This is a genomic window from Streptomyces sp. Je 1-4 4N24 (assembly GCF_026239515.1).
GTDB classification, from domain to species: Bacteria; Actinomycetota; Actinomycetes; order Streptomycetales; family Streptomycetaceae; genus Streptomyces; species Streptomyces nigrescens.
Genome location: NZ_CP110836.1, coordinates 8558038 through 8784328, shown reverse-complemented (window position 1 = coordinate 8784328; position 226291 = coordinate 8558038). Strand labels below are relative to the sequence as shown.

At 69.8% G+C, this 226291-nt stretch carries 201 protein-coding genes, 1 tRNA gene, 7 pseudogenes and 1 riboswitch (2 of these 210 running past the window's edge); of the genes and pseudogenes, 94 read left to right on the top strand and 115 right to left on the bottom strand.

Features of this window, described 5'->3' with window-relative positions:
• From SLV14N_RS38120 to SLV14N_RS38085, 8 genes are all read right to left on the bottom strand, one after another.
• Positions 1-240, bottom strand: the 5' end (the start) of a protein-coding gene (locus SLV14N_RS38120) for an amidohydrolase family protein (RefSeq protein ID WP_263272923.1). 1023 nt of this gene lie to the left of the window's left edge; the window shows 240 of its 1263 coding nt (coding positions 1-240); the start codon lies at positions 238-240; its stop codon lies off the left edge, out of view.
• Positions 237-764, bottom strand: coding sequence for a nuclear transport factor 2 family protein (locus SLV14N_RS38115; protein WP_208687413.1), 528 nt, complete (start codon positions 762-764; stop codon positions 237-239). The genes SLV14N_RS38120 and SLV14N_RS38115 overlap by 4 nt, the downstream gene beginning before the upstream one ends.
• Before the next feature lie 75 nt (positions 765-839).
• Positions 840-1517, bottom strand: a complete 678-nt coding sequence (locus SLV14N_RS38110; RefSeq protein ID WP_208687412.1) for an O-methyltransferase — start codon at positions 1515-1517, stop codon at positions 840-842.
• The gene (locus SLV14N_RS38105) at positions 1514-2455 is read right to left on the bottom strand and encodes a TauD/TfdA family dioxygenase (RefSeq protein WP_263272921.1); all 942 of its coding nucleotides are present in this window, start codon (positions 2453-2455) and stop codon (positions 1514-1516) included. Before SLV14N_RS38105 ends, SLV14N_RS38110 begins: the two co-directional genes overlap by 4 nt.
• Positions 2452-4023, bottom strand: coding sequence for an AMP-binding protein (locus tag SLV14N_RS38100; protein WP_263272920.1), 1572 nt, complete (start codon positions 4021-4023; stop codon positions 2452-2454). The genes SLV14N_RS38105 and SLV14N_RS38100 overlap by 4 nt, the downstream gene beginning before the upstream one ends.
• On the bottom strand, positions 4010-4660 hold the full coding sequence (locus SLV14N_RS38095; RefSeq protein ID WP_208687409.1) for a thermostable hemolysin: 651 nt from the start codon (positions 4658-4660) through the stop codon (positions 4010-4012). The genes SLV14N_RS38100 and SLV14N_RS38095 overlap by 14 nt, the downstream gene beginning before the upstream one ends.
• A gap of 29 nt (positions 4661-4689) precedes the next feature.
• Positions 4690-5694 carry a methyltransferase gene (locus tag SLV14N_RS38090; RefSeq protein ID WP_208687408.1) on the bottom strand — a complete coding sequence of 335 codons (1005 nt, stop codon included), beginning with the start codon at positions 5692-5694 and terminating at the stop codon, positions 4690-4692.
• A gap of 946 nt (positions 5695-6640) precedes the next feature.
• Positions 6641-7252: a flavodoxin family protein gene (locus tag SLV14N_RS38085; protein ID WP_109886716.1), complete on the bottom strand. Its 612-nt coding sequence runs from the start codon at positions 7250-7252 to the stop codon at positions 6641-6643.
• Positions 7253-7753: 501 nt separating this feature from the next.
• On the opposite strand from SLV14N_RS38085, the gene SLV14N_RS38080 reads away from it, so the two are divergent.
• Positions 7754-8059: a hypothetical protein gene (locus tag SLV14N_RS38080; protein ID WP_164764507.1), complete on the top strand. Its 306-nt coding sequence runs from the start codon at positions 7754-7756 to the stop codon at positions 8057-8059.
• Positions 8060-8266: 207 nt separating this feature from the next.
• The gene (locus SLV14N_RS38075; RefSeq protein ID WP_263272918.1) at positions 8267-8578 is read left to right on the top strand and encodes a DUF4326 domain-containing protein; all 312 of its coding nucleotides are present in this window, start codon (positions 8267-8269) and stop codon (positions 8576-8578) included.
• 55 nt (positions 8579-8633) lie between these two features.
• On the opposite strand, the gene SLV14N_RS38070 is transcribed toward SLV14N_RS38075, so the two are convergent.
• Positions 8634-9032 (bottom strand): DUF3662 domain-containing protein, encoded by a 399-nt coding sequence (locus SLV14N_RS38070; RefSeq protein WP_208687405.1) that lies wholly within the window; start codon positions 9030-9032, stop codon positions 8634-8636.
• A gap of 183 nt (positions 9033-9215) precedes the next feature.
• Here SLV14N_RS38070 and SLV14N_RS38065 point away from each other — a divergent pair, with 183 nt between their 5' ends.
• Positions 9216-9782, top strand: a complete 567-nt coding sequence (locus tag SLV14N_RS38065) for a GNAT family N-acetyltransferase (RefSeq protein ID WP_263273419.1) — start codon at positions 9216-9218, stop codon at positions 9780-9782.
• Positions 9783-9947: 165 nt separating this feature from the next.
• Positions 9948-10379, top strand: a complete 432-nt coding sequence (locus SLV14N_RS38060; RefSeq protein ID WP_208687403.1) for an HIT family protein — start codon at positions 9948-9950, stop codon at positions 10377-10379.
• A 39-nt stretch (positions 10380-10418) separates the two neighbouring features.
• Here the strand turns inward: SLV14N_RS38060 and SLV14N_RS38055 are convergent, their stop codons facing one another.
• From SLV14N_RS38055 to SLV14N_RS38015, 10 genes and pseudogenes are all read right to left on the bottom strand, one after another.
• Positions 10419-10838, bottom strand: a complete 420-nt coding sequence (locus tag SLV14N_RS38055) for a hypothetical protein (protein ID WP_127148998.1) — start codon at positions 10836-10838, stop codon at positions 10419-10421.
• Positions 10835-12460, bottom strand: coding sequence for a hypothetical protein (locus tag SLV14N_RS38050; protein ID WP_263272916.1), 1626 nt, complete (start codon positions 12458-12460; stop codon positions 10835-10837). The genes SLV14N_RS38055 and SLV14N_RS38050 overlap by 4 nt, the downstream gene beginning before the upstream one ends.
• Positions 12461-12475: 15 nt before the next feature.
• Positions 12476-13738, bottom strand: a complete 1263-nt coding sequence (locus tag SLV14N_RS38045) for an OmpA family protein (RefSeq protein ID WP_263272915.1) — start codon at positions 13736-13738, stop codon at positions 12476-12478.
• Positions 13735-14637: a hypothetical protein gene (locus SLV14N_RS38040; RefSeq protein ID WP_263272913.1), complete on the bottom strand. Its 903-nt coding sequence runs from the start codon at positions 14635-14637 to the stop codon at positions 13735-13737. The genes SLV14N_RS38045 and SLV14N_RS38040 overlap by 4 nt, the downstream gene beginning before the upstream one ends.
• A gap of 35 nt (positions 14638-14672) precedes the next feature.
• Complete coding sequence (locus SLV14N_RS38035; RefSeq protein WP_263272911.1) at positions 14673-16979, bottom strand: hypothetical protein; 2307 nt, start codon at positions 16977-16979, stop codon at positions 14673-14675.
• A complete protein-coding gene (locus SLV14N_RS38030) occupies positions 16976-17590 on the bottom strand; it encodes a toll/interleukin-1 receptor domain-containing protein (protein ID WP_208687397.1) in 615 nt (204 codons plus the stop codon). Before SLV14N_RS38030 ends, SLV14N_RS38035 begins: the two co-directional genes overlap by 4 nt.
• Positions 17591-17822: 232 nt before the next feature.
• Positions 17823-18737, bottom strand: coding sequence for a DNA-binding protein (locus tag SLV14N_RS38025; RefSeq protein ID WP_263272910.1), 915 nt, complete (start codon positions 18735-18737; stop codon positions 17823-17825).
• Positions 18738-18959: 222 nt separating this feature from the next.
• Positions 18960-19121 (bottom strand): annotated as a pseudogene (locus tag SLV14N_RS39025) (helix-turn-helix domain-containing protein); the annotation flags it as partial.
• 276 nt (positions 19122-19397) lie between these two features.
• Positions 19398-21647, bottom strand: coding sequence for a DUF4132 domain-containing protein (locus SLV14N_RS38020; RefSeq protein WP_263272908.1), 2250 nt, complete (start codon positions 21645-21647; stop codon positions 19398-19400).
• Positions 21648-21753: 106 nt separating this feature from the next.
• The gene (locus tag SLV14N_RS38015; RefSeq protein WP_263272906.1) at positions 21754-22380 is read right to left on the bottom strand and encodes a hypothetical protein; all 627 of its coding nucleotides are present in this window, start codon (positions 22378-22380) and stop codon (positions 21754-21756) included.
• A 230-nt stretch (positions 22381-22610) separates the two neighbouring features.
• Here SLV14N_RS38015 and SLV14N_RS38010 point away from each other — a divergent pair.
• The 3 genes from SLV14N_RS38010 (at position 22611) to fabV (ending at position 26482) form a co-directional block, all read left to right on the top strand.
• A tRNA-Gln gene (locus tag SLV14N_RS38010) sits at positions 22611-22682 on the top strand.
• 2 nt (positions 22683-22684) lie between these two features.
• Positions 22685-25003 (top strand): hypothetical protein, encoded by a 2319-nt coding sequence (locus tag SLV14N_RS38005; protein WP_263272904.1) that lies wholly within the window; start codon positions 22685-22687, stop codon positions 25001-25003.
• A gap of 270 nt (positions 25004-25273) precedes the next feature.
• Complete coding sequence (gene fabV, locus SLV14N_RS38000; RefSeq protein WP_263272903.1) at positions 25274-26482, top strand: enoyl-[acyl-carrier-protein] reductase FabV; 1209 nt, start codon at positions 25274-25276, stop codon at positions 26480-26482.
• A 522-nt stretch (positions 26483-27004) separates the two neighbouring features.
• Here fabV and SLV14N_RS37995 read toward each other — a convergent pair.
• The 3 genes from SLV14N_RS37995 to SLV14N_RS37985 all read right to left on the bottom strand — a co-directional run bounded on the left by SLV14N_RS37995 (position 27005) and on the right by SLV14N_RS37985 (position 31123).
• Positions 27005-27475 carry an ATP-binding protein gene (locus SLV14N_RS37995; protein ID WP_263272901.1) on the bottom strand — a complete coding sequence of 157 codons (471 nt, stop codon included), beginning with the start codon at positions 27473-27475 and terminating at the stop codon, positions 27005-27007.
• 862 nt (positions 27476-28337) lie between these two features.
• Complete coding sequence (locus SLV14N_RS37990; protein ID WP_263272899.1) at positions 28338-29333, bottom strand: cytosine permease; 996 nt, start codon at positions 29331-29333, stop codon at positions 28338-28340.
• Positions 29330-31123, bottom strand: a complete 1794-nt coding sequence (locus tag SLV14N_RS37985) for a coagulation factor 5/8 type domain-containing protein (protein WP_263272897.1) — start codon at positions 31121-31123, stop codon at positions 29330-29332. Before SLV14N_RS37985 ends, SLV14N_RS37990 begins: the two co-directional genes overlap by 4 nt.
• 624 nt (positions 31124-31747) lie before the next feature.
• Between SLV14N_RS37985 and SLV14N_RS37980 the strand changes: the two genes are divergently transcribed.
• Positions 31748-32536 carry a GNAT family N-acetyltransferase gene (locus tag SLV14N_RS37980; RefSeq protein WP_263272895.1) on the top strand — a complete coding sequence of 263 codons (789 nt, stop codon included), beginning with the start codon at positions 31748-31750 and terminating at the stop codon, positions 32534-32536.
• 238 nt (positions 32537-32774) lie between these two features.
• Here the strand turns inward: SLV14N_RS37980 and SLV14N_RS37975 are convergent, their stop codons facing one another.
• Together SLV14N_RS37975 and SLV14N_RS37970 are read right to left on the bottom strand one after the other, a co-directional pair.
• Positions 32775-34610, bottom strand: a complete 1836-nt coding sequence (locus SLV14N_RS37975) for a glycoside hydrolase family 15 protein (RefSeq protein ID WP_208687388.1) — start codon at positions 34608-34610, stop codon at positions 32775-32777.
• 95 nt (positions 34611-34705) lie between these two features.
• Positions 34706-35716, bottom strand: coding sequence for a helix-turn-helix transcriptional regulator (locus SLV14N_RS37970; protein WP_263272893.1), 1011 nt, complete (start codon positions 35714-35716; stop codon positions 34706-34708).
• A 303-nt stretch (positions 35717-36019) separates the two neighbouring features.
• Here SLV14N_RS37970 and SLV14N_RS37965 point away from each other — a divergent pair, with 303 nt between their 5' ends.
• The 4 genes from SLV14N_RS37965 (at position 36020) to SLV14N_RS37950 (ending at position 39546) form a co-directional block, all read left to right on the top strand.
• Positions 36020-37195, top strand: a complete 1176-nt coding sequence (locus SLV14N_RS37965) for an alpha/beta hydrolase (protein WP_263273418.1) — start codon at positions 36020-36022, stop codon at positions 37193-37195.
• 249 nt (positions 37196-37444) lie between these two features.
• Positions 37445-38425 (top strand): serine protease, encoded by a 981-nt coding sequence (locus SLV14N_RS37960; RefSeq protein WP_263272891.1) that lies wholly within the window; start codon positions 37445-37447, stop codon positions 38423-38425.
• Positions 38426-38559: 134 nt separating this feature from the next.
• Positions 38560-39039, top strand: coding sequence for a potassium channel family protein (locus tag SLV14N_RS37955; protein ID WP_265875052.1), 480 nt, complete (start codon positions 38560-38562; stop codon positions 39037-39039).
• Positions 39040-39201: 162 nt separating this feature from the next.
• Entirely contained in the window at positions 39202-39546 is a 345-nt protein-coding gene (locus SLV14N_RS37950) for an MmcQ/YjbR family DNA-binding protein (RefSeq protein ID WP_208687385.1), read from the top strand.
• Between the two features lie 120 nt (positions 39547-39666).
• Here SLV14N_RS37950 and SLV14N_RS37945 read toward each other — a convergent pair whose 3' ends face one another.
• Positions 39667-39825 carry a hypothetical protein gene (locus SLV14N_RS37945; RefSeq protein WP_208687384.1) on the bottom strand — a complete coding sequence of 53 codons (159 nt, stop codon included), beginning with the start codon at positions 39823-39825 and terminating at the stop codon, positions 39667-39669.
• 826 nt (positions 39826-40651) lie between these two features.
• Here SLV14N_RS37945 and SLV14N_RS37940 point away from each other — a divergent pair.
• The 4 genes from SLV14N_RS37940 to SLV14N_RS37925 all read left to right on the top strand — a co-directional run bounded on the left by SLV14N_RS37940 (position 40652) and on the right by SLV14N_RS37925 (position 46432).
• Positions 40652-41047: a nitroreductase family deazaflavin-dependent oxidoreductase gene (locus SLV14N_RS37940; RefSeq protein ID WP_263272887.1), complete on the top strand. Its 396-nt coding sequence runs from the start codon at positions 40652-40654 to the stop codon at positions 41045-41047.
• Positions 41048-41152: 105 nt separating this feature from the next.
• The gene (locus SLV14N_RS37935) at positions 41153-43942 is read left to right on the top strand and encodes a LuxR C-terminal-related transcriptional regulator (RefSeq protein ID WP_336298247.1); all 2790 of its coding nucleotides are present in this window, start codon (positions 41153-41155) and stop codon (positions 43940-43942) included.
• 593 nt (positions 43943-44535) lie between these two features.
• Positions 44536-45177 carry a dioxygenase gene (locus tag SLV14N_RS37930; protein ID WP_265875051.1) on the top strand — a complete coding sequence of 214 codons (642 nt, stop codon included), beginning with the start codon at positions 44536-44538 and terminating at the stop codon, positions 45175-45177.
• 58 nt (positions 45178-45235) lie between these two features.
• The gene (locus SLV14N_RS37925; protein WP_208687380.1) at positions 45236-46432 is read left to right on the top strand and encodes a hypothetical protein; all 1197 of its coding nucleotides are present in this window, start codon (positions 45236-45238) and stop codon (positions 46430-46432) included.
• A 242-nt stretch (positions 46433-46674) separates the two neighbouring features.
• Here the strand turns inward: SLV14N_RS37925 and SLV14N_RS37920 are convergent.
• Positions 46675-47490: pseudogene (locus SLV14N_RS37920) on the bottom strand (pyridoxal-phosphate dependent enzyme); the annotation flags it as partial.
• 13 nt (positions 47491-47503) lie between these two features.
• Here SLV14N_RS37920 and SLV14N_RS37915 point away from each other — a divergent pair.
• Positions 47504-47794 (top strand): LysR substrate-binding domain-containing protein, encoded by a 291-nt coding sequence (locus SLV14N_RS37915; protein WP_263272884.1) that lies wholly within the window; start codon positions 47504-47506, stop codon positions 47792-47794.
• A gap of 133 nt (positions 47795-47927) precedes the next feature.
• On the opposite strand, the gene hemC is transcribed toward SLV14N_RS37915, so the two are convergent.
• Positions 47928-48869 carry a hydroxymethylbilane synthase gene (gene hemC / locus SLV14N_RS37910; RefSeq protein WP_208687379.1) on the bottom strand — a complete coding sequence of 314 codons (942 nt, stop codon included), beginning with the start codon at positions 48867-48869 and terminating at the stop codon, positions 47928-47930.
• An 84-nt stretch (positions 48870-48953) separates the two neighbouring features.
• Here hemC and SLV14N_RS37905 point away from each other — a divergent pair, with 84 nt between their 5' ends.
• Complete coding sequence (locus SLV14N_RS37905; protein ID WP_263272883.1) at positions 48954-49622, top strand: maleylpyruvate isomerase N-terminal domain-containing protein; 669 nt, start codon at positions 48954-48956, stop codon at positions 49620-49622.
• 212 nt (positions 49623-49834) lie between these two features.
• Here SLV14N_RS37905 and SLV14N_RS37900 read toward each other — a convergent pair whose 3' ends face one another.
• On the bottom strand, positions 49835-50533 hold the full coding sequence (locus tag SLV14N_RS37900; RefSeq protein ID WP_208687378.1) for a class F sortase: 699 nt from the start codon (positions 50531-50533) through the stop codon (positions 49835-49837).
• Positions 50534-50658: 125 nt separating this feature from the next.
• Positions 50659-51018 carry a hypothetical protein gene (locus SLV14N_RS37895; RefSeq protein ID WP_208687377.1) on the bottom strand — a complete coding sequence of 120 codons (360 nt, stop codon included), beginning with the start codon at positions 51016-51018 and terminating at the stop codon, positions 50659-50661.
• A gap of 15 nt (positions 51019-51033) precedes the next feature.
• Here SLV14N_RS37895 and SLV14N_RS37890 point away from each other — a divergent pair, with 15 nt between their 5' ends.
• Positions 51034-51423 carry a hypothetical protein gene (locus tag SLV14N_RS37890; protein ID WP_265875050.1) on the top strand — a complete coding sequence of 130 codons (390 nt, stop codon included), beginning with the start codon at positions 51034-51036 and terminating at the stop codon, positions 51421-51423.
• Between the two features lie 1109 nt (positions 51424-52532).
• Here the strand turns inward: SLV14N_RS37890 and SLV14N_RS37885 are convergent.
• Positions 52533-53258, bottom strand: a complete 726-nt coding sequence (locus SLV14N_RS37885; RefSeq protein ID WP_259670676.1) for a Mut7-C ubiquitin/RNAse domain-containing protein — start codon at positions 53256-53258, stop codon at positions 52533-52535.
• A gap of 429 nt (positions 53259-53687) precedes the next feature.
• On the opposite strand from SLV14N_RS37885, the gene SLV14N_RS37880 reads away from it, so the two are divergent.
• Positions 53688-54977, top strand: coding sequence for an ATP-binding protein (locus SLV14N_RS37880; protein ID WP_159491716.1), 1290 nt, complete (start codon positions 53688-53690; stop codon positions 54975-54977).
• A gap of 263 nt (positions 54978-55240) precedes the next feature.
• Positions 55241-56434 carry a cytochrome P450 gene (locus SLV14N_RS37875; RefSeq protein ID WP_263272881.1) on the top strand — a complete coding sequence of 398 codons (1194 nt, stop codon included), beginning with the start codon at positions 55241-55243 and terminating at the stop codon, positions 56432-56434.
• A gap of 282 nt (positions 56435-56716) precedes the next feature.
• Here the strand turns inward: SLV14N_RS37875 and SLV14N_RS37870 are convergent, their stop codons facing one another.
• Positions 56717-57478, bottom strand: a complete 762-nt coding sequence (locus SLV14N_RS37870; protein ID WP_263272880.1) for a chitinase — start codon at positions 57476-57478, stop codon at positions 56717-56719.
• Between the two features lie 458 nt (positions 57479-57936).
• On the opposite strand from SLV14N_RS37870, the gene SLV14N_RS37865 reads away from it, so the two are divergent.
• The 3 genes from SLV14N_RS37865 to SLV14N_RS37855 all read left to right on the top strand — a co-directional run bounded on the left by SLV14N_RS37865 (position 57937) and on the right by SLV14N_RS37855 (position 59462).
• A complete protein-coding gene (locus SLV14N_RS37865) occupies positions 57937-58635 on the top strand; it encodes an aspartate/glutamate racemase family protein (RefSeq protein ID WP_208687372.1) in 699 nt (232 codons plus the stop codon).
• A gap of 130 nt (positions 58636-58765) precedes the next feature.
• A complete protein-coding gene (locus tag SLV14N_RS37860; protein ID WP_263272879.1) occupies positions 58766-59068 on the top strand; it encodes a hypothetical protein in 303 nt (100 codons plus the stop codon).
• Between the two features lie 154 nt (positions 59069-59222).
• A complete protein-coding gene (locus SLV14N_RS37855) occupies positions 59223-59462 on the top strand; it encodes a DUF6191 domain-containing protein (RefSeq protein ID WP_263273416.1) in 240 nt (79 codons plus the stop codon).
• Between the two features lie 312 nt (positions 59463-59774).
• Here SLV14N_RS37855 and SLV14N_RS37850 read toward each other — a convergent pair whose 3' ends face one another.
• Entirely contained in the window at positions 59775-60005 is a 231-nt protein-coding gene (locus SLV14N_RS37850) for a DUF6296 family protein (RefSeq protein ID WP_093636193.1), read from the bottom strand.
• Between the two features lie 375 nt (positions 60006-60380).
• Here SLV14N_RS37850 and SLV14N_RS37845 point away from each other — a divergent pair, with 375 nt between their 5' ends.
• The 3 genes from SLV14N_RS37845 to SLV14N_RS37835 all read left to right on the top strand — a co-directional run bounded on the left by SLV14N_RS37845 (position 60381) and on the right by SLV14N_RS37835 (position 63039).
• Positions 60381-61697: a serine hydrolase domain-containing protein gene (locus tag SLV14N_RS37845; RefSeq protein WP_317633729.1), complete on the top strand. Its 1317-nt coding sequence runs from the start codon at positions 60381-60383 to the stop codon at positions 61695-61697.
• Positions 61698-62218: 521 nt separating this feature from the next.
• Positions 62219-62599, top strand: a complete 381-nt coding sequence (locus SLV14N_RS37840; protein WP_221174725.1) for a VOC family protein — start codon at positions 62219-62221, stop codon at positions 62597-62599.
• Between the two features lie 275 nt (positions 62600-62874).
• Positions 62875-63039: a hypothetical protein gene (locus SLV14N_RS37835; RefSeq protein ID WP_259670675.1), complete on the top strand. Its 165-nt coding sequence runs from the start codon at positions 62875-62877 to the stop codon at positions 63037-63039.
• 156 nt (positions 63040-63195) lie between these two features.
• Here the strand turns inward: SLV14N_RS37835 and SLV14N_RS37830 are convergent, their stop codons facing one another.
• A complete protein-coding gene (locus SLV14N_RS37830; RefSeq protein WP_259670674.1) occupies positions 63196-64617 on the bottom strand; it encodes a S9 family peptidase in 1422 nt (473 codons plus the stop codon).
• Between the two features lie 345 nt (positions 64618-64962).
• Here SLV14N_RS37830 and SLV14N_RS37825 point away from each other — a divergent pair, with 345 nt between their 5' ends.
• From SLV14N_RS37825 to SLV14N_RS37805, 5 genes are all read left to right on the top strand, one after another.
• Positions 64963-66165: an IS110 family transposase gene (locus SLV14N_RS37825; RefSeq protein ID WP_208680617.1), complete on the top strand. Its 1203-nt coding sequence runs from the start codon at positions 64963-64965 to the stop codon at positions 66163-66165.
• 72 nt (positions 66166-66237) lie between these two features.
• On the top strand, positions 66238-66774 hold the full coding sequence (locus tag SLV14N_RS37820; RefSeq protein WP_208687368.1) for a methylated-DNA--[protein]-cysteine S-methyltransferase: 537 nt from the start codon (positions 66238-66240) through the stop codon (positions 66772-66774).
• Positions 66775-66803: 29 nt separating this feature from the next.
• Complete coding sequence (locus SLV14N_RS37815; RefSeq protein ID WP_221174724.1) at positions 66804-67367, top strand: hypothetical protein; 564 nt, start codon at positions 66804-66806, stop codon at positions 67365-67367.
• A gap of 175 nt (positions 67368-67542) precedes the next feature.
• The gene (locus SLV14N_RS37810; RefSeq protein WP_259670673.1) at positions 67543-68238 is read left to right on the top strand and encodes an alpha-ketoglutarate-dependent dioxygenase AlkB; all 696 of its coding nucleotides are present in this window, start codon (positions 67543-67545) and stop codon (positions 68236-68238) included.
• 28 nt (positions 68239-68266) lie between these two features.
• The gene (locus tag SLV14N_RS37805) at positions 68267-68500 is read left to right on the top strand and encodes a DUF2277 domain-containing protein (protein WP_208687367.1); all 234 of its coding nucleotides are present in this window, start codon (positions 68267-68269) and stop codon (positions 68498-68500) included.
• A gap of 227 nt (positions 68501-68727) precedes the next feature.
• Here the strand turns inward: SLV14N_RS37805 and SLV14N_RS37800 are convergent, their stop codons facing one another.
• Positions 68728-69582, bottom strand: a complete 855-nt coding sequence (locus SLV14N_RS37800) for an endonuclease/exonuclease/phosphatase family protein (protein ID WP_263272878.1) — start codon at positions 69580-69582, stop codon at positions 68728-68730.
• A 449-nt stretch (positions 69583-70031) separates the two neighbouring features.
• Entirely contained in the window at positions 70032-70652 is a 621-nt protein-coding gene (locus SLV14N_RS37795) for a flavin reductase family protein (protein WP_263272877.1), read from the bottom strand.
• Positions 70653-71122: 470 nt separating this feature from the next.
• Between SLV14N_RS37795 and SLV14N_RS37790 the strand changes: the two genes are divergently transcribed.
• Positions 71123-71431, top strand: coding sequence for a hypothetical protein (locus SLV14N_RS37790; RefSeq protein WP_208687364.1), 309 nt, complete (start codon positions 71123-71125; stop codon positions 71429-71431).
• Between the two features lie 277 nt (positions 71432-71708).
• On the opposite strand, the pseudogene SLV14N_RS37785 reads toward SLV14N_RS37790, so the two are convergent.
• Together SLV14N_RS37785 and SLV14N_RS37780 are read right to left on the bottom strand one after the other, a co-directional pair.
• Positions 71709-71996, bottom strand: a pseudogene (locus SLV14N_RS37785) (IS701 family transposase); the annotation flags it as partial.
• A gap of 59 nt (positions 71997-72055) precedes the next feature.
• Positions 72056-72763 carry an NUDIX domain-containing protein gene (locus SLV14N_RS37780; protein ID WP_263272876.1) on the bottom strand — a complete coding sequence of 236 codons (708 nt, stop codon included), beginning with the start codon at positions 72761-72763 and terminating at the stop codon, positions 72056-72058.
• 276 nt (positions 72764-73039) lie between these two features.
• Between SLV14N_RS37780 and SLV14N_RS37775 the strand changes: the two genes are divergently transcribed.
• Positions 73040-73339: a hypothetical protein gene (locus SLV14N_RS37775; RefSeq protein WP_265875049.1), complete on the top strand. Its 300-nt coding sequence runs from the start codon at positions 73040-73042 to the stop codon at positions 73337-73339.
• Between the two features lie 129 nt (positions 73340-73468).
• Here the strand turns inward: SLV14N_RS37775 and SLV14N_RS37770 are convergent, their stop codons facing one another.
• On the bottom strand, positions 73469-74233 hold the full coding sequence (locus tag SLV14N_RS37770; RefSeq protein WP_263272874.1) for an NAD(P)-binding domain-containing protein: 765 nt from the start codon (positions 74231-74233) through the stop codon (positions 73469-73471).
• 425 nt (positions 74234-74658) lie between these two features.
• Positions 74659-75777, bottom strand: coding sequence for a serine hydrolase (locus SLV14N_RS37765; protein ID WP_263272873.1), 1119 nt, complete (start codon positions 75775-75777; stop codon positions 74659-74661).
• A 186-nt stretch (positions 75778-75963) separates the two neighbouring features.
• Between SLV14N_RS37765 and SLV14N_RS37760 the strand changes: the two genes are divergently transcribed.
• A complete protein-coding gene (locus SLV14N_RS37760) occupies positions 75964-76623 on the top strand; it encodes a TetR/AcrR family transcriptional regulator (protein ID WP_208687361.1) in 660 nt (219 codons plus the stop codon).
• A 222-nt stretch (positions 76624-76845) separates the two neighbouring features.
• Here SLV14N_RS37760 and SLV14N_RS37755 read toward each other — a convergent pair whose 3' ends face one another.
• Complete coding sequence (locus SLV14N_RS37755; protein ID WP_208687360.1) at positions 76846-77916, bottom strand: NAD(+)/NADH kinase; 1071 nt, start codon at positions 77914-77916, stop codon at positions 76846-76848.
• A 1117-nt stretch (positions 77917-79033) separates the two neighbouring features.
• On the opposite strand from SLV14N_RS37755, the gene rph reads away from it, so the two are divergent.
• Complete coding sequence (rph, locus tag SLV14N_RS37750; protein ID WP_263272872.1) at positions 79034-81658, top strand: rifamycin-inactivating phosphotransferase; 2625 nt, start codon at positions 79034-79036, stop codon at positions 81656-81658.
• A 219-nt stretch (positions 81659-81877) separates the two neighbouring features.
• Here rph and SLV14N_RS37745 read toward each other — a convergent pair whose 3' ends face one another.
• Positions 81878-82870 carry a phospholipase gene (locus tag SLV14N_RS37745; RefSeq protein ID WP_263272871.1) on the bottom strand — a complete coding sequence of 331 codons (993 nt, stop codon included), beginning with the start codon at positions 82868-82870 and terminating at the stop codon, positions 81878-81880.
• Positions 82871-83144: 274 nt separating this feature from the next.
• On the opposite strand from SLV14N_RS37745, the gene SLV14N_RS37740 reads away from it, so the two are divergent.
• On the top strand, positions 83145-83591 hold the full coding sequence (locus SLV14N_RS37740; protein ID WP_263272870.1) for a TIGR03618 family F420-dependent PPOX class oxidoreductase: 447 nt from the start codon (positions 83145-83147) through the stop codon (positions 83589-83591).
• Between the two features lie 349 nt (positions 83592-83940).
• Positions 83941-84882 (top strand): hypothetical protein, encoded by a 942-nt coding sequence (locus SLV14N_RS37735; protein WP_263272869.1) that lies wholly within the window; start codon positions 83941-83943, stop codon positions 84880-84882.
• Positions 84883-85084: 202 nt separating this feature from the next.
• Here SLV14N_RS37735 and SLV14N_RS37730 read toward each other — a convergent pair whose 3' ends face one another.
• A complete protein-coding gene (locus tag SLV14N_RS37730; protein WP_263272868.1) occupies positions 85085-85774 on the bottom strand; it encodes a nitroreductase in 690 nt (229 codons plus the stop codon).
• 100 nt (positions 85775-85874) lie between these two features.
• On the opposite strand from SLV14N_RS37730, the gene SLV14N_RS37725 reads away from it, so the two are divergent.
• Entirely contained in the window at positions 85875-86468 is a 594-nt protein-coding gene (locus tag SLV14N_RS37725) for a TetR/AcrR family transcriptional regulator (protein ID WP_263272867.1), read from the top strand.
• Positions 86469-86623: 155 nt separating this feature from the next.
• Here the strand turns inward: SLV14N_RS37725 and SLV14N_RS37720 are convergent, their stop codons facing one another.
• The 4 genes from SLV14N_RS37720 to SLV14N_RS37705 form a co-directional block, all read right to left on the bottom strand.
• Positions 86624-87358 (bottom strand): trypsin-like serine protease, encoded by a 735-nt coding sequence (locus tag SLV14N_RS37720; RefSeq protein ID WP_263272866.1) that lies wholly within the window; start codon positions 87356-87358, stop codon positions 86624-86626.
• 242 nt (positions 87359-87600) lie between these two features.
• Positions 87601-88347: a VCBS repeat-containing protein gene (locus SLV14N_RS37715; RefSeq protein ID WP_263272865.1), complete on the bottom strand. Its 747-nt coding sequence runs from the start codon at positions 88345-88347 to the stop codon at positions 87601-87603.
• Between the two features lie 252 nt (positions 88348-88599).
• Entirely contained in the window at positions 88600-89022 is a 423-nt protein-coding gene (locus SLV14N_RS37710) for a DUF1214 domain-containing protein (RefSeq protein WP_263273412.1), read from the bottom strand.
• A gap of 283 nt (positions 89023-89305) precedes the next feature.
• Complete coding sequence (locus tag SLV14N_RS37705; RefSeq protein WP_208687350.1) at positions 89306-89782, bottom strand: ArsI/CadI family heavy metal resistance metalloenzyme; 477 nt, start codon at positions 89780-89782, stop codon at positions 89306-89308.
• A gap of 79 nt (positions 89783-89861) precedes the next feature.
• Between SLV14N_RS37705 and SLV14N_RS37700 the strand changes: the two genes are divergently transcribed.
• The 3 genes from SLV14N_RS37700 to SLV14N_RS37690 are packed head-to-tail and all read left to right on the top strand — an operon-like array spanning position 89862 to position 91793.
• Positions 89862-90263 (top strand): helix-turn-helix transcriptional regulator, encoded by a 402-nt coding sequence (locus SLV14N_RS37700; RefSeq protein ID WP_208687349.1) that lies wholly within the window; start codon positions 89862-89864, stop codon positions 90261-90263.
• Positions 90260-91381: an ACR3 family arsenite efflux transporter gene (arsB, locus tag SLV14N_RS37695; protein WP_208687348.1), complete on the top strand. Its 1122-nt coding sequence runs from the start codon at positions 90260-90262 to the stop codon at positions 91379-91381. Before SLV14N_RS37700 ends, arsB begins: the two co-directional genes overlap by 4 nt.
• Positions 91374-91793, top strand: coding sequence for an arsenate reductase ArsC (locus tag SLV14N_RS37690; protein ID WP_263272864.1), 420 nt, complete (start codon positions 91374-91376; stop codon positions 91791-91793). The genes arsB and SLV14N_RS37690 overlap by 8 nt, the downstream gene beginning before the upstream one ends.
• A gap of 43 nt (positions 91794-91836) precedes the next feature.
• On the opposite strand, the gene SLV14N_RS37685 is transcribed toward SLV14N_RS37690, so the two are convergent.
• The 4 genes from SLV14N_RS37685 to SLV14N_RS37670 all read right to left on the bottom strand — a co-directional run bounded on the left by SLV14N_RS37685 (position 91837) and on the right by SLV14N_RS37670 (position 95738).
• Positions 91837-92295, bottom strand: coding sequence for a MaoC family dehydratase (locus tag SLV14N_RS37685; protein WP_208687346.1), 459 nt, complete (start codon positions 92293-92295; stop codon positions 91837-91839).
• Between the two features lie 87 nt (positions 92296-92382).
• On the bottom strand, positions 92383-93927 hold the full coding sequence (locus SLV14N_RS37680; RefSeq protein ID WP_263272863.1) for a long-chain fatty acid--CoA ligase: 1545 nt from the start codon (positions 93925-93927) through the stop codon (positions 92383-92385).
• 19 nt (positions 93928-93946) lie between these two features.
• Positions 93947-94825 (bottom strand): amidohydrolase family protein, encoded by an 879-nt coding sequence (locus SLV14N_RS37675; RefSeq protein ID WP_263272862.1) that lies wholly within the window; start codon positions 94823-94825, stop codon positions 93947-93949.
• Position 94826: 1 nt separating this feature from the next.
• The gene (locus SLV14N_RS37670) at positions 94827-95738 is read right to left on the bottom strand and encodes an SDR family NAD(P)-dependent oxidoreductase (RefSeq protein WP_263272861.1); all 912 of its coding nucleotides are present in this window, start codon (positions 95736-95738) and stop codon (positions 94827-94829) included.
• A 205-nt stretch (positions 95739-95943) separates the two neighbouring features.
• Between SLV14N_RS37670 and SLV14N_RS37665 the strand changes: the two genes are divergently transcribed.
• Entirely contained in the window at positions 95944-96357 is a 414-nt protein-coding gene (locus tag SLV14N_RS37665; RefSeq protein WP_259670667.1) for a MarR family winged helix-turn-helix transcriptional regulator, read from the top strand.
• A 117-nt stretch (positions 96358-96474) separates the two neighbouring features.
• Here SLV14N_RS37665 and SLV14N_RS37660 read toward each other — a convergent pair whose 3' ends face one another.
• Entirely contained in the window at positions 96475-97323 is an 849-nt protein-coding gene (locus tag SLV14N_RS37660; RefSeq protein WP_263272860.1) for a LysR family transcriptional regulator, read from the bottom strand.
• A gap of 104 nt (positions 97324-97427) precedes the next feature.
• On the opposite strand from SLV14N_RS37660, the gene SLV14N_RS37655 reads away from it, so the two are divergent.
• On the top strand, positions 97428-98153 hold the full coding sequence (locus SLV14N_RS37655) for an SDR family oxidoreductase (protein ID WP_263272858.1): 726 nt from the start codon (positions 97428-97430) through the stop codon (positions 98151-98153).
• Between the two features lie 152 nt (positions 98154-98305).
• Here SLV14N_RS37655 and SLV14N_RS37650 read toward each other — a convergent pair whose 3' ends face one another.
• The 3 genes from SLV14N_RS37650 to SLV14N_RS37640 all read right to left on the bottom strand — a co-directional run bounded on the left by SLV14N_RS37650 (position 98306) and on the right by SLV14N_RS37640 (position 101136).
• Complete coding sequence (locus SLV14N_RS37650; RefSeq protein ID WP_263272856.1) at positions 98306-99079, bottom strand: hypothetical protein; 774 nt, start codon at positions 99077-99079, stop codon at positions 98306-98308.
• Positions 99080-99499: 420 nt separating this feature from the next.
• A complete protein-coding gene (locus tag SLV14N_RS37645; RefSeq protein WP_208687340.1) occupies positions 99500-100399 on the bottom strand; it encodes a TauD/TfdA family dioxygenase in 900 nt (299 codons plus the stop codon).
• On the bottom strand, positions 100396-101136 hold the full coding sequence (locus SLV14N_RS37640) for an alpha/beta fold hydrolase (protein WP_263272854.1): 741 nt from the start codon (positions 101134-101136) through the stop codon (positions 100396-100398). Before SLV14N_RS37640 ends, SLV14N_RS37645 begins: the two co-directional genes overlap by 4 nt.
• A gap of 169 nt (positions 101137-101305) precedes the next feature.
• On the opposite strand from SLV14N_RS37640, the gene SLV14N_RS37635 reads away from it, so the two are divergent.
• Positions 101306-101950, top strand: coding sequence for a TetR/AcrR family transcriptional regulator (locus SLV14N_RS37635; RefSeq protein WP_263272852.1), 645 nt, complete (start codon positions 101306-101308; stop codon positions 101948-101950).
• Between the two features lie 76 nt (positions 101951-102026).
• On the opposite strand, the gene SLV14N_RS37630 is transcribed toward SLV14N_RS37635, so the two are convergent.
• From SLV14N_RS37630 to katG, 3 genes are all read right to left on the bottom strand, one after another.
• Positions 102027-103544 (bottom strand): FG-GAP-like repeat-containing protein, encoded by a 1518-nt coding sequence (locus SLV14N_RS37630; protein ID WP_263272850.1) that lies wholly within the window; start codon positions 103542-103544, stop codon positions 102027-102029.
• Positions 103545-103673: 129 nt separating this feature from the next.
• Positions 103674-104150, bottom strand: a complete 477-nt coding sequence (locus tag SLV14N_RS37625) for a polyketide cyclase (RefSeq protein ID WP_221174723.1) — start codon at positions 104148-104150, stop codon at positions 103674-103676.
• Between the two features lie 224 nt (positions 104151-104374).
• On the bottom strand, positions 104375-106564 hold the full coding sequence (gene katG, locus SLV14N_RS37620) for a catalase/peroxidase HPI (protein ID WP_263272848.1): 2190 nt from the start codon (positions 106562-106564) through the stop codon (positions 104375-104377).
• A gap of 368 nt (positions 106565-106932) precedes the next feature.
• Between katG and SLV14N_RS39020 the strand changes: the two are divergent.
• A pseudogene (locus SLV14N_RS39020) lies at positions 106933-107427 on the top strand (ATP-binding cassette domain-containing protein); the annotation flags it as partial.
• Here the strand turns inward: SLV14N_RS39020 and SLV14N_RS37610 are convergent.
• Positions 107371-107529, bottom strand: coding sequence for a hypothetical protein (locus SLV14N_RS37610; protein WP_263272844.1), 159 nt, complete (start codon positions 107527-107529; stop codon positions 107371-107373). The pseudogene SLV14N_RS39020 and the gene SLV14N_RS37610 sit on opposite strands and share 57 nt — an antisense overlap.
• Positions 107530-107697: 168 nt before the next feature.
• The gene (locus SLV14N_RS37605) at positions 107698-108054 is read right to left on the bottom strand and encodes a hypothetical protein (RefSeq protein WP_263272842.1); all 357 of its coding nucleotides are present in this window, start codon (positions 108052-108054) and stop codon (positions 107698-107700) included.
• Between the two features lie 253 nt (positions 108055-108307).
• On the opposite strand from SLV14N_RS37605, the gene SLV14N_RS37600 reads away from it, so the two are divergent.
• Both SLV14N_RS37600 and SLV14N_RS37595 read left to right on the top strand, forming a co-directional pair.
• Entirely contained in the window at positions 108308-108667 is a 360-nt protein-coding gene (locus SLV14N_RS37600) for a hypothetical protein (RefSeq protein WP_265875048.1), read from the top strand.
• Positions 108668-108828: 161 nt separating this feature from the next.
• Positions 108829-110244, top strand: coding sequence for a DEAD/DEAH box helicase (locus SLV14N_RS37595; protein WP_208687334.1), 1416 nt, complete (start codon positions 108829-108831; stop codon positions 110242-110244).
• A gap of 42 nt (positions 110245-110286) precedes the next feature.
• Here the strand turns inward: SLV14N_RS37595 and SLV14N_RS37590 are convergent, their stop codons facing one another.
• Positions 110287-110511 (bottom strand): MbtH family protein, encoded by a 225-nt coding sequence (locus SLV14N_RS37590; RefSeq protein WP_208687333.1) that lies wholly within the window; start codon positions 110509-110511, stop codon positions 110287-110289.
• Between the two features lie 450 nt (positions 110512-110961).
• On the opposite strand from SLV14N_RS37590, the gene SLV14N_RS37585 reads away from it, so the two are divergent.
• The 4 genes from SLV14N_RS37585 to SLV14N_RS37570 are packed head-to-tail and all read left to right on the top strand — an operon-like array spanning position 110962 to position 125695.
• A complete protein-coding gene (locus tag SLV14N_RS37585; protein ID WP_263272837.1) occupies positions 110962-122283 on the top strand; it encodes an amino acid adenylation domain-containing protein in 11322 nt (3773 codons plus the stop codon).
• Positions 122280-124139, top strand: coding sequence for a class I adenylate-forming enzyme family protein (locus SLV14N_RS37580; protein WP_263272835.1), 1860 nt, complete (start codon positions 122280-122282; stop codon positions 124137-124139). Before SLV14N_RS37585 ends, SLV14N_RS37580 begins: the two co-directional genes overlap by 4 nt.
• Positions 124136-124906 (top strand): hypothetical protein, encoded by a 771-nt coding sequence (locus tag SLV14N_RS37575; protein WP_259670665.1) that lies wholly within the window; start codon positions 124136-124138, stop codon positions 124904-124906. The genes SLV14N_RS37580 and SLV14N_RS37575 overlap by 4 nt, the downstream gene beginning before the upstream one ends.
• 27 nt (positions 124907-124933) lie before the next feature.
• Positions 124934-125695, top strand: coding sequence for a GNAT family N-acetyltransferase (locus SLV14N_RS37570; RefSeq protein WP_263272832.1), 762 nt, complete (start codon positions 124934-124936; stop codon positions 125693-125695).
• Here the strand turns inward: SLV14N_RS37570 and SLV14N_RS37565 are convergent.
• Together SLV14N_RS37565 and SLV14N_RS37560 are read right to left on the bottom strand one after the other, a co-directional pair.
• Complete coding sequence (locus SLV14N_RS37565; RefSeq protein WP_263272830.1) at positions 125652-127505, bottom strand: ABC transporter ATP-binding protein; 1854 nt, start codon at positions 127503-127505, stop codon at positions 125652-125654. The two genes, SLV14N_RS37570 and SLV14N_RS37565, sit on opposite strands and share 44 nt — an antisense overlap.
• A gap of 150 nt (positions 127506-127655) precedes the next feature.
• Positions 127656-129266: an alpha/beta hydrolase gene (locus SLV14N_RS37560; protein ID WP_263272828.1), complete on the bottom strand. Its 1611-nt coding sequence runs from the start codon at positions 129264-129266 to the stop codon at positions 127656-127658.
• 460 nt (positions 129267-129726) lie between these two features.
• Here SLV14N_RS37560 and SLV14N_RS37555 point away from each other — a divergent pair, with 460 nt between their 5' ends.
• Positions 129727-130128: an alpha/beta fold hydrolase gene (locus SLV14N_RS37555; RefSeq protein ID WP_208687329.1), complete on the top strand. Its 402-nt coding sequence runs from the start codon at positions 129727-129729 to the stop codon at positions 130126-130128.
• Between the two features lie 91 nt (positions 130129-130219).
• On the opposite strand, the gene SLV14N_RS37550 is transcribed toward SLV14N_RS37555, so the two are convergent.
• Positions 130220-130477, bottom strand: coding sequence for a hypothetical protein (locus SLV14N_RS37550; protein ID WP_208687328.1), 258 nt, complete (start codon positions 130475-130477; stop codon positions 130220-130222).
• A 105-nt stretch (positions 130478-130582) separates the two neighbouring features.
• Between SLV14N_RS37550 and SLV14N_RS37545 the strand changes: the two genes are divergently transcribed.
• A complete protein-coding gene (locus SLV14N_RS37545; RefSeq protein WP_208687327.1) occupies positions 130583-131332 on the top strand; it encodes an SOS response-associated peptidase in 750 nt (249 codons plus the stop codon).
• A gap of 62 nt (positions 131333-131394) precedes the next feature.
• On the opposite strand, the gene SLV14N_RS37540 is transcribed toward SLV14N_RS37545, so the two are convergent.
• From SLV14N_RS37540 to SLV14N_RS37525, 4 genes are all read right to left on the bottom strand, one after another.
• On the bottom strand, positions 131395-133245 hold the full coding sequence (locus tag SLV14N_RS37540; protein WP_263272824.1) for a beta-galactosidase family protein: 1851 nt from the start codon (positions 133243-133245) through the stop codon (positions 131395-131397).
• Between the two features lie 172 nt (positions 133246-133417).
• A complete protein-coding gene (locus tag SLV14N_RS37535; protein WP_263272822.1) occupies positions 133418-135361 on the bottom strand; it encodes a YhgE/Pip family protein in 1944 nt (647 codons plus the stop codon).
• Entirely contained in the window at positions 135358-136050 is a 693-nt protein-coding gene (locus tag SLV14N_RS37530) for an ATP-binding cassette domain-containing protein (RefSeq protein ID WP_263272820.1), read from the bottom strand. Before SLV14N_RS37530 ends, SLV14N_RS37535 begins: the two co-directional genes overlap by 4 nt.
• 185 nt (positions 136051-136235) lie before the next feature.
• Entirely contained in the window at positions 136236-137048 is an 813-nt protein-coding gene (locus tag SLV14N_RS37525; protein ID WP_263272818.1) for a trans-aconitate 2-methyltransferase, read from the bottom strand.
• A gap of 372 nt (positions 137049-137420) precedes the next feature.
• On the opposite strand from SLV14N_RS37525, the gene SLV14N_RS37520 reads away from it, so the two are divergent.
• Complete coding sequence (locus tag SLV14N_RS37520; RefSeq protein WP_263273410.1) at positions 137421-137810, top strand: hypothetical protein; 390 nt, start codon at positions 137421-137423, stop codon at positions 137808-137810.
• Between the two features lie 173 nt (positions 137811-137983).
• Here the strand turns inward: SLV14N_RS37520 and SLV14N_RS37515 are convergent, their stop codons facing one another.
• From SLV14N_RS37515 to SLV14N_RS37505, 3 genes are all read right to left on the bottom strand, one after another.
• Entirely contained in the window at positions 137984-138382 is a 399-nt protein-coding gene (locus SLV14N_RS37515) for a hypothetical protein (RefSeq protein ID WP_263273408.1), read from the bottom strand.
• Between the two features lie 476 nt (positions 138383-138858).
• Positions 138859-142233: a pyruvate carboxylase gene (locus tag SLV14N_RS37510; RefSeq protein ID WP_208687324.1), complete on the bottom strand. Its 3375-nt coding sequence runs from the start codon at positions 142231-142233 to the stop codon at positions 138859-138861.
• A 248-nt stretch (positions 142234-142481) separates the two neighbouring features.
• On the bottom strand, positions 142482-144902 hold the full coding sequence (locus SLV14N_RS37505; protein ID WP_263272815.1) for a SpoIIE family protein phosphatase: 2421 nt from the start codon (positions 144900-144902) through the stop codon (positions 142482-142484).
• Positions 144903-145152: 250 nt separating this feature from the next.
• On the opposite strand from SLV14N_RS37505, the gene SLV14N_RS37500 reads away from it, so the two are divergent.
• Positions 145153-145794, top strand: coding sequence for a protein-L-isoaspartate(D-aspartate) O-methyltransferase (locus SLV14N_RS37500; protein ID WP_263272813.1), 642 nt, complete (start codon positions 145153-145155; stop codon positions 145792-145794).
• A 241-nt stretch (positions 145795-146035) separates the two neighbouring features.
• Positions 146036-146599, top strand: a complete 564-nt coding sequence (locus tag SLV14N_RS37495; RefSeq protein ID WP_208687321.1) for a DM13 domain-containing protein — start codon at positions 146036-146038, stop codon at positions 146597-146599.
• A 300-nt stretch (positions 146600-146899) separates the two neighbouring features.
• On the opposite strand, the gene SLV14N_RS37490 is transcribed toward SLV14N_RS37495, so the two are convergent.
• From SLV14N_RS37490 to SLV14N_RS37450, 9 genes are all read right to left on the bottom strand, one after another.
• The gene (locus SLV14N_RS37490) at positions 146900-147130 is read right to left on the bottom strand and encodes a hypothetical protein (RefSeq protein WP_208687320.1); all 231 of its coding nucleotides are present in this window, start codon (positions 147128-147130) and stop codon (positions 146900-146902) included.
• Between the two features lie 193 nt (positions 147131-147323).
• Positions 147324-147803: a hypothetical protein gene (locus tag SLV14N_RS37485; protein WP_263272810.1), complete on the bottom strand. Its 480-nt coding sequence runs from the start codon at positions 147801-147803 to the stop codon at positions 147324-147326.
• 183 nt (positions 147804-147986) lie between these two features.
• The gene (locus SLV14N_RS37480) at positions 147987-148445 is read right to left on the bottom strand and encodes an SRPBCC family protein (protein WP_208687318.1); all 459 of its coding nucleotides are present in this window, start codon (positions 148443-148445) and stop codon (positions 147987-147989) included.
• A gap of 279 nt (positions 148446-148724) precedes the next feature.
• On the bottom strand, positions 148725-149132 hold the full coding sequence (locus SLV14N_RS37475; protein ID WP_263272808.1) for a hypothetical protein: 408 nt from the start codon (positions 149130-149132) through the stop codon (positions 148725-148727).
• Between the two features lie 23 nt (positions 149133-149155).
• Entirely contained in the window at positions 149156-149539 is a 384-nt protein-coding gene (locus SLV14N_RS37470; protein ID WP_208687316.1) for a hypothetical protein, read from the bottom strand.
• A gap of 35 nt (positions 149540-149574) precedes the next feature.
• Positions 149575-150270 (bottom strand): hypothetical protein, encoded by a 696-nt coding sequence (locus tag SLV14N_RS37465; protein WP_208687315.1) that lies wholly within the window; start codon positions 150268-150270, stop codon positions 149575-149577.
• Between the two features lie 23 nt (positions 150271-150293).
• A complete protein-coding gene (locus SLV14N_RS37460) occupies positions 150294-150608 on the bottom strand; it encodes a hypothetical protein (RefSeq protein WP_208687314.1) in 315 nt (104 codons plus the stop codon).
• Positions 150609-150997: 389 nt separating this feature from the next.
• On the bottom strand, positions 150998-151534 hold the full coding sequence (locus tag SLV14N_RS37455) for a hypothetical protein (RefSeq protein ID WP_208687313.1): 537 nt from the start codon (positions 151532-151534) through the stop codon (positions 150998-151000).
• A gap of 157 nt (positions 151535-151691) precedes the next feature.
• Positions 151692-151862: a hypothetical protein gene (locus SLV14N_RS37450; protein ID WP_208687312.1), complete on the bottom strand. Its 171-nt coding sequence runs from the start codon at positions 151860-151862 to the stop codon at positions 151692-151694.
• 691 nt (positions 151863-152553) lie between these two features.
• Between SLV14N_RS37450 and SLV14N_RS37445 the strand changes: the two genes are divergently transcribed.
• Entirely contained in the window at positions 152554-152835 is a 282-nt protein-coding gene (locus SLV14N_RS37445; protein WP_259670660.1) for a hypothetical protein, read from the top strand.
• Positions 152836-152923: 88 nt separating this feature from the next.
• On the opposite strand, the gene SLV14N_RS37440 is transcribed toward SLV14N_RS37445, so the two are convergent.
• Complete coding sequence (locus SLV14N_RS37440) at positions 152924-153850, bottom strand: MurR/RpiR family transcriptional regulator (RefSeq protein ID WP_259670659.1); 927 nt, start codon at positions 153848-153850, stop codon at positions 152924-152926.
• A 125-nt stretch (positions 153851-153975) separates the two neighbouring features.
• Between SLV14N_RS37440 and SLV14N_RS37435 the strand changes: the two genes are divergently transcribed.
• The 7 genes from SLV14N_RS37435 (at position 153976) to SLV14N_RS37405 (ending at position 161237) form a co-directional block, all read left to right on the top strand.
• A complete protein-coding gene (locus SLV14N_RS37435) occupies positions 153976-155133 on the top strand; it encodes a C45 family peptidase (protein ID WP_208687311.1) in 1158 nt (385 codons plus the stop codon).
• Positions 155130-156815, top strand: coding sequence for an ABC transporter substrate-binding protein (locus tag SLV14N_RS37430; RefSeq protein ID WP_263272804.1), 1686 nt, complete (start codon positions 155130-155132; stop codon positions 156813-156815). The genes SLV14N_RS37435 and SLV14N_RS37430 overlap by 4 nt, the downstream gene beginning before the upstream one ends.
• A 6-nt stretch (positions 156816-156821) precedes the next feature.
• A complete protein-coding gene (locus SLV14N_RS37425) occupies positions 156822-157772 on the top strand; it encodes an ABC transporter permease (protein WP_208687309.1) in 951 nt (316 codons plus the stop codon).
• On the top strand, positions 157769-158638 hold the full coding sequence (locus SLV14N_RS37420; protein WP_208687308.1) for an ABC transporter permease: 870 nt from the start codon (positions 157769-157771) through the stop codon (positions 158636-158638). The genes SLV14N_RS37425 and SLV14N_RS37420 overlap by 4 nt, the downstream gene beginning before the upstream one ends.
• A gap of 5 nt (positions 158639-158643) precedes the next feature.
• Positions 158644-159705, top strand: a complete 1062-nt coding sequence (locus tag SLV14N_RS37415) for an ABC transporter ATP-binding protein (RefSeq protein ID WP_263272802.1) — start codon at positions 158644-158646, stop codon at positions 159703-159705.
• On the top strand, positions 159702-160580 hold the full coding sequence (locus SLV14N_RS37410) for an ABC transporter ATP-binding protein (protein ID WP_263272800.1): 879 nt from the start codon (positions 159702-159704) through the stop codon (positions 160578-160580). Before SLV14N_RS37415 ends, SLV14N_RS37410 begins: the two co-directional genes overlap by 4 nt.
• Positions 160581-160814: 234 nt before the next feature.
• Complete coding sequence (locus SLV14N_RS37405; RefSeq protein WP_263272798.1) at positions 160815-161237, top strand: RidA family protein; 423 nt, start codon at positions 160815-160817, stop codon at positions 161235-161237.
• Positions 161238-161373: 136 nt separating this feature from the next.
• Here SLV14N_RS37405 and SLV14N_RS37400 read toward each other — a convergent pair whose 3' ends face one another.
• Positions 161374-162549 carry a macrolide family glycosyltransferase gene (locus SLV14N_RS37400; RefSeq protein ID WP_263272796.1) on the bottom strand — a complete coding sequence of 392 codons (1176 nt, stop codon included), beginning with the start codon at positions 162547-162549 and terminating at the stop codon, positions 161374-161376.
• Positions 162550-162967: 418 nt separating this feature from the next.
• Between SLV14N_RS37400 and helR the strand changes: the two genes are divergently transcribed.
• On the top strand, positions 162968-165121 hold the full coding sequence (gene helR / locus SLV14N_RS37395; protein WP_263272794.1) for an RNA polymerase recycling motor ATPase HelR: 2154 nt from the start codon (positions 162968-162970) through the stop codon (positions 165119-165121).
• Between the two features lie 244 nt (positions 165122-165365).
• Here the strand turns inward: helR and SLV14N_RS37390 are convergent, their stop codons facing one another.
• The 6 genes from SLV14N_RS37390 to SLV14N_RS37365 all read right to left on the bottom strand — a co-directional run bounded on the left by SLV14N_RS37390 (position 165366) and on the right by SLV14N_RS37365 (position 172365).
• Positions 165366-166106 (bottom strand): hypothetical protein, encoded by a 741-nt coding sequence (locus tag SLV14N_RS37390; protein ID WP_263272793.1) that lies wholly within the window; start codon positions 166104-166106, stop codon positions 165366-165368.
• A gap of 201 nt (positions 166107-166307) precedes the next feature.
• Entirely contained in the window at positions 166308-167186 is an 879-nt protein-coding gene (locus SLV14N_RS37385) for a GNAT family N-acetyltransferase (RefSeq protein ID WP_263272791.1), read from the bottom strand.
• 359 nt (positions 167187-167545) lie between these two features.
• The gene (lpdA, locus tag SLV14N_RS37380) at positions 167546-169045 is read right to left on the bottom strand and encodes a dihydrolipoyl dehydrogenase (RefSeq protein ID WP_263272790.1); all 1500 of its coding nucleotides are present in this window, start codon (positions 169043-169045) and stop codon (positions 167546-167548) included.
• Positions 169046-169053: 8 nt separating this feature from the next.
• Positions 169054-170307: a serine hydroxymethyltransferase gene (locus SLV14N_RS37375; protein WP_263272789.1), complete on the bottom strand. Its 1254-nt coding sequence runs from the start codon at positions 170305-170307 to the stop codon at positions 169054-169056.
• Positions 170308-170403: 96 nt separating this feature from the next.
• Positions 170404-171786, bottom strand: a complete 1383-nt coding sequence (locus SLV14N_RS37370; RefSeq protein WP_263272787.1) for an L-serine ammonia-lyase — start codon at positions 171784-171786, stop codon at positions 170404-170406.
• A 240-nt stretch (positions 171787-172026) separates the two neighbouring features.
• Positions 172027-172365: a hypothetical protein gene (locus SLV14N_RS37365; protein ID WP_265875047.1), complete on the bottom strand. Its 339-nt coding sequence runs from the start codon at positions 172363-172365 to the stop codon at positions 172027-172029.
• 146 nt (positions 172366-172511) lie between these two features.
• A riboswitch (glycine riboswitch) is annotated at positions 172512-172606 on the bottom strand.
• A 319-nt stretch (positions 172607-172925) separates the two neighbouring features.
• Here SLV14N_RS37365 and SLV14N_RS37360 point away from each other — a divergent pair.
• Positions 172926-173649, top strand: a pseudogene (locus SLV14N_RS37360) (DUF4185 domain-containing protein); the annotation flags it as partial.
• On the opposite strand, the gene SLV14N_RS37355 reads toward SLV14N_RS37360, so the two are convergent.
• Positions 173600-174262: an alpha/beta hydrolase gene (locus SLV14N_RS37355; protein ID WP_263272784.1), complete on the bottom strand. Its 663-nt coding sequence runs from the start codon at positions 174260-174262 to the stop codon at positions 173600-173602. The pseudogene SLV14N_RS37360 and the gene SLV14N_RS37355 overlap by 50 nt on opposite strands.
• Positions 174263-174530: 268 nt before the next feature.
• Between SLV14N_RS37355 and SLV14N_RS37350 the strand changes: the two genes are divergently transcribed.
• Entirely contained in the window at positions 174531-174980 is a 450-nt protein-coding gene (locus tag SLV14N_RS37350) for an SRPBCC family protein (RefSeq protein WP_208687297.1), read from the top strand.
• Positions 174981-175208: 228 nt separating this feature from the next.
• On the opposite strand, the gene SLV14N_RS37345 is transcribed toward SLV14N_RS37350, so the two are convergent.
• Positions 175209-175892 (bottom strand): pyridoxamine 5'-phosphate oxidase family protein, encoded by a 684-nt coding sequence (locus SLV14N_RS37345; RefSeq protein ID WP_263272783.1) that lies wholly within the window; start codon positions 175890-175892, stop codon positions 175209-175211.
• Positions 175893-176306: 414 nt separating this feature from the next.
• Here SLV14N_RS37345 and SLV14N_RS37340 point away from each other — a divergent pair, with 414 nt between their 5' ends.
• The 6 genes and pseudogenes from SLV14N_RS37340 (at position 176307) to SLV14N_RS37315 (ending at position 183396) form a co-directional block, all read left to right on the top strand.
• Positions 176307-178880, top strand: a complete 2574-nt coding sequence (locus SLV14N_RS37340) for a SpoIIE family protein phosphatase (RefSeq protein ID WP_263272781.1) — start codon at positions 176307-176309, stop codon at positions 178878-178880.
• 8 nt (positions 178881-178888) lie between these two features.
• Positions 178889-180046: pseudogene (locus SLV14N_RS37335) on the top strand (cellulase family glycosylhydrolase); the annotation flags it as partial.
• 177 nt (positions 180047-180223) lie between these two features.
• On the top strand, positions 180224-180721 hold the full coding sequence (locus SLV14N_RS37330; RefSeq protein ID WP_263272780.1) for a DUF2975 domain-containing protein: 498 nt from the start codon (positions 180224-180226) through the stop codon (positions 180719-180721).
• Positions 180721-180945 carry a helix-turn-helix transcriptional regulator gene (locus SLV14N_RS37325; RefSeq protein ID WP_093648025.1) on the top strand — a complete coding sequence of 75 codons (225 nt, stop codon included), beginning with the start codon at positions 180721-180723 and terminating at the stop codon, positions 180943-180945. Before SLV14N_RS37330 ends, SLV14N_RS37325 begins: the two co-directional genes overlap by 1 nt.
• A gap of 83 nt (positions 180946-181028) precedes the next feature.
• The gene (locus tag SLV14N_RS37320) at positions 181029-181877 is read left to right on the top strand and encodes a YwqG family protein (protein WP_263272779.1); all 849 of its coding nucleotides are present in this window, start codon (positions 181029-181031) and stop codon (positions 181875-181877) included.
• Positions 181878-182037: 160 nt separating this feature from the next.
• Positions 182038-183396 carry an erythromycin esterase family protein gene (locus SLV14N_RS37315; protein ID WP_263272777.1) on the top strand — a complete coding sequence of 453 codons (1359 nt, stop codon included), beginning with the start codon at positions 182038-182040 and terminating at the stop codon, positions 183394-183396.
• Between the two features lie 47 nt (positions 183397-183443).
• On the opposite strand, the gene SLV14N_RS37310 is transcribed toward SLV14N_RS37315, so the two are convergent.
• Positions 183444-183911 (bottom strand): hypothetical protein, encoded by a 468-nt coding sequence (locus SLV14N_RS37310; RefSeq protein ID WP_263272775.1) that lies wholly within the window; start codon positions 183909-183911, stop codon positions 183444-183446.
• Positions 183912-184304: 393 nt separating this feature from the next.
• On the opposite strand from SLV14N_RS37310, the gene SLV14N_RS37305 reads away from it, so the two are divergent.
• The 5 genes from SLV14N_RS37305 to SLV14N_RS37285 all read left to right on the top strand — a co-directional run bounded on the left by SLV14N_RS37305 (position 184305) and on the right by SLV14N_RS37285 (position 191016).
• Positions 184305-185660 carry a diacylglycerol kinase family protein gene (locus tag SLV14N_RS37305; protein ID WP_263272773.1) on the top strand — a complete coding sequence of 452 codons (1356 nt, stop codon included), beginning with the start codon at positions 184305-184307 and terminating at the stop codon, positions 185658-185660.
• A 280-nt stretch (positions 185661-185940) separates the two neighbouring features.
• Complete coding sequence (locus SLV14N_RS37300; protein WP_208687291.1) at positions 185941-187143, top strand: hypothetical protein; 1203 nt, start codon at positions 185941-185943, stop codon at positions 187141-187143.
• 187 nt (positions 187144-187330) lie between these two features.
• Positions 187331-189034, top strand: a complete 1704-nt coding sequence (locus tag SLV14N_RS37295; RefSeq protein WP_263272770.1) for a sensor histidine kinase — start codon at positions 187331-187333, stop codon at positions 189032-189034.
• Positions 189027-189710 carry a response regulator transcription factor gene (locus SLV14N_RS37290; RefSeq protein WP_269470893.1) on the top strand — a complete coding sequence of 228 codons (684 nt, stop codon included), beginning with the start codon at positions 189027-189029 and terminating at the stop codon, positions 189708-189710. Before SLV14N_RS37295 ends, SLV14N_RS37290 begins: the two co-directional genes overlap by 8 nt.
• Positions 189711-190020: 310 nt before the next feature.
• Positions 190021-191016, top strand: coding sequence for a serine hydrolase (locus tag SLV14N_RS37285; RefSeq protein WP_259670655.1), 996 nt, complete (start codon positions 190021-190023; stop codon positions 191014-191016).
• Between the two features lie 67 nt (positions 191017-191083).
• Here SLV14N_RS37285 and SLV14N_RS37280 read toward each other — a convergent pair whose 3' ends face one another.
• The 5 genes from SLV14N_RS37280 to SLV14N_RS37260 all read right to left on the bottom strand — a co-directional run bounded on the left by SLV14N_RS37280 (position 191084) and on the right by SLV14N_RS37260 (position 195796).
• The gene (locus SLV14N_RS37280) at positions 191084-191323 is read right to left on the bottom strand and encodes a hypothetical protein (RefSeq protein ID WP_208687289.1); all 240 of its coding nucleotides are present in this window, start codon (positions 191321-191323) and stop codon (positions 191084-191086) included.
• A 572-nt stretch (positions 191324-191895) separates the two neighbouring features.
• Positions 191896-192774 carry a hypothetical protein gene (locus SLV14N_RS37275; protein WP_263272768.1) on the bottom strand — a complete coding sequence of 293 codons (879 nt, stop codon included), beginning with the start codon at positions 192772-192774 and terminating at the stop codon, positions 191896-191898.
• Positions 192775-192843: 69 nt separating this feature from the next.
• Complete coding sequence (locus tag SLV14N_RS37270) at positions 192844-193293, bottom strand: hypothetical protein (RefSeq protein ID WP_208687287.1); 450 nt, start codon at positions 193291-193293, stop codon at positions 192844-192846.
• Between the two features lie 201 nt (positions 193294-193494).
• Complete coding sequence (locus tag SLV14N_RS37265) at positions 193495-194220, bottom strand: nucleotidyltransferase domain-containing protein (protein ID WP_263272766.1); 726 nt, start codon at positions 194218-194220, stop codon at positions 193495-193497.
• A 64-nt stretch (positions 194221-194284) separates the two neighbouring features.
• Positions 194285-195796 carry a hypothetical protein gene (locus tag SLV14N_RS37260; protein ID WP_263272764.1) on the bottom strand — a complete coding sequence of 504 codons (1512 nt, stop codon included), beginning with the start codon at positions 195794-195796 and terminating at the stop codon, positions 194285-194287.
• A 263-nt stretch (positions 195797-196059) separates the two neighbouring features.
• On the opposite strand from SLV14N_RS37260, the gene SLV14N_RS37255 reads away from it, so the two are divergent.
• Positions 196060-197142, top strand: a complete 1083-nt coding sequence (locus SLV14N_RS37255) for an NUDIX domain-containing protein (RefSeq protein ID WP_263272763.1) — start codon at positions 196060-196062, stop codon at positions 197140-197142.
• Positions 197143-197150: 8 nt separating this feature from the next.
• Here the strand turns inward: SLV14N_RS37255 and SLV14N_RS37250 are convergent, their stop codons facing one another.
• The 8 genes from SLV14N_RS37250 to SLV14N_RS37215 all read right to left on the bottom strand — a co-directional run bounded on the left by SLV14N_RS37250 (position 197151) and on the right by SLV14N_RS37215 (position 204394).
• On the bottom strand, positions 197151-198554 hold the full coding sequence (locus SLV14N_RS37250; protein WP_263272761.1) for an MFS transporter: 1404 nt from the start codon (positions 198552-198554) through the stop codon (positions 197151-197153).
• Entirely contained in the window at positions 198551-198985 is a 435-nt protein-coding gene (locus SLV14N_RS37245; RefSeq protein ID WP_208687283.1) for a MarR family winged helix-turn-helix transcriptional regulator, read from the bottom strand. The genes SLV14N_RS37250 and SLV14N_RS37245 overlap by 4 nt, the downstream gene beginning before the upstream one ends.
• Before the next feature lie 83 nt (positions 198986-199068).
• Positions 199069-199608, bottom strand: a complete 540-nt coding sequence (locus SLV14N_RS37240) for a VanZ family protein (protein WP_263272759.1) — start codon at positions 199606-199608, stop codon at positions 199069-199071.
• Between the two features lie 170 nt (positions 199609-199778).
• Positions 199779-200669 (bottom strand): phytanoyl-CoA dioxygenase family protein, encoded by an 891-nt coding sequence (locus tag SLV14N_RS37235; RefSeq protein WP_208687281.1) that lies wholly within the window; start codon positions 200667-200669, stop codon positions 199779-199781.
• Positions 200670-200679: 10 nt separating this feature from the next.
• The gene (locus tag SLV14N_RS37230; RefSeq protein WP_263272758.1) at positions 200680-201519 is read right to left on the bottom strand and encodes a bifunctional 2-polyprenyl-6-hydroxyphenol methylase/3-demethylubiquinol 3-O-methyltransferase UbiG; all 840 of its coding nucleotides are present in this window, start codon (positions 201517-201519) and stop codon (positions 200680-200682) included.
• The gene (locus SLV14N_RS37225) at positions 201516-202259 is read right to left on the bottom strand and encodes a class I SAM-dependent methyltransferase (RefSeq protein ID WP_208687280.1); all 744 of its coding nucleotides are present in this window, start codon (positions 202257-202259) and stop codon (positions 201516-201518) included. Before SLV14N_RS37225 ends, SLV14N_RS37230 begins: the two co-directional genes overlap by 4 nt.
• A 20-nt stretch (positions 202260-202279) precedes the next feature.
• Positions 202280-203452, bottom strand: coding sequence for a YcaO-like family protein (locus SLV14N_RS37220; protein WP_263272757.1), 1173 nt, complete (start codon positions 203450-203452; stop codon positions 202280-202282).
• Positions 203453-203476: 24 nt separating this feature from the next.
• Complete coding sequence (locus SLV14N_RS37215) at positions 203477-204394, bottom strand: HEXXH motif-containing putative peptide modification protein (protein ID WP_263272756.1); 918 nt, start codon at positions 204392-204394, stop codon at positions 203477-203479.
• Positions 204395-204981: 587 nt separating this feature from the next.
• Here SLV14N_RS37215 and SLV14N_RS37210 point away from each other — a divergent pair.
• Genes SLV14N_RS37210 through SLV14N_RS37200 form a run of 3 tightly spaced genes read left to right on the top strand, consistent with a single transcriptional unit; the run spans position 204982 to position 207636 of the window.
• Complete coding sequence (locus SLV14N_RS37210; RefSeq protein ID WP_263272754.1) at positions 204982-206124, top strand: glycosyltransferase family 4 protein; 1143 nt, start codon at positions 204982-204984, stop codon at positions 206122-206124.
• Positions 206124-207068, top strand: coding sequence for an NAD-dependent epimerase/dehydratase family protein (locus SLV14N_RS37205; protein WP_221174719.1), 945 nt, complete (start codon positions 206124-206126; stop codon positions 207066-207068). Before SLV14N_RS37210 ends, SLV14N_RS37205 begins: the two co-directional genes overlap by 1 nt.
• Positions 207061-207636, top strand: a complete 576-nt coding sequence (locus tag SLV14N_RS37200) for a sulfotransferase family protein (RefSeq protein WP_263272752.1) — start codon at positions 207061-207063, stop codon at positions 207634-207636. Before SLV14N_RS37205 ends, SLV14N_RS37200 begins: the two co-directional genes overlap by 8 nt.
• A 151-nt stretch (positions 207637-207787) precedes the next feature.
• On the opposite strand, the gene SLV14N_RS37195 is transcribed toward SLV14N_RS37200, so the two are convergent.
• The gene (locus SLV14N_RS37195) at positions 207788-208093 is read right to left on the bottom strand and encodes a hypothetical protein (RefSeq protein WP_208687275.1); all 306 of its coding nucleotides are present in this window, start codon (positions 208091-208093) and stop codon (positions 207788-207790) included.
• A gap of 442 nt (positions 208094-208535) precedes the next feature.
• Between SLV14N_RS37195 and SLV14N_RS37190 the strand changes: the two genes are divergently transcribed.
• The gene (locus SLV14N_RS37190) at positions 208536-208916 is read left to right on the top strand and encodes a VOC family protein (RefSeq protein WP_263272751.1); all 381 of its coding nucleotides are present in this window, start codon (positions 208536-208538) and stop codon (positions 208914-208916) included.
• 249 nt (positions 208917-209165) lie between these two features.
• Here the strand turns inward: SLV14N_RS37190 and SLV14N_RS37185 are convergent, their stop codons facing one another.
• Together SLV14N_RS37185 and SLV14N_RS37180 are read right to left on the bottom strand one after the other, a co-directional pair.
• Positions 209166-209990: a sulfotransferase domain-containing protein gene (locus SLV14N_RS37185; protein ID WP_263272749.1), complete on the bottom strand. Its 825-nt coding sequence runs from the start codon at positions 209988-209990 to the stop codon at positions 209166-209168.
• A gap of 141 nt (positions 209991-210131) precedes the next feature.
• Positions 210132-210458 carry a plasmid stabilization protein gene (locus SLV14N_RS37180; protein ID WP_208687271.1) on the bottom strand — a complete coding sequence of 109 codons (327 nt, stop codon included), beginning with the start codon at positions 210456-210458 and terminating at the stop codon, positions 210132-210134.
• Positions 210459-210902: 444 nt separating this feature from the next.
• On the opposite strand from SLV14N_RS37180, the gene SLV14N_RS37175 reads away from it, so the two are divergent.
• Positions 210903-211817: an SDR family oxidoreductase gene (locus SLV14N_RS37175; RefSeq protein WP_208687269.1), complete on the top strand. Its 915-nt coding sequence runs from the start codon at positions 210903-210905 to the stop codon at positions 211815-211817.
• Positions 211818-211981: 164 nt separating this feature from the next.
• On the opposite strand, the gene SLV14N_RS37170 is transcribed toward SLV14N_RS37175, so the two are convergent.
• Positions 211982-212173: a hypothetical protein gene (locus SLV14N_RS37170; protein ID WP_208687267.1), complete on the bottom strand. Its 192-nt coding sequence runs from the start codon at positions 212171-212173 to the stop codon at positions 211982-211984.
• A gap of 172 nt (positions 212174-212345) precedes the next feature.
• Between SLV14N_RS37170 and SLV14N_RS37165 the strand changes: the two genes are divergently transcribed.
• Positions 212346-213479 (top strand): glutathione-independent formaldehyde dehydrogenase, encoded by a 1134-nt coding sequence (locus SLV14N_RS37165; protein ID WP_263272746.1) that lies wholly within the window; start codon positions 212346-212348, stop codon positions 213477-213479.
• 206 nt (positions 213480-213685) lie between these two features.
• Here the strand turns inward: SLV14N_RS37165 and SLV14N_RS37160 are convergent, their stop codons facing one another.
• The 3 genes from SLV14N_RS37160 to SLV14N_RS37150 all read right to left on the bottom strand — a co-directional run bounded on the left by SLV14N_RS37160 (position 213686) and on the right by SLV14N_RS37150 (position 215981).
• Complete coding sequence (locus SLV14N_RS37160; RefSeq protein WP_263272744.1) at positions 213686-214054, bottom strand: low affinity iron permease family protein; 369 nt, start codon at positions 214052-214054, stop codon at positions 213686-213688.
• A gap of 289 nt (positions 214055-214343) precedes the next feature.
• Positions 214344-215201: a calcium-binding protein gene (locus SLV14N_RS37155; RefSeq protein WP_263272742.1), complete on the bottom strand. Its 858-nt coding sequence runs from the start codon at positions 215199-215201 to the stop codon at positions 214344-214346.
• A 174-nt stretch (positions 215202-215375) separates the two neighbouring features.
• Positions 215376-215981 carry a TetR/AcrR family transcriptional regulator gene (locus SLV14N_RS37150; protein WP_263272741.1) on the bottom strand — a complete coding sequence of 202 codons (606 nt, stop codon included), beginning with the start codon at positions 215979-215981 and terminating at the stop codon, positions 215376-215378.
• Positions 215982-216012: 31 nt separating this feature from the next.
• Here SLV14N_RS37150 and SLV14N_RS38880 point away from each other — a divergent pair.
• The 4 genes and pseudogenes from SLV14N_RS38880 to SLV14N_RS37135 all read left to right on the top strand — a co-directional run.
• A pseudogene (locus SLV14N_RS38880) lies at positions 216013-216671 on the top strand (fumarylacetoacetate hydrolase family protein); the annotation flags it as partial.
• Between the two features lie 3 nt (positions 216672-216674).
• Complete coding sequence (locus SLV14N_RS37145; protein WP_263272738.1) at positions 216675-216980, top strand: hypothetical protein; 306 nt, start codon at positions 216675-216677, stop codon at positions 216978-216980.
• A gap of 181 nt (positions 216981-217161) precedes the next feature.
• A complete protein-coding gene (locus SLV14N_RS37140) occupies positions 217162-217755 on the top strand; it encodes a DUF2867 domain-containing protein (RefSeq protein ID WP_263272737.1) in 594 nt (197 codons plus the stop codon).
• Positions 217756-217962: 207 nt separating this feature from the next.
• Positions 217963-218241 (top strand): antibiotic biosynthesis monooxygenase, encoded by a 279-nt coding sequence (locus SLV14N_RS37135; protein ID WP_109887009.1) that lies wholly within the window; start codon positions 217963-217965, stop codon positions 218239-218241.
• Positions 218242-218304: 63 nt separating this feature from the next.
• Here SLV14N_RS37135 and SLV14N_RS37130 read toward each other — a convergent pair whose 3' ends face one another.
• Positions 218305-220344 (bottom strand): M36 family metallopeptidase, encoded by a 2040-nt coding sequence (locus tag SLV14N_RS37130; protein WP_208687254.1) that lies wholly within the window; start codon positions 220342-220344, stop codon positions 218305-218307.
• Between the two features lie 20 nt (positions 220345-220364).
• Complete coding sequence (locus SLV14N_RS37125) at positions 220365-221789, bottom strand: M28 family metallopeptidase (RefSeq protein WP_263272735.1); 1425 nt, start codon at positions 221787-221789, stop codon at positions 220365-220367.
• Here SLV14N_RS37125 and SLV14N_RS37120 point away from each other — a divergent pair, their 5' ends adjacent.
• The 3 genes from SLV14N_RS37120 to SLV14N_RS37110 all read left to right on the top strand — a co-directional run bounded on the left by SLV14N_RS37120 (position 221790) and on the right by SLV14N_RS37110 (position 223570).
• Positions 221790-222179, top strand: a complete 390-nt coding sequence (locus SLV14N_RS37120) for a hypothetical protein (protein WP_259670649.1) — start codon at positions 221790-221792, stop codon at positions 222177-222179.
• Positions 222180-222766: 587 nt separating this feature from the next.
• Positions 222767-222937, top strand: coding sequence for a hypothetical protein (locus SLV14N_RS37115; protein ID WP_208687251.1), 171 nt, complete (start codon positions 222767-222769; stop codon positions 222935-222937).
• A gap of 102 nt (positions 222938-223039) precedes the next feature.
• Positions 223040-223570 (top strand): hypothetical protein, encoded by a 531-nt coding sequence (locus SLV14N_RS37110; RefSeq protein ID WP_263272732.1) that lies wholly within the window; start codon positions 223040-223042, stop codon positions 223568-223570.
• A gap of 142 nt (positions 223571-223712) precedes the next feature.
• Here SLV14N_RS37110 and SLV14N_RS37105 read toward each other — a convergent pair whose 3' ends face one another.
• Positions 223713-224150, bottom strand: coding sequence for an SRPBCC family protein (locus SLV14N_RS37105; protein ID WP_263272730.1), 438 nt, complete (start codon positions 224148-224150; stop codon positions 223713-223715).
• Between the two features lie 70 nt (positions 224151-224220).
• Complete coding sequence (locus SLV14N_RS37100) at positions 224221-224997, bottom strand: SDR family oxidoreductase (RefSeq protein ID WP_263272729.1); 777 nt, start codon at positions 224995-224997, stop codon at positions 224221-224223.
• Between the two features lie 302 nt (positions 224998-225299).
• On the opposite strand from SLV14N_RS37100, the gene SLV14N_RS37095 reads away from it, so the two are divergent.
• Positions 225300-225932 (top strand): TetR family transcriptional regulator, encoded by a 633-nt coding sequence (locus SLV14N_RS37095; RefSeq protein WP_265875046.1) that lies wholly within the window; start codon positions 225300-225302, stop codon positions 225930-225932.
• Positions 225933-225970: 38 nt separating this feature from the next.
• On the opposite strand, the gene SLV14N_RS37090 is transcribed toward SLV14N_RS37095, so the two are convergent.
• Positions 225971-226291, bottom strand: partial view of a hypothetical protein gene (locus SLV14N_RS37090; protein ID WP_208687241.1) — the 3' portion only. The gene runs 135 nt beyond the window's last position; the window shows 321 of its 456 coding nt (coding positions 136-456); the start codon falls outside the window, past its right edge; the stop codon is at positions 225971-225973.

The window sequence follows — 226291 nt, the reverse complement described above, 5'->3', positions numbered from 1 at the left end:
GTCGGCGCCGCTGCCGCGGAGCGCCGCCTGCCACATGTGCCGGTGGGTGTCGACGAAACCGGGGAGCACGAGGCACCCCCGGGCGTCGATCCGCTCGTCCGCCGCCGTGGCGTCGATGTCCGGGCGTACCTCGGTGATCCGGCCGTCCGCCACCAGGATGTCGGCGGACGGCAGTTCACCGATGGCCGCGTCCATGCTGAGGACCCGGCCGCCGGTGACGAGCAGGCGTGCGGTGGTCATGCGGTGCCCCACCCCGGGGGCGGTGTCAGGCGGCCCATCTGCAGGTTCCAGTACTCGGTGTTGCGCCGGCAGCGGCCGTCGGGGGCGAAGGTCAGGATGTTGGTCTCCAGCAGGGTGACCCAGTGCTCCCCGTCGGGGTTGAGGGCGGGGGCCCGCATCGTGACCCAGAGTTCGACGGCCGCCCGGTTGCCGGTGATGACGGGAGTGCCGTGACGGCCGGTCATCTCACTCTGGCCGGAGGTGATCTCGCGCCAGTAGCGGCCGATGGCCTCGCGGCCGCGGAAGGTCTGCGCGGCCACGCCGGGCACCGCCTCGTACAGGGCGTCGGGGGTGAACAGCCGGACCGCGGCGGTGTCGTTCTTGGTCCGCCAGGCCTCGAGATAGGCGTCGGTCCAGCTCGCCACCTGGGCGGCGGTGAGTTTGGGGGACTGTCCGGCGGCGTGTGCGGCCGGAGCCACTGCCGCCAGGGGCAGCGCGGCGACGCCGGCGCGGAGCAGGGTGCGGCGGTGGGTACGGGAATTCACGGGTGTTCGGTGCCTTTCCGTGCGTACGGGGTGACGCGGATCGCGACGGCTTCGCGAAGCCGGGTGGAACCGGTGTCAGGCCTCTTGCTGGAGGCGGACGGAGAATTCGATGCCGTCGCCCAGCGGAAGCTGCTGGGAGAGATAGCCGTTGCCTGCGGCGCGGACATGGTCGGTGAACTCGGGTGGCAGCATCGGCAGGTTGTCGGAGACGACCAGGCCACCGGTGCGCAGTGCGGGTTCGAGCAGCTTGAGGACCGGGAGGTAGAGCTCCTTCCAGCCGTCCAGCAGCAGCAGATCGACCGGCCCGGGAAGCGTGGCGAGCTGTTCCCGGGCGTCGCCGGTCCTGATCTCGGCGTAGCCGGCGAGCCCGGCGCGCTCCAGATGGCTGCGTGCCCGGTCGGCCTTGCCGGGATGCAGCTCCGAGCCGATGATGCGGCCGGCGCCGTTGTCGCGCAGGGCCGCCGCCGCATAGATCGTCGAGGCGCCGAAGGAGGTGCCGAACTCCACGACGAGTGCCGGGCGCAGGCTCCGTATCAGCTGGTACAGGAAGGTACCGACCTGCGGGTGCACGGGCAGCGCGGCCTGCGCGCACAGCTCGGCCGCCTCCTGGGCGGTGGGCGGCTGCGGCCAGTCGGCCGCGGTGGCGTAGGCGCGCTTCATGACGTCCGGGTCGTTGCGCTCGGCGGTCCGGGCGATCTCGTCCAGGACGGCGCCGACACGCTCGTCGTCGAGTCCGGTGGTGGCGGTGGTCATCCCTGGGCCCTCCCGTCCCGCACGGCGGCCAGCAGCGCGGGGTCGAGGTAGCTCTGTGCGTTGTAGATGGTCCGGTCGGTGTCGAGTATCTCGCGCCGGCCGTGCATCACCCGGGTGTTGTCGATCAGGGCCACGTCGCCGTCCTGCCAGACCAGCTCCTCGGTCAGCTCCTCGGTGAGGCGGCGGAATTCGGTGAGGAGCTCCTGGGGGATCTCCGTACCGTCGGCGAAGGTGATGCGCGGGGCCTCGTAGTTGTACGAGGGGCCGAAGACGCTGTTGGCCCAGGAGAGCCGGCTGCCGAAGAGCGTGGGGTGGACGGCTCCGACGCGGTAGGCGTAGTGGAGGGAGCCGTCGTCGTTGAGTTGGAGGGTGGTGGACACACTGCCGCCCACCAGGTCCTTCATATCGGCGAAGGTGATGTCGTCGAGCTTTTTGCGGCCTTCCGTCTGGTGGCAGACGAACGCCTTCCACTTGGGCTCCTCCACCCGGCGGCTGTACATGATGTCCTTGACGCCGAAGACCGCGCGGGCGGTGTCACTCGCCGCGTCCCAGACGCGGTAGCCGTCACAGACGGTGGTCTGGGAGCCCCTGGCGGCGGCCTTCTCACACAGGAACCACGTCAGGTCGGGGCCGAAGGGGCTGTTGCCGTTCTCCAGATGGAGGCCGACGGCGACGGTGCCCGCGTCCACCTTCTGGGCGACCTCACCGCCGTGGAAGGAGCGCGCCGGGTCGAGGGTGATCCGGCTGGAGTGCGCCTTCACGAAGGAGGTGAACTCCTCCAGGTCGGTGCGGAAGCCCCGGAACAGCAGAAAGCCGGCGTCGGCGAGCAGCCCGGCGACCCATGCGGGGTCCAGAGCACCGAGCGACCTGTCCTCGGCGGGCAGGACGAGCCGGCCGGTGGCGGCCCCGTAGGGCCGGACGTCAGCGATCGTGGTCATGCGTCTGCTCCTTGGTGGTCGTACAGCGTTCCGTTGGACAGGGCAGCGCGGATGGCTGCCCGCATGGGCCTTCCGGTGACGGTGAAGAACCGGCGGTAGAGGCGCTCGTCGGCGACGGTGAGGTGCGGTACGGCGACCCGCTCCACCTCGGAGAGGTGCGCTTCGCCGAACTCCCGGACGGCCGCTTCGGCCGCCGCGAGGTCGGTGGACTCCTTGACGAGGAAGAGTCCGTGGAGGGCGGTGAGTCCGTCACCTATCACGGCGACGGCGCGGACGAACGGGAGTTGGGCGTACTGTGCCTCGACCCACTCGGGGGCCACATTGCGGCCGGCCGCGGTGATGATGACGTTCTTCTTGCGTCCGGTGATGCTGATGAAGCCGTCCTCGTCGATCCGGGCCAGATCGCCCGTCCGCAGCCAGCCGTCGGTGTCGAGGACCAGGCTGGAGGGGTCGTCGCGGGTGTAGCCGGCGAACAACGAGGTGCTGCTGACCAGGAGTTCACCGTCGTCCGCGGTCCGGACGCGGACATGCGGCAGCGGCCGGCCCACAGTGCCCAGGCGGCGCGCGTCCGGGGTGTTCCAGCTGACCACGGAGCTGTTCTCGGACAGTCCGTAGCCCTCGTGCACCGGGAGCCCGTGGTCTTCCAGCCGCCGCAGCAGCTCGGGGTGCACGGGCGCCCCGCCGCAGCAGATGAGCGGCGCCTCGGGAGTGCCGAACAGGGCCGGTGCGACCGCTCGTCCGCTCGCCACGGCCTCGTCCGCGGCGGCGGCGAAGGCGTCGACGAGCGCAGGGGTGGCGACCATTGCGGTCGGACGGGCGGACGTCACATACGGCATGGCATCGGCGGGGGCCGCCGCAGTGGTGCCGACCAGGGCCTTGCCGGGCGGCATCAGGACCAGCGTCCCGCCGTCGAGCAGGACCATGTAGAGGCCGGTGACCTGCTCGATGAGCAGGCTGAACGGGACGACGGAGAGATAGCGGGCGAAGGCCCCGCCGGGCATCACCGCCCGCAGTGAGCCCAGCAGTTCGTTCAGGGCCGCCGCCCTGATCCGTACCCCCTTGGGACGCGAGGTCGTCCCGGAGGTGTGGATGATCTTGCACTCCCAGTCCGCTCCCCCGGCGCGGGCCGGCGGCAGCACCATGGGCGCGGACGGTACGGGCTCGTCCGTGGACAGCGGCAGTACCGTGCAGTCCGGGCGCAGGACCCGGTCCCTGCCCCACTGGGTCAGCCGCTCCTGCCCGGCCGCGTCCACCACGCACAGATCGGTCTCCGCCAGCAGGCCGGCGGCCTGCTCGGCGGAGAAGGCCAGCGGGACCGGTACTTCGGTGGCGCGCGCGGCGATCAGTGCGAGGTCGGCGACCACGAATTCGGGGGTGTTACCGCAGACCACGCCGATGCGCAGCGGCCGGCCGTCGCCCGGTCCGATCCGCTCGACGAGGTCAGCGGCCCGGCGCGTCACCTCCTGGTAGCTGAGGGTCCGGGCCGGCGCGCCGTCCTCCCCCAGCACCTCGATCAGCGGACGCGCCGACTCACCGAACCTGACCAGGCTCTGCTCAATGCCCAGCATGACCGGCCACCTCCATGGCGCTGATGCTCAGTTGGAGATCGGTGACGGAGTAACGCCCGGTGGCGTCGGAGAACAGCCGGTCCAGGGCGTTCAGTGGGATGACGCCGACCTGCGGCTCCTGCTCGTAGTAGGTGCCCCAGCACGCCGCCTCGTCGGGAGACAGCCGGCGCGGGTCGGCGGGACCGAACGGCACGAAGGAGATGCCGGTCCGGTCCAGGGTGGTGATCAGGCTGCGGGTGACGGTGCACAGGATGTACTCCATGCCCAGGCACCAGGCGATGATCGGGGTGGCTCTGATCAGTTCGCGGCCGACCGAGGCGCGGCGGGTGGCCAGTGCCCCCACTTCCACCACCCGCCTGCGGTCGACCGAGGCCCCGAGTCGGGACAGCGCGGCGTCCTCGACACCGGTCTCGAGGTACCGCTCGGAGAACAACTCCTGGTCTCTGCCGAAGGTGAGCCCCGCGCAGGCCAGTGGCGCGCAGGGCTTCTCCGCCGCGCCGCAGGCCGGCCGGGCGACGATGAACGAGTCGGGCCGGGGCGCCACATCGGCGCCGTATGCCTGGGCGTACACCTCACGAGCGAGGTCCGCGGCGTCCAGCCATGAGCTGGTCGACCGGTGTGCCAGATCGATCTGCACGGTGCTCCCCCCTTCCCCGGCTGCCGGCTTTACTTGGTGCCGACGACCAGAGACACGGATGAGGGCAGCGCGATGCGCTCGACGGTCTTCAGCCCCGCGTCGCTGAGCCATCCGGAGATCTCCGGCAGGCTGTAGGTGCGGTCGCCGGAGCAGGCGTACATGGCCAGCGAGAACGCCGCGTTGTGCTCGTCGAGCTGCTCACCGCGGACGTCTTCGAGCACCACGATCCGGCCGCCGGGGCGCAGCGCCTTGGCGGCCCGCGCGATCAGGTCCCGGTTCTCCTCGTCGGTGTGGTTGTGCACGATCTCGAAGAGGAAGACCACGTCGTATCCGGTGCCGAGGTCACCGCTGAGGAAGCTGCCGCGCTGCAGGGTGATCCGGTCGGACAGCCCCGCCTTCTCGATCGCGGCGCCGGTGTCGGCGAGCGCCTCGGGCAGGTCGAGGATGGTGGCGGAGAGCTCGGGGTGCCGCTCGCACATGGCCATGGAGTGCAGTCCGTGCGAGCCGCCCAGGTCGAGGAGGCGCCGCGCCCCTTCGGGCAGCGGGACGGCCTCGACGATGGGCTGCACCGTCAGCCGCGACTTGACCCGCATGTACGCGGAGAAGTCCCGTCCGGCCTCGGGGTTGCCGGCCCAGCGCTCCCACAGGGACTGGGCGGGCTTGCCGTCCCGGACGGCCTGCGGCAGATCCCACATCACGTTGGTGAGTTCGTACGCCCACAGCAGCGCCGGGGTGAAGTCGTACTCGGCGTTCTGGCCCAGCCAGCGTTCGGCGAGCGGGCCGTTGCGGTAGCGCCCGTCCTCCAGGGTCAGCCAGCCGAGGACGGCGACGACGTCGGCCACCGCGCGGGTGCCGTCCGTGCTCGCGCCGATCGCGGCGGCCAGCTCGTCGAGGGTCTTGGGGCCTTCCTCCTCCAGGATCCGGAAGATACCGAGCTTGGCGGCGGAGGTGAGCGCCGCGTAGCGGATCGTGGAGCCGATCACCTCATCGATCGGATTGCCCGACAGTTCGGCGTCGGTGGTGGTCTTGAACATGGCTGATCTCCTCGGGATGGCAGGGAACGGCCGCACAGACGGTGCGCGGCCAGGACATGCCGTGCGCGCGGCATCCGCGGGCACGGTGAAGGTGGTGGGACTGCCGAACGGGGACGAGCTTCAGCCGGCCGGGACCGGTGGGAGCCGGTGCGCCCAGGGGCGTGCCGGCTCCGGCTGCGCCGCAAGGGCGAGCAGGAGGTGTGCCACGCCATGGCGGCCGTGGTACCTCACTCCGGGGGACGGGCCCCCGGAGTGGTGGTGCTTCGGACCTCGTCCGACGCCCGGCGCGGGGACGGCACCGGAGATCCCGGCCGCCCGGACAACGCGGCACCGTGCGGCGTCGTCGGGTGCTCCCTCCCCGGCCTCGTGCACGAGGCCGGCGCGGAGCCGGGCACCGGCGGCCTCGACCGGTGTGCGGTCCAGCGGGAACCGGGCGGTCGAGGACCGGACGAGGAAGGCTTCGCGGAGCCCGTACGGCGGCGTCACGGCGTCCCGGGACATTGCGGAGGCCGAGAGCGCCGGGCAGAAACGGCCCGGGTCCGGTCCCGGGAGGGCAGCGAGGGCCGCCGCTCCCGCCCGCAGCGCGCGGCTGACGGCCGGTTCGCTCGCCGGGCCGGTCCTCGGGTCACCGCTGTCGGGGCCGCCGCACGGAGAGCGGCCCCGGGCGGGCTCGATCCCGACGACCCCGCGGTGGAGGGCTGCGATACGGATGGAGCGGGCCGTGTCGCCCGGACAGGCGCCGGGAGCGTGCCCGGCCAGGGTGCCCGCGCCCCCACGACGCGGGCCGCCTCGGCCCCGGCCACAGCCGTCCCGATGAGTGCGTGACGGCTGATCATCTCGCGGCGTACCACCCCGGACAGCGTGTCCGCATGGCAAACCGCCGACTCCTGACGGCTGTTCATCGGGTCCCCCCCGTCGCAGCTGCCTCAGTGCGGCTCATCGACGGTCAGGCGGACACCTCGTCGAACCCGACGGCCGCGCGGCCTGCCCGGTGGATGTGGGCGGTCTCGGCGATCCGACGGCCGAGTGCCTCGGCGGTGCGCAGGTCGCTGGCGCAGGGGGTGACGTCCGCACCCTCATCGTTGTTCGACTGGGACATGGCGCCCAGCCAGCTGCCGAGCCGGTTGAGGTCCTCGGGGCTGCCGGAGGAGGTGTTCCAGCCGCCGTACTCGGCGAGGCCGACCCAGACCATGCCGTGCTGGGCGGCGAACAGCGCGATGTCGATCAGCGCGTTGAGCTTGTCCCCCGCCATGTTGCCGCTGTTGGTGAAGCCACCGGCGATCTTGTTCTTCCAGCGCATGTTGTCGCCCCAGACCTGACTGGTGGCCTCGACGAACGTGCGGAAGACGGCGCTGCTGCCGCCCATGTAGGTCGGTGTGCCGAAGATCAGGGCGTCGGACTCCTGCAGCACCTCCCACAGTTCGTCGTTCAGCTCGGCGAGGGAGACCAGTCGCACCTGGGTGTCGGGGACCTTCTCCGCGCCGGCCGCAACGGCCGCCGCCTGCTTTGCGGTGTGGCCGTATCCACTGTGATACGCCACCGCAACCTTGATCTGCATACTTCTCCCCCACCCGGGAACGATACGATGTTTTAGCTTTCACTAAAGCTGTCCAGAAAGCTTTAGGTGCTGGTTACGCTATCCATCCCCGGACTTCCAAGGCAAGCGTCTCCGGCCAACACCCTGAAAAGAAGAGGTAAATCCGCAGGTAGGGGCAGCTTGCGCGACCACTTCCGCACCTCCCGACACCTGCGCATCACACCGGACACCCCGTCATCACGACTGCCACAGCGCCGACTTCGAGGCGACAGGCGAAATCGGACGCTGCGGCACACTTCACTATCAGACACACAGGGCTGGCCCCAGGGGGCTGACTACACGTCAAATACCTTTTCGGCCATGCGACTTCACGACCGTCGGCGACCGGAAGCACACCCGCCCGAGCCATGACCCATAGTGTGACGCACGTCACACGCTGGGGTGTCATACGTCGAGGGGGCGTCATCCGTGTGCAGGGTGTCGGGCCCGCAAGGGGCCCTGGCTACGGGGAAAGGACACGACATGCGTAACAGGCGAATTCTCAGCACCGCGGTCGCCGCCGCCGCGCTCACGGTCATCGGGCTGGGCGGCGCCGCCCAGGCCCACGCCGCCACCGGGACCGAGGCCGCCGCGCCGGCCGCCTCCTCCACGCAGCACCAGGTCAAGCCGATGGACGGCCCTCCCGGGACCGTGTGGACCGGCAAGAAGTTCTGGACCCTCAGCGGCTGCCAGGAGGCCGGCACCGACCTGGTCAGCAGCGGCAAGTGGGCAGACCCCTTCTGTGACGGCTCGGGCCTCAAGTACGACCTGTGGGCCCGGCCGCTGTAAACCCGGTACGGCTTCCGGCACTTCACCGGTAGTCGCCCGCAGTAACCCCGAGTAGGGCGGTCCGTCCCCGCGCACATCCGCGGTCACGCGGGGACGGCCGTCCGGCCGGTCACAAGGAGCAAGGAGCAAGGAGCAAGAAGGCAGCGTGAGGCATGCTCGACCCGCCCCGATGCTGCCGGATGCGGCGGACCGCGCGAGGATGGCGGTATGAAGCGCACCACCGTCGTCAATCTCAAGGGCCACCGGGACGACCCGGACTACGCCGACGTCGTGTACGTGGGGCGCGCGATGAACCGGGGCGGCTGGCACCTCAAGGCGTCGCCGTTGGCCAGCCCCTTCCGTCCGGGCCGGGACGGAACACGCGCGGAGGTCCTGGCGAAGTACCGCGCCTACCTGCTGGAACGCCCCGACCTGCTCGCGCTCCTGCCGGAACTTCGGGGACGCCGGCTCGGCTGCTGGTGTCTTCCGGAGCCCTGCCATGCCCAGGTGATCGCCGAGCTCGCCGACGCGGCGGAGTAGCGGAGTAAGAGCCCGGCGCCGGCCGGCGGGCCCCGGCGACCGGCGGGCCTCCTGGTCAGGTCCCTCGCGGACCGGCGGCATCGGCGGGAATGTGGGCGAGCGCCGCGCTCGAAATGCGGTACCTGCCGTTCGGTACGTCGCCGGTGGTGACATGGACGGTGAGCGGACCCGCTCCTTCGTACCCCCGGTCGACGGCGTGCCGGGCCAGCACATCGGTCAGCTGCCGGCCCACCTCTCCGCCGCGGGCCGCCAGTTCATCGTGCACCTGTGGCGCGAGCTCGACGGTGTAGTCATTGGGGACGAGGACTCGGCTCTGGCTGCACACGACCGCATGGTCGTCACACTCCTGCCGTAGCGCATCGAACAGCTCCACCGGATCGGTGCGGAAAATCTTCGCCAGCAGTGCGCTCTCGCAGTCCTCCACCACGCGTTCCCAACGCCTCAGCATTCCCATGGATTGTCGCCTGCCCCAGGGCGACTGCCACATGCAGGCACATGCAGGCACGATGGGCGTCCGGGAGCACGGCGGATGCGGCGCCGGACGACCCGTCGGTCCGGCGCGGACAACCCGTCGGTCCGGCGCGGGAAACCCATGGACTCCGTCGTACGGGGCCGTCACAATGGGCGCGTGCCGATCATGAAATTCCCGGAAGCCGATACCCCGCCCGCACTCCAGAAGCAGGTGTCGGAGCTCCGGGACGAGGCGTGGCCGCCGGACTCCGCGTCGGCGCCCGGCACCTTCGCCCACGACCCGGCGCTGCGGCCGGTGTCGATGCTGCTGGTCGAGGGTGCCACGGTGCTCGCCGCGCTGGACATCCTCACCAAGGACCTCGTCCACACCGGACAGCGGTACCGGGCCGCGGGGCTGAGCACGGTCGTGACCCGTGGCACCGCCCGCGGACAGGGCCACGGCCGCCGTCTGGTGACGGCCGCCCGTGAGGCAATGGCCGCCATGGACCTGGATATCGGCCTGTTCACCTGCGACCGGCCGCTGCAGCCGTTCTACGAGAGCGCAGGCTGGCAGCATCTCCCCGGCGCGGTGCTCATCGGCGGTACGCCCCAGGCACCGTTCCCCAGCGACCGGCCCGGATTCGACAAGGTCACCATGGCCGGCTTCTTCTCGTCCCGGGCCCGGAGCCATCGTTCCTCGTTCCCGCACTCCCACATCGAGCTCTACCCGGGCGAGATCGACAAACTCTGGTGACGACCGCTGCCCGGGGAGGACGGCCGGTGGCGTTCAAACGGCCGGAATGGGGCCAAGTGCCGTATGAGCGGAGCGAATGGCCGATTATGGATGCAGCGGAGGTGCCCGTCGGCCCGGCCCGGTGACACCAGTCCGACCCGTCCGGCCGGCCCCTGCGGAGGATCGATGGTCAGTTATGGGGAGTTCCGCGAGGTGGCCGGCGAGGCGCCGGACACCGGTCAGCAGCGTCCGCGAACTCCCCGGCGGCCCGGCTGTCCCTTCTGCCTCATCGTGTGGGGCCGGGCGCCGGCCACAGTGCTGCGCGCATGGCCGGAGACCATCGCCATCCGGCCTCGCCATGGCGGTGTCACCGCCGGGCATGTGCTGGTCATCCCCCGGGTGCATGTCGCCGATGTCGCCGAGGACCCGGTGGTGTCCGCGGCCACCATGCTGCGGGCCGCCGAACTCGCGGCGGAGGCCGGGGACTGCAATGTGATCACCTCACGCGGTCCCGCGGCCACCCAGACCGTCCGCCATCTCCATCTCCACCTCGTCCCGCGCGCCGAGGGCGACGGCCTGCTGCTGCCGTGGAGCGCCGTCCGGCCCACGGGGACGTGAGCGGCGCGGGGTCCCGTGCACGGACGGGACCGCCGGCGGTCAGGCAAGGAAGAGGACCGTCATGGTGTCGATGGCGACCAGGACGCCGTAGGAGAGCAGCATCGTCCGGGACAGCGCCACAGCCCGCCAGGGTACGGGTCCGCCGTGCTGCTCGGCGTCCATGCTGAAGGGCGGCACCCCCGGGCTCCCGCGTTCGGCGACCTTCTCGTAGAGACTGCGGAATCTCCGTTCCTGGCGGAGGTAGTAGCTGTCGAGCAGCCAGAACCCCGCTGCCAGTCCCAGGGCGACCGCGGCCGTCTTCCAGCTCGGCCCTCGGGTGGCCACCGCGATGAAGGCGCCGCTGACGGTCATGGCCCAACTCTTGACCAGGAACGAGGTGTTGGCGTGGCGGGCGATCACGGCCTGCAGGAATTCCAGATGTTTCACCTCGTCCGGACAGAGGCCCGGCTGTGCGGTCATGAGGCCGGGCCTCCTTCCTCGGGTGGCCGACTGTCCGTGCCGGCGTCCCGGGGCTCCCCTGCGGGTGCTGCCGGGGGCTCACCGGGAGCCCGGCCCCCGCCGGGCGGCTGCTCCGGGGCGGCGGCCTGGTCGGGTGCCGTGGACTCCTGAGGGGCCTGGTCCTCCTCGGGTGCCCGGACCTCCTCTGATACCGGGACGTCCTCCGGTGCCGAGCCCGCTCCGGGGGCCCGGTCCTCGTCGGGGCTCGTCGTCCCGGCTTGCTCCTCCACGGGCTGTCCGGGCGATGCACGGAACTGTGTGTTGAGGTCGCCGGCGAGGTCGTTGAGGCGGTCCTCGAGCTGACCGGGGCCATAGCGTTCGAGCACCGTGTAGACGTGGTCGAGGAGTTCGAGGCGGGCCCGGGGTGGTGTGGGGTGGTCGGGCGCCCGGTCTCCGGTGGGCGGGCGGGCACCGTTGCGTGCGGAGGCGGGGTGGGGCCAGGCGGGTGCGGTCAGCGGAAGGTCATAGCTGCCGGCCACGCCGGTGCGGGCGCGCTCCTCGACGATACGGATGCATGCCTCGTCGAGCGTACGGTGGGCGTCGCTCGCCGCTGTCTCCACGGTGGACCGCAGCCGCCACCAGGTCTCGGCGTGCGCCACCAGGCTGCGCCGCGCCGCCCCCAGCAGCTTCCTGCCCTGCTGCTCCGCGTCGACGACGGCTCGCCGGACCTCCTGGTCGCTGTCGGCGCAGGGGTTGTGGGCGAGCACCTTGACCACGATCGCGGCGGTGCTGAGCACCAGGGTGAGGATGACGACGGCGCTCTGGTCCGGCGCCAGATCCACATGCTCGCGCACCGCGCCGGCCGCGCGCATCCGCGCCCAGACACCGACCATGGTGAGGATGGCCAGGGTGAAGAGCACCGGCCCGGCCGCATTGGGCCAGGGGAGTTCGCCGGCCTTCCGCCGTTCCGTACGCGGGCTCCTGGGCCAGAGCGCTTCGCGCAGGGCCGCGACTGGACCGCGCCGCGTCCGCTCCAGCGTGCGGGCCGTCCGGGTACGCCGCCGGAAGACGGACTCGGCAAGGAGACTGCCCGCGGCCAGCAGACAGACGGCGACGCCGAAGCCGGGCAAGTAGGCGAGGTAGTAGCCGGGTTCGGTCTCTCCCAGTCCGAAGAACCGCTGCATCAGGGTGCCGATGAACATCGTGTCGAAGGACACGCAGGCCACCAGGGTGGGCCACAGCAGACGCCGCCAGAGCACCGGCCGGCGGCGCAGGCTCTCCGGTCCGTCCTCGGCATGGCGGGTGCGCAGTTCGCCGACGCGCTCCTGGGCCTGCTGGGACGACCGGGCGACCACGAACCGCTCGGCCGCTTCGATGGTCGTCCGGGCCTCCTGGAAGGTCCGGGCGACCTCGGTGGCCGCGGTGCCGAGTCCCGGCTGCGCCGCGGTCAGTGCGGTGTTGGCGTCGGTGAAGGCGCGCATGAGGGCGGCCTGTTCCCGGCTGTCGGTCTGGTCCACGGGCCTGGCGGACGGCCGCTTCCTGACGTCCAGTTCGACGAAGGCGGGGTCACTGCCGGGGCAGTCGACCGCCGACTGATAGCGGGCGGCAGGCCCCGCCCGGTTCTTTCCGTTGGTGGTGTTCATCGCTGCCCGCCGCCCTCACTTCCTGGTGATTTCGATGTCGACGCGCCGGTCGCACTGCAGCTTGTCCTCGGCGGTCATCCGGCCCCCCGCGGTGTGCTCCGGCTTCGCGCAGCCCGTGGGCAGGCCGCGGCCGTGTGCCGTCACCCGCTGCACCCCGAGTCCGGTCAGGACGTCCTTCACCGCGTCCGCACGCGCCTGCGACAGCTGGTGGTTGTTGTCCGGCCGGCCGCGCGGGTCGACATAGCCGAGGACGGTGACCCTGCTGCCGGGGGTGGTACGGGCACTGACCGCGACATCGTTGAGCAGGGGCAGGGCCTGGGGGCGGACGGCGGACGAGTTGGTGTCGAAGAGCGCCGCACCGGGGAGTTCGTAGGTCTCCGGGCGGTCCTGCGCATAGTGGACGGCCGGGTCCTGGGGCGGCTTCTTCCGCGGCTTGCTCCGCTCCGCCGTGCCGATGGCGGTCGGGGCGAGGGTGCAGGAGGTATCGGGAGCGGCCGTTTTCCCGGCGCCGCACAGCCCGCGCCACAGGTTGCTCAGCCAGGTCCGCTGGGCCGCCGTGGGTGCGGGCTGGCCGGTGGCCGGCTGGCCCAGCCCGGCGAGTGTGAGATGCACTCCGGTCAGTGACGGTGTCTCGTCCCGGGCGGCGCAGACCCGGGTGATGGCCTTGATCTCGCTCTTGTCCCGGAAGGCTGCCGCGCGCAGATCGGCGCAGCCCGTGGTGGAGAGCCCGTCGGTCAGGACGAGCAGGCTGCGGCGGCCGGCTGCCCCCTCCAGGGAGGACGTTCCGGCCGTGAGGGCCGCAAGGACATTGCTGCCGCCGCTGCGGGGAACGGCTCGCCCCGCCTTGTCCACCAGGTCGGTCAGACAGCTGACGGCTTGCTGCTTCCGCTTCTTCTGATTGATCTCGTTGTGGTTGTCCTTGACCCAGTCGGCCGAGCGGTCCTTGGCGATCCAGGTGATCTGCGCCGAGTCGCCGCTGAAGCTGCCGACCGAGACCGTGTCCTTGCGCTCGACCACCGAGGTGAGCAGAGCGCCGATGCTGTGGGCGTAGTCACGCGCGCCGGCCGGGCCGCTCACGGAGGTGGAGCCGTCGACGAGGACGACCGTACGGCCCGCAGTCTCGACGGGGTCCCTCATCCAGGCGCAGGCGTCCAGGCGTGGGGCCTCGCCGCATGCGCCGAGGAGGCCCGCCATCAGGGCCGCTCCCAGGGCGCCGGCGATCGTGGGCACTGCCCTACGGCGGATTGCCCGGGTCGCTGCTATGTCTGCGGTGTTCACGGTGCCAGCTCCTCGACATCGCCCACGGTGTCCACCCAGGAGAAGGGGCTCAGCCCCATCTGGCGGCAGAATTCGCTCAATGCCTTGTCGTAGGCGTTGGCGTACTCGAACAGGCCCACCTGCTCGTGGTGCTTGGTCGCCGCCGTGAGGACGTCGGCGAGTGCCTCGGCCCCGTTGCGGCGGGTGTTCTTGAGCGCCTGCATGACCTTGAAGAAGTCCTCGTCGGCGAGTGCCGCGGCGAAGGGCACCAGGAGCCGCCGCTCGGCCGCGCCGAGGGTGCCCAGCAGCTCCAGTTCGCTCATCACCTGCAGCCAGCGCTCGGTGAGTTCCTGCACCTGGTCCGCCTTGAGTTTGCCGAGGCGGTGCTCCTTCTCCATCCGCACTTCGGCGAGGTGGAAGGGCAGCACATGCTCGCGCAGCGCCGGGTCGATCCGCATCCGCACCGAGGGGCGGCAGCGGATGAGGCCCTTCTCATCGTGGTAGCACCAGCCGCCGCGCAGCTCCTTGTTGACGGCCTTCTCCGCGGCCACCGGATCGCCGGGATCGCAGGCGCGGGCGACGGACCAGGCGCGGCGCAGCAGCTTGCCGCGGGCCGCCTCCTCGTGGAGCGCCGCGCGCTCCCGCAGGACGTCCAGAGTCATCTCCCGGCTGCTCCAGCGGAAGTGCGGGACGAGTTCAAAGGCGAACACATCGCCCTCGGCGGCCACCGACAGCGTCTCCTCAACGGGCGGCAGCTCCACGCCCACCTCGGCCTGTGCCGCCTGCCCGAGCGGCGAGGTGTCCTCGCCGTCCGGCTCGTCGACGGTCTCCGGGGCGCCGTCGGGCTCCGTACCGCCCTTGCCCGTGACCCGCCGCCACCAGCTGCGTAGCCTGGTGCGGAGTCCGTTGCGCTCTGCCATGGTCTCTCTCCTCTTCGTATGCGTACGGGGTGTCGTCAGGACGCGGAGCCGGAGGCGGCGCCCGCTTTGGGGGGCTGGTCCCGGAGCTGGCGAATGGTGCGTGAGTCCGGGTGCCGGCCGGCCCACATGGCGAGGTAGAACCCGGCGCGGAGGGACAGCGGCCGGGCGCAGATGCGCGGGACGAGGACCTCCAGGAAGGCGGCCAGCTCCTTGTCCGCGTCGCCTGCGAGCAGCCAGCGCCGCAGCAGGTCCCAGGCGCGGGTCGAGCTGTCCTGCCCCATCAGGGCGTGGCGCCACAGGCGGACCAGGGCTTCGGCACGGTCCTGGTCGGTCATGGCGGTATCGGCGAGGACGGGCCGGTCGCGGCGGTCCGGGCCGGCGCCGTAGCGGCTGAGGATCAGCAGGGTGCGGATGGCGTGTTTGGTCAGATGGTCGTTGTCGGAGGTGATCCAGCGGTCCAGGGCGTCGGCGGTCGGGCCCGGTGCGCCGGCGAGGTAGAGCCAGGACATCGAGAAGGCCACCGAGCTGCTGAAGGCCAGCTCCGGCCGGGTGCCCAGCTCGCGCAGCGCCCAGAGGGTGTCCGGGACGTCCTGGGCGCCGACGAGGGTGCCGTACGCCCGGGCCGCGCTGTCCTGGAACTCCCACCGGGGGCTGCTCAGCCAGCTTCTGATCTGGGCCCGCACCCGGCCCACCATCCGGGGGTCGTGGGCGGCCATCTCCAGGGCGAGCGCGGCGGACTGCCGATAGGCGGCGGACTTGCGGGCCCAGTGCCGGATCAGGTCCCGGTAGACGCTGTCGAAGTCATGGCTGAGCAGAATCCCGGCGATATGCGCGGCCCGTACCCGGATCCGCTCCAGCGGCCCGGCGACCAGCGCCGTCAGCCATTCACGCAAGGGATCGCGCAGACTGTCGTAGTCGTGCCAGACGACCTCGATGACGGCGTGCATCAGCTCTTCGTCCACCAGCCGGGCGCACCGGGGGTTGTCGTCGGTGCGGCCGCCGGACATGGCGTCCCCGGAGGCGCGCATCTCCTGGGGGATCAGCTGGTCCAGTTCCCGCTCGAAGACATGGTTGGTGGGCGCCGGTTCACGGGTTTCGTAGCGCGGCAGCACGGTCGCGCTGAGGACTTCGCCCGCTTCGAAGACATCGGAGAGCGGGTGGCCGTGGAAGAACGCGTAGGCGATACGGAACGCCTGGCGGTGCGGATCCAGCACCGGGCCGTGCGAGGTCTCGGCGGGGACCTGGAGCAGTTGTTTGGCCAGTCGGCGCAGCCGGTCGCGCCACTGGCCGATGATGTCGCTGAGGCTGGTGTCCTCGGAGTGGATGCTCTGTGCCAGGAGCTCGGCGAACTCCACGACGCTGCGTACGGACGGCGCCCCGTCGAGGGTGCGCTGCACCAGCTGGGACTCCAGCATCCGGGCGGTGAACGCCGTGGTGTGCCCGGTGCTGCAGTCCTGGTGTCGGCATGCTCCGGGGTGGCCCGCGAGCAGTCTGCGCAGATGTACCGCCAGGACCTTGTCGAGGGCCGGACGCCGGTGCTCGAAGGCGTGCGGACGCAGCCGGTCGGGTTCCACCCTGCCCAGCTCGCCGATGATGACGAGGAAGGCGCGGTGTTTGCGGGCGAGATGGCCAAGTGTCTCCAGCGTCGACAGCTTCAGCGGCTGATCGCCCAGGTCCACCACGAAGCCACCGGGGGTGAGCAGGTCGTCGGCGCGTTGGCACAGCGCCTGCAGGATGCCCTGGGCCTCGCTGTGCAGGATCCTGATGCCGTCGTCGGGGCAGCAGCCGGCGAGCAGTGTCAGTGCCGTGGACTGACGGCCGCTGCCCGGCTGCCCGGCGAGCACCAGGATGTGCTGGGCCGCGAGCCGGGCGGCCATCTGTATCTGCTGGTCGACGTCCTGATGGGAGTCCAGCTGTTGGGCGACGGTCAGCGAGGAGACGCTCAGCACCTGGATCTCGACGCCGGTGTCGCCGCCGAGGGTCAGCTGCTCGGCGTAGAAGGCGGAGCCGCTGCCGTTGGCGACCGCACTGCGCTTGAGCTTGTTCAGGGCGTTCTGCTGCCGGGCCTGCTGGTAGCGGGTGAAGTCGCCGCCCTCGCCGGTTTCCCGGCGGGGGGCTGAGCGGGCGGTGTCCTGGGCCGACGGCCGGCTGTCGCCGGCCAGGGCCGCTGCGGGGCCGTCAGGGGCGCCCGCACCGGTGGCCTCGGTGCCGTCGGACGGTGCGGCCGGGCCCGGCTCCGGGGCTTCGGCCGCGTGCTGTGCCGGCTCCGCCGCGGCGGCTGCGGGCTCCTCGGCCGGCACCTCCGCGGCTCCCTCCGGCCCGGCCGGTTCGGTCTCGCTCACTGTCGGCCTCCGCTCTGTGCGTTGCGGTCCTCGTTCACGGTGGCGTTGCCGCTCCCGCCGTTGACCACGGCGCAACCGCTGTAGGTGGAGTGCGAGCCGGCCTGCGGGGCGCGGCTCGCGGGAGGTGCCGGCTGCGGATCCGTCCTGCGCACCGGTACGTGGCCGCGCAGTGCCTCCGTGATGACGGGGAGGTCGAGATGGGCGTACGGCACCCGCAGCTGCATGAACTGCCGCTCCGTCAGCTCGGCGATGTCGGCGGGCAGTTGCTCCTTGGTCGGGAGCTGCGCCGAGTCGATCAGCACGGGGATGACGGTCTTGCGCCACATGAGCGCACGGTGGATCTCGTCGTGGACGTAGTCCCCCGGTACGTCGATCCGCCGCCGGCCGTCGGTGTCGCACAGCGAGAGCCAGTTCGGGCCGATGAGCACGAGAAGGACCCCGCAGCTTTCGAGGTGACGCCACAGCTCGGGCGGAAAGTGCGCGCCGGGCGCAGTGGTGCGGCGGTCCCGGAAGACGTTCTCCGGGCCGAATACATCCTTCAATTTCTCGTCGAGCAGGACAGCCGCCACGGCGCCATCGCCGGTCCGGTAGTTGATGAATACTCCGGCCATGATTGTTCTGCCTTTCCTCATGAGGACAGCGGTGGATTGCGGCAGCCGGGTTCTGTCGGGGTTACTCGGGCTGTCGCGGGCACAGGGGGATGAAGCCGAGATTCACAGGGGTTTCAGACGTGGTCAACGCGTTGCCCTCGGCCTTTTGGCCGGGCAACGGAACACCACGGGTTCGGCGGGAGTGCGGTTCTTCGGGCGGCCTTCTGCGCGGTGCGGGACGGTGGTCGAGAAGTCAGGCCGGAGTTCCCGGACCGGTCCGGTGGGTGTGCAGACCGATCGCGAGGTGCGGAAGGGTCCGACGGACGGTCGGATTCTTTGGCCAACGATTGAGTGCACGGCTCAGGCGCAGAAGATCGGCGCGGATGGTGGCCGAGTCGATGAGGGCAACATGAGAAGCGACCAATTCCGCGATCGCACAGGCCTGTTCGATTTCCCCGACGTTCGCCAGTGCAAGCGCCAGCCGGGCGCCATATCGGGCTCTGGCGCGGCGGGATTCCGGCGGAATGGCCTCCAGACCGTCGCCGAGCAAAGTAACGGCCTCCGCCGGGGAACCGAGGTCGTGCATGCACCAGCCGGCGACGAAGGCCGTCAGATCCGGCAGATGGATACTGCCGAGGACCGGGTCCGCACCGTCCGGCGGCACCGCTCCGGCGGTCAGCTCCGCGCCGCGGTCGAGCGCCCGGCGGCAGGCGTCGCGGTCCCCCACCAGCGCGTGCCCCTGCGCCTCGCGCTGTGCGGCGAGTCCGCGGATGCGTACGCTGCGGGCCTGCTGTGCGGCCCGCCGTGCCAGCTGAACGGTGGCCACCGAATCGCCGGTGTACAGGGCCAGTTCCGCCCGTCGGATCAGGGCGTAGGCGGCCAGTTCGTCGTCACCGCCGTCCGCGGCGAGCTGGACCGCCTGTTCGGTCCACCACAGCGACGCCGCGTCGCTGCCCGCCTCCTGCGCCATCCAGCCGGTGTACTCGGCGAACCGGGAGGCGAGCCGGAGCACGACATCGCGGTGGGCGGGCTGCGCCTGATGGGCCATGCCCCGCAGCGCGCTGGTGGCCGCGATGCAGAGCTGGGCGACCACCGACGGCCCGAAGAGCTGCCCCAGCCGGCGGAACTCGTCGAAGACATTGCGGAAGTACGGCAATGCCGAATTCATCTCCCCGCTTTCGAGGAGAGGCGGCGCGAGAGACCAACTCACAATGGTGGAGGGCAGACCCCCGCCACCGGGCGAGGCGGGGTCGAATGCCACGAAGTCGCTCTCACCGCCGGCTTGCATACGTAAGGTCCAGGGCGTACCGACATCCGCCTCGGTCATCGGCGTCACAGCGGTACTGCGCTCGGGTGCGGAAATCAGGCTGCTGAGTTGTCCGCCGGCATGGAGAGCGCTGTCACATAACTGTGCAAGATCATGGCTGGGTGCCTTCACACCACGCTCGATCTTGCTCAAGTGTCCTTTGGAAAAGCAGATCAGGCTCGCCAGTTCTCCCAGCGACAGCCCCGCTTCAATCCTTCGCCGGCGTAACTCCGCCCCGAACCGCACAGGAATCCGCTGCACCCCGCTCGCCCCCCTCGTCGTTCGCGACCGGTGAAGGGAGTGTGCCACGCATCACACCAACTCTCACATCCCCTTCACGAATTGCTTGCTATCGGTTTCATCACGCTCCGCTTCTGAGTGGGAAATCCCCTTCCCCGCAGGAAGGACGCCTTGCGCACCGGCCACATCGAGGCTGCCGCCCGTTCCGCAACGCCGAGACCTCTGCGCGGTGGGCCGCCCTCGCCACCCCGGACAGGGCGACGGACCGGCTCGCCCACTCCGCTACCGGCCCGGAACGGAACCCTTCTCCAGGAGGTGGTTCACCGTGTGGACGACTCGCTCCAACAGCGCTTCGTCGTACGGCAGGAAGGGCAGCGGGACGGCGCGCCGACCGGTGGGCAGATCGATGTCGACCGGATCGCCCTCCCGGGTCACCCGGCCGGTGGCCAGGTGGATGTCGTAACCGTCCAGGTGAAGGTGCCGGTCGCCCAACTCGATACGGCCGGAGGCTATGTGCTCGGCGAGAACACGGCGCAGTGCCGCCCGGCGGAGTCGTGCGGTCCGGCCGAGCGGCTGGTCGTAGAGACGGTTCAGCACATGCCGGGTGTCGCGGTCATGGGCGTGCTTGGCGCACCAGGCGAAGCTGCCGGTGCTGGTAAGGAGGTCGACGGAGCGCAGGATCTCCGACAGCCGGACGGCATCGACACCGGCCAGGGGCTGGGGGCCTCCGTCAGCGCGCTGGAGGAAGACATCCTGTGCCTCCGCCCAGCCCGAAGCGCCGGGGTAGAGGTTCCCGGCGACACCGAAGCGGGCCTTCATATCCCCTACGGACAGGGTGAGTTCCTCGTCCTCGATATTCCAGCCCTGGCGTACGGCAAGGCCGAGGACGGCTTCGATGCGGACGAGGTGGCCACGGAACATCGTGGTGGAGTGACCGGTCTCCTCGGGCAGATAGTGCTCCCGGTAAACCTGCCGGAAGGGCTGGCGCACTTGGCGTGCGGAGATCCGGTCGCGCCAGGTCCGCCGTTCGGCAGGAGAGGCCCGGGCGGGGTGCCAGAGCCGGACCGCCGCGGAGGGCGCGGGCTCGGGGAGGTCCAGGGGCCCGGTCGCGGGCAGCACCGCCCGCCATGCACCCGGCGCGCACTCGATCTCCCAGACCAGGCCACGGGCGGTCCCGCGGGCCACGGGGTGCCCGGCGAGCGCAGCCCGCCAGCGGTCGTAGCGATAGACGGTCCCCTCGGCGTAACCGCCCTCCAGCGCCCTTGTCAGGGTGCGTACTTGGGCCCGGGTCTTGCCCAACAGGTCACGGGCGAAAGCGGTTTCTTCCAGGTGCTCACGCCGGACCGACACCGGCAGCGACTTCACGGTGCGTCCGTCGGCACCTTCCCAGGTCAGCGTGGCTTCATCGGTGACGGTGAGCACGGCGGTACAGCTGCCGCAGGGGATGCGCCGGACGCCGTCGGGGCCGTATCCGAGGTCGGGGAGGCGGAGCGCGACCTCCGTCCGCCGGCCGAGTTGACGCTCGGCTCGGCGCAGGAGGCGGTCGAGTTTCTTGCTGACGCCGGCATGCCGGACGACCCTGCGGGCTTCGCGCAGGGCGGCGATGGCCTCGGGCGTCGGGTAGGCCTCGACGGCCTGCGCGAGGGCGATACAGGCGCCATGCGAGGGAAGGGTCTTGGCGCTCGTGGGCGCCACGGCGACCTGCGGCAGCAGGGTGGCGAAGGCCTCCTCCGCCCACGGTTCGTCACGTCGTAGGGCCAGCCGGGCGGCGCGACGGAGGGTGTCCGTGTCGGCCGGGGTGAAGGCCTTGTCGGCGGCGTAGGGGATCTGCCCGGCATGAAGAGCGGCGAGATGGTCGGCCGCGGTGCGCAGGGCGTGCCGGGCGAGCTCGGCGTGCAGCGCCTCGGACGGCTCCGCGTCCCGCTCCGGCAGTGGCGGCCATTCACCCGCCAGGGGCCCGTACCGCTGGTCCTCGGCGAGCATCGCCCGCTCCCGGGAGCCGGTTGCGAGCATCACCTCCAGCTCCGCGAGGCGCAGCGGACTGTCGGTGTACAGCACACGCAGACGCGCGGTGAGTTCCTCCTCCACCGCCGGGCCGGCCGGCACGGCCACGGCGAGCGCGGCGTCGGCGACCCGGTCGGCCTTCGGCCCGGCCGTCCGGACCAGGAGTGCGGCATGCTCCGCCAGTGCTTCCTGGTCCCATGGCTCCGTACAGCGCAGCAACGCCCCGGCCGCATGGCGCACATCGGTGGGCCGCGGTGACGCGGCCAGCGCGGCATAGAGGTCAGTGAGAGAGGCGGCAGTGAAGGACGGCTGCACCTTGGCCCAGGTCACTTCGCGGGCGACGCGGCGGGCGTGGTCCGGGGCGCTCTCGTCGGCGAGGGTGCGATAGGCCGCGGGCAGCAGCGCGCCCAGTTCCCCCGGCGTCAGTCGTGCGCAGGCGGACCAGATGCCGCCGGACCAGTCGGCATCGGGCTGCGGCCCGGCCATCGCGGCCCGCAACTGCGCGGCGTGCGGTGACAGTTCGTCCATGACCACAGACCGTAGCCGCAGGGTCTGACAATCCGGCCCGGCCACCGCCGCACCCGACCGCGCAGGCCCCGGGCGGGCCGGCCTGCTTGCCGGCTGATGAGGCGGGCTAGCTGATGAGGTCCTGTGGGCGCAGGTAGCCGGCGGGCCGCTCGTGCTCGCCGAACCAGCGGTGTGCGGCGCGGGAGCGGGCCGCGTCGATCAGCTCGTTGCCGTAGTGGCGGATGGCGAAGGCAGGGATGCCGATGCGGTAGCGCCGGTCGGGTACGCCCGCCACGTCGGCCTGTTCCTGGACGAACAGCGGAGCCAGCGCCGGGTCCTGCGGTTCCTTGACGCCTCCGGTGGGGCACAGCTCAAGACTCACCAGCCGGTGGCCCGAGCTGTCCGGTCGTTGGTGGCACCAGAACAGGCCCACGGCGTCCAGCGTGTCCCACGGGATGACCGCATGCGTCGTCTTGTTGCGCCGCCACCACACACCGGTCGCATCGAACGCCAGGTAGGCGTCGCGGTCCCCCCACCCGACCCACGCCATGAACACCCCGACCGCGCCGAGCGCCAGGAACCAGATCACCGCGAACACCCAGGCGCCGACGCCGTATCCGTGGACGGCACAGGCGACGGGCATCGAGATGGCGAGGGCGAGACCGGCAACGGCACCAGGCAGGGTCCGGCGCATCCGCTGCTTGCCGAAGCGGAACATGGCGGCGTCAGGGGCAGGTGTACGTCCGGGGAGCATGCACAGGAGTCTACGAAGTGGCGGCGCCCCGCTGGACGGCGGGCCGCAAGCGCCCGGATCAGGCCGGAAGTCCGTATGCGGCCGGAAGTCCGTATGTAGCCGGAAGTCCGAGGCAGGCCGGAGGTCCGTATGCGGCCGGGAGTCCGTCTGCGGCCGGGAGTCCGGCTCCGCGCCAACCGTCGAAAACTCGTTTGGACGGCCGCGGGAATCCGTCTAATCTCTCGGATCATCGACGTGTAGCTCAGCAGTAGAGCGCCGGGCTCTGGACCCGGAGGGCGCGGGGGCGGCACCCGCCACGTCGGCTATGAATGACGACGCTGAGCAGCAGCCCCTCACCCGGATCCCGCCCTATGCGCGGGACCAGTTGGCGAAGGCATTCGTCACGGCGCTGACCCACGAGGACGCCGGAACCCGCGAGCGCGCTAAGGACCGGGCCCGCCGCTGGCGCGGAATACTGGACGGCCTGGCCGACGGCTCGTTGACCGTTGGTTCGCGCACTCCGGTGGCCGGCCTTCCGGCCTGGGTGACCCCCGAGGTCGTCCGGGGCGGCTTCGCGACCGGTGAGGCGAGCGCCGGTGGGCCGCTCCAGCCGTACGAGAAGGAGGCGGCGCGCCGGGCCGGTGTGCCGGCCGACCGCCGGGCGCTCTTCGTGCATGCGCTGACCGAGGCCGGGCAGGCAGATCTGTGTGCGCTGCTGGACGACGGGCGCTATGAGGTGTCGGTACCCGAGGAGGCCGCGCTGCTCACCGTCGCCTGGCTGGTGCGCTCCGGGCAGGTGACCGAGGCGGTGGAACTCGTCGAGGTGCTGGAACCGTTCGCCGGCCGGCTGCGGTTCACCCCCCGGCCGTCGGCCGCGCCTGCGCCGGACGCCTCCGCGGTGCACCGCCGGACGGTCGCCGACGCCGGCCGGGCCCTGGTGCGACGGCGGCCCCACGCGGCGGTCGAGACCCAGCGGGAAGCGCTCACGGTCTGGCAGCCGTTCGCCGACGAACTGCTGGTCCACTGGCTGGAGACCGCCGAGGGCGAGCGGGTCCTCGCGCGCACGCCGGACGAGGGCTGGTACGAGCGGGGGGCCGCCCTCCTGCACCGCTACCGGCTGCTGGCGGCGGCCCATACGCGCTGCGGAAAGCACCGCGACCCCAAGGAGAACCTGGGCATCCTGCGCGGCGCGCTGGAGGAGACCGTCGCCGGGCGTCCGCTCGATGCCCGTCGGATCGGTCTGCTGCGGCACGCCGTCGCGTCCATGGTGCGGCGTCGCGGGGTGCCCGGATCCGCGCGGCACTTGACACTGCGCGGCCGCCAGGCGGCACAGGGGGCGCTCCCCTCGCACCACGCGCTGGCACAGCTGGTGCTCCGCCGGCTCGGCGAACTCCCCCAGGACATGGGTGCGGCCGATGTGGAACCGCTGCTGGTCGCGGTGACCGAGCGGGAACACCAGGAGACCGGACTGCCCGTGGGAGCCCCGGTTCCGGCGTCGGTCCGCGGGGTCGTCGAAGCGACGCTGAGCGCTCCGCTCGGCACCCTCGTGGAGCGGGGCGTGGTGCCGTCGGCCGAGGTCCTGGCCGAGCTGGTACCACAGCTGGTCGCCGCCACTACCGCACAGGCCTGGCCCGACGGGGCGCTGCGGACCCTGATGGCCGCGAACTACCGGGCGTTCCGAAACCGCCGTTCGCTGCTGCTGCTCCATCTGGAGCGGCAGGTGCGGGTCGAGGATCTGCCCTGGGTACGGGCGGTGTCCGGGCAGCGGGGCGACGAGGCCGGGCAGGAGGGCGCGCATGCCGCGCTGCGGCAGCTGGGCGAACTGGCCGTGCAGGGATTCCCCGGCACGCTGCTGCCCAACCCGCTGGTCCGCGAACTCGGTGTGCTGGCCCGCCAGGCCGACCTCGGTGCGCCGATGGTCGAGGAGCTGGCGGCGGACATCTTCATGGACACCTTCAGCCCGAAGTTCCTCACGGCCGCGAGAATCGCGGGCGAGCTGCTGCGCGGCACGCTGTACGAGCGCTACTACGGAATCGACTACGCGCATATCCGCAACCTGGCGATCGCCGAGGCGGGAGAGGCACTGACCCGTGCCTACCGGCCGCGTACCTCCCCGCAGTTCGCCCGGCTGTGCACCGCGCGGGCCGGGGCGTCCGGGCGGGGCTCGGTGGCGGCGAACGGCAAGGTGATCGAGCAGGCGCAGATCCTCACCACGCACAATCTGGCGACGCTGGTACGCCAGGTGGGCATCGCCCCGGAGCCCGGCTGGGAGGATCTGGCCGGCCGCTGCTTCCGTACGGTCTGCCGGCTGGTGGCCCGGGTGCACCACAACCCTCGGCCCCTGGCCACCATCAAGGACGCGGCGTACGCATGGCGGCAGCTGATCTTCTTTCTCGCGCTGTGCACGCCCGCCGAGCAGACACGGCTGCTCGCCGGCCTGGACGAGGAGACGGCCCGTCACCCGGCGCATGTCGCCGCCCGGCTCGCGCCCGCCCTGGCGGGGCTGCAGCTGGTCGCGGCCGGCGGAAGCTTCGCCGACGACGGGACGGCGCTCGGTGGCCGGGCCCGCCGTTTCCTCGGCTGGAGCACCGAGAAACACTGGCTGCGCCGTCTGCCGACGACGAGGGAGCAGGCGGCGGGCTGAGGGGCCGTCTTGCCGGGACCAGGGCGTGCGGGCGCGGGGACCGCAGTGAGGGCCTGTCCGGTGGGCCGGCATGGGCCCACCGGACACCTCGCAGACGCATCGGCACGCCCCCTCACTGCCCGAACCGAGGGAAAACCTCCAAAACGGCCCTCTCATTACTGTGTCCGCCCAGCTGATCATGCGATCGTGCTTGGTCGCAGACTTGCAAGGCGCGGTGTGTGCTCCGGCCCGGCCGCCTCTTCCTCCGCGACGACCCGAAGGACGTGCCTCATGAGCGAACGAGTCATCACCCCGCGCAGCCGTGGCTTCCTCTTCCTCGACTCCCATCCGGCGGGCTGCGAGCGCCTGGTGCAGGAGATGTGGCAGGCCGTCCCCTCCCCCGCCGAGGTCCCGAGCAGCGCTCCGGTGGCACTCATCGTCGGCTCCTCGGCGGGCTACGGGCTGGCCGCGACGATCGCCGGCCTCGCGCGGGTAGGCATCCGCGGTATCGGCGTCTGTTTCGAGAAGGCCCCCACCGAGCGGCGCACCGCCACCGCCGGCTGGTACCGCACCGCCGCCACCGCTGAACTCGCCCGCCGGCACGGTCACGAGATGGTCTTCCTCAACGGCGACGCATTCTCCGACGCGATGAAGGACCAGGTCGCGGAGGTGCTCCGGGAGCGCTTCGGCCGCCTGGACCATCTGGTCTACTCGGTCGCCGCCCCGCGCCGCACCGACCCGGACACCGGTGCCACCTACACCTCCGCCCTCAAGCCCATCGGCGAGGCGTACCGCACCAAGACCCTCGTCTTCGACAGCGAGGGGGCTCCGGAGGTCAAGGAGGTGGAGACGGCGCCGGCCACGGAGGACGACATCGAGCAGACCGTCGCGGTGATGGGCGGCGCGGACTGGGAGCGGTGGATCGACCAACTCGCCGACCGTGAGCTGCTCGCCGACGGATTCACCACTGCCGCCCTGTCCTACATCGGCTCCCCTCTGACGGACGGGATCTACCGGCAGGGCACCATCGGCGCCGCCAAGTCTCACCTCGAAGGGACCGCCCGTACGCTCAACGAGCGCCTGGACAAGCTGGTCGGCGGCCGTGCGGTCACCTCCGTCAACGGGGCCGCGGTCACCCAGTCCTCCACCGCCATCCCCGGCATCGCGCTCTACGTGGGCCTGCTGCGCGGCGTCCTGGGCGACGCCATGGTGCCGCCGATCGCCCAGCTGGCCGGCCTGTGGGACCAACTCACCGGTGCCCGGCCCCTCGATGTCGACGACGACGGCCGGGTCCGTCTCGACTCCTGGGAACTCAACAGCGCGGTGCAGGCCGCCGTGACCGAGCGGTGGGAGACGGCCACCACCGAGACCATCACCCGCCTCGCCGACCTCGACTGGTTCCATGCCGAGGTCCAGCGGCTCTATGGCTTCGCGGTACCGGGAATCGATTACACGGCCCCGACCGCCACCCAGGTTCCTTGGCCGGACGCCCTCTCCTGAGCGCGGGAAGAATGCCGCCGGGCGCCCGAAAGCTGCGAAAAGAAGGCCATCGAGTGGCCCTCGCCGGACGCGATCAGATTTCCGTCTCCGCCGGTTCGCCGAGTAACTCGGTGAGCCGGGCGGATTGTTGACGGTGCCACAGATTCGGCTGACTGCGATACGGCACCATCGAATGCAGATTCCACCGGCAAGGAATTCCGGCAACAACTGGGCACGGTCGCCACCCCCTCCGGTTTCGTCTCCCATGGCGCCCTCGCCGATGAGGATCCGGTGAGGATCCGTGAGGATCCGGCCCGATGGATGGCGGGAGTTGCCACTGCCCAATGCGTTCGGTCACACCGCCGTTACGCAACAGGGGCGCCCCGACCCCCGGCTCCCACAAGAAGGCTTATAGCCGGGCTGTGACTGTACTCAGCACCGGCGTCGCGGATTCTGCGCATCCCTCGGCGATATTCACGTCCACGGGGTCACCCCATGGGGGTGACGGGAATCACGGAGAAATGCGGGGCGGACGGTTCGCTCTCAGGCCGTGACTCTTGCGTCAGGGCCCGGCTCGCCGGTGCGCGAGGCACCCTGGCGGGAGATGACCGCCGTCACAGTTTTACCGGCCGGCTTCCTGAGGACCTCTACGGATGCCGCGAGGCGGCAGACCATCGACCATCCGAAGCCGCCCCCCTCTCCGGTCACATCGGGCGTGCGGGGGCGCGGCAGAACAGGGCTGGAGTCGCCCACGGCGACCACGACCGAATGCGGGCCGGACGTCAGCCGCAACGTGCAGAACTCGCCGCCCGCATGACGTACGGCGTTGGTGACCAGTTCGGAGACGACCAGGATCACCGCGTCCTTGGCGTCCTTGTCCAGGGAGGGCTCCAGACGCTCCAGAAACGTGGCCGCAAGGTGCCGGGCAGGCCCGACGGCTTCGGAATAGCAGTCCAGTTGAAGCTCCAGCACCGGCGACGCCGTGACCATGCGCGGAGCCTCGGCGGTGCACATGATAAAGCTCACCTCGTATCGCGTCGACTTACCTTCAGATCGGAAAGCGTGCCCTCTTCCCGAGGTGTCAACCACACATTTCCGAGTTCGGAAGAAAATGTTTGCCCTTCGCAACATCGGAATGATCGAACCCCGGCCCGCCCCAGCGGATACGGGCAAGCGGTGCGCCGCCGAACACCTCACCGGACCAGAAGCCGGGCGGCGCCGATGACCGCTACGGGCCCTCGGGACCGCCCTGCGATTCCGGCACCGAAAATGATCAGTGCGGCAGCGTCGGAAGAAGGGGAACCACAGTTGTCATCCTCCGGACAATCGGGTGCCCGATTCCGCCGCGGGCACTCGGAAATCACCCACCGGTTTGCTTCACGATCCGTCGGGTAAAAGCGCCTGCATGCCTTTCGTTGCACGGGCAGGCCGAATGGCGGCAGCAGCCGGGACCCGCCGAGGGGCGCCGGACATGGTCACAGGCCCTCAATCGCCGCGGTGGCCCCTCCCTCGTCACTGCTCACCGCGTCCCGCCTGACCTACGACGCCCTGCGGATCGCCGGCGCCGGGTACTTGGCTGGCTGGGCCTTTCGGCGCTGTGGCGGTGCAGGCAACAAAAGGTGCATGGTGAATGGAAATACCTCAAAGGTGCCGCCGCCATGGCCACTTCCGATGAGGAGTCCACCGGATCATTCGCCTCCGGAAGAGGCTCCGCCTTCCGGGCCGGGCTCGGCACCAACCTGCTCAACCCCAAGGCAGGCCGATCACACCTGACACGTCACCCAACAACCCCGCAGAAGCGGCGCAGGCGCCCCGGACACCGTCACGAGGTGAGCGCTGCGCCCATACTCCTCACCGGCCACACCGTGCGCCCGGCTCACCCGCCCCCGCCCGGCGCAGCCACGACCGGCTCCGCCGCCTCGGTCCTGGCGGTGCGCACAAAAAGCCGCAAAGGCACATAAGCCGCCATATAGGCCAGGAATGCAATGTAGTAGGCGAAATCATCCCCATGCAGCGCGGCCGCGACCGGGCCGACGAACAGGGTGGTGTTCATGAAGGGCACGGCCGCGGCGAAGGCGGCGACGAAGGCGACACAAGCGGGCCACCAGGGCTGGGGGCGGCCGAACTCGGCCTCGATGCCGATCGGCGCACCCCGCCGGGCCTTGGCACGCAGCCGCGCGTCGCCGCCCAGCAGCCCGTGCACCCCGGCGGCGGTCTGGTCGGTGAACAGCTCGGCTCCCCACAGCCCCAGCGCCTGGACCCAGGCGAAGGAGAGCACCATGCCGAGCAGGGAGTACCAGAACATCCGGGGCCGGGACGTCGTACGCGGCAGGTAGCGGCTGAAGTCCGAGGCGTACGGCGCCCACGAGATGGCCAGGCTGAGGGCGATGGTGCTGGTCAGGACGAAGGCGCCGAGACGCTCGCCGCCGCGCGCGGAGCCCGATACGGGGAGCGGCACACCGGACAGCAGCTGCACGCTGGGCACCACGAACGCGGCGCCCAGCACGAAGGTCATCACCCGCTGGAGCTGATGGAGGGCCTCGTATCCGAAGACGCCGACGACCCCTTGGAGCAGCAGAACCACCAGTGCCCCCAGCCAGAACGGCCAGCCGAGCAGCTGGGCCAGCGCCGCACCGCCGAAGAGGCCGATGAGCGCATGCCAGGCGACGGAGGAGAGCCACTGCATGATGCCGGGCAGGGCCACCCCGCGCCCGAAAGCGAGCCGCGAGAGCGGCAGCTGACCGGTGCCGGTCCGACTGCCCCACGTGCCCAGGTAGGCGGCGGGGACCGCGCCGACGACCGTGCCGAGCACCATGGCGGTGACGGCGGAGGCCGAGCCGATCGCACGGGTCCCGGTGACCCGGAGGGTCACGGATAGGAAACCACCGTGGACGGCACCGTCGAGGTGCCCGAGGTAGGAGCGCCGATGCTGTTGATCACGTGCTCGTACTGCCCCTTGCCTCCCAGGGAGACCACCAGCAGATGGTGGAGCTTCACGCCCGGTTTGACGGGCGCCTGGAAGCCGTGTTCCTGACGGATGGTGGGATCCACGTTGTAGTAGCAGTAGCTGCCCAGGCCCCACCCTTCATGGGTGGTCACGCCATCAGCGATCTTGTACGCGGCGTACCCCTTGATGTCGCCGTTCTGTATCGCGGCCTGATTGGGCGCGTCGTAGGCCTTCTCGTTCTGGAAGAAGACCGTACGTCCCCGTTCGCCGCGCCACTCCACGTCGTACTTGTTGAAGTGTTCGACGAAGAGCCCGGTCGCCAGGACGTCGTCCCCGTTGACCCGGACCCCGTAGTCGGCCCGGTTCGTCTCCCAGCCCACACCGTCCCCGTGGTCGGCCCGCCAGACCCAGGTGTGGTCGATGAGGGTGTGGTTGCTGTTGATCACCATGCTGGTGGTCGCCTTGCCGGGGCCCGCCCCGCCGATCCGTATGAAGACGTCCTGAACCGTGGTCGGATTGGCGGCGTGGTCAGCGGACGCACCCTCGGGGCCGACCTCCAGCAGTGTGGCGGAGTTGACCAGGCCGGCATCGATCAGGAATCCGGCGAGTCGCACACCGTCGACATCGGCGACCTTCATGGCCGTCGCACCGTTCTCCGGAACGAGGGTCGGGTACCCCAGCCCCAGCACCACGGTGTTCGGGCGCCGCACCTCGACCGGCCGGTCGAGGTGGTAAATCCCGGGTGTGAGCAGCAGGTTGAGGCCCTGGGCCAGCGCCGCGTTGAGGGTTGCCGCGTCGACACCGGGCTTGGCGACATAGAACTGGCCGAGCGGAAGGGACTCGCCCCTTGGCGTGCCACTCCCCCAGGTCGTGCCGCGGGCATTCGTGCGCTTCTCCGGGAGGAAGACCTTGTAGTCCGCCCCGTCGAGATAGAGGAAGGGCTTTTCGCGGGAGACCGGGGTGGTGTCGAGAGTGGTGTACGGCGGGTCGGGGAAGCTCTGCGCGGGGGCTCCCTCGACGCCCGAGAACACCATGTTCCACACGGCGTTGTTCCAGCCACCCACCGAGCTGTCACGGGTGTACCACTGCTGCTGTGAGTAGGGGGCCACGCTGCCGTCGATACGGCTGTCGGCGATATAGCCGCCGCTGGCCCAGCCGTAGCCGTCCGGCGCCAGGTTCAGTCCGCCCTTGATGTGCATCCGCCGGAACGGCGCCGCCTGTGCCACCGCCCACCGGTTGGTGCCGTTGACCGGGTGGAGCGTGAGGTTCTCCGCCGAGCGCCAGAAGTTCTGTGTCGCGTTGCCGTTGAACCAGCCGGCGTCGACGGTGACATCGCCGTGGAACGTCGTGTCACCGGGCGACAGTCCGAGGCCCGCGATCGAGGTGTAGAAGCCGATCTGGGCGTTCAGGCCACGGTACGTGCCCGGTTTGAAGAGGAGCGCGAATCTCCCCTCGCCGAACTGGGCGGACTCCTGCCGCTTGAAGATCTCGTCGAGAGTGCCCTGGATGTTGGGCGTGGCGGGATCGAACACCAGCACATTCGGGCCGAGGTCGCCGCCGCCCGGCAGCGCGCCGGCGGCAGGCGCAGCGGACGCCCGGCCAGAGAGGACCGGCAGGCCCGCGGCCGGAACGGCAGCTGCCATCGCGGCCAGCACGCTGCGGCGGGAGGGCCTCGGCGCGCGGGGCGCCGAACCGGCAGTGGGGGGTGTGGGCATAGCAGCTCTCCTGATTCAGGAAGTGAACGATTGAAGTTCATGGGAGCGCTCTCTTGCCCGATGCATGTTCACCATGTGTGAACGATGCGTCAAGAGTTCTGTCAGGAATCGGGGGACTTGGACTGTCTGAACGTCAAGTGACAAGGTATTTGGACCATCCCCCCGAGAAGGCCCAGGGCTTCGCCCGTTGAACTCAGCCGGCAGCCAGGAGCAGGTGACAGCGGCGGTCCGGCAGTACGCCCCGCCGCACCTCTGCTCAGGTTCAACTGATCGTCGCACGAAGCCGTCTGGCACGAGGACGCGGCCCGCGATTCAGCCCATCACAGGCAAGGTGCGCACGTTCATCCTTCACCCGCTCGACGGCAAGGGCGGAGGACGGCGACCGCCCGTCTCGTGCCGCCACCTGTCCGAGCACGACGAATCCGGATCGCTGATCTCTGGCGAGAAAAGAAGAGCGTCCGGAAGGCTGAGACGGATCGAGCAGTGCCCCGAGCTGCGGGCCCAGAAAGACGCTCGACTGGGAAAACCCGGCCGTGCCTCTCAAGCTCCAGATGATCGCTCACGTCGGCGGGGAACGGGGGAAACTCAGTGGTACGGCTTCCCTCTCCATGCTGGAGTGCGCGGATGAATCACGAGGAAGTACTCGCCCTGTTCGACCGCCAGCTGAGGCGCGACGTGCAGGCCGACAGCCCCGGAACCCGTGTCGAGCGTGACGGCAACGTCGTGCGGCAGGTCGGCGCGGATCACGACTGGAACGGCGTCCTCTGGTCGGACCTCGACCGGACCACCGCGGATGTGGCGATCAGAGCACAGGCGCGGTATTTCGCCACGCTTGGGCGCGAGTTCGAATGGAAGGCATACGCCCACGACCGTCCCGGTGACCTCGGGAGGCGGCTGAAGTCGGCCGGGTTCACGCCCGAGCCGCAGGAGGCAGTAATGGTCGCGCCGGTCCGGGGCCTGCCCACAGACGCCGCATTGCCCCAAGGTGTCCACCTGCGTGCGGTGACCGACCCCGCCGGGGTGGACCTCGTGGCGGACGTCCACGAGCAAGCCTTCGGCACCAGCAGCGCACGCCTGCGGCAGCGGCTGCTCGCCCAGCTCGCCCAGAACTCCGAAACCATCAGCATGGTCGTCGCGATGGCCGGCGACCTGCCCGTGTGCGCAGCGCGGATGGAACTGAACCCAGGCACCGACTTCGCCGGCCTTTGGGGCGGCGGCACCGTGGCTGCCTGGCGAGGCCGGGGTATCTACCGTGCTCTGGTCGCCCACCGCGCCCGGACCGCCGCCGACCTCGGCTACCGCTACCTTCAGGTCGACGCCACCGACCAGAGCCGCCCCATCCTGCAACGACTCGGGTTCACCGTTCTGAGCACCACGACTCCATACGTCTACGATCCCCACCGCGAGGCGTAACCCGAAGATGACGGCTGGGGCGCACCGACGTGCGAAGGGCAGTGCGCCTCAGCCTTTCCCCGCCATCGGGACGGGTTCTCAGCCGACGGTAAGGCCGCGCGCATCGCCACGCCATGTGAGGACTCCGTACGGGGTGCCCGGCGTGACGCGAAGACCTCCGCACTCTCCGCTTTTGCCCACCGGGCCTGCCGGGCCTCGGAATTCTCGCTCGCGCAGCAGAGTGGCTCTTCCGCGGGCCTCAGCCCAAGGCACGGTCGAGGTTGAATGCGGCGCTGATGAGTGCCAGGTGGGTGAAGGCTTGGGGGAAGTTGCCGATCTGCTCGCCGGTGCGGCCGATTTCTTCGGCGTACAGGCCGAGGTGATTTCCGTAGGTGAGCATCTTCTCGAAGGCGAGCCGCGCCTCGTCCACACGGCCGGCACGGGACAGCGCCTCGACATACCAGAACGAGCAGATCGAGAAGGTGCCTTCCTCACCGCGCAGTCCGTCCGGGCTGCCGCCGGGGTCATAGCGGTAGACCAGGGAGTCGGACACCAGCTCCTCGCCCAATGCGTCCAGAGTGGACAGCCATTTCGGGTCCGTCGGGGAGATGAACTTGGCCAGCGGCATCATCAGAACGGCGGCATCGAGAACGTCGTCGCCCTCGTGCTGAACGAACGCCATTCGCTTGCTGGACCAGCCACGCTCCATGATTCGCCGGTAGATGGCGTCCCGGGCCCTTCCCCAGCGGAGCATGTCCGCCGGCAGCCCCCGGTGAGCGGCGATCCGCATCGCCCGTTCCAGCGCCACCCAGCACATCAGCTGTGAGTACAGGAAGTTCTGGGTTTTGCCGCGGGTCTCCCAAATACCTTCGTCCGGCTGGTCCCAGTTGTCACAGACCCAGTCCACGAGCTTGCCGACGGTGTCCCAGTGCTCGCTGGACAGCGGCTCTCCCCATTTGTCGTAGAGGTAGAGGGAGTCGATGAGTGCACCGTAGATATCCAGTTGGAGCTGGTTGACGGCGTTGTTGCCGATCCGGACGGGGCTTGAGCCCAGGTGGCCCTCCAGGTGGAGGAGTTCTTCCTCCGGCAGTTCGCTGCGGCCGTCGATGCCGTACATGATCTGCAGTGGGCCGTCGGCGCAGTCCGTGAGGCAGATGTTCTGGGACAGGAAGTGCACAAAGGCCTTGGCCTCATCGGTGAAGCCCAGTCTGAGCAGCGCATAGATGCAGAACGCGGAGTCTCTCACCCAGGCATAGCGATAGTCCCAATTCCGCTCGCCGCCGATCTGTTCGGGCAGGCTGGTCGTGGGAGCGGCCACGATGGCGCCGGTCGGCGCGTAGGTGAGGAGCTTGAGGGTCAGCGCGGAGCGGTGGACCATTTCCCGCCAGCGCCCGCGATAGCGGGAGTGCGAAAGCCAGCTGCGCCAATAGCGCACCGTGGCGCCGAACAGATCCTCCGCCTCCGACAGCGGACAGGCCCGCGGCTCCACCCCGTCACCGATCCGGTCGAGGGCGAACACCGCGGCACTGCCCTCGTCCAGCGTGAACGAGCACCGGGCATCCGGACCGTCGATCTCGACCGGAACGCTGGACGTCAGCGCCAGCGAAAGCGCCGGGGAGTCGAACACGGTCTGGCCCTGCCGGGAGCTCACGGTGTGCACGCTTCTCCCGTAATCGAAGCGCGGAGCCACCCGGGCGATGAACGGCAGTGATCCGCGCACACAGAGCACCCGCCGGATCAGCCGATGACGGTCCGCCTCGCGGGAGTCGTCGACGATCGGCATGAAGTCCTGGACCTCGCCGACACCGTTGTCCGCGAAGAACCGCGTGATCAGGATGTTGGTGTCGGGAAAGTAGAACTGCTTCGTCCGGGCGGGCACATCCGCGGCCAGTTCAAAGGCCCCGCCGCGATCGGCGTCCAGCAGGGCCCCGAAGACACTGGGCGCATCGAATCGTGTGCAGCAATACCAGTCGATGGTGCCGTTCGTACCCACGAGCGCAGCGGTGCGCATATCGCCGATCATGCCGTGCTCGGCGATGGGCGTGTAGCGAAGTGCGTCCGCCTTGCTGGGGCGGAGGCTCACACCGGCGGTCATATGCCCTCCCCGGCATTGGGGAGCAGGTGCAGTGAATTTCAGATTACCTCTCAGGGAATGCGGGCGGCGAGCGAGCGGCTTGGTCGCCGCCCCTCCTACCTTGGTGAACCTCGGTCACGCACCGTGACAGGGCGAGTCCCCCGGCCAGGACACCGCACCAGCAGACTCCCCAGCGCCGTGCGCCGGTGCAGGACCGCCCGTCCCGCGCGGGTGCTGGTGATCAGGCCGGCGCCGCGCAGTGCGGCGGTGTGGGCGGAAGCGGTGGCATTGCTGACGTTCAGCTGCCGGGCGAGTGCGCTGGTGGTGTGCTCCTCCCCGAGGAGCAGCAGGATGTCGAAGCGGGTCCGTCCGAGCACACCGGCGAGCGCCTCGTCCGAGCCGACCGCCCCGGCCGGCGCGAGCGGCAGACCCGGTCCGGCCGGATAGGTCACGGCCACGGGGCGCTCGGGCAGGTCGGCGATCAGGGGAGGGCCGGTCCAGTGGAAGGTGGGCAGCAGCAGTACGCCGCGACCGCCCAGCGCGATGTCGCGCTCGTAGGACGCCTCGAATTCCCAGACGTTCTCGTGCAGCCGGACGCCCGGGGCGAGTTCGGTGAGTGCGGTGCCGATGCCGTGCTCGGCCACGGTCAGGGCGTGGCGGGTGAACTCCGCCTGGTGGAGGTCCTGCACCAAGGGCCACACGGGGCGCAGAGCCGTATCGAATGCCGCGTGCTGTGCCCGGCGGAGGAGGCGCCAGGCGTCGCCGTCGCCCCGGTACAGATCGCGGAGCCACAGCGGAGCCGGGGTCGGCTGCCGGGCGTACACCCGCTCGATCTCGGAGCGGACCAGGTCCGGTGGCGATGCTCGGACGGTGTCCAGCCCCTCCTTCAGAGTGTCGCTGAAGACATCGAGGAAGTGGGGGGCCACCTCGGCGGGAACCAGGTCACTCAGCGGCTCGACGGCGGGCGGCAGGGACTGGAGCAGCCGTCGTCGCCAGCGGCCGAAGAGCAACGCGTCGTCCGGGGAGCACATCTTCATGAGGGCCACGTTCAGCTCTTGCAGCGGGGCCGGCCGGGGGGCGAACCGGACCTGGGCGAAGTCGGCAGCCGTGAAATGGACCCGGATCACTACTCTCCCTGGTGGCACATCGCCATCGTTTCGGGCAGGGCCTGAACGATGGTCCGTCCTCCCCGCTGGGTGCCACTCTCCAGGTCATGCCCCCTTTATTCATTCAGGGGCTGCCGGAAGGCACAAGGACTGACGTCACAGAGGCACAAGGGGAGAGTCATGTTCCGCAAGAGCGTCGACGAGGGTGAGCGAGCGGGCGGATCGTCTGCGCTGGAGCGCGGCGTTGAGGGCGTGCCCGGGGGTGGGCAGGTGGCGGGAGTGAACCGTCGGACCGTCACCAAGTCGGCCGTGCCGGCGGCCACGATGCTGCTCGCGGGCGGCGGCGTCGCGCAGGCACAGCCCGGGACGGCGCGCACCGCGAAGGACCTCACCGTACGGTTGCCGGCGCCGACCGGGCCGCACCGGATCGGGTCCACCACGCTGTATCTGGTCGATCGCGCCAGGCGTGACCCGTGGGAGCCGCTCCCCGTTCGGGAAGTGATGGCGACGGTGTTCTATCCGGCCCGCACCGTCCGCGGCTACCCGGTCGCCCCGCAGATGACCAGGGGCGCCGCCGAGCGTCTGCCGTTCATCGAGCCCCTCTTCCATGAGGGACTGCCGGCGAAGGGGGTGAACTGGGCGGCCACCAGGACCCATGCACACACGGGCGCGCCCGCGCAGACCGTGCGGCGGCCGGTGCTGCTGTACAGCCCGGGAGGCGGCGACCCGCGCACCTTCGGCACCGGTATCGCCGAAGAACTGGCGAGCCGCGGCTATGTGGTGGTGACCCTCGACCACCCCGGCGACGGCAGCGAGGTCGAGTTCCCGCACGCCGGGGCCGGGAGGAAGAAGGTCCGCGAAACGGTTTTCCGGGGAGACCCCCGCTCGGACCCGAAGCTGTTCCGTACCGTGATCGGCACCCGGATCGCGGACACCCGGTTCGTGCTGAACCAGCTGGAAGCGCTGGCCGCCGGGCGGAACCCGGACGCGGAGGGACGCCCGCTGCCGGAGCACCTCGGTCGTGCACTGGATGTGCGGCGGGTGGGGATCTACGGCCACTCGGCCGGCGGCACCACCGCCGCGGAGGCGATGTACGAGGACCGGCGCCTCCACGCCGCGGTCAACCTGGAGGGCTTTCTGGACCACCCACCGGCCTCCCCCGGCCAGGAAGGGAAGCTCTTCCCGATCGCCCGGTACGGCACGGACCGGCCGCTGCTCCTGCTGGGAACCGATGGCTTCCCCTACAAGAAGGAGCTGGAGCGTTCCTGGTCGGCGATGCTCGCCCACCAGCACGGATGCACCAGCCGCCGGCAGCTGGACCACGCCGCGCACGGAGTGTTCACCGACTACGCCGCCCTCGTGCCCCAGTTGCAGGCCGCCGGGCTGATGACCGCCGCCGACCGGACCAAGCTGGTCGGCGCGATCGACCCGGCCGTGTCGGTTCCCCTGGTGCGCCACCACGTGCTCTCGTTCTTCGCCCGGCACCTGCCCGTGTGCTGACGGGCGGGACCTGGCCGGCGGCCGGCCTGACCGACAGCCGGGCTCTGCGGACTCGTCAGACCGCAAGAGCCCATCAGGCCCGGCCGGACAGGCCCTGATGCCTACCCGGCCGCAGCCCCTGGGCTTTTGACGGTATGCCACGAATCCGGCCCGGCCTCTCGCCCTACGCTCGCGGGCCGTAGGACCATGGCACGCTCGCCTCGCGCAAGTCTCTCGTTCCGTACGCCGGCCCTCGGGAGGACCTGGATCATGAGCAGACCGATCGCTGTCCGCGGCCGCCTGGCCCTGCTGCTCACCACGCTGCTGCTCTCTCTGTCCTTCACTCTCGCCCCGGCACCGCCGGCGCACGCCGCGAAGGCCCCGTACGGCCACGGGCACGGGTTACGCCTCTCCACCGCGTCGGCCGACACGTACTGGACTCCGCAGCGGATGCGGACAGCACGACCGGCCGCCGCGGCAAAGAGCTCGGCGGTGCCGCGCCCGGCGACGGCCGCAACCCCGCCGAGCCACCCCTTCGACGGGCTCCCCCAGGTGGGGACGTTCTTCTGGACGGATGGCAGCAACACCGGCCGGTTCTGCGGCGGCACGGTCGTCCGCAGTCCGCACCGCGATCTGGTGGTCAGTGCCGCCCACTGTCTGCGCTCACCCGACCCGAAGCGACATCTGTCGTTCGTGCCGCAGTATCACGACGGGCTGAAACCGCACGGGATCTACCCCGTCGAGCGCCTCTACCTCGACCAGCGCTACTACGACCTCGGAACGGACGTGGGCGCCCGCTGGGACTATGCGGTCGTCCGGCTCGGGACACGCGAGGACGGTGCCGAGGTGGAGGAGGTGACCGGCGGCTTCGGCCTCCGGCCGTACCCGGGCTATGCCCACCGGAACGTACGACTCATCGGCTACCCCGGCAACAAGGACACCACCCACCCCAAACCCCTCGACTGCACTTCCTCCACACACCGGTACACCAGCACCGATCCAGCCGCCCCCGGCGATTTCCTGGAGATTTCCTGCGCGGGCTATATCGGCGGCACCTCCGGCGGACCGTTCCTGGTGCGGGACTTCACCGGTTACGCCCTGATCGGCGTCATCGGCGGTTACCACACGGGCGGTGATTTCCCGGACGTCTCCTACAGTTCGTATTTCACAGTCGACACCCTGGCCCTCTATCTGCACGCCGTCCATGGCGATCCACCTGCCACCCCGCGCCAGGGTGTTTCCGCACGCTGAGCGCGGAGGGCGACCGGTCATCCACCGGCATATCCGGGCATGGCGTTGGCTCCTGTTAATGTCAGCGATGGCGGAAGGCCGGTTGCCCACCAGGCCGCAGTGGAAGGTGACGCCCGTTGGTGCCGTCGTTTCTCTTGTCCGTACTGAATCGCTTCTTCCGTAACGAGGCATGGCGCCGGCTGCATGCACAAGCGGCGCTCTGGGTCACCGTGGTCATGACCGCGGTACTTCTTGCGGGTGCCGCTCTGGTCGTGATCGCCGAATCCGGTGCGCCACACGCCAATATCACGTCGTATCCGAAGGCGTTGTGGTGGTCGATCGAGACAGCGACCACTGTGGGGTACGGGGATTTCTACCCCGTCACGCTGTGGGGCCGTGTCATCGCTTCCCTGTTGATGCTCAGCGCCATTACGGCATTCGGGGTCATCACGGCGGCGCTCGCCACCTGGTTCGTGGGCCACGCGGAGCAGGACATGGTCCGTCTGAGCAAAGCGGTGGGGAGTCATGCGCGTGAGGACGCGGAGGCACTGCGTTCGGAGCTGCGTACGCTGCACGAGCGCTTCGACCACGTCGAGAATCTGATCCGGGACAAGGGCACCCACTCCGCCTCCTGAGCAAGGACGGGCGCGGGCCTCGGGCGCGGACAATGTGGGAGTGCAGACAATGTGGGAGTGCGGACAATATGGGAGTGCTGCCCTCAACGCCGCCTCGGGCATCGCGGGGCGGGCAGGGGAATACCTGTTCGCGCGGTTGGCGGCGCGTCTACAGTAGTGAGCGTGATCGATTCCGCTGATGTCCGCCGTATCGCCCTCTCCCTGCCCGAGACAGTGGAGAAGGAAGCCTGGGAGATGCCGACCTTCCGGGTCGCCGGGAAGATGTTCGTCACGATCCCCGACGATGAGACATCATTCGCCGTGCGATGCCCTATTCATGAGCGCAAGGAGCTCATCGCAGCGGAACCGGAAAAGTTCTGGGTGCCGCCGCACGAGGCGGGCTCCCATTGGGTGCGAGTGCGACTGGCCGAGCTAGAGGACATGACCGAGCTGCACGACATCCTCGTGGACTCATGGAAGCAGGCCGCACCGACGCGACTGGTGGATGCTTTCCCCGGGAGCGACTGACCCGCCGATTGATGCCGTCCGTCGCTTGATGCCGCTGATGCCCGACGCCCTTCTCGGCGAAAGCGAGCAAGAGGCGGCCCCGCACTCAGGCGGACGCACTACCGCAAGTGAGCGCAGAAATCAGTCGCGGCGGCGCAGATCGCTCCAGTCCAGCGCTTGGGACGCCGTCCGCTGCGAACGCTCTGCGGCCTCGCGGGCTTCGGCGAGAATGTCTCCGTGCTCCTCGACGAGCTCTTCATAGATCGGCGTGGGGCTGGAGGTGTGTGTGGAGGTCGTCATGTCTGATCCCGTTCCCTTGTGATTCTTTGTGCTGCGGCTTGGTAGGTTCTCGCCGCCCTGGGAAGAAGGGAGCACCACATGGAAAGTGTGGTGCGCAAAGGGAGGTTGTCCCCACACGTGCGCCGCTCCCCCGTGCGGCGCTGGACATCGTGTCATGTGCGCGGCGAGCACGCAAAAGATCATCCCAGAGCCTGAGACCGCTGCTGCCGCCACACGAAGCGCGCCGGCCGCTCCCGAATCGCTCCCGGATCGCTCCCGCCGCGCGACAGCGGACACCTCGCCAACCAGGTTCGCGCCAGGTTGTTGCCCCGCCTCCCTGAGGACTGCCCGCCTACCTACCTGAAGACTGCCCCGTTCCCTGAAGACCGCCCGACCTCGCCGACGGCTCCCCGAATCTCATCGAACTTTGACCGGTACCCCTGGCGGCCAGTGCACCGCCGACGATTCCGGACGGTCAAATCCTGGCTGAAACGTGGGGCAAAGTTGCTGAGACGGGCCCCCTGCACCGTTCGCCGGAACCCTCACTCCGACGGCGGGACGACCCAGGCCTCCAGGCCGGCCAGGAACCGGCGCCCGAGGCCGAGCCCTCGGGCGTGGGGAGCCACCCACACCACGCCAATTAACCCAATCCGTCACACACCGACCCCATCGTCTACGACAGCAGCCTGAACCCGGGCGCAGTGGCATGGTTCAAAGCCACCGCTGCGCACTCATCGAGCGGTCGACGGCTACTCACAGCTCCTGGCCGTCCATGAAGTTCTCACTTGGGGTGTGCTCGATACTCATGACGGGTCGCACTCGCACAGCAGCGAAAAGGAGGTCGTGGATGTCGCGCTATCGCGAGATCAAGTTCCGGGCCGTTACCTCGTTCCAGCGGAGGATCGGCAATCCGATCACCTCCCGGTTTCCGCAGCAGACTCTTCTGGAGACGACGGGGCGGAAGTCCGGATTGCCCCGGCGGACACCGATCGGCGGACGCCGCGTCGGGCGTGTCTTCTGGTTCGTCTCCGAGTACGGCGACAAAGCGCAGTACGTGCGGAACATCCAGGAGAATCCGCAGGTCCGGGTCAGGATCAAGGGGCGATGGTATGCAGGTACCGCCCATCCGGTCCCGCAGGACGACCCCCGCGCCCGGCTCAAGACCCTCCCGCGACTGAACAGCACGGCGGTCCGGGCGGTCGGGACGCATCTGCTGACGTTCCGGGTCGATCTCCTCGACTGATCGAGCTGGTGTCTGCCTTGCGCCGAGCTCACGGTTGTCCAGTGCCGATGGTTCTCGGCCGTGACTCCGGAGCAACGCTGGTGCGGCCGCCGCCTGTTGGGCAGGATGCCTGGTGTGGTGAGCTCGCGGCGATGTGAACTGTGTGGAGCGCCTCTTCCGACGCCCTCACGCGCCGCAAGAGGCGGCAAGGCCGCGGGCGGACGGCCCGCACGGTACTGCTCCGGCGCCTGTCGGCAACGCGCGTTCCGGCAGCGCGCGGAGCATCCCGCCGCCTCACCTGCGGAATTACCAGGTCGCGGACTGCCGCCCGCCCTCGACGCGTTCGTGGGGCGTGAGCGAGAACTGTCGCGGTTACGTACTCTGCTGAGATCCTCCCGGCTGCTGACCCTGACCGGCCCCGGCGGAGTGGGCAAGACACGTCTGGCACTGGAGCTCGCGGGCCGTGTGCACGGCGGCCGGACGGGCCGCGCACAGTGGGTGGCCCTCGACTCGCTGCAAGACGGTGAGCTGCTGCCGCAGGCTCTTGCCGCCGCCCTCGGGGTCCGGGAGCGCGGAGGCCGCGCCGGGATCGAGGCACTGATCCATGCGCTGGGCACACGCACGACGCTGATCGTGCTGGACAATTGCGAGCACCTGGCCGAAGCCTGCGCACGGCTGGCCGCGACGCTGCTCACGCGCTGCCCCCGGCTGCGGCTTCTCGCCACCAGCCGGGAGCCGCTGCGGGTCCCGGGCGAGGTCGTCTTCCGCGTCGGCGAGTTGTCGCTGTCGCCCACCGGCGAGGAACGCGAGACCGCTGCGCTGCTGCGGTCCGAGGCAGTCAGGCTGTTCCTGGCGCGCGCCCGGACGAGCGACGCGGCATTCGAGCTCGGGTCCGGCGAGGCCCGCACGGTGGCCGAGATCTGCCGGCGGCTGGACGGGCTGCCGCTGGCCATCGAACTGGCGGCGGGCAGGGTGGGCTCCCTCTCACTGCCGGGCATTCTGCACGGGCTGGACGACCAGCTGTCCTTGCTGACCGACGGCAGCCGGACCGGGCCGGGGCGCCATCGCGAGCTGGGGGCCGCGATCGATTGGAGCCATCGCTTGCTGGATCCGTTGGAGAGAGTGGTGTTCCGGCGGCTGTCGGTCCTCGGAGGCGGCTTCGACGCGGAGGGCGCTGCCGCGGTCTGCGGCAACGGAGGGGGAAACGACGACCGGGACGGGGACGGAGACGGGGACGGGGACGGGCACGGCGACGGGGAGGGGGACGGAGAGCGCGCCGTAAGCGGAGAGGTCCGCGGGGAGGGCGGCGCTCACGGGGGTGGCACCGGCCGTGGGGAAGGCATGCACCGCGGAGATGACGTGCATCGCGGGGACAGCGTGCATCGCGAGGGCGGCGTGCATCGCGGGGGTGGCACCGGCCGCGAGGAGGACATGCACCGCGGCAAGCGCGTCGGCCCCCAGGCGCCCCACAGCCTCGTGCTCCCGGAGCAAGTCCTGCGCGTGGTCTGCGCGCTGGAGGCGAAATCCCTGATCGTGCGGGTACGAGGGGATGAGCCGCAAGGCACGGCGAGATTCCGGCAGTTGAGCGCCATCCGGGCCTATGGAATGGACCGGCTCGCGGAAGCCGGCGAGCTGCCCGACACCTGGAACCGGGCGCTCGACTGGCTCGCCGGGAAGGCCGCGGGAACCGTCACACCAGGGGTGTTCCTCGACACCGTCGAGGGGCCCCTCGCCCGGGAACAGGAGAACCTCGCGGCGGCCGTCGCCCACTCCGCCGCCCGTTCGGACCACCGGCACGCCCCGCTCGCGGTCACGCTGGCCCGGCTTCAGTACCAGCAGGAGCAATTGACGGCCGCACGCACACTGCTGTCGGGGGTGCTGGAGCGGGTCCAGGGGCCCGAAGACCGTAGTGCCGCATTGGCGCTGGCCGCGCGGTCGGCCTGTCTGCAGGACGACCATCCCGCGGCCCTCGCCTTCGCCCAGGAAGCGGTTGCCGCCGGGCGCACGGGGCGGCATCCCGGAAGGCTGGCCAATGCCTTGGACGCGCTGGCGGCCGCTCGGCTGTGCCGGGGCGAGTTCTCCGAGGCTGTCGCCGTCTTCGCCGAATGCCTCGATGTGGTCCGTACGCTCGGTTGTCCGCTGGACCTCGCGCTCTGCCGGCACCATCTGGCGTGGGCGCTGCTCCAGGCGGGCCGGGCCGCGGAAGCCGAGCAGCTGATGCAGGAGTGCCTTCCCGAGTTGGAAACGAACGCCCCGCCGGGCCAGGTGACGGCTGCCCTGCACACCGCAGGAGCGATCCGGTTGGCGCTGGGCGATGTGGACGCCGCCGAGCGGAGGTTCGCCGAGGTACTGCTCAAGGCGCCGCCCGGCGAGAGCTTTCATGGGCTCTATCCGCTGGAAGGGCTGGCCATCGTGGCGGCCGAGCGGGGGGACCTGCAGCGATCGTTGCGGCTCTACGCGGCGGCCGCCGCGATGCGCCGGCGGATCGACACGGAGCCGGAAGCGCACTGGTGGGGGCAGGTGGAGGCGGTGGTGGCGCGGGTCCGGGAGCAGGTTCATCCCTCCCGAGTCAGCGCGGCGATGGCGGCCGGCCGGCGACTGCGCGGGGCTCGGCTGGTCTCGTATGCGCTGCGCGGCACCCAGGTCCGTTCCGTAGGACAGGAAAGCGTTCAGACAGCGGGTTCCGGCCGGGTCGGCGCAGTCGGTCAACCGCCGCTGACCGGACGGGAGTCGGCGGTGGCGGAACTGGTCGCCGAGGGTATGACCAATCAGCAGATCGCCTCCCACTTGGGCCTCGCAAAGAGCACCGTGGCCGGCCATCTCGACCGGGTCCGGGACAAGTTGGGGGTCAGGTCCCGTACGCAGATCGCCGTCCGGGTCGCGGGGCGGACCGCAGACCCCGGGCCGGGTCTCTGAAGGGAGGGCTGAGCGGACGTCTGAGCGGACGGGGTCACGGTACCCCCATGAGCCGGAGTCGGCCCGGCCGCAGCCGCATGGCGGACCGCGCACCACACCTCCCCGTACGTCGGCGTCCTTGCCTGCCGCCCATGAAACGAGGCGCCTCACTGGGACCGCCCCCACCCGAGGTTTCGTCACGGTCGCAACTCACCCGACATCTGACCGGTGTGCGGACCGGCACCACACCGGAGGCTGTCCGAGAGAACGCACCCGACGGACGGCGATCCCACGAAGGCCATCCCACAGACGGCCATCCCACGGACAACCACCCCACGGACGGCCCGTCACAAGGGTGGCCGTCATAGGGGCGCCACAAGGTACGCCCCCAAACCGGCCACCGTCAGCCAGCCACCATCACCACTGACCTCGGCCGTCAACGTCCGGACCGTCCTGTCGGGTGCCCGTCCACGAGTTCCTTCCGGCAAGGAGATCCGATGCGGTACGCCGACGATACGAGCCCCGGGGCTGCGACCGGTCCGCAGCCGCCCCCACAGGCAGACGGCGCACAGGGAAGTTCGAGGAGGTCCTTCCTCAGGTCCACCTCCGCAGGGGTGACCTCCGTGGCCCTCGGGGCGAGCGTGGCCGCCTCGGCCGGCCCTGCGGCCGAGGCGGCGGAGCCGAGCCGGTCATCGCCGGCCCGCCGCGCAGCCCTCCCGCTCGCCGTCACCCCTGCCTGCTCAGGGCAGGAAACCCCAACAGCCATCGAGGGCCCGCTGTTCAAGCCCCACTCCCCCGCTCGGGGTGATCTGATCACGCCGGCCATTCGCGGGGTACGGCTCGACCTCCGCGGAGTCGTTTACGACACCGCCTGCAAACCGCTGCCCGACACGCTCATCGAGTTCTGGCAGTGCGATCAGAACGGCGATTACGACACTTCGGGGTTCTCGCTCCGCGGTCACCAGTACACGGACAGCAGGGGCGCCTACCTGCTGCGGACCATCATCCCCCGTGACTACTGGGGCCGTTGGGGCCAACGGGCACCGCATATCCACACCCAGCTACAGGTCTCCGGTGGCCCCGTACTCGTCACCCAGCTGTATTTCCCCGACGACACCCAGGCGTACGGCCGGGACTTCGCGGCCCTCAACGCCGCCGACCGGCTGCTCAACCGTGCCTGCACCATCGGGCTCACCGGTCCGGCGGCCGGCCTCTACACCGGCACCTTCGACTTCGTCCTCACCACCACGGTCTAGACAGCGGGCGTTCCGCCTCCCCCTCAGATCCGCCCCTCCACCAGACAAGGAAGTCCGTATGTCAACGAGTAGCTCCACACCCGGGCGGCGTCGCGGCCGGGTGCCCCTGCTGGCGGCACTTGCGGCCACCGTGGTCACCGGGACACTGGTCCTGGCCGGCCTGAACGGTGAACCGGCCGCCTCCGCCGCCTCCTTCCTCTCCCCTCCCTCCGGCACCTCCCCCGCATCCTCCGCATCCTCCGCGTCCTCCGCGTCACGCGCGGACCGGTGGCAGGCGACGCCGGTGCCCGTGGAGAAGGGGGACCTGACCGCAATAGCGGCACTGAGTGACCGGCAGGCCTGGGCCGTGGGCTATCGGCTGAAGAGTGCCACCGCTGTCGAGGCCGTCGCGCTGCGCTGGGACGGGACGTCGTGGAAGCAGGAGTCCACGCTGCCGGAGAACAGCTTTCCGCAGGCCCTCGCCGTCCGGTCGGCCACCGATATCTGGACGGTGGGCAGCGCTTCGACGCACTGGGACGGGAGCACCTGGACCACCCACCAGCTGGACCGCGACCCGGCAGGCAGAGTCGTCCCCGACGCCGTGACGACGACATCCGACGGAAAGGCATGGACCGTGGGCCGGGCGATGAACCGGTCGGTGAAGGACGGAGTCCCTGCCATCCAGTCGTGGGACGGCAAGAGCTGGCATCGGCAGACACTTCCCGATGTCGGCAAGGGTGAACTCAGCAGTGTCACGGCCGTCGCCCCGGACGATATCTGGGCGGTCGGCGCCGCGTACGCCGTCGACGAGAAGTCACCGCAGACGGCGCTGCTGCTGCATTGGGACGGCACCCGTTGGCAGCGCGTCACCGCTCCCGGCCCGCAGGGGTCCCACAACTGGCTCGGCGGGGTCACCGCGTTCGCCGCTGACGACATCTGGGCGGTGGGCGGCAGTACGTCCGGCGGTGAGGAACGGCCCTTCGCCCTGCACGGGAACGGCAAGACCTGGACAGTGGCGAAGACGCCGAACGTCGCGGACGGCCGGCTGCGTGCCGTCGGCAAGGCGGGAAACGGCGAAGTCCGGGCCCTGGGCGGCAAGGGCGCCGCGCCCACGGCCCTGCGGTGGAACGGGCAGAAGAACCAGTGGGACACGGCCACCGCGCCGGGCCTCGTCGTGCGGAGCTTCACCACTGTGCCCGGAAGCACCGCTCTCTGGGTCGCCGGTATTGCTGAGGAAGGTGACCTCGTACCGGCCGTCAAGCGGCTGAAGGGCTGAGCCGAGGGCGGCCGTTGGGGCGGGACGCGGACACCCCAACCCAGCGGCCGGCCCGGCGCCGGTTACCCCAGCCATCACTCCTGGTCAGCAACGCGTGGCAGCGTCGTCGCCGACACCTCCACCCCGTATACCGCGGGCCGGTGCGCCGGTCCTCGTACGCACCGATCTCGGCGAGGTCTTGCACGGGCGGCTGCCACGGCTGCCAGGGCAGTCGCCGTTGACGGTGACCAGGTCGGCGTCGGTCATGACGGATTCGCCACGTGGTGCGGGTTGGCGGCGGTGCCTTCGGTGCTGAGCAGGACGAGGGTCGAGGCGGGGCTGAGGGCCAGGGCGGTGCGGCGGGCGGCGGCGCCGTCGCCGGTGAGCGCGGCGCGGACGCCGGCGAGCGAGGCGGCGCCGCAGGGGCCGGAGGGGACGCCGAGAGCGGCGAGGTCGTCGGCGGCGCGGGCGCTGTCGGCGTCGGTGACGGCGATGGCGGCATCCAGGCCGTCACGGAGGTAGGGCCAGGCGAGGGTGGAGGGAGTACCGCAGTTCAAGCCGGTCATGGTGGTCACGCCGGTCGTCACGGTGACCGGTGCCTGCCGGGTGAGGCTCGCCAGGACGCCGGCTGCGCTGTCGGGCTCGACCGACAGCAGGGCGGCCGCTCCGGCGGGGCGGCTTCGGTAGTGGGTGACGGCGGCCTGGGCGAGTGAGCCCACGCCCACCGGGACGGCGACGAGATCGGGCAATCCGGCGCCCACCGCGGCCAGTTGGGCGTCGATTTCGGCGAACAGGGTCGCATAGCCCTCGACGATCCAGCCGGGAATCCGCTCATAGCCGGGCCAGGCGGTGTCCTGGATGAGGACGGAAACCGGGGTGGCGGCGACCGCATCGGCCGCTTGCCGTACCGCCTCGTCGTAGTTTCCGGCGACTTCGGTGACCCGCGCCTCCTCGGCGGCGATGGCTGCCGTGGCGGCCGGGTGGACGCCCTCCGGGACGAAGACGTGGGCGCGCTGCCCGAGCAGGCGGGCCATACGGGCCACGGCTCGGCCGTGGTTGCCGTCGGTGGCGGTGACGACCCGGCACTGGGCCTTGACGCTGTGCCGCAGCACGGGCTTCGAGCCCGATGTCCGGTTCGAGTCCACGGACCTGCTGCTGCATCTGCGGCTCGTCGAACAGGGCCACGCCGCTGCTCTGCTCCCGGACCTCGTATGGGACGGCCGCCCGGCGACCGTCCCCCTCCAACAGCTCCCGCACGGCGGGCAGGCCCGCAGACTGTTCACCGCGATCCGCCGGGGCCGCGGCCGGCACCTCGCCATTCAGGCCTGCCGACGGGCCCTCCGGGAGGCGGTCGGGGCGTCGGGGCCGCCAGGGGCTCGCTGAGGGACGCCGGCACGCCGACGGTCCCGCGGCCTGCCCCGGAGAGCAGCGTGACAGCCGTCGGCCGGAGTCACCGGGCCTCAGGGGACGCGAGCCTCAGTACGCGATGCCGTCGAGCAGTACGCGATGCCGTCGATCAGTGCGCGATGCCGTCGATCAGTTCGCGTGCGCCCTGGCGCAGCAGAGCGACGGCCACGGAGGTGCCGAGGGTCTCCGGGGTGAGCGGGCCGGCCCATTCGTGCGCGTTGAGGACCGTCTTGCCGTCCGGGGTGAAGACACAGGCCCGCAGGGACAGTTCACCGCGGCGGTCCGTCTTGGCGTAGCCGGCGATCGGGCTGTTGCAGTGGCCCTGCAGGACGTGCAGCAGCATGCGTTCGGCGGTCGTCTCCTGGAACGTCCGGGGGTGTCCCAGACCGCTGACGGCGTCGATGGTCTCGGTGTCGCCCTCGCGGCACTGAAGCGCCAGCACGCCCGCGCCGACGGGTGGGCACATCTCGTCCACGGACAGGATCTGGGTGATCACGTCCGTGCGGCCGATGCGCTCGAGCCCGGAGACGGCCAGCAGCAGTGCGTCCGCCTCGCCGGCCGCGAGCTTCTCCATACGGCGGTTGGCGTTGCCGCGCATCGGCACACACTGCAGATGCGGATGGGAGGCGGCGAGCTGCGCGATCCGGCGGACCGACGAGGTGCCGATCCGGGTGCCTTCGGGGAGTTCGTCGAGGGTGTGCCCGCCGGGGTGGATCAGCGCGTCACGGACGTCATCGCGCTCCAGGAAGGCGGCGAAGGTCGTGCCGGCCGGCAGCGGACGGTCGCCGGGGATGTCCTTGACGCAGTGGACCGCGAGGTCCGCCTCACCGGCCAGGAGGGCCGCGTCGACCTCCTTGGTGAACGCCCCCTTCCCCTCGACCTGGGAGAGGGCCCCCATCCAGCGGTCGCCGGTGGTCTTGACCGGGATGACCTCCGTGGCGATACCGGGGTGCAGCGCGCCGAGTTCGGCGCGGACGCGCTCCACCTGGGCCAGAGCCATGGGCGAGTCGCGGGAGACGATACGGATCAGTTCTGGGGCGGACATGGGCACACGATAGACCGTCAGATCCCGATGCCGAGCACCCGCAGGCCCAGGCGGCGGAGCCCAGCCGCTCAGGCGCGGTACGGTCCCACCATGTCCCGGTCAATATCTCGTTCCACCGAAGCCACGCTCCCGCCGTCCGCCGTCACCGCGGACGATCTGGACCGTGCCGTGCAGCTCTCCGTTTCCGTACTGCGCCAGGCGCCGCCGACGGCGTGGGACGGCAGGGCCGGTTCGCTGGAGTGGGACTGCTGGGAGACCGTCGAGCACCTCAGCGACGATCTCTTCGCCTACGCCGTGCAACTTGGCCCCAGAAGGCCGCCGTTGGAGGGCAATGTGCCCTTCGTGTGGGAGAGCCGTCGGCCCGGCGGCCCCGCGAACGCCGTGCATGCGGACCGTGCGGCGGGGCCCGCGGGGCTGCTGCAGGTGTTGGAGGCGAGTGGCGCGCTGCTGGTGGCAATGGTGCGGACGACGCCACCGGAGGTGCGCGCGCACCATGTGTTCGGGGTGTCGGACCCGGAGGGCTTCGCCGCGATGGGGGCCGTGGAAACCCTGGTGCACACGTACGACCTGGCGGAGGGCCTCGGACTCGCCTGGAACCCGCCCGCCGACCTGTGTGCCCGGGTGCTCGCCCGGCTGTTCCCGGACGTCCCGCAGGCCGCCGATCCCTGGCCCACCCTGCTGTGGGCCACCGGACGCGCCGAGCTGGCGGGGCGCCCTCGGCGCACCACTTGGCGCTGGGACGGGAGCGTGCGGGGATAGGCCCCGGCGCGACTGCGCCGCCCGGGTGAGGTGGGTGACCACCAGTCCGGAGCCGAGCGCGTATCCGGCGAAGGGGGCGAAGTCGGGCCAGCTGCCCAGGAATTCACGCCGGGCCCCCCGGCCGATGAGACAGCCCAGGCCGGCCGGTGGAGCGGCGGCCTGGGCCAGTCCTGAGATGCCGGGGTGGTCTCCGCGGTGCGAAGGGAACCCGCTCAGGTCTGTCTGAACGAGGCGAGGTGGGCGAACACCACCACGTTGTCCACGTAGTCCTTGACCTTCCTGTCGTATGCGCCACCGCAGGTGATCACGCGGAGCTGCGCGGTGGGGGCGTCGGCGTAGACCCTGTCATTGGGGAATCTCGCCTTGTTGAAGGTCTCGACGGAGTCAACCTTGAAGGTGGCGATGATGCCGTCTTCCCGGGTGATGTTGATCGTGGCGCCCGTCTTGAGCGATTCAAGTTGCAGGAACACCGCCGGTCCGGTCTTGGTGTCCACGTGACCGGCGATGATCGCCGATCCGCGCTCGCCCGGCGCCGCCCCGTCCTTGTACCAGCCGACGAGGTTCTTGTCCCCCGCGGGCGGCGCGTTGAGCTGCCCGGTCGGGCCGATGGTCAGCGGGGTGAAGGGCGCGTCGACGGCGATCGCCGGAATCGACACGCGCTTCGGTGCGGAACGGGGCAGTGCCAGGTCGGGGACCGCCGAAGCGGCGGAGCCCCGCGGTGTGGCGGACTGGGCCACGGCAGGGTGGGCCAGCGGCTTGGGGTCTGCAGAGGTGTCCACGGAGTTGTAGACGAGGAGTGAGCCCAGCAGAAACGCTCCCGCAGACCACAGCAGACCGCGGCCGACGGGGCGGGACGCGGGGGCGGTCCTGGAGGGATTCGAATTCGGCTGGGGCGACTGCGGGGCGGTCATGTGAGGGTGCCTTTCATGAACGAGGCGTCGCGGGCGTGAGGGGGGCATCGGTAACGCAATCGCCGCGGCCACCGTCCACGTGGAACGGTGGCCGCGACAGCTTCGGTCTCCGTGCGGGTGCCTGATCAGGCAGCCGCGGTACCCGAGGCGTTGCGACGACGCAGCATGTACGCACCGGCGCCGAGACCGCCGAGCATCAGCACGGAACCCGCGGCCATCCCGCCGCCGGTCGCCAGACCGCCACCACCGGTGTGGATGCCGCCGTGCGGCTTGCGGTGGTCGCCACGGCCGTGGTCGCCGTAGCCGCCGTCACGGTCGTGGTCGCCGTAGCCACCGCGGCCGTGGTCGCGGTCGCCGCGCCCGTGCTTGTCGTGGTCGTCGCCGTAGCCGCCGCGGCCGTGGTCGCGGTCGCCGCGCCCGTGCTTGTCGTGGTCGTCGCCGTAGCCGCTGCTCTGGTCCCAGTCACCGAGCACGGTCTTGGCCATGGCACCGCCACCGGTGTGCATGCCACCGCTCGGCCTGTGGTCGTCACGGCAGTGGTCACGTCCGTGGCCACGCCCGTCGCGGCCGTCACGGCCGTCACGGCCATCGCGGCCATCGCGGCCATCGCGGCCATCGCGGCCGTTGCGGTCACGGTCGCGGTCCCGACCGTTGCCCCGGCCGTCGCGGCCATCGCGACCGTCGCGGCCGTCACGGCAGTGGTCACGGTCGCGGTCGCGGTCGCGGTCGCGGTCGCGGTCGCGGTCCCGACCGTGGTCACGGTCATGGTCGTCGCCGGTCGCGGCCTGCTTGTGGTTGCTGGAGGAAGCGCTGTCCGACGCAATGTCCTCCGTGATCATGGCGTTCGCAGCGGGAGCGGTGATTGCAAGCACCGCCGTAATGGCGGCTGAGGCGAACAGGGTGCGAGCAGTGCGCATGGGGACATGTTCCTTTCGGCGCAACTGCGAAGGCTGACTCTTTGTCGGCTCATCGGATCGCAGTGGCGACGTGATCACCGTCAGCCGGATTGCGGCCGCGCACCACCGGAGAACGTCGCATTCGAGGTACGCCATGGGCTCTTCGGGTGGCGGAAGGCAGCGGATTCACCCATTGGACGGCGCGCGTCGTCGGCGTGTCGCGAAACGAGTGGGCTAAAGGCGCTCCGGCGGCCCTCCGCGGCGGGCCAGTCATCGCTCGACGAGCACGGCGAATGAGCACTTTTCGCGACACGCCGACGGTTCCTGACGGACTGAACAGCTTCGCCGCGGTGATGACGCATACGGACGTCAACACCCCCGGACCGTCGACCGGGCAGCAGCCCACAGCCGGCTCGGCCGGGCCACGGCCCAAGGCCCGCGAAGCCGCCGGCGCCGTCGGCAACGGCTCCGTGAGCGCACTGACGAGACCCGGCTCATGGACCGCCCTCGCGCGGATGCCGCCTGCCGGGCAAACGGGACTGGGATTTCTTCGCAGACGCGGCACCCGGACGAACTCCCTGACGGATAAGGCCCGTTCATTCGCCGATAAGCAGCAGAATCGGTCCGGGATGGGCAGCCATCTTCTGCCTCCGCCGCGCGGTCATGCTGATCGATATCGGCGAAGTGGCGGCGCTGGGCCGCGTGTTGGTGGCCGACGGCGCAGGGGAGGCAGCGCCACACATGGCGGGCAGCGCCCCCGGCATGACGGGCAGCGCCCGGCCCGCACTCGGACACGACTGCCGGGCCTGGGATGCCGGCCTCCTGGACAGGGCCACCCTTCCCCGCGAGCTCGCTGATCAGGGGCAGCTCCTCCCGCCGAACCGGGAAGTCTCCTGTTACAGCGGAAGGAGCGGCCACGTGTACGGCGCCGCGTGGACGGCCGTGCGTAGGCCCATACGAGAACCGCCCCTCACCCGGATTGAGGAATTTCGTACGCCGACGGGCTCAGCCGACAAGCCGTCCGGAGCTTCCTGCGAAACATCGCGGAGCGGTCTGCCCCACCGCTCAGCGGTCTGCTTCGACGCTCAGCGGTCTGCTTCGACTCAGGTAGCGCTGTCCCGGAGCGCCTCTTCGACGATCGCCTCCAGCCGGGCGTGGTGCGCCCCTCGCCAGTAGACGCGGCCGCATGCCGTGCACTGGGCGAAGACGTCATACGTACGCTGCGTGCCGTGCTCAAGATGCTCACGGACGGAGTTCTTGTCGGCGTCCATGAGCCGGCCGTTGCACGCGGTGCAGCGAGTCCACGGCGCGAGGGTGGGAGCGAAGCGCCCCAGCACGTCCCGGAGTTGGTCGTCGGGCCGGTCGCTGTAAATGAACGCGCCCGCCCAGATCTCCCGCCGTCGCAGCAGCCCGCGGTCCCGGGAGAGCAGTACCCGTTGTTCCTTCGCCGAGAGCGCGGCCAGTGCCGCGTCGCCGGGATCCTCGTTCGTGTACGCCGCGTCCACACCGAGCAGCCGCAACCTGCGCGCCAGGGTGCCGAGGTGTACGTCGAGCAGGAACCTCAGCGGCGCACCGGGAAGCCGCTGCGGACGCTCGACGGCGCGCACCTCGATGCTCTCGCCCGCCTGCGGAACATGGGAGACGGGAACCTCGGCGCCGTCCACGACAAGCCGGCCGACCTCGGTGAGCGGGACGCCGAGCGACTCGACGACATGGCCGAGCGTCGATGCCCCGTCGGTCACCACGGGCGTACCGGCGGTGCCGTGCGCTGAACCGACGAAAAGGTGCAGTGCAGGGTCGAAGCTGAAGTGGATCTCGGGTCCGTTCACGCCGGACAGCATGCCATCGGGTGAGCCACACCAGCCAGCGGATTCCTGCCGGTCAGAGGCGCGAGCGCGGGCCGGCCGGTCGCCCCGCGCGGCAGGCACCAGCCGACGGGCGACAGGCGACAGGCGACAGCCGACAGGCGACGGGCTACGGGCTACGGGCGGCAGGCGAGACACGAGAGGCCACCGCAGCGGACCGCCCGTCATCCCCCGTGGGACGGCAAGGGCAGGCGATGCCACAAGCGTGTGCCGCGGCTCGGCCTCGGCAGTGGCCCGGCCCCGGTGGCGGCCGCGTCCGGCTGCCTTCTGGCTACGTACGGACCGTAGCGTTCCGCGCCCCGGATTGTTCACGATGGAGCAGGACCCGTTCCCCGGCCGCCCCTAGCCTCACTGCCACCACAGCACCACCATCACCAATGAGGGGCGGTACCGGTGAACTGGCTCATCCACGACTACCGCGAGAGTGATCTCGCCGAAGTGGTCCACCTGATCGACTCCACGGCCGAGCTCGGGCAGGAGTCCGTCTTCTCGCTCGCCGAGTGCATCGGTGCGCTGACTTCTCGGCAGCCCGCCGTAGTGGCCGTCCACCAGGGCGCGCCCATCGGGGCGGCGCTCGCATGTGTGGCGGGTGAGCGGGGCTGGGTGATGCGGATCGCGATCTCCTCGGCCTGGCGTGGCCGGGGGCTGGCGAGTGCGCTGCTGGTGGAACTGGAGCGGCGGCTGATCGCCGCCCGGGTGAGCCGGATCGCCTATGTGCTTCCCGAGGAGGACCTGCTCGGGGAGGGACTGCTCAACGCGGGCTATACGCGGCAGCCCGCGGTCGCCTACTTCGAGAAGGTCGAGCCGCACCACGGACCCGCGGCCAGCCTCCTGGAGGACCTCGGCGGACGGTTCCTGCCCACTGACCTGTGGGCCAAGGTCGCCGGCATGGAAGCGGAGAAGGACCTCATCGAGCGGCGGGTCGTGCTGCCGTTGGCGGAGCCGGAGCGAGCCGCCCGGCACGGGGTCCGGCCGCCGCGGGCCATCGCCCTCTTCGGTCCGCCGGGGACCGGGAAGACCACCTTCGCCCGCGGTATCGCAGCCAGGCTCGGCTGGCCGTTCGTCGAGCTGCTTCCTTCCCGGCTGGCCGACGAGGGCAACCTGGCGGCGGCACTGCGCAGCGCGTTCGCCCGGATCGCGGAGCTGGAGCGGGTCCTCGTCTTCATCGACGAGGTCGAGGAGATCGCTCCGGTACGCCATGAGCCGGCACAGCCGGGCGGGCTGCACGGGGTGACGAATGAGCTGCTCAAGCTGATCCCCGGCTTCCGGGAGCGGGACGAGCGACTGCTGGTGTGCGCGACCAACTCCCTCCGCTCGCTCGATCCGGCGTTCCTGCGGCCCGGCCGGTTCGACTACCTGATCCCGATCGGTACGCCGGACGCGGCGGCCCGGTCGGCGATCTGGTCCCGGTACACGGACGGCCGGGCCGATGTGGATGTGGCGGCGCTGGTGGCGGCCAGCGAGCTGTTCACCCCGGCCGATATCGAGCACGCCGCCCGGGTGGCCGCCCAGGCGTCCTTCGAACGGGACCTGGAGGCGATCGGCGTCGGCGCGGGTGCCCACGGACGGCTCGGGGCGAGCACCGACGACTATCTCGCCGCCCTCGCCCAGTGCCGGCCGACCGTCACCCCCGCCATGATCGACGAATTCAGCGCGGACATCACCGCCCACGCCCGCTGCTGACGGCCGACGCGGCGGCCCGGCGCCCGGCACGGCGGCAGTCGGATCCGGCCGACCGCCGCCGCACACCCCCTGCGCGGGCCGGGCCGTATCCCACTGAGCCCCTGCTGGCCGTCAGAACGACACCCGAAGCACTGCGGAGGGAGGACATGGACCGCTGCGGCTCCTCCGTTGGGCCGATGTTGACGTCGGGAACCGGTGCGTACGGTCTGACCGGTGCCGGGCTTCGTGCATCATCGGGGATCATCAAGAGGGGCGGGCAACGCATGGCGGACATTGTCGATCTGGGGGCCTACGGCAAGGACTTCACCGCGGATCCTTACCCGTACTACGCCAAGCTGCGCGCCCAGGGGCCCGTACACCGGGTGCGTCTCCCCTACGCGCCAGAGGCGTGGCTGGTCGTCGGGCACGAGGCGGTCAGAGCCGCGCTCAGCGACCCTCGCCTCAGCAAGAACTGGCGCGAAGCCGGGCTGCAGAGTGACGCAGGCGAAGAGTCGGCCCTGTGGACGAACATGCTGGATGCGGACCCGCCCCACCACACCCGGCTGCGGAAGCTGGTGGCCAAAGAATTCACGCCCCGCCGCGTCGAGGCACTCCGGCCGCGGGTGCAGCAGATCACCGACGAACTGCTGGACACGATGCTGGCCGCCCCGGAGGGCCGTGCCGACCTGGTGGAGGCGCTCGCCTTCCCGCTGCCCATGACCGTCATCTGCGAACTGCTCGGCGTCCCCGCCATGGACCGGGACGCCTTCCGCGCCTGGTCGAACGAGATCGTCGCGCCGACCAGCGAGCAGGCAGCGCAGGAGGCGGTGGTGGCGATGTCCGGTTACCTCGTCGACCTCATCGAAACCATGCGCAACGCTCCTGGCGACGGCCTGCTCAGCGCCCTGATCCGCACCAGCGACGAGGACGGCGACCAGCTCTCCCGTGACGAGCTGGTCGGCACGGCCTTCCTGCTGCTGGTCGCCGGCCATGAGACGACCGTCAGTCTCCTGGCCAATGGCGTACGCGCCCTGCTGCAGCACCCTGCCCAACTGGCGGCTCTGCGCGCCGACTACTCCCTTCTCGACAACGCCGTGGAGGAGATGCTGCGCTACGACGGCCCGGTGGAGACGGCCACCTGGCGCTTCACCGCGGAGCCGGTCGAGATCGGCGGCACACTGATCCCCGCCGGCGAGACCGTAGTGATCGCCCTCGCCTCTGCCTCCCGGGACCGCGAACACTTCGCCGCCGCCAATGACTTCGACATCACCCGTGACGCTCGCGGACACACCGCCTTCGGCCACGGCATCCACTTCTGCCTCGGCGCCCCGCTCGCCCGGCTGGAGGCCCGTGTCGCCCTCCGGTCCCTCTTGGAACGCTGCCCCACCCTCGCCATGGACGCCGATTTCGACGACCTGACCTGGCGCACCGGGCTGCTCAGGGGAACCGAGCATCTGCCGGTGCGCTGGAACAGCTAGAAGCTGTCCGGTGGGCCGTGGCGGCATTCGCCGGCGGGGCGGCACCCGCGCCGCCGAGCGGGCCATGATGCTGTTCGCCGACGGCGTGCTGCCCGAGGGCTTTCCCCTCCCGCCTAGCTGTACTGCGCCCGTGCGGTGTCCGGAGAAGGGCCCGGAAAGGGTCACGGCGTCCGACGCGGTGCAGCGTCGGACGCCGAGGGCTGATTCACCAGGACCGACCGGCCTGGGCCTAGCCGACGAGGCGCCCACAGCCGACCGCTGGCGGGCCGGCCGCACTGCGCGTCAGCAGCTCAAATTGTCGCCAGGTGTGGTCCCCAGGATCTGCACAAAGCTCTTGTAGCTATTGATCCGGCTCTGCACCTGGCCGGGGTTGCCGCCGTTGCATTCGAGGGAGCCGTTGATGCTGCGGATGGTCTCGCCGAAGCCGGCTCCGCTGACCATCGCATGATGCGGGGTCATGGTGCCCGGCCCGGTCTGTGTGTTCCAGTACCAGAGGGCGGTCTTCCAGGCGACGGCGGCGTCCCGCTCCACCAAGTAGGGATTGTTCAGCAGGTCGATGCCCAGCGCATCGCCCGCTGCCTTGTAGTTGAAGTTCCAGCTGAGCTGTATCGGCCCGCGGCCGTAGTAGGCCGCCTGGCCGGCCGGGCACCCATACGGCTGGCTTGCGTCGCAGTAGTGGGGATAGTTCCCGGTGTTCTGCTCGACCACATGGACGAGGCCACCGGTCTCGTGACTGACGTTCGCGAGGAAAGCCGCGGCCTCCTGCCGCCTTACGGTATCGCTCCCGGTGTTGGCGAACTCCGGATAGGCGCTGAGGGCTGCGGTCAGGCCGCTGTAGGTGTAGAACGCATTCCGGTTCGGGAACATCTGGTTGAACTGCGCCTCGCTGACGACGAATCCCTCGGCTCGGGCGTCGGCACCGGCCGGGGCCGCGGCGCAGTTGAAGCAGTCCGTCGCGGCAGCCGCAGGCATCGTCGGCACGACAAGCGCTATGCCCACGGCTACGGTCGCGGCGCCCAGCAGCGCGGCAATACGTGACCTCATTGCGGTGACTCCTTCTGGGGCCGTCCTCCTGGCAAGGAGGGGCCACGGTGGGGGGAACGCCTTACAGGAACGCCAGTTGCAGCGGTCGCCCAGATGGAACAACTGGCGAGCAGGCAGAGGGACGTTGGAGCACGGGTGGATCAGGCGGTACGAGACCACACCAGCAAGCGCGGCACGACGACGACAGCGACAGCGACAACGCAACTACGACCGCGAGAGTGCTGCGGTCTAGACCAGCGTTAGGTTATGAGCACCACCGCGAACATGTCCATACCAATGCAGCGATCCATTGACGGGCCGCCCCAAGGGGTCGGGCCGCTGCTCTCCCCCTCTCCTCCGCAGATCCGGGCGTTGTCAGACGACCGCGAGAGACTGGGGACGCAGTAAAGCAACAGCACAGAACGGTGGTTGCCGGGGGCGGTGAGATAAATACCCTCCCCCTGTGCAAAGGTGGCCCGATGAAGACAATCGGGCTGCTCGGAGGCATGAGCTGGGAGTCCACGGCGGAGTACTACCGGCTGCTGAACGAGTTGACGCGTGAGCGTCTGGGCGGCCTTCACTCCGCTCGGTGCGTGCTCTACTCCGTGGATTTCGCAGAGATCGAACGGCTGCAGGTCGAAGGGCGCTGGGACCAGGCGGGCGAGGTACTCGCCGACGCCGCCAGGGCACTGGAGTCGGCCGGCGCGGACATGCTGCTGATCTGCACCAACACCATGCACAAAGTCGCCGACCAAGTGGCCGACGCCGTCACCGTCCCGCTGCTGCACCTCGCCGACACCACGGCCGACGCCGTCCGTGCGAGCGGCCTGCGCCGTATTGGACTGCTGGGTACCGCCTTCACCATGGAGCAGGACTTCTACCGCGGCCGGCTGGAAAGCCACGGGCTGGACGTGCTGGTCCCGGACGCCACCGGGCGCGACACCGTCCATCGTGTGATCTACGAGGAACTGTGCCTCGGCATCGTCCACGAAGAATCCCGGCAGTCGTTCATGGCCGTCATCAGGGACCTCATTACTGCCGGAGCCGAGGGCATCGTGCTGGGCTGCACCGAGATCGAGCTGCTCATCGGGGCGGAGCACAGCCCGGTCCCGGTCTTTCCGACCACCCGGCTGCATGCCGAAGCAGCCGTCACCCGTGCTCTCAGCGACGCCCCGTAGCCCCACAGCCACCCAAATCCCCGTAGCCCTCCGAATCGGAGGTTAGAGAAATGACCACACCCAACTCCCCTCACTCCAGCAATCTTTGTGTCATGCCGAGGTTTGAACTGACTGCAGGTACCCTGACGTGGTGTCGCGTACCGAATTAGAACGACTGGCCAGGATCCGGATGCAGGTCACCGGTGAGACGCTCGAACGCGCCATGGCCGTGCTCGAAGGCCACGCCACCACCCCCACACCGCACTCCGAACGCGCCACCAAGCCTGACGCCGCCGGAAACAGCGACCTCGAGAACGGTGAGACCGAGGACGGCGAGGCAGGGGAAACCCACACGGTCGGCGACACCGACGAAAGCAACGCGGACAGCGAGAAAGCGTCAAAGTCCGACGCCCGACGAACGCCTCAGAAGCGAGGCCATCTACGCGGTCTCTGATATCCGTTCGGCCCGGGGCGGAACGAAATCAAGATCCTGTCGACTTCTCGGCAGCAACCAGAACATCGAGCTCCAGCTCTTGGAAGACCGGACCGGCATACGGAGGCGAGTCCAGGTGTTTCTGACGGTCGCAGGTGCAGTTGTTGCCCTTTGGATGCTGCTCTTCGCGTGGGTGATCCGGCGTCGGCGTAAGTTCGGAGGGGGCGGCGCGACATCCGGCGCATGGGACGAACTCTTCCAACCCTCACAACAACATGTCCAGGAAGAGAAGGAACGCCGGCTCGTCCTCCGTGACGATGCGGAGTCCGGCGCCCCGCCCCGCAGCACCGTGGACTTGCAATCCGGCCTGGCAGTAATTCGCCCGGAGCCCACACACGAGCCCGGAGAACGCTGACCGGGATCTGCCTTGCGCCCTGCGCGAGCGGCGGGACGGCCGAACCCGATCCAGAGTTTCCCGCTTCTCCTCGACTGATGCCTGCCCAGACCACAGGCCCGCCGCTCAGCACGCACCCCGCACCCCGCACCCCGCCGTAACGGGCGAATCCCAGAAGGTTACGGGAGCGACGCCCGGGGCCTGCTACCGCCGCTATCGCCGCCACCGCGGCGGGGCACCTCTCACCACTACAGGTTCAACACAGTGCAATCGAATGCCGACAGAGTGTGTGCATGGATGCGCAGGCTGGGCCGTCGGATGGGCTCCCGAAGCTCACGGGGTGAGGGGTCGCGCCAGCATCGGCGTGCGGAGCATCTGGTGTCCCCCGCTGGCCAGCATGCGGACCTCGCCCCGGTCGCTGATCTCTGCGCGTACGATCCCCGACTCATCCTCGTAGACCGGATACCCGCCCGCTCCCGCCCGCTCGGTGCGATGGACGATCACTACGTCGTCCTCCACCGCGGGGGCTTGAAATACGAGCTCATAGCATTCCGGGTAATCCATCAGGGCCTCCCGATAAAACTGGGCAGGTGCCCCCGGCGACGCTTCCCGCCGGCACTCTCAGCGCGCCGCTGCACCTCGGCCATTCCATCGTCGCCCACTCCTGCCCACGGCGCCTCAGGAGAACTCCGAGGTGAGGATCCCTGACCGGATGGACCTTTACCTGAGCGGCTCTGCCGGGGCCCCGAGAGCCGGCCCGTCATACGGCCCGCCCCTCGACAGGGAGCGCACAACCCAGCCTCGGGAAACCTGACATTTGTCATGTGGGCTTGTGATCAAGGTCGTTCCACAGGCTGACGTCTGCCTGCTGTCCCGTCGCGAGAATCGGGACAGCGAAGATCGAACGCTGTCTGCAGACCTTGAACTGACGGAGAATTCATGCCCGTTGCCTCCACCCCTCGCCGGCGCATGCGGCTGGCCGGGACTGCCACCGCCGCCTTACTCACACTGACGATCCCTACCGCTGCTTCTGCTGCCGCCCCGCCGAGCACACCCGCGGGCAACGCCGCCACCGCGGGGGCCACCGACCGGTCCGGCATCGACCGGGCTGCCCTGGAAAGGACGCTCAAGGCCTTTCATGACGCAGGGATGTACGGCGCTTACTCTGCGGTGCGAAGCGGCACCGCAGGGTGGCAGGGCGCTTCGGGAGTCGCCGACGTCGACACCGGGCGCCCCACCACTCCGCAGATGGAGCATCGGATCGGCAGCATCACCAAAACCTTCACCGCGGTCGGCGTCCTCCAGCAGGTCAGCAAGGGGCACATCGAGCTGGACGCTCCGATAGGCCGCTATCTGCCCGACCTCGTTCCCGGGGAACGCGGGCGCACCATCACCGTACGGATGCTGCTGAACCACACCAGCGGCATCGGCGACTACGGCGGAGCCATCTTCCCCACAGGGGACAGCATCGAAGGCAACCGCTTCCACCAGTTCGATCCCCGGGAATTGGCCCGGCTGGGGCTGAAGGCGGAGCCGTTGGGCAAGCCGGGCCGGGCTCATCACTACTCCAACACCAACTTCGTGCTCGCGGGTCTCCTGCTGCAAAAGGTCACCGGCAAGTCGCCGGAGACGTACATCACCGAGCACGTCATCCGGAAGGCAGGGCTCCGGCACACCTACTTCCCACGATCGGCCTACCTCACCGGACCGCACGCCAGGATGTACGAGGCCGCGCACGGCGGGTTCGACCCACCGCGGGACTTCAGCGTCTACAACATGTCCTGGGCCGGCACCGCGGGGTCGCTCGTATCGACCATGGCCGATCTGAACCGCTTCTACCGGGCGCTGCTGGGTGGTGAACTGCTTGCCCCGGCCCAGCTGCGACAGATGAAGACCACGCTACCCACCGAGGACAGCGCGTTGCGCTATGGACTGGGCCTGTTCAGATGGCGCCTGCCGTGCGGAGACTTCTGGGGGCACAACGGCCTGGTGCTGGGTGCCATGACCTGGTCCGTGTCCAGTGCGGACGGCCAACGGCAAATGTCCCTCGGTTTCAACCTGACGCGCTATCAGAAGCTCGACGGGAACGGCCTCCCCGACCCCACCGGCCCGATAGACACCGCCATGGGGAAGCACATCTCGCAGGCACTGTGCGGGACAACTGCCGGCGGGCCCGCAGGCCTGACCGACACAAAGCCACCCCACTCACTCCTCGTCGCTCCGAAGGAGCTTCCGCTCCCGGCACCCCGCCGATAAGGCCGCCCTGCCACTCGGATGTGTGCTCCGCTCCCGTGCGCTGTCACGGGAGCGGAGCGGGTCCGAGGAGCGCCAGCAGCTCGGATAGTTACGGAAACCACGGTACGGGGCACCACTGACAACGCGGTCCGACGGAACACGGCGGAGTACTCAAGGGCGGCCTCCGGGGAGCGACGCCGCTTGAGCTCGAGGAGGGGCGTGATGGCTAACCCAGAGGGCATTTCCTGAGGTGAAAGCGGGGGTGCGGCCCAGCCGCACCGGTGCCAACGGGGGACTTGGGGGGCTTGATACATCACCCGATCGGGATATCCCCTGGCGGCTGCAGCCCGACCTTCACCCATCCTCGCCAGACCCTGCGGCAGGAAGGAAACCAGGACGTCCGGAGGAGGCACGTAGATCCGGCAAGTCGCTGTGCCGACGTGGGGGACGGAACCGCGGGGGGAGCGGTGGAAGCAGTGGAGCCGACAGGAATGATGGAAGTGGTGGGGAGTAGTAGCGGGTAGTGGGGAATGGTGGGATCGATGATGGCTGAGCGACCTCAGATTTCGCTGGCGACGGTGGTCTTGGACTGCCCTGATGCCCATGCGCTTGCGGACTTCTACCGGCGACTGCTCGGCTGGGAGGTGAAATACAGCGAACCAGACTGGGTCCTGCTCGGCTGCCCGGACGGCGGGACCGGGCTCTCGTTCCAGTCCGAGCCCGGATATCAGACCCCCGTGTGGCCGGAACGGCCCGAGGAGCAGCAGAAGATGCTCCATCTCGATCTCCGGGTCGATGACCTTGACGGCGCCGAGGCGTATGCGGTCGCGGCAGGGGCGACGCGCGCCGCTTTTCAGCCGCAGGATGATGTCCGGGTATTGCTTGATCCGGCAGGGCACCCGTTCTGCCTCTTCCTCCCCTGAAAGCAGCGACGTCGAGGGGGGCGGCGGCCCTGTCGTCGGTACCGCCTTCCGTCGCGGCCGCGGATGATCGCGGAGCGTGTGGGAATGGACACATGCAGGAAGCGAAGGCGGCGCGGGAGGCCGACGGTCCTTGCTGGTCAGGAAGTTGAGGCACCGTCGAAACGCCAGCCTCGGGCAGGGACTATGAGCCGTGGGCCGGTGCGCGCGGGGCCGCGTTGTCAGTGTCTGCCCCTAGCATTGCTCATATGTCCCCAACTCCTTCTGCCCCTACAGGTGTGCCCGTTCCTGCCTCCGAGGCCAACGAGTCGATCCGGCGATTTGTGCGCGCCCGGCGCGGCCTGGCGTGGTCGGCTCAGGACATGGCGGAGTATGCGGTGCTGCTGGAGATATGGACGTTGGCGGTGCGCTCGGAGGTAGCGGAGGTTGTCGAGGCGGCGTAGTCTCCACAAAGGTCAAGGCAAGGGCGGTGCCCTGGCCCCACACCGGATCACGCCAAAGCCCGCGCCTCCCGTTGTTCACCGGCAGGAGCGGCCTCCGCCGTTCCCCCCGGCATCCGTGAGATCGCCCCCCTGCCGTCCCATAGAGGCATCCTTCACCTACCGACGCGCCAGCCAGGTGGCGATCTCGTCTACTACCGCAGCGTCGACATGCCCTGGCCGCGCGTACTCGGCCGGGGTGGGCCGCCCCTGGCCGGTAAAGAAAAGGTGGTTGGCGTCCGGGTGGATCCGGATCGCCACGTCGGGGCGGCCTTCCAGGGCACCCCGCCAGCGCGTCAGGTCGTCGGCGACGGTCACCTGATAGTCCCGCCCGCCCTGCAGAATCAGCATCGGGCAGGCCAGACCGGCTGCCGTGGCCACTGGATCGTAGCCACGCAGGTCGAGCCAGTAGGCGGCGGAAAGCCCGAGCGGCAGCAGCTCCGACGGCGTGTCAGGCGTGAGTGCGGGGCCCGCTACCAGCGCGGCCTGCCGGACGAGCGCCGTCACAGCCTCGTCCGCGCTCGGGTGGGGTGCAAGCGCGGTGAGATAGCGGGCCACTCGGACGGCCGCCTCGTGCATCGGCTGCGCGTCCGCTGCGAGCAGGACCAGACCGGCGATCGACGGGTCGGCGGCGGCGATCCGGGGAGCCGCTTTGCCGCCCATGCTGTGGCCGAGGAGGTGGATGCGGTCCGCGTCCACCTCTGACTGCTGCCGGAGTAGCCGGACGGCGGCGAGCGCATGCGGCAGATACTCGTCGGTCATGGTGAAGTCGGATAGCAGACGGTCAGGCCGCGTAAAGGTGATCTTGTCGAAACGCAACACGGCCACATTCCGGGAGGCGAGCCCCCAAGCGAGGTCCTTGAGCGGCTTGTTCGGGCCGCTGCTCTCGTCCCGGTCGAACGCGCCGCCGCCGCTGAGCAGTACCACAGCGGGCCACGGTCCGGGGCCGACTGGCAGGCTCAGCGTTCCGGGCACGGCGAGCGGCCCGGTGCCGAGCAGGACGTCTCGCTCAATGAACCGGGTCGGCTCCGCGTAGTGCGGCGGCTGCCACTCGGCGCCGCCGTCCGGATCGAGCCGCAGGCCGTGCAGCAGGCCATCACCGCCAACCGACGTGACCACGGTGAAGTTGCCGTCGGCGCACTCCACCGGGATGCGCACACGTACCGGTTCGGCCTCAGCGGCCGCGCTCACCGGCTCCCCGATCTGCCTGACCTTGCCCCGTCCGGCCAACTCCGCCGCCCACGCGAGCCGCAACGCATCCGCGGAGACCGCAGCACGCAGCGGTGGCGCGAACAACTCCACCATCTCGGCGAAACGCTCCGCCCGCAGCAGCGCGGCCAGGCTCTGCGCCACCTCCAGCGCCTTCACTTCATCTATTCGCACAATTGAGAAAGGTAGCAGCTGTGAGACAGCTTGGACGGCGATTCTCTGGAGCTGCTCGCCCACCCCATCCAGCTGCGGATCGTTCATGCGCTGGGCGGCGGACGGCTGCTGACCACCGATCAGTTCTGCGCCCCGGATTCCCGAAGCCTCCAGGGCCACCGTCTACCGCTACAACGAGCTGCTGGTGGGCGGCGGGGTCCTGGCGTGGCTGAGGGGCGAAGAGGCGGAACCACGACGTCCGATTTCCGCCAGCCGATGCGCCTCCCCCCCCATTACCTTCTTGGTGGCCCCGCAATGGGGCGCCTGGCCTCCGGAGTTGGTATGACTTTCTCCCCCTGTCGAACGCATGACCTGGGGGGTGGTGTCACCAGCTCCGGAGGCATCGACAGACCGCTGATTAGGGGCATGACCACCGGCTTCTTCGCAGGTCGGGAGGCTCTTCGTAATGTGGATGTGGCGATCGGTGCCGTGGGACGGCCGGGCGGGAACGACCGGAGGAAGCACGTGATCGACGTCAGCGACATCGGTGCCTTCCTCGGCCTGGACGTCGGCAAGGGCGAACACCACGCCACCGCCGTCACCCCGGCCGGGAAGAAGGCGTTCGACAAGCGGCTGCCCAACAGCGAACCCAAGCTCCGCGAGGTCTTCGCCAAGCTGCAGGCCAAGCACCAGACCGTGCTGGTGGTGGTCGACCAGCCCGCATCGATCGGTGCTCTGCCGCTGGCTGTGGCCCGGGACATGGGCTGCCCGGTCGCCTACCTGCCGGGCCTGACGATGCGGCGGATCGCCGACCTCTACCCCGGCGAGGCCAAGACCGACGCCCGCGACGCCTTCGTCATCGCCGACGCCGCCCGCTCGATGCCGCACACACTGCGGACGATCGAGCTCGCCGACGAGGCGGTTGCCGAGCTGGAGATGATCGTGGGCTTCGACGACGACCTGGCCGGCGAAGCCACCCGTGTCAGCAACCGGCTGCGGGGCCTGCTGACGCAGATCCACCCGTCGCTGGAACGGGTGCTGGGGCCACGAGTGCAGCACCCAGCGGTGCTCAAGCTGCTCGACCAGTTCGGTTCCCCGGCCCAGATCCGCAAGGCCGGACGCCGGCGGCTGGTCAGCCTGATGCGGCCGAAGGCACCGCGCATGGCCGAACGCCTGGTTGAGGACATCTTCACCGCGCTGGACGAGCAGACCGTCGTCGTCCCCGGCACGGATGCAGCCGCATTGATCGTCCCCAGCCTCACCCGCTCGCTCCAGGCAGTGCTTGACCAGCGGAAACTCCTCGCCACCAGGATCGAGGAACTGCTGGAGACCCACCCTCTTTCCAAGGTCCTGACGTCCATGCCGGGGATCGGCGTCAGGACCGGAGCACGGATCCTCATCGACGTCGGCGACGGTTCCCGTTTCCCGTCCGCCGCCCACCTCGCCGCCTACGCCGGACTCGCCCCAGCCACCAGAAGCTCCGGCTCCTCCATCCGCGGCGAACAACCCTCCCGGAGAGGAAACAAGCAGCTCAAACGCGCCTTCTTCCTCTCCGCGTTCGCCGCCCTGGCCGACCCCGCCTCCAGGACCTACTACGACAAGAAGATCGCCCAGGGAAAACACCACACCCAAGCCCTCCTCTGCCTCGCCAGACGACGAGCCGACGTGCTCTTCGCCATGCTCCGCGACGGCACCTTCTACCAGCCCCAACCCGCCCCCATAGGTTGACGAAACCCATAGGGGCACCCCCCCCCCGCAGACTCAAAGAGTGAAAGCAGCGGACACAAACGAGGACGCGCCATGATCTCCCCCGAGACGACCACTGTCACCACCAGCTACACCACCTTCGACAGCCCCCTGGGCGAGCTGCTGCTCGTCGGCGAGGAATCGGCCACCGCCCCCGGCGGCACTGCCCTGACCTCCCTCTCCATGCCACAGCAGCGGGGCGTGACCGTACAGCCGCACTGGCGACGCGACCCCGGCCCCTTCGCCGAGGCCGTGCGCCGGCTCCGCGCCTACTTCGCCGGTGAGCTCACCCGCTTCGAGCTGGCGTTCCGCACTGCCGGTACGGAATTCCAGGAGCGCGTCTGGCGAGCCCTGGAAGCGATTCCGTACGGCAGCACGACCACCTACGGCCGACTCGCCGACGTGGTCGGAATGCCGCGGGGCGATGTACGGGCTCTCGGGGCCGCGATCGGCGCAAACCCGCTGCTGATCCTGCGCCCCTGCCATCGCGTGATCGGCGCGGACGGCACGATGCGCGGCTACGCCGCGGGCGTCGAACGAAAGATTGCGCTGCTCACACACGAGGGCGCCCTCCAACCCACCCTCATCTGAGCCCGGCCGAGTCCGGAAATCCCTCCCCGATGATCTCGCCCCTCATTCCCCGAGCCGAGGTGGCCGCCTATGGCGGCCTCCCCTCCCCCGCTCCGCACTCCGACGCGGAACTCGCCACCCTTCTCGACCTGTTGACCGCGCCCGGTGTTCGTATCGCCACGGTGGTCGTCGGACACAGCCGGGACGCCGCGTCGCGTTCGTCCGCGGCAGCGTTCGTCGCAGCATGGCGGGAGATCGGCCGGCAGCCGGTCCTCGCCATGGTCGACTGGCCGGAATCCGCCGCGTCCTGGCTACGGGCGGCCCACCGTTTCACCGCCGAGGAACCGGATGCCTGGGTGGTGGCCGCCGCCCCGCTCGGCTGGGCCCAGATGAGCCGCCGGCTACGTCACAGCACCGACTGGGATCCGGCCCGTACCTATGGCTTCGCGGCACTCGGCGACTCCCGCGTCCCAGCCCTGGCAGGCGCGGCAACGCTGCAGGGCATGCGCGGCGCCACAGCGGACGGCGGCACCTGGGCCATCGACCGTGGCTGGGTCACGCAGCAGTCACCGGCCCGTAGGAGACCGCCGCTTCGTCCCCGTGGCACGCTGTAAACAGCCAGCGATGAGGCAGGAGCAGATGAGCACGCCACTACCCGGCTTCGAGGACTTCGGGGAGCCCGAGGGCCCCAAAGGGCCTGGTCGACCGGCCGTCGCCGGAGAGCCTGGAGGTCCGGACGGCTCTGGCGGCGCGGGAAAATCCGGCGGACCCGGAGGCCACCACTCCCCCATGTCCGACCGTAGCCGCGCCCGTACCGGCAGCTGCCAAGAACGCGCCCGCGCCGGAAACCGACAGGAAATCGCCCCCGGCGCCGTCCACGTCCCCGGCTGGCTGACCATGGCCCAGCAGCGCGAGCTGGTCACCGCGTGCCGTGACTGGGCGCGCGGCCCGGCTCCGATCCGGCACACCAAGCTGCCGCGCGGGGGCGTGATGTCCGTCCAGACGGTGTGCATCGGCTGGCACTGGCAGCCGTACGCGTACACCCGCACCGCCGACGATGTGAACGGCGCCCGGGTGCCCGAATTCCCCGACTGGATGGTCGAGTTGGGGCGCCGCGCGCTGGTCGAGGCGTATCAGGATTCCGCCGCGGGCGATGGCTACACACCGGACACCGCACTGATCAACTTCTACGACGGCCAGGCGAAGCTCGGTATGCATCAGGACAAGGAGGAGCGCTCCGGCGCGCCGGTCGTCTCGCTCAGCATCGGCGACACCTGCGTCTTCCGGTTCGGCAACACCGAGACGCGTACCAAGCCGTACACCGATATCGAGCTGGCCTCCGGTGACCTCTTCGTCTTCGGCGGACCGTCCCGCTTCGCCTACCACGGCGTTCCCAAGGTCCGACCGGGCACCGGCGACCCGGCGTCCGGTCTGGCCGGCGGCCGCCTCAACATCACGATGCGGGTGACCGGACTCGACGGCTGACTCCGGCACCGCGAGGCACACTGGACTCATGTGCCGCAGCATCAAGACCCTCCGTCCGCCCACCACCCCCGAGGTCACCGACGAGGACATCCGGGCCGCAGCCCTGCAGTACGTCCGCAAGGTCTCCGGATTCCGCGCCCCCGCCGCACACAACCGCGAGGTATTCGACCAGGCCGTGGACGCCGTGGCAGCCGCGACCCAGGACCTTCTCGACGGCCTGCAGATCCGTGGCTCCGCCGCCCGTCAGCACACGCACTCCTGAGCCGCGACGGCATCGCCGGAACCGACTCCCGCGGCGCGCCCTGGGCGCGCCCTCGGTGCGCCCTCGCTGGACCCAGAACACCGACCAATCCGGCCGCAGCCGCCCGCACAGGTCCCGCCCCACCCTCATCACGCACCACGCACCACGCACCACGCACCACGGACCACGGACCACGGACCAGGAACCGCGCACCGGCGCCACGGCCCACTATCCTCGCCTCCTCACTCTCACCAATCGAGCAGCGCCTGAACCGGTAGGTGATCGCTCGGAAACTGACCGTGCGCGGAGTACGTATTGATCGTGGCGCGCCGCGTACGCACCCCCGGCGACGTGAGGATCCAATCGACGCGGTCCCCGTCCGGCACCAGCGGCCGGTACCCATGAAAGGTGGCGTACTGTCTGCTGCGCTCGTCGGCCGTGTCCCAGCTGTCGACGAGCGAGCCGCCGTCGAGCATCGCCTCGTACACGGAATTCTTGTGCGCCGCGACATTGAAGTCGCCCATGACGATCCGAGGCAGCGAAGGGTCCAGCCCACCCAGCCGTTCATTGATCAGACGGGCGGAGCGCTCACGCGAGTACTGATTCGCATGATCGAGATGGGTATTGAGGGCATAGAGCTCTCTCCCGGCACGCACATCCCGGAATCGGACCCAGGTCACCATCCGAACCACGGTGTTTCCCCAGGTCGCCGACCCGATCAGATACGGCGTATCGGACAGCCAGAAATGGTCGTACTCGACCGGCGCGAGCCGTCGGACATCATAGAAAACGGCCGCGAATTCGTCCTTGCTCCCACCGCCCCGCCCGGTCCCCACCCAGTCGTAATGCGGTCCGAGGTCCTCGGCGACATCACGTAACTGCCCGTACAGCCCTTCCTGCGTCCCGAGCAGGTGCGGGGCCTCATGACGCAGCAAGCTACGCATCACTGGCCGGCGCTCGGCCCAGGAATGCGGCCGGACATCAGAGGCGTACCGCAGATTGAAGGTCATCACCCGCAGCGCCCGCCCACCGTCCGCGGCGTATGCGGTCCCCGCCCCGTGCACCGCCGCCACCGGCCCGGCGACCACCGCAGCAGCCGCCACCCGAAAGGAGAACCGCCGACTGACCGACGCAGTCCCGGCACCAGAAAAGGGACCAGATCCCGAGGAACCAGAGAAAACCGAGGACGCCGGGCACGCCGGGGAAGCAGCGGGATCAGAGGAACCAGAGCAATCAGAGGAGCTGGTGGAAGCAGAGGTACCAGAGAAGTCAGTGGATACAGGTGAAGCTTTCCACCCGGGATCGAGAGCAGTCACGGCAACTCCAGTCATCCATTGCACAGGCAGACACCGACAACGTCACCACCGTCGCAACAACAACCATCATGCGAAAGTCTCGAACCCCACCGTGGGCCATAAGTGGCCTACGAATAAACCGACATGAAACCCTCACGAAACGCAAAGGAAGATGATTCCGCGAGACCGGGAGAACCGAGCCTTCCCCCCACCTCTCCCCGGTACTCTCCCCTGGCCCCCTCCTTCGACTCCCTTCCCTACCGTCCGCCCGCCGGCCCCTGCCAGTCCGCATGCCGAATACGGGAGATCTCCCGTACGTCGCCGACCGTCCCCCACTCGTCCTTCCCCAGCCGTGACAGGGGCTGCATCCTGGAGATTTCCGGGTGCCCGTCGACCAGCACGTCCTGCGCCACGACCGCATGCACCACGCGCCCGAACACCACGGTGGAATCCCCGATTCCCAGCGTGGTGTGCACCTCGCACTCCAACGCCACCGGCGAGGCCGCCACCCGCGGCGGCTTGACCCGCAGACTCGGCTCAGAACCGACCCCGGCCGCCTCGAACTCACTCACCCCGTGCGGGAAATCCGTACCCGTGTCATTGATCTGCTCGAAGAGCCCCTCCGGGGCCAGGTTCACCACGAATTGTCCGGTCGCCTCGATATTGCGCAAGGTGTCCTTACGGCCTACGGAAGTGAACTGCACAACGGGCGGCGCGACGCTGGCGATGGTGAAGAAGGAGTGCGGGGCCAGGTTCGCGGAAGCACAATCAGGGCTGATCGTCGAGACCCAGGCGATGGGCCGCGGCACGACGACCGCGGTCAGCAGCTTGTAGAACTCGTTGCGGGACAGGGCAGCAGGGTCGAAGTCGGTACGCATGGTGATCAGTATCCACACGGGCGGCCGCGGCTCCTACAGCGGATCTACGGCACCACCCAGCCCCTGAGTTCGTCGGAGAGTGCCTGGTATCGGAGCCGACGAGCACCAGGAGCCGGCACCGTGACGACAGCCGACGATCAGTTGGGAGTCGGCGGAGGCGTTCTCGGCCTCCAGCGGAGTCGCTGGACGCTGAGACGTGGTGCGTGACGCTGGGCCGCCGCGGCCTCCCGGTTCGCGCGAGCCACCACCTGTAGCTGCTGGTATCGCCGGCGTTGTTGGCGTGGCTGGTCAGCCTTGGGGCCGGTGGTGCCGGGCGCACTGGCTGCTCTGAAGAGGGCTACAGCGATGCCCCACCCTCCCCTGGCAGGGTGTCGCCTTGGCGGCGAAGACCGCGTCCATTCGTTTAGTGATCGTTTATTGAGGCTCGGCAGGATGTGAAGTGTCGAGGAGGATCCTTCACAGGGGACGGTATGGCCAAGCTCTATCTGGAGAAGCTCAAGTGCGTCACGACTGAGGGCTGGAGCGGCTTCGACGAGCCGAGGCTTGTTGTCCAGAATCGTGGCACTGTGTGGAATGGGACGGTGCTGGGAGACCGGATGTACACCGTCAAGTACGACTGCGACTTCACGGGAACGATTGCCGTCTCCCTCGGGGAGGTCGGCGGAACAGTCGGGGATGGCAGGCTCGGGGAGCAGTGGATCACGGATACGCCTGGTGAGCGCAGTCTGCGCTTCAGGGCGGATGGTGCTGAGTACAACCTGCTGTATGCGGTGGAGTAGGTAGCTCGAACTGCCCCAGGTCGACGCCCATCGCCCCCGGATGGAGTTCTGGCGCACAGAACCCAAGGCGCCCCCACCCAGTTCGGGCGGGGGCCTCAGGTGTGGCTCTGGTCAGTCTTCGGCCTGGTCGTCGACGTGCTTGCAGTGCTGTGGGCTGTGGCCGCGTCGTGTGTAGTGGCAGATGCGGGCCCGGTGTTGGCGTCTGCGGCGTGAGCGTGACCAGTGCAGGATGTGGTCGACGGGTGCGGTTGGCGGTCAGTGAGGCGGGCGATCGGGCGTCTGATCTCGGCGAGGCTGAGGTCGATGAGCTGGGGTGATCCGACTCTGCTTTCCCGCATCGAGTTCACGGGCCCGCAGGACCGTCAGGCAGGCGTGTGCGGCCATGGCCAGGGTGATGTGGCGATGCCGGCCCTGGTAGCGGCGGACTTGGTAATCGTCCAGACCGCACCCCTGCTTCGCCGTTGAAGCATTCTTCGACGGACCGCCGGCTGCCGGCGATGTGGATCAACTCGTCCAGGGTGGTCGTGCCTGCGGGGCAGTGGACGATGCAGTAACTGATCGTTTCAGAATGAGGTCATGGGGAGCTGCGGATGCTTGGCATTGCTGAGCGGCTCCGGAGCCCACTTACCAAGTGCAGTCGGCTTGTAGGTCGTGGATGCTGTCGCCGAGCTCGGCCGGCGGGGTCGGCCAGCCTGCCAAGTGCCAGTGAGCGATGCGCCAAGCAAGTCGCCGCGGCCAGACCGGGGTAGTGGGCAGCCGGTCTATCGGAACCCATACTGGCGTGCCGCCATGGTTGTCGAGTTGCTCACGGGCGCCGATCTCGCCTTCGGCGTTGAGGAGAAAGTAGTGCTCACGGCGATTGTCCTTCCAGACCCGGGCTACCTCCTTGATCACGCTTCCAGCCAGGCCGGATTCCTCTCGCAGCTCTCTGACCGCCGCTGCGCGCAGCGTCTCCCCGGCCTCGACTCCGCCGCCGGGGATCTCGTAGAACGGTTGTCCGTCCTCCTCGAAGCCAATGAGCAACATCTGCTCGTCGCGAATGACGACGGCGCCGGCCCTGACCCTCACCGGGTCAGCTGCCGCCGGATCCTCCCAGAGCGCAGCTGCCCTCACCGGACCGCCCGTCGCCCAGTTCCGTAACACGGTTTCAGCAGTTCCGACGGGCCGGATTCGCGCATGCAGCGCCTCGGCCAGGGACAGAGAGCAGCACTCAATATCCGCCACCTGGCCATGACGGGGGAAGTAGTAAGCCCCATCCGCATGCAGGTCCTTCGCCAGGACAAGGCCCGCATCGTCAATCTGCACGTTCGCCATCATGGGTTCGTCGGCCATCCGTGAAGATTAAGGGCTGTCCCGTGGACGCTCTGCTGGGCGTACGCGAACGTGCCGAGCGGCGGCGGGAACAGCTCCGCGCGCGCCTGGCGACGGTGGAGCGGCTGACGGCCGGCCTGCCGCGGCCGCGTGTGGTGGCCATCGAGTGGCTCGACCCGCTCTGGCCCGCGGGGCACCGGGTACCGGGTACCGGGTACCGGGTACCGGGTACCGGAGCAGATCACCTGCGCCGGCGGCACACCGCTGCTCGCGGTGCCGGGCGAGCACACCAAGCCGATGGAGTGGAGTGCGGTACGCGCCGCACGCCCCGACGTCCTCCTCGTGCTGCCGTGCGGCTTCAGCATCGACCGCACGCTGCAAGAACGCGGTCTGCTCACCGAACTGCCGGGCTGGAACGAACTGCCCGCCGTGCGCAACGACGCTGTCTGGGTCCTCGACGTACCCGCCTACTTCAACCGGCCGGGCCCCAGGGTGATGCGGGGTGCGGAGGCCCTGGCCCACGTCCTGCAGTCCGTCGACGTGGGCGACCCCGTGCTGCCGGGCGAGGCGAACCGGCTGTCCGAAATGGAGAGCTGACCAGGCGCCGGTGGCTCAGGCGGTGTGTCCGCCACGGGGTAGGGCACGAAGGTCCGGCCCGGCAGCGGCAAGCGGCGGGTTCACTTGCGGCTGCCGCGCAAGGCTGGGCGCCCGTCTCTGCCGACGTGGCTATGCGAGGTCGGCGAGGAGCGCGTCAAGTGCGCTGGTCAGGGCCTCGGAGTTGGCCGGGTCGAACCAGGTGGTGCGGATGCGTTCGTTGTTGCCGTTCGGGGTCTCGTGGTCGGCTGCGAGTTGGTGCAGGGAACGGGTCTCGTCGCTCAGGGCACGACCGACGCCCTGGAAGAGGCCGCGAACGTAGCGGTCCGCGTCCTCGGAGGCGATGCCGTGGCCGGCGGCCCACGACGTGAGTGTGGCGAGGTACCAGTAGTGGGTGGTCAGCGTCCCCGTCAGTGTGGAGAAGACGTTGAAGGCATCCTCGTCCGCCACGGGAAGCACCCCGCCCAGTCGCTCGAAGAGCGAGTTCACCTCCGGGTGCGAGGGGTACACCACCGTGACGGAGCGGCGTTCGCGGATGGCCGGCAGGGGGATGGCACGGGCCAGCGGGGCTTCGGTGGCGAGTGTCCGGCGCAGGTCGTCGTTGCCGACACCCGCCATCACGTTCACCACGATCTTGTCGTCGTCCACCCGTACGCCGGCGAGGGCGTCGTGCCGGTCCTGGCGTCGTACGGCGATGATCACCAACTCGGAGCGGTCCACCACCTCCTGGTTGTCGGCACACACCTGTATGCCCTCGTAGCGCTCGGACAGCTCCGTAGCCGTCCGGGCGCCCCGGGGGGAGAGGAACACCTCTGGCAACTCGTCGCCCCCGTGACGCAGGCCCATCACGATGGCCCGGCCGATCTCGCCCACTCCGATGATGCCGATGCGTTTCACTGTGTCTTCCTCCATGGTGTGTGGTGGTCGTGACCGGTGGTCGGTCCGGGTCTGTGACGTTGTCCTGTGTCAGTGGAGTCCGTGCCGCGGGCGCTGCGGTGCCGGCGGCCCCGCCCCCGGCCCCTTTCGGGGGCCGCCCTTTCGGGGCCGGGCGGGCCATGGCTCGGGGCGCTGCTGTCGGGATGACCACCCTCCGTTCCCCACGTGCGGAGTCGGACGGTGCCGGCGTCACACCGTCGCGGCCGCCTCCGCCGCAGTGCGACCGTCAGGGCCCCGGCCAGGCAGGAAGCCATCCCGATCCACCTCACCGTCAGGAGCCTGCGGCGTCGCCGTACCGAACGTGCTGCGGTCATTCTGCTGCCATCTCAACTCCCCGTCTCGGGATGCTTGATGGCTTGGTGAAGGCCACGCTGTCCCCGGCCCGGTCAGCCGTACATCGCCACGCGGTAGAGCGCCGCAAGCGCGTCGTCGATGGGATGGGGCTGCGGCTTGCCGGAGGAGTCGAGCCTGTTCCACCTCTGCAGGTTCACCGCGACCGCCATCTGCCGCCGGCCATCGGCACGGGTCATGGCCAGCGCTCCACCACCCCAGACCGTGCCGCCATGGCCCCAGAAGGTGCCCTGACCGGGACCCTCCATCGGGTGCAGGCCGAGGCCGTAGTCGATCGTCTTTCCCTCTTGGGAGACGACCGGGACAGTGCGTTGCATCTGCGCCAGCGACGACGGGCTGACGACCTCCCCGGCCAGCAGCATGCCGTAGAAGCGGTTGAGGTCCGCGACGGTTGATATCAGCGAGGCCGACGGCCCCACCCATGACATGTCGTAGACGCTGTAGTCGCGCGGCGGGTCGATCATGCCGAACCAGGCCTCGTAGAGCTGCGAGTGGGGCCCGTTGACGTACGGTCCGGCGGGGAGTTCGGTGTCCTGAAGCCCGGCGCGCTCGATGACGTTCCGGGTGATGTACTGCTCGGCGGTGGTGCCGGTCACCTGTTCCAGGAGTTGGACGAGGAGCAGGTAGTTGGTGTTGGAGTACACCCCCGGCGTACCGCCCGGGGCGCCGACGGCAGGTGCGGTGACCCCCATCTCGATCAGTTCAGTGGGGTCGAAACACGTGAGCCGGTTGTCGTCCAGGCTCTGGGGGCCGGTGTCCGCGAGGGCGGGGTACGCCTTGAGGGAGGGGTAGGCGTACGGGAGGTACTCGGCGAGGCCGCTGGTGTGGTTGATCAACATCCGGACCGTGATCGCGTCACCGCGTTCTCCGGGAACCAGCCTTGGAAGGTACCGGCCGATCGGCAGGTCGAGACCGATCTGACCGCTCTCGACCTGCTGCAGAACCGCGGCAGCGGTGAAGGTCTTGGTGATGCTGCCGACGCGGTGCCGCATGTCGGCGGTGACGGGGCGACCGGTGGCGATATCAGCGACCCCGGCGGCGCCTCGCCAGACCTGGTCACCGTCACGCACCTCGGCGAACAGGCCCGGCATCCCGGCGCGGTGGACGTTTTCGATGGCGGCGTTCAGCTCTGCAGGATCCAGTGCGTTCCTCACGACATGCGTCCTTTCGTATTCCCCGGGGTCAGCTCCACGTCGGCCGCCTGACCCCGGTAACAGGGCCCGAGGGCACATCGGCCCGCCTGCTGCCGGGCCGTCCGGCAAGCTCATGTCCTCATTATGCACGCGGTGCGTGCAACACCAAGTGCATAGGTTAGACTGAGCCCCGGCGAGAGGAGTGGGATGGCAGGCCGAAAGCGCTGGTCGACCGAGGAGATCCTGGATACGGCGGCGGAGCTGCTGCGCACGAGCGACGCCGAGTCGTTCAGCGTGCGCAAGCTCGCCGCGACCCTCGGGACCGATTCCTCCAGCCTCTACCGGCACTTCCGCAGCAAGACCGAACTGCTGCGCGCGGTCGCCGACCGGATCCTCCTGGCCGCCATGGACGGCTACCGGCCCGAGGGCAACTGGAAGCAGCGCATCACGGCCCTGGCCCTGCGCCTGAGAGAGGCCTTCGGTCAGCAGCCCCAGCTCGCCGCGGTCTGGGGACGCTATGCGTCAAGCGGCACCGGTTCCCGGCTGGTCATGGAAGAGGTGCTGCAGGCCCTGCGCGCGTCGGGACTGCCCGACGAGGAGATCCCTGCGCGCTACCACCGGATCGCGATCCTCATCGCCGCGTTGATCGCCTCCGAAGCCGGGGTCAGCACCATCCCCCCCGAAGAGTACGAACAGGGCATGGAGCTGTTCCGCGTCGCAGTCCTCGGCGCCGACCCCGAACGGTTCCCCGCCCTGGCCCACTTCGCCCGCGACGTCCGCCCCCTCGGGGCAGACCGCCGCGCCGCGTTCGAAGAGATCCTCGCCGCCCAACTCGCCCACATCGAGGCCGCAATCCGCCCGAGCTAGCCGACCGGCTCGGGGGGCGCGATCGCAAGGCGGAGGAGGAAGTCGACGCGGAGCGGTTGGGGCCTCCCCTGCTCGAGCGAAGCCGAGAGCTTGGGGAAGTGTGACGACAACGCCGATGGGGGTCCCCCGCGCCGTTCAGGCGTGGGGGAGGGCGCGCCAGACCCCGCGAGCCCGGCTTGATCGGGAAGACACCCCCGAGTACCCGCGGATGGGAGAGTCAGCTCAGTCGACCTGCGTGGGCAGGGGCGGAAGGCGCAGGTGCGCGAGGTCATCGGGGGGTGGGCTGGTGTGGGGCCACATGGGGGTGATGTCGGCGTCGGCGTCGGCGGTCGCGGGGGCATCGGTCAGGCGCATGCGCTCACGTAGCCTGCCGTAGAAGTCGGTTGGCCCGAGCCGCACGACGCGCAGGCGCTGCGGAGCCGCGTAGACACCGATCCAGTCCCCTGGATCCAGGACGCCGCGCAACTGACCGTCGACGCTCACCGCCGCGCGGCCGGAGTGTCCCAGGACGCGTACGGCGACGGCTTCGTCGGGTGCGGCAACTACCGAGCGGTTGAAGGCCATGTGCGGAGCGACTGGGGTGAAGACGATGGCGTCGGCTCGGGGGGAGATGACGGGGCCGCCCGCGGCGAAGCTGTAGGCGGTGGATCCGGTGGGCGTGGCGACCAGGACGGCGTCGGCGGAGTAGGAGGCGAGCAGTCGGCCCGCGAGGTACACACCGAGGGAGACCTGCCGGTCGCGTGCCAGTTTCTCCAGGACGATGTCGTTGAGAGCTGTCACGTTCAGGGCCATCCCCCAGTCCCGGGCGACGGCACACTCGGGGCGCACCGGCGGAGGCGGTAGCGCGGGACCCCGGCCGTAGCGCAAGAGGGTCTCCATACCCTCGGGGAGTTGCAGCGGACAGGACGCCCGCATCGTCAGCATCAGGCGGGTCTCGACGTTCACTTGGCCGCGATGGATGGTGTCCAGTGCGCTCTCGACACCGTCGGCCGGAACCTCGGTCAGAAAGCCGAGGGTGCCCAGGTCGACACCGAGGACAAGCGCGTCGTTCTGTGCAGCCAGGCGTGCTCCGCGCAGGAAGGTGCCGTCTCCTCCGAGCGTGACGATCAGATCGGGGCTGCCGGCCGCACCGACTTCTTCCCGCGCATCTCGCCGCAGTCCCTCCTGACTCCACACGTCGATGGCGACGCAGCCGACATCCTGGCGTTCGCACCACCGTCGGACGACGTCGGCGGCCGCCACAGCGCCGGGGCGGCCTCCGTGGACGACGACGCCCACCCGTTGCACGCTCACACAGCGTCCTTTCCCTCCGGGTGCTCGGTTCGCTCGCCGCTGTGCGAGCACCCGGTCCGGACGGTCGCGGGCTTCGCGTCCCGTCTGGCGACCCTGTGGCACGAGCACCGTCACCGCACAGGGCCGACCATGGACGCCCACTCCGTGAGCGGACCGGCCCCGCCCTGACGCACCATCCCGGATATCAGCGAACCGAAGGCCGATAGCTCGCATATAGGGATGTTTGCATTCTTGGGGCATCTTAGCGGGCGCCCCTGGTCTCCCTTGGGGCAGCAGCTCATGCCAAGCGGCGTAATTTCCCATCCGCATTTCCCATCCGCGAACCCGCAATCGCGCTGCGGCCGGCGCAGACACGGGCGCGGGCGAGGAGGTCGGTGAGGCTTTCGCCGTCCTCGCAGCGGAGGGCGGGGTTCGTGAGGCGGTGGGCTCTCCACCGATGGGCTCAGCTCGCCGTTGCGGTTCGAATTCCCAGGGCGATCAGCACGGATCCCGCCAGGCGTCTCATCCCACGCCGGAATCGAGGTGTGCCGATTGCCGTGCGCGCGGCGGCGACCACCGACGTCCAGAACAGCAGCCACACCAACACGATGGCCACATGCGCGACCGCAAGCGTCGCGATCTGGTCGGTGCGGCGGGACAGCCGCCTGGGCCCACGACGCTTAACCCGTACACGGCGCGCCATCGTTTCGCGAGAAGCTTGTCAGTTCCAGCGGACGGCAAAAGCAAAGGCAAGGAGATCTCTCCATAGATCTCTCCTTGCCACTCTTAACGTATAGCGCACCGGGGGGCTTGCGGCAAGACCCGGGTGGTGGCGCAAAATCGTCCGCCAAGGCCACAACCTGCGGAAATGGGGGCACGACGTGCGGGTGTTGTCGACGTATGGGGGACGCGGTGACGTCGAACCAGTGGTGGGACCGGCAGTGCGGTCGCGGGCGCTCGGGGCGGTGGTGCGGGGGTGTGCGTCGCCCGACTGGGCGGAGCGGTCGGCCGACTCGTCAGTGGGAGGGCAGCCAGAGAGGAGGACGTGCCCGGCAGGAGGTTCGACTGAGCTGGAGGCGCCGGTGATGCGATCGGCCGCTGCGGTGCAAGGGAGCACGGCTGCCTCGGAGGTATCGCGATGATCGAGCAGTACGTGTGGGAGCTTCAAGAGGTTGACGAGACGAAGGTCGGGGTCGTCGGCGGCAAGGGCGCGCATCTGGGCGGGCTGTCGCGGATCGAAGGCATCCGCGTGCCGGCCGGCTTCTGCGTGACGACGGACGCCTTCCGGCGGATCATGGCGGAGGCGCCGTCGATCAGTGATCGGCTCGATCAGCTGTCGCGCCTGAACCCGGACGACCGGGAGGCGCTCCGGACGCTCAGCGCGCAGATCCGCCGGACCATCGAAGGGGCTGCCATCCCGGGCGATCTCGCGGCGGCGATCACCCGCGCGCTCGCCCGGCTCGGCGAGCAGGCCGCCTACGCCGTCCGATCCAGCGCGACGGCAGAGGACCTGCCGACGGCCTCCTTCGCCGGCCAGCAGGACACGTACCTGAACGTCGTGGGGCCGACGGCGATCCTCCAGCACATCAGCCGGTGCTGGGCCTCGCTGTTCACCGAGCGGGCCGTGACCTACCGCCGGCGGAACGGCATCGACCACCGTACGGTCCACATGGCCGTGGTCGTACAGCAGATGGTCCTCCCGCATGCGGCCGGCGTCCTGTTCACGGCCGACCCCGTCACGGGCAACCGGAAGGTCGCCACCGTGGACGCCGGCTTCGGCCTCGGTGAGGCCCTGGTCTCCGGCCTGGTGAACCCGGACGTCTTCACGGTGCGACACGGCGAGGTCGTCGCCAAGGTGATCGCCGCCAAACAGCGTGCCGTTCACGCCCTGCCGGCCGGCGGTACGCAGGAAGTGGCGATCGACGCGCAGCGGCAGGAGCAGCCGGCGCTGACGGATGCGCAGGTCGTGCGGCTCGTGCAGCTCGGGCGGCGGATCGAAGCGCACTTCGGCCGCCCACAGGACATCGAATGGTGCCTGGTCGATGATGACTTCCAGATCGTTCAGAGCCGGCCGATCACGACGCTGTTCCCCGTCCCCGAGACCGGCGACCGCGAGAATCACGTCTACGTCTCCGTCGGTCACGGGCAGATGATGACCGACCCCATGAAGCCCCTGGGGTTCTCCATGTGGCAGCTGACGGCCATGGTGCCGATGCACGAGGCCGGTGGGAGGCTGTTCGTCGATGTCACCCGGCGCCTGGCCTCGCCCGCGAGCCGCGCCGGTCTCCTGGACGTCCTGGGGAGAGGCGATCCGCTGATCAGGGACGCTCTGGAGACCGTCCTCGACCGCGACGATTTCGTCCCCTCGCTCCCGGACGCGGGTCCCGGCGGACCGCCGGCCGGCGGTGCGCCCGCCCCGAGCGAGCCCGATCCGGCTGTCGTCCCGGAGCTGATCGAGCGCAGCCAGGTGTCCATCGCCGCCCTGGAGCGCGATATCCGGACGAAGACCGGACCGGCGCTGTTCGACTTCCTGCTGGAGGCCTTCGAGGAGCACAAGCGGGTCCTCAGTGATCCGCTGAGCATGCAGGCGATCATGGCGGGGATGGAGGCCACGTGGTGGCTCAACGACAAGCTGCAGGAGTGGCTGGGGGAGAAGAACGCGGCTGACACGCTCACGCTGTCGGCCCCCGACAACGTCACGTCGGAGATGGGACTGGCCCTGCTCGACGTCGCGGACGTGATCCGCCCGCAGTCGGAGGTGGTGGCGTTCCTGCAGGGCGTCGAGGACGAGGACTTCCTGGACGAGCTGGCGAAGCTCGCGGGCGGGACCGAAGCGCGCGACGCCATAGAGGCCTACCTCGACCGGTACGGCATGCGCTGCGTCGGCGAGATCGACATCACGAGGCCACGGTGGCGCGAGCGCCCCACCACGCTCGTGCCCGTGATCCTCGACAACGTCAGGAACTTCGAGCCGGGAGCCGCCGAGCGGCGCTTCGGGCAAGGGCGGCAGAAGGCGCAGCAGAAGGAACAGGAGGTGCTGTCACGGTTGCGGGCCCTGCCGGACGGGGACCGGAAAGCCGACGAGGCCAAGCGGATGATCGACCGGGTCAGAACCTTCATCGGGTACCGGGAGTACCCGAAGTACGGCATCGTCAGCCGCTACTTCATCTACAAGCAGGCCCTGATGAGGGAGGCCGAGCGCCTCGTGCGGGCCAAGGTGATTCCTGAGAAGGAGGACATCTTCTACCTCACGTTCCAGGAACTCCACGATGTCGTGTGCTCGAACCAGGTGGATGGCCAGCTCATTCAGCAGCGCAAGGACGCGTTCCGGTCGTACCACGCGCTGACACCGCCCCGGGTGCTCACCTCGGACGGTGAGGCCCTCACCGGGGCGTACCGGCGCGACGACGTGCCGGCCGGCGCCCTGATCGGTCTACCCGTTTCTGCCGGGACCATCGAGGGACGGGCCCGCGTCATCCGTGACATGGCGGAGGCCGATCTCGAAGCGGGCGACATCCTGGTCACGCCGTTCACGGACCCCAGCTGGTCGCCGCTGTTCGTCGGAATCGCGGGCCTGGTGACGGAGGTGGGCGGCCTGATGACCCATGGCGCAGTGATCGCCCGGGAGTACGGCTTGCCGGCCGTCGTGGGCGTGGAGCAGGCCACCCGGCTGATCCGGGACGGGCAGCGGATCCGCGTGCACGGAACCGACGGGTACGTCGAGATCCTGCGGGGCGCAGCGGGCGGCGATCTGGTCGGGTAGCGGGCCGAAGCGGGTGGATGCATGCCCAGTGGTTGCCAGGTCCGGGTAGCGGCCAGTCAGGCGGCGGACTCACCTTGACCGTCGACGACTGTCACGGCGACTTCCAGATGCCGCTCGACCATGGGACGCACGGGGCCCAACGGAGCCTGTCCGCACCGCTGTTGAGCTGATGACGACGGCGCTGACAGGAACCGGGGCCGGGCGGGGCAGCTCGGAGCGTCAGCTGCCGAAGGGGATGTCCCGAGGGGTGGCCATCCGGCGGGTGTCCGGGTGGGCCTTCACGTAGTCCGTGAGGTACGAGAGCGACTCCCGCACCGCGCTGTCGTCCGTGCCGCAGCCCTTCAGGCCGCTGACGCCGTCCGGGTAGCACGACATCCGGTTGCCGTAGATCAGGCTGTCGACGGCGGCACTCCCGTCGGAGGAGTCGAGCAGGGTGGCGGCACGCTCCCCGTCACCCTTGCCCACCGTCCAGCCGACGGTCTGCGCGAGCTCTCCGGCGTCCCTGGCCTTCCTGCCGGCCGCCAGCTCCTCCCGGATGTTGCCGAACTTCAAGGCCATGTTGAACAGGCCGTTGTCCATCACGCGCTGGCTGCCGGGGACGTTCGGCCCGTGCTCGGCGAAGCCGTCGCGGACCTGCACGTAATCGCCGCTGAAGCTGACCGCTTCCTTGGAGTTCAGGTCACCGAGGGCGTTCTTCCAGCCGCTGCCGCCCTCCTTGCCGTAGAAGCCGTAGAGCACCCGGATGCCCCTGCTCTCCAGCTTCTCGCGCGCCATGTCCCGCAGCGCGGCCACGGAGCAGTGGCGCCACTTGGGGTCGCTGCTGTCGCACCAGTCGGGGTTCTTCATGTCCAGCCAGACGAAGGAGACCTGACGCCCGCCCTCATGCTCCTTTGCCACCTGGTCGAACATGGCCGACATGGTGTCCCCGTAGCTGGTGAGAGTGCCGTCGTGGTCGGCCCACCAGCCCTTGCGCCAGGCCGTTGCGTCCATCTCCAGCGCGTTGGCCCCGTTCTCGAGCGCCGTGGTCACCCCGCCCGTGGTCAGCACCCGGTGGGCGATGGCCCAGGTGGGGCGCTGCTCGCTGGTGCTGGGCGCGGTCTCGGAGGGCTCGTCCTCCGGTACGGCCATTGCGGCTCCGGTGCCCAGGGTGGCTGCGGAGACGACCAGAGTCAGCGGCAGCAGTATGGCGCGAAGCCGACGTGGGGAGGCCATGAGGACGGTCCTTCCGTTGCACGGGCTATGCGTGGTGGCAGCCCGTGTGCCGTGCGGTGGCTGTCTGCCCTACAGACAGACGGCGGGCCGACTGCCCGCAACTGCAAGCACTGTACGCTAAGTTACCCACGGGTAAACATTGGCTGCGGTCCGTACACGGCCGCCCTGCCCGTTCGGGGCAAGGGCGCGGAAGCTTCTCGGCGGCGCCGGCCTGATGCGGAATCCCCCGCTCCCTCCGATCCGTCCCGTCGATCATGGTTGGTAGCCTCCCGGGATGACTGCGATCTTTGACGAAGCCGTCCGCGCCCGGCTGCAAGCCCCCAACATCTGGTATGTCGGCACCGTGTTCGCCGACGGAGCACCGCAGGTCAGCCCGATGTGGGTGGACCTGGAGGGAGAGGGTGAGCTGATGTTCAACACCTCGGTGGGCCGGGTGAAGGAGGAAAACCTGCGCCGCGACCCCCGCGTCTATCTCTCACACGCGGACGCCGCCGATCCCTTCGACCGAGTGCAGATCAGTGGCGAGGTGGCCCGCTTCATCGACGGCCAGGAGGCGCACGACCGCATGGACCGGCTGGCCCGGAAGTACCTGGGCAGCGAACGGTTCGAGTGGATCATGCCGGGCGAGCAGCGGGTGACGGTGATCGTGCGCCCGGTCAAGGTGCGGCACATCGTCGGGGTGGAGCGGTTCCGGCCCGGCGGCCCCGTCCCCGCGCCCTGACCGGCCCACTCAAGCGCCGTCCACTCCGCGCGGGGTGGCCTTCCGGTCGGTCGTGGCAATCCGTCGTCACCGGCTTCCTCTCACGCGAGTTCTGGCCCCATCACTGACCAGCCAGGAGTGTGAGCGAAGGCTGAGTGGCCCAGTTCACTTCTGTGGCGGATTTCGGGCGGTCCGACGGCGGTCGCCCCACCACGCTTGATCTCATTTCCCGAACGGACCGGCATCGAACCGGGCGCCAATTGCCTGACCTGCAAGGTGTACACGTCCTTGGTGTGCCAACGTCGAGGCTGGCACGAGCGGCCAGGCGAAGGGACGGACGACAGTGGGATTACGCAAGGGCAGGTGGGGAATGGCGCTCACCGCAGTCGCGGCGGCGGCCGCGGGGGTCGTGCTGCTCGGACCCGGTGCCGCGGGGCCCGGATCCGGTCCGAAGGCGTCGTTCGCGCTCCGCTCCCATGAACCGCGGGTGGTCGTGGGTGATGACGATGCGCCAGTGCCGCTCCTGACGCCCGCGTTCAAGAACACCGGGCCCGAATCGGCCTCCCACGGCGTCGTCCTGCGAGTGTCGGTCACCAACGCGGTGCTTGACGCCACCGCCCCATCACACCGCAACTGCTACTACTCGGACGACTACCACACCGCGTTCTGCGAGTTCCCGGGCGCCGTGCCCGTGGGAGCCGCGTTCGAGACGACCGAGCCGATCACGGAGCGCATCAACGCCCAGTACCACGAGCTCGAAGCGGCATACACATACGCCGTGTGGCCGTTGGACGGTCCTTCACCGCACACCCCGGACTACAAGGCGCACTACCACCAGGGCACGGGTGACGCACTCGGCCTGAAGCCAACGCCCCTCAACGCCGACAAGCGCGGCGGTGAACTGCACTTCCGCTGGAAGGCGTTGGAGGGGCCGGCGGACTGGTCTGTCAGGACCCTCACCATCCGCGGCAGGATCGGTGAAGAGGTCGAGGTGGACGTCCCGCAGCCCCAGAGCACACCGCAGCCGGGCCCGACACGGATGCGCATCGAACTCCCGCCTGGCACCACACTGGCCAAGCTCACACAGGAGGTGCGGGAATCAAAGCCTTCCGAAGTGGACTACTGCTCGCGGGATGACAAGGACGGGAACATCTACTGCACCAACGTCAACTGGAATGTCCTACGGGTACGGATCGACCGTCGGGTCGACGGCGGCGAGGGGCAGATCTCGGTGCCCGAGCCGTTCAACGGGGACACCGACCCAGCCAACAACTCCGCCCCGATCAAGGTTGAGATCACCGGCACCACATAGGCGGACCATGCCATGCCACCGGAATCCGGCGGGCCGGGCAACGAGGGACGGCGCGATGGGACGCCCCCTGCGGGCCACAGACATGTCGCCTCGGGGAGCCCGTGGGCGGCACGATGTTGCTCACGATTGTCGGTTCGCCGGCCCTTCCTGGTTCCCTCTCCGCACCGGCCCGACCAGCGAGATCACGATCTCTGCTGGAGTACTAACAGCGAAAGGTCGTGGTCGCGTCGAGGGCGGCCCTGCCGGTCGTGATGTGGTTGACCGGCGCACGCTCGTCGGCGTAACCGAAAGAGATCCCTACGAGTAGCTTCCCGCGGTCCACGCCGAGTTCGCCACGAACGGTGTCGGCGTAGAAGCTCAGCAGTCCCTGCGGGCAGCTGTCCAAGCCGTACGCGGTCATAGCCAGCAGCAGCGTCTGGGTGTAGATCCCGACATCCGCGGCCAGTCGTGCCCCGGCGTCTCCGGCGGTGAAGAGGAACGCGACGTGCGGGGCACCGTAGAAGCGCAGGCTCTCGGCGTCGAAGGCCGCGCGGGCCGCGTGGTCGTTCCGGCCGATGCCCAGCGCGCCGTAAAGCGCGGTGCCGAACGCGGCGCGGCGACGCTGCTGGGCTATCGAGTACATCTCCTCGCGATAGGGGAAGTCGACCGTGGTGCGCTGCTCGGCGTGCGCCGCCTGAAGCGCGTCGGCGAGACGGTCCCGAAGCGACCCGCTCACCACCTCGACCTGCCAGGGCTGGGTGTTCGAGCTGGACGGTGCGGCGCCGGCGAGTGCGAAGACCGCGCGCAAGGTCTCCTCGGGCACCGGGTCGGGCCGGAATGCGCGGGTCGCGCGGCGGCCTCGGATCAGCTTCTCCGCGTAGCCGCTCAGCTCGGTCGGGTGGGACGGGCTCATGGTGGTACTCCTCGGACGCCTTAGGTAGACGGAAGCGTGTACTTAAGCTCGACCGTAACAGCGACTCCACCTAAAGTAAACGCCTGCGTATACTCAAGGTATGGAGGCAACGACCACGAAGACCCGACGCCGGGGGCGCGGCGGGCGTGAACGGATCCTGGGCGCGGCGGCCCTGCTGTTCGCGAACCAGGGGATCAACGCAACCGGTATGGAGCAGGTTGCGGAGGCGGCGCCGGTATCGAAACGCACTCTCTACGCGCATTTCCCGGCCAAGAGCGACCTGGTGATCGCCCACTTGCAAGAGTTGGCCGCATCCGGACGGACCCTGGAGAGCGTGCTCACCCGCGAGGATCTCGATCCGCGGGAGCGGATTCTCCAGCTGTTCGACCTCCCGGCACCGGACGCCTCCCCGGTGCGCGGGTGCCCGTTCATCGATGCCGCGGCCGAGTTCCCCGACCCGCAAAGCGCGATCCACACGTACGCGCGCGAGCAGAAGCTGCTGATGGCGCAGCTCGTCACCGAGCTGGCGGCGGAGCTGGGCGCTGCCGAACCCGCCACGCTCGCCGAGCAGTTGGTCACGCTCGCCGACGGCGCGGCCAGCCGCGCGATGGTGCTGGATCAGCCGGACTACGGTCAACACGCGCGCGCGGCCGCGGAAATCCTGCTCGACCGGGCCCTCATGCCGATGAGTTAAAACCGGGATGCGCTACAGCAGGGTCACCCGCTCGTCGGCACCCGCTGCGCCGACCGCGCCGGCGCCGGCCTGGGACTGCTCCCGGCCGGACTCGCGGCGTGGCTTCTGTCCGTGCTGCGGCAGCCGGCTGCGTCCGCTCCTGTCCGCGCTCTGCGCTATCGCCGAATGACCGAGTGGATCCAGGCGAGTTGCTGGGAGATCTCCCCTGCCTCGGCGATCTTCTCCCGGTCGGAGCCGTCAAAGACGCCGAGGAGGGTTTCGGTGCCGCGTGGGGCGATGCTCATCACCGGGCCTCCGGAGTCGCCGCCGGCGGGAATCCCGGACACCTTTTCCATACAGAAGTCCGAGCCGCCCGGTGCGGTGTAGCCGTCGCATCGGGGGTCGTCCGGCCGTACGACCCGGAGTTCCGACTGCTTGAGCACCGGGGACTGGCAGGTGTTTTCGTCCCCGGCGCAGGTGGCGCCCCACCCGTACTGCCGCACGGCCTTGCCGGGGTGGACACGGGCCGTGGCCAAGCGCGCCGTGCGGACCTTCATCGGCGGGACCTTGATGAGCATCATGTCGGCGTGCGCGCTTCCCACGCGCCCGCCGGGCACCGGATGGACCGTGGTGCCCTTCCGCACATCGAGGCTGCCGACCCGGAACGAGATCCGCTTGTCGGCGATCGGCTGTGCCTGCTCGAAGAAGCAGTGCGAGGCGCTGATGATCCACTGGCGTGCGACCGCCGTCCCGGTGCATGCCGGTTGGCCGTCGACGAGCATGCGCACCGCCCACGGGCCGTAGGTGCTCTTCGACCCGCCGATGACGGCGGAGGCCGGCGCGGATGACATCACCGAGCCCGTCACCAGCAATAAGGCAGTCAGCAGCAGTACACGAACTCGACGCATCATCCGCAACGGCTCCTCTCGTCGGGGCAATGGGCCGTGCGGGTGGTGAGGTACCCCGCTGGGGCCGCAAAGCTCCGAATGAGCTCAACGTAACGACCAGGGCGCTTCATTGGGGTCTTTGTGGAAGTTCACCGGGGGGGGCGGACTGGGGCCGGAGACGACACCTCTACCCGCTTGATCAGACCCGCTCCGGTGCCGGGCGCCGCCGGTGTCCTGAGGACCGTTGGCGCCCGGTTGTGGTCAGGTCAGGAACAGGGCTTGTAGAAGTGCTTCCAGCCGTCGGCGGGCATGGCCGGCGGCTCCGGCGTGGTCCCGAACTCGCCGTACTTCCGCTGCAGTTCGTAGTCGTAGTTCCCGGGGCCGCTGCCCGGCTTCGTCAGGCGCACGTCCCGGTCCAGCCCTCCGTCACCGGAGTTGTTGAGGATCGCAAGGTCCGGGTACGCGTCGCCGCCGTAGTTGGCGATCCGCAGCTGCTGAACCTCGCCGTGGTCGCCGATGTCGGAGTGCCGGGACTTGGCGGAGGTCAGGTTCGACCGCTTGAGGGGGCCGGGGCGGTACTCCGCGACGCGCGCCGTCGAGGGGTCGTCCCCACCGGACGGCTTGACGAGGTTGACGACCATGTCCAGGGTGCCGTCGCGCTGGAAGTCGGCGACCGCGGCGGACGCGACCTCCCCCTTCTTCGCGCCGAGAAGGGCACTGACGGCGTGCTTGGTGCCGAACGAGCCGTTCGCGGTCCCCCACTGGATCGTCATCCTGGTGCCGGTGAGGCCGGGATTGTTGACCTTGTCGGGGTGGCCGTCGCCGTCGAGGTCGCCGATCAGCGTCGTGGCATCGGCCAGGCACGGGGCCGTCGCCACGGCGGCCTTGCCGGCCTGTGCCGCGCCACCCGGGGCCGGCGCGGCGGCCGCATCGGCCTGGAAGCCGGCAGCAGTCAGGGGCAGGGTGACGGCCGCGACCGGCACGGCGATCAGGCGTAATCGCTTACGAAGCATCTTCAACTCCTCATGTCGTTGCTGCGAGGTGAGATGCCGTCAGCGCCCTGGGCGTTGGTCCCCGGATCGCTGTATTACACAACCGTGACGCGCGAGCGGGAAAGCGGGACGACGCTCGCCACCCTGTCGAGCTGACCGTCCCGCGCGCAGGTTTCACGACGCGGCGGACCGGCTGGACCGGCTGGATCGGCTGGACCGGACCCATGTGCTACGTCTGTTGCCATGGCGGAGGCGTGCCGCTTGGAGGCTGCTTCAGCTGGTCAGGGTGACCGAGGGTGGGGTCCAGGTGCCGTCGAGGACACTGGACTTGGGCCGGTACATGCGCAGGATCATGGAGAACCGGCCGCTCGGTGCGGGCAGCCAGTTGGACTGTGTGCCTGCCGGGGCGTCGTGCTGGATGTGGATGTCCGTGGAACCGTCGGGGTTGCGGGTCGGCTTGACGGCGTGTCCGACCTCGTAGCGGTTGATCGGGTTGCGAACCAGGAAGCCGGAGGGGTCGTACATCGTGAGGGACCAGAAGGCTTTCACCGGCGGGGTTTGCCCCGGGGGGAAGTGGAGGGCGTACCGCTTGGCTCCCGTCAGCGGCTTGCCCCGGCTGTCGGTGCAGACGATCGGGTAGACGGCGTCCCGGGGACGGTTGGCGCCGAGCCCTTGCCAGGCGGTGGTCGCGCGCAGCAGGTAGTCGGTGCCACACGGCGTGCAGCTCTTCGGCGCTGCCCTGACCCTCCGCCGGCTGGCTGAGGGCTCGACGACCGGCTTCCTGCCCGGCTAATGGATGCTTCAGCTGGGAATGGCTGACTCAGCCGCCCTTGTCGTACCGACATCAAACGGGAGTCTCGATTCCTGTTCGTAGGTGCCGGGTTCCGGGGCGGGAGAGGCGGCATTCATCATCCGTACGACGACCGGCGGGGCGAGGTGGCGGCTGCGACCGCCGCGCTAAACGGGTTGGGCGGGCCCGTCAGCCGCTGCCGCAGCCGCAACCGGAGGCCGACTCAACCGGCTCGGCAGGGGTGGACTGGCCGCTGCAGCAGGCGTCGCCGCTGAGGGCTTCGCCCGTGCCCATCCGGTCGGCGTCGGCCTTGACGACGTAGACCTCCCAGGGCTCCTTACCCGGGCCGTGCACCCACACCTTGTCCTGAAGGGCATAGCAGCAGGAGGTGTCGTTCTCCTCGAAGGTCGCCAGCCCGGCTTCCTTGAGGCGGTTGGTGGCGGAGGTGACTTGCTCGGTGGAGTCGACCTCGACACCGAGATGATCCAGGCGGGTCTCCTGACCGGCCACACCTTCGATCAGGACGAGCTTCAGCGGTGGCTCGGCGATGGCGAAGTTGGCGTATCCAGGGCGGCGCTTGGCCGGCTCGACGCCGAACAGCTTGGAGTAGAACCTCACCGATCCTTCGAGGTCAGCGACATGGAGAGCGAGCTGAACGCGGGACATGACGGTCTCCCCTACTCTTTGTATTGATGTTCATCGATTCAAGCTTGCGCCTTGTATCGAAGTTTGTCAACATAGACGCATGTCGAAACAAGAGCTTGAGGTGCTCGGTCAGGCCGATGCCTGCTGTCCGGGCCTGCTGACCGCCCCGCTGGACGAGGACCAGGCCACCGAGCTGGCGAAGGTCTTCAAAGCCCTGGGTGATCCGGTGCGGCTACGGCTGCTGTCGATGATCGCTTCCCGGGCCGGCGGCGAGGTGTGCGTGTGTGACCTGACGCCCGCCTTCGATCTGTCCCAGCCGACGGTCTCCCACCACCTCAAGCTCCTGAAGCAGGCCGGGCTGATCGATTCCGAACGCCGCGGGACATGGGTGTATTACCGGCTCCTGCCGCAGATGACCGACCGGCTCGCCGGCATCCTGACCCGTCCCGCCGGAGAGCCCCTCCCCCAGCCCGCTCAGACACCTGCGGGAGCCACCTCATGACCGCCGAGGCAACGGCTGAGGCCGCGCCCGCGGGGCCCGTCGCGACCCGCTTGGCGTTCCTGGACCGCTTCCTGGCGTTGTGGATCCTGCTGGCCATGGGCGCCGGCCTCGGGCTGGGCCGGCTGGTCCCGGGCCTGGGGGACGCACTGGCGATGGCGCCGGTCACCGGAGTCTCGCTGCCGATCGCGCTGGGTCTGCTGGTGATGATGTACCCGGTCCTGGCCAAGGTCCGCTACGACCGTCTGGACACCGTCACCCGCGACCGCCGCCTGCTCGTCCCCTCCCTGGTGCTCAACTGGATCCTGGGCCCGGCCGTGATGTTCGCGCTCGCGTGGATCTTCCTGCCCGACCTGCCGGAATACCGGACCGGGCTGATCATCGTCGGGCTGGCCCGCTGCATCGCCATGGTCATCATCTGGAACGACCTGGCCTGCGGCGACCGCGAAGCCGCCGCCGTCCTGGTCGCCCTGAACTCCGTCTTCCAAGTCCTCGGGTTCAGCCTGCTGGGATGGTTCTACCTCTCCGTCCTGCCCGGCTGGCTCGGACTGGAACAGACCGGGCTGAACGTCTCGGTGTGGGAGATCGCCCGGAGCGTGCTGATCTTCCTCGGCGTCCCCCTGGCCGCAGGGTTCCTCACCCGCCGTCTGGGCGAGAAGGCCAAGGGACGTGCCTGGTACGAGACGAAGCTGATCCCCCGCATCGGCCCGTTCGCCCTCTACGGACTGTTGTTCACGATCGTTGTGCTCTTCGCCCACCAAGGGGACGCGATCATCTCCCACCCGCTGGACGTCGCGCGGATCGCGCTGCCGCTGCTGGTCTACTTCGCTCTCATGTGGGCCGGCTCCATGGCCCTGGGCAAGGCCGTCGGCCTGAACTACCCGCGGACCACGACGCTGGCGTTCACCGCGGCGGGCAACAACTTCGAGCTCGCCATCGCCGTGGCCATCGCGACCTTCGGCGCGACTTCCGGCCAGGCCCTGGCCGGTGTCGTCGGCCCCCTCATCGAGGTGCCGGTGCTGATCGGACTGGTCCATGTCGCCCTCGCCGCCCGCCGCTTCTTCCCCGACACCACCCCGGCCGCTGAGCCGGCCGGCCTCCAGGAGCCCGCCCGTGACTGATCCCCGCAGGCCGTCGGTGCTGTTCGTCTGCGTCCACAACGCCGGACGCTCCCAGATGGCCGCCGCCTTCCTCACTCACCTCGCCCAGGGCAGGGTGGAGGTCCGTTCGGCGGGCTCCGCCCCCGCTGACGCCGTGAACCCGGCCGTCGTAGACGCGATGGCCGAGGCCGGCATCGACCTCTCCGCCGAGACCCCGAAGGTCCTGACCACCGAGGCCGTCCAGGCATCCGACTACGTCATCACCATGGGCTGCGGCGATGCCTGTCCGGTCTTCCCCGGCAAGACCTACCTCGACTGGGCTCTGGAAGACCCCGCCGGCAAGGGAGTCGATTCCGTCCGGCCCATCCGCGACCAGATCAAGGCCCGCATCGAAGCCCTGATCGCCGAAATCGACACGAAGCCAGAGGGCTGAACGCGCCGTGCGGCCCCCCGGTCCGACCGGGGGGCCGGGGTGGTCAGGCGTAGTGGCGGTAGACGGCCTGGGCCACGCAGGCCGGCTTGTCGCTGTCTTCGACCTCTACGGTGAAGGTCAACGGCATCTGCACGCCATTGCCCTTGACGTCCTCCACGGTTCCGACGGCGCCGCGCAGGCGGATCCTGGCGCCGACCGGGACGGGGCGGGGGAAACGGACTTTGTCCAGGCCGTAGTTGACGCTCATGGAGATCCCGGTGATGTCGAGGAGTTCACCGAAGAGCGGGATGATGAGGGAGAGGGTGAGGTAGCCGTGGGCGATGGGACCGCCGAAGGGCCCGTCCTTGGCCTTCTCCGGGTCCGTGTGGATCCACTGGTGGTCATCGGTGGCGTCGGCGAAGGTGTTCACCCGTTCCTGGGTGATCTCCTGCCAGTCGGTGCGTCCGAGGTCGGATCCGCTGAGGGACTTGAGTCCTTCGAGGCCGTTGGCGGTGGTGGGCATGGGGAGTCCTTTCGGTGGATCGGGCAGCGCTGGGTACGGCCCGATCGGAAGCAGAAGGGGCTTTACAGGTGGTGGGCAGCAGCGGCTCTACAGGTGGTGGCCGTCCGCGGGAGTGTCCGCGTAGGAGGCGCGCACGGCGGATTTGACGACTTTTCCGGTGGCCGTGCGAGGCAGGCTGTCGGTGAGAACCACGGACTTGGGGATCTTGTACTTGGCGAGCTTGCCGTGCAGATGGTCGAGGATGCCGGGCTCGTCGGTATGGGCTCCGGTTCTGAGGACGACGACGGCGCGGCCGACTTCGCCCCAGACATGGTCGGGGACCCCGATGACCGCGCATGCGGCGACGGCCGGGTGGGAGAGAACTGCCTCTTCGACCTCGGCCGGATAGACGTTCTCGCCGCCTGAGACGAACATGTCCTTGACCCGGTCGACGATGTAGGCGTAGCCGTCGGTGTCGGTCCGGGCGACATCGCCGGTGCGCAGCCAGCCACCGTCGGCGAAGACGGCCTCGGTCTCCTCGGGGCGGTTCCAGTAGCCGGTCATGATGTGGGGGCCCTGGACGAGCATCTCGCCGCGCTGCCCCGGCCCGGCGTCTAGGCCGTCGGGCAGCACCACGCGTGTGTCGGTGAAGAAGTGGGGCACGCCGGCGGACCCGGCCTTCGCCGAGGTCTGTTCCTTGTCCAGGAAGAGGATTCCAGGGGACGCCTCGGTCATGCCGTACCCCTGGCTGAAGGCGAGCCCCCGGGCGAGGTACGTGGCGATGGTGCCGGCGGGGACGGGTGCGCCGCCGCAGTTGACGGTGCGCAGGCTGGACAGGTCCGTGGTCGACCAGCGGGGCTGCGCGGCCATGGCGTCGTACATGGTGGGGACGCCGAACATGTACGTCACACGCAGGTTCTCAATGGTCTCCAGTACACGTGCGGCGTCGAAGGCGCTGAGCAGCACCACCCGGCCGCCCTTGAGGAGGGTGGGCAGGCAGGTCATGTTGAGGCCCGCGGTGTGGAACAGAGGGGCGGCGACCAGGGTCACCTCGTCGCTGCCGAGGTCGGTGTCGACGAGGACATTGACGCTGTTCCAGACGATGTTGGCATGGGAGAGGACGGCACCCTTGGGGCGGCCCGTGGTCCCGGAGGTGTACATGATCATGCAGGGGTCCTCCGGGGCCACGGGCTCGTCCAGGGGGTCGGTGCCACCGCCGGCGAGGACCTCCTCGTAGCCGAGGGCTCCCTCGTGGGACCCGTCGAGCGTGATCCGGTGGCGCACTCCGGCCTCATCGGCGGCGGCGCGTGCGGCGCGGGCCTGCTCCGGCGCGTGGACGAGAACGGTGCTGCCCGAGTCGGACAGGTTGTACGCCAACTCCGGGGCGGCCAGCCGGTTGTTGAGCGGGACGAAGACCGCCCCGAGCAGGCCGGCGGCGAACAGCGTCTCCAGGAAGGCCGGGTGATTGGGCCCGAGGTACGCGATCCGGTCGCCCCGTGCCACGCCCCACTCCTGCAGGGCGTGGGCGAGACGCACGACGCGCTGGTGGAACTCGCGGTAGGTCCAAGAGCGGTCCTCGTGGAGGACGGCGACCCGGTCCGGGGTCTTGCGGGCCCGACGCGTCGGCCACGAACCGATGCCTTGGTTCAACACGGCGACTCCTTCCGTTCCTTCACAGACCGAGCAGGCGGGCGGCGTTCTCCTTGAGGATCTTCGGCCGGACCTCGGGCTTGATGTCGAGCTTCTCGAAGTCCGCCAGCCACCGGTCGGGGGTGATGACGGGGTAGTCGGAGCCGAAGAGGACCTTGTCCTTGAGCAGGGTGTTGGCGTACCGCACGAGTTGCGGCGGGAAGTACTTCGGCGACCAGCCGGACAGGTCGATGTACACGTACGGCTTGTGGGTGGCCACCGCCAGGGCCTCGTCCTGCCAGGGGAAGGAGGGGTGGGCCAGGATGATCCGCAGCTGCGGGAAGTCCACGGCGACATCGTCGACCAGCATGGGGTTGGAGTATTTCAGCCGGATTCCGCCGCCGCCCGGGACGCCGGCTCCGATGCCGGTCTGGCCGGTGTGGAACAGCGCGGGCACGCCCAGTTCCTCGATGGCCTCGTACAACGGGTAGGCGAGGCGGTCGTTGGGGGCGCATCCCTGGATGCTGGGGTGGAACTTGAACCCGCGGACGCCGTACTCCTCCACCAGGCGTCGTGCTTCGCGCACGCCCGCGCGGCCCTTGTGCGGGTCGATGCCGGCGAAGGGGATCAGTACGTCGGTGTGCGCCGCACAGCTCTCCGCGATCTCCTCGTTGGAGATCCGCGGGTGTCCCGTGGCGTGTTCGGCGTCGACGGTGAACACCACTGCCGCCATGCGGCGTTCGCGGTAGTGCCCGGCCATCTCCTCGATGGTCGGCTGCCGGTGTCCGTGGGCCTTGAAGTACTCCGCGGAGGCGCCGAGCAGTTCGGGGCTGAGTGCCCCGTGGCCGTCCTTGGAGACCTCCGCGTGCGTATGCATGTCGATGGCGGTCAGCTGGTCGAGGTCGAGCGCGAGGTCGCCCATCTCACGCCTCCGGGGCCTTGGGTGCCGGGATGCCGTAGGTCTCGGGCTCGGCTCCGACGCCGGCCGGCCACTGGGCGGCGATCGCGTCGGCGCTCCAGCCGCCGTCGGCGAAGGCGACCGCCTTCTCCTTCGGGTGCGCCCACAGGGCCAGCCGGTCGCCGCCGATGCCGATCGCCTGCCCGGTCACTCCCTCGGAGGCGTCCGAGGCCAGGAAGGTGACCAGGCCGGCGACGTCCTCGACGGTGCCGAGCCCCTCGTCCTTGCGCAGCCAGTCCGGCAGGGGGACGCCGGTGCGCTCGGCCTCCTCGATGACCGGCGCGAACGCGGGGATGGTCTTGGTCATCTCGGTGGCGGCGACGGGCACGACGGCGTTGACGGTGATGCCGGACCGGCCCAGCTCCATGGCCCAGGTCCGGGCCATGGCGACGACGCCCGCCTTGGCCGCGGCGTAGTTGGTCTGGCCGAAGTTGCCGCGCTGCCCGGCCGGCGAGGAGATGAGCACGAGCCGGCCACCGGTGCCCTGCTCCCGCATGCGGACGGCGGCCGCCCGGGCGCAGGTGAAGGTGCCGCGCAGATGAACGCGGACGACGTCATCGAAGTCGTCGTCGGTCATCTTCCACAGCACGCGGTCCCGCAGGATGCCGGCATTGGTGACGAGCACGTCCAGGCGCCCGAACTCCCGCACCGCCGTGTCCACCAGCTCCTCGGCGGCGGCGCTGTCGCCCACCGCCGCCACGGCACCGGCCGCCCTGCCCCCCGCGACCGTGATCATGGCGACGGCGGCATCGACCGCGTCCTGGTCGACGTCGTTGACGACGACGGCGGCTCCCGCTGCCGCGAGGGCCTGGGCATATCCCAGCCCCAGACCGCGCCCACTACCGGTGACGACGGCGACTTTCCCGTGCAGGTCCATGGAGGGTGCCCTCTCGTGAGCAGTGTGTGGCATGCCGAAAGCACCGGCACGCGCCGGGATCGACAGGGATCCTGATGAACAGCAGTCTGGGCAATCATCAGGATTCCTGTCAATGCTCTAGGGTGGTACGACCGATGCCCCGAGGGCGCCCGGCGCAGGACCGACATGGACCGCCACACGCGGACACCACCACAGGAGGACGAACGTGAGCACCTCGCTGCTCTACCTGGTCAAGAGGACGGAGCTGGCGGTGCGGGCCCGCTTGGAGGAGCTGCTCAAACCCGCCGGCATCACCGCGCTGCAGTACACCGCCCTCACCGTGCTGGAGCGACACGACGGCATCTCCGCCGCACAGCTCGCCCGCGACTCCTTCGTCACCGCCCAGTCCATGGCCGACATGGTCCGCGCGCTGGAGAGTCGCGGCCTGATCCGTCGCGAGCCCAACCCCGCCAATCGCCGCGAGCGCCTCATCCTGCTCGCCGACGCGGGACGCCGGCTGCTCACCGAGTACGCCGAGCCGGCCCGCGGACTCGAGGAGCGCATGGTCGCCGACCTGACCGCCGAGGAGGTCGACCGTTTCCGGGAGGCTCTGCATCGCACATGGCGGTCCCTCACCTGACCTGGGCCATCCGCCGAAGACCGATGCAGCGCACCAGCCGGGCCGGTGCTTGGATGCAGCGTGCCATGCCCGTCGATGGCATACCCGCTCGTGATCGTTTTACGAGCTCAGAGACGTTCAGAGACGTGTCGCGGCCTGGACGAGTCCGGCGACGGCCCGGGACCGGCTGTGGGGCGGCCACGCGATCACGGTCGTGACCGTCGGTGCGTCCAGCACCGGCACGGCGGCGAGATCGTCGCGCAGTTGGGCTCTGCACGACTCCGGCGCGATCCAGCAAGCGCGGCCGAGCGCGATCAGCTGCAGCAACTGCGCATGCTCCCGAACCTGCGGACCGGGGCCATCCGGGTACGTACCGTCGCGGCCGGGCCAGCGCGGCACCGGCAGACCAGGCAATGTGGTGACTTCGGCCATCTGCACATGGGCCCGGCCGGTGAGGGGATGCCCCGCCGGCAGAATCACGACCTGCCCCTCCGTGCGGAGCTCCTCGGTGTCGAATCCGGCCGTCGAGTCGAACGGCAGGTGCAGCAGAGCCACATCGGCCCGGCCGTCACGCAGCACTCGCTCCTGCTCGCCGATCCCGCACAGGAGCAGGTCGACGGTGACCGCATCGGGTTCGGCGGCGTAGGTGTCGAGCAGTTTCGCCAGCAGTTCACCGGCCGCGCCGGCCTTGGTCGCGAGGACCACGCCGGGGTGGCCGGTCGCGGCGAGTGCGGCGCGGCGGGTGCGACGCTCGGCGGCCTCGACCGCGTCCAGCGCCGCTCGGGCCTCCCGCAGGAGTACCGACCCGGCCTCCGTCAGGGTGACCGTGCGGCTGGTGCGTTCCAACAGCGGCGCCCCCAGGCGCCGTTCGAGCTGGTGGATCGCCCGCGACAGCGGGGGCTGCGCGATCCCGAGCCGCTGTGCGGCCTTCCCGAAGTGCAGTTCCTCGGCGACGGCGATGAAGTACCGCAACTCCCTTGTCTCCACGGCGTAATGCTATCCGGCCCCAACTGGATCGATACCCGTGCGGTATCGCCGGCCACCCAATCGGTGTTGGCCGTCTCCCGCTGTGCCCGGACAGGATTGGCCGCATGAGTGAACAGACGATCGCGCTGGTGACCGGCGCGAACAAAGGTATTGGGTATGAGATCGCGGCCGGTCTGGGCGCCCTCGGCTGGAGGGTTGGTGTCGGCGCCCGGGATGAGGAGCGTCGCGGGGCCGCCGTGGCAAAGCTGCGGGCGGCCGGCGTCGACGCGTTCGGTGTACCGCTCGACGTGACCGAGGACGCGAGTGTGGCCGCCGCCGCCGGGCTGATCGAGGACCGCGCCGGACGCCTCGACGTGCTCGTCAACAACGCCGGGATAACCGGCAGCGCGCCACAGATGCCCACCACCGTCGACGTCGCGACGGTGCGGGCGGCCGTGGAGACCAATGTGCTCGGCGTCATCCGCGTCACCAACGCGATGCTGCCGTTGCTCCGCCGCTCGGCCTCGCCGCGGATCGTGAACATGTCCAGCATGGTCGGCTCATTCACCCTGCAGACGACCCCCGGCGCCGAAACGGGCCCGATCTCCGTCGCTTACGCGCCGTCGAAGACGTTCCTCAACGCCGTCACCGTCCAGTACGCCAAGGAGCTGCACGACACGAACATCCTGATCAACGCCGCCTGCCCCGGCTACTGCGCGACCGACCTCAACGGCTTTCGCGGCCTCCGGACCCCGGAACAGGGCGCGGCGATCGCCATCCGACTCGCGACCCTGCCCGATGACGGCCCGACCGGCAGCTTCTTCGACGACGCAGGAGAGGTGCCTTGGTGAACCGAATGCCAGTGAGTGAATGACCTCACCGCATCATCGACCGCAGGGGGTACTCCATGTGCCTCTGACCGGCGCATCCGGCCGGAGGGGCTCTGCCGGTCCGCCCCGAGCTGCTCGGGGCGGACCGGCAGGTATCGGCGTCGGCCAGGCGGTTACGGCTCGACCGTGACCGGCTTCTCGGCACGCAGGTCGCTGACGAAGCCGCCGTTGACCACGCGCATCCAGTAGGAGTGCGCGCGGTCCGCGGGGGGAATGTCAGGGTGACGCTCCAGCTTGCGGTCCATCGAGGTGGCTCCGGCCTGGACGTTCCGTTGGAACGTGTAGGGATGCCACACGCCGACCTCGCTGGAGTAGAAGGGCTTGCGCTCCATCAGGATGACCTGGTCCGGGTTGCCCTGCGCGGGCTTCCAGGTGACGCGGACGGTGGCCGCGTCGAGGCGGTCGACGGATGTCAGCGCCGGCGCCTTCGGAATCACCGAAGAGGCGGCGGGCTTGAGGTCGTTGCTGCGGATGGTCCGCGGTACGGACGGATCGTAGTTCTCCGGGTTGTCCAGCTTCCCCGTGACGCGGAGCGCGGTGGGGGCCTGGCCCCCGCCGCCCGCGCACGCGTCGACCTGGACGACCTTTCGCCAGTCGTCGGAGATCCTTACGTAGTCCTCCTTCTGGGGCGTCAGCTCGTGGGCGCCGCCGCCGAAGACCCCGCTCACGGAGTAGACGTAGCGGGAGTCGTGGGAGCGGACCACCTGGTAGCTGCACCGGTCCACGGCCGCGGCGCGCGCGTTGATCGTTGGCTGGAGCGACGGCGCGTCGCCGGCAGGTGCGGCGGCGGGGGCCTGCGGGGCCGCTGTGGCGACGCCTGCGCCCGAGGCGAGGGCACCGAGACTCAGTGCGCATGTGGCGAGGGTGGCAGCTATACGAGAGGTCATACATCCTCCGGTGACATCCATTGACTCACGGGGAGCCGTGAGCAGATGACGTGCTGGGCCGGCCCGGGCCGCCTGTGCGGACCGGGCACGGATACGTCTGCGGCGCGGGATGCCTCGGACGTGGGGGGCGGCCCTGGTCGGGGTCACCGACCAGGGCTGGACGCTACCGGCAATTGATGGTCAAGAAAAAGCCAAGGCATGGCAAAGCGAAGGTTTTGCGTCACCCATTTCTTCGGCTGAAGCCGTTCGCGGCCGGGGTAACGACCGTGGTTTTCGGGGCCGTTGACGACAAGTGGCTCTGACCGGCGATAACGAGGATTGTCGAAATCCTGTTCCCGCCACCGTCAGAGGCACTTCCTGTGTGGGTGCCGCCAGGAGGTGCTCCACATCGATCCTGGCGGCACGACCGGCCCGTGGGCGTCAGGCCACGGCGGGTGTGTAGTGGTCGGTGTCACCGCCTTCGAGGGCGCGGCTGGAGGTGCCGGTGATGCCCACCGGAGCGTCCCCGGCGACGGTGACGCGGTGCAGCAGGCGCGGAAGGTCGCCGTAGTCGTCGGGGGCGTAGTGCTGGGTGATGCGGTTGTCGAACAGGACGAGGTCGCCCGGCGTCCAGGTCACCCGGACGATGTTCTCCGGCCGCGTCACGTACGACTGGAAGATGCGCAGCAGGTCCCGGGACTCGGAGGGGCCGAGGCCCTCGATGGTCTGCGCGAAGCCGCCGATGAACAGGCCGCGCTCCCCCGTCTCGGGGTGCACACGTACCACCGGGTGGGCGGTGCGGTACGTGCGCGAGACGAACTGCTTGCGGTGCGCGGCCGCCTTGTCGGTCTTCGGGGCGGCGTAGTCGTAGGCGTTGGTGTGCACCGCCCACAGCTTGTCCGCCAGCTCGCGCAGCGGCTGGGGCAGATCCTGGTAGGCCGCGGCCGAGTTGGCGATCAGCGTGTTGCCGCCGTAGGGCGGGACGACGATGCTGCGCAGCGTCGACGCCTTCGGGGGTGTGCGGACGAAGGTGACGTCGGTATGCCAGTGGTTGGCGCGGATGCCCTCGTCCCCGTCGACGGGCAGGATGTTGGGCTGCCCGTCCACGGACGGGACGGTGGGGTGGGCGGTGGTGAGTTCGCCGAAGAGGGAGGCGAAGCGCAGCTGCCCCGCGTCGTCCAGCTGCTGGCCGCGGAAGACCAGTGCCTTGTGTTCCAGGAGAGCCTCGTTGATCTCGGCGACGATCGCCGGGTCGAGGTCGGCGGAGAGATCGACGCCGACGATCTCGGCGCCGATGCGTCCGCCGATCCGGCGGATGTCGAAGCCTGTGCTGGTGCTCATGTGCGTATTCCTTTCAGGGGGTTCGGCAATCTCAGGAGGTGATGGGCAGGGAGATGAAGGCGGCGGGGGCCGGCTGCGGGCATGGAGAACCAGTTGAGCCGCCGGACGCCGAGCCCGGTGCGGACCGCTTCGATGTCACGGGCCGTGCTGGTCAGGTCGACATGGGCCACCAGCGGGCCGTTGCGGCGCAGGCAGTCCTTGGCGAAGGTGCGGTTGTGGGCCACGAGCTTGTCGAACGCGGCCCGGTTCTTCGGGAAGTAGCTGACCCCGGCGGGCTTGAGCGGCTCGGAGCAGCGGATGGGGGTGCTGTGGCCCACCCCGCGTGGGTCGACCGCAACGATGTCGAACCGCTGGGTCATGGCACCGGCGATGTCGGGAAAGCCGTTGCGTGTCGCCAGCCTCAGCTGCTCGATCGAGGAGCCACCGGCTCCGTCGTTGAGGAGCAAGGTGCCCTGACGGTGTGCCGGGTCGTCGGCCTTACGGCGGACCAGGGCCAGATCGAGCTGCGCGGCTCGCGGTTTGGACCAGTCCACCGGCACCCGCATCGTGCCGCACTGCATGCCCGGAAACCCGGCGTCGGCGCACGGACGCCACGTGATGTGACCCGTCGGGGCCTGTGGGGCGGTACGGCCGGGCGCGGCGACCACCGGCGTGGCCAGCATCGGCGTGGCCAGCACCGCCCCGGCCGTCAGTATGGCGGTGAGCGTCCGCCGAAGTTGTCTCATCACTCTGCTCATGACGGCTCTCCCCGAACTACGTTACACATCAACACTATCGTTATAGCTTGTAACTGTGCCCAGTTTGAGGCGCGTCGCCACCGCCCGCCAAGGGGATGACGCAGGCTTTATTAGAAGCACTTCCGCTAGTGATAGCGTGTAACTCCTTTGACGTGAAGGGCTGGTGGCCATGACGGCGAACGCGAAGAGTCCCCGCAACCGGTACCGGGCACAGGTACGCGCAGAGATCAAGGAACTCGGGTGGGAGCAGATCGCCACCGCGGGGGCGTCCGCACTGTCCCTCAATGCGATCGCCAAGCGGATGGGGATGAGCGGCCCGGCGCTCTACCGCTACTTCGCCAGCCGGGACGAACTGATCACCGAGCTGATCAGGGACGCCTATCGCAGCCTGGCCGACGCGCTACGTGCCACCGCCACTGACGGCGCCGACCTCGCGGACCTCGCACACGCACTGCGTCGCTGGGCTCTCGACGACCCCCAGCGGTATCTCCTCGTCTACGGCACGCCCGTACCCGGCTACCACGCGCCGGAGGACACCACCGCGATCACCGCCGAGATCATGTCGACACTGCTCGACACCTGCGCTGCTACGTCAGCGGACACTGCCGAAACGGCATTGGACGCGCACCTCGATGAGCACCGGCAGTGGGACGGCGGACACCCGGCCCCGGCCCCGGCACTGCGTCGCGCCCTCGTCTTCTGGACCCGTCTGCACGGTGTCCTTTCGCTGGAACTCGCCGGCCACTTCGCCGGGATGGGCTTCGACCCCGCCCAGTTGTTCGCGGCCGAGCTGAACAGCCTGCTGGACGACTGACCGCGGACGGCGCGCGGGACCTGCGGTCCCGCCGGGCGGGGGGGGCGGCCTGCCCCCCCCGCCCGACGGTGTGGCCTCAGCGCAGAAAGATGCCGAACTCCGCCTTGGTGGCGGGGCCTTTGACATCGCCGGGGCCGAACGCCGTCGCGCCCTTGGTCGTCAGACCGTCGCCGGAGCCGCGCAGGGACCACACCGCGCCGGCCGCCGCGTTCTCCGCCGCCGACGACACGGCGAGATCGCGATGCCCGTCGCCATTGACGTCGAGGAGGCCACAGGCCGCCCCGAAGGCGTCGTTCTTCTCCGCGACCCCGGGCACACCCGGGGTGTTCTGGTGCAGGACCTGGCTGCCCGCACCGGTGACACCCGATGCGGTGCCGTGCAGCAGAGCGACCGAGCCCGCGTCGGTGAGGCCGCTGAAGTCCTCCCCGCTGACCCCGAGCGCGATCTCCGCACGACCGTCGCCGGTCACATCGGCGACCGAGACACAGGAGCCGAGCCGGTCGCCGCTCTCCTGGGCGCCGTAGAAGCCGGGCAGGCTCTGGTCGAAGGTCTGCGTGCGGGTGGTGGAAGGGCCGGAGGGCGTGCCGTACGCGACCGTCACCTTGCCGGTGTCTTCGTTGTCGCCGGCCACCACGTCGCCGTATCCGTCGCCGTCCACGTCACCCACGCCGAGGGCGCCCCGGACGCCGGGCGCGTCGGCCTCCTTGAAGCCCGAACCACCGCCGAGCAGAACCTTGTTGTCCCACTCGCCGTCGCCGGCGTAGTTCCACATCACGATGTCCTGGCGGTGGTCGCCGTTGACGTCGCCGGTGGCCTTGGCGACGACGGGGCCGCTGATCGAGTGGGGGCCGCTGATGCAGCTGTCGTTCTTGGCGCACTCCGCGCCCGGTGCGTCGTCGTCGTAACCGAACCACTCGGACTTGTCCAGGAAGTTGAGCCGTGCGGCCGGCGACCCTGTCCGCGAGATCGGGCCCTTCCACAGGTTCGCGGCCTGCGCCACGGGGTCGTCACCGTAGCTGCCGGGATCACCGAAGAGGGCGAGATCGGCCTTGCCGTCGCCGTCGAAGTCCCCCACCTGCGGCGCCTGTCCGTACGTGCGGATCGGCGTGCCGCCGGTCAGGCCGGACGGCGAGCCCCACAGGATCACGCTGCCCGACGATGCCTCTCCCGCACCGATGACCAGGTCGCTGTAGCCGTCGCCGTCCAGGTCGCCCTTGCTGAAGGTCTCGCCGAAGCGCTGCTTGGCGGCGGCCGATCCCGGCACCCCGCTCGTCGAACGGCTCACAAGCTTCTTGTGGGACGGCACGAGCCCGTTCGCCGAGCCGTATGTCACCGCCACGTAGCCCGCCTGGACCTTGTGGGAGACGGTGGCGCCCGGGGCACCGGAGACGAGGTCCGCATAGCCGTCACCGTTGAAGTCACCCTCGGGGGCCGCGCGGCCCGTCGCCGCGAATGCCTCCTGGGGAGCGAGCGACCAGGCGGTCAGACCGCCGGCCACCAGGAGCGCAGCGGCCAGCGGAGCCGCGGCGCGGACGCCGCGGGCAGATGCAGCATTACGGGACCTGCGGACATCGAGGCGTCTCGGGTGCGTCATGGGGGGCTTCCTTCGGTCGACCGGCCATGTTCACCTCAAAGGATGCTCCGGACCCGAAGATGGTTGCATGCACCACGCGATACGGTGCGGGCCCGCCCGCGCGCGCTCCGCCAACTCCCCCCTGCGACATCACCCACCGGAGACAAGCTCGGCCAGGTGATGCAGCGAGTTGGTGAGATGCTCGGGACCGAACGGCGGGAACTGGAGGTACTCCCGGATGGACTGCGGCACCGCCGACCAGTCGTAGGTGAGCGTGACCTCCGTCTCGGACGGAGCGAGCGGCGCAAGGTCGTAACGCCACATCCAGCCGCCGAACTCCAGGTGACCGTCGCCCTTCTCCTGCCCCGTCAGCCAGCCAATGGCGCACGGCGGGTCGAGCACCTGGACCTTGTTGGCCACCTGGTAGTCACCGTTGGGATGGTTGGCGTGATACATGTCCATCCGGAAGATCTGCCCCACCTCGGTCAGCGGCGCCCGGTCGACAGCTTCCTGAACCCAGCCGGTGCCATCGATCGCAGAATGGTTCGTCGGGTCCGCCAGCACCGCGAACACCCTCGCGGCGGGCACGGCGACAGTCAGGGTGGCGCTCACATTCTCCTGGTCCATGGCGTGCACGCTCCTTGTCATCTCATCTCGGGCCTCCCCCAGGCGCGGAAGAGGAACGTTCCCTACATGCAGACGACGCGGCGAGGCGAAACTCATCGGTCGTGACCCGTTGAGTGCGGCGTGCCTCATCGGTGGACGGAGCCCCCACGGTCGTTCGTCACCGCCCTGATCTGATCCCGAGGATGTCCCGGTCGGCCGATGGGTGGCCGACCCGGACATCGGGCTCAGGCCAGGTCGAACCGGTCGAGGTTCATCACCTTGTCCCACGCTGCCACGAAGTCACGCACGAACTTCTCTCCCGCGTCCGCGGACGCGTAGACCTCCGCGACGGCTCGGAGCTGGGAGTTCGAACCGAAGATGAGGTCGACGGCGGTGGCGGTCCACTTGGCCTCGCCCGTGGCGTGGTCCCGGCCCTCGTATACGTTCTCGGCCGAGGCCGACGCCTTCCACTCCGTGCCCATGTCGAGCAGGTTGGCGAAGAAGTCGTTGGTCAATTTCTCCGGCCGCTGCGTGAAGACGCCATGCGGGCATCCCGCGAAGCCGGTGTTCAGGGCACGCATACCGCCGACCAGAACCGTCATCTCGGGAGCGGTCAGCGTCAACAGGCTGGCGCGGTCCAGCAGCAGCGTCTCCGGTGACAGCTTCTCTCCCGCCCGGAGGTAGTTGCGGAAGCCGTCTGCCCTGGGTTCGAGCACGGCGAACGCCTCCGCGTCGGTCTGCTCCTGCGAGGCGTCCGTGCGCCCCGGTGCGAACGGGACGGTGATGTTGTGCCCGGCGTTCTTCGCGGCCTGCTCGACGGCCGCGCATCCGCCCAGGACGATCAGGTCGGCGAGGGACACTCTCCTTCCGCCGGTCTGTGAGCCGTTGAAGTCCTGCCGGACCTGCTCGAGGGTCTGCAGCACCTCGGCCACCTCGGGCAGGTCGTTGACCTCCCAGTCCTTTTGCGGCGCGAGGCGAATCCGTGCCCCGTTGGCGCCGCCGCGCTTGTCGGTGCCGCGGAAGCTTGCCGCCGCCGCCCACGCGGTGGTGACCAGCTGGGAGACGGACAGTCCCGAGCCGAGGATCCTGTCCTTGAGGGCGGCGATGTCCTCGTCCGCGACCAGTTCGTGATCGACCTCAGGGACCGGGTCCTGCCACAGCTGCGGCTCGGCGATCCACGGGCCGAGGTACCGCGAGAGGGGCCCCATGTCGCGGTGCAGCAGCTTGTACCACGCCTTGGCGAACGCCACCGCGAGCTGGTCCGGGTTCTCGTGGAAGCTCTTCGTGATCGGCGCGTAGACCGGATCCAGCTTCAGCGCGAGGTCCGTCGTCAGCATCATGGGAGCGTGCCTCTTCGACGGATCATGAGCATCGGGCACCGTGTCCTTGGCCGAGGGGTCCGTGGGGGTCCACTGCTTCGCGCCGGCCGGACTCGTCGTCAGCTCCCAGTCGTACCGGAACAGGTTGTCCAGGTACCCGTGGTCCCACGTCGTCGGCTTCGAGGTCCATGCGCCCTCGAGGCCGCTGGTGAGCGCGTCGGCGCCCGTGCCGCTGCCGTGGGTGTTCCGCCAGCCGAGGCCTTGCTGCTCGAGGGGACACGCCTCGGGTTCCGGGCCGATGTACGAGGGGTCGACCGCGCCGTGGCACTTCCCGAACGTGTGGCCGCCGACGATGAGCGCAACCGTCTCCTCGTCATTCATCGCCATCCGTCCGAAGGTCTCGCGGATGTCCCTGGCCGCAGCCATCGGGTCCGGGTTGCCGTTGGGCCCCTCCGGATTGACGTAGATCAGCCCCATCTGCACGGCACCGAAAGGAGTGGCGAGTTCCCTGTCGCCGCTGTAGCGCTCATCTCCGAGCCAGGTGTCCTCGGGCCCCCAGAAGATTTCCTCGGGTTCCCAGATGTCCTCTCGTCCGAAGCCGAACCCGAACGTCTTGAACCCCATCGACTCCATGGCACAGTTGCCGGCGAAGACCAGTAGATCGGCCCAGGAGATTTTCCGGCCGTACTTCTGCTTGACCGGCCAGAGCAAACGGCGTGCTTTGTCGAGGCTCGCGTTGTCCGGCCAACTGTTGAGGGGGGCGAAGCGCTGAGCGCCTGCGCCGCCACCGCCCCGGCCATCGGCGATGCGGTACGTTCCCGCGGCATGCCAGCTCATCCGGATGAAGAGCGGCCCGTAGTGACCGTAGTCGGCAGGCCACCATTCCTGCGAGGTCGTCATCACCTCGAAGACGTCCTGCTTCAGCGCGTCGAGATCGAGGTTCGCGAACTCTTCCGCGTAGGTGAAGCCCTCGTCCATCGGATTGGACCGGGATGAGTGCTGATGGAGAATCTGAAGGTCCAGCTGATTCGGCCACCAGTCCCGGTTCGACCGGGGCCGAGTCGACGTGGGGGCCGGGGAGGGGATTACTGGGTTCTCGCTTTCGCTGCCGGACACGTCCGTCCTTCTTCCTGTCTCGGTGTTTCCTTCTGCTGGCTGCTGTTCTTGCCGTCGGTTGCTTTGCTGCTGTCGAGCACCGCGACCCGCGCTCGTAGCGCGCCATGGCGCCCGCCGGCTGGAAACGCCTGACCGGACCCGCGGCAGTCCACGCGGGCCGGCGGCCGGCGAGAAACTTCCCTCATGCACGACGCCGATGATCGAGCCTGGCTCGGCGTCCGTATGGTCGCGCACCGCGGACCGCACTGCCACGAGAACACGCAGAGCATCACCGCGTACCACTCGAAGTCCGACGGCCGGCGCGGCAGGTGTGGTGATCGGCGCGGCCGCTACGCTCGCGAGAAGGGATTCCTCATATCGGAGGCACGATGCCCGGCAAGACGAGCAAAGCCGGCGAGGTTGCCGCCCCCGCCTTATTGCAGCTTTGCGGGATCAGCCGCACCTACGGTGATCGCGAGGCGCTGCAGCCCCTGGACCTGCAGGTCCAGGTCGGTACCTGCACCGCTCTCTTCGGACACAACGGCTCCGGGAAATCCACGTTGCTGCGCATCGCCGCCGGCCGGGACAAACCGACCACCGGCACCGCGCTGTTCGACGGCAGGGTCATCGATGAGGACGCCCCCGAGGTGCGCGCCAGGGTCGCCGTCGTCGGCGACACCATCGCTTGCTACCCCGACCTGAGTGTGCACGACCATCTCAAGCTCATCACCGTGGCTCACGACGTGGCTGACGCGGACGGGTGGATCGATCAAGTCCTGGCCGACCGCCGCCTTGAGGGCCACGCGCACCATCTTCCCTCCGCCCTGTCATCGGGACAGATGCAGGCATTCCTGCTTGCCGCTGCCCTGGTCCGCCCCCGCGATCTTCTTGTACTCGATGAGCCGGAGCAGCGCCTCGACCCCGACTCCCGCAGGCGCCTGTCCGTCTACCGCTTCGCCGAGCGCCTTGAGCACGTGGCCGCCCACGGGGACGTCCTGGAGGCGATCCGCCGTGCGCTTCCCGCCGGTCTGGTGCTGCTGGCTCTCAGCCTGGCGGTGATCGCCGCGCGCGACGCACTGTGGCGCGGGCCTGTCATCGTGCCGGGACCGGTCGCGGCGCGGCTGCTCAGCCAGCCGGTCGACCGGACCCGAGTGCTACGCCCCTACTTCCGCCTCACTGCTGGACTCGCCGTCGTCGGCGGGGTGCTGTGCGCGGTCGCCGGGGGTGTGCTGTTGCGCCTGACCGGACTCTCCTCGCTGGGGCCCGGGCTTGCGGCCTGCCTGCCCGCCGGGCTGTGTCTTCCGCTCCTCGCGGTCGTGCTCGCCCTCCAGGTCGAACGACGGACCAGCCTGGGAGCCCGGGTCAGGGCATGGACGCCGTACGCCGTGCTGCTCCTGGTGGTGCTCGTCGCGCAGACGGCGTGGGCGGCCACCGGGCACCGGCTTCCGGTGCTGGAGCAGGTCGAGCTGTGGTCCGGGCCCTGGGGCTGGGCCGCGCAACCTGTCGTCCATGCGGCAGGTGGCTCGGCGAGCAATTGGCCCGTCGCGCTCGCGCTGCTCGTGGTCCTCACCGCAGCGGCGACGCTGTACGCGCATGCGGTTTCCGCGACCGTCCCCACCAGCTCTGGCGGTGGGCCGGCTGGCCGAGTCGGCGCGACTGGAGGCGGACGGTCTCCGGCGCTCATCATGGTCTCCCTTCCGCTTCGCGACCTTGATGCTCCATCACGCGATCGTCCCGGCAGGGCTTGGCGCGGTACTGGCCTGCATGGCGGCCGTGCCCTTCGCACTCAACGGAGCTGCCTGGGCGCTCCTGCTGATGCCGGTGTGCGCGCTGCCGTTCGCCGCGGCCTCGGTCGTGGCGGCGGTACGCGGGCCGGTCCGGTCCGAGCTGCTGTTCATCGGGATGCCTACTCCCTTCGGGGACCTCAGCTTCTTCGTCTTCCTGATCTGGTACGCAGCACCACTGCCGATCTCGGTCACCGCCCTGAGTTTCGCGCTGGAAGCCGTCCTCACCCATGGGGCCGGCGTCGGCGCCCTTGCGTGCATGGTGCTGGTCGCCTTGGCATTGACGGCCGTGCTGCTCCTCGGCGCCTCCCACCTGGCCAAGAAACTGCGCAGGCATTGATCCAGGCAGGGTGGGGGCGAAAACACCGAATTTGCATGTTAGTGTTCAATATTTGCGCGGCCGTGACGGCTGGCGATTCCGTCCGTGCGGCCTCCCTTGTTCGTCGGCTGCTCGTTCCTGCCGGGCCTTCCTCGGTACGTTCCCCATGCGGAAGGCTCTTCATGAATCACCCGGACCGCGTCGGTGCCTCGCACGGCAGCCCCGCCCGGTCAGTGCCCCTCGCACCGATGGTGTCTCCGGTCGGCTCCTTCGCGGACCTGGAACTGCCGGCCGAGGTGCTGCGCACTCTCACCGAGCGCGGCGTGCGCGAGCCCTTCCCGATCCAGGCGGCCACGCTGCCCCCTGCCCTCGCAGGACGCGACGTCCTGGGGCGCGGGCGCACGGGGTCGGGCAAGACGCTCGCCTTCGGCCTACCGCTGCTCGTACGGACGGCCGGGCGGCGCGCGGAGCCGAAGCAGCCGCTCGCCTTGATCCTGGCGCCCACCCGGGAGCTGGCCCAGCAGGTGACCGAGGCGCTCGCGCCGTATGCCGAGGCGCTCCGGCTGCGGATGGCCACGGTCGTCGGCGGCATGTCGATCGGCCGGCAGGCCGCTGCGCTGCGTGACGGGGCCGAGGTCGTCGTCGCCACCCCTGGCCGCCTGCACGACCTGATCGAGCGCAGGGCCTGCCGCCTGGGACGGGTACGGATCACCGTCCTCGACGAGGCCGACCAGATGTGTGACATGGGCTTCCTGCCGCAAGTCACCGAGGTGCTCGACCAGGTGCACCCCGACGGCCAGCGGATGCTGTTCTCGGCCACCCTGGACCGCGACGTCGATGACCTGGTCCACCGCTACCTCCACGACCCCGTCGTCCACTCCGTCGACCCGTCCGCCGGCGCGGTCACGACGATGGACCACCATCTGCTGGTCGTCCACGGCCCCGACCGGTACGCCGTCACGACGGAGATCGCCGCCCGCGACGGCCGCGTACTGCTGTTCCTGGACACCAAGCACGCGGTCGACCAGCTCACCCGGCATCTGCGGGCCAGCGGAGTGCACGCCGCGGCACTGCACAGCGGCAGATCCCAGCCGCAGCGCACACGGACCCTTGCACAGTTCAAGAACGGCCAGATCACCGTCCTGGTGGCGACCAATGTCGCGGCCCGTGGTCTGCACGTCGACGACCTCGATCTCGTGGTGAACGTCGACCCGCCCACCGACCCCAAGGACTATCTGCACCGTGCGGGCCGTACTGCCCGGGCCGGTGAGTCCGGCAGCGTCGTCACGCTGGTGCTGTCGAGCCAGCGCCGCGAGATGAGCCGGCTGATGGCCGGGGCCGGCATCGAGCCGACGATCACCAAGGTGCGCTCGGGTGAGGCGGAGCTGAGCCGGATCACCGGGGCCAGGGCCCCCTCCGGTACCCCACTCGACGGTGCGCCCGCCACGCCCCGGGCCAAGAACACCAACGCCCCCTTCCGCGGCCTGGGCACCAGCAAGGACGCCTCCCGCGGCACCGGCGGCAAGTCCCGCAAGGCCGGCGAGGCCCGCAAGCTCGCCGAGGCCCGCAAGGCGGCCCGGGTGCGCCGCGGCAACTGAGAGCCGCTGCGCCGCCGAGCCGCGGGCCGCACCGGGCGCGGGTCAGGCTGCGCCGGAGTCCTCCATGGCCCGAGCGAGGCTCTTGGGGCGCATGTCAGTCCAGTGGGTGTCGATGTACTCAAGTGCCGCGTCGCGACTGGTCTCCTCAAGGACGGTCCGCCAGCCTGCCGGAACGACGACGAAAGAGGGCCACAGCGAGTGCTGCCCCTCGTCGTTGATCAGAACCAGGTAGGTGCCGTCCGGGTCCTCGAAGGGATTGCTGCTCATCCGGTCACTCCCTCTCAGCGGATGCGATCTCTTCTTCTTCATCATGGTGACGGATTCATCGTGGTGACGGATCGGCAGTTGACGAAGAGACTGAATGCCTGGCAGAGCCGACCTCCTGCCTGAGCCGGCCCCCCGGGCGAGCACGGGCGCCGGGGCCGCTCCGCGCCGGAAAGCGCGAACCAGCCACCGCAGAAGCGCATTCGGCCAGGGGCCGTGCCTCGTCCCGGCGGGATGATCCGGACAACCGTGTGGCGCAAAACCGAGGGCAGCGCTCTCCCACCAGCACGTCCTAGAGGCTTCAAGTAAACGTGAGATAGGGCATATTGCTGCGACTTTACTCTCCCATTGCCTGCTGTGTTTCGATGGGCCGGTCCACTTTCGATCAACGGCCCACATCCGACGGCAATCGCCGGCGTCACGCCGGGAAGACCGATGGGGATGCTCATACTCATGCCCGAAAACTGCCCTGAACTACACCTTTCCGAGGCTCAACTCGGGGTCTGGCTGGCGGAGCGTGCCGGGCACAGCCGCCCCGGCGCCTATCAATGGGCTGAGTACCTCGTCCTGGACGGCGACGTCGACGTCGGCCTCCTGGCCGCCGCGGTCACCAGAGCGGCTGCCGAGTGCGAGGCGGTCAACGTCCGCATCGTCGAGACGGCGGGTTCTTCGCCGGTGCAATGTCTTCTCCGGGACCCGCAACACACCGTCGAAGTGGTCGACTTCCGGGGAGCGTCCGACCCGGACGCCGCCGCGCTGGAGTGGATGCGGGCCGAGATGTCCAAGGCCGGGGGCAGTGACGCCGGGCCGTTGTTCCTGGGGGCCGTGCTGCGTGTCGCGGACGACCGCTCGCTGGTGTTCCACCGGGTTCACCACCTCGCTCTGGACGGGGCGGGCATGGCCCTGTTCGCCGAACGCGTCGCCGAGATCTACAGCTGCCGGTACGAAGGGCGCGCCGTTCCGGAGAGCGGCTGGGCCGGGCTCCGTCCCTTGGTGCACGCCGAGGCCGCCTACCGGGAGGCCGCCGCACGCACCGCGGACCGGGACTGGTGGCTGGAGCGCCTGGCCGGGCGGCCGGACTTCCTGAGCCTCGGCACGCATGCGGCCCCGGCCACGGACCGGTCGCTGCGGCTGACCAGGGTGCTCTCGGCGGAGCAGTTCGCCGGTTTTCGGGACGGTGCAGAGCGGCTCGGGCACCGCTGGACCCGGCTGCTCACCGCGGCGACCGCGGTCTCCCTGCACGCGGTGACCGGTAGCCGCGATGTCGTACTGAGCCTGCCGGTCGCCGGCCGTCCGGCCGGACTCGCCCGGACCGTGCCCGCGATGTCGGCCAATGTCCTCCCCCTGCGGTTGCACGTCGATCCGGCGGCCCCTCTCGGCGCTCTGCTCGACCAGGTGGCCGACGAACTGCGGCTGGTGCGCCGTCACCAGCGATACCGGGGTGAGCACCTGCGGCGTGAGCTCGGTTATCCCGAGGACGGCCGGAAGTTCTTCGGTCCGGTGCTCAACATCCAGCGTTTCGACCGGCCGTTGCGGTTCGGTCCGACGACCGCGACCGTCCACAACTTGCAGGCGCCGCCGTCGGAGGACCTCTCGATCGTCGCCTACGACCGTGGCGACGGTGTGCTGCGCCTCGACTTCGACGCCAATCCCGCCAACCACGGCGAGGAGTTGCTGCAGGACGTTGCCGACCGCTTCCTGCACGTGCTGTGGCAGGTGGCGGAGGCCGACCGGGAGACACCTCTGGCGCGGATGGCGGCGTCCACCGCGAGGGAGCGCCGGCACGTCGCCGCTCTGGGCACAGGTGACCGCACGTCGGCCGCGCCCGGTGGCACGGCCGTCGGCCGGTTCGCCGAGCAGGCCTCCCGCACGCCCGACTCTGTCGCGGTCCGCTCGGCCGAGACCGGGGAGCGGCTGACCTACCGCGAGCTGGACGCGCGGAGTTCGGCACTGGCCGCCGCGGTCGCCGCGGCAGGCGCGGGACCGGAGCGGACCGTCGCGCTGCTGCTCGAACGCTCGGTGGACCTGGTCGTCGCGGCGCTCGCGGTGGTGAAGACGGGCGCGGCCTATGTTCCCCTGCAACGCGACGACGCGCTCTCCCGGCAGGAAGCGGTGCTGTCCGATGCGGGAGCGCGGGTGCTGCTCACCGACCGGGAGACCGCAGACGATCCCCTCGTCACGGCGGCACGTGACCGTGGGGTGCGGCAGTTGGACGTACGGGAGCGGGGATCGGCGGCCGGGGAGCCCCGGGCGATGCCGGAGGCGACGGCGTGCCTGATGTTCACCTCCGGCTCCACGGGGCGTCCCAAGGGGGTCGCCATCACCCAGGGCAACCTGGCCGGGCTCGCCGCCGACCGGTGGTGGACCGAGGGCGGTGCGGACCGGGTGCTGCTGCACTCGCCGCACGCCTTCGACGCGTTCAACCTGGAACTGTGGGTGCCGTTGCTGACCGGTGGCGAGGTGGTCGTCGCCCCGCCGGGGAGGCTGGACCCGGCCGGACTGTCCCGGATCACGGCGGCCACCGGGATCACCGGACTGTGGCTGACCGCCGGGCTGTTCCACGCGTTCGCCACCGAGGACCCCGCCTGCCTGGCCGGGCTGCGCCAGGTCTGGACCGGCGGTGACGTGGTGTCCCCGGCGGCGGTGCGCGCCGTGCGGTCCGCGCTGCCGGAACTCACCGTCGTCAACGGTTACGGGCCCACCGAGACCACGGTGTTCGGGACCAGGTTCGCCGTCGAGGAGATACCGGAGGGCGCCGGCTCGGTTCCCATCGGTGCGCCGCTGGACGGCAAGCGGGTGCTGCTGCTCGACGACGCGCTGCGGCCGGTACCACCCGGTGTGGTGGGCGAGCTGTACCTCGGGGGTGTGGGAGTCGCGCGCGGCTACTTCGGCCGGGCGGCCGCGACCGCCGAGCGCTTTGTGCCCGATCCTTTTGGCCCGCCCGGCGCCCGCGTCTACCGCACGGGCGACCTGGCCCGCTGGAACCGCGACGGCCGGCTGGAGTTCGCCGGACGCGCCGACGGGCAGATCAAGCTGCGCGGCTACCGGATCGAACCGGGTGAGATCGATGCCGCGCTGCTGGCCGAGCCCGGGGTGCGGCAGGCCGCGACGATCCTGCGCGAGGACCGGCCGGGAGTGCGGCGGCTGGTCTCCTACGTGGCCGCGTCGGGTGACACGACACGGCTGCTCGATGGCGTGGCGGACCGGCTGCCCCCGTACATGGTGCCCTCGGCCGTGGTGGCGGTGGACCGGCTGCCGTTGACCCGCAACGGCAAGCTCGACCGGCTCGCGCTGCCCGCTCCGGAGGACGGGAGCACGGAGGCGGCCAGGGCTCCCCGCACCGCCGTCGAGCGCCGGCTGGCCGGGCTGTTCGGCGAGATCCTCGGCCTGGAGAGCGTTCCGCTCGACAAGGACTTCTTCCAGCTCGGCGGCGACAGCATCAAGGCGATCCAGCTCGCCGGTGCGGCTCAGCGGGCCGGTCTGGCCGTCAGCACCCCGGACGTGTTCCGCACACCCACCGTCGTCGCCCTCGCTGAGGGCATGGGAACGGCGCCGGAACCGGGGCACCGGATCGCGCTGGGTGACGCGGACGATCCCATGGTCCCGCTGACGCCCGTCATGCACTGGCTGCGCGAACGCGGCGGCCCGATCGACGGCTTCGTCCAGTCCCTGACCGTGCGTACTCCGGCGGGCATGACCGAAGCGCAGGTGCGCGCGGTGGTGCAGGCGCTGGTGGATCACCACGACATGCTGCGGCTCTCGCTGAGGGCAGTGGACGGGCTGTGGGCTCTGGAAGTGCTGCCGCGCGGCACCGTCGAGTGGAACCGTCCTGGCGCCCTGCTCGATCCCGTGCAGGGGCAGGTCGTCCGCGCGAGCCGGCGGGATCCCGGGCCGGCGGAGTCGGGTGAACTGACCCTCACCGTGCACCATCTCGGCGTCGACGGTGTTTCCTGGCGCATCCTCCAGGAAGACCTCCGCACCGCGTGGGAGGCCGTCCGGCACGGGCGCACACCGCAGCTGCAACGGACCGGGACCTCCTTCCCCCAGTGGGCGAAGGCACTGGTCCAGTACGCGCACCACCCGTCCGTGCTGGAGGAATTCTCCCGGTGGCATGCGGTACCGGAGGATCCGCCTGTCGCCGGCCGTGCGCTGGACGGCGAGGTGGACACCGAGGAGACCCGGCGCCGGCACTCCGCCACCCTGTCCGGCGCGCTCACCGCGCGTCTGGTGACCGAAGCGACCGCGGCCTTCGACTGCTCGGTGCACGAACTGCTGCTGACCGCGTTCGCGCTGGCCGCCGCCGACTGGCGGGAGGGACCGGACGCGCTGCTGGTGGACCTCGAAGGCCATGGGCGGGAGGAATTCGCCGCCAACCTTGACCTGTCCCGTACGGTCGGCTGGTTCACCACCCTGTGCCCCGTGGTGCTCGATCCCGGCTGCTCCTGGGCGGACGCCCGCACCGATCCGGCCGCGCTGGACGGTGCGGTGGCCATGGTGCGGTCCTGCGTACGGGACGCCCCGCGCGCCGGTCTGACCCACGGTCTGCTGCGCTACCTCAACCCGCAGACCGGTCCGGAGCTGGCCGCCCGGCCGTCGCCGCAGTTCGCGTTCAACTACCTGGGCCGGTTCGATGTCGGCGGGGACGGCGACTGGGCGGTGCCGGCCGACTCCTCGGTGCTCGGCCCGGCCACCGGCGGCAAACTGGCGATGGGCCACACCGTGGAACTCGACGCGGTGATCACCGATCATCCGGACGGCCCCCGGCTCGTGGCGCACTGGTCCTGGCCGGGTGAACTCCTCACCGAAGAACGGGTCTCCGGACTCGCGCACCGGTGGTTCGACGTGCTGGAAGCCCTGGCCCGGCGGGCCCGCGCCCGAGCCACCGGTGAGCTGCCCCTTCCTCCTCTGGCGCAGGGACTGCTGTTCCACTCGCTCTACGACCACGACGGCGCCGATCCGTACCTCGTCCAGTTCGTCTTCGAACTCGGCGGAGCGCTGGACCCCGCCGCGCTGCGCGACGCGCTCCACCGCCTGCTGCTGCGCCATCCCCAGCTCTCCGCGGGCATCCGGCACAGTCCGTCGGGGCGTCCCGTCCAGGTGGTCGTCCCGGACTTCACCGTGGAATGGCAGGAGATACCCGCGCACGAGGACCTCGACCGTTTCCTCGACACCGACCGCAGGCGGCGGTTCGACCTCGCCAGCCCCCCACTGGTCCGCGCGGCCCTGCTGCACCATGCCGACGCGCGGCACACCTTCGTACTGACCACGCACCACCTCCTGCTGGACGGCTGGTCCATGCCGATCCTGATCAAGGAGTTGTTCTCGCTCTACGCCGGCCACGCGCTCCCGCCCGCGACGCCGTACCGCGACTTCCTCGACTGGCTGTCCACCAGGGACTCCCGCGCTGACGAGGCCGCCTGGCGCGCGCTGCTGTCCTCGGTGGACGGTCCGACGCTGGTCGGCGGGGCGGGACGGCGCGGTTCGACCGCGGCCCGGCACAGGCTGACGGTGGAGCTGGACGACACCGCGAGCGCGCGGATCGAGGCCGTGGCGCGGCAGCACGGGCTGACCGCCAACGTCGTCGTACAGCTGGCGTGGGCGGTCCTGCTCGGTGCTCTGACCGGCCGCGACGACGTGGTGTTCGGCGCGACGGTCTCCGGCCGCCCGGCGGAGCTGCCCGGTGCGGAGCACATCGTCGGCCTGCTGATCAACACCATCCCCGTGCGGGTCCGCCTCGACCCCCGCCGGTCGGTCGCCGAGTCCCTCGCGGACCTGCGCGCCCAGCAACTGTCCATGTGGGACCACCAGCACGCCGATCTGACACAGCTGCAGTCGATCGCCGGGCATGCCGAACTCTTCGACACCGTCGTGGTCTTCGAGAACTATCCGATCGACGAGGACGAACTGCGCGATCTGGTGCCCGGACTGGAACTCCGGGACGTCCAGGGGCGGGACGGCACGCACTACCCGCTGACGCTGATCGCCATGCCGGGCGGCGACGGCCGCCTGCGACTCCGTCTCGACCACAGCAGCGACCTGTTCGACGAGGAAGAGGCCCGCCGCGTCCTCGACCGCCTCGGCGCGCTGCTCCACCGGATCACCACGCGTCCGGAGGAGCGGTTGGGGCAGCTCGACCTGCTGCTGCCCGACGAACAGGAGAGGCCGGCGGAGACCGGAGCCGAGCCCGCCCCGATCGCCCTGCCTTCGCTGTTCGAGGAGCAGGTGCGGCGGCGGCCGTCGGCCCCGGCCCTCACGTGCGGGGACACCACCCTGTCGTACGGGGAGCTCAACGCGCGGTCGAACCGTCTCGCGCGGCTCCTCGTCGCGCGCGGGGCCGGACCGGAACGCCTGGTGGCCCTGGTGCTCGGACGTTCCACGGACCTCGTGGTCGCGGTGCTGGCCGTGCTGAAGTCGGGAGCCGGCTACCTGCCTCTGGACCCGGCCCACCCGGTGGAGCGGGTGCGGCAGGTGCTGGCCGACGCCGCTCCCGTGCTCGTCGTGACCGGCGAGCCGCTCGCGGTGCCGGATCCGCAGATCGTGCTCGACGGCACCGATCCGGCCGCCGATTACCCGGCGGACGACCTCGGCCTGGCCGTGGACCCCGACAGCGTCGCCTACGCGATCTACACCTCGGGCTCCACCGGAGCGCCCAAGGGTGTCGTGGTGTCGCACCACAACGTCGGGCGGCTGCTCGCGGTGACCGACGGCCGGTTCGGCTTCGGCGACCACGATGTGCACACGCTGTTCCACTCCTACGCCTTCGACGTCTCGGTGTGGGAGCTGTGGACGGCGCTGGGCCGTGGCGGCCGCTTGGTGGTGGTGCCGGACGACGTCGCCAAGTCACCACGGGAGTTCCTGGAGTTGCTCGCCCGGGAGCAGGTCACCGCGCTGAGCCAGACTCCGTCGGCGTTCTACCAGCTCATGCGGGCCGCATCGGAGACGGAGCCGGGCGGGCTGCCCGCGCTGCGGGTCGTCGTGTTCGCCGGTGAGGCGCTGGAATTCTCCCGCATCCGTTCCTGGCACGGCCCCGGCCGGCCGAAGCTCGTCAACATGTACGGGATCACCGAGACTACCGTGCACTCGACTTACGCCGAGCTGACCGATCCCGACGAAACGGCCGGTGTCATCGGCACCGCGCTGCCCGATCTGCAACTGCACCTGCTGGACCATGCGTTGCGGCCGGTCCCCCCGGGCTGCCCCGGCGAGATCTACGTAACCGGTCCCGGTGTGACGCGCGGGTACCTGGGACGGCCCGGCCTCACCGCGAGCCGTTTCGTCGCCGACCCCTTCGGTGCGCCCGGTGCCCGCATGTACCGCTCCGGGGACCTCGCGCGGCGGCGGGCCGACGGCACGCTGGAGTATCTGGGCCGGACGGATCACCAGGTGAAGATCCGCGGCTACCGGATCGAGCCCGGGGAGGTCGAGCGCGTCCTCGAACGGCACCCCGCCGTGGACCGCGCCGTGGTGCTCGCGGACACGGATGCCGACGGCGGCCGACTGCTCTGCTACGCCGTGACGCAGGGGGATCCGGCACCCGCCGAGCTGCGCGCGTACGCCCGGACGGTGCTGCCCGCCCACATGGTGCCCGCGTTCATCCTGCCGGTCGACGAGATCCCGCTGACCGGCAACGGCAAGCTGGACCGCAGAGCCCTGCCGCGACCGGAGTCCGCACTGCCGGTGAGCCGCCCGCCGGCAACCGAGCGGGAGCGGCTCCTGTGCACCCTGTTCGCCGAGACGCTGGGGGTCCCCGAGGTCGGCGCGGAGGACAGTTTCTTCGATCTGGGCGGGCATTCGCTGCTGGCCACCCGCCTGATCAACCGGGTGCGGGCGGAGACAGGGTGCGAGCTGAGCATCCGCGCCCTGTTCGACGCCCCCGTCGTCGCCGACCTGGCGCGGTGCCTGCCGGAGCCGGCCGGTACCGCGCGGGCCGAACTCACCACGGCCGCACGGCCGGAGCGGATCCCGCTCTCCCCCGCGCAGCGGAGACTGTGGTTCTTCAGCCGGCTGGCCGGCGCCAACTCGGTCTACAACATGTCCTTCGCGACGCGGCTGAGCGGTCCGCCGGCGACGGAACACCTGTATGCGGCGCTCGGCGACGTGCTCGTCCGGCACGAAAGCCTGCGCACCACGGTCAACGAGATCGACGGCGAGCCCTACCAAAAGATCGGCACGGCCGAGGAGTTGTCGTTCGAGGTGGTGACCACGTCGGAGGCCGAGCTGCCCGGCCTGCTCGCCGACGCGGCCACGCACGTCTTCGACCTCACCACCGAACTCCCGGTCCGCGTCCTGCTCTTCGAGACCGCACCCGAGCGGCACGTGCTGCTGATCCTGCTGCATCACATCGCCGCCGACGGCTGGTCGCTGGCTCCGCTGGCCCGCGACCTGTCCACCGCCTACCGCGCACGCGTCGGGGGCGAGGCCCCGCGGTGGACGAGCCGGCCCGTGCAGTACGCGGACTACACCGTCTGGCAGCGCGGGCTCGACCTCCGCCCCGAGCTCTCGTACTGGACAAAGGCACTGCGCGGCGCCCCGGAGGTGCTGCCGCTGCCGCTCGACCACGCCAGACCGCTGGTGTCCGCGCACCGCGGGGAGACCGTCGACTTCACCCTGGACGCCGACCTGCACGCACGGCTGAACCAACTCGCACGGTCCACCGGCACCAGTCTGTTCATGGTGATGCACGCCGCGCTCGCGGTGCTGCTGTCACGGCTCGGCGCCGGTGTGGACATCCCCATCGGCACCCCGGTGGCCGGGCGCCACGATGAGGCGCTGCACGACACGGTCGGCTGTTTCGTCAACACGGTGGTGCTGCGCACCGACCTCAGCGGAACACCGACGTTCGCCGAACTGCTGGAGCGGGTCCGGACCACCGACCTCGACGCCTTCGCCCACCAGGAAGTGCCGTTCGAGCAGGTGGTCGAGGCGGTCAACCCGCCGCGCTCGCTCTCCTGCCACCCCGTCTTCCAGGTGATGCTGGCCTTCCAGGACACGCCGCCCGTCGCGTTCGACCTGCCGGGGTTGCGGGTCGAGCCGGTCGCCGCACACGGCGGCGCCTCCCGTATGGACCTGCTGTGGAGCCTGCGCCAGCACCATGGGGACGACGGTGCGGAAGCCGGTATCGAGGGCCAACTGGAGTACGACACCGAGCTGTTCACCCCGGCCTCCGCGCGACTGCTGCTCACGCGGCTGGACGATCTGCTGGGGGCGTTGGTGGCGGAGCCGCATCGCCGGATCGCCGACCTCCCGATCCTCGTCGCCGGCGAGCGGGAGCGGATGATCGGGCGCTGGAACTCCACCGCCCACGAGGTGCCCGAGACCACCGTGGCCGAACTGTTCGCGGCACAGGTGCTCCGCGTTCCCGACGCACCGGCCGTACGGCACGGGGACACCGTGCTCACCTACCGGGAGCTGTCCGAGCGGGCGGCGCGCATCGCGGCGGAGCTGAGTGAGCGCGGGGCCGGCCCGGGCAGTCTGATCGCGCTGGAGCTGCGGCGCGACCCCGATCTGCCGGCCGCGCTGCTCGCGGTCCAGTCGATCGGTGCCGCCTATCTGCCCATCGACCCCTCGCTGCCGCCACAGCGGATCGCGGCGCTGCTGGCGGACGCCCGCCCCCTGCTGGTGGTGCGCCACGACGACGGGCTCACCGTCACCGCGGGCTCCGGGGAACCGGCGCGCGTACCGGAGAACACGGCGTACGTGACGTACACCTCGGGCTCCACCGGGCGGCCGAAGGGGGTCGTCGTGCCCCACAGCGCGCTGACGAACCTGGTGCTCGCCCTGCGCGAGCGGCTGACGGTCGGCGCCGAGGACCGCGTACTGGCCGCCGCGCCCGCGGGCTTCGACATGTCCAAGCCCGAGCTGTACCTCCCGCTGGTCACCGGTGCCACGATGGTGCTCGCCGGCCACGGCGCACTGCGGGACCCCGACGAGCTGTCCGCCCTGCTCGACCGGCATCAGGTCACCGTGATGCAGGCGACCCCGTCGCTGTGGCAGACCCTGCTGACCCGGCGGCCGGACCGGCTGCGCCACATCCGCGCGGTCATCGGCGGCGAACCGGTACCGCGGGAGCTGGCCGAAACACTGACCGGCTGCACGGCGTCCCTGCTGGCCTGTTACGGCCCGACCGAGACCACGGTCTGGTCCACCACGCACCCGGTCGGCAGCGTGGCATCCGCCACGGTCCCCCTCGGGCGCCCCCTGTGGAACACCCGGTGCTATGTGCTCGACGCCAGGTTGCGGCCGGTGCCCCCGGGCGTGACCGGCGAGCTGTACGTGGCCGGCGCGGGCGTGGCCACGGGCTACCTGCACCGGCCCGGACTGACCGCGACCCGGTTCGTCCCGGACCCCTTCGGCCCGGAGGGGGACCGGATGTACCGCACCGGCGATCTCGCGTCGTGGACCGCCGACGGAATCCTGCACTTCCACGGCCGGACCGACGACCAGGTGAAGATCCGCGGCCATCGCGTCGAGCTCGGGGAGATCGAGGCCGTGCTGGCCCGCCACGAGGACGTCGACGCGGCCGCGGTGGCCGTCCACGACCGGAAGGCCGACGACCGTCGGCTGGTCGGCTATGTCGTCCCCGCCCACGCCGATCTGCGCTCGGTGGGCGCACACCTGGCCCGGCACCTGCCGGACTACATGGTGCCCACCCGCCTGCTCGCACTGGACCAACTCCCCCTCAGCACCAACGGAAAGCTGCTGCGCGACCAACTGCCCGAACCGGACTGGGCATCCGCGGGCGACTCGCCACCGCCGGAGAGCCTCCGCGAGCACCTGATGTGCGAGATCTTTGCCGAGGTGCTGGATCTGCCCCGGGTCGGACCCGGCGACCACTTCTTCGAACTGGGCGGGCACTCGCTTCTGGCGGCCCGGCTGACCGACCGGGTGCGGACCGTGCTCGGGCTGGAGCCGACGATCCGTAACGTCTTCGAGGCGGCCTCCCCCGCAGCGCTGAGCCGGCTGCTGGACGGGGCACTCTCGCAGAGCGCACCCGCGCACCTCGTGCCGTTCCGGACCGGCGGCCCGGCGGCACCGGTGTTCTGTGTCCATCCGCTCAGTGGGATCAGCTGGGTGTACTCGGGACTGCTGCGGCACATCGACCGCGACCACCCGGTGTACGGCATCCAGGCCGAGGGGCCCGGCGGAGTGGCGGACCTGCCCGGCACCGTCGAAGCGATGGCCGAGCGCTACCTGGGCCTGCTGCGGTCGGTCCGCCCCAGCGGCCCCTACCACCTGGTCGGCTGGTCCTTCGGCGGACTCGTGGCACATGCGATGGCGGTCCGGCTGCAGGAACTCGGCGAGCCGGCCGGATCGCTGTTCCTGGTGGACACGGTCGCCGGTACCGGCCCCGGGCCGGAGGATCCCATCGATGACCAGCGCGTCTTCCGGGTGCTGCTGACGGCCGCGGGACTCGACGGCGAGCACTTCGCTCCGGCGGACCTCGACTTCGACACCGTGTCGGCGCTGCTACATCAGGAAGGCAGCGTGTTCGCCCGGTTCACCGAGGACGACATCGGCCGCGTCCTCACGGTCTCGCGCCACAACTACGGGCTCGCGCGGGCCTACCGGCCGCCGCACTACCCGGGCGACACTACCTACGTCGAAGCGACGGCACACACACCGCGCCGGGTCCCGCACCACGACCTGTGGCGGCCCCACGTCGGTGGCGACCTGACCGTCGGTCACGCTACCGCGCCCCACCACCGCGTGCTGCAGCCGCAGCACATTGCCGAAGTCGGAGTCCAGCTCCGCGACCTGCTGAGGAGGCAGCGTTGATCCGCACCGGGGCCGGCGCCCTCGCCGAGCTGCCCGCAGGTGCGCGGGTGGTGATCCGGCTGCCCAACGGCAGCGCTCTGGCGGACGTGCTGCTCACCTGCTTCGACCGGCGTCTCGTCGCGGTCCCGCTGCACCCGCGCGCCACCGACCGGGCGGTCGCGGGGATCGCCGAGCGCGTCTCCGCGGCCGCCCTGGTGGACGTCCACGGCCTGCACCGCACCGCCCTGCCCGACGTCCATACCGCCCCGGACGATCTCGCCTTCATCATGTTCACCTCGGGCTCCACCGGCCCGCAGAAGGGGGTCATGCTCAGCCGCCGGGCGGTCCTGGGCAACGCGGCCAAGACCGCGGCACTGCACGGGCTGTCGCCGGAGCGCCCGCACGGGACCTGCCTTCCGCTGTACCACTGCAATGCGCTGGTCCTGTCCCTGCTCGGCACACACCTCACCGGTACGCCGCTGACCCAGCAGGCCGCCTTCGACCCGGTCGGCTACTTCGCCGCGCTGGGCGCCGCCGGGGCCAGGACCGCCTCCATCGTGCCCGCACTGCTGGCGGACCTGCTGGAGGTGGGCCCCGACTGGCCGGACGGCCTGGAGTACCTGATCACCGCGGCCGCCCCGCTGACCAGCGACCTCGCCCGCCGTTTCCACCGCCGGTACGGTCCGCGCCTGCGGCAGGGCTACGGCCTGACCGAGGCGGTCAACTTCAGTTTCACCATGCCCCGGCTCGACGACGCCGAGTTCCGCGACCAGTACCTGGAGCACCTGCCCCCGGTCGGGGCGCCGCTGCCGGACACCGAACTCCGGCTGGAGTCCGGTGAGGTGTGGATCAGAACGCCGGACCTGATGACCGGCTATTGGCAGGACCGTCGTACGACCGCCGCCACCGTCACCGACGACGGCTGGCTGCGCACCGGCGATCTGGGCGAACTGCGCGACGGCCTGCTCGTCCTGCGCGGCCGCGCCGGTGAGCGCATCAACCGCGGCGGGGAGAAGCACTACCCGCTCGACGTCGAACACGGCTGGCGCCAAGCGGGTCTGTCCGGCCGGTTCGCGGCGGTCGCGGTGGACGAACCCTCACTCGGCCAGGACATCGGGCTGATCGCCACGGAGCAGCCGGTCTCCGCCGTACGCGACCTGTACGAGCGGGCACAACTGCGCCCGGCGGCCGTCCAGTTCGGCGGCCTGCTGGCGACGTCCACCGGCAAGCCCCAGCGCAGGGCGATGGGCCGGGGACTCGCCGCGCGCCGGCTGGCTCCCGCGCGCTACGAACGGTTGCTGCGCTACGCCGCGGCCACCGCACAGGACCTGCTGCGTTCAGGGGCCGACCACTCCGGCCTTCGCTCCCTGGCCACACAGGCGGGGAACCGCCGCCCCCACCCGGACGAGGAGACCATCTTCGGCGCCTTCGACTTCCTGCGCGAACACTGGCACCACGAGGACGACGCGGAACTGTCCCGGGCCAAGGCCCACTGGCGTACGACGCTGCGCACCGAGTGGCCTCTGGCGGTGCACGCGGAGCTCGCCGCGGAAGTGGCGGCCCGCCACGGTTTCGAGGGGCCGCCGGTGCCGTTCGGCACCGAAGCCCGCTTCGGCGGCGGCGCACTGCTCGTGCTCCCGCACGGGCCCGCGGCCGACGGCCCGATATGGCCACTGGGCCCGCTCCTGTCCTTTCTGGACGGTCCTCTCGGGGCCTGCGGGAAGGACCGCTGGACACGGCTGACCCGGCTGCGCGACCGCGGATTCCCGACCACGGGCTGCTCGGTGCTGCGCGCCGGGCGACATGACCTGGGCGGCGTGCTGTGGGCACGGCAGCCGGATTCCGGACCGAACGAGCACGCGGGAGCGACTGGATGACACACGGCACCGAAACGACCGGGCGGATGAAGCAGTCCCCCGACCACGAGGACGAGATCCTCGACGTCCGGCGGCATCAGGACCCCGGCCGGAACCGGCTGACTCCGGTGGTGCAACTGCCACCGGACGTCGCCCTGAGCGTGGTCGACGCCCTCGCCGGTCTGGTCCGGGCGGCACACCGCACGGAACAGGCTCGCCCCACCCCCGCCGGCGTGCTCAAACAGGCGCAGGAGTTCGAGGAGGGCGACGTCTTCATGCTGGAGCCCCCCTTCGAGGGCTTCTTCGCCGACCGCTACCTGATGGACTTCTACGACACCGCCGAACGGGACATCTGCTCGCGCATGCACCTGCACACCGGGCTGCGGTTCGTGCGGATGATGACGGGCCCGGAGACCACGATCCGGGTCTCCAGCCTGTCCCCGATCACCGTGCGCCCCGCGGCAGCGAACTGGACCGGTCCGCTGCGAGCCTTCACCGACGCGTTGCCCGGTACGCCCACCGGGGTGCACCGGGACCGGCACAACGTGATCGTCCCGCCGAACTCCTGGGTGGACATGCAGATTCCGCGCGGGGTGTCCCACCAGTTCAACGCGGTAGGACCGAACGCGGTGATCGACTCGGTACACCCCGAGGAATCCATCGAGACGCTGCGCGAGGGAATGTCGGGCTACCGGATGATGGCGCAGACCATCTTCCTCGCCAAGGACAAGAGCCCGGCCACCACGTGCGCCGACACCACCGATCCGAGCAGCAGCGCTCGCCACTGACCATGGTGAAGCCAAGTGGATGCGGCCATGGCTGACGCTCTCCTGCTCGTTCGCGCCCGGGAGCTGTGGGTGGAACTGGCAGACACAGCAGTCGAGTTCTTCCCCTCAGGAGGGGCGAAGGTTGTGGTCGCGCCCAGTTCGCGGTTGGCTCCGCCGTCGTGGACCGGGGTCGTACGGATCGGTGACGCTGCCCTCGTCACCGCGCCGAGCGTGCGTACCGCCGGGATGGTGGCCGAGGCCGCGCGGAAGATGTCCCCCGAAGAGCTCGTCGACATCGCTCGTCTGCGTGCGGTGCTGCCTGTACTCGATGTCCTCGGCCCGGCTTCGCTCTTCTATCTCGGCCGGGACGGCTTTCTTCCCGCGCATGAAGGCACCGCGGTCGAGCAGTTGCCGATCGGTGACGGTGACAGTAACGGTGACGGTGGTCTGGCCGCCCTGCTGGCCCGGGCCGGGAAGGAGGAGGCCGGCGAGAGCGGCCTGGAGGACATCTCCTCCCCCGCGTTCTGTCTTCGCCGGGGCGACGAGGTGGTGGCCGCGGCCGGGTACCGGTCCTGGCCACGGTCGGTGGCTCACCTCAGCGTGCTGGTGGCCCCGCACTGTCGGGGCCGGCGCCTGGCCCGCGCCGTGGCGTCCGCAGCGGTGGCCCATGCCCTCGATGCCGGGTTGCTGCCGCAGTGGAGAGCACGGCTTTGTCCCTCGCAGCGTGTGGCCGTAGCTCTGGGGTTCCAGGAACTGGGTACCCAGCTCAGCGTTCGGCTTGATGACGCCCCCCTCGACCGTGGCCGGTAAGCACTGAGCTTCCGCAGACGGCCTCCGCCTCCTCCGTCGCCGGCGCGGGGCCCGCGGAGATGTCCAGGGCCGCCACCAGCTCGCGGTACAAGGGATCCGTCGCCAGCAGTTCCTCGTGGCTGCCCTGGACGCGGATACGGCCCGCCTCCATCACCACGATGGTGTTCGCGTCGACCACGGTCGACAGCCGGTGGGCGATCGTGACCACGGCACCGGCGGCGGCGCGGGAACGGATGCAGTCGTGGACGGCGGCCTCGGTGATCCCGTCGAGCTGGGCGGTCGCCTCGTCGAGGAGCAGGACGTCGGGGGTGCGTAACAGGGCCCGGGCCAGGGCGATGCGCTGGCGTTCGCCGCCCGAGACGGTCGTGGTGGACAGGGTGGTGTCAAGGCCGTCGTCGAGGGCGTCGATCTTCTCGGCCAGCCGGACGTCCCGCAGAACCCGGCGCAGTTCCTCGTCCGTCGCGTCGGGGCGGGAGAGCAGCAGATTGTCGCGGATGGTCCCGGGCACGATCGGAGTGTCCTGCTCCACGTACGCGAGTCGGGTCCGGATGTCGTCATGGGTGAGGTCGCGGTAGGGGCGGCCGTCCAGGAGCAGTTCGCCCTGCGTCGGCTCCAAAAAGCGCAGGACGAGAGAGAAGAGGGTCGTCTTGCCGGCTCCCGATGGGCCGACGATCGCGGTGTGCCCGCGCCGGGGGACGGCCAGGTCGATGCCCCGTACGGCGGGCTCGGCGTCGGGGCCGTAGGCCGCGGTGACCTGCCTCAGCGCCAGTACGGGCACGTCGTGCCGGGGATCCGGGCCGGCCGGGGGCGCCGGGTGGGCGGCGGTGCTCTCGGTCTGCAGGTCGTCGGTCTCGCGGATACGTTCCGCGGCCGCCATGCCGGCCTGTAGCGCGGTGACATTCGAGCTGAGCTCGGTGATCGGGTCCACGAGCCCGAACGCGTACAGCAGGAAGGCGATCAGGCTGGAGACCTCCATCTGCCCCTCGCCCACCCGCCAGGCACCCACGCCCAGAATCACGATGATCGCCAGCTCTATGCCGGACCACGAGACCGTCCAGGCCAGCGCCTCGCGGCGGACCGCGCGGATGCCGTACTCGGCCGAGGAGCGCGCGTCGGCCACGATCCGCTCGGCGGTGCGGTCCTCGGCGCGGCTCACCTTCACCGTCCTGATGGCACGCAGTGTGCCCTCCAGCGCTCCGCCGAGCCGGCCGAGATGCTCCTGGGCCCGCTGCTGAGCCGTGGCGATCCCGGGCATCAGGACCGCGAACAGCACACCGACCAGCGTCACCGATGCCATCGTGGTGCCGAGCAGTACGACGTCGAGCACGCCCATCAGGACGAGTGTCCCCAGGAGCATCACCGTCCCGTTGATCAGGCCGACCAACGCGTCGGTGGCGGCCTCTCGCAGCAGCACCGTGTCGGAGGTGACGCGGGTGACGAGCTCGCCAGTAGGGCGTCGGGTGATGGCCGGCACGGTGGCCCGCAGGAAGCGCCGCACCATCGACTCACGGGCCTCCAGCACGACGCGCTCCCCCACGGCACCGAGGAGCGTCCACTCCCAGAACCGGACGGCAACGCCGACCACGAGCAGCACCAGCAGGGCCGCCAGGGGCCCCTTCAGCGGCGACGCATCACCCAGCGCATCGAGCACCCACTTCGTGACCATCGGCGTGGCCAGCCCCAGCGCCGACGCCACCAGGGCCAGGAGCAGTGCCCGTATCAGCGCACCCTTGTGCGGGCGGGCGAACGAGCACAGGATCCGCAGCCGTGGCATGGCCGCACTCCGCGGGAGGGATTGACGAACAGTCATGCCCCTGAGTGGAATGTCCACGCTCCACAAGGGTCAAGCGAATTTCGTTCCCGTATGGCGCGTTTCCGTACTGCTGCGCCGGTCACTGAGCGCTTTCGAGGTGAGCAGGCCGCCGCTCAGCCGCCACACACATGCGCCGGCCTCCCCATGTCAGCGCGGGCAGTTGGCGGTCTTGTCCGGGAGCTTCCCCCCGACCAGATACCTGTCGACGGCACGGTCGGTGCACGTGGACGGATCCTCCGCGGCGTACGCCCCGTGCCCCTGGCCCTTGCGTACGAGCAGCGAGCTGCTGTCCAGCTGCCGGTGCACCGCCCGCGCGTTCTCCAGCGGAGTATTCGAATCGTCGGTGTACGACACCAGCAGCACCGGTGCCGCCCCGGAGGCCTTGACCGGATCGGCCCCACCGGTGGGGGCAACCGGCCACGTCGCGCAGTCGATCATCTGCCAGGCGTAGTAGCGACCGAAGAGCGGCGACTGCTTGGCGAACGCATCGGCGGTGTCCAGCATCTCCTTCGGGGACTTCGGCGCGGACGGCGAGTCCAGGCACAGCACCGCCGGCATGCTCGAGGACTCGTTCTCCTCGGCCTGCTCCTCCTGCGGCGTCAGGTTCTCGCCACCGCTCTCGTCGGCCGTCGCGGCCTCGAAGCGCTCGAAGGCGGTCCCGTCCCCGTCCAGGGCGGCCACCAGCGCCGTGGTCAGCTGCTTCCAGCTCTCTTCGGCCGTCACGCCCATCTCCAGATACATGGACAAGGTGGCGTCCGTGATCTCCTCGCCGTCAGCCCCTCGCAGCGGCTCCTGCTCCAGCTTCTTGGCGAACTCGGTGAGCCTCCGCAGAATCTGCTCGACCGTGGCTCCCAGACGGTCGTCCCCGCGCGCGACGAGGTCCTGGGCGTATCGACGCAGCGCGTCATCGGAGGTCTTGACGTCGAGCCGGGTGACCTGCCGTATGTCGGCGTCGGGGTTGACGACACCGTCCAGCACCATCCGGCCCACTCTGCCGGGAAACAGCTTCATGTACTGCTGACCGATGAAGGTGCCGTAGGAGACGCCGGTGTAATTCAACTTGGCGTCCCCCAGGACCGTACGCAGCACGTCCAGGTCGCGCGCGACGCTCACACTGTCCATGTGCGCGAGAACAGCGCCGCTCGCCTTCTCGCAAGCCTGGGCACGCCTGGTCGCGTCGGAGAACTCCCTCTCGGCCTCCGCTTCGGTACGCGGCGGGTCCTCGGGCCCCTGCGCCACGCCGTCGGGGCACTTGATCTGCCCGGAACCGGCTATGCCTCGTGGGTCGAAGCCGACCAGGTCGTAGCGGGCCCGGGCCTGTCCGCCGGCCTGCCAGTTCCCGCTGGCCACGTCGGCCGCACCGCCCGCGCCGGGCCCGCCGGGGTTGAAGAGCAGTGACCCCAGCCGACGCCCCTGGTCCTTGGCCGCCACCCGCGACACCCGCAGTTTGACGGTCTCACCGTCAGGGGCGGCGTAGTCCACAGGCACCTTCACCCAGCCGCACTCCGCGCCGGGCACCGCCTCGGGGGTGACGTCCGCGCCACAGGCCGTCCACTGGACCTCCTGCTGCGTGAAGCGCGCGGGCAGCACCGGGACGGACGTGCTCTTGCCCTTGGCGTCGTCGGGCCGGGACGCTGCGGCGCCACTGACGCCGCAGACCGTCACCACCAACGTGGTGGCGGCCAGCACACCAGCGGTCAGGGACTTGGAGCTGGAATTGGACCTGAACTTGGACCTGGACCTGCGGGGTATGGACATCAATCGCCGTTCTCGCTCTCTCGCTACTCCCCGGGAAGCATGCGCATAGGCGGCGCCCCCCGCTATCGCCCCCGTCACAATCGCGGTACGGACATACGCAGCGCCGTGGGGCCGGCACGCACCGTAATCGGCGCGGGTCTCCAGGAGCGGTCGAGCTGCGGCCTCCAGCAGCGGCAAACGCCGGCGCCATCGATGCGGTAGCCCCGACCGTAATCACGGTGAGTGGGGAGTCACACCCGTCGGTGACCAGGAGGCTCTCGGGCCGGCCCGGCCCCTGGCACCGCCCCTCTGCAGCCGCAGATCACCACCGGCTCCGCGCCGGCCCGGCCGGCGGGCTGTCGCCACAGGATTGGAGCCATGAGCCAAGGCCCTCTCACGCCGCCCCCGGCTCGGCCCCGGAGCCGGGGACTCATACGGTGGTGACACGGCCCCATCCGTCAGCGCGGAACAAAGGAGCCCCGTGTCGACTCCCTCGGGCGCACGTCATACCGCTCTCCACTACACCGATCAGGGGAGCGGCCCGCCCGTGGTCCTGGTCCACGGGGTGGCCGGCGGCATCGTCACCAGCTGGGGGAGCCTGCTGGAGCAGCTCGCCGAGCACCATCGCGTCATTGCGATCGACAACCCGGGCTCGGGCAACAGCCCGCTTCCCGACGGCTCTTTGCAGCTGGACGCCATCGCCGACAGCATTGCCCTGACAGCGGAACACGCCGGTCTTGAGCGCTACACCGTTGTGGGCTCCGACGCCCTCGCCCAGGGCATCAAGGGCAGCCGCCTCATCCGCGTACCAGCCGGCCACGACGCGCCGGCAGAACAGCCGATGGCCATCTCCGCACACATCCACGCTCTCACCCACCGATGACCGAACTTCCTGTCACCGGGGTGTGGAAGGCAGGGAGGGGAGCCGCCACCGCGCCGGCGTCACGGCCACCCGCTCGTGCACGCCACCACGATCAGGAAATGACCCTCACGGTCAGCCCATAGTCCAGCTCTGCACCGTCGACGAGCAACGCCTCGACCGTGCGCGTACGGGGGTCGATGTCGGCCACGATCCCGTGCCCGACGTAGCGAGGGTAGCCCGAGGCGCCCATCTCGCCCGTCGCCTCGACTACCGCCGATCGGACGGCTGAGTCCTCCACTGAGGCACCGCCCCTGTCCTCAACATGTTCGGGGATCAACAAGATCGTGAAGCGCTGCGGCTCTTTAGTCACGCTCCGATATTTAAGTGCCTGCGCCACCAGCAGTGGGGCAGGCGCGCGGCATCGGAGTCGCGCATGCGGGCGTGCCCTGGCCGGTGGCGTGGCAAGGTGGACGGTATGTGCGGTCGATTTGTCTCCACCCGCGGTCCGCAGGATCTGGTCGACCTGTTCGACGTGACGCGCTGGGATCCCGGCCAGGCGCTGGACCCGAGCTGGAACGTGGCCCCCACCGATGACGTGTGGTCGGTGCTGGAACGCGTCGAGCGCGACACCGGCGAGATCACCCGGCAGTTGCGGCCACTGCGCTGGGGGCTGGTGCCCTCGTGGGCGAAGAGCCTGAGCGTCGGCGCGAAGATGATCAATGCCCGGGTGGAGACGGTCGCGGAGAAGCCGGCCTACCGCCGGGCCTTCGCCAAGCGCAGGTGCCTGCTGCCGGCGGACGGCTTCTACGAATGGCAGGCCGTCGCGGCGACCGAGACGGCCAAGGCCCGCAAGCAGCCGTACTTCATCAGCCCCGAGGACGGCCGGGCCATGGCGCTCGCCGGACTGTACGAGTTCTGGCGCGCCCCCGACGCCGGCGACGACGATGCGCCGGGGACGTGGTGGACCACCTGCACGATCATCACCACCGAGGCCACCGACGCCGCGGGACGCGTCCACCCGCGGATGCCGCTGACCATCCCCCCCGCCGACTGGAGCGCCTGGCTCGACCCCGCCCACCAAGACCCCGCCGAGCTCCGCGCGCTGCTGACAGCTCCGGCCGCAGGACACCTGGACTCCCGCGCCGTCTCCACCGCGGTCAACAGCGTACGCAACAACGGGCCTCACCTCCTGGACGAGATCACCGAGCCCCCGTCCGACGGCTGACGGCTGACGGCTGACGGCTGACAGGTCGCTGCGAACGGAGTTCGTGCCGATGGGGTGCCGTACTAGCCGATGTCGGGCTCGGAGCGTACTTCGATCCGGTCCCCCGTCCGCTCCATCTCCAGGACGACGAGCTCGTTCCGCCCCCGCCGCCACAGATGGCTCGGCGCGTACAGGGTGACCTGCGGCCCGAGGGACCAGTAGCGGCCGAGCGCGAAGCCGTTGAGCCAGACCATGCCCTTGTCCCAGCCCGGAAAGGCGAGGAAGCCGTCCGCGGGGGTGTCGACATGGACCCGGGTCCGGTGGAACGCGGGGCCGGTCGGGGTCTCTCCGCTGCCGAATTTCAGAGCCGAGAGATTGTCCAGGGGCAGCCGGCGGATCTCCCAGTCGCTCAGTTCCTCGTCGTCGAGGAGTACCTCGCCGCTGATCCCCTTGGGGTCGTTGAAGTTCTGGCCGAAGTTGACCCGCCCGGTGGGGTCCACCAGGAGGTCGAGGGTGCTGGATGCGTCGGCCACGGTGAAGTCGACGCGGTGGTCCGGCTGGTTGCGGTCGAAGGTGCCGATGCGCTTGCCGTCGCCGAACACCAGCGCGCGGTCGCCCAGGCCCGTGATCCTCAGGGCCTTGGTCCCCTGCTGCCCCCGTACCCGAGTGCGGTAGTGGATCAGTCCGTACGGCTGCCCGAGCGCCTCCATGTGGACGGGAGCGGTATGCCGTACCGGAGTGCTCAGTACGTCGAGCACATCCATCAACGGCACCGACTCGCGGACGGTGACCCTCTGGGCCGGCATGCGGCGCGGTGTGGCCGGCAGGGGCGTGTTCGGCAAGGTGGTGTACTTGGCCAGCACCTCACGCACCTTGTGGAATTTCTCGGTGAGTTCGCCGGATTCGCTGATCGGGGAATCATAGTCGTAGCTGGTGACGGTGGGCTGGTAGGCGCTGCCGGTCACGTTGGCACCCGCGGACCAGCCGAAGTTCGTTCCGCCCACCGCCATATAGAAGTTGATCGACGCTCCCGCTTCGAGGAGCTTCGCCACATCGGCGGCGGTCTGCGCCGGGTCGGTGGTGTGGTGCCGCTCTCCCCAGTGGTCGAACCAGCCGTCCCAGAACTCCGTACAGAACAGGGGCTTGTCCGGCTGGAATTTGCGCAGCTCCGCGAAGGGTCCGGTGGGGTCCCCGGCGAAGTTGACGGTCGACAGGAGATCGGGGAGGCTGCCGGCCTTCAGCGCTTCCTGGGTGGCCCCGTTGGAGCAGAACAGCAGGCTGTCCACGCCCTGTGCCCGCATGCTGTCCCGCAGATGTTCCAGGTGCGCATGGTCGTCGTCGTAGCTGCCGTACTCGTTCTCGACCTGCATGGCGATGATGGGCCCGCCGCGTGTGGCCTGCAGATCGACGAACCGGGGCAGGAGTTCGGCGAACCAGGCGTCCACCGCCCGTTCGTAGGCAGGGTCGGAGCGGCGCAGCGGCGCGTCCTTGTCCTTCAGGAGCCAGGCCGGCAGACCGCCGAAGTCCCATTCCGCGCAGATGTACGGCCCCGGTCGCACGATCACCTTGAGCCCGGCCTCGTCCGCGGTCCGCACGAAGGCGGCGACATCGCGCCAACCGGTGAAGTCGGCCTTCTCCTCGTACGGTTGGTGGAAGTTCCAGGCGACGTAGGTCTCCACCGTGTTCAGGCCCATCGCCCGCATCCGCAGCAACCGGTCGCGCCAGTCCTTGGGATGCGTCCGGAAGTAGTGGAAGGCACCCGCGAGGATCCGGAACGGCTTGCCGTCCAGCAGGAATTCGTTCCCGCGGATGGTCAGCCCCCGCGGGCTGTCGGCCTGGGCGAAGGCCGTACGGCCGCTGCCCAAAGCGACACCCACGGACGCGCCGCCCGCTATGGCCGCGCTCAGAAATCTACGTCGGCTGAACTGCGTCATGTCTGCTCTCCTCGATTCGACTGGCCGTCACCCAAGGTTCGAACATGTTCAGTGGTGCGCGCTTCTGTGCATTGAGAGTGTTATGTAGAACAGAAACGAGCACAAGGGTTCGTGACCGAGCACGGTGAACCAGGGGGACGCGGACGTAACCGTCAACGGCCTGGCCCGGCACTCACAGGGAGACGTCCGGGTGCAGGCGCCCGACGCTCCACACCCGTTGGCGTCGTACGGCGAGGGCAGTCAGCGCGAGGAAGCCGGCCGTGAAGAGGAAGAGGACGACGAAATCCCGCAGCAGGTTCGCGGTGAGCCCGCCCGATACGGTGACGCGCAATCCGTCGACCAGGTAGGTCATCGGGAGCAGTGGGTTCAGCACCTGGAAGAAGGCCGGCTCGGTGGGCAGCGGATAGAGCCCGCCGGAGGCGGTGAGCTGGAGGATGAGCAGGACCAGTGACAAGACATCACCCGGCACCCCAAAGACGGTGCGCAGGCAGTGATCGACGGCAACGAAGGCCGCTGCCGCGGTGACCAGGAGCGCGACCGTCCCGACGCGGTGGACGGGGCTGAGCCCGAGGGCGAGGTCGACGACGCCGTAGAGCACGAGCGCCCCCACGGCGCCGAGCACCGCCGCCGGAAGCCACCCCGCGACGGCGGTGGTGAACGCACCGACCCGGCCGGCCAGGGCGCGGGTGTTGAGCGGCCGCAGCAGCAGGTAGGCGAAGAGGCCGAACACCCACAGGGCGATACCGAAGAAGAACGGGGCCAGACCGCGTCCGTAGACCCCCGCCGGATGCAGGTTGCCGCGATCGATGTGGACGGGTGTGCCCAGCACCTTGGCGGCGTGGGCGACCTGATCGGGGCTGGTGCGGGGAGTCTTGTGCAGTCCCTCGTCCACGGTGCGGGAGACGTCAAAGGCCCCGTCGTGCGCCTGGTCGGCGGCGGAGCGCAGGGCTCCGGAGCCCTTTTCCAAGGTGCCGAGACCGTTGGACAGACTGCGTGCGCCGTCGGCGGCGCGGTGGGAACCGGTGTCGACGAGACGGAGCGGGGTGTGCAGGGCCAGCACATCTCTCCTGAGTGAGCCGATGTTGTCCTGGAGGCGCTCGGCGTCACGGAGCGAGCGCCGGGCGTTGTTCTCGGCAGCGGCGGCCCGGCCGTCGAGGTCGGTGGCGGTGGAATCCAGGTCACGGGCGTGGCTGAGGGCCCTGCGGTAGACCGGGTCGTCCCGCAATTCGGGGTGCGAATCAGCGAGTTCGGTGAGATCGGCCACCGCACGTGAAGTGCCCTTGTGGGTCGCGCTGGTGGCGGTGTGCACCGCGTCCAGGCCGTCGGTCGTCAGCCGGGCGGTCGTCACCAGGGCGGAGACGGCTCCGGGCAGGCGGTCGGCGGCGGCCCGGTCGAGGCGGCCGGAGAGGTCATCGATCTGCCCGGCTGCCTGGGCGATCTGCCCCGCCCCGGCAGCGACGCCATCGGCACCGTCATGCAGCGTGGAGGTCGCCGAAGCGACCGTGGAAGTACCCTGCTGCGCCACGCGGGTGGCCCCCACCAGCCGGTGCGCGCCATCGGCCGCGGTGGACAGCTTGTCGCGCACGTCCGACAACTCACCGTAGACGCTGCGCACATAGGCAGCATGTGTGGCGGAGTTGACCTGATCCTGCAGCTTGTTCTGCACCACCTCGGTCATGATGCCGGCGATGTAGTTGTTGGCATCGTTGAGTTCGATCCGGATGCCCGCCTGTTGCGGGCGGGTGTCGGCACCGGTGGCGAGTTTGCGGCTGAAGTCGGACGGGATGTCGATGGTGAAGAAGTAGCGGCCGTGCTCCAGCCCGTCCCGTGCCTGGTCCGCTCCGACGAAGTGCCAGTCGAAGGTGCCGGACGCCTTGAGCTGCTGGACCAGCTGGTCTCCGGCGTTCACCCGGTTGCCCTGCCGGGCATGCGCCGGCTGGTCCTGGTTGACGACGGCGACCGGCATGCGGTCCGTCTTGCCGTACGGATCCCAGTTCGCCCAGAGATACATGGCGCCGTACAGCAGAGGCACCAGGCAGAGCAGGACGGGGACCAGTCGGCGCATCGGGCCTCGGAAGCGCCGGAGTTCGAGCAGCGCCAGCTTGACGGCTTTCATGTGTCGGCGTCCTCTCGAACAGCGGCCGTTCCGGCCGGGAGACGGTCCCGGCTGCGCCGCGGCAGTAACAGCGCGATCAGGCCGGGAGCGGGCGGGGGCGGACGGAGGCAGCCGGCCAGCACGGTGGGACCGTTGTCCTGGACCCGGCGCAGTGCCTCCCACACGGGTCCGTGCGCGTCGGGCGGGAGGCCGTCGTCGACGTCGTCGACCACGAGCGCGCCGGGCCGTTCGGCGAGGGCCAGTGCGGTCGCCAGCAGCAGCCCGTCAGCCGGGCCGAGGTCCTCGACCAGATCTGCCTCTCGTGGGGCGAGGTCCAGGGTCTCGAATGCCTGACGGATGCGGCGCTCCGTCACACCGGGACTGGTCAGACAGCGTTCGGCCATCACCTCTCGCACCCGTAGCCGTCCTTCGAGATCGACCGCGGGCGCGGCTCGGGCGAGGGCGACCAGCCTGCGGACCCGCCGCCCCTCGGCGGGCAGGACGTGCCCGCCGACCCGGACGGCTCCGCCGGAGAGCCGCATCCGCCCGGCGAGCGCCAGCAGCAGAGAGGTACGCCCGGAACCGGCCGGGCCGTGAGCGGCCAGCAGTCCGCCCGCCGGCACATCCAGGTCCACCCCCTCGAACACCGGACCTCTCGGCCCCCGCACGCTCGCCCCGCGGGCCACCACGTCAACTCCAGAAGCTGTCATGCAGCAAGGTCTAGCCGCGATCGGTCAACCCACCCATTTATCAAGCGAGTTGTGACGCTCTTCACGTGGCGCTGAGGACGGTGCCCGGATGCCTGAGCCGGATGCCTGAGGGGATGCGGAAGCCGTGGGTGTCCTCGTCCCGCCAAGGACCCGATTCCGGAGGGCTTGGCTTGTCGGCTTCCTGCTCAGGCCGACGCGTTCGGAATCTCCCCGGGGCGGCGGCCCCATGCGGAAATGGTGACTTGCGGGATGTCGATGAACGCTGGGTCCTTCAACAGGGCGGCGAACTCAGCCAGGTCGGCTTCAGTGATGAGCCCGTCGGCGAGAAGCGCGGGAGCCGCCTGAGTGATGAGAGGGAGCCAACGGTCCTTTTCCAACCCGCCCATGCAGCCGAGGTTTCCGCTGAAGGCCACCTCGGTCAGTGCGTTGCGCGCGAGGAGAGAGGGCAGGGCGCGGGCCCAGGTCATATCGGCGCCGTGTTTGCGATATGTGCGCTGATAAGCCTCAAGGATGCGCCGGACCAGCGGGAAGGGCGAGGTGTCGGCCGGGAGGTGGTAGGGCTCTTCAATGACGAGCCAGCCACCTGGGGAGAGCCAGCGGACGGCCCGCGCGATCACCTCGTCGCGGTCCGCAAGATGACAGAACAGGTAACGGGCATGGATGAGGTCGAAGCTGCCGGGCGCGTAGTCCCCGCGCGTGATGTCGGCTTCCTGGATCTCCAGATTCGCGGCCCGGCCCGCATCCAGGTGACGGGTGTCGAGATCGACAGCGACCACGCGTCCGTCCGGGCAGCGTCCGGCGAGCCAGTAGGCGATGGAGCCGGTGCCCGCGCCCAGTTCCAAACAGTTCCATGAGGCTTCGATGGGAAGCCCGTCGAGGACTCCGGTGGTGAACGCGTCGACGCTGCGCTGGATGGACTCCAAGCGGTCACGTTCACGCTGGGCGTCATTGCTCAACAGGCCGCTGTTGTACGGGGTGGTGGCAGGCCGCTGCGTCATGGGGTGCGCCTCTCTCGTGCGAATGGCCGATGGGTGGGGATCGCGCCGGGGAGCAGGCTCAGCGCTTCGAGCGTCGCGGCCGGTGCCGCTGGGGCTCCCCTCCGCCTGCACCGCACCGTCAATCGGGGACAGAAGGCTACAGCGGCCTTCCCTCGGCTTGATCGGTTTGCACCCTCGCCTCCGCCGCAGCGGCTGCGGCTGCAGCGGTGAGCCGGGCGGCCGCCGCAGGGGGTCTGAGGGGAGGGCCGACACGGTGAATCCGCTGATCGGTAGGAGTGAATGCGCGGGACGGGCCGTTGCTCAGGCTTGGTCGATGAGGGCACGGCCGGTAGCAAGACGCGGGGTACCAACCGCGAGGTGCAGGAGCACACAGTGAAGAACATGCCACGTGTCAATTTCGTGATCGCAGGAGCTTGCGGTCTGCTCCTGGCCGCCGGCGGGGCGTCGCCCGCACAGGCGTGGGACGGCGGCGGACTGTTCGGCGGCGGCGGGGGCGGCGTCTGGAACAGCGACACCATCGCCAACTTCCACGCCGGGTTCAACTGCTCACACCGGGCCAGGATCTGCATCAACGGGCCGCTGAACAGCGGAAACGTCCGGAACTCGCAGAACGTCCGCCTATATGGCCACAACAGCAACAGCGGCAGTCCGACCAACGTCAACGGCAACACCAACGACAACGCCGGCGGCACGACCGGAGCCGCGAACAAGTCCAGCAACGACCAACAGCACATCGGCCACGGCGGGAAGCAGAAGCTGTGACCCGACACTGACTCCGCCCCTCCGGCCCCGGCGCGATCCGGGGCCGGAGGGCTGTGCGGCCGTGGCCGCGCCGGGGGGCGGGGCGGAAAACGGCGATCGCCCGGCGGAGTCCGCCGGGCGATCGTGCGGCTGCCGCGGCCTTGGCGGCCCGGCAGCCCGGGGAGGTCATGGCCTCAGTGCAGAAAGCCTCCCAGGATGCGCTGCACGCTGTTGCCGCTGCCCTGCGAGGCGCCCGTCGCGGCGTTGGCGCTGTTGGTCGACCCGTTGGTGTTGGCGAGGTTGCCGCTGTTGTTCGGGTTTCCGTGGTTAAGGAAGTTGCCGCTGTGCAAACTGTTTCCGCTGCGCACCGGCCCGTTGATGCAGGGGTGCGGAGAACGGAACACGGGAGACTTGTAATTGAAGTCGGCGAGGCGGTTGTTGCACACCACCCCGGAGACCATGCCGGTGACGGTACCGAGGTCGGCGCCCACGGCGGCCGAGAGCAGGGATTCGCCCGGGAGGCTCTGAGCGCGGGCAATGCCGCTGCCGAGCAGCACCAGCCCGCACGCACCGGCGATACTGCCCGCCTGCACAATTCTTCTCACTCGTCGCTCCTCGTGGCTTCGTCCAACGGCTGCCATACGTATCGTGCTGCCGCTATCGGCCCGTACCGGCGTTCAACCCGCAGCAACGAAACCCCCGGCGGCCACAATCAGCCGGGTGGCCCAACTCGCTTCGCGCACGAGCCACTCCGGCATCGGCTTCTCCACACGCCTGGCTCCGGCGTGCACCGCGGCATGGAGGGGACGAGGCGCGGCCGGCGCAGGACGCACAGCGGTCGTCTCACTGCTCGGCACCCAGTTCTCAGATCTCGACCGCCGCCAGACGCAGGCCCGATGGCTCGTGCGTGTGCATGGTCGCGGGGAACCGGTCTTCCGCGACGATGCGCGTTGCCACGAGGTGTCCGCCCGGCCGGTGGGCCGGGCTGATTCACCCGGTCCGAAGACCGTGATCAGCCCGGCCGCCCGGCTACCGGCGCCTTGGGACGCCTTCGCTCGCGCGAGGCGATTCAGCCGATGTCGACAAGGAGATCGCCTCCCTCCACCTGCTGGATCTGGTTGATGGCCAGCCTGGCCACCCGCCCGGCCTTCGGGGCGGTGATCGCGGCCTCCATCTTCATCGCCTCGATGGTGGCCACCGTGGTGCCGGCCTCCACCTCGTCGCCCTCGGCCACCGCGAGCGTCACCACTCCGGCGAACGGTGCGGCGACATGGCCCGGGTTGGTCCGGTCGGCCTTCTCCGTGACCGGTACGTCGGCGGCCGCTGCGGTGTCGCGCACCTGGATCGGCCGCAGCTGGCCGTTCAGGGTGGACACCACCGTGCGCATACCGCGTTCGTCGGCCTCGCCGACGGCCTCCAGCTCGATCAGGAGCCGTACGCCCGGCTCCAGATCGACCGCGTACTCCGTTCCGGAACGCAGGCCGTAGAAGAAGTCCTTGCTGTCCAGCACGCTGGTGTCGCCGTAGGCCTGACGGTGGGTCTCGAAGTCGCGTGCCGGCCCGGGGAACAGCAGCCGGTTGAGCGTCGCGCGCCGGTCCTGCTCCAGTCCCCCACGGTCGTCCGCGGTGAGTTCCTGCACGGGCCTGGGTTCGGCGCGGCCTTCCAGCGCCTTGGCACGGAACGGCTCCGGCCACCCGCCGGGCGGGTTGCCCAACTCGCCGCGCAGGAAACCGATGACGGAATCGGGGATGTCGAACTCGTTGGGCGTCGCCTCGAAGTCCGCCGGCTTCACCCCGGCGCCCACCAGGTGCAGCGCCAGGTCCCCGACCACCTTGGACGACGGGGTCACCTTCACCAGGCGGCCGAGAATCCGGTCGGCGGCGGCGTACATCGCCTCGATGTCCTCGAAGCGGTCCCCCAGGCCGAGCGCGACCGCCTGCGTACGGAGGTTGGAAAGCTGGCCGCCGGGGATCTCGTGGTGGTACACGCGGCCGGTCGGCGAGGCCAGGCCCGCCTCGAACGGCGCATAGATCCTGCGGACGCTCTCCCAGTACGGCTCCAGGTCCCCGACCGCCTTCAGATCCAGCCCGGTGGGCCGCTCGGAGTGGTCGGTCGCGGCCACGATCGCCGACAGCGAAGGCTGCGAGGTGGTGCCGGCCATGGACGCCACCGCACCGTCCACCGCGTCCGCGCCGGCCCGGATCGCGGCGAGGTAGGTGGCCAGCTGGCCGCCCGCGGTGTCGTGGGTGTGCAGGTGCACCGGCAGGTCGAACTCGCGGCGCAGGGCCGATACGAGCTTCTCGGCGGCCGGAGCCCGGAGCAGCCCTGCCATGTCCTTGATGGCCAGGACGTGGGCGCCGGCGTCCACGATCTGCTCGGCCAGGCGGAGGTAGTAGTCGAGGGTGTACAGCCGCTCGGACGGGTCGGACAGGTCGGAGGTGTAGCACAGGGCGACCTCGGCGACGGCCGTGCCGGTCTCCCGTACGGCGTCGATGGCGGGCCGCATCTGCCCGACGTCGTTGAGCGCGTCGAAGATCCGGAAGATGTCGATACCGGTGGCCGCTGCCTCCTGCACGAAGGCGTCGGTCACCTCGGTCGGGTACGGCGTGTAGCCCACGGTGTTGCGGCCGCGCAGCAGCATCTGCAGGCAGATGTTCGGTGCGGCCTCACGGAGTGCGGCCAGGCGCTCCCAGGGGTCCTCGGCGAGGAAGCGGAGCGCGACGTCGTAGGTGGCGCCGCCCCAGCACTCCAGGGACAGCAGTTGCGGCATCGTCCGCGCCACCACCGGGGCGACGGCCAGCATGTCCTTGGTACGGACCCGGGTGGCGAGCAGTGACTGGTGGGCGTCGCGGAAGGTGGTGTCGGTGACTCCGATAAGCGGTGACTCGCGCAGCCACCGGGCGAAGCCTTCCGGGCCCAGCTCGGCGAGCCGCTGCCGGGAGCCGGCGGGCGGTTCGATGGCGGGCAGGGGCGGCAGTTTGGTGATCGGGTCGATCAGCTCGGGCCGTGCGCCGTGCGGCTTGTTCACCGTCACGTCCGCGAGGTAGGTGAGCAGCTTCGTGCCGCGGTCGGCGGAGTGGCGCGCGGTGAGCAGGTGCGGGCGCTCTTCGATGAATGACGTGGTGACCCGCCCGGCCCGGAAGTCCGGGTCGTCGAGCACGGCTTGCAGGAACGGGATGTTCGTGGCCACGCCGCGGATGCGGAACTCGGCCACGGCGCGGCGGGCCCGGCCGATGGCGGTGCTGAAGTCCCGGCCCCGGCAGCTGAGCTTGACCAGCATCGAGTCGAAGTGGGCGCTGATCTCCGTACCGGCGTGCGTGGTGCCGCCGTCCAGGCGGATCCCCGAGCCGCCCGGCGACCGGTAGGCGCTGATCCTGCCGGTGTCCGGGCGGAAGGCGTTGGCGGGGTCCTCGGTGGTGATACGGCATTGCAGCGCGGCGCCGTGCAGCTCGACCGTGTCCTGCGTGAGGCCGAGATCGGGCAGCGACTCACCTGCGGCGATACGCAGCTGTGCCTGCACGAGGTCGACGTCGGTGACCTCCTCGGTCACCGTGTGCTCGACCTGGATGCGCGGGTTCATCTCGATGAAGACGTGGTTGCCGTCGCGGTCGAGCAGGAACTCCACGGTGCCCGCGTTGCGGTAGCCGATCTCCCGGGCGAACCGCACGGCGTCGGCGCAGATCCGCTCGCGCAGCGCCGGGTCGAGGTTCGGCGCGGGCGCGAGTTCGATGACCTTCTGGTGCCGGCGCTGCAGCGAGCAGTCACGCTCGAAGAGGTGGATGACCTCGCCCTGCCCGTCGGCGAGGATCTGCACCTCGATGTGGCGGGGATCGACGACGGCCTTCTCCAGGAAGACGGTGGGGTCACCGAACGCGGACGCGGCCTCGCGGGCCGCCGCCTCGATGGACTCACGCAGCATGCCGGGGTCCTCGACGCGGCGCATACCGCGCCCTCCGCCGCCGGCGACCGCCTTGACGAACACGGGGAAGCCGATGTCGTCGGCGGCACGCACCAGTTCGTCCACGTCGCTGGAGGGCTCCGAGGAACCGAGCACCGGTACACCGGCCGCACGCGCGGCGGCCACCGCACGCGCCTTGTTCCCGGTCAGTTCGAGGGTGTCCGCGCTCGGCCCGACGAAGGTGATGCCCGCTTCCTCGCACGCACGCGCCAGGTCGGGGTTCTCCGACAGGAACCCGTAGCCCGGGTAGACCGCGTCCGCGCCCGCCCGGCGCGCGGCACGGACGATCTCCTCCACGGAGAGGTAGGCACGCACCGGGTGTCCCGGCTCGCCGATCTCGTGGGCCTCGTCGGCCTTCAGCCGGTGCAGCGAATTGCGGTCCTCGTGCGGGAAGACGGCAACGGTTTTCGCGCCCAACTCATAGCTGGCGCGGAAAGCGCGAATCGCGATCTCACCACGATTGGCGACCAGTACCTTGCGGAACATGCTCGATCCCTTCAGCCTGCCGTTGACGGACACCGTAGTGTCCTGGGCTGGCGGATCAGCCACCGGGCCCACGGTGACTTGTTACCTGACCAGGCGCAATGTACTCGGCAACGGGTCAGCGGGAACCCTGCCAGAGGTGGCGAAACACGCCGACACCCGGACACCCGGTGTTTCCCGCTGAACCCCTCTGAGCTGCGGAAACACCGGCCGGCCACACAGAAGTGAGTGCGAACTCACTCCCCTCGTCGTCACGGCAGCGGCTGCTCGGTCCAGATGGTTTTGCCGTTGCGCACATAGCGGGTGCCCCAGCGTTCGGTGAGTTGGGCGACGAGGAACAGGCCACGGCCGCCCTCGTCGGTCGTGGCGGCGTGGCGCAGATGGGGAGAGGTGCTGCTGGGGTCCGAGACCTCGCAGATGAGGTGGCGGTCCCGGATGAGCCGGAGGGTGACCGGGCCGTTGCTGTAGCGGTAGGCGTTGGTGATCAGTTCGCTGACGATCAGCTCGGTGGTGAACGCCATCTCCTCCAGCCCCCAGTCATTGAGCTGGGCCATCGCGAGCGTCCGGCCCTCGGCGGCCGCGGTCGGCTCCGCCGGCAGTTCCCAGGTGGCCACCTTGTGTGCGGCCAGGCAGCGGGTTCGGGCGGTGAGCAGTGCGATGTCATCGCCGGGGCGGTCGGGCAGCAGCGCGTCCTCCACCGCCTTGCAGGTGTCTTCCAGCGAGCGGGTGGGGTCGCTCAGCGCCCCGCGCAGCAGCTCCAGGCCCTCGTCGACGTCCCGGCGCCAGGCCGCCAGGAGCCCGTCGGTGTAGAGCGCGAGCAGGCTGCCCTCGGGCAGTTCCAGCTCGGCGGCCTCGAACGGCAGCCCGCCGAGCCCGAGCGGTGGGCCGGCCGGCAGATCGGGGAAGTCCACCCGTCCGTCCGGGGTCACCACCGCGGGCGGCGGATGACCGGCACGGGCGAGGGCGCAGCGCCCGCTGACCGGGTCGTAGACCGCGTACAGGCAGGTCGCGCCGACGACCTGTGGGGCACGTTCGCCGGTCGCCTCCTGCTCGGCCGCCAGCCGGTCCACGAGGTCGTCCAGGTGGGAGAGGACCTCGTCCGGGGGCAGATCGAGGTTGGCGAGGGTGTGGACGGCGGTACGCAGCCGGCCCATGGTGGCCGCCGCGTGGATGCCGTGGCCGACCACGTCGCCGACGACGAGGGCGACCCGCAGCCCGGAGAGCGGGATGACGTCGAACCAGTCGCCGCCGACGCCGGTGGTGGCATCGGCCGGCAAATACCGGTGGTCGATCTCGACCGCCGGGTGCTCGGGCACCTCGCTCGGGAGCAGGCTGCGCTGGAGCGCGAGCGCGGCCTGGTGCTGCTGGGTGTAGCGGCGGGCGTTGTCGATGCAGACGGCGGCCCGGGCGGCGAACTCCTCGGCCAGCGTGAGGTCGTCCTCCTCGAACGGCTCGGGCCGCCGCCACCGCCACAGGCTCACCACGCCCAGTACGAGGCCACGCGCGACCAGCGGCACAACGATGAGCGAGTGGACGCCCAGTTCCTGGAGCCGCTCGACCTTGTCCGGGTCAAGGGAGGACCAGTCCGGGGAGGACTCCAGGACCGGTTCGAGGACGGGCCGCCGCTCGGCCAGACATCTGGTCTGCGGGGCCCCCGGTGGGGGGTGCCTCATGTGGCCCACCGGATGCATCACCCGGGACGCCTCGGGTGCGATGCTCCGGACGGCCGTCCTGACCATGGGAGCCCAAGCCCCCTGGCCCGGCTCCTCACCCCGGGTCACCGGTTCCAGCAGGTCGACGGAGACACAGTCCGCAAGGTCGGGGACCGCCACCTCGGCCAGCTCGCGCGCCGTGCGCTCCACGTCGAGGGTGGTGCCGATACGGGCACCGACGTCGTTGAGGAGCGCCAGTCTGCGCCGGGCCCGGTAGCGGTCGGTGACGTCCTCCACCATCTGGGTGACGCCGAGGATCCGGCCCGCGGGATCCTGCATCCGGAAGGCCGACACGGAGACGACCAGTTCCCGGTCGGGGTCGTGCCGCAGACGGCAGGGCTGCTCGGTGAAGATCAGCGGCTCCCCCGTTTCGAGCACCCGTCGCAGCCGCGCCTCCACTGTTGCCGCGTCCCGGCCCATGACGAAGTCGCCGATGCGCAGCCCGCGGTAGTACTCGGCCCGGATGCCGCCGAACCGTGCGATCGCCCGGTTCACCCGCAGCAGGCTCAGGTCGGGGGCGAGCACCGCAAGACCGATCGGGGACCGGCGGAACATCCCGTCCAGGATCGACCGGTCCGTCTCCCACTGGACCACCTGCTCCGCGGGCCCGCCGACGAGAAACCACTCGATTCCGCTGTCCGCCCGCGCCACCGCCCGGACCCGGCAGCCCAGCTCCACCCGCTTGCCGCCGCGGTTCCGTACGGGGATGACCCCGAACCAGCCCCCGTCACTCAGGCAGGCAGTCACCGCGGCCATGACGACGTCTTCATCGCGCGGGTCGAGCAGCACCTCGCGCCCCGGCCGCCCCAGGACATCCTCGGGCGCGTAGCCGAGCAGCGCCTCGGCACGCTCGCTCCAGCCGACGACCCGCCCGTTGCCGTCCAGCACGGCGGAGGCCGAGCGACGCACGGCGAACGGATCGTCCGGGGCCTCGCTGAACGTCGTCACCGGTGTGTCCATCACCTACCACTCTCGTACCGTCCCGGTGCGACTGCGCGTCGGCGTCACGAGCAACGCCCCTGCCGGTGATCCGGGTGGCGCAGAGTGGAGGCAGCAGGGCGCGATGCCGCGGCCGGCCGTCCGCCCTGGGTGGTGGGGGGGCACGTCGACGAGGCCCGCACCGTCAGGTGATTGCGGCCGCTGGTGACCGACCTCGATGAGCGGTCTTCTGGAGCTATGACTCCCGATGAGCTGAGGGAGGACGGCGGATATGAGCAAGGACCGGCCGAGCGAGGATCTGGTACGGGCGGTCCGAGCGGCCGGCGTCAGTGACGAGCGCCTGCTCCAAGCCGTACGGATGACACCGCGAGCACCTTTCGTCCCCGCCGCTCACGCGCCGTCCGCCTATCAGGACGTACCCCTTCCGATCGGGCATGGCCAGGTGACCACCCAGCCCTCGCTCTCCGCGATGATGATCGACGGTCTCGACCTGCACGGCGGGGAACACGTCCTGGAAGTCGGCACCGGTCTCGGCTTTCAGACGGCACTGCTCGCCCGCCTGGCTGCCGACGTCGTCAGCATCGAGTGGTGGCCGGACATCGCCCAGCAGGCCCGGCGCAATCTGGACCGGCAGAACGTTCCCCATGTGGAGCTGCGCGTCGGGGACGGCAGCGCCGGCGTGCCGGACCGCGCCCCGTACGACGCCATCCTCGTATCGGCCGCCTTCCCGGACGTCCCTCCCCCGCTGGTCGAGCAGCTACGGATCGGCGGCCGCCTCGTACAGCCCCTCGGCACGGGCGGGCGCGAGGAGGTCGTGTCCTTCCGGCGGACCGCCTCCGGGCTGGAGCGCCGGCGCGTCCTGACCCTCGCCCGCTTCGTCCGCCTCCACGGCCGGTACGGCTATGCGCCGTGAGCGCGCCGGCCCAGCGCCTTCCACAAGCTGCCCGCCTCAGCCGCCTTGCACGTGCTGCCCGCCTCAGCGCCGACTCCTCCTGCCCACCGGCCCACCGGGTCACGGGCCCCGCGGCCGTCTCCCATTACCGGAGTCTTACCGTGCCCCCGGATTGCCCCGGAGGAGCGTCCCTACAGGGTTCCCTAAGGGCGAGGCTGACGGTCGATTCCGGTCAGCCGGTTCATACGCCTGAGGAGGCCCTGTGTCCCAGTCCCGCAGTGTCCGACTGTCCCGCCGCACCGTCCTGACCGTCCTCCTGGGGTTGGTCGTCGCCGCCGGACTCGGGCTGGCTCTCTTCCAGCCCTGGAAGGCGTTCACCGATACCGAGGTGAATGAGGCGTTGCCGGCCTCCTCCTCCTCGATGCGGACCCAGCCGTCGATGAAGGAGTCGCCCATGTCTCCCCGGCCGGCCGCCGGGCCGAAGGATCTCGCCGAGGGCCGCTTCGTCACCCATGAGCACGCCACCAGCGGAGTCGCCCGCACGGTCCGGCTGGCCGACGGCGGCCATGTGGTGCGTCTGGAAGACCTCAAGACCTCGGACGGTCCGGACGTACGGGTCTACCTGTCCACCCGTGACGCCGGCGCGGTCAAGACGGGCCTCGGGGACGGCGCGGTGGAGCTGGGGAAGCTCAAGGGCAATCTGGGCAACCAGAACTACACCGTCCCGGCGGGCACGGATCTGTCGGAGTTCCGCAGCGCCGTCCTCTGGTGCGAGAGGTTCTCGGTCTCCTTCGGCGCCGCCGACCTCTCCCCCGCCACGGGCTGATCCTTCCCCTCCTCCACCCGCCCGGAGAGGGGGCACACCCCGCTCGCCCGCGCCCTGCCTTCTCCCTGTCTCACCTGAGGCCCCGCCGTCCGATGGCGAGGGGAACCCGTGGAGATGTTCAGGGCGCGGCCTCTTCCCCGTCCCGGGCTCCAACTCCACCAACCCACCGGATACGTCTGGCAGTTGGCGCAACCGCGCCACCACCACCGCGACGGGGGAAGGGACGAGAGAAAGGGCGAGGCAGGCGAGAGAAGGCGCGAGGGCAGGAGCGCGACCACGGGCCGCCGGCGACTACGGCGACTACGAGGTGTACGTGCAGCCTTGCTTGCCGTAATGCCACTCGTACTGGCCCATCACCCACGGGTCCGCCGTGATCGTGAAGGTGCCGCGCGGAGCGGGACAGTGGAACGTCGTGGTGACGGTGTCACGGCCCGGCGGAGGCCCAGGCGACGCGGGAGCCGCGGAGGCGATGCCGGCACCTCCGGCGCTGAACAGCGCGGTAACGAACGCTATCGCGATGATCTTCTTCATCTCGTTTCCCCGTTCCATCGCGTGCGGGAACTGCCTCTGAGGACGATACACGCAACCGCCCAATTCGGAACAAGAGGAAAATTCACCCCATCGTCCGGGAAGAGTGCGCAGGCCCGGCCGCTGTCCGGGAGGGGTGCGCAGGCACCGCCGCTGCGGGGTCCGGAGCCGGGGCTCGTGGACGGGAGCTGGGTCCTCAGCCGCGCTGGGCATCCGGGCAGTCGGTTTCCACCCACGTGGCAGTGAGATCGCGGCAGACGACATACAGCGTGCCGGGGCGGAAGGCCACCTCGTGGGAGCAGCCGTCCTCGTGGGGCAGTATCTCGTCCAGGATGACCGTGCCGGGGTCCTCGCTCGCGGGGCCGTGCGGAATCTCGATCCGGAAGTCGGTCACGTCCGTGTAGCGGATGGTGAGGTCTTCGTCGTGCTTCCAGCAGTTGTGCCGGAAGTGGGCCTCGGCGTCCGGCTCTTCGGCGCTGGGCAGGCTCAACTGCCGGAGTTTGAGGTCTTTTGTGCAGCGTTTGCTGCTGAAGCTGTAGTGGTCCGGATCGGTGGCGAAGGCCCGGGCGCCGCAGGGCAGGTCGTCCATCACCTGGGGCAGACGCTCAAGGTAGCGGGCGGGGCTGATGACACCGGTCAGTCCGTTGATCCGGGCGTCGAGGTCCAGGTAATCCATTCGCCCATTGAAACCCGCCCCTGCTCAGATGGGTTGGGGCGGCCGGCGGTGGTCGGGGCGGTCGGCCCGCCCCTCCCGGCCGAGTTCATTCTCCCCCGCCGGGAGGGGCGGGCCGGGCGGCCGGCGTCGCTGCGGCAGCCGCGCCGCGGAGGCCGTCGGGGCCGCCGGGGCCGCCGGGGCCCATCAAGCGGGCGTGATCCGGCCGCGCCAGGCTCCGGATTCGGCACCACGGTGCTCGATATAGCCCTTGAAGCGCTGCATATCGCCCTTGACGCGCCGTTCGATGGTTCCCGACATGTCGGCGGCCTTCTCCGCCACGCCCGAGGGCTCGACGTCCATCACCAGCTCCACCCGCGTATGGGTCTCATCCAGGCGCCGGAAGCTGACCAGGCCCTTCTGCCGCGTGTCGCCGGTGGTGGTACGCCAGGCGATGCGGTCGTCCGGGAGCTGGTCAATGATCTCGGTGTCGAACTCCCGCCGCACGCCGCCGATTTTGGTGGTCCAGCGGTTGTGCCGGTCGTCAAGCTGGGTGATCTTCTCAACACCCTCCATGAACTTCGGGAACTCCTCGAACTGCGTCCACTGGTTGTAGGCGGTGTGGACCGGGACCTCGACGTCCACCGTCTCCTTCACCGTGCTCATCGCTACGCCTCCTCAGTGGTGGCATTGCGCAGGTAACAAAACCCGCGACGCGCATCTCGCGTGGTTCAGCGGGTGCCCGACAGCCGTCTTCTTAGACAACGCCGGCAGGATTTTTCGAGTCCTCCTCGCCCAGCCGGCCATGTGAGCCCCCGCAGCGGCTGACCGGCCCCGGTCGCTACGAGGGTTCGTGCGGGTCGCTGCAGCACAGGGCCCCCGGGCCGCCGGCACCCCTGGGAGGGACCGGCAGCGCGAGGGCCGCCGCTCTTCACCGGTTCCGGGTCAGCAGTTCACCCGCAGGACCTCGGACCCGCTCAGCCACGCACCCTTGAGCTCGTAGCAGTGGTTCTTGTTGGCGTCATCGATGGTGACCGTCTTCGGCGGACCGTCCGTGGAACCGGCGAAGGTCACCTTGACGGTGGCTCCGGTCGCCTCGGCCGGGAAGTACGCCTGCCAGCTGGCCCCCTTGGCCTTGGCGTTGCGGCAGTAGTTCTTCTTCTCTATGCCCGCCGGGCCCTGCCATTCGTAGCAGGTGTCGACGAAATACAGCGCGTCGCTCTTGAATTGGATGAAGTTGTCCGCGCTCGCGGCGGCCGACGGTGCCGTCAGAATTCCGCCGCCCAGTGCGAGGGCGAGAGCGGCCGCACCGTACCCGCCCGCCCGCTTCATCCGGCGAGTGTTGGCTTTCATCTTTCCGTTCCCCTCATCCCGGCCTAGCACTGCTTCTCGGTGATCTTCGGGCCCCAGGTGTAACCGGAAAGCTCGTAGCAGTGGTTGCGCTTCAGATCGGTGATCTGCGGTGTGATGTTCCCGCCGCCGACCTGTGCGTTCACCGTCACGCTCAGCTCCACACCGGTCGCGTCCTCCGGTATTTCCACGTTCCAGTCCTGGTTGATGGTCTTTCCGGAGTCACAGCTGTCGGGCGTCTGCGAACCCGTCCACTTGTAACAGGTGTTGGCCACGAACCAGCCCTTGTTGGAGAACGAGATGGAGTGGCCCGATCCGGCAAAAGCCGGCGATGCCGTCACCACCGCGCTACCCAGCGAGATGCCGATCGCGGCGACGGCGCAGGCCGCCGTTCTCCTCATTTTCGCCATGACTGCGTCCTTTCGTCTCGTCGGTTCCCGCCGGATCACTGTTCGATCAGCAACTTTTCGCCGCACTGCACGAGGTCGGAGCCGGCGCGCGGGGCGGCCCCTTCCTTGAGGGGAATTTCCGTACGCACACCGGAAATCTTCGCCCCGCCGAACTTCCCGCCCTGGATGGTGACGTCGGAGGTGACGCGCTCCATGTCATGCCCCACCTTGAGCATGCCCCGCCAACCCGGCTTCACGGTGACGTCGATGCTGCCGGTCTTCGTCTCCGTATGGGTCTCGTTGTACTGGGCACTGACGCCGATCCCGACACCCTTGGCCAGCTCGATATCGATGGACCCGCCCACGTTCCAGCCCCAGGCGAACGCGTGCATGCCGCCCATCTGCTGCTTAAGGTCCGTCTGGCCCGGACCGCAGTTCTCCAGCGGGCCGGTGCCGGTGCCGGCGTTCTCCACGTCGAACCACTTCGTCACCTTTTCGGGAGTGCCGACCGTTGTCGACGCGCACGAAACCGACTGGCTCTTGCACTGCTCAAGGGCTTCCTTGACCCGGGCCACATCAGTGTCCTTGAGGCCGTTCTTGTATTCGACCGTCGGCGTCGCCTCGTTCACCCACTTGTCCGTGTGACCGTTCACCGTCTTGAGTTCGGGTTCTGCCGCAAAGGCCACCGGAACGGTAAAAGCGACTGCGGTGGTGAGTGCACCGGCGACCACGCCCATGCGCATGAAGTTCATGGCTCTGTTCTCTTTCTTGTATTTCAGCAACCGGTTTCGACCAGCTTTTCCGATCCGAGCAGGCCCTGGATCTCGAAACAGTGGTTCGTGCTGGTGTCCTTCACGGCGGCGCTGTCCCTGATGGCCCCCCACTTCGAAAGCTTCAGGTTGACCACGGCCGAGGTCGCGTCCGCCGGGAAGTACGCGGTCCAGGATTGCCCCACTGCCCTGCCTTCGTGGCAGTAGTCCTTTCCGCTGGTGCCCAGCCACTCGTAGCACGTGGTCGCGACAATTCCCGCCTTGTTGGTAATCTTGACGTAGTTGTCGGACCCCGCATGAGCGGCCGGGGCGAGCGCCACGGCGGAAGCGCAGAGGGTCACCCCGGCCGCCAGACTGAATACCGTCCTTCGGGCAGTTCTCAAGGTTCCGGCCTTTCTCTGAACTGTGGTGCGGCGCCTGGGAAGAGCATCGATTTCCGATGCCGCGCCGTGTGCTCACAGTTATGCCCGGCCAGACCCCCGTTGGGAAGAAACAGGCCGCAGAGCTGCGGTGCGCAGAAGAATCACAGCGGTCGACCACGAAGTTAGACACGGGGACCACGGATCTATCTCGTGGTCAGCCACTACGGCACGAGGACGTCCAGCCCGGCCATGAGGAAGCACCCCTCCCAGTGCGGGAGCGCGCTAAGGATCCGGTGTGCTGCACATGAAGCCATCGCCCGTTCGTCCGGTCCGGGGAAGCCCCGGCATCAGTCCTCGTCCTCCTGGTCCTCGTCCTCGTCGTCTTCGTCGTCATACCAGCCTTCGACCATCCCGACGAGCCGTTCATCAATCGGATTGCCCACCTCGTCGTCCTCGGCGAGCAGGCGGCGTAGCGTGTTCAGCGGGTACCAGTGCTCACCGGGACCGGCCCCGGGTGCGCCCACGCAGGGGGTGTCCAGGAGTCCCGGCGCCTCTGTCTCGCCGTAGAACGGCGGTACTTCGCCCGTGTCGAAGTCCGGCTCGAACTTCCACACCCACCCCTTGCGGCGGCACAAGACTTCGCCGATGTACCACACGGCGCCTTGGATGAAGGGAGTGCGGCGCTGCTGAGTGATCTCCTCCGTCTTGGTGTACACCTCCCTCACCAGGTCTTCCAGTGCGTCCAGGGAAGCGTTGGAGAAGTCGAACACGGTGACGCCTCCGGCTTCGTGGGCCCAGTGTTCGAAGCCGGTCTGTCGTTCGGTCAGCCACGCCAGGAGATCGGGGTGACGGGTCGAGTCATAGCTTTCACGGGGTGCAGGCATGCCCGGAACCGTACCGAACGCCGCTGACAGTGGTCCCGGAGCTTGCCGAGTCGGTACACGACACCTCAACTACCCGTTACGCACGGCATGTTGGTGCTTTCCAGTGTTGTTGGCCGGCGGAGGCGGACCGTGAGATGCCGCCCCGCGCCCAAGATCGTCAGTAGTCGACGTGAGAGGTGCCAGGCACGTCGAGGTCGTCCTCCAGGTCGACTTCGCTGAAGCGGTTCGCGTAGACGGGTTCGATGAAGACGTTGCTGTAGTCGGGCTTCGCCGGGCGAGGGGGATTGGCGGAGATCTTGTTGTGCGGCTGCGGTGCTGAGGGGGACATGAGGTTCCTTGCTGTTTATGGCCGTAAGCGGTGGTTGGGCTGTGATGGCTCACGCGGTCGGGCAGGTGTCCGACGAACCTTGGGATGCGGCGCGGGTCAGCCAAACGTCGGGGGCCGATGCCGCGAACCAAGTGTCGGCGCTTCAGCTCCACCGAAGTAGCCGTGGTTGTGCTGCCGTTGGGCCCCTGCGATGTGGTGTCGTACCGGGTCTGCCAGTGTCGGCGAGGGGATGCGAATCGCTCCAGATGCTCGATTCGGTGATCATGATACGTGCATCGGGCTCAGCAGAGCTTGTCAGACGCCGCATGGACGAGTCGCCCCCTCGTTTCTACGGGCGAACCGCTCAAACTCCGGCTGCCCTGAGAAGTTGACGGAAGGCACCCGTAAAACGTCAGGGTTCGCCTCCACTTGTCGGCGGATGCAGCGATGCGGGGCCCGGAGCCGAAGTGGCCGACATGCGAATGCACAGAGTCGTCACCACAGGAGTGGCGCTTGTCGTCTCCCTGACCATCGGGGTGGGGGTGGCCGCCTCTGCCACCGCACCATCCGGCTCCCGCCCCTCGGCAGCTCATGATGCGGTGCGGTTCGAGTTGCCCGAGCCGACGGGCGGAAGCCGGTCGGGAGCACGGAGCTCCATCTCGTCGACCACGAGCGGCCCGACCCCTGGGTCGACGGCAGAGACCGGGAACTGATGGTCAGCGTGTGGTATCCGGCGCGTTCGACGCGCGAGTATCCACGCCGGCCGTACCTACAGCCCGGCACCGCCCGCTTCGTGGACGAATCGGACTCGTTCAGGCTGGCCCGGCCCGGCGATGTGGACTGGGCCGCCATCCGGACGGACGCGGCTTCCGCGGCACCTGCCGACCACCACGGCGGGCGGCCGGTCGTGCTGTACTCGCCGGGCCTGCAGTCCTTCCGTGCGCTCGGCACCTCGACGGCGGTGGAACTGGCGAGCCGCGGCTACGTGGTGTGACCATGGACCACACCTATGAGGCACCGGCGGTGGAATTCCCGGGGGGCCGGATTGATGAGTGGCCGGTACGCGTGGCTGTTACGAGCGGTTAAGGGGCCTCCTTCCGGCCGCGGGTGCGGACCGAGGGGGGCAGCAGCTGCTCGCGCAGGGCGGTGAGTTGGTGTGAGGTCTCCACAGCGCGGGTCTCGTCCAGCGTGGTGAGGGCGAGCAGCAGGGCGTCGGCGATGACCAGGCCGGTCAGTGACTCGGCGGTGATGCCGGTGGGGGTGTGCGGCGCGGTCAGTACGGCCTCGACGCGGCCCTCGAAGGTGTCGCCGAGTTCATCGGTGACGAAGACGACCTTGGCGCCGACCGCGCGGGCCCGCTCCACCAGCACGGTGAACTCCGTCAGCGGGCGCGCCGGCTGGAAGACCACCACCGCGTCGCCGCGCCCCAGTGGCAGCAGCGCATCGGCGAACGCGAATCCGGTCGCGCCCAGGAAGCGGGCCCGGCGGCCGGTCCGGGCGAGCATCAGGGCGAGGTGCCGGGCGGCGAGTTCGGAGGCCGCGACGCCGTAGCAGAACACCTCCCCGGCCTGGGCCAGTGTGGCCACCGCGCGCTGGAAGGACTCGGTGTCGGTCAGTCGACGGGCGTGTCCGATCCGTTCCGCCGCCTCGTCGAAGACGTCGTCCCAGATGACCGTGAGGTCCTTGCCGAAATGGGCAATGCGCTGCCGCAGCCGGACCTCGGGGGCGACGGTGGTGGTGAAGTCGGTGGTCAGATCCCGCTTGAGGGCGGGCAGGCCGGCGTAGCCGATGCGCTGGAGGGCGCGTACGACGGTGGCGTTGCTGGTGCCGCTGGCGGTCCCCAGCTCCTGGGCGCCGGCGAAGAGCAGCTGCTCGGGCTCGGCCCCCACGAGGTACTGGGCGACGGCGCGCTCGGAGGCGGAGAGCTCGTCCCAGGCGTCGCGGACGGCGGCCCGCAGCCGCGTCATGCCGGTGCCCTCGCCCACGCCCGCCCCTGCTGGAATCTCCATTACAACCCTTGACTTTCATGAGACCGGCATTACTCTCCTGGACAACGCATTCCAAGAGACCCACTTGCTGAAATTGACGTTACAGCATCACACGTCCCGGCACTGGGTCCTGCGCAGGGAGAGACATGGCACAGCGCACCCTTCCGGTCATCGAGATCGCCGGTCCGCCGGCCGAGCGAGGCCGTCAGTACGGCGAGGCGGTGCGCGACCGCATCCACGCCGCGATCGCGTACTACGAAGCCGCCTTCGGCGCCTCCAGCGGGCTGACCTGGCAGCAGGTCACCGCCCGCGCCGCCCGCTGGCTGGCGCCGGTCCGCGACTACACACCCCACCTGGTCGACGAGATGCAGGGGATCGCCGACGGCGCGGGCGTCGGCCTGCTCGACATCCTCGCCCTCAACGCCCGGGGCGAGGTCCTCTACGACAAGTCCTTCACCAAGATCAGCGAGGCGGCGCTGTCGGCCGATGAGGAGCCCGCCGAGGGCTGCACCTCCTACGCCGCCTACGGGGAGGCCAGCGGCGACGGCCATGTCTACGCCGGGCAGAACTGGGACTGGCGGGCCGGCGTCGCCGACACCGTCGTGCTGCTCCGGATCGTCCAGCCGCCCAAACCGACCCTGATCATGCAGGTGGAGGCCGGGCAGATCGGCCGCCAGGGCGCCAGTTCGGCCGGTATCGCGCTCAATGCCAACGGTCTCGGCGGGCGGTTCGACGACGCGATCGGGCTGCCGCAGACCGTCGTACGGCGCAGCGTCCTGGACCAGGACAGCATCACCGACGCCCTCGAAGTGCTGTGCCGCACCCGCGCGCACATCGCCAGCAACGCACTGCTGACCTGCCGCGAGGGATTCGCCGTCGACCTGGAGACCACTCCGGCCGGACACGGCTGGATGTATCCCACCGACGGGCTGCTGGTGCACGGCAACCACTACCAGGCCGGCGTCCCGGCCGCGCTCACCGCCGGGTACCGCCCGGTGTCCTCCGACTCCCTCGTACGGGTCCCGCGCGCCGAGGCCGGACTGCGGGCACTGCGTACGTCCACCGGCCCCGACGAGTCGCGCAAGATCATCCGACAGGCGATGTCCGACCACCTCGGCCACCCCGAGTCGCTGTGCACCCACCCTGATCCCCGGAAACCGGCGCTCCGGCACTGGACGACGCTGGTCTCCTCGTGCGTGGATCTGACCAGCGGCGAGTACCACGCCACTGCGGGCACCCCCTGCGAGCACGAGTACCAGCGGGTGCCGTGGAACCTCTACGACGGACCGGGAGCACACCGATGAAGCTCACTTCCCGGCCCACCGCTCCCCTGCTGGCCGCGGCCGTCGTCACCCTCGCCCTGGGCACGGCGGGGTGCAGCGGCGCCACCAACACCCTCGGCGGCGGCAAGACGCTGAACGCCGCCGATCTCCGGCTCACCCCCACAACTGCCGAGGCCACCGGCCGGCTCGACACCGTCAACTGGTTGCTGGAGGACGAACCGGACTCCCTCGACCTGGACACCCAGGGCACCAGCGCCGGCCGGACCGTGCTGACCAACGTCTGCGAGCGGCTCTACCAGCTCCAGCCGGACATGTCCGTCCGCCCCTTCCTCGCCCGGAAGGCCACCCGCCCCGACCCCACCACCCTGGTGCTGAGCCTGCGCGACGACGTCACCTTTCATGACGGTACGAAGATGACCGCCGACGACGTGCTGTGGAGCCTGAAACGGCACGCCGACCCGGACATGGAGCAGGCCGACGAGTTCGTGAACGTCAAGAAGATGGCCAAGACGGGTCCGCACGAGATCACCGTGACCTTCAAGCAGCCCGACGCCCTCTTCACCAAGGCGCTCGCGGGCGATGCGGGGCTGGTGTACCACCGTGGCCAAGTACAGGCGGCGGGAAAGGAGTTCGGTACCCCGGGGCGCGGAGACGCCTGCTCGGGCCCGTATGAGCTCACGAGCTGGAAGTCGGGTGACTCCCTCACCATCCGCCGTTCCGACAGCTACTGGGGCAGCAAGCCGCTGACCCGGCAGATCGTCTTCCGCTGGGCCTCCGACAGCGCCTTCGTCAATGCCCTGACCACGGGCGCCGCCGACGGCGGCTACGCCGAATCCCCCAACACCGCCGCCGCCCTGGCCGGCCGCAAGGGGCTCACCGAGCACTACGGCCCCAGCACCGCCTCCCTCGCCCTCATCCCCACCGAGCGAGGCGGCCTCAAGGACCCCGCGATCCGCCGCGCGCTGTCCCTTGCCCTGGACCGTGCCGGCATCGCCGCCTCCGGCTACGGCGGGCTCGTCCAGCCCTGGGCCACCCCCGTCGGCTCCGGCGCCTGGGGCTATGCGAAACCCGCATTCGCCGCGGCGCAGCGGAAGCTGAACGCCGCCGCCCCCGCGCGGCCGGACGCCGCCGCTCTCGCACGGGCCAAGAAGCTGGTGCAGTCGGCGGGGGCACCCGACGAACCGATCATCATCGGCACGGACGCGAGCCAGGGCCGCACCGTCATCGCCAACGCGGTGCGTGCCGCGCTGCAGAGCATCGGGCTCGTCGGACAGATCAAGACCGTGCCGACCGCCCAGTTCGAGGAGTTCTACAGCTCTCAGCAGACCCGCTCGGAGATCGATGTGCTGGTCGGCGACTGGTACATCTCCAAGAGCGACCCGATGGGCTTCTACGACAACGCCCTGTCGGACAGCCCCAACAACTGGGTCGGCTTCAAGAGCCGTACATACGACAGCACGGTGCACCAGGCACTACGCACCCTGGATGACGGCGCGCGCGCCCGGCTCGCCGTACGGGTGCAGAAGGAGTTCGCCGACGCGGCGGTGTGGATTCCCGTCGCGCAGCTGCCCTCCGTCCTCGTCCTCAAGGACGGACTGACCGGGCCGCCCGCCTCACAAGCCCACCTCTACTACCCCTGGGCCGCCGAACTGGGTACCGCGCCCGGGGCCGCCCCCGCCCACCAGCCCCAGGAAAAGGACTGAACCGCCGTGGTCCGCAGACTCGTGCGGCGCATCGCCGGCCTCATCGCGACGCTGTTCGCCGCCTCCTTCGTCATCTTCGCGTCCGTCTACGCCGCCCCCGGCGACCCGGCAGTCTTCCTCGCCGGCGGCCGCGACAAGCTCACCCCCGAGAAAATCGCCACCGTCCGCGCGCAGTACCACCTCGACGAGCCGCTGGTCGTCCAGTACGGCCGCTGGCTGTGGGACTGCGTGCACACCGACCTGGGGAGGTCCTTCCGCTACGGCGACCAGGTGGCCGATCTGCTGACCGCCAGGCTGCCCACCACCCTCGCACTCGTGGGCTACGCGACGGTGCTGTTCGTCCTGCTGGGTGTCGGCGCCGGGGTGCTGGCGGCGGTCCGCCGCGGCTGGGTGGACTCCGCCGTCGTCGGCGCCACCACCCTCGCCGGCTCCGTCCCCTCCTTCGTCGCCGCCATCGCGCTGATCTCGCTCTTCGGGGTGCGGCTCGGCTGGTTCCCGGTGACCGGTGGCGGAACGGGCTTCGCCGGAACGGTCCACCACCTCACCCTGCCCGCCCTGTCCATGGCACTGGGGGCGTTGGCGATCATCAGCCGGGTCACCCGGCAGGCCATGCTGGATGCCGCGGCCGCCGACCATGTGGAGGTCGCGCGGGCCTGTGGCGTCCCCGAGCGCGAGATCGTCCTGCGGCATGTGCTGCGCAACGCCCTCGGCCCGATCGTCACCATGTGCGGTCTGGTCACCGCCGGAATGCTGGCCGGCACCGTCGTCATCGAGACCGCCTTCGGGATCAGCGGCATCGGCTCGCTGCTCGTCGGCGCCATCAACACCCATGATTTCCCGGTCGCCCAGGCCGTCCTGCTGCTGATGGTCACCGGCTACATCCTCGCCACCACCCTCGTCGACCTCGTGCACCCGCTGCTCGACCCGCGGGTCAAGGCCGCAAGGAGCACCATATGACCTCCCTCTATCCGGCGGTGGGCCCCGGCCCGACGGTGACCGCAGGGCGCCGCCCGCGTACCAGGCGTCCGGTCGCTCCGACGGCGGCCGCCGGTTTCCTCGCACTGGTGGTGCTCGCCGCTCTCTGCGCGCCGCTGCTCGCCCCGTACTCACCGGACGCCATCGATCTGTCGTCCTCGCTCGAAGGCACCGGCCGGGAGCATCTGCTGGGCACCGACGCCTCCGGCCAGGACCTGCTCAGCCGGGTCCTGTACGGGGCCAGGACCAGCCTGATCGCGCCGCTGCTGCTGCTCGCGCTGGCCGCCACGCTCGGCGTCACCCTGGGCACCGTCGCCGCCTGGCGCGGTGGCTGGGTCGACACCCTGGTCAGCCGGATCACCGACGTCATGTACGCCTTCCCGGGCCTGCTGTTCGTCGTGCTCATCATCGCGGTGTTCGGTTCCGGTATCACCACCTCGGTGATCGCCCTGGGGCTGGCCTTCGCCCCCACCATCGCCAAATACACCCGCAGCATCGCCCTCGCCGAACGCGCCAAGCCCTATGTCGATGCGTACCTCGTCCAGGGCATGGGCGGCGCCCGGCTCTGCGTCCGCCACCTCGTCCCCAACCTCGGCCGCTCACTCGCCGGCTATCTCGTCGTCCTCTTCGGCGAGGCCCTGATGAGCCTGGCCACCCTCAGCTATCTGGGCTTCGGCACCCAGCCGCCCAGCTCCGACTGGGGGCTGATGGTGCAGGAGGGCCAGGCCGCGATCGTCCAGGGAGCGCTGCTGCCGGCCATGGTGCCGGGCTGTGCCGTGGCCGCCGTCGTGGTGGCCTTCAATGTCGCCGGTGTCCGGGCCGCCGACCGACTCTCCGCCAAGGGATAGCCGCCATGCCGAACCCGACCACGCACCCTGCCCCCCTCCCGTCCGCACCCCCGCCGGACGCCGCTCCGCTGCTGGACATCGACCGGCTGACGCTCCAACTGCCCGGCACCGCCCGCCCCGTCCTCGCCGAGGTCTCACTGCGCGTCGGCCCCGGCGAAATCGTCGGCCTGGTCGGGGAGTCCGGATCGGGCAAGTCCACCACCGCCAAGGCCGCACTGCGGCTGCTGCCCGAGGGCGCCCGCGCCGAGGGCACCGTCCGGGTGTCGGGCACCGAGGTGCTGTCCCTGAGCGGAGCGGCACTGCGCGCACACCGCGCCGGCACCGTCGCGATGGTCCACCAGGACCCGCGCTCGGCACTCAACCCGGTCCGCAGGATCGGCGACTTCCTCACCGAACGGCTCACCCGCAGCGGACTCGACCGCCCCGCGATACGCGCCCGCACCCTCGAACTCCTGGACACTGTGGGCCTGTCCGACCCGGAGCACCGCATCCGGCAGCGCCCGCACGAACTCTCCGGCGGCATGCTGCAACGCGTCGTCATCGCCGGTGCGCTCGCCGCCGCCCCCCAGCTGCTGCTCGCCGACGAGGCCACCAGCGCGCTGGACGTCACCACCCAGGCCGAGATCCTCGCCCTGCTGCGCACCCTGCGCGACGAGCACGGTATGGGCCTGCTCTTCATCACCCATGACCTGCAACTGGCCGCCGCCTATTGCGAGCGGGTGTACGTCATGTACGCGGGCCGGGTCGTCGAGGAACAGCCGGCCGGCGCCCTGTTCAGCGCGCCCCGGCACCCCTACACCCGCGGGCTGCTGGCCTGTTCGCCCGACCTGGCCGAAGCGCCGCGCGTGCTGCGCCCCATCCCGGGCCGCCCGCCGTCCCTCGCCGACGCCTTCCCCGGCTGCCCCTTCCACGCACGCTGTGCACACGCCGACGACGACTGCGCCGCCTGGACGCCGGCCCCGGCCGCGCTGCCCACCGGCGGCTCCGCGTCCTGCCGCAAACTGCCGGACGCCCCGGCACCGACCGACTCCCCCACGCCGTCCTCGTACGAGAAGAGGCAGCCATGACCGGCATCCACCCGCTCCACGCCCCGGCGCCCCGGCCCGCGCACGACGGCACGCCCGTGCTGGTGGCCGAGGGACTGGCCAAGACGTATCCCCTGCCGGGCGGTGGCCGGCACCGGGCCGTCGACGGGATCTCCTTCACGCTGCCGCGCGGCGGCTCGATCGGGATCGTCGGGGAGTCCGGGTCCGGCAAGACGACCGTGGCCCGGATGCTCGTCGGACTGGTGCGCCCCGACGCCGGCACCGTGACCGTCGACGGCCACGCCCGCACACCCCGTACGCCACGGGGCCGGACAGCACGGCTGGCCAGGGCCCGGGACCTCCAGATGGTCTTCCAGGATCCCTATGTCTCACTCGACCCCCGGCTCACCGCGCGCCAGTGCCTGCACACCGCGCTACGGCTGCACGGCGCAACACCGCGGCACGCCGAAGAGCGGGCGACGGAACTGCTCGGCCTGGTCGGGTTGGGAACCCGGGAGGCCGGCGCCCGGCCACACGGACTCTCCGGCGGACAGCGCCAGCGCCTCGCCATCGCCCGTGCGCTCGCCGTCGACCCGAAGGTGCTCGTCCTGGACGAGGCGGTCGCCGCGCTGGACGTCTCCATCCAGGCGCAGATCCTGCAACTCCTGGCCGAGATCCGCCACGACACCGGAGTGGCGTTGGTGTTCGTCAGCCACGATCTGGCCGTGGTACGCCACCTCACCGACGAGACACTGGTGATGCGGCACGGCCGAACCGTGGAGCAAGGCCCCACCGAGCAGGTACTCGCCGAGCCGGCAGCGCCATACACCCGGGCGCTCCTGGCAGCCGTGCCACACCCGGGGTGGGACCCCGCAACAGCCACGGCGGCGGCCACCATGGCAGGACTCACGGCATAGCGATGCGCGCCGGCCCGCGCCGCCTACCGCTGAGGACACCAGCACATCGGCTTCATCAAGCACCTCACATCAACAGCGGGCACCCCGGCGAACCTGTGCGCTCGCAGCCCTGGATGATCTGAGGTGCGGATATCTGCCGCATAGAGTGAATCACGAGGGAAAATCCGTAACCCGCAATCTGCAATCTGCAATCTGCAATCTGCAATCTGCAATCTGCAATCAAGGAAGTGTGACGTGCCGCGTAAAACGCTCCAGCCGCAGGAACTGTTCTCCAGCAGGCCGTGGGGCTTCTCCCAGGTCGCGGTCTCCCCACCGGGAAAGATCGTCAACATCGCGGGGCAGGTGGCATGGGACAGCAACCACGAGGTGACGGCGGTGGGGCGGGAGGCGCAGCTTCGGCAGGCGCTGAAGCATGTGTTCATCGCTCTCGAAGCCGTCGGCGGCACCCCGGACGACATTCAGATCCTGCGGCTCTACCTTCCGAATTTCGAGTCCGGCCCCGAGGCGGATCTCATCGGCCGCGTCCTCGTCGACACCTTCGGAACGGAGAACCCGCCCCCGTCCTCATGGATCGGAGTGCAGGCTCTGGCACAGCCGGAATACCTCGTCGAGGTCGAGGCCATGGCGGTCGTACCGGAGGAGAACCGCGCGGGGTGACGACGGGTGCCCACAAGGGCGGGGTGTGCACAGGAGGCCACCGCGGTGTCCCCCTGTACACACCCTCACCCTCGCCCTCGGGCCTTGCCTGATCACGACGTCACGAGACATCCCTCAGGCGAGGTGCAGCGGATGTTCAGCGGAGATACTCCTCGATCACATCCACACCGCGCACGGCTCCCCCGCTCTCCCTGATGACCTTGCGCATCCGGTCGAGGTTGGCACGTACCGTGGAGTCGGAAGCGACCCGGGCGACCGCGGCACGCAAGGACTCGGCGGTCACCGTCGCCGCGTCCAGTTGCTCGCCGAGCCCCAATTCCTGTGCCCGCCCGGCGTTGGCAGCCTGCTCGGGCATCTGCGGAACGGTGATCAGCCCTACCCCGTAATACAGGGACTCCATCGTGGAGTTCATGCCGGCGTGGGAGACGAAGGCGGCGGCCTGCCGCAGCACGGCCGGCTGCGGGAAGTGCGGGCGGACGTCAAAGGTGGGCGGAATGTCGCCCAGCTCGGCGACGTCCAACCCTCCCACAGACATGGCGACGTGATACGGCCCATCGCCGAAGGCCTCGATGCAGGTGCGGTAGAACTCCGGCCGGTCGTTGAAGACCGTTCCCAGCGAGATGAACAGGACGGGCGCGTCGGGGTCGGCGGGCGACCAGGGTTCGTCATGCTCCCGGCTTCCCAACGAGGGGCCGATGAAGCGGAAGCGCTCGTCGAAGGTGTCACCCGCGGGCTGGAACTCCCTGGGTATGAAGACGAGGTTGAGCTTCTCGGTGACATCGAGGAAGTTCGCCGGGTCGAGCACGACGCCGTGCTCGGCGGAGAACTCCGCACAGTCGTCGGCGAGTGCGGCGGCCAGGGGGCTCTCGTTGCCGTCGCCGCCCATGAAGCTGGCGAACAGCGAATACACCTCGTTCGAGGCGAGGTTGGGAATGAGCCGCACGGCGGGTAGGCCCAGTTGCTCGGCAAGGACCCGGGCCGACCAGTTCATTGCGTCGTAACAGATCGCGTCCGGCGATTCCGTGACGCAGTGCTCTCGCAGCACCGGGTAGGCCGAGCGCATGGCCGCGAACAGGCGGCGCATGAAAACGGCGATATCTGCAGGACCGAACTCGCGTGGCGGCGCCGCCATCACATCCACCGGCTGCAGCTCCACCCAGCGCGCGCCGGCACTGATCACCGCTTCGGAGTGCTCCGCGCTGGTGGCGTAGTCCACTCGGTGCCCTCGCCGCACGAGTTCCTGGACCAGCGGCAGTGTGGGATTGACATGCCCGTGCCCTGCAAGGGCCACAAATAACAGGTGTTTTGGCATATCGCACATTCTACCGAGCCGGGATCTCGCGCCTCGGTGGGCGCCCTCTGGGGGCGGGCACTTGGGCCGACGAACCGCAGTACGTAACGCGTCGCCGCCGCCTTGCGAAGGGATTGCCCGTTCACTGCGGGCGAGGAGTGGCAAAGAGGAGTACCCACTCCTTGCCACTCTCAACTTATAGCTCACTGGGGGGCTTGCGGCAAGGGCCCGGTGGTGGGGCAGAATCGCGGGCCGAGGTCAGAACCTGCAGAAATGAGTGATTCACGAAGTGTGTGCGTTTTTGTCTCGTGATGAGTCGTGCGGTGGCATCGAGCCGATGGGGGACGTGCGCTGCGGTTGCGGGCACTCGACACCGGGGGGGGGCCGGTGTGCGGGCCTGCGGACGTCGCGGCAGCGACCGCGCACCGGAGTTGATGACATGAACCCCCTGACCACCAGCGCGTTCGACCTTCCCCACCACCTCTCCCCCAAGGCCGACCCGGCCCTGATCGACGGCGACGAGCAGCACTTCGCGGCCATCGCGGAGAGCCTCCAGCAAACGATCGCCGAACTGTCCGCCCGTCTTGAGGCCGAGCGCAGCGCTCCCGGCGGCATCGGCCGGGCGGCGATGGACCGGGACGCGGAGATCCACCGGCTGACCGGGCGCCTGCGCGCCTTGCGTCGCTTCGGATTGGACCTGTGTCTGGGACACATCGTCAGTTCGGACCGTCCCGAGCCCGTATACATCGGACGCCTTGGTCTCACCGACAGCGCGGGACGTCGGCTGCTGCTCGACTGGCGCTCCCCCGCGGCCGAGCCGTTCTTCGCAGCGACGCATGCCAAGCCGATGGGTCTGGCAAGCCGCCGCAGGTATCGCTGGACCCGCGGCCGGATCAGCGACTACTGGGACGAGGTGTTCACCGCGGACGGGCTCGAAGGGCACGCAGCGCTCGACGACCAGTCCGCGTTCATCGCCAGTCTGGGCAGCAACCGGTCTGCCCGGATGCGCGATGTGCTCGCCACCATCCAGGCCGACCAGGACGCCATCATCCGGGCGGGATCCCGCGGCACTCTGGTCGTCGACGGTGGTCCGGGTACGGGCAAGACCGTCGTCGCACTGCACCGCGCCGCCCATCTCCTGTACTCCGACCCCCGCCTCGGTCACCGTCGGGGCGGCGTGCTGTTCGTCGGTCCGCACCAGCCCTACCTGGCCTACGTCGCCGATGTCCTGCCCAGCCTGGGAGAGGAGGGCGTACAGACCTGCACCCTGCGGGACCTCGTCGCCGAGGGGGCCGGAGCAGCGACCGAGACCGACCCGGGCGTGGCCCTTGTGAAGTCGTCCGCGGACCTGGTGAAGGCGATCGAGCCGGCCGTCGGTATCTATGAGGAGCCGCCCACCGAGGGGATGACGGTTTCGACCCACTGGTCCGACATCTGGCTGAGCGCCGATGACTGGGCGGCGGCGTTCGAAGCAGTGGAACCAGGTACTCCGCACAACGAGGCGCGTGACCAGATCCGCGAGGAGCTGCTCACGATCCTGATGGACAAGGACGACAGTGACGCCTCGCCCGACCTGCTCAGGAGGTCGCTGCTGCAGGACCGGGAGCTGATCGGGACCCTCAACCGTGCGTGGCCGATGCTCGAGGCGAGCGACCTCGTCGGAGATCTGTGGTCGGTGCCCGCCTACCTGCGCAAGTGCGCTCCCTGGCTCGGCCCCGATGACGTGCGCAGGCTGCAGCGGAAGAACGCCCAGGCCTGGACGGTGTCCGACCTGCCGCTTCTGGACGCGGCACGGCAGCGGCTCGGCGACCCGGAGGCGTCCGTACGCAAGCGTCGGCACGAGGCCGCGGTCGCCGCCGAACGTGCGCGCAGGGCCGACGTCATCGACGGCATCCTGCAGGACACCGAGATCGACGAGAGCGAAGGCGCGGTGGGGATGCTGCGCGGACAGGACCTGCAGAGCACCCTGATCGATGAGTCCGCCCTGCCCGGCGCCGAACCGGACCTCCTCGCCGGCCCGTTCGCGCACATCATCGTGGACGAGGCGCAGGAACTGACCGACGCGGAGTGGCAGATGCTGCTGCTCCGCTGCCCGTCCCGGAGCTTCACCATTGTCGGGGACCGCGCCCAGGCCAGGCACGGGTTCACGGAGTCGTGGCAGGAACGGCTCGAACGGATCGGGCTCGACCGGATCGACGTGGCCCCCCTGAGCGTCAACTACCGCACACCGGAAGAGGTGATGGCGGAAGCCGAGCTGGTCATCCGGGCCGAGCTCCCGGACGCCAATGTGCCGACCTCCATCCGCAGCAACGGCATCCCCGTCGTCCACGGATCTGTTGCGGATCGGGACGCGATCCTCGACACCTGGCTCAGTGCGCATGCCGACGGAATCGCCTGTGTCATCGGCGATCCCACGTTCCGGGCGACAACCCGCGTCCGGTCGCTGACCCCGGAGCTCTCGAAGGGGCTCGAGTTCGACCTGGTCGTCCTCGTCGACCCGGAGGAGTTCGGCAAGGGGGTCGAAGGAGTGGTCGACCGCTATGTCGCGATGACCCGGGCGACCCAGCAACTCGTCATCCTCACCAGCTCCTGACTTGGGCGACGACGGGACGAGCGCTGCGGCTGGCGTGGGGGATATCCAAGCGGCGATGAGCTGCGCTGCTCGGGAGCGTCGATCCTGCGGTCGCCGAAGAGGATTTGGCCGGCGTCCGGCCCGAGATGGACCTCGACGCAGTTGATCCTTGGGGTCGTGGCGATGGAGCGTGGCACGTCAAGGCGGCGGGTGAGGCTGAGCGCGCACCCGCCGCCGCAGAGAACGACTCGGCCTCACGGAGTTTTCAGCACACATGCCCCGTCATGGTCGTCGCCCAGCGCATGCCGGCGACCATGTGCTCCAGGTAGCCCGCGTCGCTGACCGTCACCGCGATCTCTGCATAGGGCAGCTCGGCGAAGGGACGGGGCTCCAGAAGCCTCCATACGGCGTAGTCGTCCAGGTCGGCGGGGCCGTCCGGCTCCTCCGGATCCCAGGGCTCGTCCGGGTTTTCCAGTGCTGCGACCTCACTTCGCAGGGGGACGTTGCGGTAGGGGCTGATGTCGTAGAGGGTCACGATGTCGGCGGCCCCTTGGGAGAACTCCTCGGCGTTGCCGGGAGTCATCACGAAGTGCGAAACGCCGTCGTGGCCCCTGCCGCCGTCCAGCTCGTACACGTCTTTCGCTTTGCGCCTGGGTTCGAGCACGGTCTTGCCGTCGTCCGCGAGCAGGAATCCGTCTTCGGTGACGCGTATGTGCTTGCCGAGGATGAGTTCGTAGAGTTTCGAGAACTCGTCCTTCAGCCGCATGCTTGACGTGATGTCGCTGCCCTGCTCCTCGGTGAAGGGGTATCGGTCTCCGCCTCCCTCCTCATCGTCTTCGTCCTGGAGAAATTCACGGTCCAGGTGCCACCAGGCGTCGACCAGGAGAGACAGGGGGAAGACCGTCTCCCGCGGCACGGAGGGGACATCGGGGTTGATGATGTGCACCCTCCCCCGGAGGGTCGAGCCTTCGACGGAGTCGACGGACACGGTGAAGATACTGGTCATGCTGGGGCCCCTTGAGTCGGAAGCGGTGGTCACGCTTGGTCTCCGGTCAGTCAGGAGAGTAGGCGTGCCCACTGACACTCGCTCCTGTCGCCGGAGCAGCATCGGCCGGCCACTGGGCGGGACCGACCTGCAGGGTTCCGCGCGGCATGCCCTCTGCCGGGGTCTCGCCCGCCTTGCGCCGTTCCAGGACGTTGTCGGTTCTCAGCTGACGTCCGGTGCGGCACATGAGAAGTCGTACACGGCGAAGTCGGTGACCGGGACGTATCCGATGCGTTGGTAGAGGGCGTTGCTGGTGGGGTTGGCAGGGTCCGCGAACAGCACGACGTCCGTCGCACCTGCGGTGAGCGCGGCCCTGGTCACCTCGACCGTCACGGCGCCGGCGTAGCCACGGCCCCGGAGGCGGGCCGGGGTGTAGACGGGGTCCACCCGGACCATTCCGGCGAGCATCGAGGTCACGGCCGCCATGGAGACGGGCGTGCCGTCCGGGGTCTCCCAGAACGTGAAGTGTTTGTCGGCGAAACGCGAGCCGGCCCAGGAGCCGGCGTCCACGGTGGGGACTTCTCCGACGGTGTCGACGAACTCGCCGCACCAGCGGACGACTTGCTCGTGGTCCCGCTCGCCCGCGACTCGGCCCCGGCCCTCTGGGAGCAGTTCCGGTGGGGTGAGTGTGCCGAGACGGTACAGACGGATCCGCTGCCTGAGGGTCGGCGCGGCGTCTGTGTGCCGCTGCCATGCCTCGGCGAAAGCAGTGGCGGTGCTGTGATCCGCACTGACGTAGGGAAGGGAGCGCCCGAGGGCGGCCAGGTGGGCGGCGAGGGTGTCGGCATGCTCGGGGGTGAGGGAGGTGACACTCAGTCCGCGGGACGGGAGACGGTAGAAGGTGGCTCGGACCGTGCCCGCTCGCTCCAGTCGGCCGAATAGGGTGGGTTGGGCGCCGTATGCGTCCGCCCCGTGGGTGCGCAGTTTCTCGGTCACCGTCAGCGGCATGGTGTGCAGGTCGGGCCGTGAGCGCAGGAAGTCTCCGGCGCGGGCGAGGAAGTCGTTGACGTCTTCGGTGAGTTGCCAGTCATCCGGTCGCATGCTCCATGATTTCCCATGCCGTAGGGGTGTGCCCCGTGGTTTTCCGCAGGGCGAGGTCGCAGGGCGGCTTCCTCACCGTCATTCGGGCATCCGCGCCAGGAAGGTGACAATTGTTCCCATCGCTCCTTCGGCCGGCTCCCGGGCCTGCTCGCGCCCGGCTCCGGCCGGCTCCCGGCCGGCTCCCGGCCGGCTCCCTCAAGGGGCGTGCGGTGCGGTGGGGGTGCGAGTCCAGCCTGGTCCCACAGCGCACCCCCGCCGGGAAGCCGCAGAGATAGCAGGGGACGGACAACGAGGCCGGGGCGGCGTCCTGCCCCGGCCTCGTTGCGGTCATTGCCCAGGGGGTAACCGCTAACCGCTGCTCATCCTCTGCGGCGGACGGGCGCGGTGTGGAGCGGGAGCCCGAGGGCCCCCATTGCCGCCTCCATGGTGGCCTCGCCAAGGGTCGGGTGGGCGTGGATGGTGTCGGCTAGGCCCGTCAGTGTCACGCCGTGGGTCACGGCGAGTGCCGCCTCCGCTATCAGGTCGCTGGCGCCGGGACCGATGATGTGCGCACCGAGGACCGCACCGCTCGACCGGTTGGCGACCACCTTGACCATGCCGTCCGTAGCGCCATACGCGTGAGCGCGCCCCAGCGCGGCGAACGGGAAGCGTGCGGTGGTGATCTCGTTGCCGGCTTCGCGTGCTTGAGCCTCCGTCAGGCCGACGCTCGCCACCTCCGGGCGGGTGAAGGTGGCTGCCGGTACGGCCCGGTAGTCGATGCGTTCGTCGTAGCCGCTCACCACGGACGCCGCCACCAGGGCCTGGTGGGAGGCGACGTGCGCGAGCTGGATGCGGCCCGTCACATCTCCGATCGCAGAGATATGCGGGATGTTGGTGCGCAGGCGGTCAGTGACCGGGATGTAGCCCCGGTCGTCGGTGTGCACTCCGGCCTTCTCCAGGTCGAGGCCGGCGGTGTTGGGACGGCGTCCGACGCCGAAGAGGACGATGTCTGCGGGGAGGGTCTCTACGGGTTGGCCGTTGGCATCGGTCACCAGTGCCCGGAGCTGAAGACCGTCGCCTCCGCCCTCGCCTCCGCCCTCCCCTTCGATGGCCGTGACGGTGTGCCGGGTCAGTACCTTGATCCCCTGCTTGGTGAAGGACCGGGTGAGGGTGCGTCCGATCTCTGCGTCCTCAGCCGGCAGCAGCGTCGGCGCCATCTCGACGAGGGTGACCTCGGCGCCGAACGTGCGGAACAGGCTCGCCCATTCCGCGCCGACCGCGCTGCCTCCGACCACCACGGCCCGGGCCGGGACCTCCGGCAGCAGGAACGCGCCGTCGGAGGTGATGACGCCGGGAAGGTCGGAGCCCGGGAGGTCCGGCATGAGCGGCTGGGACCCGGTGGCGATGATGATGTCGTCCGCGGAGAGGCTTTCCCGCGCCGGCTGCTGCGTCGGGGGTGCGGCGTAGAGCGGGCCGTCTCCTCCGAGGGGCGAGGGGCCGGTTTCGTGGACGGCGACGGTATGCGGATCGGTGAACCGCGCATGGCCGTTCACCACGGTCACGCCGTTGGCCTTGAGGAGATGCGCGATGCCCTCCGTCAGCCGGCTGACGATCCCGTCCTTGCGCTGCAGAACGGCGGAGTAATCCAGCCGCACCCCCTCTGTCAGCACACCGAACTCCTCGGCACCACGCACAGTTTCCAGAACTTCCGCCGAGCGCAGCATGGCCTTGGTCGGAATGCAGCCCCAGTTGAGACAGACGCCACCGGGGCGCTCCTTGTCGACGAGGGCGACCGTACGGCCGAGCTGGGCGGCGCGGAGGGCGGCGACGTAGCCGCCGGGCCCGCCGCCGATGACGAGAACGTCGAAATGCTGGTTCATGGGAGGGCTTACTCCTCTTCCGGGTGGGTGTCTGCGGACGCGAGGGGATGCCGCTGCGTCAGTGCGGCTACGTGAGCGCTCAGCTCGGCCATGGCGGCGGCGTGGGGTTCGTGTGTGAGGGCTCGGGCGATCACGTCGGCGACTTCGCGGAAGGACGCGTCATCGAATCCACGGACGGCCAGTGGCGTGGTACCGAGGCACAGGCCGTGCTTATCCGAGCTGTCCGGCGTGATGCCGAGCGAGCGCAGACGTTCCCCGGCCCGTCCGGCGTCCAGCGATGCATGCGCGAGATCGATCAGCACGAGCGGCGTCTCGGTCGAACCGGTGACCACCCGGGCCCCGGTCTCGGCCACGTCATCGGCGAGGAGCCGTCCGGCGAGAATGCGGGCGCCACGGAGCGAGCGCTCCTGCCGTTCCCGGAACTCCGATGACATGGCCCCGCGAAGGGCGACCGCTTGCGCCGCGAGGAACTGCCCCGAAGGCCCGCCACTCGTCCGGCGGGCGGCGGTTGTCGAGGCCATCCGCGTGGCGAGGTGTCTGTCGTCGGTGAGCAGCACCCCGCCACCGGCACCGTCCAGTATCCCGTGCAGGTCGGCGGTGACGACATGGGCACCGGACAGCGGACTCGGCTGCAGCCCGGCCGCGACCAAACCCGCGAAGCACGTCATCTCGACCATCAGCAGGGCGCCGATCTCGTCCGCGACCTGTCGGAAGCGCACGAGATCCGGAATGCGGGGGTGGGTTGCTCCGCCCGCGACGATCACCGTGGGCAGGTGGGCCCGGGCAAGGCGAGCCACTTCCGCCATGTCGACCAGACCGTCGGATGCCCGAAGTGGGTACGGGACGACGTCGTAGGGCCGGCCGGTCAGGGTGACGAGTGTGCTGTGCACACCCTGGCCACCGAAGGCGTGGTCAGGGCAGAGGACAGTGTCTCCGGGGGCCAACAGGGCGGTGAGGGCTGCCTCGTGGGCCGGGACCGCCCTCTGAGGCAGTACCTGGGCGCATTTCCCGCCGAAGAGGGCCTGCACCCGGCTGACCGCAATGCGTTCGAGCGCCGCCTGCGCCTGGGGCGTGGCGGAACTGCTCTCTCCCGCAGCAGTCATCGCCAAGGACTGCTGCCGTTGCCGCAGTTCTGCCGCGACGGCCGCCGCGACCTCGGGGTCCGCGTCGGTGAAGGGGGGTACGTATCCGGGATTCGCCGTGACCGTGAGGGGTGGTGGCGATGGTGCCCCGCGGAGGTGCGTGGAAGCAGGGGATGGCATGGGCGAATGGATCCTCTCGGAAAGAATCGGCAGGAGCGGAGGGGAGGGCACGAAGCGGCAACGGCCGGAACGGAACGGGCGGTGAGGTCCGCCGGGTCAGCATTCGATGATGTTGACCGCGAGCCCGCCGCGCGCCGTCTCCTTGTACTTGACGCTCATGTCGGCGCCGGTGTCCTTCATGGTCTTGATGACCTTGTCGAGGGAGACGTGGTGGCGGCCGTCGCCGCGCAGCGCCATACGGGCGGCGGTGACGGCCTTGACGGCTGCCATGCCGTTGCGCTCGATGCAGGGGATCTGGACGAGGCCGCCGACGGGGTCGCAGGTCAGGCCGAGGTTGTGCTCCATGCCGATCTCGGCGGCGTTCTCCACCTGCTCGACGGAGCCGCCGAGGACCTCGGCGAGGCCGCCGGCGGCCATCGAGCAGGCCGAGCCGACCTCGCCCTGGCAGCCGACCTCGGCGCCGGAGATGGAGGCGTTCTCCTTGAAGAGCATGCCGATGGCGCCGGCCGCGAGCAGGAAGCGCACGACCCCGTCCTCGTCGGCACCGGGCACGAAGTTGATGTAGTAGTGCAGGACAGCGGGGATGATGCCGGCCGCGCCGTTGGTCGGGGCGGTCACCACCCGGCCCCCGGCCGCGTTCTCCTCGTTCACGGCCATCGCGTAGAGCGTGGTCCACTCCATGGCGCGGGCGGCCGCATCACCCTCGGAGCGCAGCTGGCGGGCGGAGTGGGCGGCCCGCCGCCGGACCTTCAGACCACCGGGCAGGATCCCCTCACGGGACATCCCCCGCGTCACACACGCCTGCATGACCTGCCAGATCTCCAGCAGACCCGCGCGGATCTCGTCCTCGGTGCGCCAGGCCTTCTCGTTCTCCAGCATCAGAGAGGGGATCGACAGGCCCGTCTCGCGACTGAGGTTCAGTAGTTCCGCGGCTGTCCGGAAGGGGTACTTCAGGACGGTGTCATCGAGCTTGATGCGGTCCTCGCCCACCGCGTCCTCGTCGATGACGAAGCCCCCGCCCACCGAGTAGTACGTCTTCTCCAGCAGCGGTGCACCGGTGGTGTCATAGGCGAAGAGCGTCATGCCGTTGGCGTGGTACGGCAGCGCGCGGCGGCGGTGCAGGATCAGTCCGGTCGACTCGTCGAAGTCGATCTCGTGGGCGCTGCCTGTCTCGGCGCCCAGCAGCCGCAGCCGCTTGATGGAGCGGATGCGCTCGACCTCGCCGTCGGCGGATTCGACATCGACGGTACGGGGGGAGTGGCCCTCCAGCCCCAGCAGTACGGCCTTCGGCGTGCCATGGCCGTGTCCTGTCGCGCCGAGCGAGCCGAAGAGTTCGGCGCGTACGGAGGCAGTGCGAGGGAGCAGGCCATCGCGTTGGAGGCTGAGCACGAACATCCGGGCGGCGCGCATCGGGCCGACCGTGTGGGAACTGGAGGGTCCGATACCGATGGAGAAGAGGTCGAATACGCTGATGGCCATGCCATCCTCCGTGGGTCGCTGGGGGCACCGGCCAGTTCGGGACGGTGTCGCTCAGACAGGTGGTGTGAAGCCGGGCAGGGGCGGCAGGGTGGTTTGTCGCAGCGCGACGCACCGCCGGCCTTTGCGGCGGTCAGCTCTCGTAGACGTCGATCGACGGGCAGGAGCAGAGGAGATTGCGGTCGCCGTGCGCTCCGTCGACAGGGCGGACGAGGAGCCAGTACTTGTTACGGCCGGCCGTCGTCATCGGGTACGCCGCGGTGTCCCGGCTGTAGAAACGCTCCCCGTCGCGTGCCGGCATCTGTGCCGTGTGGGGAGCGTCGTGGGAAGGGCGCACAGCTCGGCTTCGGTCCGGGCCTCGGACGCCGGGGCGGGAAGCCGCGACCCGCGGCGGTCGCGCAGCGAGCCGGGCACCGCGGCGTCGATCAGTTCGTCCCGCGAACCGAAGCCGAGGTGGGAGAGCATCGTGGACGGCTCTTCGGCGTCCGGTCCGATGTGGCGCACGGAGAAGGGTGCGGTCCGTTCCAGAGCGGCGAGCGACTGGTGGGACGGGGTGTCGGGGAGAGCGGCGGGGTACGCCATGGAGACTCCTCGGGCCTGGCGCGCACCGTCGAACGGGGCACGCGATCGAGTGAGCCTCCCCCTCTGTCATTGGCCTGAGAGCTTCACCGCGCTGGGCGGCTTGCACCGTGGGCGAGACGCATGAGCGTCTGCTTTCCAGAGTCCACCTCCACTGCGCGGTAACGAGGCCTGAGAGTTTCCGGGGAGGATTTGCTCCTTCGGCGCCACGCCACTGGGGTGTGGGCTCTCCCGCGCAGAATCGTCGGTGGTTTTTTCAGTTGTGGTTCGCCGCACCGTACGGTGATCGACACACCGCCGTCAAGAGCTGTCCGCAGCGGGCCCGAGCACGCGCCGGGCTCGCACGGCGCGGCCCTGAACTGGGAAAATGGCGCGTTGTTGGCCGTCAGCGGACGCCGCTGTCCGCGTACCGGTGAGTATCGATCAATCCCTTCCCGCCCCCGTCGGTCGAGTCCCTCCAGGCAGTCCGCCAAACCACCCGCGCTCCCCGCAGAAGGACGAGATCCTCTCTTACGGCCCTCGCCAAACGAAGCGGCACCGAGGGCGTCTCCGGTACAAGTGAGTGTCCGAACGGCACCATGCTGTTCGTCGGCGGGGACACCTTCAACGGCGATCATGTACCGCAGCCGGGCGAGCCCGCCGATGACTGGCGCGCGCCGGTCGGCCTGCGCTCCAGCAGCGCGGACCTGAACAACCTGCGTATCGATGGCAGCGTCGGCGTCGATCACGCCAACAGCCTGGTCGACGAGCCGCACAGCCCGGTCGGCGACAAGGCCACGACGGCGATCCCGTCCGATGTGTTCGTCGTCGATGGCGTCATGTACATGCACCTCATACGCGGCGTCATCTACGATCAACCGCGAGGTGGAATCGGGGATGCTGCTGCACCGGGTACGGAAGGACAGCCTCGGCAGCGCGGACGCATACGAGCCATGGGGCTACGCCGACGGCGCCTGGCGGTGGGGCGCGCCCCCGACGACTGTCTTCGGGACCCGGAAGTGGGGCGAGATCTGCTTCCGCGCCATGGCTGGCAAGTACGTCCTCACCTGGCTGAACAGGAACGCGCTGTCGATCCGGGCGATGGTCTTCCCGCTCCCGACGTCGGACCTGACCAGGACGCTGGAGCAGACGATGATCCTGCCCGGCATCCCGGGGCAGGAGGCAGCCAACTTCGTGGCGAGCCCGTACGGCGGATTCGTCATCCCCGGCTCGACGTTCGGCAACTTCCACATCATCGTCAGCCAGTGGTACGACCCGAAGAGCCGTAGGAGTGACCAAAGTAGTTGATCTTCTTCTCACCCAGCGACCTACGGATCGCGTCCATGTCCCGGACGGTGCTCAAGGTGTCGGCGTGGTCGAAGACCGGTCCACTGTGTCGTCGGCAGTCCTTGCGCAAGGTGCGGTTGAAGTCGGTGAGTCGATCGAACTCCGCCTGATTGCGGGGGTAGGCCGACGGCCGTTGGTCCAGCAGCTTCTGCGAGCACTTCACCGGCTGGCTGCCCCCGACACCCCGGGGGTCGAACCCGATGATGTCGAACTTTTCCTGGACGTCCGCGCTGAAGTGGGACTTGGCGCGCCGTACAGCGAAGTCCACTCCTGAATCACCCGGCCCGCCCGGGTTGACCAGCAGCACACCGACCCGGCGGTCCGGATCGGTCGCCTTGCGACGAGCCACCGCAAGATCAAACTTTTTACCCGACGGACGTGCCCGGTCGACGGGCAGGCGCAGAGTCCCGCATTCCGCTGCGGCGTCCTGGGGGCATGGCTTCCAGTCGATGGCTTCCTGCGTCGTCGCACTTCTGCCAGGAGAGCCGGCATCCGCCTCCACACCGGGCGTCGACGCTCCGGCAAATAATCCAACGGCGAGCACTCCGGTGAGCGCCCTGAAGAGCGGTTGCATCAAGCCCCTTCCGAGGGTCTTACGAAATGAATCACGGGGGTTGCCCTCAGCCGAGCCTGACAGCGGGCCACCCGGGATCACCACCGCCAGAGACGGAAATCAGGGAAGGCACCGGGACGTGGTCAGGGTTGTCCTCAGGGCGACGCCTCAGGGTTGCCACCCGGCCCCTTGAGCCCTCACCCACGCGTCAAAGAGCCCAGGCTCATCCCGGCCACCACAGCAAGGAGCCCGCGATCGCAAGCCACCGCCCGGCACCTACGATGGACTCGTGCCGAATTTCGAGGTAGTGACAGCCGTCGCCGCACCCCCGGACCAGGTGTTCGCGGTATGCCTGGATGTGCAGGCGCACACCCGCTCCATGGCCGCTTCGTCGGAGCGTGCAGTGGGTGGCAGGACTCGGGGCGAACTGTCTCTCGGTGACACCGTGACCTTCCGGGCTCGTCATTTCGGTCTGACGTGGCGGCTCAAGGCCCGTATCACCGTCTACGACCGGCCCCGACACTTCGTGGACGAGCAGGAGTCCGGGCCCTTCAAGCGATGGCGGCACGCGCACCACTTCGAGCCGGACGGCGCCGGTGGAACCGTGATGAGAGACGTCATCGACTTCGCCTCACCGCTGGGGCCTGTCGGACGTATCGTCGACAGAATCCTCCTGAGCCGGTACATGCCCCACCTCATCAGAACCCGCAACGCCTACCTGGCCGGCACTTTCGACTGAGTGGTCGGGCAGCCACGACCGAGGCCGGCGCCCCAAGGGGGCGTCTGCGGAGGAACCAGGTCGCGGACTGAGCTTGGCGTGCCGCGGATCAACGCCAGGGGAACGAGGCCTGAGTCGTCAGGCGTCGATGCTCCCAGCCCTGAGCCCTCAGCCCTGAGCCCTCAGCCCCCAGCCCCCAGCCCCCAGCCCCCAGCCCCCAGCCCCCAAGCACAGTCCGCCAAGCATCAGTTACCGAAAAGCGGAAACACCCTGGCGGTGCACGAGGTGCGGTGGTGTCTTGATGTGTGTGGGGAGGGCTGGATCCGGCTCCAGGTCACCCCAGTGGGCTTGGAGGGGGAGGACGCCTGCCCACAGCCCGAGTTCGGCGTCGGGGGTGTCACCGTCGTCCGGGGCACCGGTGCGGATCTTCACGGATGCCTCGTCGAGGGAGAGGGCCAGCAGCGAGGTGGCCGCGAGTTCCTTGCGGCTGGGCTGCCGCGCGTAGTCCCACTGGCCGGGGGTCACCTGTTCGGTGAGGCAACGAAGGCCCGTCCACTTCTCCTCCGGGTCCGTGATCGGCCGGGGAATGCCGAAGATCATGGCGCTGCGATAGTTGACGCCGTGCTCGAAGACGGACCGGGCCAAGACCAGGCCGTCGATGTGCGTCACGGTGACACACACGCTCGCGTCGGGTGAGGCGACCAGGCTGCGGCTGGCTACCGATCCGTGGAAGTACAGCGTGGTGCCGTCCGTGCCGTAGACGGTGGGTATGACCAGCAGGTTGCTGTCGACGGTCACTCCGAGGTGGCAGACGAAGCCGGCCTTGAGGATGGCATCGAGGTCGTTCCGGTCCAGGCTGCCTTGCTCTCGCAGCCGGTGGTGACGTGTGCGGTCCGTCTGCGACAGGGGCCGACCGGGCGTGGGATGGCTCATGGCGGGGCCTTACGTTGGTGTCGGTGGGTGATGTTCCGTCCGGTGGCCGGAGCGTGTGTCGGAGACGAAGGCACCCGACACGAAGGTCCCTGCCCAGCGGCCGGCGCGTCGCTCCAGCGGCGGCACGGGGCGCGTTCGGCTCGGGGGCGACGCCCGGGCTTCCTCCCCTCCCCCGCCAAGGTGGTCACCGATGCAGGCGCCATTGATCACCCGCTCCACCCCGTAGCCTACTGATTCCATTGCGAGGTGACCAGGGATCGATGGGATTAGTCGCCCATACGCCCCTACTCGACTAATTCCTTACCAGGAGGATGCGCCGCCTGTTACACCTCCAAGCCCCGCGAACCGTGATCGGCACATCTCGCTGAGTTGCCGCCCTGTGCCGGGTGGGCCCGACCTGCGCACACTGGAGGTATGCGCGGGATGACCGTCGGCACCACGGCGGAGCGCGAGGAGCTGCTCGCCGCAGCCGTCGTCGAAGCCGTCGAAGGAACCAGCGCGTACGCGGGGAGCGTCTTTCTCCGCTCCCGCGACCGCCGGTCGATCGTGCTCGCCGCGACCTGCGGGGTGCCGCCCTCTCTGCTCGGTGGCTGGCGCCTCATTCCGGTGAGCAGTCCCATCCCGGTCGCCGCGGCGTACAGTTCCGGGCGCACGGTCCACCTGGCCAACGCAGAGGAGACCATGCGCCGCTATCCCCAGCTCGCGGTGGCTCTGCCGTACGCCTTCGGCTCCTGCTCCGTGCCGGTGGGCGCAGGTGGGGAGACCTTCGGTTCGCTGGCGATCATCTGGGCGGCGTCACCCGGCAGCGAGGGGCTCACCAAGGCCCAGCGCCGCCACGTACGGACCATCGCCAGCCGGCTCGGGACCTCTCTCGCCGCCCTCCGGACCCGCAGCGGCGATCCAGTTGAATGCGCCCCCGAAACGATCCCCGTCGAGAACCCCGCTCCCTCGGCACCGGCCGTGCGGGTTGGCCTGTTCGACTGGGACCTCGTCTCCGGCATGATCTCCGTGGACGACGAGTTCTGCACGATTTTCGACCTCGACCCTCGTACGTTCGATGGACAGGCCGAAACCCTTCATGCCTCCCTCCACCCGGGCGATCTTGCTGCCTTCCGGTTCGGGGCCGACGAGGCAGCGTTGGGGAGCCGGACCACTTCGCGACGCCTGCGCATACGGGATCACAGATACGGCGGCGACGGGTACCGCACGGTCGAGCTGTGGGGCCGCGTGCTAGAGGCCGACGACGCGGAACCACGCACCCGCCTGGTCGGCGCGGTCGTCGATCCCCGGGCCGGCAGCACGGCCCTGGCAGCCGTCGAACGGCTGCGGGACGGGCTGTTCTCCCTCGCCCCTGACGGGCGGGTCACCTACGCCAACCACAGGGCTCTGCAGCTGCTGGACGTCTCCGGCGACGAGCTGCTGGGTCGGATTCTCTGGGACGTGCTGCCCTGGCTGTCCGATCCCGACGTCGAGTCCCGGCACCGGTCGGCGATGATCTCGCAGGCGCCGTCCTCCTTCCTCGCCTGCCACTCGCCCGACCGCTGGCTCGCCTTCTCCCTCCATCCGGAAGCGGATGGAGTGACGGGCCGCGTGGTGCCCCTCGGCCAGCCACCCTCGGCCTCGACGCCCTCCGCCTCCTCCACCGAGTCGCCGACTGCCGCCACACCGACGCGTCTGGGCGTCATGCACCACGTCCTGCAGCTCGGCAGCGCGCTGACCGAGGCGGTCACCACCCGCGAAGTCTGCGAAGTCGTCTCCGACCAGCTCCTCCCCGCGTTCGGAGGCCAGCAGCTTGCGATCTACGTCGTCCGCAACAAAACGATGCACCTGCTCTTTCACACCGGGCACCACGAAGACTTCCTCGACTGGCTGGAGGGCGCACCGCTGCACGCCCGCCTGCCCGGTACGGAGGCCCTCACCTCCGGCGCTCCGCTCTTCATCGAATCGCGGCAGGACCTCTCACAGGACTACCCGGACATCCCCACTGGCGAGGCGAGCTCCTGGGTGTATCTGCCCTTGATCGCCTCCAGCCACCCGGTCGGCATCTGCGTCCTGGGCTTCGACACGATCCATCAGTTCACGGAGAGGGACCGCGGCGTCCTCACCGCTCTCGCCGGACTGATCGGCCAGGCCTTGGAACGAGCACAGCTCTACGACTCGGAGTTCGCCATCGCGCGCGGCCTGCAGCAGGCGCTCCTGCCGCACCGGCTGCCGGCCATCCCGGGCATCCGCACCGTTGCGCGCTATCTGCCCGGCACCAGTGGCATGGACATCGGCGGCGACTGGTACGACGTCATCCCCACGCGTAACGGGGTCTCGCTCGTCATCGGAGACGTGCAGGGGCACAGCATCGCCGCCGCGGCCACCATGGCCCAACTACGCAGCGCGGTACGGGCCTTCACGGCCGTGGGCCATGCACCCGGCGAGGTGATGGCGGGCGTCAACCGCACCCTCATCGACCTCGACCCCGGGCTGCTGGCCAGCTGCTGCTGCATCCACCTCGAACCCCGGACCCACGATGCCCAGGCCGTCACCGCGGGGCACCCCCCACCCCTGCTCCGCCGCCCCGACGGGACGACCGGTGCCCTTGACCTCGACGTCGGCCCACTCCTCGGTGTGGAGCGCGCAAGCGCCTACCCCCCAACCCGGTTCGCCCTCCCGCCGGGATCCGTCCTCGCCCTCTACACGGACGGCCTGGTCGAGGAGCCCGGGGCCGACATCGACGTGGGAATCGACCGCCTTCGCGCCTCCCTGGCACACGCCCGCTCGGACTCACTGGACGAACTCGCCGGCCGGCTGCTGCACAACGCCCGGCGCTCCTCGTACCGGGCCGACGACATCGCCCTGCTGCTCACCGAAACCGCATACGGAACCGGTGAGCAGCAGGCCCCGGATGGCACCTCGGAAGGGCCTTGTGCCGACCGCCCTCACGACTCCGCGAATGGTCCCGGCGACGACCCGCGCAGTGTCACTTTCGGCGAGGGTTGACGCCTGAGCTGCTGTTTTGATGGGACGATCTGGAACCGCGGCCCGGCCACTACAGCTCGGGCTACCTCCGCAAGATCGAACGGATCCTCAACTGGGCCCACCGCTGGCGCATCCAGGTCGTCATCGACGCCCACCAGGACGTCTTCGGCCCCGAGTTCGGCCATCGAGGCATCCCCGAGTGGGCGACCCGCACCGACGGGCTGCCCTTCGCCCCGCATCCGGGCGACTGGTTCGCGGAGTACTTCGAACCCGCTGTGCAGGCGGCCTTCGAGCACCTCTACCAGGACACCGACCTCCAGCGCGCGCAGGCCCGCATGTGGCGCGTGCTCGCCCAGCGCTTCGCCCACCACCCCGCCGTGTTCGGCTATGACCTGATCAACGAACCCATGGGGCGGCTCCGCGAGGGCGAGGACATTCCGGCGGCCGCCCACCGCATCGAGTCGGAGCAGCTGACCCCGATGTACCAGCGGATCGCGGACGAGATCCGCACGGTCGACCGCCACAACAGGCTGTCCGTCGAACCGACCCCGATCGTCGGCGAGGGGCTGCCCACCGGCCTCGGCCGCATCCACGATCCCAAGGTCGTCTACGCGCCGCACTTCTACAACGCCACCATGGAAGCCGGCGGCGACTACGCCCCCTCGGCGCGCTGGCTCGAAACCTATGAGGACGCCGTCACCCGCTACCCGCGCGCCCAGCACGTACCGGTCGTCGTCGGCGAGTGGGGTCCCCGGGACAGCTCGCTGCCCAATATGGCGCGCTTCTACGGCGATGCCCTCGCCTCCCTCGACCGCTACAGCTCCGGCTGGGCGGGCTATGTGTGGTGCTACGGCGGCGGGTACTGCGCCGTCGACAAGGACGGCCACTTCCAGGCCAACAAGGAACAGACCGCGCGTCCCTATGCCCCCGCTGTCGCAGGCACGGTGCGTGAGCGGCGCTACGACGCCACAACCCAGACGTTCCACCTCGTCTACGACTCCTCGGGACGGCCCGACGTCAGCGAGCTGTCCACTCCGCCTACGGCCACGGGATGGCAGGTGTCGGTGCAAGGCCCGGCCGTGGCCCGGCCACGTGTCGTACCGGCCGGGGAGCGGGGCACGGTCCGGATATGGCCCCAGCCAGGCGCCTCCGGACGGGTCACGGTGACGGTCTCGGCACGGGAATGAGGTGACCCCCGGCAGGCCGTCTCACCCACGCCGCGATCGACGGAACCGGGCGGGCGCCTCTACACCGAGATGGGCTGGGCATGACCGATGCCACCACAAGCCCCCGGGAGCACGCCAGGGGCTGACCGTCGGGACGGATCGATTGATTTTCGATCGAAATCAATCGATAATCGATGCATGCATCGTTTCTTCATCGCCGCACTCCGGGCTGGCATCGTCGCAGTGATCTTGTTCGGCCTCTTCGGTCAGATCGTGGTCATTCCGACGACGGCCGCCGATGAGGTCGACCACTTCCCCCCTTACGCCCCGTTCGCCGCGCCCTACGTGACGGTGGCGATCGCCGGGATCGCCTGTGTCCAAGTCGCGCTCGCCGCAGTGTGGATGCTGCTCACCATGGTCGAACGTGATGCGATCTTCACGCCAAGGGCCTTCCGATGGGTCGACACCATCATCGGGTCCTCGATCGTGGCAACGCTGCTGGCGATCGGGGCCACCGGGCATCTGGCCCTGACCGATATCCCCTCTCCCGGCGACGGCATGGAGGTCCTCGGCGCACTGGCCGCCGCGACCGCGAGTGCCGGCGTAGGGGCCTCGTTCGTGATGCTCATCGTCATCATGCGAAGCCTCTTGCACAAGGCGACGGAACTGCAGACCGAGATCGCCGAGGTGGTCTGATGGCGATCATCGTCGACCTCGACCTCCAGCTCGCCAAACGCGGCCTGTCGGTGGGCGAGTTCGCCGATGCGGTCGGCATCACGCCTGCCAATATTGCCGTGCTGAAGAACGGTCGCGCGAAGGCGGTGCGGTTCACGACGCTGGACGCGATCTGCCGCACACTCGGCTGTCAGCCCGGCGACGTGCTGCGCTGGGTCCCCGACGACGGCGCGGACGACGCCTAGGGGATGTCTCCCCGGCCCACGGAAATCGGGGAGACACCCCGGCGAACACCCCGTTGTCAGTGGTCCCGTGCATCATCGTTCTCATGACACAGAGCACTGCCGACACGCTGCACACACTCGCCCGCGAGCACCTGCCCCACGAGATCGCCGAGCGCTGGATCAGCCTGCTGCGGCCGGGGCTGCGCCTGGAGAAGGCCGCGGGTACGGCTCCCGTCGTCGGCCGGCTCGGCGGTCTGCCGGCGCTGCCGGAGAGCGAGGAGTGGCCGGTGTGGGAGGGGCATGGTCCGCTCTCCTTCATCGCTTCGCTCGACTGTGCCGAGCTCCCCTCTGCCGCCCTCGACATCACCATGCCGGCAGACGGCACGCTGGCCTTCTTCTACTTCGACGGGCAATTGGACGACGGCTGTGCGGTGGTCGCGCCCGATGAGCCCGACAGCTGGGCGGGAGCGCGCGTGCTGTACGTCCCCGCGGGGGTCGCCGTCGCCGAGCGGACGGCGCCGGAGGCGATTCAGCCGTACCCGAAGGTCCCGCTTACGGCGCGTGTGGAGACGACGGCACCGTACCTGTGGCATCCGGTGGTCTACAGGGAGTTCGCGCCGATGCCGGACGACCATCCGGTGTGGGACGACGACTTCCAGGAGGCCCTGTGGGACCACTTCGACGGCACGGAGCACCGCATCGGTGGCCATGCGCACCCGGTGCAGGACGAGGTGGAGACCGAGGTCGCCCGGGGCGCACTGGGCAGCCCGCCGTGGGACGACCCCCGCATCAAGGAGGAGGCCCTCCGCTGGGTGCTGCTCGCTCAGTTCGACACGGATGACGATGCGGACATGATGTGGGGCGACTGCGGTGCCCTCTACTGGCTCATACGCCCCGAGGACCTGGCCGAACGCCGCTTCGACCGCGCGATGTTCACCTGGCAGTGCGGCTGACGGGAGTCCCCCGCCCGTGGCCATGCCCCGCCGCGGAGACGAACCGAATTCGCCGGCTGTGTACGGGCAGCACGGAAGCCGGGGGGGTGGGGGCAGCTCCACCGACGACTGGGGGGTGGGGCGTATGGTCGCCGTGCCCGCCGACAGGAAGTCTTGTGGAATGAGACAACACAGGTCGGCCCTCCTCGCATTGCTCCTTTCGCTCGGCGCGGTGGTCGCCGCCGCTCCCCCGCCCCCGGCTCAGTCGCCGGTGCCCGCCCTGGAACGTAAAGCGCACCCGCTGCGCACCACCGAGCCCCAGGGGAACCTGGACGATCTGCGTCCGGTCGGCCGCATGGTGAAGGACGCACGGGTGGTGGGTCTGGGCGAGGCCACCCACAGTTCGCATGAATTCTTCGCCATGAAGCACCGCGTCTTCCGCTACCTCGTCGAGGAGAAGGGCTTCCGCAGCTTCGCCCTGGAGGGAAGCTGGAGCACTGGACTGCGGCTCAACGACTATGTGCTGCAGGGCAAGGGCGATCCACGGCGGATCATGCGCGAGGAGTTCCAGAGCAACTACTCCTGGTGGAACAACATCGATTACCTGAACCTGCTGACCTGGATGCGCAGTTACAACAGCCGGCATCCGCGCGATCCGGTCCAGTTCATGGGCGATGACTTCGGGTACGCCGGTCCGGAACTCTATGACCGGGTGACCGGCTATGTGGCCAAGGCACATCCGGCGCTGCTGCCGCGCGTTGCCGAGCTCTACCGCGGTCTGCGGCCCACGACCGGCGTCGACGCCCATGTGAACGGCTATCTGAAACGGCCGCCGGCCGAGCGGAAAGAGATAGCCGGCAGGACCGGGCGCGCGCTGGACCTGCTCAAGCGGCAGCGGCCCGCCGCGGGGACCCCGAGGGAGGCAAGGGAGGCGCATACCTGGGCCGTACAGCACGCCACGGCCATCGACCAGACGGCCCGGGGATACGCCTTCGACTTCGACGACCCGCAGCAGGTCGCTGCGGGCATGCGCTACCGCGATGCGGTCATGGCGGACAACGTGGCCTGGTGGCAGCAGCACACCGGGGACAAGGTGGTGCTGTCGGCTCATGACGGTCATGTCGCGCTGCGGACCTATGACCCGAAGCACTACCCCAAGGTCCAAGGCAGCTTTCTGCGCGACAAGTTGGGCGCACACTATGTGAGCATCAGCATGACCTTCGACCGGGGCTCGTTCAACGCCACCGGAGCCGACGGACGGGTCCGGGCCCACACCGTGGGACCCGCGAAACCCGGCAGCAATGAACACACCCTGGACCGGGTGCGCCACCGCGACTACGTCCTGGACCTGCGCACCGCCCCGCCCGCGGCCCGCGCCTGGCTGGCCACGGCACGTACCACCAGGAGCATCGGCACGGAGTACCCCGGGCCCGGGGCGGAGTTCCCGATCGCGCTCGCACGGTCGCACGACATCGTCGTCCATCTGCACCAGGTCGGTGCCGCCCGGCTGCTGACCGGCCCGTCACCCGCCGGAAAGTGAGCCGTCGGGTGTCCTCTGCGCCTGGTGCGCGGCGGAGACCACCCGGCTCAGTCCACCGTTTGGTCGCCGTCGGGCAGATCCTCGACCGTCACCTTTCCCCGCGGCTCCCCGAGTGCGTCCGCCACCTCTCTGGCCAGGCCGCCCGGGTCGGGCTCAGTGGGTACGGGGATCTGCTCGCCCTCTGCGTAACTCTCGATCGCCTTGGTGAAGTAGCTCGGATGCCAGGCACCGACGGCGCCTCTGACCTCCACCGCGCGGACCCCCCGCGCCCCGGTCCGCTGCTTGACCGCAGCGAGGATCCGGTCCGACCGGTACTCCCCCGGCACCTGGAACAAGCTGGCGTGCGCACCCACCTTGCCACCGTCCCGGAGGCGGACGGTCACCGTCAGACAGCTGGTCACACTCGGGTAGATGAGGGTCCCACCGGGCCCGACCTCACCGACCTGCCCCTCGCTGATCCTGAGGTGCGCGGTCGTGGGTGTGCCGGGCCCCGGCGTACGGGCCGGAGACGTCATCGGTCCGGGGAGGGACCCGCTCGCGACCGCCGGCTGAGCCTGGGCCCCGACCACGCAGGCGACACCCAGGGAAAGCGCCAGGAACGCTATGACGGGTAAGGATGCCGTGCCGTTCGCTTTCCTCCGCCGAGTCCACCGCATCTGCGCCACACGCCCTTTCGCCGCAGTGAATGAGTCCAGAATGAGTCCAGGAGGGCACCATCATGCATGCGGGCGCACCAACGTGACGCGAGCCCTGGCTGTCCGACCGGACCGTGCCCGAGGCCGAGGGCGGCCGGCAGACCCTGGCGCTGGGCCCTGGGGAGGCGCCGTCCGCGCCAGGTGATGCGCTTCGCCGCCTGCGCCTGTGCAATGGAGAAGGGAGCGGCAGCGGACCGACCCGGCGGGAGGCGTATGCGCGTGGACAGGCGTTGGGCCGCACGTCTGGCGCTGGCGGCGGGGACGGCGGCGTTGCTGGTCCTGCTGGTGTTCGCAGGTCTGCGGAGCATCGTGCTGGTGGGCGTGGGGCTGGCCGGGCTGGTCGCCACGGCGGCCGGACTGTGGTGGGTGCTCGCGCGCACGGGTGTGATCAGGGTGCTCGCTTTCCTGCTGGCGACCGCCACACCGGTCGTCGTCCTGGTGCTCTACGCGGTCGCCGGGCTGCTGTGGGTAGTGCTCGTCTCGCTCGCCCTGTGGACGCTTGCCGTCTTCACGGGCAGAACGGCCCTGGTGCCGCAGAAGACCGAACCGGCGCGCCGGCCGGAACGTCCGGTCGCTCCTCCGAGACGCCCCTTCCTCATCATGAATCCGCGCTCGGGCGGCGGGAAGGTCGGCCGATTCCGGCTGGCGGACCAGGCCAGGGCGCTCGGCGCCGAGGTCGTCGAACTGGATCCCGCGCGGCCGCAGGACGTGGCGGAGCTGGCGCGGCGGGCCGTCGACGACGGCGCCGATCTGCTCGGTGTCGCGGGCGGCGACGGTACACAGGCCCTGGTCGCGGCCGTAGCGGCGGCGCGCGGCCTTCCGTTCGTCGTCATCTGCGCCGGGACCCGCAACCACTTCGCCATGGACCTCGGCCTCGACCGTGAGGATCCCGCGGCCTGTCTCAAGGCGCTCACCGACGGGGTCGAGCTGCGCGTCGACCTGGGCTTCATCGACGTGGGGCTGCCTGCGGCGGAAGGCCGGGGGCGTGTCTTCGTCAACAACGCCTCCTTCGGCGCGTACGCGACCGTGGTGCAGAGCCCGGCCTATCGCGACGACAAGGCCCGTACCACCCTTCAGATGTTGCCGGACCTGTTGACCCACCACAGCGGCCCGCGCCTGCAGGTGCGGTCCGGCGATGTGACCGTCGACGCGCCCCAAGCCGTCCTGGTGAGCAACAACCCCTACCGGATGGGAGATCCCGCGGGACTGGGGTACCGGGAACGGCTGGACTCCGGCGTCCTGGGAGTGCTCGGTGTGACGGTCGACAACGCGGTCCAGGCGGCCTCGATGCTGCGCGGCAGCCATGGGCCGGGACTGACCTCGCTCACCGTCCAGGAGGTGGTCGTCGACGCCGATGCCCCCGTCATCCCGGTCGGCGTCGACGGCGAGGCCCTGACCGTACCCACCCCCGTACGCTGCTGGATCGAACCGGGCGCCCTGCGCGTACGGTTGCCCAGCAACCGTCCCGGCACACCGCGCGCGAAGCCTCCGATGAATTGGCGCAGGGTACGCCGGCTCGCCCTGACGGTGGGGCGGACGGCGGCGGGGAGGGACACGGACACCGACTGACGGCGCCGGCCGCTGCGCAGTCTCATGCGGTCCGCGGCCCGCTGCCCGCTGCCCGCTGCCCGCGTACAACGTGCCCCTGCACCCACGCCGCGCCCCCGCGCCCAGAAGCGGATGTGGCCTGCGCCGATTCCGGCTCATCGGTGACCGGGCAACGACCCTCCGTGGCCGCTCGGTCCACCTTGTGAGTTTCGCCGCCGTAACGGAACCCCGGCGTCCATCAGCCCCTCTCTCTGGGCGCCCAATGGGGCACTTCAGGGCGATAAATGCGATGAGGACCGTTATGCGCGATGTCAGTCGGCGGGGAATGCTCGGACTCGGGGTGGGAGCGGCAGCGGCACTGTCCGTCGCCGGCTGCTCCTCCCCGGGTTCGTCGGAGTCCGGCAAGGTCGGGACCAACCCCGGAAAGACGCCGAAGAGCAAGCCGATCGGCGACGGCTCGACCGCGTACACCGGAAAGCAGCCGAAGCAGCCGCCCAAGCCGGAGCGACTGGCGCCCGGCCAGAAGCCGCCCCAGTTCGTGGTCTTCTCCTGGGACGGGGCGGCCGAGGTGGGCAACGGCCTTTTCCCGCGGTTCCGCAAGCTCGCCCGTGACCACAATGCCTCGATGACCTTCTTCCTTTCCGGGCTGTATTTGCTGCCGGAGTCGAAGAAGCGCCTGTACCGGCCGCCGAACAACGCCGTCGGTGCCTCCGACATCCCCTATCTCACCGATGACCACATCAGGGAGACGCTGAAGAACCTGCGTGCGGCCTGGCTGGAAGGCCACGAGATAGGCACCCACTTCAACGGCCACTTCTGCGGCACCGGCAGTGGCTCGGTCGCCAACTGGACCCCCGCCCAGTGGGACTCCGAGATCGAGCAGGCCATGGACTTCGTCACCAAGTGGCGGACCAACACCGGCTTCACCGACCTCGAACCGCTGCCCTTCGACTACAGCAAGGAACTCGTCGGCGCCCGTACGCCCTGTCTGCTGGGCCAGGAGAACCTGCTGCCGACGGCGCGCAAGCGCGGCTGGCGGTATGACGCCAGCTCGCCCGGCGGCCTCCAGGTCTGGCCCACCAAGAAGCAGGGCATCTGGGACTTCCCGCTCCAGCAGATGCCGTTCCCCGGCCACTCCTTCGAAGTCCTCTCGATGGACTACAACATCATGGCCAACCAGTCGCAGGCCTCCACCAAGGCCCCGCCGGCCAACTACCCGGGCTGGCGCAAGCAGGCCGCCGACGCGTACATAGCCGGCTTCCAGCGGGCGTACGACACGAACCGGGCCCCCTTCTTCGTCGGCAACCACTTCGAGCAGTGGAACGGCGGCATCTACATGGACGCCGTCGAGGAGGCGATCAAGCACATCGCCGACGAGAAGCACAAGGACGTCCGGATGGTCTCCTTCCGGCAGCTGTGCGACTGGCTCGACGCCCAGGACCCCCAGGTCCTCGCCGGCCTGCGCCAACTCGGCGTCGGACAGAAGTTCACCGGACGCGGCTGACAGCACAGGAGGGGTGCGGAAGTCCCCCCACCCTCGATTCCCTTGACCCCACCCCCACCCTTCCCGTACCCGTTCCTCTGCCTCTCACCAGGGCTCTCTCTTCCGGTAGGGCCTCTGTCTTTGGTCAGAGGCGACTCGCCCTCAAGGCGCAGGGGAACCTCATGCGAGGCCCCCGATAATCGGCGTTATGTCGTCCAGCACCCCACCTGTGGCCGAAAACCGCCCTACCCGAAGCCTCTTTGCTGGGCCCGGGGAGCAAGGGCGGTGGCTGCTGTGGCGGGCGGCGGGCGAGGCGCTCCTGGCCGGGGCGCTGGTGCTGCTCGTCCACGAGGGCATGTCGACGTTCGACGGCAGGCTGGGGGGCGGGGCGCCGGTCCTGGGACTCGTCGGCATCGCGCTGGTGCTGGTCCGGCGCCGGTTCCCGGTGGTTTGTGTGGCCGGGCTGGCCGCGCTGATGGGGGTGGTGTCCGCCGTGGCGCTGCTGACCGCGGTGGCTGCCTACACCGCGGCCCGGCAGACGAGAACGCCGCGGCGGCGGATCGGGGTGCTGCTCGGGGCGGCCGCCCTGGCGATGCTGACCTGCGCGGCGTTCGCCCCCGAGCTGGAGGTGGGCAGCAGGTTCTTCGGCCTTGTGCTGGGTGCGGTGTTCGCCGTCACCACGGTCGTTCTGCCGGGGCTGGTCGGTACCGCCGGTGGGCAGCAGGACCGGCTGCTGCGGGCCTTGCGGGAGCGCGCGGCCGCCGCCGAGGAGGCGCGGCGGCTCGTGGACAGCGAGTCGCGGATGCGCGAACGGTCGCGTATCGCCGCGGAGATGCACGATCTGGTCGGCCACCGGCTGAGCCTGGTCTCCCTGCACGCGGGCGGGCTGGAGATGGCGCTGCGGAAGGAGGCGCCCGAACTGCGGGACGAGGCCGCTGTGGTGCGCCGTGCCACCCGCGACGCCATGCAGGAGCTGCGGGAGGCGCTGGGGGTCCTCGGCCCGCTGGGGAGCGACACCGGCACCGGCGCGCTGACCGACGCGACGGGCACCCGCGCGGACATCGAGGCGCTGGTCGAGGAGTCGCGCGGCGGAGGCATCCCCGTTGCGTTCTCCTGGGAGGGGCCCGATCTCGACGCTCGGCCGGCCCAAGTGCGGCGAGCGGTCCACCGCGTGGTGCGGGAGTCGCTCACCAACGTTCACCGGTACGCGGCCGAGGCCCATGTGACGGTCGCGGTCCGCCACACCGACGAGCGGGTGGCGGTGCGGGTGCGCAACGGCGTTCCGCCCACGCGGCCCGCTGCCGTGACCGGGCTCGGCTCCGGGCGCGGGCTGACCGGTTTGAGGGAGCGGGTGGCGCTGCTCGGTGGCAGCTTGGAGGCCGGGCGGACGCCCGGTGGCGGCTTCGCCGTGGCGGCCGAGATCCCCGCTACCCCGGGGCCCGGCGCGGAGACTGCGGACGCGGCACCGGACGACAGCGGATCGGTCCCCGTCGAAGAGTCCCGCAGCAGGCTCTCCGTCCTCCAGCGGCGCGTTGCCGGCGCCGTCATCGGACTGCTCGGCCTGGCGGGGGTGGGCGTGTTGATGCTGTTCGGGGTCGTGCTGGTGGACCATTCACGCTACGAACTCGCCTATCAGAGCCCCGAAAAGCCCCGGTTGGGGATGACGAGGGGGCAGGTGGAGCGCGCCGTGGCACCGGACGACGACGCGTCGCGCGCGGCCGCCGCCGGGCGCGAACCGCCGCGGCCGGCCTCCGTCACGGACTGCGTGTATCCGTACGCGGGCGGGAAGCCCAAGGGCGGGCGGATGGAGCTCGTCCGTTACTGCTTCCGGTCCGACACCTTGATCGCAATCGACCGTTTCACGGTACCCATCGTGACCGAACCGCCCCATGAGAGCAGGACTCATGACTGATCAGACCAACTCCGCGGGCTCCGGGCCGGGTTCCGTGATCCGGGTACTGCTGGCCGACGACGAGGAGCTGATCCGGCACGCCATCGCGCTGATCCTCCGGCACGCCGACGGCATCGACGTGGTGGGCGAGGCGGCCAACGGCGCCGAGGCCGTCCGGCTCGCCGCCGAGCACCGGCCCGATGTGGTGCTCCTCGACGTCCGCATGCCCGTACTTGACGGACTCGCGGCCGTCGAACCGCTCATCGCCCTCGACCCCGAGCCGCAGGTCGTCATGCTCTCCACCTTCGGCGACGAGGAGAACGTCACCCGCGCCCTGCGGGCGGGCGCCACCGGCTTCCTGCTCAAGGACGGGGGGCCGCAGGAGCTGATCAGCGCGGTACGGGCCGCGGCCGCGGGGGACGCGGTGCTCTCGCCCGGCGTCACCGGGGTCGTCATCCGTCGGATGCTCAGCGGCAGCACCGACGCTCCCGACCCCAGGGTGGCGGGACTGACGGACCGGGAGCGGGAGGTGCTGGTCATGCTGGGCGAGGGGCTGTCGAACCTGGAGATCGGCACACGGCTCGGCATCGGGGTGGGGACGGTCAAGTGCCACGTCGGATCGATCCTGGGGAAGACCGGGTGCAGCAGCCGGGTGCAGGCTGCGCTGCTGGCACACCAGGCCCGACTCATGGGCTGAGTCGCCGGCCGGGCCGAGGAGTTGAACACCATCCGGAAGCAGTCGGGCCTCTCTTGGCGTGCAGGGGACGTGGTCCGGAAGGAGACGACGCCGACCGGGGCGGTTCCGCCCTTGGACAGGCGCCCCGCTACGTAGAACTCCCCGTCCACCAGCGGCAGTTGGGATCTATTCGACAACACTCCCCCCTTACGCCCTGCCCCCTGCCCCCTGCACCTGTGCCTGTGCCTGCGCCTGTGCCTGTGCCTGTGCCTGTGCCTGTGCCTGTGCCTGTGCCGATTGTTCAGACCCCCACAAAGGAAAGTGATCAGATATGAGATGGGTTTCCACCTTTACCGCGGCGGCCATAGGAGCTGGAGCGGTTGCCGGCCCTGTCGCGGCGGCCACACCGTCCGCCGCAGCGTCGCAACGAGCCAAGGCAGTCACCTCGACGGTGCACTGCACGTCCAAAGACCGAGAGCTGGCGAAGAAGCTGTCGGAGGACATAGCCACGGCACTGGCGAGCCGGAAGAGCATGGCGTCGCTCTCCTTCTACGACCGCCCCACCGAAACCAGGTGCACGTCCGACGCCGCCAAGAAGTACGACTCGGCCAGCGTGGCGAAGACAATAATTCTCGCGGCCTTGCTGTACCAGAAAGGCAGCACCCTCACCGAGGCAGAAGACGCTCTCGCCCGCAAGATGATCACCGAATCGGACAACGCCTCCGCCACCACCCTGTGGAAGCAATTGTCCGACCTGACGGACCCCGCAAAGCCGAACCCTGTCAAGATCCAGGAATTCCTTGACAAGGCCGGCATGGATCACACCGTCCTCGACAAGGAAGGCTCCTGGGGCCTCACCCAAGTCACCGCAGACGACCAGGCCAAGCTCTTGCGTCTCTTCTCGGGCGACGACGACGCGGTCCTCGGGAGCAAGGCTCGCTCTTACGCCCTCGGGCTCATGAACCACGTCCAGAGCACCCAGCGATGGGGAGCCACGGCAGGAGCCCCACTCGACTCCGTGATCCAGGTGAAGAACGGCTGGCTGCAGCGCAGCCAGAACCCTGACGTCGATTCCTTCGACAAGGGTGACTGGAAAGTCAACAGCATGGCAGTCCTCACCGAAAACGGCTACGACTCCGGGCTGGCCATACTCACCGAGAACAACAGAGTCCCCGAAGGACGCCCCGCAGACGAGGGTTGGGATTACGGGATCGAAACGATAGAGACCATCTCCCGCACCATATACCGCGACGTTTACCCGGACGCCGAAGGCTACGACCCCAGCAGACCGACTTCTCCGGCCACTGAGCCGCCCGCAGCGAAATAAAGCTCCGGCGCCTGACCTCCGAGCCCGGGGTGCGCGATCGGCGCTTCCCCGGGCCCGGACAGGACGATCAGGCCGGCTTGTGTTCGTGGGCCGGTTGTGCCCCGTTGATGTCCAGAATCTCGCGGAAAGCGGTCATGCACGGCGAGCAATAGCGTGCGGTGGGGTCATCCTCCTGGTCCGACGGCCTGGGGCCGTGGGCGGCCAGCTTGCGGCCGCACAGGGTCGCACGGGCGTCGTGCTTGGCCATGACGTGCCACACCTGTCCTGAGCTGCCGGTCGTTGAGGGGCCGGCGCGCATCTCGTACATGGGCCTCTCCCTGATACTGGTGGGGGGCTGGACGGCAGGGCACAAGCCGCCGCCTCCAGCGCCGTGGGTCCGGTTCCATCCGTTGCTCATGGAACACCGGGACACCCGGCTGGGCCATCGAAGGAGGGCTGGTCGGGTGAACCGACGCCGCGCCTGGTTCGGCCCTCGGCGGCCGGGGGAAAGGATGCGCGCCGCGCCGTGCGGATCCGGAGGGCGGCCGGGGCACGGCGCGTAAGGGACGCGCCGGCGCGGGCTGCTCGGCGGGGGGCAGAGATCTGGTGCACACCCGCCGAGAGCGGGCCGCGGCGATTCCTCGGCGGTCCGAGACCACCGAAAATCCCCACGTCGCTGACAGTGCACGACGGTGTCGACGCCGGACACGCTCGGTGACGCCTGCGCGCAGGACACCGCGCCCCGCGCGTACGGTGCCGCGGTGCGGAGGTCCACGACGACCGACGGCACCGTACGCGCGAGGCCACGCAAGGCGAGCAGCGGTCAGGGCCGGCGGCACTTCACCCTTGTTCAGCAGTCACCGTCTGCACCGGCCGGCCCTGCCCTTGGCGGCACACGCCTCAGGCGCCACCGCGGATGACCCGGCGGGCGGCCTTGAGCCAGCTGGATTTCTGGGTGGCAAGCTTCCGGAATTCCGCGGCGTGGCCGCGCACCACATCGTGCTGCATCCGCGTCTCCGCCTTGCCCCAGACGGCCACGAGCCGGGTCTCTTGTTTGCACCGCACGTCCGCCTCCGCCACCGCGATCTCCTGGCGGGAAGGCCGGGGGGACTTCGCCCAGCGGTCATCGCCGGCGGCGGCCAACGGGTCCGGATAGCGATACCCGTTCCGCTTCATACAGGCACTCCAGGAACGGACGACGGACCGCACCGCACGATGCTGCTGAGATGCCGTGAACTCATCGCGGATACGTCGGTTGAACTGCGCCGTGCTGCCCTTCGGAACGCCTCGCAGCAGGTGGACATGCGCCTTCTTCCAGCACCCGCCGACGCCGTCCTTCCCGTATGCGGCGAGCTGCGCGGGGCGTGGCATCTTCTCCCTGGCCCGCCAGATCTCGTCGCGCCGAGCCGTCTCCGGCGGGGCCGGCGGCAGGTGGTATCCGAACCGGCGGGCGACGTCCGGTTCGATGACCCCGTAACGGCGTCGTTGCGGCGGGTCCGGGTCGACGGTGCCCGGTTGAGGAAGCGCCCTCCACGCCTGCCCCTTGGCGCGCATACAGTCGCGGATCAGGACGTCTTCTGCCGCTTCGATGGTGTGGACATCGGGGCCGGAGAGCGCATAGGCGTCGAACGGCAGGATCAGGCGGCGTACTTCCTCGGAGGCGGGCGGCACTACGGGGGGCCGCGCGCTGTGGCGCGGCGTGGAGGGAACTACCCCGGACGAACATCCGGTGACCAGGGCCAGCAGAGCCAGGACGGCTGCGATATGACGGAGTGGCATGGTGACCTCACTACGCACTGCGGCGTGGTGGGGCGGCCGCCCTCACGGACGCCCCACCGCACTCCGCTGCTACCGGAACGTCACACAGCTGGCCTTGTTGTCGAAGCCGTTGTTCGACAGGTCGTTGTCGGAGCTGTGTGCATTGGAGTAGTAGTGCGGCCCGACGCAGCTGCCGGCGTGGTCGCTGAGCACCACGAAGTGGGACGTGGTGTTGTTGACCGAGCTGGTGCCGTTGTTGATCGTGCGGCCCTTGTGCGGTCCGCTCAGCCAGCGGTTGTTCCTCAGGTCGCGGTCGGAGCCCGTGACGTAGGCATAGCCGCCGTGCCGGTTGTCGTCCTTGAAGAAATAGAACTTGGCCGCGTTGATGCCCACTTCGGCCGGTGCCGCGGAGTCATCTGCCGCTGCGGTCGTCACGGCCGGAGTGGCTGTGGTGGCGTCCGCGGTGGCCGTGCCGATCCCGATCAGTCCCACCGTGCTCAACGCGGCCGCGGTCAACGTCCGCATGATGTTGCGCTGCATGTTCTTCTCCCCCTTGCGTCAACGGTGTTGCCGACGTGGGCGGGGAGCCTTCCCGGTCATGGAATGCCCCCTCTGCCCCCCGGGCACCGCCCGGCGTCAGAGTTGATTCAAGCACTTATCGCACAGCAGTACACAGAATTCGAGCAGGTTCGAAAGTGTGGGGAGTGGTGGTCGAGTTGCGCACTCAGCCAACGCGGCGGGTCACCCACCCCATGGTTGTGTGTACCCCTCGCGCAGCGGGCCGCCGCGCAGATCGAGCACCTGCTCCGCCGCGGCTGCCAAGGGCGCAGGGTCGCCGTGTTCGGCCACCGCTCTGTGGCCGTCCAGCAGGGCCCTGCCCCGTTCCGGATCTGCGCTGAGCAGTCTGCGGGGCAGCCATTTGCCGATGCCTGTCCAGGCGCCGTGGTGGGCCGTGAGCAGGTGCGCCGACTCGCCCAGGGTCGAGTCGGCGAGGGCGAGCTGTTCGTAGCGGTCGGCCGGCTGAGTGTCGATCAGATCGTCCATGAAGCAGGTGAGGTAGTAGCGGCCTCGTTCCCACTCCGCCGGGGTCAGCGGTGGTGGGCCGGCCGCGAGTACCGCTCGGGCCTGTGCGCGTGCTCGGGACACCTGGCCGTGTGGATCCATCAGGGGCACGCCCTGGTCGTAGAGGAAGAGCACGGTGCCCCGGCGACGGGCTCGGTCCCCTGCGAAGACGTCAGGAAGGTCCGCGAGGGTGTGCAAGAACAGTTCGGCCAAGCGGCCGTCGTGGCGTACCACCTCGCGGCGGCTGGTGTCCGAGTCCGGAAGCAGGACGGCCACGTCCAGATCGCTGGCCGGAGTTGCCCGGCCTTGGGCGGCCGAACCGCCGAGTGTCGCGCCCAGGGCGTGCGGGAAGCGGCTCGTCACCAGGCCAAGAGCCAGGGCTGTTGGGGCTGCTGGATCATTCATGGGCGTTCATCGTGCCAGCCCCTGAGGGCGTCTTCCACCACAAGCGGCGCGGTCGCATGCCCCTTCAGCGCAGATCCAGGCCGAGTTCCTTCTCCAGCACGGTGGCCTGTTCCGGTGTGGCGAAAACGTAGTAGCTGTCGTAGTTGGCCTCCCTGAGGTAGACGAACTGCACCTGGTGGAACCGGCGTGCGTCGTCGCCGGGATCGGGATCGACGTGGTCGATGAATTCCATGATCGCCAGATGGTCGAGGTACCTGTGCGACCGGTGCTCGGTCTCCTGGGTCACCGGGACGCCGTTGCGGGTGAACTCCAGGGTTTCGCCGTACTCGCCGCCGTGCAGCCTGACGTCGGTGATGGTGACCGCGCCGTCGGTGAGTGCCGCGGCCTCCTCCAGGATGCTCGTGTAGCTCCCTTCCAGGTCGCCGACATCGTCCGCGTGGGCCGATATCGCCACGCCGAACTCCTCCAGTGCACCGGGCACTTCATGGGGCATCAGGTCATGATGTGCGCATGCGGCGCACTCCGCGAGCACGCTGTCGGCCTTCTCCCGGGACACCATGCCCATCCGCGTCAGGAGCGCCCCCACGTGTGCGTACGAGGACGCCCTGAACCAGAACAGCTCGTCCCGCAGGCCGCCCTGCCGCTCCCCCTGCGCCTCCTCGTCGAGGAGCAGCTCACGCAGGCACCCCAGCGGAATCACCGCGCCCCCGATCCGCTTGTCCGGCTGATCCACGAACGGCACCTCGGTCCACACGTTCTCCCGCGAGCCCAGGGCCCAGGGCTCGGCGGCAGGATCGAACGGGATGTACTGCCACACCGCCCCCTTGTTGCGCCGGATCACCTCCCCCAGATACCAGCAGGCGCCCTGCACGAACGGCTCGTCCCGCGCCGCGTCGAATTCCTCCACCGTGGCGAACCGCTGCTTCACGACGACTTCCAGCCAGTCCAACGTGTCCGGGTGGAAATTCCACCGCCACGCTCCGGCGAACGCGTCCTCGACCCAGCCGGACAGCGCCTCCTTGCGTTCGGCCAGCCACGCCGTCAGCACCGGATCCTCCGGCAGCGGCAGCCTGGGGTCCACGTGCGGCGTGTGCTCCTTGACCGGCTGCCACCCCGGTATCTCCTGCTGTCGCGCCGTCACGGCCCGGCCCAGCCGCTCCGCCTCCTCGGCGAACGCGGTGCCCGTGCGGACGCGGAGGGCGTACGAGATCAGCAGCATCGGTGCGACGGGCGAGAGTCCGAGATCCGGGTCCGGGCAGACGGCAGGCTGCCCCGGGAGATCGCCGACCGGCCGGGTGTGCCAGCCCCAGGCACCGCCCGCGATCCCGAGCAGGACTTCGCCGAGGTAGGCCATCGCACTCTCCACGAACTCCGTCCGCTTCTCGCTTTCCTGGACGGAGTCGTCGTGCTCCAGCAGGCGTGTCTCCAACTCGGTCAGCGACTTGGGGCCGTAGTCGAAGGAGAAGTCCTCGGGAAGGTGCACCTTCTCCAGGAGCAGCAGCTGATACGGCAGGTCGTCGGTCCACGTCTGCAGCAGATGCTGCGGGGAGTTCTCCGGCTGTGTCTCAGCGGTCATGCGGACACTGTAGGGGCGAGCACTGACACCGGACTCCGTCCGCCGCCCTCGTGCGCCTGCGCCTGCGCTGAGAGCACCATCCGCGTCGCGTAGCGGGGTCAGCTCCCCGAGCCGGGAGAGAGCCCGCGCGAGGCTGTCGCCGTGAGGTGTGGGAGGAGACCCAACCGGCAATCCCGGCCCGGCTCGGGCACGTTGCGGGAGGTCGCGGTCCGGACGGTGCCGTCAAGGTACGAGGGGCAGGCTTCCGCTGAACGCCGTACCGCATGTCCGGCTCACTCAAGACGCTGAAAGGCAGTATCGCGATGGGAAACGTCACGCAGGAAGCATGGGTCACCCATTACGGCGAAGGCCGTACGTTCCGGCCACTCGACGACGCCGAACTCACCCTGCTCCGTGAACTGGTTCCCGCACCGCCCGGTGGCGGCCATGCCCTGGATGTGGGCTGCGGCCTGGGCGATCTCGCCCGCCACCTCGCGGCCACCGGCTACACCGTCGATGCCCTCGACTTCGCCGCCTCGGCCCTCAGCACCGCCGAGCAGACCCCGCCGGCATCCGGCACGGTGCGGTTCGTGCAGTGCGACATCGAACGGGACCCCCTCGACGGCCTGCGCTCCTCGTACGACCTGATCGCCTTCCGGCTGAGCTATGCGTTCATCGGCGACCGCACCCGCGTCATGCACCGACTGCGCGAACGGCTGCGCCCCGGCGGCGCGGTCGTGGTGATCACCCCGGTCGTGGAGGGGGTGCCGGCCGACCGCCGCGCCATCGCGCTCGACGAGGAAGAGATCACCCTGCTGTCCGCCGGATGGCACACGGCCGAACGGCGTGACGCGGAAGGGCTGGCGTTCCTCGTGCTGCGCGGCCCCGCCTCGGGCCCGGTGGCCTACCGCGGTAAGGGACGCCCGTCCCCGCACGCCTTGACCGGTGCGGGCGTCGTGGTGACCGACGAAGCGGGCCGGGTGCTGCTGGGCAGGTCGCTGCGGGGGACGTGGGAGCTGCCCGGCGGCAAGAACGACGGCGGTGAATCATTCGTCGAGGCCGCCGTGCGCGAGCTCGAAGAGGAAACCGGTCTGCGGGCCAAGACGGCCGATGCGCGGCTGCTGGCGATCCTGATGGACGCCGTTCACGGCATTCCTCGCGTGACCGCCGCGGTGCGCATCGTCGACTTCTGCGGCAAACCGGCCGTGCGGGAGCCGGATCTCATCCACCGCTGGGAGTGGCACGACGTCGCCGACCTTCCGACGCTTGCCGCCGCACTGTTCACGCCCAGCGCCCACGTCCTGGACGTCGTCTGGCCCGGACTGCTGCCCGGTCTGCCGCCCGTCCACCGGCACCCTCTTGTCTGAAGGAAGGCTCACACCCGGGCGCGAGTCATGACCGTGCGATCGGTGATCACGAGGATCAGACCCAGGACGCTGACGATGACCATGATCAGGGCGATCAGGTGCAGGCGCTGATCGCTGACCTGGGTGTGGAACACGACGGAGATCAGCGCGGACGAGGCGATCGAGCCGAGGAAGCCGAACGTCCGGAACAGCCCCGCAGCGGTACCGATCTCACCGGCGCCGGCCTGGGTGTACAGGGTCGTCTGGTTGGCGCTGATGGTGGTGCCCAGGGTGATCCCGAAGACGAGGGTGATGACCACGATCCAGACGGTCGGGGTGCTTGCGGTGAGCGCGAGCACCCCGGCCGAGGCGGCCAGACAGGAGACCGCCGCGACGATCAGCGGCATGCGGACCAGGTTCCGTTGCGAGATCGGCCGGGCGAGCAGGGCGGAGAGCGCGCTCATGGGCAGCAGCAGAAGACCGGCCGCCTCGGCGGACATGTTCCGGCCGGCCTGGAGCCACTGGGTGAGGCCGTAGAGGACGGTATAGACGCACAGCGATGCCACGGCGAAGCGCAGGTAGGTGCGGGTGAGCGCCGGGTTTCTGCCCAGCAGGCGTACGTCGAGGAACGGCCGGTGCGCCCGTAGTTCCCACCAGACGAGTCCGGCACCGATGACGGCGGCCAGGACGAGAACGAGCCAGTCGGGGTGCGGAAGTCCCCTCAGGAACACCAACAGAGCGGCGATGGCCCCGCCGAAACCGACGATGCCCGTCATGTCGAGGCGCGCCGCGAGCTCGCGAAGTGTCCTCGATCCCGCGACCGGCGGGTCGGAGGGAATCCATAAGTAGGCCATGGCGAGGGCCAGTAGGGCGAAGGGGAGGTTGATGAAGAACGTGGTCCGCCATCCCCAGGCGTCAACCAGCATGCCGCCCATCGGAAGGCCGAGGGCGGACGTGGCCGCGCCGGCGATCATCAGGCCCCCGAGTACGCCGCCGGGCGGTGCGTCCAGCCCGGTCGCCTCCGCCCGGCGGCGGATGAGCAGCATCGCGGAGGGGTAGACGGCGGAGCTGCCCACCCCGATCAGCACCCGGGCCACGACCAGGGCGGTCAGATCCTGGCCCAGTCCGCCCACGGTCCCGCCCGCCAGGACGATCAGGATGCCGGCCAGGAACACCCGGCGCGGCCCGAGCTCCTCCGCCAGCTTCCCTCCCATCGGCTGGGCAATCGCGCAGGCCAGGTAGAGCGCCGAGACCAGCACCGCGGTCCGCCCCACCGAGACGTGGACGGCGGCCGCGATCGGCACCAGCGCGGTCGCGATGAGCGAGGTATTGATCGCGTTGATCGCCGATCCCGTGAACAGCGGCGTCACGAACCGCCACGAGAACGCGTTCGTGGTGTGGGTGGTGCCGGGCGGTACGCTCGCCGGCGTCACAGGTTCTCGCCCAGCCGTTCGATCAGCGGCGCTGCCGCCCTCAGGGTCTCCAGCTCGGCGCGGGTGAACCCGCCGGCGTCGAGCGCCTCCGCCAGCTGCTCCGCACGGGCACTACGCCGGTTCCGCAGCTCCCGCTGCCCGTCCTCGGTGACCGACATGACCACCCGCCGGCCGTCAGCGGGATCGGGACGGCGCCGCACCAAGCCGCGCTCTTCCAGCCCGGCGAGCGTCATCCCCATCGCCTGCGGCGTGATCTGCTCGGCCCGGGCCAGCTCGCTCGTCGTCGACTCGGCCCGCTCCAGGCGCGACAGGACCGACACCTCGGGAAGCGTGAGCTCGCCCGGAAGCGGCTGACGAAGCCGTCGCACGAAGAGACCGAGGCTCACCTGCAGCGCCGAACCCACCGCGTTCACATCCAGATCATCCGCCATGATGAGAAAGCTAGCTTTCCTAGTTGAGCGCGTCCACCGGCTTTCGCGAAGTGGCGGGAATCCCTGCCCCCCGCTGACACGCTCTAGCGACGACCGGCCCCGGACCCGCTCAGCGGCGCCGAAGCCTGCGACTGGCTCCCGATGCGGGGATGCTGCCCGCCAGGGGCCGCCGACCTCCCCAGGATGCTGAGGACGACCGCTGCGCCTGCGAAACCGGCCAGGCAGCCGGCGGTGTTGGACAGCAGGTCATTGATGTCCGCGGTACGCCCCCATTGGACGAGGTGCTGGGCCGTCTCGATCGCGAGGGAGCCGAGGAATCCGAAGAGCCCTGCCGTGAACCAGCGGCAGCCGAGCGCGGCGAACAGGATTCCGCCCGGGAGGAACAGCGCCATGTTCACCAGGAAATCGACGAGGTCGGCGGGGTTGCTCACGTCGAGCAGGGCGATATTGACGGGCCGGCCCCCGCCCGACGGCGTGCCGAAGGTGAGACTGACGACCCCGGCGGCCCACAGCCACACCAGGCCCAGCAGGATCCGCTGGGAGGTGCGGCGGGTGCGGGTGGCCGGCCAGGTGAGGAGAGCACCCGCGAATCCGACAAGGAGAGCAATCACAGCGAAAGGCATGGGGAACGGTAACCGACCGCCACTTCCGGTGCGCCGCGGAGACACCACCCTGGCGCACAGGACTGCTGCGGAAGCACTCACCGGCAGCGGTGAAGCCTGCGCTGAGGGGCGGCTCCCCAGGCGGGCGCCGCGGACGGCCCCGCAGCGGCTCCGTCGGCTGACGGGGAAGCTCAGCGACGCAAGTGGGACACCAACTGGCGGCAGTCGCGGGCGAGTTGGCGGACGCGGCCCAGAGTGAGGGCTGATCGTAGGGAGGCCAGGGGCTGCAGGGGGGTGTCGAGGAGGCGGGGGTCGAGGTAGGGGGTCCAGCCGGTGGCGTGCGGGTGGTAGCGGGGTGGGCCGACACAGAGGCGTTTGGTGACCACCCAGCGGGTCTCCGGGCCGGTGTTCGGGCGGGTGGCGTGCAGGTGGTCGCCGGCGAAGACCAGCAGGTCGCCCGGTTCCAGCTCGACCTCCACCGGGTCACCGACCGGCTGGTCCGGCAGCAGGCGCACACCGTCGTGCCGCAGGGGACGCCGGTACGCCTGCGGCCAGAAGGTCAGTCCGTTGTCCTGGCGCACCCGGCTGACGGCCATCCAGAGGTTGACCGAGTTGACGGCGGTGTTGAACCAGGAGTCCGTGTGCGCCTCGTTCGGGAGCAGGAAGCCGGTGTAGGGGCGCAGTTCCTCCTCACTGCCGCGGACGGCGGCCTGCGGCGGCATGATCCGCACGCCGAGGTGGTCGCTCACATACAGCCGGCGTCCCTGCGGCGGCAGCGCTGCGGCGAAGCGGAGCAGCAGCCGTTGGGCGGCCGGGCGCAGTCGGCGGTCCAGCTCGTCGCGGACTGCCCGGACCTGTTCGGCGCCGGCGACTCGGTGCAGATGCTCCAGGCCGCGTTCCGCGAGCCGGCCGGCCGCTTGTGGTGAGACGGCGGAGGTGACGGAGGCGAGCGCCGCACGGTGGAAGGTGCTGCCGGGGACGAGCTGGTGCAACCCGCCGCGGACCACGACCAGATGGCCGTCGAGCACCTGGCGCAGACGCAGCTCGCCGACCGTCGACGCGTGCAGGGTCGCCAGTGACACATCCGCTCCCTCAGTCGGCCGGCTTGCTCGCGCGCAGCGAGAAGGACAGCGGCATCGACGGCAGGCCCTCCGGCAGCCGCCACCAGCCGTCCTGGCCCCGGCCCATGAAAGGCACCATCCGCCAGGCCACGAACGGCCACTCGTGCAGGAACTCCACTCGCAGGCCGGCGGCCGCGAGTGCGCTGACGACCTCGCCGAGCGAATGGCCCCAGGCGTACTCCCAGCCGGGCAGCTCCGCCTCGGGTACCGCGGTCGGACTGCGGTATTCGAAGGCCAGCGGTTCCGCCTCGCCGAAGTACGAGTAACGCAGCCGCAGTTCGGCACGGTCGGCCTTGTTGTCGAGCATCCAGGCCGCCGGATGCGACTCGAAAACGTAGACGAAGCCGCCGGGCGCGGTGAAGTGCGCGGCGACCTCGGCCCAGCGGTACAGGTCCGGCAGCCAGCCGAGCACCCCGTGCGAGGTGTAGACGATGTCAAAGGTGCCGTCGAGCCGGGACGGGAGGTCGAGGACGTCCGCCTCCACGAAGACGGCCGACGGGGCGACGTCGGCGGCCAGGGAGCGGGCGGTGGCCACGCCCTCGGCGCAGAAGTCCACACCGGTCACCCGCGCCCCCAGCCGCGCCCAGGAGAGGGTGTCCAGCCCCACGTGACACTGCAGGTGCAGCAGCGAGCGGCCGCGCACCTCGCCGACCTCGGCACGTTCCAGCGCGCGCATCCGGGAGCCGCCGGTCCGGAACCCCGCGAGGTCGTATTGGGCGGATGCGGCCTTCAGCGGCGTCCACCGCTGCCACATCTCATGGTTCTTCCTGAGGTACGTCCGTGGGTCACGCGACCCGCTCGGCGCGGTCATGCCGGCAGCTCGTAGACGCTGATGTGCCAGCGGCTGCTGTCGTCGAAGGGGACACCGGACCACCCGCCGAACCGCTCGCGCAGCCGCAGGCCGGCGGCGGCCGCCATCAGGTCGAGCTCGCCCGGGGCCGCGTAACGGAAGACCACCTGGACGTGCCGGAAGATGCCCTCGTCGAGCACCAGGTAGTCGGAGGTGTAGCGCTGGGAGGCGGGCTGGAGACGACGGGTGCGCAGCATCGGATCACCGTTCGCACTCGCCACGGACTGGGCGCCGCCGCCGCTGTGGGCCGCCAGCACCTCGGGGAGGTGGCCGTCCAGGACGAACAGCCCGCCGGGCAGCAGCCGCTGGGCCGCCCTCGCGAAGCAGCGCAGCTGGTCCTGCTGGGTGGGCAGTTCGAAGAAGGTGCCATTGGCGACATAGACCATGGCGAACTCGCCGTCATGGTCCACCTCGGAGAAGTCACCGAAGCTGATGGTGAGTTCTTCGCCGCCCGGCTTGGCGCGAAGCTGGTCGACCATGGTCGGGGCGGCGTCGATGCCGTGGACCTGGTGCCCGCGCCCGGCCAGCGGCAGGGCCACCCGGCCCGTACCGATGCCGAGTTCGAGCAGGGGGCCGGGCGGCGCGCTCCGGGCCAGCCGCGCCAGCAGGTCCACGGTCTCCTTGGTGCTGCCGGCGGACGGGGTGAACCAGTCGTCGTAGCGGTCGGCGAAGTCGCCCGCATAACGGGGAACCGTCGTCATCGTGCTCCTCTGGAAGGGGTTCAGCCGAAGGGGTGCGGCGGCGTGCCGGGGGCGGCCACGGAGGGCAGCGGCCGGGCACCGGGGGCGATCAGACGGACGAAGGCCAGGTGCTCCTCGCGGAGTGCGGCGGGTGCCGTGTCGACGCAGACGATGTCCTCGCCGGTGTGCTGGGCGAGCAGGCCGACGGGGTTCACGGGATCCACGGGTGCGTTCCGCGGTGTCGGCAGGGGGATGGGGCCGTACTGCAGCCAGCGCGCCAGTGCGTCCTGATGGCCGTGGTAGGTCCACAGCGCATGCGCGACCGCGGATGCCGGCGTACCCGTCAACGCCAGCCGCTCATGGGCACGTTGAGCCGCCAGGGTGCTCATGCTCCAGCGCACCAGCAGCGCCTCCTGCGCGGCCCGTGCCAGGAGGTCCGTGCGTTCGGTCGCCGGGCCACAGCGCGCGCCGAAGGTCTGCTCGCGGCCGGCGGAGGTGTGGAGGCAGACGGCGACGGCGCAGGCGCCCGGCGCGGAGAGGGTCAGCGCGGTGGCGTGCACGCCGAGGCGCTCGCACACGCGGTGCACCGGCGGGGGAAGTTGGTCCAGTACTCCGGTGGCGGCGGGCGCATGCTCCGCGGGGGCCTGCCAGCTGCGGCGCAGCAGGTCGCGTTCCAGGATCTCCCAGGCCGCGTGCTCGACGGCCGCGGCCCGCTGCCGGTGGGCCGCCAGGCCGGTGGAGCCGGCACGTGCCGGCGCGGTGCAGCCGGCGGGAGGGCGGTGCTGCAGGAAGGCCAGCGCGGCCGGCACCAGGATCTCCGTATCGGAGAGCAAGGACCTCCCGGTGATCCAGAGCTGGTGTGCGGCGCGGGCCTCCGTCCCGGCCCAGGGCGCCGGATCGAGCGCGGGCGCCCGCCTGCGCCGTAGTTCGGCGTGGCTGGCGACGAGCGCAGGGGATGCCTCCGCCGCGCGCCCGGCCAGGACATTGCCCATCCGCTCCAGCAGCTCACCTCGGGCCCGCACCGCGACGTCGGCCGCCCGGGTGCCCGCCGCGCTGCCGATCAGCACCCGCTGCCCGCCGGCGCTCGCGGTGGCGTCGAACAGCGGGCTGCGGGCGGCGACCCGGCCGAAGAGCAGTTGGGACTCGCCGGGAAAGGGTGCGAAGACCTGCGGGGGCCATGCGGTCGGCAGGGCGCGGGCAGCGGCGGGCGGCACAGACGGACTCCCGGGGACGGTGGATCAGACGGCGGTCGGGCGCAGCAGGTCGTCGCACTCCCCCAGGACGGCGAATCCGTGCGCGGTGAGCGACCCCACGTGCTGCCGCAGGGCGTCGATCGCTTGCCGCGCATCGCTCGACAACCGGTCCCGACGGGCGGCCAGAGCAGGGATGGCGGTGGTGTGCTCCGCGGGGGTGGCGGTGGTGTCCTCCGCCTCCAGCAGGCGCCGGTAGAGCTCCGTGCAGCGGGTCAGGACCACCGCCTGCTGGAAGAGTCCCGCCAGTGGGCGCGGATCGGCCCGCAACGGGGTCCGTACGGGGTCCACGCCATCGGCGGCGGCGGTGAGGAACGGACCGCTCAACTGGGCGGCGTTGCAGCGTGTGTGGGTGCCCTCGTGGACCAGTGCCTCGGCGAACCGGACCGGTCCGGGCAGACCGCGGGGACTCGCGCCCAGTCGGGCGCGGTTGACGTAGACGGCGCCATGGGTGGCGAAGTCGGTGAAGCCGTCGATCGCCCGGCCCTCCAGCAGCGCCACCTGTGCCACGCAGATGCGTAGTTCGGCGAGCATCTCCGGCCAGGCGGCGGCGAGCCGGTCCCGGCTGTCGTCCAGGACGGCACGCTCGGCACGCTCCCAGCCGGCCAGCCGCGACCCGCCCGTGACGTCGGCGCCGCGGGGCCGCGCGGCCAGCGCACGCTCCACGGACCGGGCGAGGTGCGGTGCCGGCCCGACGGGCCCCAGGGGCTCCCCCGTCGCGGTGTCCGTGCCTGCGGTGACGTTCGGCAGGTTCGCGGTCTGCACGGCGAAGGCGGCGGCCACGAGCGCGGGGCCCGCCGCCGCGGCCGTCCGGACTCCGGCGGCCGCCAACACGCCCTCTGCCACCCGCCGTACGGCCTCCTCGTCACGGCGGGCCGCCTGCGCATCGGGGGCTACCCGCAGCACCGGTTCACCTCCACCGAGTTCACACTCCACCTCTGGGCATCGGAACCCCCGAGGTCCGGACCTCTGGGCTCGGGGACAGGCGCGGCGGGTAGCAGGCAGCCGATCCGAATCAGTCCTGGTCCGGAAGGTCGATCATGAGTGCGTAGTCGGGGAGCTCCTCGGTGACCTGCTCGATGTCCTCGTGCTCCATGTCCGTCCTTCCCTCTCGGGTCGCACACCTCAAGGAGCGTCAGCTGACGCCCGCATCGAACGTACGGGGCCCCTGACCGGCAGACCACACGTTCACCGCACTGCCGTACGGAAACCGGACGCCTTCCGGCTCGCGTGCGCCGTCACCCGTGGAACACGCTCCGCCGAAGGCCAGCAGTGGATCAGTACGCCACGGAGCACCGGACGGCCGGGCCGCGCGGGAAGCATGTGACACCAGTGGTTTCCCGATCTGGCTGATATCTCCGCCGGGCCGAGCGGGTGTGCGCCGCCATGCGCCCCGCCGTGCCACCGGCCGCTCAGCGAGCCCGGTTGTGACCGGAGATGGTGATGGGAAGCATGGGCGCCCGTCACCACGACGCCCGGAGGCTCCTTCACCCATGCGGATCGCCTATCTGCACAGCGGCAGCATCCCCTCCGTCTACGCAAACGGTGTGCACGTGATGCGGATGTGCGACGCCTTCACCGACGCCGGCCACGAGGTCGTCCTCCACGCCCTGCCGGGCACCGTCCCCGCCGACGACATCCACGCCTACTACGGCACCCGCAACCGCTTCGAGGTACGCACCCACGGGCAGCCGGCGGTGCCGGGGGCGGGCAAATGGATCCGGGCCCGGCAGGTCCGGGCCGATCTCCGCCGCCGTGGCGTGCCCGACCTGCTCTACGGACGCGACCCCTTCGCCCTGCTGGCCTGCTCGGGTCTGGCACCGCTGGTGTACGAGACCCATCTGCTGTGGCCCAGCCGCAGCATCCGGGCGGTGGAGCGGTCACTGTTCCGCAGGCCCAACCTGCGCCGGGTGGTGTGCGTTTCCCAGGCACTCGCCGACGACTACCGCGCGGCCTTCCCGGAGCTCACCGCCCTGAACACCGTCGACCTGGTCGCCGCCCACGACTGCGCCGATCCGGTGCCGCTCGACGGCCCGGTGGCCCCCTTACCCGGCCGGGAACGGGCCTTACGGATCGGCTACGTCGGCCATCTCTACCCCGGGCGGGGCACGGACGTCATCCTCGGCCTGGCGGAGCAACTCCCCGAGGCCGATTTCCATCTGGTCGGCGGCACGACGGCGGACCGCACACACTGGCAGAGCCGCTGCCGCCAGCCCCATGTGTACTTCCACGGTCATCGGCCGCCGGCCCAACTTGCTCCCTTCTACCGGGCGTTCGACATCGTCCTCGCGCCCTATCAGAGGCGGGCTTACTGCGCCGGAGGCGTCGGCGAGATCAGCCGCTGGGTGTCACCGATGAAGCTGTTCGAGTACATGGCGTACGGCAAGGCCGTCATCGCCTCGGACCTGCCCGTCCTCCGGGAAGTCCTCACCGACGGGGTCAACTGCCTCCTCCGTCCGCCCGGCTCCGTCACGGACTGGGCACAGGCCGTCACACAGCTCGCCGAGGACACCGCCCTCCGTTCGGCCCTGGGCAAGGAGGCCAGGCGGCAGCTGACCGAGCACTACACCTGGCGGGCCCGCGCGGACCGGGTGCTGCCCGCTGTCCCGGCGGCCGCCGGGCCGGAGAGCCGCTGATGCGGGCGGTGGTGACGGGCGCCGCCGGGTTCATCGGCTCCCATCTGTGCGCACATCTGCTGGCCTCCGGTGACACGGTCGTCGGCATCGACGCGCTGACCGACTCCTACGACCCGGCTCTCAAGGCGCGCAACCTGCGTCTGCTGGCGCCGCACGCCGCCTTCACCCACCACCGGGCCGACCTGCTCGAGGCGGACCTCGGCACGCTCCTCGACGGGGCAGAAGTCGTCTACCACCTTGCCGGCCAGCCCGGTGTCCGCCCCTCCTGGGGCTCGGATTTCGCCCGCTACGCCAACCGCAACCTGCTGGCCACCCAGGCCCTGGTCGAGGCCGCCCGGAAGCGCCCCCTGCACAAATTCGTCTACGCCTCCAGCTCCTCCGTTTACGGTGACGCACCGGTCTTCCCCACCCCCGAGACGGTCTGTCCCCGGCCCGTCTCGCCCTACGGCGTCACCAAGCTGGCGGCCGAGCACGTCTGCGAGCTGTACCGCACCGTCTACGGACTGCCCACCGTCTCGCTGCGGCTGTTCACCGTGTACGGCCCCCGGCAGCGCCCCGACATGGCCTTCGCCCGCCTCGTCGACGCCGCGCTGACCGGCGGGCCCTTCCCGCTGTACGGAGACGGTGAGCAGACCCGGGACTTCACCTACGTAGGCGACGTCGTCACCGCCATGCGCGCCGCTGCCTGTGCCGGCTTCACCGGTGTGGCCAACCTCGGCGGTGGCCGGCCGGTCTCGATGAAGCAGGCGGTCACCACGGTCGAGCAGCTGATCGGGCCGGTCACCCTCCATCCGCGGCCGGGCGGCCCCGGCGAGGCCCGGCACACCGGAGCCGATATCGCCCTGGCCGCACGGGAATTCGGCTATCACCCCCGGACGGACCTGTACGACGGGCTGACCGCAATGGTCAAGCACACGATGACCTGGAGGCACCTCGATGGCTGAGGACCGCCCCACCCGGCCGAAGGTCTTCGGCCTCGGACTGTCCCGTACCGGCACCCGCTCCCTCACCACCGCGCTGCGCACCCTGGGCTTCGACGTGGCCCACTACCCCTGCGACCCGGGTACCTACCAGGCCCTGGTGGACGGCACGGCGCGCTTCCCGCTGCTCGCGGAGCGCGACGGGATCACCGACATCACCGTCGCGCCCTACTACGAGGAACTCGATCTCGCCTGGCCCGGCGCCAAGTTCATCCTCACCGTCCGCGAGGAGCAGAGCTGGCTGCGCTCCTGTGCGCACCACTGGCAACGGCCCGTCACGAGCAAGGCGGCCCCCGACTCGGTCTATGTGCGGGTCCAGCGCTTCCTGCGGGCCGCCGTCTACGGATGCCATGAATTCAACGCGGCGCGCTTCGCCCGGGTCCACCGCCGGCACGTCGAGCAGGTGCGGCGCCATTTCGCGGGCCGTAACAACGACTTGCTGGTGCTCGACATCGTCGGCGGACAGGGCTACGAGCGCCTGGCCCCCTTCCTCGGCGTACCGATCCCGGACGAGCCCTTCCCCGGTTTCTGATCTGCCTGCCAAGTCCGGGTCCCTCGCCGGTGGGTAGTCCTTCACCCAGGGGCCGAGCCAGTGGGGCCACCCCCCGATAGAGGGGTGGCCCGCTGCTGGACCTGCGCCGCGGCCTGCGCCTCACTGCGCAGCGATACGGCGTCGTCGGGAATCAGTCGCTGATCTCTCCGGCGGCGAAACGGCGTGCCTCGCGCCGGCCCGCATAGCGTTCCTTACGGTTGCCGACCCTGACCATCTCCTGCCATTCCTTCACGCAGGAGCGGACGTTGCACCCCGCACAGCAGGTGCGGCCGAGCAGCTGCATGCCGGGGTCTTCCCACCGGCAACGGGTGTCCGCGTCCTCCTGCGTCGGGTGCGGCGGCAGATCGCACGCACCGTAGCGATGATCGTGGACCGGCCGGGGGTTGTGCTCCGCGTGACGCACCCACAGTGGCTTCGTCTTGTCCGTACGGGACATCTCGTTCCTTCCGGAACCCGCCGCCCGTGCTCCCGGACCTTCCGGGCGGACGGCTAGATCCACCACTTCACGGCGTCACGCTCCTTCCTATGTCCACAGCACCTGCCGACGAAATCCCGCACCCCATCGGGTGGCAATGCCCCGGCCCGACGCAGTCACCAGAGCCACCACGCCCTCAAGGGCGCGATGCGGACGGCACTTTAGGCCACGAGCCACGAGAGTCAAAGGGCTTTTCGGGCCGCCGCCCCGCCGACCGCCGCCTCCTCGTCATGGGCTGCGGAGGCTTCGGATTGCTGCTGCCCGCCTCGACGAGGGTCGGCCCTGAAATCATTCGCCCGTGCTCCCTCGTCCGGTACGGTCGCGGAATTGTTTTCACTGCTGGGGCCTGTGAGGTTCGCGTGCGGCCTCCCCGGCAGTTCCCGGACTGAGAGCAGGTTTCGTCATGGCTTGTCGTATCAGTGAGCTCGTGCTCGGTTGCCGCGACCCTGAGGCGCTGGCGCGGTTCTGGTGCGAGGTCCTGGACTTCGTCGTGCTCGATCGCGAGGACGACGGCACGCTGGAGATCGGGCCGCGCGAAGGGTTCGGTGGCGCGCAGCCGACGATCATCCTCAGCTACAGGGATGAGCCGGAGAAGGGGAAGTCCCGGCTGCACATCGACGTCAACGCCACCGACCGCGATCAGGACGCCGAGCTCGAACGCCTTCTGAAGCTAGGTGCGCGCCCGGCCGACATCGGCCAGACAGGGGAGGAACAGTGGCATGTCCTGGCCGACCCCGAAGGCAATGAGTTCTGCCTGCTCAAGGCCCGTCTCAACCCACTCTGATGCTCATCGGTCACTCCTCGGCACCAGGTACCCGGGGCCTGCCTCGAAGTCCGGCGTGACGGGCGCGTCGTGATCGTGCAGTAAGTGAGGTCTCCGGTAGAGGGGTTCATCGACCACGAAGAATCTGAACACCGGAGGCCTCATGGCCGCCCCCAGCGGTGATGAGGCGGCTTGACCTGCCCGATAGGAAGCCATCCTCCACATCGCCGTCATCAACGACTGGCTCCTGGCCTCGCATGGAGACAGGCCCTAGCCGATCATGTCCGCGGCCAGCGCCAGTGGTTGCCAGTCCGGGACCAGTCGGTCCTCGATCTGGGCGCCGGCATAAGCGATCTGCTGAGGCGTCAGGTAGTCACGGTAGCCGCCGACGATCCCCCGTCTGGTCTTGTACGACTCGATGTCGTCCAGGCGTCCGGGGCGGAGCTTTTCCGAGTGGAAGACGTCAGCGACCTCCATGGCGCGCATCCGGTCGAAACTGCCGAACTCCACCGCTTCCCGTAGCGTCCCGGAGGCCGGGGACGGCACACCGCAGAACTCCAGGACCCGGGCCAGCTCTCCGGTGGTGTCCGCGGCCAGCCGCTCGTAGGACGTCAACAGGAAGCCCTCGGGAATGCCGCGGCTGGCGTACCAGATGTTCCAGAACGCGACGCAGGTGCGGAGGCTGCCCTCCTCGGCGGCCAGGAAGTCGCCCAGCTCCCCTCGATACGGGTTACCTGGCCGACGGGTGCGCTGGAAGTAGTGCGAGACCATGGTGTCCCGCAAGTCCCTGGTGAGGAAGACCACCTTGCGGCCTCGGTACCAGCTCTTGTCGCTGGAGAGCTCGTTCGGGGAGCGCCAGGCGACCCGGTCGTCGTGCCAGAAGATGATCCGCGGGATGGCCGGTTCGCTCTCGCAGAACGCGGTGAGCTGCAGGTCCGCGCAGACCTCCATCGGCAGTCCCCAGCGGGCCGAGATGGCCTTCGCCATCATGACGCGGAGCCAGGTGCGACCGCACTTGGGAAAGGAGATGACAACGACCTCGGCGGAGTCCGCGGCGTCCCAGGAGCCCTCCTGGGACGGGGTGGGGAGCGTCATGCCCGTCAGTGTCCGCAGGCGTCGGCCGGCGGACAAGGGCGCACTATGCGCCACACCTGCCGCCACCGGTGCCCTCTCTCTAAGGCCAGGTCAGGACCGCGGACGGCCGGCGCAAAGCAGCGGCTGCCACCTCACCCTCCCCTAGCGGCCGAGCGCTTTGCGGAGTTCCTCCTTGTTCATCTGGGAGCGGCCGTCGATGTTCCTCCTCTTGGCCTCCTCGTACAGCTGGTCCTTCGTGGGGCCCTGCGGACCGCTGTGGGAGCGCTCGCCGCCGCGCTGAGAGGCGGATTTGGGGTCGCGGAGCGAGGCCTTGCCCGCCGACCTCGCTTCCCCGGAGCGGGCACGTTCCTTGTTCACCGTGCGCGCGGCGATCTCCTTGGCGCGCTTCTCCGAGACGCCGTGCTCCAGCGCGTTCTCCTTGATGTGCTCGTACTGCCGCTCACGCTTCTTGTCCGAACCTGCCGGCATGCTGCAGCTCCTTGATCGAGTGGGGCGTCTTGCATGTGCTGAAGGGCGCCTACCCACCGCCGGTGCGTCCACTGGCTGCGGCGGTGCCTCTACCACTCCACTCGCAATGGGCGCCGTGCGCGACAGGAGAGAGCCGGTCAGGCAGCGTCCGTGCAGCCAGATGGTGGAGGCGGTGCGCCAGAGGGGGCCCGGACTCCTCTGGTCGTGGCCGCCGGCCGGGCAGTTGGAGCAGGGTGGCGATCGCCAGGCCGGCGAGGTTCGCCGTCGTGACCGGGGACCGGCCCGGCAGACAGGGCGTCAGGCATCGGCCTGCCGTGGCGCCCGGCGGTGCCCGACCGTGCCTATGGTGATCACACCTCTCCCCCGTGCCCCGGCAGACCGGCTGGAGGGGGCCTGCGGCTCGACCACTGTCCTTTCTGCCTCGGATCTGCCTCGGAGTACGACGTGGGGAACAAGACGACGCCCTTGGCGGGGCGGCTCGCAGTGGTGACGGGCGCGGCCCGCGGGGTCGGCGCGGGCATTGCCCGGGAACTGGCCCGGTACGGTGCGCGGGTCGTCGTCCTCGGCCGGGAGGAGGAGCCGCTCGCCCGACTGGCGGACTCACTCCCCGTCGAAGCGCACAGCTTCGCGGTGGACGTCACCGATGACGCGGCGATGGACCGCGTGGCCGCCCGGATTCATGACCACATCGGCCGGCCGTCCGTAGTCGTTGCCAACGCCGGTGTGGCCGAGGGAGGCCCGTTCGCCACATCGGATCCGGCCACCTGGCGGCGGGTCATCGAGGTGAACCTCATCGGCAGCGCGATCACCGCGCGGGCCTTCGTTCCCGGTCTGCTGGCCACGCGCGGATACTTCCTGCAGATCGCCTCGACGGCCGCCTTCGGGCCGGCGCCCATGATGAGCGCGTACTGCGCCTCCAAGGCCGGTGTGGAGTCCTTCGCCCAGTGCCTGCGTGCCGAACTCGATCACCAAGGAGTCGGTGTCGGCATCGCCTACCTGAACTGGACCGATACCGACATGGTCCGCGACGCGGACCAGCACGGGGTACTGCGGGAACTGCGCGCCCACATGCCGCCACCGGCCAGACGCGTCCACCCCGTCGAGACGGTCGCCGCACGCCTCGTGACCGCGATCGAACGCCGCTCCCCCACCGTCTACGCGCCCTCATGGCTGCGCCTCGCTCAGCCGGTCCGTCCCGTACTGCCACCGCTGGTCACCTGGATCTCCCGACGCGAGCTGCCCCGGCTCGCTGAACGGGTCCGCTTCGATGCCACAGGACTCCTCGGCGCCGGTGGCCGCGCCGACCGGACGGCGGGTACGGACCGGACGGCGGGTACACAGGGGACGCACGGGGTGTAGCAGCATCCGCCGGTCTCGGGCTCAGACTCGGTTTCGTGCTCGGCTCGGGCTCGGGTCGGTTTCGCACTCGGGCCCGGTTTCGGGCTCGGCGGACACCTCGCGCTCTGCCTCGGCAGCCGGACTGTACGGGGAAGTCGCACACAGGCCCGGACAGCGGTCAGCGGTCAGCGGTCAGCGATGTCCTCACGGAGGCCGTCGGAGAACTCCCACCACGACAGGGGGAGCCAGTCGCCGTTCACAAAGGCATCGACCGTCGCACCGCGACCACGGACAGTAATCGTGGTTCCAGGCGGATACGTGGTGCCGGACAGGCCGGGCACCGGGACGAGCAGGGTCCCGAGTCGCTGTGCTGCCACGTGTCGCCCTCCCTCTTTCGCTTCTCGGTGCGACATTGCGATACCGGAGTGGATATTCCCTCTCACATTAGCGGCTTGCCCCGCCCAGCAGACCGGAGAATCATGAGTGATAGCTCACGTCAAAGGGGCGGGGAATCCATGCGCACTCTTCGCTGAGCGGGAGGTGGCAGCAATGAAAGCCGTCGTCTACAAAGGACCGTTCACCGTGGCGGTCGAGAATGTCGACAAGCCCGGCATCCAGCACCCCAACGAGGTGATCGTAAAGGTCACCTCCACCGCGATCTGCGGCTCGGACCTGCATATGTACGAAGGGCGTACGGCAGCCGAGCCGGGCATCGTCTTCGGGCACGAGAACATGGGAATCATCGAGGAAGTCGGCCAGGGCGTCACCTCCCTCAAGGAGGGTGACCGGGTGGTCATGCCCTTCAATGTCGCCTGTGGGTTCTGCGACAATTGCGTCGAGGGATTCACGGGTTTCTGTCAAACCGTCAATCCGGGATTTGCGGGCGGCGCTTACGGCTATGTCGCCATGGGCCCCTGGGCGGGCGGCCAGGCCGAATATCTGCGCGTACCCTATGCCGACTTCAACTGCCTGAAGCTGCCACCGGGAAACGAGCACGAGACCGACTTCATCCTGCTCGCCGACATCTTCCCCACCGGCTACCACGGCTGTGAACTCGCACAGGTACGTCCCGGGGAGAGCGTCGCGGTGTACGGCGGCGGGCCGGTCGGGCTGATGGCCGCCTACTCGGCGCTGCTGCGCGGCGCGAGCAAGGTGTTCGTCGTGGACCGGGTGCCCGAGCGGCTGGCAAAGGCCGAGGAGATCGGCGCGGTCCCGATCAACTTCGCCGAGGGCGACCCGGTGCAGCAGATCAAGGATCTGACGGAGGGCGTCGGCACGGACAAGGGCGTGGACGCCGTCGGCTACCAGGCGATGGCACACGGCGCGGCACGGGAGGAACCGGCGACCGTTCTGAACTCGCTCGTCGACACGGTCCGGGCCACCGGTGCCCTCGGCGTACCGGGCCTGTACGTTCCCGCGGATCCGGGCGGCCCGGATGAGCAGGCCAAGCGGGGCATGCTCCTCGTCTCGATCGGCAAGCTCTTCGAGAAGGGCCTGCGGATGGGTACGGGGCAGTGCAACGTGAAGCGCTACAACCGGTTCCTGCGCGACATGATCATCGAGGGCCGGGCCAAGCCGAGCTTCGTCGTCTCGCACGACCTGCCCCTGGACCAGGCCCCCTCGGCATACGACAAGTTCGACAAGCGCATCGAGGGCTACACCAAGGTCGTCCTGCATCCCTAGGACGCGTCCGCAAAGTCCCCGTCCGGCTCGCGAGAAACCCCGGTCGGCCGCGCCGGCGTACCGGCCGGGCGGCCGGACCGGTCAGGCCGGCCGGGGCAGTCGCCGTGACAGCGCCTTGCCCGCCGTGGCAGCACGTTGCCCGCCTTCGCGCCGTCCGCATACGGCTGCCCGCCCGCAGAAGGTCTGGTCTTCCCTCCACGCGGCCGCTACGTCTCTTCTTCCAAGCGGATCGCCTTCTTGAGATCCTCCGCCGCCTGGCCACCCCGGCCTTCATGGGACTCCAGCAGGGCGGCTGCCAAGGCGTCGAGTTTCCGCTGGATCGCATGTTCCGCGCGGAGCTCGGAATTCTTCAGCAAGGCGAGAAGGAGCAGGGTCACCGCGGCCATCAGGTCCCCCGCCAGCAGCTGCCAGGCCAGCGACAGATGTACGAGATGGGCGACAAGAAAGAACGCGATCAGAACGAGGCAGACCACGAAGAAGGCGGGAGAGCTGGTGAAGTGCGAGGATTTCGCGGCGAGTTGGGCGAACCGCCCGCGCTGCGTTCCGCCCCGCTCCACGGGGTGCCGAAGGGTCATGGCACCTGGATACTCAAGCGGATCGCTCCGCGGACAGCGCCATGCCGAAGGCGCCAAGGTTTTTCACTTCAACAGCGACGAGTCCGGGCACGCCGACAGCACGCCCGGACCGTCACAGATCTCCTTCATTCCGGTCTCCTTCATTCCGGCCTCCTGCACACCGGCGTCCAGGAGCTCCTGACGGCAGCAGCCGCCGTGGTGCCGGCCGCCCGGAACGGACCGGTTGCCCGTCCGTCCCGGGTGGCCGACACCTATCGCATCAGGGGCACGAAGTCCCCCCTCGCACGGCCTACTTCACGTCGAGGAAATCGCTCGTGGAGGTCACTGACGAGGTCGTCGACGTACCGGCGAAGGCGTAGCGCCAGTCGCCGTCGGCGGAAGCCTTCACGGTCGTCTTCAGGTTGCCGTGGCTGTCCGACTTGATGGTCTTGACCGTGCTGAAGCTACCGGCGCCCTTCTTGCGGAACTGCAGCTGCACGGACTGCTGGGTGTAGCCCGCGTACTTGTCGGTGTCCCAGTTGGCGCGGGTCAGGGCACCGGTGACCGTGACGGTCTTGCCCTTCGCCACGGGCTCCGGCGAGGCGTTGGTCGTCAGTCGCGACGCCCGCTTGACCCAGGAGGACTTGTAGGTGTCCTTGGTGGAGTAGTCGCCGTCCTTACCCACCGCGGACGCGAACACGTGCCACCGGCCGGCAAGGATGTTGCCGTAGACGGTGGACGCCGGGTCCGCAACGAGGGTGACCGAGCAGGTGGCGGTCGTGGCGTTGACCGTCTTGCAGGTGCCGTGGTCAACGCTTGGGGTCATGGCGCCGTCGACACCGGTCTTCAGGTCGGTGCCGTGCCACAGGAACGCATAGCCGTCGTAGATGCCGGCCGGGTCGGTGGCGGTCACCGAGACGGTGTACGTCTTCTTCAGGCTGGTGCCGACCACTATGTCCTTGCCGCCGTTGACGGTGACATTCGTGATCTTGGTGTCGCCCCGCGCGTCGTCCGCCGCGGCCTTGGCGGGAGACTTCGCAGTGAACGGAGAGAGCTGCGCCTTGTCGGCGCGGGCGCCCGGGTTGTCCGCGGCCTGTGCGGTCGGGACAGTGAGGGCGGAGAGGGCCAGGGCGCCGGACAGTGCGGCAACAGTGGCTCGAGTGCGCATGTATTCCTCGAATAGGAAGGGGCCCCGCGGCGTGGGACGCGTTCGACGGGACCCGGATCGGTCTGGAGTCCGCTGACTCCGAAGACCAGACCCCGAGCAGATGTGAATGGTTGTACATCTGCATGGAGTTTTTGTGAACGCCTGCCATGGGGGGGGCGGCCGCCCCCCTCAGGCTCATTCCCCGGCCGGCAGTACCGCCCCCGCCACCAGTGTGCGCAGCGCGGCCAGCGCCTGGTCGGGGTTGACGCGGTCGGGCGCCAGCAGCCACTGCTGATGGATGCCGATCCCGGCACCGATGATCGTGACGGCCAGTGTCTCGGCGGACAGTCCGGGCGGTAGCGGCAGCCGCTCCAGCCATCGTCTGCAGTGGTCGCGCAGGGTGTTGTGGATCTCGACGTAACGGCCGTGGATCGGCGACCCCGGCTCCAGCGCCTCCACCAGGAGCGTGACGAAGAGCTTGGTGGTGGGCTGCGCGAACAGCGCGTCGGCGCCGCCCATCAGGCGGTCGAAACCCGCTTCCGCCTCCTCCGGCTCCGCCAACTCCCCCGGCTCCTCGACGAGTCCGGCGCGGATCAGGTCCACCGAGCGTTCGAGGACGGCCAGCAGGAGACCTTCCTTGCTGCCGAAGTGCCACGGGATCGATCCCCTGCTGATGCCGGACCGCTCGGCCACGTCGGCGAACGTCGTCTGCCGGTAGCCCTTCGCCGCGAACAGCTCCGCCGCCGCCCTGAGGATCAGCTCGCTGCTCTCGTGACTGGTCTGCTCTCGTCGCGTTGTCACGCCACCTCCTCTGTGCTAGCAATAATATTCTATGCTGGCCAACATAGAAGCACCGCGGGAGGTTGTTTTGCGCTTCGTCACCTACACCTCGGCCGACGGCGATCGGGCCGGCGTCCTCAACGGCGAGCTGATCCATGCGTTATCGGAAGGCACCTCCCTGCTCGGACTCCTCGGCCCCGCGCTGCGGCAGGCGGGCGAGCGCGCCCTCACCGAGCCCGCTGACGTCGTCGCGCTCGCCGACGTCACGCTGAAAGCCCCCCTCCCCAGGCCGCCATCCATACGGGACTGCCTGTGCTTCCTCGACCACCTGCGCGCCTGCCGCAAAGCAGTCGGCGACACGGGAGCGCTGGAGCCGGTCTGGTACCGGATCCCCGCCTTCTACTTCGCCAACCCCGCCACCGTCATCGGCCCCTACGACGACGTGCCCATCTCCCCCGGCAGCGCCTGGTTCGACTTCGAGCTGGAAATCGCCGCGGTGATCGGCACCGCGGGCCGCGATCTGACGCCCGAACAGGCCGAGGGCCATATCGCCACACCCTCTTCTGTGACTGGAGCGCACGCGACCTCCAGGGCCTGGAGAGCCAGCTCAAGATCGGCCAGGCGAAGGGCAAGGACGGCGCGTCCACGCTCGGGCCGTGGCTGGTCACGCCCGACGAGCTGCCCTTCGGCCCGAACGGCAGGCTCGCGCTCCAGGTGCGGGCCGAGGTCAACGGCGAACCGGTCGGCGCGGGCCGTACCGACGCCGCCTACGCCAAGGGCCTCGACTTCCAGGAGGCGGCGTTCGGGGTCGATCTGGCCGAGTACGCCGGCTGGCTGGACGCCGAGCGGGTCGTGGTCAACTTCTACCGGCGCTATCGCGAGATCCATCCCGACCAGCCCGTGCTCGACAGGTTCGCGCTGTTCGCCCTGATGGCCGAGTGGGACAGTCGCCGGCAGTCGTCGGTCCCACGGTCCGCAGGGCTCGTGGCCTCCCGCGGAGGCGGGTTCGAATCGTCATGACCCGTCGGCCAGATCGTCGCACTCGCACTCGCCCTCGTCGGCGTACGCAAAGGCGGTGGAACGACGCCTCGCACGACTGGCTTCCGCTTCCCACGACGCGCCACTCGCTGCCGGCTCCGCCGTCGAGTGTGCGGGCTCAACCCCGTGCCACGTACTCCTCTGCACTGAAGGCGGTCCCCAGATGAAGCTCCCGAACACCGCACACTCCTCCCACCCCTGGCGGATCCACGCCCTCACACCCGACTTCCGGCTCGAGGACGTATGGGCGCTGCCGACACCTGGCGGTCCTGACGACCTCACGCGGCTGGTGCGGCAAATGACCTCCGGCAACGGACGGTTCTCCGGAGCCACCCGCACGCTCTTCGCGCTCCGCTGGAAGCTCGGGGCACTGCTCGGCTGGGATCGGCCCGGCTCCGGTCTCGGCGCCCGGGTGCAGACTCTGCGCGACAGACTGCCGGCGGATCTCCGCGACGCCCCGCCCGGACCGGGCTTCCGAGCGGTCCCGCTCACCCCCGTCTATCTGACGGACAGCGAGTGGGCGGCGGAGGTGGCCAACCGGACCGTGCACGCGGTGATGCACATCGGCTGGGTACCGGACGAGTCCGGTGGCTACCGCGGTCAGATGGCTGTCCTGGTGAAGCCGAACGGGCTGTTCGGGAAGGCCTACATGGCCGCGATCAGGCCGCTCCGACATCTGATCGTGGATCCGGCGCTGATGCGGAAGATCGGACGCGCCTGGCAGAGCCGGGGGGACGAAGACCGACGTGCGGGATAACCGGTTCCCGCCAGGGCCCACATCGGCCGACGGCACCCGCACCGTCCCCGCCCTCCGCGAGGGCGTCGCCCGGACCGGGGGCCGGCCACGACACCGACCCTCGACACGGGCGCCTCCGCCACCGGCCGCACGACCAAAGGGTCCGGCTCAGAAACCGCTGACAACCCAGACAAAGACCCATCATCGAGCAACACCGAGGAGAGCATCATGAAGGTCGGAATGGTAGCGAGCCACTATCCGCACGCCGCTTACCGTGAGGAGTTCATCTCGCGCGTCCATCAAGTCCGCGAGGTGTTCCTGCGGACCCCGGGATGCCTTTCGGCTGAGTGCTGGGTGTCCGCCGACGCGGTGGTGTCGATAGTGCAATGGGAATCCGAAGAAGCCTCCGCCGCGTCCTTCGCCACCGTCGCGGCGGCAGGACTGGACCTCGCCTATGACGAGCGTGAATCGCGCCCGCGCGAGATCGTCCGGCTCGCGGCGTGCTGACGTCGCTTTCGCCGTGACCGGCAGGGGCTGGAGGGTGTCTCCCCGGTCTCCGTGGAGACACCCCTAATCCTCGTGCCCCGCCGGAGGCATCGCCGTGCCACCCCGGCACCCTGTGAAGGTGGCGTTCGGGCAGAAGGCGTCAAAGCCCATCTCGTACCGGGCGAAGGCTTTCCAGGCGGCGTTCCGCACGGCGGTGTACTCGGTACTGGTCAGCGGTCCGCCCTTCATCGCCTTGAAGGACCGCAGGATGGCGTCGCGTGCCACGAGGAACGAGGGGTTCTTCGGTGTGAGCTTCATGCCGTCGACGACCGCCTGCCATGTCACCTGGTAGCCCCGCTCCTTGTTGTCGAGGGCGGCGGCGACCTTGCGGGTCAGTTCCATGAGCGCCGCGCACCAGATCTCGCCGACGTCATGGACTTCCTGGTAGGTCAGATCGCGGTTGCCGGCGCCCGCGACCTCTCCCGGTCCCTTGCCGATGTCCCCGAAGGCGCCGGGGTATTGCGAGTCGTAGGGCCGTTGCCGGATGCCCTTCGATCGGTTGACCACCCAGTTGCCGAGGACATCGCGTTCCTGGGAGTTCGAGAAGTTCCTGGTCGTGAGGGCGAAATAGTCTCCCCAGCCCTCGCCCATCGCGACCGGCTGGTCCTCCTCCAGACCGTTGGCGTCGAACAGGCCGCCGACGAGACGGTTGGACACCCCGTGGCAGAACTCATGGAGGACGACATCGAAGTCATCGGCCGTGTGGCGGCCGGTGCCGGTGACCAGGCCCATGTTCATCACGGCTTCCAGACCGTCGGCCCGGGTGGCCATGTTGGCCGTCCCGAACACCGCCCCCGGGTGGGCGAGGGCCCGGACGGGGTCCGCCCCCTTTCCCAGGCCCGTCACGTTCGTGGTCTGGAAGTTGCCCTGGTCCTCCGTGAAGCCGAGCATCATGAAGAGGTCGTGGGCGAAATTGCAGAAGTAGAAGATGTTGGTGACGAATTGCTCGGGGCTGTCCTGCGGCGGGTCGAAAAGGCTGTTGCCCTCGGCATCAACCGTGACCTCGACGGGTCGGCGGGTCGCTCCATTGAGCGCGCGTACGTTGTTGCCTTCGGTCGACACCTTCCCGTTGTGGGTCCTTGCCCAGGGCAGCGGGAAGCCGGCGGGCAACCCCGCGGACGCCACGGTCGGATAGCCGTTCGCGGGCACGGGGAACGGGACGGTGTCAAAGGTGCTCTCGGCCGGGTTGCGCTGGAAGACACGTCCTGCGATCGCATGCCGGACCGTGTCGTAGAAGTAGAGGATCTCGGGCTCGTCCGGGTTCGCGGTCCGGTCGTCGGCCTCGACGAAGGCGTGGTACTGAGCGGACAGTTTCTCTCGGGAGAAGGTGAACATCCAGGTGAGGCGGGCATCTTCGCCCATGTACAGGTACACGAGCCGGGCCGGGACGGCTTCCTCGAACGGTCCCTTGCTGAACGTCATCGGCTGATCGTTCCGCGCCTGGTGCGACAGTCGCTCGAAGCCGTCCGATATGTCGAGACGCGGGAGTTCGTCGTCGCCGAAGACTCCGCGGAGCGTTGTCGGCTCGGCGGCCTTCGCGGCCGCCACCCGCAGCGCCACCTCGGCCGGGACCACCGGCCTGGCCGGCAGGGTCGCCGGTGCACTCACCGTGTCGCCGATGACCCGGTCGACGGTGCCGTCCTCGAACATCCACACCTTCGGCGCCATGGCCCACACCTCGATGCCGTTGAGCACCTGCTGCAGGCTCACGACGCGCAGTCCCTCGCTCGTCGTCATCACATTCGGGTCGGCCTCGAATTCCACCGGCTCGCCGGCCGCGAAACCGATCGCCTCGGCGACCGACGTGACGTACTGCTTGGCCTGGGCGATATAGCCGTTCTCGGGCATGGGCACCGACTCGTCCGTGGTGGTGAAGCCGGGAGCGCCGGTCACCCGCAGCTCGGTCAGATGCCCGGTGAAGCGGTTCACTTTGCTGCGGTCCGCCACGAGGGTGTGGTCGACCTCCGCCGCCACCCGTTCGGTGTCGTCCAGGAAGGCGTCGGCTTCGGCGACACTGGCCAAGCGGTCGTAGTTCTTGTTCCGCTTGTCGATCATTACGCTCATGGCGTGCTCCTTGGGAGGGTTCAGAGGCCCGCGAGCGTGAGTGCCGCCGCCGCGACCGTGCGGGCGATCGCGGCGGCGTAGTCCGTGTCGTGGTCCTCGTCGAGGAGGGTGTCGCCCGGCATGTGGTACTGCCGGGTGCCGGTCGCGGGCGCGGTGTCGTCGAAGAAGTTCTCGCAGACGGCCGCAGCTGCCCAACCGCGTTCATGGAAGCTTGCGTGATCGCTCCGCCCGGCGGCCGGGTCGCCGGAACCCGCGAGCGCTTGGAGCGAGAAGTCGGCCGCGACCGCAGGGGCGGCCTGGGCGATGAGCCCCCCGAGCGCGTCGGAGGCGCCCACGACCGGGCCGGGGACCGACGATCCCGTGTGGATCTCCATCGTGCGTGTGCCGCCCTGGAAGCCCGCGATCATGTCCATCTGGAGCACGCCGACGATCCGGTCCCCGGCCGCGGCCGCCGCACGCGCATAGGCCTTGCTGCCGACGAGGCCCTGTTCCTCGGCGTTGAAGAGGACGAAGCGTATGGTCCGTGCCGGTGCCCTGCCCTCGGCGATCATCGCGCTCAGGCACTCGGCCGTGGCCAGGACCGCCGCCGTACCGCTCCCGTCGTCGTCGGCGCCGGGTGCCGGGTCCAGGGCGGGGTCGTAAGGGCGTGGCCGGCCGCTGCTGTCGAAGAACTCGCCCCTGGCCGCGGTCGAATCGAGATGTGCCGTGATGAGCACGGCGGAGTCCGCTGCCGCGACCGGGAATTCTGCTTCGACATTGGAGAGCCTGCGCCCCCGCCATGAGAACTCATGGCGTCTGACCGTCAGGCCGAGGTCATGGAGCCGGCGGGCGAGTGCGGTGACCACGAGGGCGTTGTCCGGGCTCGCCGCGTCGCGGCTGCGGACCTTCAAGGGGTCGCCCTCGACGAGCGGGTCGATGCCGGAGATACGGGCGACATGGCCGCGCATCGCCGCGGGGGTGATGGCCGCACCTACCGCGGCGACGGTCTCCGGAGAGGGCACGCCATTCGCGAACCCATCCGCAAATCCCTGGACCTGTGTCTCCCCCGGCCGGGAGAGGAGAGCCGGGTCGGGAAGCAGCCGCTCGGTGTGCCCGGGTTTCGCCTCCGCGATGTGCAGGTCTTCGACGGGGGTGCCGGCCGCGGCGGCGACATAGACGCCGCCCGGTGCCGGGCCGAGAGAGGCGACCGACTGTTCCGGTCCGTCGAGTGCGCCCGCGATGAAGGTGAACGCCGCCGCGGCGCGCAGAGTGGCCTCCGCCGTTTCCTTGGCCGTGCCCGAGACATGGGTGAGCGCCTCAGGGAGGGAAACCGGACGGTCGTCGCGCATCAGGAAGGCAGAGGTCTCCGCCACCTCGCCCCGGAGGTCGGCCGTGAACCCGCCCTGCTCAAGTGCGGCCACACCCCGCGCGGTCGCCATGACGAGGACGAGGTGGGCGGAGGCCACATGGACCGGAACGATCTCACCGGTACGCGCGATCGCCTCAAGGTCGGCCAGACTCCGGTTCGCCGGCACCTCGATTCGTGCCCAGAACACCGGGCGGCCCTCGATGGCGGCGAACGTGAAAACCGGGTGTGCGGCGGCCCGCATTCCGGCTTCGCGGGCGAATACGCGCTCATCGGGATCTTCGCCCACGAATACGCAGTCATCGGCATCGACGCCCGCGCTCGCCACCGCGCCGTCGAAGATCCCGCGAGCGGTCTTTGCGCCCCAGTGAAGGAGACTGTCGTCCGTGAAGCGGCCCGCAAAGGCCGCGTGCAGCGCCGCCACCGCGCGGGCGCGCGCCGCCTCCCCCGTGCCCGGGTTCGAAATAATGCCTTTCCGTATGCCCGCTGACGCGTCGAGAACATCGAAAACACGAGGCCGTGGACGGAGAGTCAAAGAACCGTCGGCCCCGATGCTCGCGTCCGCGAGCGTTTCACCGATGTCGAAGAAGAGCACGGGCATCTCGGCGCCTCCGGAAAAGAGCGCGCCCCCGACCGGGCTCCGCGGTGCCCCGAACCTGGGCCCCGTACTCGTGGGGCGTGCAAGCGTGCAAAGCGGGCTACGGCTGCGGCTGCGTGCGCGCTGCTACGAAAGCCCCGCCCTTTCCATTGTCCGTGGCGTGATGCGTTCTCGCATCCTGAGTCGGACGCCCTTGCGCATGTCCCCGCCATGGATCGCATTCGCCGCCTGACGCATCGTCAGGAGCGGCTCGTCGAAGGCAGAGCGATGACCCAACCCGCGCGTACATACGGGGCTTCCTACTGTTCCTCCGCCTCCTCCTTCCGCCTCCTCCTTCCGCCTCCTCCCTCCCTTCATCACGCCCACTGTGGCGCCGATTGACGGCTACCGGATCCACCATCCGCCCGAAATGCACTCTTCGTATGCGCATGCAAGTCTGGTACCGGTTCATCGTTCGAGATCCGCCAGGAGGCACGACCGTGGGCAAGAAGCAGAGCCGGCAGAATCGCGGCGCCCGCACCGGCGGCCATGAACGCAGCGCCGCCGCGGAGGCGAAGGAAAAGGCGAAGGCATCGACCCCGCATGAGCCGGAGCAGTCGATGTCGAAGCACGTCGCCCACAAGGCCCAGCGGAAGTTCGGCCACAACTGATCTTGGGCGGTCGGCCACGGTCTGCCGCGGTCGGCCACGGTCTGCCGTGGTCTGCCGCGGTCTGCCGCGGTCGAGGAACGGGCCTTCCCGTAGGATCGCGGCATGAACCTGTCCGGGAGAGTCTGGGGCGCCACCGGTCCCGAACAGGAGGCGTCCTATCCCTGCGATCGCCTCGTGGAGGCCCCTGCCGCGGGGTGGACCCGGGCCGTTGACATAGCGGCGCCGACCGGCCTCGTCTTCCGTTGGCTACGGCAGTTGACCATCGCGCCGTACAGCTATGACTGGATCGACTTCCGCGGACGCAGAAGCCCGCACACCCTTGTCGAGGGGCTACCGGAACTGGCCCCGGGGCAGCCGTTCCTCGTATTCGAGATCGCAAGCTTCGAGACCGGCAGGCACATCACCGGAGTGCTCCCGGCCCGGCGCGCCGAACGCCACGGGCAGATGGCGGTGAGCTACACCCTGCGCCCGCTCGACGGTGGTTGCCGCCTGGTGGTGAAGGTCGTTGCCGAGGCCGAGGGGCCCCTCGCCCACAGGCTCCGTCGCAGGCTTCTCGCCTGGGGTGATCTCGTCATGATGCGCAAACAGCTCCTGACCCTCAAGAAGCTGGCCGAACGGGACGGCGTCGCCTGAGCGCCGCCTTGTAGGAGGGGCCTCCGGATACCGGGCATATCCGGAGGCCCCGACAACGCGGCGTGGGGGCACCTCCCAGCATGAGCCGGGTGAGCGCGCCGAAGCCGTCGTCGTGCGCCCGCCGGGGATTGCACGACAGCCCTTAGGCGGGTAGGGCGAAGCGTCCTTTGAGGGCGTTCAGGCCGGTGGTGTAGATGTTGTCGCCGAACTGCTTCTCGATCTCGGGGATGAGTTCGTCGGCGGCCTCGTATGTCGCGGCCCAGCGGATCTCGGCACCCGCCTCGTGCGGGTGCACGGACAGCGTGGAGACGTAGGCGGAGACGGGGACTGCGGATTCGTGGATGGTGTAACGGAGCATCCGGCGCGCGTTGTCCTTCTCCAGGAGCCGCTCCCTGATGACCACTCGGCCGTTGACGGAGAACGCCTGTATCGCCCCGGGCGTCTCGGGATCGGCGCCGTCCTCGATCACCGACGGCGGGAGCAGGGGGTGCCAGTCGGCGAGGCCGCCGAACGTGCCGATGATCCGCCAGACGGCATCGGGGTCGGCGGTGACGACGGTGGTACGGGTGAGCGTGTGCACGGGCGGTCCTCCGATGGCTGCGGATGGCGATGGCTGCGGCTGTATGTGATCAGCCGCTTCTGTCGGCGGCTCACCAAGTGCCGTCGCCCCGCAGTACGGCGTCGGCGCCGCCGTCGATGAAGACGACCTGGCCGGTGACCAGTTCGTTCTCGGGAGAGGTGAGCCAGGTCAGGAGGGGCACGATCTGTGCCGGCTGGGCGGGGCCGTGAAGCGGCATGGGGACGGTCGCGTCAACGATCTTGCGTATGTCGGGGCTGGCCAGCATGGGCTCCGTCATGGGGGTGACGACGGTTCCGGGGGCGATGGCGTTGAGGGGGATACCGGCGCCCGCCCAGTCGGCGGTCACGGCGGTGCGGCGTATCCATCGGGCGATGGCGGCCTTGGTCGAGCCGTAGATCGCATAGCCCTCTCCCCGGTCGACCGCTGCCCGGGCGGCGGCCAGCGCAGCTTCCTCGTCACCGGCGAGCGCGGCGTCGGCGATGGCCGTGTCGTGCGGGTGGACGGAGGCGACCGAGGCGATGACGACGGCGCGCGGGTCCGTACCGGCGGCCAGCAGGGGGCGCAGCCCTTCCAACGTGGCGACCGCGCCGAAGTAGTTGACGCTGACGGCGCGCGGTTCGAAACCGGCGAGGCCGGCGCCCGCGATCACGGCGTCGAGCCGTCCACCACTCAACTCGCCTGCGCGCTGGACCAGATGGGCCCGGCCATCGGGGGTGGCGAGGTCCGCGACGATATCGGCGTCCTTGAGGTCGGCCCCGATGACCGTGTGCCCCTGCTCCCTGAGCCGGGTGGCGGTGGCCTTGCCGATGCCGGAGGCGGTTCCGGTGATGAGGTAAGTGCGGGACATGGTCGGCTCCTTCGCTGACGCTGTACGTGCTCCGGTCGCTGATCACCGTGCGTCGGCCGTGGACCGTACGCCGTCGATGGCCGATCACCGGTCATCGACCGGCCATCGCCGTTCGCCGCGCCGCCCCCACCGGCGCACGGGCTTGCAGGGACAGCGCGACAGCACGGGCATGGCGGACGGATCGACCGCTGAACGATCGGCTTCTGATCAGCCGTTGATCAACATACCTCTTTTCTGGCACGCCATGCCAATAATTCTCTGTGAGAATAAGGGCCGAGCTGAAACACGGCAAGGAGCACACAATGGCGGCAGCACGAGGCCGTCCGTCCCTGACGGAACATCGGCGCCTTCAGACACAGCTGGAGATCGCGGAGGCCGCGGCGGCCCTGTTCGCCGACCGCGGTTACGACACGACGACGGTCGAGGACATCGCCTCGGCCGCGGGCATCTCCCTGCGCACCTTCTACCGCTACTGCCCGGCGAAAGAGGACGCCCTCACCCCCCCCTTCGCCTCCAGCGTCGGCCAACTCGTGGACGTCCTCGCGGACCAACCGGCCGAAGAACCGCTCAGCGCCGCCATCGAGGCGTCCTTCGGGACGGAGACGGCCGAGCGGCGCCTGGAGGACGCCGCCCGGGCCCGTCGGCTGGTCCGGGTCCTGGGAACCGTCCCCGTCCTGAAGATGCGCTGGCTCGCGGCGGGGCGGGAGATGCAGGAACGGCTCGCGCCCGCGCTGGCGTCCCGCACGGGCGCCCCTCCCGACAGTCTCGAAGTGCGGCTGCTGACCACCGCGGTGCTGGACGCGTTCACCGTCACCATGGAGTACTGGGCCTGGCAGGACGAGCCTGAGGAATTCGTCGACCTGATGCGCCGCGCGCTGGCGTTTCTGCGGCTCGACGAGCTCCAGTGGAAGCCCGGGCCGTCCGTCGACCAGTAGGCGGCCATCGGCCCGGAATCGCCGGGGACCGGACCGGGCTAGGAATCATCCCCTTCGTATGCCGCCAGCGCGACTTGGCGGCACTCCAGCACCTCGCCGAGGTCCTCGGGGACCACTCGGTCCTTTGCCAGCTTCATACGGGCCGCGGCCTCGACGGAGGCCCATGCCTGGCGGGCGCGTTTGTTGGCCACCCGCCGGCTGTCACCCCGGAGGAAGCCCGCCCCCGCCGCACACCCCGCGGCGATCAGCGCCAGCAACGCCGCGGGGATGCGGGCGTCCGCCGAGGCCAGCCCCGCGGCTCCGGACACGCCGGCGAGGAGCGCCGCGGGGAAACCCAGGGCGATATCGACCTTGACCCA

Excerpts from the sequence above, each read along its gene's own strand:
- SLV14N_RS38110 (WP_208687412.1), bottom strand. The coding sequence starts at position 1,517 with ATGACCACCGCCACCACCGGACTCGACGACGAGCGTGTCGGCGCCGTC.
- SLV14N_RS38105 (WP_263272921.1), bottom strand. The coding sequence starts at position 2,455 with ATGACCACGATCGCTGACGTCCGGCCCTACGGGGCCGCCACCGGCCGG.
- SLV14N_RS38100 (WP_263272920.1), bottom strand. The coding sequence starts at position 4,023 with ATGCTGGGCATTGAGCAGAGCCTGGTCAGGTTCGGTGAGTCGGCGCGT.
- SLV14N_RS38090 (WP_208687408.1), bottom strand. The coding sequence starts at position 5,694 with ATGTTCAAGACCACCACCGACGCCGAACTGTCGGGCAATCCGATCGAT.
- SLV14N_RS38085 (WP_109886716.1), bottom strand. The coding sequence starts at position 7,252 with ATGCAGATCAAGGTTGCGGTGGCGTATCACAGTGGATACGGCCACACC.
- SLV14N_RS38080 (WP_164764507.1), top strand. The coding sequence starts at position 7,754 with ATGCGTAACAGGCGAATTCTCAGCACCGCGGTCGCCGCCGCCGCGCTC.
- SLV14N_RS38075 (WP_263272918.1), top strand. The coding sequence starts at position 8,267 with ATGAAGCGCACCACCGTCGTCAATCTCAAGGGCCACCGGGACGACCCG.
- SLV14N_RS38070 (WP_208687405.1), bottom strand. The coding sequence starts at position 9,032 with ATGGGAATGCTGAGGCGTTGGGAACGCGTGGTGGAGGACTGCGAGAGC.
- SLV14N_RS38065 (WP_263273419.1), top strand. The coding sequence starts at position 9,216 with ATGAAATTCCCGGAAGCCGATACCCCGCCCGCACTCCAGAAGCAGGTG.
- SLV14N_RS38060 (WP_208687403.1), top strand. The coding sequence starts at position 9,948 with ATGGTCAGTTATGGGGAGTTCCGCGAGGTGGCCGGCGAGGCGCCGGAC.
- SLV14N_RS38055 (WP_127148998.1), bottom strand. The coding sequence starts at position 10,838 with ATGACCGCACAGCCGGGCCTCTGTCCGGACGAGGTGAAACATCTGGAA.
- SLV14N_RS38050 (WP_263272916.1), bottom strand. The coding sequence starts at position 12,460 with ATGAACACCACCAACGGAAAGAACCGGGCGGGGCCTGCCGCCCGCTAT.
- SLV14N_RS38040 (WP_263272913.1), bottom strand. The coding sequence starts at position 14,637 with ATGGCAGAGCGCAACGGACTCCGCACCAGGCTACGCAGCTGGTGGCGG.
- SLV14N_RS38030 (WP_208687397.1), bottom strand. The coding sequence starts at position 17,590 with ATGGCCGGAGTATTCATCAACTACCGGACCGGCGATGGCGCCGTGGCG.
- SLV14N_RS38025 (WP_263272910.1), bottom strand. The coding sequence starts at position 18,737 with ATGAATTCGGCATTGCCGTACTTCCGCAATGTCTTCGACGAGTTCCGC.
- SLV14N_RS38020 (WP_263272908.1), bottom strand. The coding sequence starts at position 21,647 with ATGGACGAACTGTCACCGCACGCCGCGCAGTTGCGGGCCGCGATGGCC.
- SLV14N_RS38015 (WP_263272906.1), bottom strand. The coding sequence starts at position 22,380 with ATGCTCCCCGGACGTACACCTGCCCCTGACGCCGCCATGTTCCGCTTC.
- SLV14N_RS38005 (WP_263272904.1), top strand. The coding sequence starts at position 22,685 with ATGAATGACGACGCTGAGCAGCAGCCCCTCACCCGGATCCCGCCCTAT.
- fabV (WP_263272903.1), top strand. The coding sequence starts at position 25,274 with ATGAGCGAACGAGTCATCACCCCGCGCAGCCGTGGCTTCCTCTTCCTC.
- SLV14N_RS37995 (WP_263272901.1), bottom strand. The coding sequence starts at position 27,475 with ATGTGCACCGCCGAGGCTCCGCGCATGGTCACGGCGTCGCCGGTGCTG.
- SLV14N_RS37985 (WP_263272897.1), bottom strand. The coding sequence starts at position 31,123 with ATGCCCACACCCCCCACTGCCGGTTCGGCGCCCCGCGCGCCGAGGCCC.
- SLV14N_RS37980 (WP_263272895.1), top strand. The coding sequence starts at position 31,748 with ATGAATCACGAGGAAGTACTCGCCCTGTTCGACCGCCAGCTGAGGCGC.
- SLV14N_RS37975 (WP_208687388.1), bottom strand. The coding sequence starts at position 34,610 with ATGACCGCCGGTGTGAGCCTCCGCCCCAGCAAGGCGGACGCACTTCGC.
- SLV14N_RS37965 (WP_263273418.1), top strand. The coding sequence starts at position 36,020 with ATGCTGCTCGCGGGCGGCGGCGTCGCGCAGGCACAGCCCGGGACGGCG.
- SLV14N_RS37960 (WP_263272891.1), top strand. The coding sequence starts at position 37,445 with ATGAGCAGACCGATCGCTGTCCGCGGCCGCCTGGCCCTGCTGCTCACC.
- SLV14N_RS37945 (WP_208687384.1), bottom strand. The coding sequence starts at position 39,825 with ATGACGACCTCCACACACACCTCCAGCCCCACGCCGATCTATGAAGAG.
- SLV14N_RS37940 (WP_263272887.1), top strand. The coding sequence starts at position 40,652 with ATGTCGCGCTATCGCGAGATCAAGTTCCGGGCCGTTACCTCGTTCCAG.
- SLV14N_RS37935 (WP_336298247.1), top strand. The coding sequence starts at position 41,153 with ATGCCTGGTGTGGTGAGCTCGCGGCGATGTGAACTGTGTGGAGCGCCT.
- SLV14N_RS37925 (WP_208687380.1), top strand. The coding sequence starts at position 45,236 with ATGTCAACGAGTAGCTCCACACCCGGGCGGCGTCGCGGCCGGGTGCCC.
- SLV14N_RS37905 (WP_263272883.1), top strand. The coding sequence starts at position 48,954 with ATGTCCCGGTCAATATCTCGTTCCACCGAAGCCACGCTCCCGCCGTCC.
- SLV14N_RS37900 (WP_208687378.1), bottom strand. The coding sequence starts at position 50,533 with ATGACCGCCCCGCAGTCGCCCCAGCCGAATTCGAATCCCTCCAGGACC.
- SLV14N_RS37895 (WP_208687377.1), bottom strand. The coding sequence starts at position 51,018 with ATGGCCAAGACCGTGCTCGGTGACTGGGACCAGAGCAGCGGCTACGGC.
- SLV14N_RS37875 (WP_263272881.1), top strand. The coding sequence starts at position 55,241 with ATGGCGGACATTGTCGATCTGGGGGCCTACGGCAAGGACTTCACCGCG.
- SLV14N_RS37870 (WP_263272880.1), bottom strand. The coding sequence starts at position 57,478 with ATGAGGTCACGTATTGCCGCGCTGCTGGGCGCCGCGACCGTAGCCGTG.
- SLV14N_RS37865 (WP_208687372.1), top strand. The coding sequence starts at position 57,937 with ATGAAGACAATCGGGCTGCTCGGAGGCATGAGCTGGGAGTCCACGGCG.
- SLV14N_RS37855 (WP_263273416.1), top strand. The coding sequence starts at position 59,223 with ATGCTGCTCTTCGCGTGGGTGATCCGGCGTCGGCGTAAGTTCGGAGGG.
- SLV14N_RS37850 (WP_093636193.1), bottom strand. The coding sequence starts at position 60,005 with ATGGATTACCCGGAATGCTATGAGCTCGTATTTCAAGCCCCCGCGGTG.
- SLV14N_RS37845 (WP_317633729.1), top strand. The coding sequence starts at position 60,381 with ATGCCCGTTGCCTCCACCCCTCGCCGGCGCATGCGGCTGGCCGGGACT.
- SLV14N_RS37840 (WP_221174725.1), top strand. The coding sequence starts at position 62,219 with ATGATGGCTGAGCGACCTCAGATTTCGCTGGCGACGGTGGTCTTGGAC.
- SLV14N_RS37820 (WP_208687368.1), top strand. The coding sequence starts at position 66,238 with ATGATCTCCCCCGAGACGACCACTGTCACCACCAGCTACACCACCTTC.
- SLV14N_RS37815 (WP_221174724.1), top strand. The coding sequence starts at position 66,804 with ATGATCTCGCCCCTCATTCCCCGAGCCGAGGTGGCCGCCTATGGCGGC.
- SLV14N_RS37810 (WP_259670673.1), top strand. The coding sequence starts at position 67,543 with ATGTCCGACCGTAGCCGCGCCCGTACCGGCAGCTGCCAAGAACGCGCC.
- SLV14N_RS37805 (WP_208687367.1), top strand. The coding sequence starts at position 68,267 with ATGTGCCGCAGCATCAAGACCCTCCGTCCGCCCACCACCCCCGAGGTC.
- SLV14N_RS37795 (WP_263272877.1), bottom strand. The coding sequence starts at position 70,652 with ATGCGTACCGACTTCGACCCTGCTGCCCTGTCCCGCAACGAGTTCTAC.
- SLV14N_RS37790 (WP_208687364.1), top strand. The coding sequence starts at position 71,123 with ATGGCCAAGCTCTATCTGGAGAAGCTCAAGTGCGTCACGACTGAGGGC.
- SLV14N_RS37780 (WP_263272876.1), bottom strand. The coding sequence starts at position 72,763 with ATGGCCGACGAACCCATGATGGCGAACGTGCAGATTGACGATGCGGGC.
- SLV14N_RS37775 (WP_265875049.1), top strand. The coding sequence starts at position 73,040 with ATGGAGTGGAGTGCGGTACGCGCCGCACGCCCCGACGTCCTCCTCGTG.
- SLV14N_RS37760 (WP_208687361.1), top strand. The coding sequence starts at position 75,964 with ATGGCAGGCCGAAAGCGCTGGTCGACCGAGGAGATCCTGGATACGGCG.
- rph (WP_263272872.1), top strand. The coding sequence starts at position 79,034 with ATGATCGAGCAGTACGTGTGGGAGCTTCAAGAGGTTGACGAGACGAAG.
- SLV14N_RS37745 (WP_263272871.1), bottom strand. The coding sequence starts at position 82,870 with ATGGCCTCCCCACGTCGGCTTCGCGCCATACTGCTGCCGCTGACTCTG.
- SLV14N_RS37740 (WP_263272870.1), top strand. The coding sequence starts at position 83,145 with ATGACTGCGATCTTTGACGAAGCCGTCCGCGCCCGGCTGCAAGCCCCC.
- SLV14N_RS37735 (WP_263272869.1), top strand. The coding sequence starts at position 83,941 with ATGGCGCTCACCGCAGTCGCGGCGGCGGCCGCGGGGGTCGTGCTGCTC.
- SLV14N_RS37730 (WP_263272868.1), bottom strand. The coding sequence starts at position 85,774 with ATGAGCCCGTCCCACCCGACCGAGCTGAGCGGCTACGCGGAGAAGCTG.
- SLV14N_RS37725 (WP_263272867.1), top strand. The coding sequence starts at position 85,875 with ATGGAGGCAACGACCACGAAGACCCGACGCCGGGGGCGCGGCGGGCGT.
- SLV14N_RS37720 (WP_263272866.1), bottom strand. The coding sequence starts at position 87,358 with ATGATGCGTCGAGTTCGTGTACTGCTGCTGACTGCCTTATTGCTGGTG.
- SLV14N_RS37715 (WP_263272865.1), bottom strand. The coding sequence starts at position 88,347 with ATGCTTCGTAAGCGATTACGCCTGATCGCCGTGCCGGTCGCGGCCGTC.
- SLV14N_RS37705 (WP_208687350.1), bottom strand. The coding sequence starts at position 89,782 with ATGTCCCGCGTTCAGCTCGCTCTCCATGTCGCTGACCTCGAAGGATCG.
- SLV14N_RS37700 (WP_208687349.1), top strand. The coding sequence starts at position 89,862 with ATGTCGAAACAAGAGCTTGAGGTGCTCGGTCAGGCCGATGCCTGCTGT.
- arsB (WP_208687348.1), top strand. The coding sequence starts at position 90,260 with ATGACCGCCGAGGCAACGGCTGAGGCCGCGCCCGCGGGGCCCGTCGCG.
- SLV14N_RS37685 (WP_208687346.1), bottom strand. The coding sequence starts at position 92,295 with ATGCCCACCACCGCCAACGGCCTCGAAGGACTCAAGTCCCTCAGCGGA.
- SLV14N_RS37675 (WP_263272862.1), bottom strand. The coding sequence starts at position 94,825 with ATGGGCGACCTCGCGCTCGACCTCGACCAGCTGACCGCCATCGACATG.
- SLV14N_RS37670 (WP_263272861.1), bottom strand. The coding sequence starts at position 95,738 with ATGGACCTGCACGGGAAAGTCGCCGTCGTCACCGGTAGTGGGCGCGGT.
- SLV14N_RS37655 (WP_263272858.1), top strand. The coding sequence starts at position 97,428 with ATGAGTGAACAGACGATCGCGCTGGTGACCGGCGCGAACAAAGGTATT.
- SLV14N_RS37650 (WP_263272856.1), bottom strand. The coding sequence starts at position 99,079 with ATGACCTCTCGTATAGCTGCCACCCTCGCCACATGCGCACTGAGTCTC.
- SLV14N_RS37645 (WP_208687340.1), bottom strand. The coding sequence starts at position 100,399 with ATGAGCACCAGCACAGGCTTCGACATCCGCCGGATCGGCGGACGCATC.
- SLV14N_RS37640 (WP_263272854.1), bottom strand. The coding sequence starts at position 101,136 with ATGAGCAGAGTGATGAGACAACTTCGGCGGACGCTCACCGCCATACTG.
- SLV14N_RS37635 (WP_263272852.1), top strand. The coding sequence starts at position 101,306 with ATGACGGCGAACGCGAAGAGTCCCCGCAACCGGTACCGGGCACAGGTA.
- SLV14N_RS37630 (WP_263272850.1), bottom strand. The coding sequence starts at position 103,544 with ATGACGCACCCGAGACGCCTCGATGTCCGCAGGTCCCGTAATGCTGCA.
- SLV14N_RS37625 (WP_221174723.1), bottom strand. The coding sequence starts at position 104,150 with ATGGACCAGGAGAATGTGAGCGCCACCCTGACTGTCGCCGTGCCCGCC.
- SLV14N_RS37605 (WP_263272842.1), bottom strand. The coding sequence starts at position 108,054 with ATGGACGACAGGTTGCGCGGCCCAGCCCCAGGGCCCGGACCACAGCTC.
- SLV14N_RS37600 (WP_265875048.1), top strand. The coding sequence starts at position 108,308 with ATGGCGGCCGTGCCCTTCGCACTCAACGGAGCTGCCTGGGCGCTCCTG.
- SLV14N_RS37595 (WP_208687334.1), top strand. The coding sequence starts at position 108,829 with ATGAATCACCCGGACCGCGTCGGTGCCTCGCACGGCAGCCCCGCCCGG.
- SLV14N_RS37590 (WP_208687333.1), bottom strand. The coding sequence starts at position 110,511 with ATGAGCAGCAATCCCTTCGAGGACCCGGACGGCACCTACCTGGTTCTG.
- SLV14N_RS37585 (WP_263272837.1), top strand. The coding sequence starts at position 110,962 with ATGCCCGAAAACTGCCCTGAACTACACCTTTCCGAGGCTCAACTCGGG.
- SLV14N_RS37575 (WP_259670665.1), top strand. The coding sequence starts at position 124,136 with ATGACACACGGCACCGAAACGACCGGGCGGATGAAGCAGTCCCCCGAC.
- SLV14N_RS37570 (WP_263272832.1), top strand. The coding sequence starts at position 124,934 with ATGGCTGACGCTCTCCTGCTCGTTCGCGCCCGGGAGCTGTGGGTGGAA.
- SLV14N_RS37565 (WP_263272830.1), bottom strand. The coding sequence starts at position 127,505 with ATGACTGTTCGTCAATCCCTCCCGCGGAGTGCGGCCATGCCACGGCTG.
- SLV14N_RS37560 (WP_263272828.1), bottom strand. The coding sequence starts at position 129,266 with ATGTCCATACCCCGCAGGTCCAGGTCCAAGTTCAGGTCCAATTCCAGC.
- SLV14N_RS37545 (WP_208687327.1), top strand. The coding sequence starts at position 130,583 with ATGTGCGGTCGATTTGTCTCCACCCGCGGTCCGCAGGATCTGGTCGAC.
- SLV14N_RS37540 (WP_263272824.1), bottom strand. The coding sequence starts at position 133,245 with ATGACGCAGTTCAGCCGACGTAGATTTCTGAGCGCGGCCATAGCGGGC.
- SLV14N_RS37535 (WP_263272822.1), bottom strand. The coding sequence starts at position 135,361 with ATGAAAGCCGTCAAGCTGGCGCTGCTCGAACTCCGGCGCTTCCGAGGC.
- SLV14N_RS37530 (WP_263272820.1), bottom strand. The coding sequence starts at position 136,050 with ATGACAGCTTCTGGAGTTGACGTGGTGGCCCGCGGGGCGAGCGTGCGG.
- SLV14N_RS37525 (WP_263272818.1), bottom strand. The coding sequence starts at position 137,048 with ATGACGCAGCGGCCTGCCACCACCCCGTACAACAGCGGCCTGTTGAGC.
- SLV14N_RS37510 (WP_208687324.1), bottom strand. The coding sequence starts at position 142,233 with ATGTTCCGCAAGGTACTGGTCGCCAATCGTGGTGAGATCGCGATTCGC.
- SLV14N_RS37505 (WP_263272815.1), bottom strand. The coding sequence starts at position 144,902 with ATGGACACACCGGTGACGACGTTCAGCGAGGCCCCGGACGATCCGTTC.
- SLV14N_RS37500 (WP_263272813.1), top strand. The coding sequence starts at position 145,153 with ATGAGCAAGGACCGGCCGAGCGAGGATCTGGTACGGGCGGTCCGAGCG.
- SLV14N_RS37490 (WP_208687320.1), bottom strand. The coding sequence starts at position 147,130 with ATGAAGAAGATCATCGCGATAGCGTTCGTTACCGCGCTGTTCAGCGCC.
- SLV14N_RS37485 (WP_263272810.1), bottom strand. The coding sequence starts at position 147,803 with ATGGATTACCTGGACCTCGACGCCCGGATCAACGGACTGACCGGTGTC.
- SLV14N_RS37480 (WP_208687318.1), bottom strand. The coding sequence starts at position 148,445 with ATGAGCACGGTGAAGGAGACGGTGGACGTCGAGGTCCCGGTCCACACC.
- SLV14N_RS37475 (WP_263272808.1), bottom strand. The coding sequence starts at position 149,132 with ATGAAAGCCAACACTCGCCGGATGAAGCGGGCGGGCGGGTACGGTGCG.
- SLV14N_RS37470 (WP_208687316.1), bottom strand. The coding sequence starts at position 149,539 with ATGGCGAAAATGAGGAGAACGGCGGCCTGCGCCGTCGCCGCGATCGGC.
- SLV14N_RS37465 (WP_208687315.1), bottom strand. The coding sequence starts at position 150,270 with ATGAACTTCATGCGCATGGGCGTGGTCGCCGGTGCACTCACCACCGCA.
- SLV14N_RS37455 (WP_208687313.1), bottom strand. The coding sequence starts at position 151,534 with ATGCCTGCACCCCGTGAAAGCTATGACTCGACCCGTCACCCCGATCTC.
- SLV14N_RS37450 (WP_208687312.1), bottom strand. The coding sequence starts at position 151,862 with ATGTCCCCCTCAGCACCGCAGCCGCACAACAAGATCTCCGCCAATCCC.
- SLV14N_RS37445 (WP_259670660.1), top strand. The coding sequence starts at position 152,554 with ATGGTCAGCGTGTGGTATCCGGCGCGTTCGACGCGCGAGTATCCACGC.
- SLV14N_RS37440 (WP_259670659.1), bottom strand. The coding sequence starts at position 153,850 with ATGGAGATTCCAGCAGGGGCGGGCGTGGGCGAGGGCACCGGCATGACG.
- SLV14N_RS37435 (WP_208687311.1), top strand. The coding sequence starts at position 153,976 with ATGGCACAGCGCACCCTTCCGGTCATCGAGATCGCCGGTCCGCCGGCC.
- SLV14N_RS37430 (WP_263272804.1), top strand. The coding sequence starts at position 155,130 with ATGAAGCTCACTTCCCGGCCCACCGCTCCCCTGCTGGCCGCGGCCGTC.
- SLV14N_RS37420 (WP_208687308.1), top strand. The coding sequence starts at position 157,769 with ATGACCTCCCTCTATCCGGCGGTGGGCCCCGGCCCGACGGTGACCGCA.
- SLV14N_RS37415 (WP_263272802.1), top strand. The coding sequence starts at position 158,644 with ATGCCGAACCCGACCACGCACCCTGCCCCCCTCCCGTCCGCACCCCCG.
- SLV14N_RS37410 (WP_263272800.1), top strand. The coding sequence starts at position 159,702 with ATGACCGGCATCCACCCGCTCCACGCCCCGGCGCCCCGGCCCGCGCAC.
- SLV14N_RS37400 (WP_263272796.1), bottom strand. The coding sequence starts at position 162,549 with ATGCCAAAACACCTGTTATTTGTGGCCCTTGCAGGGCACGGGCATGTC.
- helR (WP_263272794.1), top strand. The coding sequence starts at position 162,968 with ATGAACCCCCTGACCACCAGCGCGTTCGACCTTCCCCACCACCTCTCC.
- SLV14N_RS37390 (WP_263272793.1), bottom strand. The coding sequence starts at position 166,106 with ATGACCAGTATCTTCACCGTGTCCGTCGACTCCGTCGAAGGCTCGACC.
- SLV14N_RS37385 (WP_263272791.1), bottom strand. The coding sequence starts at position 167,186 with ATGCGACCGGATGACTGGCAACTCACCGAAGACGTCAACGACTTCCTC.
- lpdA (WP_263272790.1), bottom strand. The coding sequence starts at position 169,045 with ATGAACCAGCATTTCGACGTTCTCGTCATCGGCGGCGGGCCCGGCGGC.
- SLV14N_RS37375 (WP_263272789.1), bottom strand. The coding sequence starts at position 170,307 with ATGCCATCCCCTGCTTCCACGCACCTCCGCGGGGCACCATCGCCACCA.
- SLV14N_RS37370 (WP_263272787.1), bottom strand. The coding sequence starts at position 171,786 with ATGGCCATCAGCGTATTCGACCTCTTCTCCATCGGTATCGGACCCTCC.
- SLV14N_RS37365 (WP_265875047.1), bottom strand. The coding sequence starts at position 172,365 with ATGGCGTACCCCGCCGCTCTCCCCGACACCCCGTCCCACCAGTCGCTC.
- SLV14N_RS37355 (WP_263272784.1), bottom strand. The coding sequence starts at position 174,262 with ATGCAACCGCTCTTCAGGGCGCTCACCGGAGTGCTCGCCGTTGGATTA.
- SLV14N_RS37345 (WP_263272783.1), bottom strand. The coding sequence starts at position 175,892 with ATGAGCCATCCCACGCCCGGTCGGCCCCTGTCGCAGACGGACCGCACA.
- SLV14N_RS37340 (WP_263272781.1), top strand. The coding sequence starts at position 176,307 with ATGCGCGGGATGACCGTCGGCACCACGGCGGAGCGCGAGGAGCTGCTC.
- SLV14N_RS37330 (WP_263272780.1), top strand. The coding sequence starts at position 180,224 with ATGCATCGTTTCTTCATCGCCGCACTCCGGGCTGGCATCGTCGCAGTG.
- SLV14N_RS37325 (WP_093648025.1), top strand. The coding sequence starts at position 180,721 with ATGGCGATCATCGTCGACCTCGACCTCCAGCTCGCCAAACGCGGCCTG.
- SLV14N_RS37320 (WP_263272779.1), top strand. The coding sequence starts at position 181,029 with ATGACACAGAGCACTGCCGACACGCTGCACACACTCGCCCGCGAGCAC.
- SLV14N_RS37315 (WP_263272777.1), top strand. The coding sequence starts at position 182,038 with ATGAGACAACACAGGTCGGCCCTCCTCGCATTGCTCCTTTCGCTCGGC.
- SLV14N_RS37310 (WP_263272775.1), bottom strand. The coding sequence starts at position 183,911 with ATGACGTCTCCGGCCCGTACGCCGGGGCCCGGCACACCCACGACCGCG.
- SLV14N_RS37305 (WP_263272773.1), top strand. The coding sequence starts at position 184,305 with ATGCGCGTGGACAGGCGTTGGGCCGCACGTCTGGCGCTGGCGGCGGGG.
- SLV14N_RS37300 (WP_208687291.1), top strand. The coding sequence starts at position 185,941 with ATGCGCGATGTCAGTCGGCGGGGAATGCTCGGACTCGGGGTGGGAGCG.
- SLV14N_RS37295 (WP_263272770.1), top strand. The coding sequence starts at position 187,331 with ATGTCGTCCAGCACCCCACCTGTGGCCGAAAACCGCCCTACCCGAAGC.
- SLV14N_RS37290 (WP_269470893.1), top strand. The coding sequence starts at position 189,027 with ATGACTGATCAGACCAACTCCGCGGGCTCCGGGCCGGGTTCCGTGATC.
- SLV14N_RS37285 (WP_259670655.1), top strand. The coding sequence starts at position 190,021 with ATGAGATGGGTTTCCACCTTTACCGCGGCGGCCATAGGAGCTGGAGCG.
- SLV14N_RS37280 (WP_208687289.1), bottom strand. The coding sequence starts at position 191,323 with ATGTACGAGATGCGCGCCGGCCCCTCAACGACCGGCAGCTCAGGACAG.
- SLV14N_RS37275 (WP_263272768.1), bottom strand. The coding sequence starts at position 192,774 with ATGCCACTCCGTCATATCGCAGCCGTCCTGGCTCTGCTGGCCCTGGTC.
- SLV14N_RS37270 (WP_208687287.1), bottom strand. The coding sequence starts at position 193,293 with ATGCAGCGCAACATCATGCGGACGTTGACCGCGGCCGCGTTGAGCACG.
- SLV14N_RS37265 (WP_263272766.1), bottom strand. The coding sequence starts at position 194,220 with ATGAATGATCCAGCAGCCCCAACAGCCCTGGCTCTTGGCCTGGTGACG.
- SLV14N_RS37260 (WP_263272764.1), bottom strand. The coding sequence starts at position 195,796 with ATGACCGCTGAGACACAGCCGGAGAACTCCCCGCAGCATCTGCTGCAG.
- SLV14N_RS37255 (WP_263272763.1), top strand. The coding sequence starts at position 196,060 with ATGTCCGGCTCACTCAAGACGCTGAAAGGCAGTATCGCGATGGGAAAC.
- SLV14N_RS37245 (WP_208687283.1), bottom strand. The coding sequence starts at position 198,985 with ATGGCGGATGATCTGGATGTGAACGCGGTGGGTTCGGCGCTGCAGGTG.
- SLV14N_RS37240 (WP_263272759.1), bottom strand. The coding sequence starts at position 199,608 with ATGCCTTTCGCTGTGATTGCTCTCCTTGTCGGATTCGCGGGTGCTCTC.
- SLV14N_RS37230 (WP_263272758.1), bottom strand. The coding sequence starts at position 201,519 with ATGACCGCGCCGAGCGGGTCGCGTGACCCACGGACGTACCTCAGGAAG.
- SLV14N_RS37225 (WP_208687280.1), bottom strand. The coding sequence starts at position 202,259 with ATGACGACGGTTCCCCGTTATGCGGGCGACTTCGCCGACCGCTACGAC.
- SLV14N_RS37210 (WP_263272754.1), top strand. The coding sequence starts at position 204,982 with ATGCGGATCGCCTATCTGCACAGCGGCAGCATCCCCTCCGTCTACGCA.
- SLV14N_RS37205 (WP_221174719.1), top strand. The coding sequence starts at position 206,124 with ATGCGGGCGGTGGTGACGGGCGCCGCCGGGTTCATCGGCTCCCATCTG.
- SLV14N_RS37200 (WP_263272752.1), top strand. The coding sequence starts at position 207,061 with ATGGCTGAGGACCGCCCCACCCGGCCGAAGGTCTTCGGCCTCGGACTG.
- SLV14N_RS37195 (WP_208687275.1), bottom strand. The coding sequence starts at position 208,093 with ATGTCCCGTACGGACAAGACGAAGCCACTGTGGGTGCGTCACGCGGAG.
- SLV14N_RS37190 (WP_263272751.1), top strand. The coding sequence starts at position 208,536 with ATGGCTTGTCGTATCAGTGAGCTCGTGCTCGGTTGCCGCGACCCTGAG.
- SLV14N_RS37185 (WP_263272749.1), bottom strand. The coding sequence starts at position 209,990 with ATGACGCTCCCCACCCCGTCCCAGGAGGGCTCCTGGGACGCCGCGGAC.
- SLV14N_RS37180 (WP_208687271.1), bottom strand. The coding sequence starts at position 210,458 with ATGCCGGCAGGTTCGGACAAGAAGCGTGAGCGGCAGTACGAGCACATC.
- SLV14N_RS37165 (WP_263272746.1), top strand. The coding sequence starts at position 212,346 with ATGAAAGCCGTCGTCTACAAAGGACCGTTCACCGTGGCGGTCGAGAAT.
- SLV14N_RS37160 (WP_263272744.1), bottom strand. The coding sequence starts at position 214,054 with ATGACCCTTCGGCACCCCGTGGAGCGGGGCGGAACGCAGCGCGGGCGG.
- SLV14N_RS37155 (WP_263272742.1), bottom strand. The coding sequence starts at position 215,201 with ATGCGCACTCGAGCCACTGTTGCCGCACTGTCCGGCGCCCTGGCCCTC.
- SLV14N_RS37140 (WP_263272737.1), top strand. The coding sequence starts at position 217,162 with ATGAAGCTCCCGAACACCGCACACTCCTCCCACCCCTGGCGGATCCAC.
- SLV14N_RS37135 (WP_109887009.1), top strand. The coding sequence starts at position 217,963 with ATGAAGGTCGGAATGGTAGCGAGCCACTATCCGCACGCCGCTTACCGT.
- SLV14N_RS37130 (WP_208687254.1), bottom strand. The coding sequence starts at position 220,344 with ATGAGCGTAATGATCGACAAGCGGAACAAGAACTACGACCGCTTGGCC.
- SLV14N_RS37120 (WP_259670649.1), top strand. The coding sequence starts at position 221,790 with ATGGACCGGAACGATCTCACCGGTACGCGCGATCGCCTCAAGGTCGGC.
- SLV14N_RS37110 (WP_263272732.1), top strand. The coding sequence starts at position 223,040 with ATGAACCTGTCCGGGAGAGTCTGGGGCGCCACCGGTCCCGAACAGGAG.
- SLV14N_RS37100 (WP_263272729.1), bottom strand. The coding sequence starts at position 224,997 with ATGTCCCGCACTTACCTCATCACCGGAACCGCCTCCGGCATCGGCAAG.
- SLV14N_RS37095 (WP_265875046.1), top strand. The coding sequence starts at position 225,300 with ATGGCGGCAGCACGAGGCCGTCCGTCCCTGACGGAACATCGGCGCCTT.